This window comes from Pantoea sp. X-Soil-ISGK-275 (assembly GCF_059730795.1).
Genome location: NZ_AP035976.1, coordinates 1,093,912 through 1,323,594 on the forward strand (window position 1 = coordinate 1,093,912; position 229,683 = coordinate 1,323,594).

Here is a 229,683-nt window from a genome sequence, read left to right on the forward strand (position 1 = left end):
AGAAGTGGTGTACAGCGCGCAGGGTGCGGGTGAATACCAGCTTTCAGCGCGTGAAATCATTGGTTTCGGCGGCACCACCAGCTATGACTCAACCCTCAACGGTAAAGTGATGGATCTGGCGATTCGTGAAGCGGTTGATCACTTAGTAGATGGCATTAACAGCGGCGCATGGCGTCCGGCGAAATAAGGATATTGAGCATGAAAATGTTGCAACTGAGTGCGGCGCTGATCGCTGCGGGCATGCTGGCAGGCTGTGCGCCAAAAGGGCCGGAACCGATCTATTACTGGGGCGATTACCAGCAGCAGATTTACAGCTACTACAAAAAAGATAGCGATCCGCAGAAACAGATTGAAGCACTGAACCTGGATATTGAAAAAGCTAAATCGGTCAACAAACCGGTCGCGCCGGGCTTGCACGCGCAGCTCGGTTTGCTGTACGCCAAAACCGGAGATACCGATAAAGCCTTCGGCCAGTTTGCCACCGAGAAACAGTTGTTCCCGGAATCTGCGCCATACATGGACTTTCTGATGAAGAAAAAACAAGGAGTTGCTCAGTGAAAAAGCTGATTGTTTCTTTAGGCGTGCTCGCCGCGCTGCTGTTGACCGGCTGCGCGCCCAAAAAACCGTACGACTACAGCGCCTTCCGCGCCAGCAAGCCAGCCTCAATTCTGGTGCTGCCTGCGGATAACCGCGCGCCGGATGTGAACGCGGCGAACAGCTTCACCTCACTGGTGACGCGTCCGCTGGCGGAAGCGGGCTATTACGTGTTCCCGGTGGCGGTGGTGGATGAAACCTTCCAGCAGAACGGATTAACCAATGGCCATGAAATTCAGGCTGTCAGCCCGCAGCGCCTGCATGACATCTTCCACGCCGACAGCGCGCTGTATATTTCGGTGACCGATTACGGCAGCAGCTATCAGGTGATCCAGAGCGTGACCAAAGTGTCGGCGACGGCGCGTCTGGTAGATCTGCGCAGCGGTAAAGAGCTGTGGCAAGGCATTGCCACCGCCAGCGACGCGGAAGATGGCAACAACAATAACGGTGGCATTATTGGCATGTTGGTGTCAGCGGCAATCAAGCAGATTGCCAGCAATGTGTCGGATAAGGCACACACCATCGCCGGGGTGACCAGCGCCCGTCTGCTGGCGCAGAACGAGCAGGGCGGCTTGCTGGTTGGCCCACGTTATAAGTTGGCGACAGTGAGATAAAAAACCGGTGCCCGCCTAAGCATCGTAGGGTCGCCATTCATGGCGACCTGATTTATTCCCCTGGCAACTCCAGCTTGCTGTAACCCAGCCCATTCATCTTGCGGACGCGGATCTGCACCGGAATACGCTCTTTCATCGCTTCCACATGGCTGATCACGCCGATGGTTTTGCCGCTGGCGTTCAGGGCGTCGAGCGCATCCAGCGCGGTGTCCAGCGTCTCGGCATCCAGCGTGCCGAAGCCTTCGTCGAGGAACAGCGATTCGATGCGCGTTTTATGACTCACCAAATCCGACAGCGCTAACGCCAGCGCCAGGCTGACGAGGAAACTCTCGCCGCCCGACAGCGTGCGCGTATCGCGCGTGGCGTCCGCCTGCCAGGTATCCACCACTTCCAGCTCCAGCTCTTCACTGATGCGGCGCTGTAGCAGATAGCGACCGTGCAGGCGATCGAGCTGACGGTTCGCCAGCCACACCAGATGATCGAGTGTCAGGCCTTGTGCGAAGCGGCGGAATTTATCGCCTTTGGCCGAACCTACCAGATCGTTCAGGCGGCCCAACTGCGCCAGCTCTACTTCATCCGTAGCGATTTGCGTCAGCAACGATTGTTGCTGTAAACGCTGTTGTGCATCGCTGTGCAACTGCTGCTGCGCTTCGCCCTGTTGACGGGCGTTGTCACGCAAGGTCATGCGCAGCTGTTCCAGCTGTTGCTGAATCGTGGCGGCGACTTCATCGCTGAGATCGGCCGGGCGCTGCTGCTGATGCGCGGTGCAGCGCTGCGTGAGCTGCTCGCTGAGGGTGAGTTGCTGCTGGCGCTGCTGATCGAGCACCTGTAACTGTTGGCGCAGTTCATGCACCTCGCGCTCATCCAGCAGGGCGGCACGCAGCGCCGTTTCATCGGCAAAATCACTCTGCTGCAGCGCGGCGAGGAAGGCGCTTTCGGCTGCGGCAGCGCGTTCACGCAAAGTGTGTTGCTGCGCCGCGATCTGCTCACACTGGCCATTCAGACTGTGCAGCGAGCTTTGCGCCTGCTGCCACTGCTGTAGCTGCTGCGCCAGCGCCTGTTCACACTGTTGTAGCGCGGCGTGCTGCTGCTGTCGGGCTTCCGCCACCCGACGATCGCCAAACAGCTGCTGACGCTGTTCTTGCTGCTGCTGGCGCTGCTGTTGCAGCGCGCTGAGCGTCTGCTGCAGCTCATCCAGCCGCTGCTGTTCACGCGCCAGATTCTGCTGCAGGCTGCTGCGCTCGCTTTCGGCTTTTGCCAGCTGCGGCTGCAACTCGCCGTGTAAGCGCTCATTTTCCTGCCATGCGCTCCAGCGCTGCTGTAGCCTGTGGAGCCAGCTTTCCCGCTCAGCCGCGTCTGGCAAACTGAGCTGATGCTGCGCTAACTGTTGTTCAAGCTGCTGCGCCAGTTGCTGCATGGCGCTGCGCTCGCGGGTCTCACGCTGGCTGATTTCATCCAGCGTCTGCTGCGTGCTAACGATCTGCTGAAGCGCCAGTTGCTGTTGATTTTGATGCTGCTGCCACAGCTGCTGCTGTTGCAGATGCGCATCCTTCGCCTGCTGCAGCGCACGCGCGGCATTTTCCCGCGTCTGGAGCTGCTGCAGCTGAGTTTGTTCCTGTGCATCCTGCTGCTGTTGCCATTGCGTAAAGTCGTCCTGTTGCTCCAGCGTGCAGGTAAGTGCCAGCTCACCGCTCAGCGCTTGCCATTGGGTGTTCACCGTCGCCAGCTGCTGGTCGTAATCAGCGATTTCCTGCTGCAACGCCTGCTGCTGTTGCAGCGACAGCTTCTGCTGCTCACCTTTGGCGGTGCCGGACTCTTTCAGCTGTGCCACGCGCGTTTCCAGCTCAGTTAAACGCTGCTGATTGGCGCCGGGTTCAAGCTGTTGATATTGCGCGATTGCCGGATGCTGACACGAGCCGCACAGCGGGCAGGGCTGATCCGGCTGCAATTTGGCGCGCTCGTCGGCCAGCTGGGCGATGGTGCGCTCCAGCTCGCAGATTTTGCGCACATCGAGCAGCGCCTGATGTTCCCGTTTGTACTCGTCGCGCAGCGCCTGCAACGCTTGTTCGTCAAGCAAATGCTGCTGCTGGAGCTGCGCCAGTTTCTGCTGACGCTGCAACCGCTGCGGCTGCAACGCGCGCCACTGCGCGGCGAGCAGGCTGAGCTGCTGGCGTGCAGAACGCTGTGATTGATGCTGCGTCAGGGCGGCACGCAGGCTGGCGCTGGTGATCTCGGCCTCAAGCGAAGTCAGTGCTTGCTCCGCTTGCAGACGCTGCTGCGCGGCCTGCGCTTCGGCTTGCTGCAACGGTTGCGCCGCCTTTTCACGCTGAGCCTGAGCCTGCTGATGCTGCTCCAGCTGGCTGCGCTGCTGTTGCTGCTGCGCGATGAGCTGCGTCAGCGTCTGCTCGCGCTCATCCAGCCGGGCGATCTCCGCCTGCCAGCGCGTCAGTTCTGCGCCCCAATCGGCGACGGCAGCTTCGCGAGTGCGGAATTCCTGCTGCTGCACTAGCTGCTGTTGTAAACGTTCACTTACCTGCTGTTGCTGGCTGAGCGCGGTTTGGCTGGTTTGCAGCGCCTGTTGTTGCTGCAGATGCAGCCGCTGCTGTTCATCCAATTGCTGCGAGGTGGTGGTAATGCGTTGATCGAGCGGGATAACCTGCTCGGTCAGCAGCGTTTCGAGCTGCTGCTGTTGCTGTATCGCCTGCTCGCGCGCCTGCTGCGCGGCCTGATAATGGCTTTCGCCCTGTTGCAGCGCGGTTTTGGCCTGCTGTTGTTGCGCCTGCAGCTGCTGCGATTGCTGTTCCAGCATGCGGAGATCGCCCTGCAGCTGTTCGCGCTGCTGCAACTTCTCGCGCAGTTTTTCTGCCGGTTCGGCGCGCGCCAGCCGCTGACGATCGCCATCTGCCTGCTGCCAGGCCTGTTGCGCGGCAAGCAGCGTCTGTTCGGCCTGCTGCTGTTCCTGCGTTAGCTGTTGCTGCTGCACCAGCCATTGCTGCTGATGCTGCGCCAGCGTCAGCTGTTCGCTGAGAATTTTCTCCTGCGCGCCGAGTTCCGCCAGCTGCTGCGTCAATTCTGCGCGGCGCGCTTCATCAAGCAGCCACATGCCACCGGCGCGGGCGCGCAGCGTATCCAGCTCGCTGCGCGCGGTGCGCCAGCGTTCGTAGATCTGCACCGAGATTTGTCCGTAGATCTCGGTGCCGGTCAGCTCTTCCAGCAGCTCGGCGCGTTCGCCGGGTTTGGCATTCAAGAAGGCGGCAAACTGGCCTTGTGACAGCATCATCGAGCGGGTAAAGCGGGCGAAATCGAGCCCCGACAGGGTTTCAATCGCTTTCAGCTTGTCGCCGACTTTATCAGCGATGATCTGATTATCCGCCATGCGCGCCAGCTCGACGCGCGGCGCCTGCAATTTGCCGTCGGCCTGGCCGCGCGCGCGGTTCTGGCTCCAGAAGGCGCGCCAGGCTTCGCCTTTGATCTCAAACTCCACTTCTGCCAGACACTCGGCGGTGTCGCGCGTGATCAGCTCATTCTGGGTTTGCGACAGCGTGCCGAGGCGCGGCGTTTGGTGATAGAGCGCCAGGCAAATTGCATCGAGTAAGGTGGTTTTGCCCGCGCCGGTGGCGCCGGTGATGGCAAACAATCCGTTGCTGGCAAAGGGCTCACGGCGGAAATCGATAAACCATTCGCCGCGCAGCGCATTGAGGTTCTTAAAACGTAACGTCAAAATTTTCATGCGGATGGATTCTCCAGCGCGGCAAGCTGGGTGCGGAACAGCTGCGTTAACTGTTCTGCTTGCTCAGCATCCAGCTGATCTTCCTGCGCCAGTCGGCGGGCAAACACTTCTTCCACTTTTAATTCGCTCAGGGTTTCGTTCTCCAGCCGTTCGAGGCTGCGCTGCCGCTGTTCGCGGCTGCGGCGCACCAGCAGCACTTCGACCGGAAGATTTTCGGTCAGCGCTTCAATGCGACGTTGCAGATCGCTGAGGTATTCCTGGGTGGTGATCTCAATATCCAGCCAGGTCGGCAGCTCGCTGGTGCTCTCGCTGAACTGCGCCAGCTGATGTTCAATCTCCGCCATCGAGCCTTTCAGCATCTGCATCGGCTGGAAGTGCGGAATGATCAGCGGCGTCACGTCCTTAAGCTTGTCGGAAAACTCCAGCAGGAAGACGCTTTTGTCGCGACCAAGCTCATCAAAACTGAGCGGAATTGGTGAGCCGCTGTAACGAATATGTTCGCTGTTGGCGATGCGCTGGGCGCGATGGATGTGACCAAGCGCGATGTAATCCGCTGGCGGAAACGCCTGCGCCGGGAAGGCATCCAGCGTGCCGATATAGATGTCGCGCACCGAATCGCTTTTAGTGACGCCAACGGTGGTGAGATGGCCGGTGGCGATGATCGGCAGCGCGCTGTTTATTGACTGCGCGGCGGCGAAACAGCGCTGATAATGCTGCTCGATCGCCTCCAGCAGCGAGATCTGTTTTTCGCGACCGGATTGGCCAGCCTGGCTGCGCAGAATGTCGCGCGGACGCAGAAAAGGAATGGCGCACAGCAGCGCACCCGGCACGCCATCGCGCTGCTTCAGGGTTAACACCTGTTGTTCTCCCTGCGGCGTGGCGCTGGTGATCACCTGCGTATTCAGGCAGGCCAGCAGCTCGCGTGATTCATTCAGCGTCGCCACCGAATCGTGATTGCCCGCCAGCACCACCAATTGACAGCCGCTTGGCTGCAGCGCCACCACAAAACGGTTAAACATTTCACGCGCGTAGCTCGGCGGCGAACCGGTATCAAACAGATCACCCGCGATAATCAGCGCATCCACCTGATGCTGCACAATCTGATCCAGCAGCCAGTCGAGAAACGCCTGATGTTCCCGCGCGCGACTTTTGCTGTAAAAGAACTGACCGAGATGCCAGTCAGCGGTGTGAATGATGCGCATGTTTGCTCCGTGCTCTGTTTAGCGAAGGCGAATTATAACCACTTAAGATCACAAAGAAAAAAAGCAGATTTTTATTGTGACATTTCTGTTTTTTATCTATCTATCTTAGGGCGGCTTTTTCATAAAAGTGTCACAAAACTGACGCATAATGGCGCCGCAAATCCCCGTGACACGTTGTCACACTAGCAGGAGTTACAATGGCTAAGCGCATTTTGGTTGTGGAAGACGAAGCTCCCATCCGTGAAATGTTATGTTTCGTGCTGGAACAGAATGATTACCAGCCTATTGAGGCGGAAGATTATGACAGCGCGATTAGTAAGCTGATCGAACCCTGGCCTGATTTAATTCTGCTGGACTGGATGTTGCCCGGCGGCAGCGGAATTCAGTTTATTAAGCATTTGAAGCGTGAAGCCATGACGCGTGACATCCCGGTGATGATGCTGACGGCGCGCGGTGAAGAAGAGGATCGCGTGCGCGGTCTGGAAGTGGGCGCGGATGATTACATCACCAAGCCATTCTCACCCAAAGAGCTGATGGCGCGTATTAAAGCGGTGATGCGCCGTATTTCACCGATGGCGGTGGAAGAGGTGATTGAGATGCAGGGCCTGAGCCTTGATCCATCCTCACATCGCGTGATGTCGGAAACCACGCCGCTGGAGATGGGGCCGACCGAATACAAACTGCTGCACTTCTTTATGACGCACCCGGAACGCGTGTACAGCCGCGAACAGCTGCTGAACCACGTTTGGGGCACCAATGTGTATGTCGAAGATCGCACCGTCGATGTGCATATTCGCCGTTTACGTAAAGCGCTGGAATTGACCGGCCACGATCGCATGGTTCAAACCGTTCGCGGAACAGGGTATCGTTTCTCTGCCCGCTACTAAACGTAAACGGAGTTTTTACCGTGCTGGAACGACTCTCCTGGAAGAGATTGTTGACCGAGCTGGCGCTGGTCTGTTTACCTGCGCTGGTGTTGGGTCTGTTGTTCGGATATCTGCCGTGGTTACTGCTGATTGCGGTGACCGGCGTGATGTTCTGGCACTTCAGCAATCTGATGCGTCTGTCGCACTGGTTGTGGGTCGATCGTTCAATGACGCCGCCCACCGGACGCGGCAGCTGGGAACCGCTGTTTTATGGCCTGTATCAGATGCAGTTGCGCAACCGGCGTCGCCGCCGCGAGCTGGGCAATCTGATCAAACGTTTCCGCAGCGGTGCCGAATCGCTGCCGGATGCGGTGGTGCTGACCACCGAAGAGGGCACCATTTTCTGGTGCAACGGCTTGGCGCAGCAGCATCTTGGCCTGCGCTGGCCGGAAGATAACGGCCAGAACATCCTCAATTTACTGCGTTATCCTGAATTCTCCCGCTATATCCGCCAGCGCAAGTTCGACACACCGCTGACGCAGATCCTTAATAATCAGCATCATATGGAATTCCGCGTGATGCCTTACAGCGAAGGACAGTGGCTGATGGTGGCGCGTGATGTCACCCAGATGCACCAGCTGGAAGGCGCGCGGCGCAACTTCTTTGCCAACGTCAGTCATGAACTGCGCACGCCGTTAACGGTATTGCAGGGCTATCTGGAAATGATGGACGACGCGGTAATGAACGAGCGCACGCGCAGCAAGGCGTTACATACTATGCAAGAGCAGACGCGCCGCATGGACAGCCTGGTGAAGCAGTTGCTGACCTTGTCGCGTATCGAAGCGGCGCCAGCCATCGATCTGAAAGAGACGGTGGATGTGCCGGGCATGCTGCTGCTATTGCAGCGTGAAGCGGAAACGCTGAGCCAGGGACGTCACACCATCCATTTCCATACCGATCCGCACCTGAAAGTGTTCGGCAACGATGAGCAGTTGCGTAGCGCCATTTCCAACCTGGTCTACAACGCGGTGAATCACACGCCGGATGGCACGCGCATCGACATCAGCTGGTTGCGTACCAAACAAGGCGCGCAGTTTAAGGTGTGCGATGACGGGCCGGGCATCAGCGAACAGCATCTGCCGCGCCTTACAGAACGCTTCTACCGCGTGGACAAAGCGCGTTCACGCGCCACCGGCGGCAGCGGGTTGGGGCTGGCAATCGTGAAGCACGCGCTGGGCCATCATAATGCGCGGCTCGAGATCACCAGCGTGCCGCATCAGGAAACCTGTTTCAGCTTCCTGCTGCCGCCACGCTTGATTGTGGCTAGCGCGCTGCAAGCGCAGGTTAATTAAGGTTTGCACATCCATGGCGTAATGCCGCTCAGTTAAGCACAGAGCGGCTTTCGTTCGCCCTAAGCTGAGGCAGTTGCAGCACCCTTGTGCGGCGACCGAGCAGAGAGCGCCTGGCCGCGCCCTCTGCACTCCCGGGCCTTGCGCCAGCCCAACCCGCCGCTGCGCGGTACCTTCACTCATTCACGATTCCTGACGGACCGGTGGCGATTCGCTCCTGCTCAGCGCCACCTCTCGCCGCATCCATGCGGCTCGCCCTGGAATCCCTCAATCGTTCAGCGGTTTGGGATGTCGCCTCAACACCCGCGCTGCACCATAAAGGCATAATTTTGACTCGCCATCGCTACAAGTCTCGTAGGGTCGCCATTTATGGCGACCAGGTGCGCATAAATGCGCACCCTACGGGATTTTCGTAGGGTTGCCATTTATGGCGACCGCTTCGCGCTTAACTGACAACCCTTACGCAATTTATTGCGCGATAAATCACGCCGCTCCAGAATAGGCGTCTCATTAAATTGCGGAATCGCCCATGAAATCGCTGTTGCTATCCCTCTCGCTGCTTTGCTCTGCTTTGGCACACGGCCAACAAACCATGCTAACCGGCAATCTGAGCAGCGTCGGATCGGATACGTTGGGTTATCTGATGACCCTGTGGGGCGAGGATTTTAGCCGCCAGTCGCCAGGCGTGAACGTTCAGGTGCAGGCGGCGGGATCGTCTACCGCACCGACCGCGCTGGCCGCCGGTGCTGCACAATTGGGCGCGATGAGCCGCCCGATGCAGATCGACGAACGTCAACTGTTCATTGCGCGCTACGGCTATCCGCCGCTGGCGGTGCCGGTGGCGATGGATGCGCTGGTGGTGGTGGTCAATCAGGACAATCCGCTGCCGCGCATCGCGCCGCAACAACTCGATGCGCTGTTTTCCATCACGCGCCTGTGCGGCGGGCAGCAGGTGCCGCAGCGCTGGGGCGATCTCGGCTTGAGCGACAGCCAGTGGGCAACGCGCAGCATCCAGCGTTATGGACGTAACTCGGCGTCGGGCACCTGGGGCTTCTTCAAGCAGCAGGCGCTGTGTAAAGGCGATTTCCGTGCTGACGTCGCTGAATTCCCCGGTTCCGCTGCGGTGGTGCAAGCCGTTGCCGCCACGCCCAATAGCATTGGTTACGCCAGTTTTGGCTTTCATCTCAGCGGCGTGAAAATGCTGCCGGTGGTCACGGCGAATGGCGACAGCGTGATGCCGGATGCCGAATCTATTCGCAGCGGCCGCTATCCGTGGTCGCGTCCGCTCTATATCTACGTCAACAAAGCACCCGGCAAACCGCTGCCGCCGCTGGTGAATGCCTTTCTGCATCAGGTGTTGTCGCCACAAGGTCAGCGCCGGGTGAGCGAGGCCGGTTATCTGCCGTTGTCAGACAGCCAGATGGCGCGAGCGCGGGCGGCCATTGAGGGAAATTGAAGAACGTGCATCTGAACATGAAATAGTTTCATGTAAGCTGAATTTTCTTCCGTTGCTGAAAGGGCAACAGCGTGGCATTCTCTTTGGACATATAGCCATCCAGATGGCCAAAATAACCCAGCGAAATTATACCCTGACGCAACTAAGCGCTCAGCGAGGAGATAAGATGCTACGTCATAACCCGTTCCGCGCCGATACCGTCGGCAGTTTTCTGCGTCCCGCTGCCATCAAGCAGGCGCGTGTGCAGTTTGCCAATGGCGACATCAATGCTGATCAACTGCGTCAGGTTGAAGATCGCGAAATACGTCATGTGGTGGAGCAGCAGCGCGCCAATGGCCTGCAGATCGTTACCGATGGTGAATTCCGTCGCGCATGGTGGCACTTCGACTTCTTCGGCGATCTGCACGGCGTTGAGCTGTTCGAAGCGGAGCAGGGCATTCAGTTCAATGGCGTGCAGACCAAAGCGCACGGCGTGAAAGTCACCGGTAAAGTAGCCTTTAATCCGGAACACCCAATGCTGGATCACTTCCGCTTCCTGCAAAGCGTAGCGGGCGATGCGGTTGCCAAGATGACCATTCCCAGCCCAAGCGTGCTGCACTTCCGCGGTGGCCGCAAGGTGATCGATGCCACAGTCTATCCCAATCTGAAAGAATACTTCGCCGATCTGGCGCAGACCTATAAAGACGCGATTAAAGCGTTTTACGCGGCTGGCTGCCGTTATCTGCAGCTGGATGACACGGTGTGGGCCTATCTGTGCTCTACCGACCAGCAGCAACAGATCCGCGAACGCGGTGAAGATCCGCAGGAGCTGGCGCGCATCTATGCTGAGATGCTGAACACCGCGCTGGAAGGCAAGCCAGAAGATCTGACCGTTGGGCTGCATGTGTGTCGCGGTAACTTCCGCTCGACCTGGATCTCCGAAGGTGGCTATGAGCCGGTCGCCGAAGTGCTGTTTGGCGGCGTAAATATCGATGCCTTCTACCTTGAGTATGACAACGAACGTTCGGGTGGCTTTGAACCGCTGCGCTTCCTCAAGCCGGGTCATCAGCAAGTGGTACTCGGGTTGATCACCACCAAAACCGGCGAGCTGGAAGATGCGGAACAGGTAAAAGCGCGTCTGCAGGAAGCAGCACAGTTCGTCAGCCTCGATCAAATCTGCCTCAGCCCGCAGTGTGGTTTTGCGTCTACCGAAGAGGGCAACAGCCTGAGCGAAGAGCAACAGTGGCAGAAGATTCGTCTGGTGGTCGATATAGCAAGAACAGTCTGGTAATTCCGTAAAGTTAGCCAAACAGGCGCGTAAATCGCGCCTTTTGTGCATCTTAAGGGCGATTTATGCAAAGAGATCTCCCGTGCTGAGGAAACTTTTAGCAAATCATCTGAGGTGTTTTCCTACAATTCCACCGTGATTCACTGCTTTCTCCCGCTATCTTGTTATATCCTTCTGGTTTTTCGATCCCGTATTGCCTTTCTTCGCTATAAACGTTCTAATTTGCGCCGTTGTCGATTTATCCCTCTGCGAACAGAAGAAAAGTAGATTAAATCACCTGCGCTTTAACGATTAGTCCCGCATAACACGCTGGTCTTGCCGAATAAGTCCTTGTTTTAGCGCATCCAGAGGACAACACGAACTCAACTTCCACCGCAACATTAGCTACAGGCAGTACAGAAGTTTATGACACATCGTTTAACCTCCAAGGATATCCTGGCGCTGGGCTTCATGACGTTTGCCCTGTTCGTTGGCGCAGGAAATATCATCTTCCCACCGATGGTGGGGATTCAGTCTGGCGAACACGTTTGGATTGCGGCCTTCGGCTTCCTGATTACCGCGGTTGGCTTACCGGTGATCACTGTTATCGCGCTGGCGCGCGTGGGCGGCGGCATTGATGCGCTGAGCTCACCGATTGGTAAAGCCGCAGGCTTGCTGCTGGCGACCGTTTGCTATCTGGCTGTTGGCCCGCTGTTTGCCACGCCGCGTACCGCTACCGTTTCCTTTGCCGTCGGTATTGCACCGCTGACCGGCGACGGCGCGCTGCCGCTGTTCATCTATAGCCTGATTTACTTTGCGCTGGTGATCGGTATCTCGCTGTATCCGGGCAAATTGCTGGATACCGTAGGTCACTTCCTCGCACCGCTGAAAATTCTGGCGCTGATTGTGCTCGGCGTTGCCGTGCTGATCTGGCCGGCTGGTGGCGTTTCGCCGGGCACCGAAGAGTATCAGCGTGCGGCCTTCTCCAGCGGTTTCGTCAATGGTTATCTGACCATGGATACGCTGGGTGCGCTGGTGTTCGGTATCGTTATCGTCAATGCGGCGCGTTCACGCGGTGTTGAAGATGCCAAACTGCTGACGCGCTACACCATGCTGGCGGGTATTATCGCGGGTATCGGTTTGACGCTGATTTACCTGACGCTGTTCAAGCTCGGTAACGATAGCGGCGCATTAGTGGCGCAGAGCGCCAACGGTGCTGAGATTCTGCATGCTTACGTGCAGCAGACCTTCGGCGGCATGGGCAGCTTCTTCCTCGCCGCGCTGATCTTCGTCGCCTGCATGGTGACGGCGGTGGGCCTGACCTGCGCTTGTGCAGAATTCTTTGCGCAATACGTTCCGCTGTCGTATAAAACGCTGGTATTTATTCTGGGTCTGTTCTCGATGGTGGTGTCGAATCTCGGCCTGAGCCATCTGATTCAGATCTCGATTCCGGTGCTGACGGCGATTTATCCGCCCTGCATCGTGCTGGTGGTGCTGAGCTTCACGCTGAAGTTCTGGAACAAAAGTTCGCGTATCATCGCGCCGACCATGCTGGTAAGCCTGCTGTTCGGTATCGTTGATGCCATCAAAACCACCAGCTTTAAAGATGTGTTGCCGCTGTTCAGCCAGCATCTGCCGCTGGCCGATCAGGGGCTTTCCTGGTTGCCGCCATCGCTGGCGATGCTGGTGATTGCTGCGGTAGTTGATCGGGCAAAAGGACGTGAGCAGGTCGCGGTTCATCAGTAAGCGACATTGCTGTTAATTTCAACCACGGGCTTGCCCGTGGTTTTTCATTTTCAAGGTACTGAGTGTTATGCAAGAAACCAATAAGCTCAAACGCGGACTGAGCACGCGCCACATTCGCTTTATGGCGCTGGGATCGGCGATTGGCACCGGGCTGTTCTATGGCTCGGCGGATGCCATCAAAATGGCAGGCCCAAGCGTGCTGCTGGCCTATATCATCGGCGGCGCGGTGGCGTACATCATCATGCGTGCGCTGGGTGAGATGTCGGTCAACAACCCGCAGGCCAGCTCATTCTCGCGCTATGCGCAGGATTATCTTGGCCCGCTGGCCGGTTATATCACCGGCTGGACCTACTGTTTTGAAATCCTGATTGTGGCGATTGCCGACGTCACGGCTTTTGGTATCTACATGGGTGTGTGGTTCCCCGATGTGCCGCACTGGATTTGGGTGTTGAGCGTGGTGCTGATTATCGGCGCCATCAACCTGATGAGCGTGAAAGTGTTTGGCGAAGTGGAGTTTTGGTTCTCCTTTTTCAAAGTCGCCACCATCATCATCATGATCCTCGCCGGCTTCGGCATGATTTTCTGGGGCATCGGCAACGGCGGTCAGCCGACCGGCATTCACAATCTGTGGACCAACGGCGGCTTCTTCGCGCACGGCATCGTCGGCATGCTGCTGTCACTGCAGATGGTGATGTTTGCCTACGGCGGGATTGAGATTATCGGCATTACCGCCGGTGAAGCGGAAGATCCGAAAACCTCGATTCCACGCGCCATCAACTCCGTACCGATGCGTATTCTGGTGTTCTACGTTGGTACGCTGTTCGTCATCATGTCGATTTATCCGTGGAATCAGGTGGGCACTTCCGGCAGTCCGTTCGTGCTGACTTTCCAGCATTTGGGCATTGCGGCGGCGGCGTCGATCCTTAACTTCGTGGTGCTGACGGCGTCGCTGTCGGCAATCAATAGCGATGTGTTTGGCGTGGGACGTATGCTGCACGGCATGGCACAGCAGGGCCACGCACCGAAGGTATTCCAGAAGGTATCGAATCGCGGGATTCCGTGGGTGACCGTGTTGGTGATGATGCTGGCGATGTTGATCGCGGTGTATCTCAACTACCTGATGCCGGAGAAAGTGTTCCTGGTCATCGCCTCGCTGGCGACCTTTGCTACCGTTTGGGTGTGGATCATGATTCTGCTGTCGCAGATCGCCTTCCGCCGCAAGATTGGTAAAGAGCAAGCCGGGAAGCTGGACTTTGCCATGCCGGGCGGCAGTACTACCGCATGGTTTGGCGTGCTGTTCCTGGCCTTCATTATTGGACTGATTGGTTACTTCCCGGATACGCGGGTGTCGCTTTACGTTGGTTTTGCGTGGATTGCGCTGCTGTTGCTGGCGTGGCCGCTAGTGAAAAAGCGTAAAGGCTAACTATATTGTAGGGTCGCCATTTATGGCGACCTTTTTATATATGACGATTTCAATATAAAAATAATCACGCCATCCCAAAATAATAAAACACCAAAAATATCTCGGCGCATCCTGGCGCCGAAAAGAACTGCAAAAAGGAAACAATGAGTATTACTAAGGGATGTTTGACTTGCGCAGCATATCGTATTTTTATTGATGCCAGGATGTTCGAAAAAAAAAAGAGAAAAGTCTCACTACGAAGTAGAATATTACTTACAGTGCGCTTAAGTAATTTTAGTTAAAGGTTAAGTTCGCATAAATTAACGAACTTAACCCAATGTGAAAATTATAACGACAAATGCGCAGGCAATAGCGCTTTCAGCTGTGGATAAATTACCGCATTTGCCAGCAGCACCGGATTGCCATTTTGCAAACCCTGATTAGCCAGATAATCGTTGGTGATGCCGCCCGCTTCACGCATCAGCACGATGCCCGGCAAGCCATCCCACGGATTCATATGCGCTTCGTAGTAACCTATTAGTCGACCCGCCGCGGCCCACGCACTCATTAATGCTCCCGAACCGTTACGGATAAACATGCCGCCCTGCGCCAGTAATGTGCTGATAAAAGTGGTCAGCGGTTCAATCGGTTGGCTGTTGGAACTGCTCAAACCGAGCAATCCCTGATCGAGCTGCTGCGCGCTGTGCGCCTGAATGCGTTTATCATTTACCCAGGCACCTTTTCCTCGGCAGGCGTGAAAGGTTTCATGATGATTGGGATCGCACACCACGCCGATTACGGCTTCGTTTTCACAAACAATCGCCAGCGAAACGCACCAGTTGTGCAAGCCGTTCAGGAAGCTGCTGGTGCCATCAATCGGATCGATCACCCAGATAAAGCGTGCGCCTGACGTTTCTCCGCCGCTCTCTTCGCCCAGCACCGCATCGTCAGGAAAGCGTTCGTGGATCAGATGCTTGACCAATTCCTCCACGTTGCGATCGGCTTCGCTGACCACATCCTGCAGGTCTTTCTTATGCTCAACCACTAATTGATGACGTTGCTGATACCAGGATAAAGCCCGACTGGCGGCGGTTTTGGCAACCTCACAGGCGAAATGATAACGTGCGTCGAGTTCGGTAAGCGAAGCTGATGACATCTTTTCCTCTTATGATTTTTAGGCTGGCGAAGCGACAACAGACGCCCAAAATGGCGTATTGGCTGTGTGACGGACTTAACAAAAGTTAAGAAAGGTTTCATTAAGCCGTAGATGACTGCGCGTGACAAGAGGGGGAGAAGGCCCGCCACTAAAATTTTTATTTTCTCTGGCGGGTTATGCGGGATGAAGCGTTAATGGTGGGTTCTCACGCCGATTTGACGCATGTCGTTGCCGGTAGGCGATTGGTGTACGCGCAGGCCAAAAGTCGGCAGCACCGCGTAAATATGGTCGAAGATATCCGATTGAATATTTTCATACTCTTTCCATACCGTGGTGCTAGTGAACACATACACTTCCAGCGGCAAACCGTTTTCACCCGGCGCTAACTGACGCACCATTAATGTCATCTCTTTATGAATATGCGGATGTTGCTCCAGCCAGCTTTGCAACCAGGCGCGGAAAGTACCAACGTTAGTCAGGCGGCGACCGTTGAGCGGCGAATTCAAATCACAGCCGAGCTGCGCATTCCACGCCGCCACTTCTTCGCTTTTGCTATTCAGATAGGGCGTGAGCAGATGCGCACTTTTTAACTGCTGCATCATGGCGTCATCAAGGAAAGTGATGCTGGTGGTATCGATATTAATACTGCGCTTAATGCGACGTCCGCCGGATTCCGACATGCCGCGCCAGTTTTTAAAGGAGTCGGAAATTAAGGCGTAAGCGGGAATGGTCACAATGGTGTTATCCCAGTTGCGCACTTTTACCGTGGTCAGGGAAATATCAATGACCGCACCGTCCGCGCCATATTTCGGCATTTCCAGCCAATCATTCATTTTCAGCATATTATTGGCCGCTAACTGAATGCCGGCCACCAGACCGAGAATCGGATCTTTAAATACCAGCATCAGCACCGCCGTCATGGCACCGAGACCGGTGATCAATACGCCAGGCGATTTACCCAACAGCAGCGAAATAATCATGATCACCATTAAAATGGCAGCGATCAATTTCACGCTCTGGATAATTCCGCGCAGCGGCAATTGCTGCGCCAGCATGCTGTTTGCGCTGAGCTGCTGCAGCAGATCCAGCAGCGAGAACAGCATCAGCAGCGCGAAGATCATCATCCACAGCTGAGCGAAAATCAGCAGCGCAGGATAGATCTGAGAGCTGTCGTGCAGGAACAGCTCGGTCTGTAATTTGAATAGCACGCCTTGCATCAACCATACGCTGCGGCTAAACAGGCGGCTGTTAATCAGCGCCTTCGGCCACTGACGGCTGCTTTTCTCGGTATAGCGACGCAGGAGCGGCAAGATGGCGCGGTGCAGAATGGCGTGAGTGATTAACGAGATGGCAAAGATAATGGCGATCACTATCCCTAACGCCATAATGTGCGTGTAGCTAAGACCGGCTTCTGCGAGCCGGTTGGCAATAAGATGCTGCATGAGATTTCCCTAAGTGTGACGAAGATTAAGGCCACGAAGGGTAGGGGATGGGAAATTTCCCGTCCAACAGACGGGTCTTGAATTACCTAATATTACAATTCCTGCGCCCGCGCGGCGGCCATTAAGCGCGGATAAAACTGGAAGAACAGCGGCTCAAGTTGATCATAATGATCAACAAAATCCTGGTAAGAATCGCGCAGTGCGGCCAGACGCGGACGGCGATGCGCCATGCCATTTAGCACCCGCGCCAGCCGTGTCGGTTCGGCATAGTGCTCAAACCAGCGTTCGCGCCACATCACTGCATTCAGTTCGATGAAACCTTCCGGCGTGCCGGCCAGTTGCGGCACGATGTCTTGTTCTGCCGCAGCGGTAAACGCTACCAGCGATTGCGTCGGGTGAATTTTCTCCCAGTGCAGTGCGAGAAAGTGGTCCCAAATTACGTCCAGCGTGATGGGCGCCACGCGGCGTGTTTCCGGGCGAAATAGCTCACGCGCAATACGCACTTCGGGCAGATTATCGGTCAGGACGTCAAGGCGACGATGCATGGCAATGCCAGCCACCACCGGTGCAGGCCATTGTGATTGCACGTTGCCGCGCACGAAATCGGCCATGAGATTGCCCAGCAGAGAGCTGTTAGCCAGCTGCGCCAGGTGAAGGTGAGCGAGAAAGTTCATGGCGCATTATATACACGTCATACGTCAAGTTACAGGTGCGTTGGCTGCTCTCATTCACCGCCTTCCTGTACCTCGAATTATTTTGTGTAAAAGCAGACTCAGAGAAACTCAGCCAGTTGTTCAGAATTTGCCGCTTTTCCGCTAGACTATGCCGCCTGATTTTAAGTCCTGAAGAAGTGAAGCATGCGCGTAGCCGATTTTACCTTTGAGTTGCCAGAATCCTTAATCGCCCACTATCCGCAGGCGCAGCGAAGCGGTTGCCGCTTACTGTCGCTGGATGGCCCAAGCGGCGCGTTAAGCCACGGCGTATTTACAGACGTGATGGATAAGCTCAATCCGGGCGATCTGCTGGTGTTCAACAACACCCGCGTGATTCCGGCGCGCGTTTTTGGCCGTAAAGCCAGCGGCGGCAAAATCGAGATGCTGGTTGAGCGCATGCTGGATGACAAACGCGTGCTGGCGCACGTGCGCGCTTCTAAAGCGCCCAAGCCGGGAGCAGAGTTACTGCTGGGCGATGACGAAAGCGTCAAAGCCACGATGGTGGCGCGTCATGACACGCTGTTTGAGATCGCTTTCGAAGACGACCGTGCGGTGCTGGATATTCTCAACAGCGTCGGTCATATGCCGCTGCCGCCATATATCGATCGTCCGGATGAAGATGCAGACCGTGAGCTGTACCAAACCGTGTACGGCGTGCGTCCCGGCGCCGTCGCCGCGCCGACCGCCGGTTTGCACTTTGACGAGCCGCTGCTGGAGGCGCTGAGAGCCAAAGGCGTTGAGATGGCGTTCGTCACGCTGCACGTCGGTGCAGGGACTTTCCAGCCGGTGCGCGTGGAAACCATCGAAGATCACATCATGCACGCCGAATACGCGGAAGTGCCGCAGGATGTGGTGGATGCGGTGCTGGCGTGTAAAGCGCGCGGCAACAAAGTGGTCGCCGTGGGCACCACCTCAGTGCGATCGCTGGAGAGCGCCGCGAAGGCCAGCCAGAACGCGCTGATTGCCCCGTTCTTCGATGACACGCAGATTTTCATCTATCCCGGCTATCACTATCAGGTGATCGATGCGTTGATCACCAACTTCCACTTGCCGGAATCGACCCTGATTATGCTGGTTTCGGCCTTTGCCGGTTATCAGCACACCATGGCGGCTTATCACAGCGCGGTGGCAGAGCAGTACCGTTTCTTTAGCTACGGGGATGCGATGTACATCACCCGTAATCCACAAGCGCCTGATGAAAGCGTCGGCGCATAATTGAATCAGACTGTTTCTCTGATTAGAGGTTAATGTGAAATTTGAATTAGATACCACCGACGGGCGCGCGCGCCGTGGCCGTCTGGTCTTTGATCGTGGCGTAGTCGAAACCCCGGCATTTATGCCCGTGGGCACCTACGGCACGGTGAAAGGCATGACGCCGGAAGAAGTGAAAGAGACCGGTGCGCAGATCCTGCTCGGCAACACCTTCCACCTGTGGCTGCGCCCAGGTCAGGAGATCATGAAACTGCACGGCGACCTGCACGATTTCATGAACTGGCAAGGGCCGATCCTCACCGATTCCGGCGGCTTCCAGGTATTCAGCCTCGGCGATATTCGCAAGATCACTGAAGCGGGCGTGCATTTCCGCAACCCGATTAACGGCGACCCGATTTTCCTCGATCCGGAAAAGTCGATGGAGATTCAGTTCGATCTCGGCTCTGACGTAGTGATGATCTTCGACGAATGTACGCCATATCCTGCGGATTGGGATTACGCCAAACGTTCGATGGAGATGTCATTACGCTGGGCCCAGCGCAGCCGTGACCGCTTCGATTCGCTCGGCAATAAAAATGCATTATTCGGCATTATTCAGGGCGGTGTTTACGAAGATTTACGAGATGTCTCGGTTAAAGGTCTGGTAGAGATTGGCTTTGATGGGTACGCTGTGGGCGGCCTGGCGGTGGGTGAACCTAAAGAGGACATGCACCGAATCCTGGAGCACGTCTGTCCGCAAATTCCGCAAGACAAACCGCGTTATTTGATGGGCGTCGGCAAGCCAGAAGATCTGGTGGAAGGCGTTCGCCGCGGTATTGATATGTTTGACTGCGTTATGCCAACGCGCAATGCGCGTAATGGTCATCTGTTTGTTACGGATGGCGTGGTGAAAATTCGTAATGCCCGGTATAAAGATGACACCGCAACGCTGGATGCAGAGTGTGATTGTTACACCTGTCGCAATTATAGCCGCGCCTACTTGCATCATCTTGATCGCTGTAACGAAATACTGGGCGCACGCCTGAATACGATTCACAATCTGCGCTACTACCAGCGTTTGATGGCCGGTTTACGTAAGGCTATCGAAGAAGGTAAATTAGAGCACTTTGTTAGCGAGTTCTACCAACGGACGGGGAAGGCGGTTCCTCCGCTGAACGTCTGATAATTCATCAATGAGGGAAATTTAATGAGCTTTTTCATTTCTGACGCCGTAGCCGCAGCAGGCGCACCGTCTCAGGGAAGTCCGTATTCTCTGGTGATCATGCTGGTGGTATTTGGTCTGATCTTCTACTTCATGATTCTGCGTCCGCAGCAGAAGCGTACTAAAGATCACAAGAAGCTGATGGATTCCATCTCTAAAGGTGATGAAGTGCTGACCAGCGGTGGTTTAGTTGGCCGTGTGACCAAAGTGGCAGAAACTGGCTATGTTTCTATTGCCCTGAACGACACCACTGAAGTAGTTGTTAAACGTGATTTCGTGGCCGCCGTTCTGCCGAAAGGTACTTTGAAGGCGCTGTAATTTTTTCTTCCCGAAGGGAACTGCCGTGTTAAACCGTTATCCTTTGTGGAAGTACATCATGCTGGTCGTCGTGATTCTCGTCGGCCTGCTCTATGCGCTTCCTAACCTTTATGGTGAGGATCCGGCCGTTCAGATCACTGGTGCGCGCGGTGGCGCCGCCAGTGAGCAAACGTTGGATCAGATCCAGACCGTATTAAAACAAGACAATATCGAGAGCAAATCCCTCGCTCTGGAAAATGGTGCCATTCTGGCCCGCTTTGCAACGCAGGATGCGCAGCTGCGCGCGCGTGATGCTATCACCACCGCGCTGGGCGAAGACTACATTGTGGCACTCAACCTCGCGCCGGCAACCCCTCGCTGGCTTAGCATGCTGGCCGCGGAACCGATGAAACTCGGTCTTGATCTGCGCGGCGGCGTTCACTTCCTGATGGAAGTGGATATGGATACGGCTCTGGGCAAACTGCAAGAGCAGAACGCCGACAGCCTGCGCAGCGATCTGCGCGACAAAAGCATTCCGTATACTACCGTTAATAAAATCGCGAACTATGGCGTAGAAGTGCGTTTCCGTGACGGCGCCAGCCGTGACGCGGCAATCAGCTACTTGTCTACTCGCCACCGCGATCTGGTGATCTCAAGCCAGGGCAGCGATGCGCTGCGTGCGGTGATGAGTGATGCGCGCCTGAGCGAAGCGCGTGAATATGCGGTGCAGCAAAACATCACCATTCTGCGTAACCGTGTAAACCAGCTCGGCGTTGCCGAACCGCTGGTGCAGCGTCAGGGTTCTGATCGCATCGTGGTCGAACTGCCGGGTATTCAGGACACCGCGCGCGCTAAAGAGATCCTGGGCGCAACCGCCACGCTGGAATTCCGTCTGGTGAACACCAGCGTAGATCCAACCGCCGCGGCCAGCGGCCGTGTGCCAGGCGATTCGGAAGTGAAGAAAACCCGTGAAGGGCAGCCAGTGGTGCTGTACAAGCGTGTGATTCTGACCGGTGATCACATTACCGATTCCACGTCGAGCATGGATGAGTACAACCAGCCGCAGGTGAACATTTCACTGGATGGCGCGGGCGGCAACATGATGTCGAACTTCACCAAGGACAATATCGGCAAGCCGATGGCGACCCTGTTTGTGGAGTACAAAGACAGCGGTAAGAAAGATGCCAACGGCCGTTCGATTCTGGTGAAGCAGGAAGAAGTGATTAACGTGGCGAACATTCAGTCGCGCCTCGGTAACAGCTTCCGTATCACCGGCATCAACAATCCAAACGAAGCACGTCAGCTGTCGCTGCTGCTGCGCGCGGGTGCGTTGATTGCACCAATCCAGATTGTAGAAGAGCGGACTATCGGCCCAACCATGGGTCAGCAGAACATCACACAAGGCCTCGAAGCCTGCCTGTGGGGTTTGATCGCCTCCATCCTGTTCATGGTGGTGTTCTACAAGAAGTTTGGTCTTATCGCGACCAGCGCACTGCTGTGTAACCTGGTGCTGATTGTCGGCATCATGTCACTGCTGCCGGGTGCAACGCTAACCATGCCGGGTATTGCTGGTATCGTGTTGACGCTGGCGGTTGCGGTCGATGCTAACGTGTTGATTAACGAACGTATTAAAGAAGAGTTGCGTAACGGACGCTCGGTACAGCAGGCGATTCATGAAGGCTATAAAGGCGCCTTCTCCAGTATCGTCGACGCCAACGTCACTACGCTGATTAAAGTCATCATTCTTTATGCGGTCGGTACCGGTTCAATCAAAGGCTTTGCGATTACTACCGCTATCGGTATCGCAACCTCAATGTTTACCGCTATCGTCGGCACCCGTGCCATCGTTAACCTGGTGTACGGCGGCAAACGCATCAACAAGCTGTCTATCTGAGGAGTGCGTTGTGGCACAGGAATATAGTATTGAGCAGCTAAACCACGGGCGTAAAGTCGTCGACTTTATGCGCTGGGATAAGCTGGCTTTCATCATCTCCGGTCTGCTGATTGTGGCGTCTATCGCCATCGTCGCTGTCAAAGGCTTCAACTGGGGCCTCGACTTTACCGGCGGAACGGTGATTGAGATTAACCTGGAAAAACCGGCGGATCTTGATGCACTACGCGAAGGTTTGGTGAAAGCGGGCTTTGAAGAGCCGCTGGTGCAGAACTTTGGTAGCAGCCGCGATGTGATGGTGCGTATGCCTCCGGCAACCGGCAATGCTGGCACCGAACTGGGCAACAAAGTGCTGGCTTCCATTAGCCAGACCACGCAGCAGAACGCCACCGTGAAGCGTGTCGAGTTCGTTGGCCCAAGCGTGGGTAGCGATCTGGCGCAGGCGGGTGCGATGGCGCTGCTGTCGGCGCTGATTGCGATTCTGATCTACATCGGCTTCCGCTTTGAGTGGCGTTTGGCGCTGGGTACCGTACTGGCGCTGGCGCACGATGTGATCATCACCTGCGGAATTCTGGCGCTGTCACGGGTTGAAATTGATCTGACGATTGTCGCCTCGCTGATGTCGGTGATTGGTTACTCGCTTAACGATAAGATCGTGGTATCTGACCGTATTCGTGAGAACTTCCGCAAAATCCGTCGCGGTTCTTCTTACGACATCACCAACGTGTCGCTGACCCAGACGCTGAGCCGTACCTTGATCACCTCCATCACTACGCTGGCGATGATCATGATCCTGTTCGTGTTTGGTGGTGCGTTGCTGAAAGGCTTCTCACTGACCATGCTGATCGGTGTCACCATCGGTACCATTTCATCGATTTATGTCTCTTCAGCGCTGGCGTTGAAACTGGGCATGAAGCGTGAACACATGCTGGTGCAGAAAGTGGAAAAAGAGGGCGCAGATCAGCCTTCGATTCTGCCGTAATTCTGCGTGAAAATAGAAAGGGCTGCCAATGGCAGCCCTTTTTTTATGCCTGTCGATCAGGGCATGCTTTTCGCGGCTGGAGGCTCAACATCGTGCACGCGCACGTAGCCGAGTTGATCCGGGGTTAACCCGCTGAGTCGCAGCGGCACGCTAACCGAACTGCGTGGCATTAACTCGGCGGGAACGTCGATGGTCTGGCTCAGACTGCCCGCGTTAAGCGGTTTGCCGCTGGCCGGATCGATTTCGCCCCAAACCACGGTAGCGCGCAGCGCCGGAATCGGCTGGTCATCGGTCGAGCGGATATTCAGGTTGGCGCGACTGCCGCTGGCTTCACCCGCCACCTGCGAGAGTGACAAGCGCAGTTTACCCAGCTGCGTCTGCAGTTCTACCGGCGTATTGGCTTGCGGCAACAGCCACGCGCCCTGGTTGGATTGGCTGTTCAGCTGTCCCTGAATCTCCAGCGCCGTTGCCTGATTGGTCAGCTTGCGCATCTGCTGATTAAGCTGACTCACTTCCTGATGCAACTCTTTGACCTGCGGTGAAACCGGCGTTGAACTGCAACCACTGAGAACCAGCAAAGAGAGTGCTGCCGGAGCCCAAAACGTCCTGATCGTCATGCAATGTCCTTTCTTTATTCGGGAATACGTAAAACCTGGCCAGGGTAGATCTTATCAGGATGCGTCAGCATTGGCTTGTTGGCCTCGAAAATCTTGTTGTATTGATTAGGATTTCCGTAGACCTCTTTCGATACCGCACTCAAGGTATCGCCTTTTTTCACGGTGTAGAATTTCGCGGGCGTAGCGGCATCGCTGGTGGTGACCTTGTCATCGACCTTGGTAATCCCCGCGACGTTACCGGCTGCGACCAGAATCTTCTCTTTCAACTCCTGAGAGATGCCATCACCGGTCACGGTCACGGTATCGCCTTTCACATCTACCTTGACCTTATCGCTGTCGGGCAAACCGAGTTTGTTAATGTGATCCTGCAATTTCTTGCTAGCATCGTCGCCGCCGCCACTCACGGCATCCCACAGTTTTTCTCCAGCATCTTTCACGAAATCAAACAGACCCATACATCCTCCAGATTTTTATGATGTTGGCCGCCTTGCTGGCGGCTCTCTAAGCGTAGTGGTTTTTGGACGAGGTAACATGAGGGAGATGTCATGCATTTGGCTTAATGTCACAAATCGCGATTCACACATTATGTGCCACACACATACATTTTGTGCCGCGATCGCGCTACACTGTGTGGCCTATTTATCTCGCATCAGGAAGCCTCATGCATTGCCCATTCTGCTCCGCTGTGGACACCAAAGTGATTGATTCTCGTCTGGTTAGTGAAGGATCGTCGGTGCGTCGCCGTCGTCAGTGTCTGGTGTGTCATGAGCGTTTTACCACCTTTGAAGTAGCGGAGCTGGTGATGCCGCGCGTGGTGAAAAGCAATGATGTGCGTGAACCCTTCAATGAAGACAAGCTCAGCAGCGGCATGATCAAGGCGCTGGAAAAACGCCCGGTGAGCGCCGATGCGGTTGAGAGCGCGGTCAATCATATTAAAACCCAGCTGCGCGCCACCGGCGAACGCGAAGTGCCAAGCGCACTGATCGGCAATCTGGTGATGGATGAGCTGAAAAAACTCGATAAAGTCGCCTACATTCGCTTTGCCTCGGTCTATCGCAGCTTCGAAGATATTCGCGATTTTGGTGAAGAGATCGCCCGCCTACAGGACTAATCCATGACTGACGAACGCTATATGGCGCGCGCGCTGGAACTGGCGCGCCGCGGACGCTTTACCACCACACCGAATCCGAATGTCGGCTGCGTGATTGTACGCGAAGGCGAGATTGTCGGCGAAGGCTGGCATCAGCGCGCCGGCGAACCGCATGCCGAAGTGCACGCGCTGCGCATGGCGGGCGAACGTGCCGCTGGCGCAACCGCGTATGTCACGCTGGAACCTTGCAGTCATCATGGGCGCACGCCGCCGTGCTGCGATGCGCTGATTGCCGCTGGCGTGACGCGCGTAGTCGCTGCGATGCAGGATCCCAATCCGCAGGTGGCGGGACGTGGACTCTATCGTTTACAGCAGGCGGGCATCGACGTCAGTCATGGCCTGATGATGAACGAAGCGGAAGCGCTGAACCGGGGTTTTCTGAAACGCATGCGCACCGGATTCCCATGGATCCAGCTGAAACTCGGCGCATCCCTTGATGGGCGCACCGCGATGGCGAGTGGCGAAAGTCAGTGGATCACCTCCGCAGCCGCAAGGCGCGATGTGCAACGTTTACGCGCGCAGAGTTCAGCTATTCTTAGCACCAGCGCCACCGTGTTAGCAGATAACCCATCGTTAACGGTGCGCTGGAGTGAATTGAATGAAGAGGTGCGTGAGCAGCTCGATGAAAGCCAGCTGCGCCAGCCGGTGCGCGTGGTGATTGACAGCCAACAGCGTGTCACGCCGCAACACCGTTTGATTGACCAACCGGGCGAAACCTGGCTGATGCGCAGCGAACCCGATGAACAAGTGTGGCCCGCCAGCGTGACCCAGATCGCCGTGCCACAGCGTGGCGAACAGCTGGATCTGGTGGCGATGATGATGTTGCTCGGCCAGCGGCAGATCAACAGCGTGTGGGTAGAAGCCGGCGCCAGTTTGGCTGGCGCGCTGCTGCAAGCGGGCTTGGTGGATGAGCTGATCGTTTACATGGCGCCGAAGCTGTTAGGCAATGCTGCTCGCGGCCTGTGTACGCTGCCGGGACTGGAACAGCTGGCCGATGCGCCGGCTCTGAATTTTAGCGATGTGCGGCTGGTGGGCGAGGACCTGCGCCTGACGCTGACACCGCGTTGAAAGCGCGCGGAAAAGCCTGAGCGCGTCGCCAAAGAGTATGATAGAATCCGCCCCCTTCTGCGGGGCCATAAAACAACCCAAAGGATATGTATGAAAGTTATCGAAGCTCCTGTTGCCACGCCTGATGCAAACATTGCCATCGTAATTGCGCGTTTTAACAACTTCATTAATGACAGCCTGCTGGACGGCGCGATTGACGCACTTAAGCGCATCGGCCAGGTGAAAGCAGATAACATCACCGTTGTCTGGGTTCCGGGTGCATACGAACTGCCGCTGGCAGCACGCGCACTGGCGAAAGCCGGTAAGCACGACGCCATTGTTGCGTTGGGCACCGTGATTCGTGGCGGCACCGCACATTTCGAATATGTGGCCGGTGAAGCCAGTTCGGGCATTGCGCATGTCGCGATGACCAGCGAAATCCCGGTGACCTTCGGCGTGTTGACCACTGAAAATATCGAGCAGGCGATTGAACGCGCCGGCACGAAAGCAGGGAATAAAGGTGCCGAAGCGGCCCTGACTGCACTCGAAATGATCAACGTATTGAAAGCCATCAAAGCCTGATTTTTGTAAGGGGAATTTTGTGAAACCTGCTGCTCGTCGTCGCGCCCGTGAGTGCGCTGTCCAGGCGCTTTACTCCTGGCAGCTGTCTAAGAACGACATTGCCGATGTGGAATACCAGTTTCTGGCGGAACAAGACGTCAAAGACGTCGATATTAGCTATTTCCGCGAATTGCTGGCCGGTGTGGCGACTAACAGCGCGTACCTGGACGGTCTGATGAAGCCTTACCTGTCGCGTCAGCTGGAAGAGCTGGGCCAGGTAGAAAAAGCCATCCTGCGTATTTCGCTGTATGAGCTGAGCAAGCGTTCTGATGTGCCGTATAAAGTGGCCATCAACGAAGGCATTGAGTTGGCAAAAGTGTTTGGTGCTGAAGACAGCCACAAATTCGTCAACGGTGTCCTCGACAAAGCTGCCCCGCAAATTCGACCGAATAAAAAATAGTCTTAAAGGCCGGTTCTCCGGCCTTTTTCTCATTGAGACCTGACTTATGTCTTGTGGTGAATTCGAACTGATCGCACGTTACTTTAACCGCGTCACCAGCTCCCGCCGCGATGTGGAGAAAGGAATTGGTGACGACTGTGCGTTACTCAACGTGCCAGAAAAACAGACACTTGCTATCAGCACCGACACGCTGGTTGCGGGCGTCCACTTCTTACGTGATATCCATCCCGCCGATCTCGGCTACAAAGCCGTCGCCGTTAATCTCAGTGATTTAGCCGCCATGGGCGCCGATCCGGCCTGGCTGACGCTGGCATTAACGCTGCCTGAAATTGATGAACCGTGGGTAGCGGCCTTTAGCGATAGCCTGTTTGAGCTGCTGGATTACTACGATATGCAGCTGATTGGCGGTGATACTACACGCGGACCGCTGAGCATGACGCTCGGCATTCACGGTTTAGTGCCGGCGGGAAGGGCGCTGAAACGTTCGGGTGCGAAGCCCGGCGACTGGATTTTTGTCACCGGCACCTTGGGTGACAGCGCAGCCGGTTTGTCGCTGCTGCAACATCGCCATCGCCTGAACGATCCGGCGGTGCACGAAGCGTTGATCAAACGCCATCTGCGTCCGATGCCGCGCGTGCTGCAAGGCCAGGCGCTGCGTGGATTGGCGACCTCGGCGATCGATATCTCTGATGGCCTGATTTCCGATCTCGGCCATGTGCTGACCGCCAGTCGCGTTGGTGCGCGTATCAATCTCGATGCGTTACCGCTTTCGGCGGCCCTACGCGATCACTTCGAGCCGGAGCTGGTGCTGAAATGGGCGTTGAGCGGCGGCGAAGATTACGAGCTGTGCTTTACCGTGCCGGAAGTGAACCGTGGCGCGCTCGATGTGGCGTTGGGGCATTTTGGTGTGCCTTATACCTGCATTGGTCAGATTGCACCGGAATCGGAAGGGCTGAGTCTGCTGGAGAACGGCAAGCCGCGCAGCGTGGATTTGCAAGGGTTTGATCACTTCGGTGCGAAGTGAATTGCCCTCACCCTAACCCTCTCCCACAAGTGGGAGAGGGGACGATTAGGTAGGAACTGCACGTGCTGCTCCCTCGCCCGCTTGCGGGAGAGGGCTGGGGTGAGGGGATAGTCTGCCTTACTCAAATCCCACCACCGGATGCGGTTGATACACCGTCTCCAGTTCGGCAATTTCATTCTCACTCAACTCTACATCCACCGCTTTCACCAGCTCGGCGAATTGCTGCTCGCGCGAGGCACCAATAATCGGCGCGGTGACCGCCGGTTTATGTAATAGCCACGCCAGCGCGACCTGCGCGCGCGTCACGCCTTTATCGGCGGCAACGTTAGCCAGACGCTCGGCAATCGCCGCATCGTTCTCTTCGGTGCCGGTATACAGCTTTTCCATCACATTATCCGACACCGAACGTGCGGTGGTTTCGCCCCACGGACGCGTGAGTTTACCGCGCGCCAGCGGGCTCCACGGCAGCACCGCGATCCCTTCGCGCTGACACAACGGATGCATGTCATTCTCCTCCTCACGCTGAATCAGGTTGTACTGATCCTGCATGCTGACAAAGCGCGCCCAGTTGTTCTGCTTCTGCAGATCCAGCGCCTGGGCAAATTGCGATGCGTGCATTGATGATGCGCCGATATAACGCGCCTTGCCAGATTTCACTACGTCATGCAGCGCTTCCAGCGTCTCTGCAATCGGCGTGTCGTAATCCCAGCGATGGATTTGCAGCAGATCGACGTACTCCATGCCAAGACGCGTCAGGCTGTCATCGACGGATTGCAGGATATTCTTGCGCGATAGGCCTTGTGACAGATTGCTTAGCGGGAAATAGACCTTGGTGGCGACCACAACCTGATCGCGGCGGGCAAAATCTTTCAGTGCGCGGCCCACGATCTCTTCACTGCTGCCATCGGAATAGCTGTTAGCGGTATCGAAGAAGTTGATGCCGGCTGCCAGCGCCTGTTTGATCAGCGGTCGGCTGCTCTCCTCAGGCAGCGTCCACGCGTGATTACCGCGCGTGGGATCGCCGTAAGTCATGCAGCCTAAACAGAGACGCGAAACCTGTAAGTCGGTCTGGCCTAAGGGAATGGTTTTCATGTATTTGGGCTCCTGCTCTTATGCTTGAGGGAAATCGTTCCCTAAGCATAGCAGCAGGCTCGCTCACCGGGCGGTGAGCGAGTCGGGCAGATTACTGGGCGAGCCAGTCAGCGATTTGCTGCTGAATACCGGCGGCATCCAGCTGATAATCCTGACGCACTTCTTCCTGCGTACCTTGTGGGATGAACTCATCCGGCAAGCCGAGGTTGAGCACCGGCACGCGCAGGCGTTTTGCCATCACGTACTCGTTGACGCCGCTACCGGCACCGCCTTTGATGGCACCTTCTTCCAGCGTAACCAGCGAATCGTGGCTGGCGGCCAGCTCGTCAATCAGTGCTTCATCGAGCGGCTTCACAAAACGCATATCCACCAGCGTGGCATTCAGCGCTTCCGCAGCCGCAGCGGCTTCTGGCAGTAAGGTACCGAAGTTAAGGATCGCCAGCTTTTCGCCGCGACGCTTCACGATGCCTTTACCCAGCGGCAAGCTCGCCAGCGGTTCCAGCGTTGCGCCGGTGCCGGTACCGCGCGGGTAACGTACCGCACTTGGGCCAGCCTGATAGTGATAACCGGTGTACAACATCAGACGACATTCGTTTTCATCGCTTGGCGTCATGATCACCATCTCTGGCACACAGCGTAAGAACGCGATATCGAAGGCGCCCTGATGGGTTTGACCATCCGCGCCGACAATGCCGCCGCGATCGATGGCAAACAGCACCGGCAATTTCTGGATGGCGACGTCGTGGATCAACTGATCGTAGGCGCGCTGCAGGAAGGTTGAGTAGATCGCCACAACCGGTTTGTAACCACCAATTGCCATGCCCGCCGCGAACGTCACGGCGTGCTGCTCGGCAATCGCCACATCAAAATATTGTTGCGGATAATCGCGCGAGTAGCTCACCATGCCGGAACCTTCACGCATCGCTGGCGTGACCGCCATCAAACGCGCATCGTCAGCGGCCATTTCACTCAGCCAGTTGCCGAAAATCTTTGAGTAGCTTGGCAAGCCCGGCACGCTTTTCGGCAGCGCTAGGCTGGCGGGATCGAATTTCGGTACCGCATGCCAGGTGATCGGATCTTCTTCCGCCGGGGCATAACCTTTGCCCTTTTTGGTCATAATGTGCAGGAACTGCGGACCTTTCAGATCGCGCATGTTCTTCAACGTGCTCACCAGCGTCAGCACGTCGTGGCCATCCACCGGGCCGATATAGTTAAAGCCCAGCTCTTCAAACAGCGTGCCCGGCACCACCATGCCTTTCAGGTGCTCTTCGGTGCGCTTCACCAGCTCTTTAATCGGCGGTAAACCGCCCAATACACGCTTGCCGCCTTCGCGCAGGCGTGAATAGGTTTTTCCGGAGAGAATCTGTGCCAGACGATTGTTGAGTGCGCCCACGTTTTCGGAGATCGACATCTCATTATCGTTGAGGATCACCAGCATATCCGGCTTGATGTCACCGGCGTGGTTCATGGCTTCAAACGCCATGCCCGCTGTGATCGCGCCATCGCCAATGATACAGGCGGTGCGGCGGCCTTTACCTTCACGTTCGGCGGCAACGGCCATGCCGAGACCGGCGCTGATCGAGGTAGAGGAGTGGCCCACGCTTAACACGTCGTACTCACTCTCACCGCGCCACGGGAACGGATGCAGGCCATTTTTCTGACGGATGGTGCCGATGCGATCGCGGCGTCCGGTCAGAATTTTGTGCGGATAAGCCTGATGGCCGACGTCCCACACCAGATGATCAAAGGGGGTGTTATAAACATAATGCAGCGCGACTGTTAGCTCGACGACGCCCAGACCCGATGCAAAGTGGCCGGAAGAACGGCTCACGCTATCCAGCAGATACTGACGCAGTTCGTCACACAGCTCCGGAAGTTTTTCTTTCGGTAATAAACGTAATTCCTGAACCGTGTTGGCTAACGCCAGTGTCGGGTATTTTGCAATATCAAAACTCATCAGAGACTCATTATGAAAGTTATTTATCGCGTTCAATTATGAAGCTTGCCAGCGCTTGTAAGGCGAGTGTGTTGTAAGACTGTGCCGCCAGAATATCGAGCGCGCCGAGCGCCTCTTGATAAAGATCCCAGGCTTTACTGCGGGCATTTTCCAGCCCCATCAATGCAGGATAGGTGCTTTTACCCAACGCCTGATCTGAGCCCTGTGTTTTCCCTAACACGGCGGTATCGCCGATTACATCGAGGATGTCATCCTGCACCTGAAACGCCAGTCCGATGGCGCTGGCGTAGATATCCAGCACCGGCAACGCGGCGCGGCCACGCTCCCCGGCGGCTAATGCGCCAAGACGTACCGCTGCACGTATTAACGCGCCGGTTTTATGACGGTGAATCTGTTCCAGCTGCGCCAGATCGATACTTTTTCCTTCCGCCGCCAAATCCAACGCCTGACCGCCGCACATGCCTGCCACGCCGCTGGCCTGCGCCAGTTCGGAAATCATCGCAATACGCGCTTCGGCGTTGACGCCGGGCATTGGCTGATCGGCCAGAATCGAAAAGGCCAGAGTTTGCAAAGCATCGCCGGCGAGAATCGCCGTGTCTTCACCATATTTTATATGGCAGGTTGGCTGCCCGCGGCGTAACGCATCGTCATCCATCGCCGGCAGATCGTCATGAATCAGGGAATAAGCATGAATGCATTCCACGGCCGCAGCCGGCACATCCAGGCTGGCCGCATCGGCCTTCAGCATTTCACCTGTTGCGTACACCAGAAAGGGACGCAGACGCTTACCGCCTAATAATGCCCCATACTCCATGGCATTCACCAGAGGAGAACTCTGAAAAGGAAGTGGATCTATTAAACGCGTCAAGGCCTGATTAACGCGTTGATGGTAAGCGCTCAGCAGTTTAGCGAAATCCATTACTCATTTTCCGGGGTAAAAGGGGCGAGGGCGGCATCTTTCTCGTCGCTGAGCAGGATTTGCACGCGCTGCTCTGCCTGCTGCAGAGTTTGCTGACCGGTACGTGCCAATTGTACGCCGTGTTCGAATTCGTTCAGCGCCTGCTCCAGCGGCAGCTCGCCACTTTCCAGACGGCTGACAATCTGTTCCAGCTGCTGCAATGCGCTTTCAAAACTGGCTGGCGCTTCGGCTTTTTTCGGCATAATCAGTGTCGACTCACAGGTTAGGACATTATCTTGCAATTGGTCATGGTAGCCGACAGGGATTAATTAGCAAAATAATGAATGTGAAGAAGGTTGCTTAAAGCAGTCACCCAGCAAAGGTGGTATACTTTTGCGCCTCGGATGCGGGGGCTCCTGAATCAACCCGCAATTATATGATTTTAACAGTTAAGTGCTGATGCTTTTAGCACTTATTTGTCCAAACGAATCCCTGTCGCCATGAAGTTTATCGTCAAGCTGTTCCCAGAAATCACCATCAAAAGTCAGTCGGTGCGTCTGCGCTTTATCAAAATTCTCTCCAGTAGCATTCGTAATATTCTGCGCACTGTCGATGAAGACATCAAAGTCGTGCGCCATTGGGACCACATTGAAGTGCGTTCTAAAAATGAGTCGCTGCGTGAGACCCTTGTCACCGAACTGACGCGCATTCCGGGCATACATCATGTGCTCGCGGTAGAAGATCGCTCGTACACCGATATGCACGATATTTTCGAGCAGACGCTGGTGCTGAACCGCGAGCGTCTGGAAGGCAAAAGTTTCTGCGTGCGCGTGAAGCGTCGCGGCAAGCACAGCTTCAGCTCGCAGGACGTGGAACGCTATGTGGGCGGCGGCCTTAATCAGCACATCGCCAGCGCGCGCGTGCAGCTCAATCGCCCGGAGGAAACGGTGAATCTGGAGATCGAAGACGATCGCCTGTTGCTGATCACCGCACGCTATGAAGGCTTAGGCGGTTTCCCGATTGGTACCCAGGAAGATGTGCTGTCACTGATTTCCGGCGGTTTCGACTCCGGCGTGTCGAGCTATATGCTAATGCGCCGCGGCTGCCGCGTGCATTACTGCTTCTTCAACCTTGGCGGTGCGGCACACGAGATAGGCGTGCGTCAGGTTGCGCATTATCTCTGGCAGCGTTTTGGTCGCTCGCACCGCGTGCGTTTCGTGGCGATCAACTTCGAGCCGGTAGTCGGTGAGATTCTGGAGAAAGTGGACGACGGCCAAATGGGCGTGGTGCTGAAGCGCATGATGGTGCGTGCGGCGTCGATGGTGGCGGAGCGTTACGGCGTGCAGGCGCTGGTGACCGGCGAAGCGCTGGGCCAGGTTTCCAGCCAGACGCTGACTAACCTGCGTTTGATCGATAACGCCTCTGATACGCTGATTCTGCGTCCGCTTATCTCCCATGATAAAGAGCACATCATCGATGTGGCGCGTAAGATCGGCACTGAAGATTTTGCCCGCACCATGCCAGAGTATTGCGGTGTGATTTCGAAAAGCCCAACCGTTAAAGCGGTGAAGGGCAAGATCGAAGCGGAAGAGCAAAACTTCGATTTCGAGATTCTTAATCGCGTGGTGCAGGAAGCCAGCAACGTCGACATCCGTGAAATCGCCGAGCAGACGGAAGAAGAAGTGGTGGAAGTTGAAACCGTTGACTCTTTCACCCGCAACGACGTAGTGCTGGATATCCGTTCGGCCGATGAGCAGGAAGCAAAGCCGCTGGAAGTTGAAGGCGTTGAAGTGAAAACGTTGGCGTTCTACAAACTCAGCACCCAGTTTGGCGATTTGGACCAGAGCAAAACCTGGCTGCTGTATTGCGATCGCGGTGTGATGAGTCGCCTGCAGGCGCTCTATCTGCACGAGCAGGGCTTCAAAAACGTAAAAGTTTATCGCCCGTAATTGGTAGGGTCGCCATTTATGGCGACCTCTATTATCAACGCTCTTCAAACTCCTGATAATTATAAATTCCCGCCGCCAACACCAGCTGTGAAGCCACTTCACGCGCGGTCTCTTTATCCACCAGCAAATCAATCAGCTTCAACGCAAAATCAATCGCGGTGCCCGGTCCCTGGCTGGTCAGCAGATTAACGCGCGGATCCCACACTACGCGGCGCTCCATCCATTTACTGTCTGGAATGGTGTCACGCAGGCCGGGAAAACCGGTCATATTGCCGACGGGAAACAGATCGTGCGTGACCAAAACCGTGCCCGGCGCGGCACAAATTGCCGCCACAATTTTGCTGGAGAGATGGAACTGGCGCACGGTTTCCACCAGCAATGGGCTGTCGCGGAAAGTCTCCGCGCCTTTCAAACCGCCCGGCAGTACAATCGCATCGTAATCGTTGTCCGCCACCTCAACCAAAGGCGCATCTGCCAGCAGCCGCACACCGCGCGAGCAGACGATCTCACGCGTGCCATCGCTCTCCACGCTGGCGGTGGTGACGCTTAATCCGCCGCGTACCAGCAAATCGATAGTGGTGACCGCTTCGGTCTCTTCACTTCCATGTGCCAGGCAAACCAGAACCGATGCGTTCGCGCTCATAGTGGGACTCCTTACGTTTAATCAGATCGTACAAACGGGTATTTTCCGGCAGTGAAATGCCCTGCGCGCGGGCGCGACGCAAGAGGTAACCGGTGATGTAATCAATTTCGGTCAGACGCTGCGCCCGCACATCCTGCAGCATCGATGAGGTATTGGCAGCGGTGCTATCGATCACGTCGTAAATAATATCGCGCAGATTATCCACCGCCATGTGCTGACCTTCGCGCTCCATCACCCAGGCGATCTCTTCGCACAGCAACGCTATTTGTTCCGGCCAGGCACGCAGCGCACCGTTTTGGCAATCGTGTTCAACGGTCATCGGGTTGATTACGCAGTTGATGGCCAGCTTGCGCCAGCTGGCGGCGGCGATGTTGTCATGCCAGGCCACGTCCGGCAGCGCCTGATGCAGAATATCGGCGATATCGCTCAGCGCGGCGCTCTCGCGATTAGCAGGACCAATGTGCGTGATGCCGTGCGCGATATGTTTGATCACCGTGCCGTCGCGCATCGCGGCGTGCGTGGTAATGCCGCGCAGCAGCGGCTGGCGCAGGTCTTTCAACTCTTCCAGCGTACCCATACCATTATGCAGCAGCAGAATCGGCGCGTGCGTCGGCAGCACGCTTTGCAGGTTTTTCACTGCAGGAGAAACCTGCGGCGCTTTGAGCGTCACCAGTAATAGCTGGCTTTCGGCGAGGAACAGCGGATCGTTGGCGATAAAGGTGTGATTGCTCACCTGGCCTTGCGGATCGACCACGTTGGCGGAGCAATACGGCTGCGGCACACGTAACCAACCCTGCACCTCATGTCCCTGACGGGCGAGAGCGGCGAGCCAAATTTGACCTAAGGCGCCACACCCCAACACGGTAATTTTCATTTTGCCTCCCGTGGGCGGGTTCCGGTTTTCACGTTACGAGTCAGTATAGCTTTCCATGTATCGTGTTTTATTAGCGCCACAAGACGCGTATTATGCATGTCACTTTAGTATCAGGAGAAGAAAAGATGCCATCTTTCGATATCGTTTCCGAAGTCGAATTGTCGGAAGTGCGAAATGCCGTGGAGAATGCGAGCCGCGAGATCTCAACCCGTTTCGATTTCCGTAACGTGAGCGCAACCATTGAGCTCAACGAAAAGAATGAGACCATCAAACTCAGCAGCGAATCTGATTTTCAGGTAAAGCAGCTGGTGGATATTCTGCGCGAAAAGCTGCTGAAGCGTGGCATTGAAGGCGCGGCGATTGAAGTGCCAGAAGAGATCGTGCACAGCGGTAAAAGCTGGTCGGTGGAAGCCAAGCTGAAGAAAGGTATCGAAAGCGATATCGCGAAAAAGCTTGTGAAGCTGATTAAAGACAGCAAGCTGAAAGTGCAGACGCAGATTCAGGGTGAAGAACTGCGCGTAACCGGTAAGTCACGCGACGATCTGCAAGGTGCGATGGCGCTGGTGCGCGGTGGCAACCTCGGTCAGCCTTTCCAGTTCAAAAACTTCCGCGACTAATCGCGTTTGTCGCGCGCCGCACGACGATAGAGCGTGCTGCGTGCGACGCCTAAGGCTTCCGCCGTTTTACTGATATTGCCATTAAAGCGCTGCAGCGTTTCGCTGATCAACCGTTCATCATGACTCTGCCGATCGGGCTGTGGCGGCAACGCCGCGCGACGATACTCGGCCGGCAAATGCACCTCAGTGACTTCCTCACCTTCATCCGCCAGCGCCAGCAGTACGCGTAACAAGCTGCGCAATTGCCGCACGTTGCCCGGCCACGGCAGCTGTGCCAGTGCTGTTAATAAAGCAGGTGAAAGCTGAATATCACGATCCGCGCCGCCCAGCTCCAGCCATAAACGGCTGATAAAACCTTCTACGTCCGGCCAGTCGCGCAGCGGCGGAATGGTCATTGAGAATTCCTGCAGGCGATAGAGCAAATCTTCGCGGAATTCGCCTTCTGCGACGCGTTGTGCCAAATCGCGGTGCGTGGCGCTGATCACCGCAAAATTCACCGGCCAGCTGCGGCTGGAGCCGAGCGGCGCCACCTCTTTCTCCTGCAACACCCGTAGCAAGCGGGTTTGCAGCGCCAGCGGCATATCGCCAATTTCATCGAGGAACAGCACGCCGCCATCCGCTTCACGGATTTTGCCAATATAGCCATGCTTGCTGGCGCCGGTGAACGCGCCGGGTTGATAGCCAAACAGCTCAGATTCAATCAGCGCTTCGGGGATGGCCGCGCAGTTAATGGCAACGAATTTGCCTTCGCGCCAGCGGCTCTGCAGATGCAGTGCGCGACTGACATACTCTTTGCCGCTGCCGGTTTCGCCGTGAATGCACAGTGAAACGCCGGCATTGAGCAGCCGCACCATCTTTTCGCCATCGCGGCCCAGCGAGAAGGGCAGATCGCTGGCGGGCTCGCTCGGCGTGGCAAAATGGCTGCGCTGCGGCGCACGCAGGCGGAAATAGTAGCGCTGCGTGGCGTAATCGAGCGAAACGGGAATGGTGTTGGCTTGCTGCTGCTGTTGCGGGAACAGTTGTTGAAAGGTCACGCTGCCGAGTTGTTCGACGCTTAGCGCCAGTTCGCGCATCGCCAGACGATTAGCGGCGGTCAGGACGTTGTCCGAGAACACCAGCAGCAGTTCATCGCTGGTATCGATGCCCTGCGGCTGCAGATGCAGGCTCATCAACCATTGCTGCGGATGCAGGCTCTGTTTTACCCACAGGTATTCGATCTGTTTCGCCGCCGCTTTCACCCAATTAAAGGTTTGCGGATGCGGGAAGTGCGCCGGGCCGGAAATATCCAGCACGCCAGCAATTTGGCCGTTCGGCATTTGCAGCGGCATCGCCGCGCAGTACAAGCCTTGATTGAGCGTCAGGAAGTGCTGATGACCTTCAATTTCGCAGCCGTCATCAATCGCCAGCGCGGTGCCAATCGCATTGGTGCCACGCCCGCATTCACTCCACAAATTGCCCGGCGCCAGCGCATAACGTTGGGCTTTTTCCATCGAAGGCATATCGCCAAAGGTATTCAACACCAAACCGGTGGCATCCGACAGAATCACCACCGATTGCTTCTCGGCCAGTCTCTGCGCCAGCTGTTTAATAACCGGCTGCGCGAACTGCTGCAGCCTGGCATTGCTGGCGAGCACATCGGCCAGTTCACCCTGACGAACACGAGGAAAATCATCGGCGGTGCGATCGAGACCATACAGCTGGCTACGAAACCAGGAGTCGCTTAACAGCGGATTGGTGTTAACGGCAGACGCGGATGGATTTCCCTGCATTGATGACCTCATGCCCAAGCGAAAGTGTTGCAGCATTGTAGCGGGTCGGTTTCTGTACTGTTGCGATACGCAACACAGATGGTGAACTTTTCTGCACAACATCTGCAAACCAAGCCACACGTGGATTTATAACTTGATGATTAAATTTATATTTTTTCAAATAATCAGCTGATGAAAAAAGCTGGCACGCCCGCTGCAATAGCTTCTTTGACAGCATGTTCTCTGAATGGCGACTGACCTTTCAGATTATCTGACCCTACATAAAGGAGTTTGCGATGCGTTATGCACATCCCGGCACGCCCGGCGCTTTGGTTTCATTTCAGGCGACTTACGGCAACTACATTGCGGGCAAATTCGTCGAGCCGCTCAGCGGCCAATACTTCACCAACACCTCGCCAGTGAATGGCAGTGATATCGCGCAGTTTCCGCGTTCGGATGCGCGTGATATCGATTTAGCGCTGGACGCGGCGCATCAGGCGGCCGATGCCTGGGGAAAAACCAGCGTGCAGCATCGTGCCAACATCCTGCTGCAGGTGGCGGACCGTATTGAGGCCAATCTCGAAAAACTGGCGGTAGCGGAGAGCTGGGATAACGGGAAACCAATCCGCGAAACCCTGAATGCCGATCTGCCGCTGGCGGTGGATCACTTCCGATACTTCGCCGGTTGCCTGCGCGCGCAAGAGGGCAGCACCGCGGAGATCGATGAAACTACCGTGGCATATCACTTCCATGAACCGCTCGGCGTGGTTGGGCAAATCATTCCGTGGAACTTCCCGCTGTTAATGGCGGCGTGGAAACTGGCTCCAGCGCTGGCGGCGGGCAACTGTGTGGTGCTGAAACCGGCGGAACAGACGCCGCTGGGCATTACGCTGCTGATGGAAGTGATTGGCGATCTGTTCCCGGCTGGCGTGTTGAATGTGGTGCAGGGCTTTGGCCGTGAAGCGGGTGAAGCGCTGGCGACCAGCAAACGCATCGCTAAAATCGCCTTTACCGGTTCAACGCCGGTGGGTCGTCACATCATGGCCTGTGCCGCCGAAAACATCATTCCCTGCACCGTCGAGCTGGGCGGCAAGTCGCCGAATATCTACTTTGCCGATGTAATGGACGGCGAGGATGAGTTTATTGAGAAAGCGGTGGAAGGGTTAGTGCTCGGTTTCTTCAATCAGGGTGAAGTCTGTACCTGTCCGTCACGCGCGTTGATTCACGAATCGATCTATCAACTCTTTATGGATCGCGTGATGGCAAAGGTGGCGAATATCCGTCGTGGCGATCCGCTCGATAGCGACACCATGATTGGCGCGCAGGCTTCACGCCAGCAATTCGACAAAATCCTGTCATATATCAACATCGCTCGCGACGAAGGCGGGCAGATTCTCACCGGTGGCGATCGCGCCAGCATGGCCACCGAGCTGAATGATGGATTCTACATTCAGCCGACCTTAATCAAAGGAACCAACCAGATGCGCTGTTTCCAGGAGGAGATTTTTGGCCCGGTGATTGGTGTTACCACCTTTAAGGATGAGGCAGAAGCGCTCGCCATCGCCAACGAAACCCAGTTCGGTCTTGGTGCGGGCGTGTGGACGCGCGATACCAATCTGGCTTATCGCATGGGACGCGGCATCAAAGCGGGGCGCGTCTGGACCAACTGTTATCACATCTATCCCGCTCACGCGGCATTCGGCGGCTACAAGCAGTCGGGTGTTGGCCGTGAGACGCACAAGATGGCGCTCAGCGCCTATCAACAAACCAAAAATCTGCTGGTTAGCTATGGCACCGCGCCTTTGGGCCTGTTCTGAGTCCGCATCCGATCAAATGGAGAGTGAAAGATGAATATGCAAATCAAAACCACCATGAAAGCCGCCGTTGTGAAGGCTTTTGGTGAACCGTTAGTGATTGAGCAGGTGCCGGTGCCGCAGGTTGGGCCGGGGCAGATTTTGGTGAAAATCGCGGCGACCGGCGTATGCCATACCGATCTCCACGCCGCCGAAGGCGACTGGCCGATTAAACCTAATCCGCCATTTATTCCGGGCCACGAAGGTGTGGGCCAGGTTGTGGCGCTCGGCGAGGGCGTTAAGCACCTGAAAATGGGCGATCGCGTCGGTGTGCCGTGGCTCTATTCGGCGTGCGGTCACTGCGAACACTGTCTCGATAGCTGGGAAACGCTGTGTCTGTCGCAGCAAAATGCCGGTTACTCAGTGAATGGCAGCTTCGCGGAATACTGCCTCGCCGATGCCAACTATGTCGGCATCATTCCGGATAACGTCGATTACAACGAAATCGCGCCAATCCTCTGTGCCGGTGTCACCGTGTATAAAGGGCTGAAAATGACCGACACCAAACCCGGCGATTGGGTGGTGATTTCCGGTATCGGCGGTTTAGGGCATATGGCGGTGCAGTACGCGGTGGCGATGGGTCTGAACGTGGCGGCGGTGGATATCGATGATGAGAAGCTGGAGTTTGCTAAACGTCTCGGTGCCAGCGTGGTGGCGAATGCGAAAAATGTCGATCCGGCCAAGGTGTTCCAGGAGAGTTTTGGCGGTGCGCACGGCGTGCTGGTCACGGCGGTTTCACCAAAAGCGTTCGAACAGGCGATTGGTACGCTGCGTCGTGGCGGCACCATGGTGCTGAACGGTTTGCCGCCGGGCAAATTCGATCTGTCGATTTTCGATATGGTGTTGGACGGCATTACGGTGCGCGGTTCCATCGTCGGTACGCGCAAAGATCTGCAGGAAGCGCTGGATTTCGCCGGTCGTCACAAGGTGAAAGCCACCGTGGCGGTTGAACCGCTGACGAATATCAACGATATCTTCGCGCGTATGCACGCTGGCAAGATTGAAGGGCGTATTGTGGTGGATATGTCGCTGTAACAAAAAAGCCCGACGCAGTGGTCGGGCTTGTCATTTAACAGCTGGCGAGCAGCGCTTCAAGTTCGACGCGGCTCGTCACTTTACTGTCGATTTTGATGTAGGCACTTTTCTCTTCCGGCACGATAAACACCGACGCCACGCCGGGCTGCGCTTTCAAACGCTTCTCGAGGTTTGGCACTGCCAGCACCGCATCGCTGAGCATAATGCGCAGGCTGCTAACGTAAGGCGGTTCCTGCATCGACATTGCCACAAACAGCCAGGCAGCCGCGACGATCGCGCCGACCAGGAACACGGTTTGTGCATCTACATGACCATAGATCCATCCGCCCATGCTGCCGCCAATCGCCACGCCAATGAACTGGCTGGTGGAGTAAATGCCCATAGCGGTGCCTTTATAGCCCGGCGGCGACTCTTTACTGATCAGCGATGGCAGAATCGCTTCCATCAGGTTGAAGGCGAGGAAGAACAGCTGCACGCCAATCACCAGCGTCCAGAAGTGGCCTGCCGCGCCCCACAATACGATTTCCGCGATGATGATGATCGCCACGCAGCCAACGAACACGCGCTTCATGCGGCGCTTCACTTCGGCATAGATAATGAAAGGCACCACAGCGACAAACGCCACCAGCATGGTCACCAGATAAACTTTCCAGTGTTCTGCCGCCGGTAAACCGGCTTGCTCAAACTGTCCCGGCAGCGCCACGAAGCTCGACATCAACAGAATGTGCAGGCAGAGAATGCCGATATTCAGTTTTAACAGTTTTGGATTGGTCAGCACCGCACGGATGCTGCCTCTCACCATGCCGGATTCGCGGTTCAATACGTGATTTGGCGCATTCGGCACCACTAATAAGGTGATGACGATGCCCAGCGTCGCGAGGATGGCGATCATCCAGAATAGCGCGTGCAAGCCGAGCGCGTGGGTGACAATCGGGCCAACTACCATGGCAATGGCAAAGGTGACGCCAAAGCTGATGCCGATAAACGCCATCGCTTTGGTGCGGTTCTGTTCACGGGTTAAGTCCGACAGCAACGCCATTACCGCGGCGGCAATCGCGCCGGAACCTTGTAATGCGCGGCCTAAAATCACGCCCCAAATGGTGTCGGAGGTGGCGGCGATTACGCTGCCGAAAACGAACAGCAGCAGTCCGCCGACGATCAGTGGCTTACGGCCGACGCGATCGGAGAGCAGACCAAATGGAATCTGGAAGATGGCTTGTGCCAAACCATAGATACCGATTGCGAGACCAATCAGTGTTTCACTGGCGCCCTGTAACGCCATGCCGTACGTGGTGAGTACCGGCAAGACCATAAACATTCCCAGCATGCGCAGGGAAAAAACGGTACCTAAACCCCATGTAGCGCGAAGCTCTACTGGCGTCATTTTATTGTCGTTCATGTTTACCTCAAAATTATACTGCGCCCATTTTAGGCAGCAGGGCAGGGCGGGTAAAACATTTGTTCTTAAGCAGTGGTAACAAAAAGAAAGGGCGCGAAATTCGCGCCCTTTCTGGTTTTGCGGAGCTGAATTACCAGACGTAAGTCAGCAAATCCTTCGACGCTGGCGTCATGAAATCAACCGACATCATCACGCTCAGGGCGGTGATAGCGACAATCGAGAACACAAACAGTTTACGTGCCCAAACTTTGTCGTTTGAGGTTTTGTAACCTGAAAGTGCCATGCCGAGCCACCACACGCTAACGGCTGCAGCCACCACCAGATATTTGTAGCCCGCGTAACCGCCAAGGGTCAGCATCAGCGTGGCAATCATGAACGCCAGGATATACAGCGTAATATGATTTTTTGCCACTGAGATGCCTTTCACCACCGGCAGAACCGGAATGTTGGCAGCCTGGTAATCTTTAAAGCGGAAGATGGCAATCGCATAGGAGTGCGGCATCTGCCACAGGCTAAAGATAGCCAGTAAAATCAACGCGCCAGCATCAAACTGGTTGGTCACTGCGCAGTAGCCAATCACCGGCGGCGCAGCGCCAGAGAGACTACCAATCAGCGTGCCGTAGACAGAGTTACGCTTCATATAGAGGCTGTAAACGCCTACGTAAACCACGAAGCCCATCACCGCCAGCCACATGGCCAGCGGGTTAGCGCCGAAATACAGCAACGCAAAGCCAGCAATACCCAATGCGGTTGCATAAACCAGGCTTACTTTCGCCGAGATCAGGCCTTTGACCAGAACACGGTTCCGCGTTCTCTCCATTTTGATGTCGATATCGCGGTCAATCACGTTGTTAAAAACACAACCTGATGCGACAACCAGCGATACGCCCACCAGCGAGGCGAGAAACAGGGTGTAATCAATGCTGCCTTTCGAAGCCAGCAGGAATCCACCGATCACAGAAATTAAATTGCCGAAAATAATTCCTGGTTTTGTTACTTGCAGGTATTGCTTAATCATTACGCGACTCTTTAGTGGGCCATCATGTTGTAGTTGAGGTTCCACATAATCCACAGTGAGCCTACAACAACAATCAAGATAATGAGTGCTGAGAAGACGATGGCCACCATGTTCCAGCCACCTTCTGATTTGCTGTCTAAGTGCAGGAAGTAGACGAGGTGAACCAGCACCTGAACTACCGCGCACACCAGAACCACACCCAGAATAGTGCCGTGTGAAGCGCCGCCATCCATCACCATCCAGAACGGAATGCCGGTCAGGATGATAGAGAGGACGAAGCCGATCATGTAAGACTTCACGCTACCGTGCGAAGCGCCATGTTCGTTAACAGAATGACTCATTACATGGCTCCCATCAGGTAGACAACGGTGAATACGCAGATCCAAACCACATCCAGGAAGTGCCAGAACAAGCTGAGGCACATGATACGGGTGCGGTTGGTTGCAGTCAGACCACGTTTAGAAATCTGGAACATCATCACTGCCATCCAGATCAGGCCAGAGGTCACGTGCAGACCGTGCGTGCCGACCAGCGTGAAGAACGCTGACAGGAAGCCGCTGCGATCAGGACCGAAGCCTTCTTTGATCAGGTGATGGAATTCATAGATTTCCATGCCGATAAAGCCAGCACCGAACAGGAAGGTCAACGCTAACCAGCTGATGACCGAACCTTTGTTCTGGTTGTTCATCGCAATCACTGCCATTCCATAAGTAATGGAGCTGAGCAGCAGGAGCGCGGTTTCGACCAGAACGAACGGCAGTTCGAAGATGTCTTTACCTGCCGGGCCACCGGCAGTGTTATTGACCATTACTGCATAGGTCGCAAACAGGGTTGCGAAGATAATGCAGTCACTCATCAGGTAGATCCAGAAGCCAAAGACTTTATTGGCTCCTGCATCGTGATGCCCATGCTCCGCATGGGCGTCGTGGTGGTGTTTTGCAGTTTCAGTTGACATTATTTCAGACCTGCTTTGCTGATTTCGTCAAAGTGCTTCTTCTCGATCTGCTCGACTTCAGCAACCGGTACGTAGTAATCCACGTCTTCATCGAAGCTCTTCACAATCCAGGTGATGATGGTGCCCACGAATGTGAGGCCAGCCAGCCACCAGATATGCCAGATCATGGCGAAACCGAAGACAGTCATCAGGGCCGCGATAACAACAGCTGCGCCGCTGTTTTTCGGCATATGAATTTCTTCATATTTTTCTGGCTGCTTGTACGCTTCGCCTTTCTCTTTCATTTCCCAGAACGCATCGCGCTCGTGGATATGCGGGATAACAGCAAAGTTGTAGAACGGCGGCGGCGAAGAGGTTGCCCACTCCAGCGTACGTCCACCCCACGGGTCACCGGTCAGATCACGGTTCTGGTCGCGATCACGCACAGAAACGTAGAACTGGGTAATCTGGCACAGGATACCGCAAGCGATCAGCGCCGCACCGCCTGCTGCAACGACCAGCAGTGAGTGGAACTGAGGATCGATGTCCTGGCTGATACGACGCGTCATACCCATGAAGCCCAGCGCATACAGCGGCATGAATGCCACGAAGAAGCCGATGATCCAGAACCAGAACGCGCGGATGCCCCATTTTTCATTCAGCGTGAAGCCGAATGCTTTCGGGAACCAGTAGGTCACGCCAGCCATACAACCGAACACCACACCACCGATAATCACGTTATGGAAGTGCGCGATCAGGAACAGGCTGTTGTGCAGAATGAAGTCCGCACCCGGAACCGCCAGCAGAACACCTGTCATACCACCAATCGAGAAGGTCACCAGGAAGCCGATGGTCCACAGCATCGCTGAGTGGAACTCAACGCGACCCTGATACATGGTGAACAGCCAGTTGAAGATTTTCACGCCGGTCGGGATAGCGATGATCATCGTCATGATACCGAAGAAGGCGTTTACGTTCGCGCCCGCACCCATGGTGAAGAAGTGGTGCAGCCAAACGATGAACGACAAGACGGTAATCGCGATGGTCGCCCACACCAGAGAGGTGTAACCGAACAGACGCTTTTTAGAGAAGGTAGCCGTGACTTCAGCAAAGACACCAAACACCGGCAGAACCAGGATGTACACTTCCGGGTGACCCCAGACCCAAATCAGGTTGACGTACATCATCATGTTACCGCCCATTTCATTGGTGAAGAAATGGAAGCCAAGGTAACGGTCAAGCGTCAACAGAGCCAGCGTAACGGTCAGTACCGGGAACGCAGCGATGATCAGGACGTTAGTACACAGTGATGCCCAGGTGAACACCGGCATTTTGAACAGGTCCATGCCCGGTGCACGCATCTTCAGAATGGTAACGAAGAAGTTGATACCGGTCAGTGTCGTACCGATACCGGACAGCTGGAGACTCCAGATCCAGTAATCGACCCCGACGCCAGGACTGTACTCCGCACCCGAAAGCGGCGGATAAGCCAACCAGCCGGTCTGTGCAAACTCGCCCACACCCAGAGAGATGTTCACCAGGATCACACCGATCGCGGTAAACCAGAAGCTCAGGTTGTTCAGGAACGGGAAGGCAACGTCACGTGCACCGATTTGCAGCGGTACCGCGATGTTCATCAGACCTACCACGAATGGCATCGCCACGAAGAAGATCATGATCACGCCGTGAGCGGTGAAGATCTGGTCGTAGTGGTGTGGCGGGAGTATGCCGGCTTCCCCAGCGGAAGCCATCACTTGTTGGGTACGCATCATTACCGCATCGGCAAAGCCGCGCAGCAACATGACGAACGCCATGATGATGTACATGATACCCAGTTTTTTGTGGTCGATGGAGGTGAACCATTCTGACCACAGGTACTGCCACTTACCAAAATAGGTAATCGCAGCAACCAGTGCCAGACCACCTAAGATGATAGCGGCGACCGTAACCACGATAATGGGTTCGTGGTATGGCACTGCATCCAGTGTTAATTTTCCGAACATCGTATTATTCCTCGGCTCCCGCGGAAGCGGCGTGACTCATGTCCATGCCTTTATGTTCTGGCATGTCCATCTTCCCGTGGCTCATCATGAACTTATCAATCACTTGCTTGAACAGTTCTGGATTTGCCGTTGAGAAATATTCCACCGGGTGATTTTCGCTTGGCGTGGCCAGTTTCTCGAAATCATCCATGGTGTTCAGCGCGTTAGGTGCCGCTTTAACTTTGGCAACCCACTGCTGGAATTCCGCATCGTCTTTAGTTGCAATGGCTTTGAACTTCATGCCAGAGAAACCACGACCACTGAAGTTCGCAGAGATACCGTCAAATGTTCCTGGCTCGTTGGCGATCAGATGCAGTTTGGTCTGCATACCGGCCATCGCGTAGATCTGGCTGCCGAGAGTAGGAATAAAGAAGGAGTTCATCACGGAGTTGGAGGTGATCTTGAAGTTCACCGGAGTGTTTGCCGGGAAGGCAATCTGGTTAACGGTTGCAATACCCTGTTCCGGGTAAATGAACAGCCATTTCCAGTCCAGTGCCACTACGTCGATCTCAACCGGTTTAACGTCAGAAACCAGCGGTTTGCTCGGCTCCAGCGCGTGGGTTGATTTCCAGGTCAAAACGCCGAGGAAGATAATGATCAGGATCGGAATGGTCCAGACCACGGCTTCCACTTTGTTCGAGTGTGACCAGTTAGGGCTATAAGTTGCGTTAGTATTGGTTGCCCGATATTTCCAGGCAAAGAATACTGCCATGAAGACTGCCGGGATAACGACGATCATCATCAAGCCGAAAGCTGTCAGAATCAACGAACGTTGCTCCAGTGCAATCTGTCCTTTGGGATTTAACAACGCACTATCGCAGCCACTGAGTAATACAGCGCCTGCAATTAATGACAAAATCCCCAAACTTTTATTGTATTTACTGAGTCTCATTTAACGACCTCAATGACAAAGGGCTCTATTGTCGTTTAAGTGTGCGCGCATTTTACGGGAAGGTTTATGCAGTGTAAACCAGCTTAAGGATGTGTCAGAAGGCTGTTGACACCTTTTGCTAAGGGTGTCACAGATGTTACGCAGGGTGACAAATTATTAACTGCGACAAGCAGTTGGCATCAATATAACAAAAACCAATGGTAGAAACCGCAGAAAAATCAGGGAAAGTATAAACCGTACTCTTAATACTCATTTATTTAACATTTCTGCATCATTTTAGCGATGTCTTTTATACAAACTAATTGCGCACCGGATTTAAATATTCGCCCGCAGTTGTTAATTTAATGTTTCCAATTCGCTTTAAAAAAAATGCTATTGGTAAAATCGGCGACTAATATTTCTTAGCCGATTATTTCGTCACGAAAATTGGCTTACTTAACCCAGATTTTCCTGCGCCGCTTTTTTTAATGCCAAACTATCCAAAATAACCCCAAGTGCGACAGCCAACAGCGCGAATGCCATTCCGGCTTCAAACATCGGCGTGAGCAGCGCATTGATCTGCACAACTCCGCTGGCGTTGAGTGCTAATGCCAGCAGCCACAGTGCCAGCAAGCCGCAGCCGATGCTGAACAGACGCACCGTCCAGCGGTAACCTTGCGGCCACAAGCTGCGCATCACAAACTCCCCGCTTTGCTGCATGCTGTGCAAGGTACCGCGACACAGCCACAACAGCAGCAATCCCGGTACGCCAGCAAACACGGTGAAGGCATAGAAGGTCGGCCAGCCCCACAGTTCAACCAGCCAACCGGCAGCGGGACCGACGTAAACACGGCCCACGGCGGAGAGGGCAGAAAGCAGTGCGAACTGCGTAGCTGAGAAGGATTTGTTGCACAGCGTCATCAACAACGCGACAAAAGCCGCAGTGCCCATGCCGCCGCACAGATTTTCAATAAACACCGCGCTCGCCATGCTCCACAAGTGCGGTGGCGTCACCGCCAGCAACCAGTAAGCAAAGTTCGACACCGCTTGCAGTACGCCGAATATCATCAGGGCGCGGAACAAACTCAGGCGCTGCATCAGTACGCCGCCGTACAATGCGCCGATGATGGTGGCCAAAAGGCCAAGCGTCTTGTTCACCAGACCGACATCGCCAGCGCTAAAACCGACGCCGCGAATAAGGAACGTGGTGGTGAGCGAGGCGGCAAACGCATCGCCGAGCTTATAAAGGATAATCAGCGTGATCAGCAGCCAGGCGTTATTACGCTGGAAAAAGTCTTTTAGCGGGAATGTCACGGCCTGGCGAAGCGAATGCGGTTCGCGCGCCGGCATCTCCGGCTCTTTCGCCAGCAACGTGGCGAGCAGGCCCGGCACCATCAGCAGCGCCATCAGCCAGTAAGTGGCTTGCCAGCCGAGATAGCGATCCGCTAACCACAGCGCCAGCCCCCCCGAAATCAACATCGCCAGACGATAGCCCAGAACGGTGATTGCCGCGCCGCTGCCGCGCTCTTCCGGCGGTAGCACATCGGTTTTCCAGGCATCAAACACGATATCCTGCGAGGCTGAACAGAAGGCAACCAACACTGCGAGCGCGGCCAGCAGCGTTAAGTCGCGCGAAGGCTGCATAAAGCCCATGGCGATAATGCCGCCAATCAGCGCCAGCTGCGTGACCAGCAGCCAGCCGCGACGGCGACCAAGAAACGGTGGCGTATAGCGATCCATCATCGGCGACCACAGGAACTTAAACACGTAAGCCTGGCCGACAAGGGAGAAGAAACCGATGGTTTTCAGGTCAACATTCTCTACCGTCATCCACGCCTGTAACGTCCCGGCAGTTAACGCCAGCGGTAAGCCTGAGGCAAAACCCAGCAGCAGCAATACCGCCGCATTACGTTGGGTAAAAATACGCAGATAGTGAGATGTCATAGCCAACCTGAAATGAAGCCCGGCGAGGCGTCGCCGGGCAAATGACTGCGGAAATTAGCGGGCGTTCTGCTTGATGAAGTTGTGAACGCTGGTGTCCTGCGCCATATCAGCAATCACGTCACTCAGCGTTGAGTTAACCGCGTTGGTGATCTTCGCGTTGGTGGCGGTAAACGCGCCTTCTACGCTGTAAGTCTGGCGATAGTTTTTCACCTGCTTGTTACCGTTTTTCGCGGTGGCGATGATGGAGATATCCGCCTTGGTGGTGATGCTGTAGCGCACGTTGCCTTGTGTCACATCAGCGTACAGACCATTCACCACGATCTGCAGATCAACGGCACCGCTTGGGCCAATCATGTAGCCGCGCGACGTCATCTGCTTCTCTAACACTTCCTGCAGCAGGAAGCGCAGATCGCGGGAGGGTGTCAGCGTGATCAACTGACCATCACGGTTCACTTTTGCCAGCGCCTGATCGGAACGTTGATCGGCACCGTTAACGCTGATGGTGACGCCCATCAGGCTTGGATCTTGCTGCGGTAATTGAATCTTCGGTTGAATATCCAATGTGGTGTTGTTGCTGGCACAGCCGGCCAAAATAAAAGCAGCCAGCAGAGGGAATAACAGTTTTTTCAACATACTCATTCTCGTTAGCATATGGGTTGGTTTGCAAAACTGCGGCCATCATAGCATTGCGCAGCGGTGAAAAAAGCCCCGGGCCAATGGAAATTGATTGTAAAGGCTTTTTTCGGACAGGATGAAACGCCAGCCGGTTGACCTGCGAGATAAGCAGGATACTATGCGCAGCGCTGACGGATTTATTTACGGCCAAGCTGCGGAAGCGGTAAAAAACCAACTAATATTTAAACAGATGGGCACAGCGCTCGCCGGAAAGGAGTGTTAATCATGATTCGCGAACAAATAGAAGAAAAGTTGCGTAACGCTTTCGAACCTGCACATCTTGAAGTGCATGATGAAAGCTACCGTCATAACGTGCCCGCCGGTTCTGAAAGTCACTTTAAAGTGGTGATTGTCAGCGATCGATTTACCGGTCAGCGCTTTCTGCAACGTCATCGCGCTATTTATGGCGAACTGGCAACCGAATTGGCGGGCAGCGTACACGCGCTGGCACTGCATACTTACACACAAAAAGAGTGGGATGGATTGCAGGATACGGTTTTGGCTTCACCGAATTGTCGCGGTGCTGGCACGCTTGCCTGAATTCCCTTCTTTCACATCTCCAAAAACGGCCTGCGGGCCGTTTTCATTTCATTTATTACACTCAAACGCGATCTACGGCGCAAAAAAGCAGCAAAACCGCTAAAAAGTGGTGAGTTTGCAGCCTCGACTCATTCCAGCGATGCCGCTATAATGCTGCGTCTATTTTTCCGGAATGTCTTCGGGACGCTTCTGGTGACAGGGATTAGGTTCTGCCTGCAGAGGCCGTCCCGGTTGTTGGATACGGCGCATTTTATGTGTGGTGTCTGAAGTTGACCGAGCACGTGATTTTTTGAGGTAACAAGATGACAGTTTCAGTAGAAACCACTCAGGGTCTGGGCCGTCGCATTTCGATTACTGTTGCAGCTGACAGCATCGAAAGCGCAGTGAAGAAAGAACTGGTGGAAGTGGCTAAGAAAGTCCGTATCGACGGTTTCCGTAAAGGCAAAGTGCCGGCACACATCATTTCTCAGCGCTACGGTGCTTCTGTTCGCCAGGACGTGCTGGGCGAGCTGATGACGCGCAACTTCGTTGACGCCATCATTAAAGAGAAAATCAATCCGGCTGGCGCACCAAACTATGTGCCGGGCGAATATAAAGAAGGCGAAGACTTCACCTACGCGGTTGAGTTCGAAGTGTATCCAGAAGTTGAGCTGAAAGGCCTGGACGCAATCGAAGTCGAGAAGCCAGTAGTCGAAGTGACTGACGCTGACGTTGATACCATGCTGGAAACCCTGCAGAAGCAGCAGGCGACCTGGAAAGAGAGCGATGCAGCAGCGACTGCTGAAGATCGCGCGACCATCGACTTCAGCGGTTCTGTTGACGGCGAAGAGTTTGAAGGCGGCAAAGCCTCTGACTTCGTGCTGGCAATGGGCCAGGGTCGTATGATCCCAGGCTTCGAAGAGGGCGTTGTTGGCCATAAAGCCGGCGAAACCTTCACTATCGACGTGAAATTCCCAGACGATTACCACGCAGAAAACCTGAAAGGTAAAGATGCGAAGTTCGACATCGTGCTGAAGAAAGTTGAAACCCGCGAACTGCCAGAGCTGACTGAAGAGTTCATCAAGCGCTTTGGCGTGGAAGATGGTTCAGTTGCCGGTCTGCGTGCAGAAGTGCGTAAGAACATGGAACGCGAGCTGAAAGGTGCTATCCGTAACCGCGTGAAGACGCAGGCAATCGACGGTCTGGTTAACGCCAACGACATCGATGTTCCGGTTGCACTGATCGACAGCGAAATCGACGTTCTGCGTCGTCAGGCTGCACAGCGTTTTGGTGGTAACGAGAAGCAAGCGCTGGAACTGCCACGTGAACTGTTCGAAGAGCAGGCTAAACGTCGCGTAGTGGTTGGTCTGCTGTTGGGCGAAGTGATTCGCATCAACGAACTGCAGGCTGATGAAGATCGCGTTAAGACGCTGATCGAAGAGATGGCTTCTGCGTACGAAGATCCGCAGGAAGTGATCGAGTTCTACAGCAAGAACAGCGAGCTGATGAACAACATGCGCAACGTGGCTCTGGAAGAGCAAGCGGTTGAAGCGGTACTGGCGAAAGCGAAAGTGACCGATAAAGCCACTAACTTCCAGGAACTGATGAACCAGACCTCTGCGGCCTGATTCATTCGTTAACCGTTAGTGCTAAGCCCGTGACTGAAAAGTCGCGGGCTTTTTCGTTTCTGGCGCTAAGTACACGGATTTGTCCTCTATTTGCTTAATTAATCGGCAAATTATCCGCTAAGCTCTTTTTCCGTGTTAGCGAATGGGCAAAAGGTTGTTATGCTTGAAACAACTGGGCAGCATCCCCAGATACAGGGAGAATGCATGAAAACAGTGAGACTGACTGATTAACCGGGTTGTTATTTCGGTTTGAGGCCGTGGCACGTAGCGTTTGCGCCTCGGCTTACGTAAAATCGGTACAGAATGTTGCCAATGAAATTTATCAGGAGACGGTAATGTCATACAGTGGCGATCGTGAATTTACTGCACCGCACATGGCGCTGGTGCCAATGGTGGTCGAACAAACCTCGCGCGGCGAGCGTTCTTACGACATCTACTCTCGCCTGCTCAAAGAGCGTGTGATCTTCCTGACCGGTCAGGTTGAAGATCATATGGCTAACCTGATCGTGGCGCAGATGCTGTTTCTGGAAGCTGAGAATCCTGAAAAAGACATTTACCTCTACATTAACTCGCCAGGCGGCGTGATTACTGCTGGAATGTCGATTTATGACACAATGAAGTTTATTAAGCCCGATGTCAGCACCATTTGTATGGGGCAGGCTTGTTCAATGGGTGCGTTCCTGCTGACCGCAGGCACCAAAGGCAAACGCTTCTGCTTGCCTAATTCACGTGTGATGATTCATCAGCCGTTGGGCGGCTATCAGGGCCAGGCGACGGATATCGAAATCCATGCGCGTGAAATTCTGAAAGTGAAGCAGCGCATGAATGAGTTAATGGCTGAGCACACGGGCAAATCGCTGGAAGAGATTGAACGCGACACCGAGCGCGATCGTTTCCTCTCTGCGAGCGAAGCGGTTGAGTATGGCTTGGTCGACTCAATCCTGACGCATCGCCAATAAGACACATCTGCTTGCCCCTTACGCTATAGTTAACGGGGAGCAGGCAGATGGGTTGAATGCATATCGGCCGTTGATGTACGGCCAGCGCCGTACAACAAATTTGGTCTGAGAAAGAAAAGAGGTTAGCTGATGACAGATAAGCGCAAAGACGGTTCAGGTAAGTTGCTGTACTGCTCTTTCTGCGGCAAAAGCCAGCATGAAGTCCGTAAGCTAATTGCCGGGCCGTCAGTGTACATTTGCGATGAGTGCGTTGATCTTTGCAACGACATTATTCGTGAAGAGATTAAGGAAGTTGCGCCGCATCGCGAGCGTAGCTCACTGCCGACGCCGCATGAAATCCGCCATCACCTTGATGATTATGTTATTGGTCAGGAAAGGGCGAAGAAAGTGTTGGCAGTAGCGGTATATAACCACTACAAACGCTTGCGTAATGGCGATACCAGCAACGGCATTGAACTGGGCAAAAGTAACATTTTGCTGATCGGTCCAACCGGTAGCGGTAAAACACTGTTGGCAGAAACGCTGGCGCGCTTGCTGGATGTGCCTTTCACCATGGCGGATGCCACCACGCTGACCGAAGCGGGTTACGTGGGTGAGGACGTTGAAAACATCATCCAGAAGCTGCTGCAGAAGTGTGATTACGATGTGCAGAAAGCGCAGCGCGGCATTGTCTACATCGATGAAATCGACAAGATTTCTCGTAAGTCTGACAACCCGTCGATCACACGTGACGTATCGGGCGAAGGCGTACAGCAAGCGCTGTTGAAATTGATTGAAGGTACCGTAGCTGCCGTACCGCCGCAGGGCGGACGCAAACATCCACAGCAGGAGTTCTTGCAGGTTGATACCTCCAAGATTCTGTTTATCTGTGGTGGCGCATTCGCCGGTCTCGATAAGGTGATTTCCCAGCGTGTTGAAACCGGATCCGGCATCGGCTTCGGCGCAACCGTGAAGGGCAAATCCCAGAAGGCGAGTGAAGGCGAATTGCTGTCGCAGGTTGAGCCAGAAGATTTGATCAAGTTTGGCTTGATTCCTGAGTTCATTGGTCGTCTGCCGGTTGTGGCGACGCTGAGCGAACTGAGTGAAGAAGCGCTGATTCAGATCCTGCGTGAGCCGAAGAACGCACTGACCAAACAGTATCAGGCGCTGTTCAATCTGGAAGGTGTGGAGCTGGAATTCCGTGACGAAGCCTTAACGGCGATCGCTAAAAAAGCGATGTCACGTAAAACCGGTGCACGTGGTCTGCGTTCTATCGTTGAAGGTGCGTTACTTGAAACCATGTACGACCTGCCTTCAATGGATGACGTTGAAAAAGTAGTGATTGATGAGTCAGTGATTGAAGGTCAATCTGAGCCGATGTTGATTTATGGAAAGCATGAAGCCCAGGCTTCTGGTGAATAAATAAACAATCGCACCACGTTGTTATCTTAAAAAAGGGGAAAAATCTTTCCCCTTTTGTTTTTCTCTCGCCAGTGACATTGAATGTCGTACAAGCATCCCCATATACTCAATATCCTGTGGGTTTAACTGCAAAACCTCTATTGCGCGGTACCCATCACCTGGCGGACATTAAACTAAGAGAGAGCTCTATGAATCCTGAGCGTTCTGAACGCATTGAAATCCCCGTGTTGCCGTTGCGCGACGTGGTGGTTTATCCGCACATGGTAATTCCGTTGTTTGTTGGTCGGGAAAAATCGATTCGGTGCCTCGAAGCCGCAATGGATCATGATAAAAAGATCATGCTGGTTGCACAGAAAGAGGCTTCAACGGATGAACCTGGCATTAACGATCTCTTCTCAGTAGGGACCGTCGCTTCTGTATTGCAGATGCTGAAACTTCCAGATGGCACGGTAAAAGTGCTGGTTGAAGGTTTACAACGCGCGCACATCACCACGCTGGCTGATAATGGCGACCATTTCGTTGCCCAGGCCGAATACCTTGTCTCGCCAGAAATTGAAGAGCGCGAGCAGGAAGTGCTGGTACGCACGGCCATCAACCAGTTTGAAGGCTACATCAAGCTCAATAAAAAAATCCCACCTGAGGTCTTAACCTCCCTCAACAGCATCGACGATGCGGCCCGTTTGGCCGATACCGTCGCAGCGCATATGCCGCTGAAACTGGCTGATAAACAGTCCGTGCTGGAGATGTCCGACGTCAATGAACGTCTGGAATATCTGATGGCGATGATGGAATCAGAAATCGATCTGCTGCAGGTTGAGAAGCGTATTCGCAACCGCGTTAAAAAGCAGATGGAGAAAAGCCAGCGTGAGTACTATCTGAATGAGCAAATGAAAGCCATTCAGAAAGAGCTGGGCGAAATGGATGACGCGCCGGATGAGTACGAGGCGCTGAAACGTAAGATTGAAGCGGCCAAAATGCCGACCGAAGCGCGTGAAAAAGCCGAAGCTGAGCTGCAGAAGCTGAAGATGATGTCGCCGATGTCTGCAGAAGCGACCGTGGTGCGTGGCTACATCGACTGGATGGTTCAGGTTCCGTGGGTGGCGCGCAGCAAGGTGAAAAAAGACCTGCGTAAAGCGCAGGAAACGTTGGATATCGACCATTACGGTCTGGAACGCGTCAAAGACCGCATCCTTGAGTATCTTGCGGTGCAGAGTCGCGTCAGCAAAATTAAAGGCCCAATTCTGTGCCTTGTTGGACCGCCAGGCGTGGGTAAAACCTCGCTGGGACAGTCGATTGCTAAAGCTACCGGACGTAAATACGTGCGTATGGCGCTGGGTGGCGTGCGTGATGAAGCGGAAATCCGCGGACATCGTCGTACCTACATCGGTTCTATGCCAGGCAAGCTGATCCAGAAAATGGCAAAAGTGGGCGTTAAAAACCCGCTGTTCCTGCTGGATGAGATCGACAAAATGTCTTCTGACATGCGTGGCGATCCGGCTTCAGCGCTGCTTGAGGTGCTGGATCCTGAGCAGAACATCGCGTTTAACGATCACTACCTGGAAGTGGATTACGATCTCTCTGACGTGATGTTCGTGGCGACTTCAAACTCCATGAACATCCCGGCGCCGTTGCTCGACCGTATGGAAGTGATTCGTCTCTCCGGTTATACCGAAGATGAAAAGCTGAACATCGCGAAGCAACATTTGCTGCCGAAGCAGATTGAACGCAATGCGCTGAAAGAGAAAGAGATCACCGTCGACGACAGCGCGATTGTTGGTATCATCCGCTACTACACCCGTGAAGCGGGCGTGCGTAGTCTGGAGCGCGAACTCTCCAAGCTGTGCCGTAAAGCAGTAAAAGCGCTGCTGATGGATAAGTCGAAAAAGCACATCGTGATCAATGGCGATAACCTTAAGGATTTCCTTGGCGTGCAGCGCTTTGATTATGGTCGCGCAGAGAGCGAAAGCCGTGTGGGTCAGGTGACCGGTCTGGCGTGGACGGAAGTGGGCGGCGATCTGCTGACCATCGAAACCGCCTGCGTGCCAGGTAAAGGTAAGCTGACGTATACCGGTTCGCTGGGCGAAGTGATGCAGGAATCGATTCAGGCGGCGCTGACTGTGGTGCGCGCGCGTGCAGAGAAACTGGGCATCAACGGTGATTTCTACGAGAAACGTGACATCCACGTGCACGTACCCGAAGGTGCGACGCCGAAAGATGGTCCGAGCGCCGGTATCGCCATGTGCACCGCGCTAGTGTCATGCTTAACCGGCAACCCGGTGCGTTCTGATGTGGCGATGACCGGTGAAATCACCCTGCGTGGCTTGGTTCTGCCGATTGGTGGCCTGAAAGAGAAGTTGCTCGCGGCACACCGTGGCGGCATCAAAACCGTGCTGATCCCGGACGAAAACAAGCGCGATTTGGAAGATATTCCACAGAACGTGATTGCCGATCTCGAGATTCATCCGGTGAAGCGTATTGAAGAAGTGCTGAACCTGGCACTGGAAAATGCGCCTTACGGCATGCAGGTTGCGACCGCAAAATAGTGATTAGCGACATAAACCGCTAAAAAGCGAAGCTGGCAGGCAAAATGGTGCTTGCCAGCTTTTTTTTGTGCCGCTAACTTAGTGGGCTGCTGGATCAACGATTGAGATGAATACCGTTGTTTCAGCTCCACAGGCTTGATATAACTGGCTGCGCGTTCGCACCGGGCGGGAAGCGCGGGTGCGATGTGAATAATAAAAGAGGGGATGAAGAGAGTGAATAAGTCACAGTTGATCGACAAAATTGCTGCAGATGCTGATATTTCTAAAGCAGCAGCGGGACGTGTTTTAGATGCATTCATGGACTCCGTTACCGAAGCTCTGAAAGGCGGAGATGAAGTGGCACTGGTTGGTTTCGGTACTTTCTCTGTACGTGAGCGTGCAGCTCGCACCGGCCGTAACCCACAAACGGGTAAAGAGCTCACCATTCCGGCTGGTAAAGTTCCGGGCTTCCGTGCAGGTAAAGCACTGAAAGATTCCGTCAATTAATGACCGCTGATACATCCATTGAAGCATTTTCTTCCGTGGATTGAGGACGCAAAAGCCGTTCTCATGTAACATACGGGCACATCATTTTTGATGTGCCTTTTTTATTCTTGATGCGCGACGATAGCCTTTGGTTGTTGTCTCCGCATGGTTGCCAACTGCCAGCCTGAACAGCAGTTGCACGATGATGACATCGTGTTAGAGCTTTACATTCACACTACAGCGGAGTGTTGTCATACCATGATGGACAATTTACGCGCGGCGTCGAATCATGTCGTGCTCAAGATTATTCTGGGATTGATCATCCTGTCTTTCGTACTCACCGGGGTGGGCAACTACCTGATCGGTGGCGGCGGTGATTATGCTGCCAAAGTGAACGGCCACGAGATCAGTCGTGCAGAGCTGGAGCAGGGTTTTAACAACGAGCGCAATCGTCAGCAGCAGATGCTGGGCGATCAGTTCTCGCAGTTAGCCAGCAACGAAGGCTATATGCAGCAGATGCGTCAGCAGGCGCTGTCGCAGCTGATTGATCAGGCGTTACTTGATCAGTACATCAAAGATCTGCACATCGGCATCAGCGATGATCAGGTAAAACAGGCGATCTTCAATCAGAAAGCTTTCCAGACCAACGGTAAATTCGACAACGCCAAATATAGCGGCCTGATCACCAGCATGGGCTTCACGGCTGATCAGTATGCTGAAGCGCTGCGCAAGCAGCTGGCGACGCAGCAGCTGATTAATGCGATTGCTAACACTGATTTCATGCTGAAAGGCGAAACCAGCAAGCTGGTGGATCTGGTGTCCCAGCAGCGTGAAGTGCGTCAGGCGGTGATTGATGTCAACGCGCTTGCGGCTAAACAAACGGTCAGCGACGACGAAGTCAGCCAGTATTACCAGCAGCATCAGAATAGCTTCATGGCGCCTGAGCAGTTCCGCGTGAGCTATATCAAAATGGATGCCGCAAGCATGCAGGAAACGGCCAGCGAAGCAGACATTCAGAGCTGGTACGATCAACACAAAGCGGATTATTCACAGCCACAGCGTAATCGCTACAGCGTGATTCAGACTAAGACGGAAGCCGATGCTAACGCCGTGGTTGATGCATTGAAGAAAGGCGAAGATTTCGCCGCGCTGGCGAAAAGCAAATCTATCGACCCAATCTCAGCCCGCAAAGGTGGCGATATGGGTTGGCTGGAGCCGAGCACCACGCCAGACGAGCTGAAAAACGCCAATCTGACGCAGAAAGGCCAGCTTTCCGGTGCCATCAAATCATCGGTTGGCTACCTCGTGGTGCGCCTGGATGACATCCAGCCGGAGCAGGTTAAACCGCTGGCCGATGTTCATGACATCGTTGCCGACAAAGTGAAGCAAGAGAAAGCGGTTGATGCTTTCTACAAAATTCAGCAGAAAGTGAGCGAAGCAGCCAGCAACGATAACGAATCGTTGGCGGGCGCGGCGCAGGCTTCTGGCCTGAAAGTGGTAGAAACCAATTGGATCACCCGCGATAACCTGCCAGACGAGTTGAACTTCGATCAGGTTAAGCAAGCCATCTTCAACGGTGGTTTAGTGGGCCAGAATGGTGCGCCGGGTAATAATTCCGACATCATTTCTGTGGATGGCGATCGTGCCTTTGTGCTGCGTATCAGCGAGCACAAACCGGAAGCGGTGAAGCCGTTGGATCAGGTGAAAGCGCAGATCGTCGACTCGCTGAAGCATGATAAAGCAACGCAGCAGGCAAAAGCGCAGGCAGACAAACTGCTGGCCGATTTGAAAGCCGGTAAAGCAGATGCACTGAAGGCTGCAGGCTTAACGCTCAGCGCCAGCAAATCGTTTGATCGCAATGCGCAGGATCCGGTGGCTCAGTCGGCCTTCAATCTGCCGCAACCTGCCGACAATAAACCGTCGTGGGGCGTGAGTGAAGATATGCAGGGCAATGTGGTGCTGATCGCGCTGGATAAAGTGAGCGCGGGCAACATGCCGCAGGCGCAGATCGATGAGATGGTGAAAGGCGTAACGCAAAATAACGCGCAAATTGCCTTTGAAGCGCTGCTGGAAAACCTGCGTAAAGAGGCGAAGATTAAGTACGGCGCCGCCGCACAAAACCAGTAAGCCTCACAAAAAAAGTTAAACCACTGCAATACCCGAAAGGCCGCTTATGCGGCCTTTTCCATTTCTGTGATTGTCCTTTTGAGCGTTGAATTGAGCTGTGACACCCTGCTGGTGCTGTCAAACACAAGGAGAAACACAGCATGGTGAAATCAACGTTTCAAGCTCTCTGCATTACGCTGGCGCTGGGCGGCGCAGTTTATACCACCGGACTGGCGGCTGCCGAAAGTCCCAGTGAAACGCAGGCGACGCAAGTCTCCACGCCAAACGAAGGACAGGTCAGCATCAATTCAGCCACAGCCGAACAGCTCGCAGCCGGTATGAACGGCATCGGACTGAAGAAAGCGCAGGCCATTGTCAGTTATCGCGAACAATACGGCCCGTTTACCGCCATTGAACAACTCAAGGAGGTGCCGGGTATCGGTAGCGCACTGATTGAGCGCAACAGCGCTCGGCTTAAACTGTGAAGCGTCTCGCGACTTTGAAGGATTGAAAAAGCCCGGATTCAGGCTGTGCTATGCTCAACAGGTCTTACCAGTTGTCATTCTCAGCCTGAACAGGAGCAATAATGCAAACCACAATTAAAGTGCGCGGTTATCATCTGGATGTTTATCAGCACGTGAATAACGCGCGCTATCTGGAGTTTCTGGAAGAGGCGCGCTGGCAGTGGCTGGATGATGTCGATGCGTTTCATTGGCTGATGGAGCAGCAGCTGGCGTTTGTGGTGGTGAATATCAACATCAACTATCGTCGTCCGGCGGTATTGGGCGACGTACTGAACATTGAAAGTGAAGTATCTCAGCTCGGCGGTAAAAGCGGCATCATTACGCAGCGTGTCTTGCTGGCGAGTGATAATTCGGTGGTGTCGGATGCCGCACTGACCTTTGTCTGTATCGATTTACGCACGCAAAAAGCGGTGCCGTTGGAAGGGGAGTTACACCAGCGTCTGGCATCGTTGATGGTCGAAAATGAATAACTGGCGCCGATGACGCCAGTTTACCCTGCGGTCTGAATCAGTTGAGGCCGCTTTTCTCTTTCATCGCTGCCATCACCGCTGACGCATTCGCCTGATAATCTGCCAGGCCACGGGCGCGTAGATGGCAGGCCGCGCATTCGCCGCAACCATCACCTTTTACGCCGTTATAGCAGGTAAGCGTTTCAGCGCGTACCAGCGGCAGCTGCTGCCAGTAATCGGCCAGCGCCCAGGTTTCGGCTTTGTTCAGCCACATCAGCGGCGTTTCAAAGCGAATATTGCGCGCCATGCCAAGGCTGACCGCGCTATTGAGTGCTTTAACAAACTCATCGCGGCAATCCGGATAGCCTGAGAAGTCGGTTTCGCATACGCCGGTGATCACCGCTTCAGCTTCCACCTGATAGGCATAAATGGATGCCAGCGTCAGGAACAGAATATTGCGGCCCGGCACAAAGGTGCTCGGCAAACCGCTGGCATTCGGATCGTAGGTTGGCACGGGAATGTTGTCGCGCGTCAGACTGCTGACGGCTAACTCATTGAGCAGCGTAACGTCGAGCACTTTGTGCGCCCGTGCGCCAAGCTTGTGTGACAGTTCTGCCGCAACTTCGATCTCTTCACGATGGCGCTGGCCGTAATCAAAAGTAACGCAATGCACTTCATCATAGTGTTGCAGTGCCTGAATTAAACAGGTGGTGGAGTCTTGCCCGCCACTGAATACCACAACGGCTCGTTTCATTTTTTCTTCCTCTAAAATCTGTGCGCTTATGGTACTGGCTCGGATGCAGGCTGAACAGCGCTAGCTGTGGTTGGCGGCGGAATCCAGGCGCGGGTGAAATCAAACCAGCCCAGGCTATTCAGCTGGATGCCTTCCACGCCGGGCGGGGCAAATACCTGATAGCGATAGTTAAACAGCGGCAATAAATGGCCGTCGCACATCAGCTGCTGAAACAGTTGCTGAGTCAGTTCGCTACGCTGCAATGCATCAGGCTGTTGGGCAATGGCGCTCAGCGGCGTTTGCAGGACCTGTTCGCGCAGCGGATGCCAGACCGGATCGTTCTCCAGCCAGTTCACCAGCGTAAACAGCGGTGCATCGCCAATCAGCCGATCGCCCATCACCACATCGGCCTCATTGAGATCGATATCGTCACGCCAGCTTTTTACGTCATGAAAGACGCAGGTGAGGGTGCAGCCGTGTTGTGCCAGCAGTGGAATCAACGCCTGCGCCATCACATGCAGTTCGACCGGCAGGTGGTAATGCAGCGTTAGCGTCGGCGGCAGTGAAATTCTCTCTCTTACTGCGCGCGGTACCGGCCAGCCAGGCAGCAGTTCATGGCTCGGTGTAATCAACCCCTCATCCAGTGGCAATTGCTGAATCACGCCGCTGCGCTGAATCAGGGCAATCAGCGATTGGGCCTGTTCGGCACTGAAGTGCGCCGAGATGCGTGGCGCCAGATAGCAAAATCCCAGGCTGATACTGCGATCAACCGGACGCAGCGAACCGAGCTCGTCAGGATCGCCAATGGCGATTTGTACCGGATGGCTACAGCTGGTGCCGAGATCACGATCAAACAGCTGCGGAGTGATCCAGTATTCCATCCGCTGGATCAATGGGCGCTGCAGATGCCAGCGCGCATGGCTCTCAAGCCGCACCATTTCGGCGGTGAAATGCGTGAGTTTCCACGGTCCGCTACCGACATCGGCGAATTCAGGATGAGGTAACAGACAGAATTGGTGCGCCAGCCGCTGCGGCAGCCAGTAGTCGCTTTCACGCAATTGAATGTGTATCGCCAGCGGATGCGGCGCTTCAATGCGTTCAATCGCCGCCAGCAGCCGCGAGCCGCGCGACGATTGCATGATCTGCTGCAACTGCTCAACCAACTGCGCCGCCTGCACCGGTTCATCGTTGTGCCAGCTAAGCTGCGGGCGCAGCCAGAAGTACCAGTCACGGCCGCTGGCATCGTGCTGCCAATGGTGCGCGATATCGCCTTCAACATCGTTATCGCGAAAGCGCGTAAGCCCGGAGAAAACCTGGCGCGCCAGATGTTGCTCGGCGCGTCCGGTTAGCTGTAGCGGACGCAGCGGCTCCATCGCGCGGTAATAAGGAATGCGCAGCACCGGCGATTGATTCTGCCACTGACCGCCCATTAGCGGCCGCAGCATTTTCACTAATCGCTCGGGATGCAGATCCAGCACCTGCAATGCCTGTACCGCCTCGCCAGCATCGAGTTGCTGCGTTAACAGCTGCTGGCGCAGCTGCTCCGGCGACGTCAGGAAAGTCAGCTCGCCCTGTTTACCACGCCCGGATTCTCCGCGCCAGTTCAGCCAGCCGGCATCCTGCCACTGCCGCAGCAGCGTGCGCACATGGCGCTCGCTGCAAAAGCAGTGTTGCGCCATCGCAGCGACGCTGAGGCGTTGCGTTTCGCCGTGGCTGAGTTGCCACAGGCGCTGGAATTGATTAACCCGATGAAGTTCGCGCATCGCTAAACCCGGAACAGTTTTTTAAAAGTATTCACTATTAGTTCCGTAATTACCAGGCGATAGTAACTGCCTCACTCAGACAGGAGAATTCGCATGGCTCGCCTCGCGGCATTTGATATGGATGGCACGCTGTTACTGCCTTCGCACCGGTTAGGAAATGAAACGCTGACAAGCCTGCATGCGTTGCATCAGCTCGGTGTTACGTTGGCGTTTGCCACCGGGCGTCATCTTATGGATATGCAGCGAGTACGCGAACAAATCACCTTGCCTGCGTGGCTGATTACCGGCAACGGCACGCGCATTCACGATCTTGTAGGCAACCAACTTTACGGCTGCGATTTATCGCCATCAGTGGCGGAAGAGGTGATTCATACCCATTGGCAAACGCCCGCCTCGATTCATATTTTCAATGATGAAGGCTGGTTTACCGATAAACCGCTGATCGGTGCGCTGGAAGCGCATGCGATGAGCGGCTTCCACTATCAGCTGCGTAATTTGCGTCAGATGTCGGCGCATGAAGTCACCAAAATCTGTTTTATTGCGCCGCATGAAATGTTGCAGGTGTTAAGAAGTGAATTGCAGGATGCGTTAGGCGATCGGGCTAACATTTGTTTCTCAGCCTGGGATTGCCTGGAAGTGTTGCCGGTTGATTGCCATAAAGGCGCGGCGTTGGGACGTCTGTGCCAGCATCTTTCGCTGTCGCTGGCGGAGTGTATGGCGTTTGGCGATGCCATGAACGATCGCGAAATGCTGGAGCGCGTTGGCAGCGGTTTCATTATGGGCAACGCCATGAATCAACTGAAAGCGTCGTTGCCCCATTTACCGATTATCGGACATTGCGAGACACAGGCGGTGTCTCACTACCTTAATCACTGGATGACCACACCACACCTCGATTATTCCCCCGAATGCTGAGGCTTACAGTGAACCGGACAGGACGTCCGGTTTTTTATTGCAGTTCCCGCACCCAAGGCGCAATTTCGCCGATATTCTGCTCTACCCACTGCGCATTGTAATAGGTGTCCGGATAGCGCTCACCGCTGTCACACAGCAATGTCACCAGAGAACCCTGCTCGCCGTTTTCCCGCATGCGTTTTGCCACTTGCATCATGCCCCAGAAGTTGGTGCCGGTTGAGGCGCCAGGACGACGTCCAAGCACCTTTTCCAACTGCAGCATCGCGGCGATGGTCGCGCCATCCGGCACTTTCATCATCTCGTCAATAACGTCGGGTAGAAACGACGGTTCGACACGCGGACGACCAATGCCTTCAATCAGACTGCCGCGTTCGCTGCGCAACGTTTTGTCGCGGCTTTGCCAGTAGTCAAAGAACACCGAATGCTGCGGATCGACTACCAGCAGGCGCGTGTCATGGCCCTGATAGCGGATATAGCGGCCCAGCGTTGCCGAGGTGCCGCCGGTACCGGCGCTCATGATCACCGTATGCGGCACCGGGAACGGTTCGTGTGACATCTGGCGGAAAATGCTTTCGGCGATATTGTTGTTGCCGCGCCAGTCGGTGGCGCGCTCGGCGTAGGTGAACTGGTCCATAAAGTGGCCATTCAGTTCACGTGCTAAACGCTCGGATTCGCTGTACAGCTGGCAGGGATCGGCAACGAAATGGCACTCGCCACCGTAAAAACCAATCATCTCGATTTTGCGTTTTGCGGTGCTGGCCGGCATTACGGCGATAAACGGCAAACCAAGTAGGCGCGCGAAGTAAGCTTCCGATACCGCAGTACTGCCGGAAGAGGCTTCAATTATTGGCGTATTTTCGTGGATCCAGCCGTTCGCCAGACCATAGAGAAACAGGGAACGCGCCAGGCGATGTTTTAAGCTGCCGCTGGGATGCGTGCTTTCATCTTTGAGATAGAAGTGAATGCCAGGAAAATCATCCAGCTTAAAGCGGATCAAATGCGTATCCGCCGAGCGCTGAAAATCGGCGTTAATTTCATTGATGGCGTGGCGAACCCAGGGCGTTTGCATGTGGTATTTCCGTAATCATTATTGCGCACAGTGTAAGGCACTGGCAGGAAAAAGAGGTTGCTAAAACCGCGCTATAATGGCGAGATTAGAGAAAAATTTTCTCCCGGAGTGGCAAATGTTAGATAAAACTGACCGCACGTTGCTGGCAATGCTGCAGCAGGATTGCACCTTGTCGCTGCAGACGTTGGCCGATGCGGTGAACCTCACCACCACGCCGTGCTGGAAACGCCTGAAAAAACTGGAAGATGATGGCATTATTCGTGCGCGCGTGGCGCTGGTGGACGGCGAAAAAATCGGTCTGTCGCTCACTGCCTTTATGTTTGTCAAAACCCAGCAGCACAGCAGCGAGTGGTTTAAGCAATTTGTCGCCGTGGTGCAGCAAATGCCGGAAGTGATGGCGTTTTACCGCATGGCGGGCGAGTACGACTATTTGCTGCGCATTCAGGTCGCGGACATGAAGAGTTATGACCGCTTTTATAAGCGTCTGGTAAACGGCGTGCCAGGACTGATGGATGTGACCTCCAGTTTTGCCATGGAAGAGATTAAATACACCACCGCCTTGCCGGTAGCGCCCTAGCGGGCACAGAAAGAGACACGCTTGTGCAATTATTCAGCCAGTTAAGTTGGTATTTCCTGCGCGAGTGGCGGCGATATCTGGGCGCCGTCAGCTTGCTGATCGTTATTGCCTTATTGCAATTGCTGCCGCCGCACGTGGTTGGCGTGATTGTCGACGGCGTTACCCAGCATAATTTAAGCGCCGGGCAGATCTTTATGTGGATCGGCGTGATGCTGGTGACGGCGGTGATCGTCTATCTGCTGCGCTACGTCTGGCGCGTGCTGTTGTTTGGCGCATCCTACCAATTAGCCGTTGAGCTACGTGAAGATTTCTATCGTCAGCTCAGTCGTCAGCATCCGGCATTTTATCTGCGTCATCGCACCGGCGATCTGATCGCCCGCGCCACCAATGATGTGGATCGCGTGGTGTTTGCCGCCGGTGAAGGCGTGCTGACGTTGGTGGATTCGCTGGTAATGGGATTGGTGGTGCTGATTGTGATGAGCACCCAAATCAGCTGGGAACTGACGTTACTGGCGCTGATCCCGATGCCGATTATGGCCTTCGCCATTCAGAAAGATGGCGCACGCTTGCATCAGCGCTTCAAAGTGGCGCAGGCGGCGTTCTCCAGCCTGAACGATCAAACCCAGGAAAGCCTGACCAGCATTCGCATGATCAAAGCCTTTGGCCTCGAAGATCATCAGTCGCAGCAGTTTGCTGGCATCGCTGCCGATACCGGCAAGAAAAACCTGCATGTAGCGCGCGTGGATGCGCGTTTTGATCCGATCATCTATATCGCCGTTGGCTTCTCCAACCTGCTGGCGATTGCCGGTGGCGGCTGGATGGTGTGGAACGGCAGCTTGACGCTCGGGCAGCTTACCAGCTTTGTGATGTACCTCGGCCTGATGATTTGGCCGATGCTGGCGCTGGCGTGGATGATCAACATCGTTGAGCGCGGCAGTGCGGCGTGGAGTCGTATCCGCTCCTTGCTGGCGGAAGCACCTGCAGTTGAAGATGGCGCGCAAGTGTTGCCACCCGAACCTGGCGTAATGCAGGTTGCCATTCGTGAGTTTCGCTATCCGGCCAGTTCTGGTCCGGTGCTGAGCCATGTTAACTTCCAGCTAAAACCGGGCCAGATGCTCGGCTTATGCGGGCCAACCGGCTGCGGCAAGAGCACGCTGCTAAGCCTGATTCAGCGCCACTTCGACATCGATCAGGGCGATATTCGCTACCACAATACGCCGCTGCCGCAATTGCGACTCGATAGCTGGCGCAGTCGGTTGGCGGTGGTCAGCCAGACGCCGTTCCTGTTCTCCGACACCATCGCTGCCAATCTGGCGCTGGGCCGCCCCAATGCGACGCAGCAAGAGCTGGAGCGCGTGGCAACCATGGCCTGCGTGCACGACGATATACTGCGCCTGCCACAAGGTTATGAGACCGAAGTGGGCGAGCGCGGCGTGATGTTATCGGGCGGGCAGAAGCAGCGTATTGCGATTGCACGCGCGTTGCTGCTGAATGCGGAAATCCTGATTCTGGATGATGCGCTGTCGGCGGTTGATGGTCGCACTGAACATGACATCCTGCATAACCTGCGCCAATGGGGCAAAGGGCGCACCTTGATTATCAGCGCGCATCGTCTTTCGGCACTCACCGAAGCCAGCGAAATTCTGGTGCTGCAGCAGGGCGCCGTGGCGCAGCGTGGCGATCATGACACTTTGGCGGCCAAAGAGGGCTGGTATCGCGATATGTACCGTTATCAGCAGCTGGAAGCCGCGCTGGATGATGATGAAGTGGCAGAAGGAGCAAGCCGTGGCTAAATCACAACGTTTATGGCCGACGCTGAAACGTCTACTGGCGTATGGCAAACCGTGGCGTAAATCGCTGTGGCTGGCGGTCGGCATGCTGTGGATTGCTGCGGCGGCCGAAGTGACCGGGCCGGTGTTGGTGAGCTACTTCATCGATAATCTGGTGGCGAAACATCAGATGCCGTGGGGCATCGTCGCCAGCCTGCTGGTGGGCTTTATCCTGCTGCAATTGCTGGCTGCCGGTTTGCACTATTTTCAGGCATTGCTGTTTAACCGCGCGGCGATTGGCGTGGTGCAGCAATTGCGCGTAGACGTGATGAACGCGGCGTTGCGCCAGCCTCTCAGCGCCTTCGATACGCAGCCGGTCGGACAAATTATCTCGCGCGTTACCAACGACACCGAAGTGATCAAAGATCTCTACGTCACCGTGGTAGCAACGGTGTTGCGCGCCGCCGCGTTGATTGGTGCGATGCTGGTGGCGATGTTCTCCCTCGACTGGCGCATGGCGCTGGTGGCGATCGTAATTTTCCCGCTGGTGCTGACGGTGATGCTGATTTATCAGCGCTTCAGTACGCCGATTGCGCGTCGCGTGCGCAGCTATCTGGCGGACATCAACAACGGCTTTAATGAAGTGATCAACGGCATGAGCGTGATCCAGCAGTTCCGCCAGCAGGCGCGCTTTGGTGAGCGCATGGGCGAAGCCAGCCGTTCGCACTATCTGGCGCGGATGGAAACGCTGCGGCTGGATGGCTTTTTATTGCGCCCGTTGCTGAGTCTGTTTTCGGCCATGATTTTGTGCGGTTTGCTGATGCTGTTTAGCTTCGCTACGCCGGGCGTGTTTGAAGTCGGCGTGCTTTACGCCTTCATTACCTATCTTGGCCGCCTCAACGAGCCGCTGATTGAACTCACCACGCAGCAGTCGATGCTACAACAAGCTGTGGTGTCCGGCGAGCGCATCTTCGAACTGATGGATGCGGAACAGCAAGGTTATGGCAGCGATATTCAGCCGTTGGCTTCCGGCAGCATTTCGCTGCGCGATGTGAGCTTTGCCTATCGCGATAACCGCGATGTGCTCAGCAACATCAATCTTGAAGTGCCCGCGCGTCATTTTGTTGCGCTGGTGGGGCATACCGGCAGCGGAAAAAGTACGCTGGCGAATTTGCTGATGGGCTATTACCCGGTGACGCGCGGCAGCATTGAGCTGGATGGTCGCCCGCTGCTCCAGCTGTCGCACGCCGCCTTACGTCAAAGCGTTGCGATGGTGCAACAGGATCCGGTTGTGCTGGCGGATTCGCTGCTGGCCAACGTGCGTTTGGGGCGCAATATCCCGGAAGACCAGGTGTGGCAGGCGCTGGAGACGGTGCAGCTGGCACCGCTGGCGCGCAGCATGGCAGACGGCATCCATACGCGTTTAGGCGAGCAGGGCAATAATCTGTCGGTTGGGCAGAAACAGCTACTGGCGCTGGCGCGCGTGTTGGTGTCATTGCCGCAGATCCTGATCCTCGACGAAGCCACGGCCAATATCGATTCCGGTACGGAACAGGCGATTCAGCACGCGTTACGTGCACTACGCCAGCACAGCACGCTGGTGGTGATCGCGCATCGCCTTTCCACCATCACCGAAGCCGATCAGATTTTAGTGCTGCATCGCGGTCAGGTGGTGGAGCGCGGTACGCATGCTGAGCTGCTGGCCGAGCAGGGCCGCTACTGGCAGATGTATCAGCTGCAGCAGGCCGGCGATGAACTCGCGGCGGGCATCCCCGTACAAGCTGAAGGGTGAATTGCACCTTTTTTGCACAGTTTTATCGGAATGTTCTGTATTGATGCACTTCTTTGAGGCTTGAAGCACCAAAGAAGTGCAATATTGCAACACCTTTCCTACACCTCCTCCCCAATCTGCGCTGTGCTTCACATAACGAAGCGTGATGCAGCGCGCCTATGCTACTGACATTCCCCTTTTTTTATTTATGGCACAGCCTTTGCTTATATCCCTACGTGTCCGCGAAGACTCACTCAATTTCTTATCCGGAGGGGAACGTATGAAGCTGGTTACCGTGGTAATCAAACCATTTAAGCTGGAGGACGTGCGTGAAGCCTTATCCTCTATTGGCATTCAGGGACTGACAGTTACCGAGGTTAAAGGTTTCGGTCGCCAGAAAGGTCACGCAGAGCTTTATCGCGGTGCCGAGTACAGCGTTAACTTCCTGCCTAAAGTAAAAATTGATATCGCTATTGCGGACGACCAACTTGATGAAGTGGTCGATGTCATCAGCAAAGCCGCGTATACCGGCAAAATTGGCGACGGCAAGATTTTCGTCGCAGAACTGCAGCGCGTCATTCGTATTCGTACCGGCGAGACCGACGAAGCAGCACTGTAACTGGGGCTCTGAATTGTGATGGGATGGAAAGAAATGAATAAACTGATAACGAAGTTGGGCCTCACCAGCCTTGCGCTGTTACCTTCTCTGGCGATGGCGGCAGCGCCTGCCGTCGCGGATAAAGCCGACAACGCCTTTATGATGATCTGTACCGCGCTGGTACTGTTTATGTCGATTCCAGGCATTGCGCTGTTCTACGGCGGTTTGATCCGCGGTAAGAACGTGCTGTCGATGTTGACGCAGGTGGCAGTGACCTTCTCGCTGGTGTGCGTGCTGTGGGTGATTTACGGCTACTCGCTGGCCTTCAGTGAAGGCAACTCCTTCTTCGGTAGCTTCCAGTGGGCGATGCTGAAAAATATTGAGCTGAAAGCGGTGATGGGCAGCTTCTATCAGTACATTCACGTCGCGTTCCAGGCTTCCTTCGCCTGTATCACCGTCGGTCTGATTGTCGGTGCGCTGGCTGAACGTATTCGCTTCTCCGCAGTACTGATTTTCGTGGTGGTTTGGCTGACGCTGGCTTATCTGCCAATCGCACACATGGTGTGGGCAGGTGGCTTGCTGGCGCAAGATGGCGCGCTCGACTTCGCGGGCGGCACCGTGGTTCACATCAACGCCGCCGTTGCTGGCCTGGTGGGTGCTTACCTGGTGGGCAAACGTGCTGGTTTCGGCAAAGAAGCCTTCAAACCACACAACCTGCCGATGGTGTTCCTTGGTACCGCGATTCTGTATGTGGGCTGGTTCGGCTTCAACGCCGGTTCTGCTTCCTCAGCTAACGAAATCGCTGCGCTGGCGTTCCTGAATACCGTAGTGGCTACGGCGGGTGCGGTGCTGTCGTGGGTGTTCGGCGAGTGGGCGGTACGTGGTAAACCTTCTCTGCTCGGTGCGTGTTCAGGCTTCATCGCTGGTCTGGTCGCGATTACCCCAGCTTGTGGTTATGTCGGTGTCGGCGGCGCGCTGATTATCGGTCTGGCGGGTGGTTTAGCCGGTCTGTGGGGCGTAACGACCCTGAAGAAATGGCTGCGTGTTGATGACCCATGTGATGTGTTCGGTGTGCACGGCGTGTGTGGGATACTCGGTTGTATCCTGACCGGCGTGTTCGCCTCCTCTTCACTGGGCGGCGTAGGCTACGCAGAAGGCGTGACCATGGGCCATCAGGTTTGGATTCAGCTGTTCAGTGTGGGCGTAACCATCGTCTGGACTGCAGTTGTGGCCTTCATTGGCTTCAAACTGGCAGATATGATTGTTGGCCTGCGTGTTCCGGAAGATCAGGAACGTGAAGGTCTGGATGTGAACAGCCACGGCGAGAACGCTTACAACCAGTAACAGCCGGGCTGAAGAAGAGCAGTGCGCTAAAATTATAAAAAGCAGAAGGGGCGATAATATCGCCCCTTTTTTTATGCGTCGCGTTGGCGCATCACGCCTTCCTGCACCGTGGTCGCCACCAGTCTGCCATCCTGCGTATAAAACTCGCCACGCACAAAACCGCGCGCGCCGGAGGCGGAGGTGCTCACCACGCTGTACAACAGCCATTCAGACAAGTCGAACGGGCGATGGAACCACATTGAGTGATCGATGGTGGCAACCTGCATATCGGCTTCGAGGAAGCCTTTACCGTGCGGCTGCAGCGCCACCGGCAGGAAGTTGAGATCCGAGGCATATCCCAAAAGGTATTGATGGATACGACGATCGGTAGGTAACTCGCCGTTTGCACGAATCCACACCTGACGCAGCGGCTCATCAACGTGGCCTTTTAGCGGGTTATGAATCTGTACCGGACGAATATCCAGCGGACGCTCGGCGAGGAATTTTTCTTTCAGTTTGAGTGGCAGATGGGCGGCCAGCTTTTTTGCCAAATCCTGTTCCGATGGCAGATTATCTGGGCCCGGCACCTGCGGCATGCTGTTCTGGTGCTCGAAGCCGCTTTCAGGTGCCTGGAACGAGGCGGTCATGTAGAAGATCGGTTGGCCATTCTGTACCGCGCTGACACGGCGTGCGCTGAAGCTTTTGCCGTCACGCAACGTTTCGACATCGTAAATAATGGCTTTTTGGCTATCGCCTGGACGCAGAAAGTAGCTGTGGAAAGAGTGAATGATGCGCTCTTCCGGCACCGTTTGTTTCGCCGCATACAGCGCCTGGCCAACCACCTGACCACCAAACACCTGGCGCAGACCAAGATCTTCGCTCTGACCACGAAACAGGCCTTCTTCCAGTTTTTCCAGATTTAACAAATTAAGCAGGTTGTGCAGTGCCTGACTCATAGCGGATTCCTCAGCGTGACTAATCGCGTCAGTGTGAAAGATCCGACCAGTTTCCGTCAATGATTTTGCCGCTATTTCAGCGGGCTGGCGGAGGGTTTAGGCGCAATGCCGATATTTGTGCCAGAATTAAGGTCATTCGGCGGCTGAAAAGCTAAGCAATGAATTTACCGCCGACAATCATAGTGTTCATAAGGAGACGACATCGATGAAACTCTGGCAAGTTATTAGCGGTATGACCCTGGCTGCGGCAATTACCGGTTGTGCGGACCACAGTAAGCCGGTAGCCACACCTACACTCGGCTCAGCGGTAGCGGGGCAGCAGGCCGCCATTGCGCAGCCTAATGTTAGTGGTTCTGTGTATATCCGCCAGCGCATCGCGCTGCCACCGGATTCCGTGTTAACTGTGACGCTGTCTGATGCATCGCTGGCCGATGCGCCTTCGAAAGTGCTGTCGCAGCGCGTGGTGCGTACGGAAGGGAAACAGTCACCGTTCCAGTTTGTTCTGCCGTTCAATCCAGCTGACATCCAGCCGAACGCGCGCATTCTGTTAAGTGCGGCGATTTCAATTGATGGCAAGCTGGCGTTTATCACCGATACGGTGAAACCGGTGATTAATCAGGGCGGAACAAAAGCCGAACTGCTGTTGGTTCCCGTGACTAACGTCGCGATGCAAACCCAGCCGGGTGCCGCAACAACCGTGCCTTCGACTTCACCTACGCAGGTGACGCCATCGTCTTCGGTGCCGGCACCGACGAGTATGTAACTTCGATTGATGGGACGAGAGAGCGCCGGAAGTCATCATTGTTCCGTAAAGTCGCTGTCTCGTCCCTGATCGCTCGGCACACGCCATCCATGGCGTGTGACGCTTTACTCCACAACGATGACTTCCGGCGTGTTAAGTTCAGTGCGGTTTGTGGCGGGCTTGTGCGCGACATATCGCACCGCTAAATTTCCCAACGATACTTTTCCAGCTCAATCTCGCCAGCATCGCTCACTTCAATGCCTTCCGCTTCCAGCGCATCACGCTGACGAAACAGATCGTTGCCCTGCAGCGAAATCCTGCCGTGACGATTAATAACGCGAAACCAAGGTAACTTACTGCCTTCCGGCAAACGACGTAATACGCCACCTACCTGACGCGCCGCACGTGGCGATCTGGCCAGTTGTGCAACATCACCGTAAGTGGTGACCTTTCCTGGCGGAATGGCTGCGACAATTTGCCACACGCGCTCGGAGAAATTGTTTTGGTCGCTCATATGCGCACCTATTTTCAGCAGGAAAGGGCAAACTTTAGCATGCAGAAGGGTAGACATCAGCGCATTGCTGTGTGCTTGTGCAAGAAACCAACGGTTGTCGGGCCTGCGCTTGCAATTGCCAGGGGCATACTTGATAATGCCTGCGCTCTCGAAATGAGGGCTTGTCAATGGGGGCCCTGTTGGTTCTCCCGCAATGCTAACTTGTGAACTCGGTCAGATCCGGAAGGAAGCAGCCGCAGCAGGCGACGCGTGTGCCGGGATGTAGCTGGCAGGGCCCCCACCATTTGTACCCGCCTACTACTCCACAGAATTTTACGCACAGAGAAATCTGGCAATCCTTTGCCTGTGATTCAATCCTTGATTAATACGATGATGGTGCAGAGCGGCTGTTAGGGGAAAAACTTAGCGGACGAACTTCCAGACAGAAACCGGTACTTTATCGTAAAGCTTATTCATGGTCAGTTCAGCCAGACGATGATCGGCTGCCGAATAGAATACCGCCAGTTCATTATCAGGTAATTCATACTTGTTTTTTTCGATAACCCGTTCAAGGGTATCGATTGAGCGACAGCGGCGCAGTCGCATCAAATAATCTGTTTTGGTTAAGGCTTGGTTGCTCATAAATAAACCGGTCTCAGTCTGGTGCTAAAAGGAATGGCTAGGTTGTTGGAGATAAGCACACTCTTCGGCAAACAGATTAAATAAACGTTTTGCAGAACGCTGCCACCGTTGTAGATCCTGAGTATTGATTCCATAGCTGCTGAACAGCATAAAGGTATCGTCAAGATATTCATCGATTTGCGTAATCAGGGCTTCATCTTCAACGTGCTTAATTTTGTAATTCATCGTGAAAGAAGCGATATGCTCAATCAAATCGTTGAGCTGTAAATTGCTTTCCGAAGTAGGATCATTAACCCAACCATGATGGCTATCAGTCAATGTCGCCATACTTTCGTCGAACAGGTTCTCACACAGGTATTTAAGCTGGGCAATATCATGCCGTTTCGGTGAGTATTCGTCCATCTTTTTCCCCTCCATAGCTAGCATAGTTACCGCAGCGCGGCGAGATTAGGAAAAGCTACCAGGAAGCGATCTTGAATAAAATTGAATTCAGCGACTCCTTAAATGTAATCCACAATCATTAGCTTTGCTCACCTCAATTACCAAATATTACAATTCATCGGCAGGAGAGGGGCGCTCATTGTCAATCACTTCAAACACCAGCACGCCGGGCTGTACCTGAAACAGCACTTCTTCACGACGCTTAAACGTTTCATTTAAATCCAGGCAAGGATTAAATAAATTCCAGCTGAAATCGTAAAGCATTTTAAATCGATTGTTGTTGGTTGGTTGAATAGAAATAATCTGGAAGCTCTCGGGAACTAATTGCGCGTTTTGAGAATACCACTGTAAATCACCGGCTAATGCCTCGGCTATTTTGAGAATATTCCCCTGGATAATTCTTAGCAACTTTTCGCAATCGTCCTCATCCACAGCAATATCACAATGAATAATAGACGGCATTTTGAATCCAGTAAAAGAATGATGTTTCTATCATTGAGCTTATTGGGTGACATTGCAAGTCGCTAATAAACAGAAAGAGTAATCGTTGTGATGGGTTTCATAACTCAATCATGGCGAAACGGCGAATTACAGCGGTAATCGTCTTGAGCGATCAACTTTTGAAACACTTTTGCGCGGGCGCAACAGAGGAAGAGTCGGGTAGTATAATTGTTATGTTATAACATTAGTTGGTCGTTGAGTATGAAACACAGCGGTTTACTTCTTTCCCTTGGCGGCCGTTTGCTGGTTGCGCTGATGCTGATTGCGTTGTTGGCAGTAGCCTTATGGTGGGGCATGCAAAAATGATGCATTTCAACCGCTTACAAGCAGGTTATCAAGGCCGTGCGGTGACGCCTGTCGTTAATGGTGAGCTGGTAACGGGTAGCATGACCGCGTTAATTGGCGCTAACGGCACCGGCAAATCGACCTTACTGAAAACCATTGCCGGCTTACTTCCGCCGATTTCAGGCTGCTGCGAGTTGCATATCCCGCGTAAAGCGCTGGGCTGGTTACCGCAACGCAGTGAACTCGAAACCCGCTTTCCTCTTACTGCGTATGAACTGGTAGCGATGGGCTGCTGGCCACGCAGCGGCTGGTTTGGTGGCATTAATCGCGCCTTACGTCTGGAAATTGATGCCGCGCTGGATGCGGTGCAAATGCGTGAGTTTGCCGATGCGCAGCCAGCCACGTTATCTGGCGGACAACTGCAGCGCGTGCTGTTCGCGCGCTTAATGCTGCAGCGCAGCCAGCTCTGGCTACTGGATGAACCTTTCAACGGCATTGATAGCCAAACCGTCACTTTACTGATGTCGATCCTCGAACAGCAACAGCAGGCGGGCACCACATTATTAGTGGTGCTACACGATCGGCCGCTGGTGGCGCGCTATTTTCAGGATGTGTTATCGCTCGATGACGCTGATTCCGCACAAACGCCAACGTTGCGCAGGGTAGCGTCGTGACATTACTTCAACCCTTTATCGAATTTGGTTTCATGCGCCGTGCGTTGGTTGCCTGCATTGCATTAGCCATTAGCGCCACGCCGCTGGGCGTTTTTCTCTCCCTACGCCGCATGAGTCTGGTCGGCGATGCGCTATCACATGCGGTATTACCCGGTGCGGCGATTGGATATCTGGTGTCGGGATTATCGCTGGTGGCGATGGGCATTGGCGGCCTGATTGCCGGTCTGGCGGTGGCGCTGCTCTCGGGCGCGGTCAGCCGTTACACGCACCTCAAAGAGGATGCCAGTTTCTCGGGCTTCTACCTCGGTTCTCTCGCACTCGGCGTCACGCTGGTGTCACTGCGTGGTTCCAGCGTCGATCTACTCCACGTGTTATTTGGATCGCTGCTAGCCGTGGATAACGCGGCAATTCTGTTGGTTGGCGGCATTGCCGCTACCACTCTGCTGCTGCTGGCGGTGATCTTCCGTCCGCTGGTGATCGATGCCTTCGATCCCGATTTTCTGCGCGCACAGGGCAAATGGAGCGCACCGCTGGTGCACGGTCTGTTCCTAATGCTGGTGGTGCTTAATCTGGTGGCGGGCTTTCAGGTGCTGGGTACGCTGATGTCGGTGGGATTGATGATGCTGCCGGCCACCAGCGCACGCTTCTGGAGTCGCCATCTGGCTTGCATGCTCGGCATCGCCATGTTGCTGGCGATCGTCTCTGCGTTTATCGGTCTGATTCTTTCGTGGCATTTCTCGCTTCCGGCTGGACCGGCGGTGGTGCTGAGTGCTGCGGTGCTGTTTCTGCTTTCTGTTTTGACAGGACCATGTGGCGGCCTGTTGCGCCGTCGATAACGAAATCAATAAGGGGATATAAATGAAAAAGTTACCGTTGAGTCTGGCGATTGGCGCCATGCTGATTAGCCCACTGTCGCTGGCGAAGAGCGTTGATGTTGTGGCGAGCTTCACCGTGCTGGCGGATATCGTTAAACAGGTCGGTGGCGATCACGTCAACGTGAAATCGCTGGTCGGCCCGAATGACGATCCGCACACCTTCGAACCGACGCCGCAAGATAGCCAGGCGCTGTCGAAAGCGGATGTGGTGTTTGTAAGCGGTTTGGGCATGGAAGGTTGGATGGATCGCCTGATCAGCGCGTCAGGTTATAAAGGCACCCTCGTCGTGGCCTCGAACGGCGTTAACACGCGCAAGATGGAAGAGGACGGTAAAAGCGTCACCGATCCCCACGCGTGGAACAGCATGCAAAACGGTGTGATCTACGCCACCAATGTGATGAATGCACTGATCAAAGCCGATCCTGAAGATGCGGCGGATATTCGTAAAAGCGGTGAAAGTTACATTCAGCAGCTGCAGAAGCTGGATAGCTGGGCGAAAACCGCCTTTGCTGAAGTACCGAAGAACAAGCGTAAGGTGCTGACCAGCCACGATGCCTTTGGCTACTTTGGCCAACGTTATGGCGTTAGTTTCCTTGCGCCGGTGGGCTTCTCGACTGAAGCGGAAGCCAGCGCCAGCGATGTGGCTTCGATCATCAACCAGCTGAAGGCCGAGCACATCAAAACTTACTTCATGGAGAATCAAACCGATCCGCGTCTGGTAAAACAGATTGCCAGCGAAACCGGCGCACAGCCGGGCGGGGAACTCTATCCGGAGGCCTTGTCGGAAGCGAATGGCCCGGCAGCGACCTATGTGGCCGCATTCAAACACAATGTGGACGCCATTCTGCATAGCATGAAGTAAAAAAAAGGCCGGGGAGCATCCCGGCCAATTATCACGACACTTTCCTACCTTTTTTTCTTTCTTCCCTGAACCGCCTTAAAGCGCGGGTTGGTTTTGCAAATCACATAGATGCGACCTTTACGACGCACGACTTTGCAATCTTTATGGCGCGTCTTGGCAGAGCGCAATGAACTTAATACCTGCATCTCTTCTCTCCAGCCTTACTTGTTGCGCGACAGGAAGCTGCCAAAACGCTGATTGAAGCGCGCGGTGCTGCCTTCTTTGGCGAAATCTTTCTGCTTGCCGGTATAGAACACGTGAGATTTTGACGAGACATCCAGCGTGACATACGGCAGCACTTCACCTTCAAACTCAATGGTGCGCTCAGTCTTAATCGTGGAGCCGACTTTGAAGTATTCGTTGGCCGAGGTGTCGTGGAACACCACTGGGCGATAAAGGGGATGGATATTCGGTTTCATAGTCACCTTGTTGTGTAATGTTATACTATAACAATATTATGAGCCTGAAAATGGCTGATTGCAACCGTGAAAAACACAGGGATTTTGGCGGGGCAGGGAAGCAGCAATAAAAAAGGCCGCATCAGCGGCCTTTTAGGGAAGGGTAGAACTTAGTGTTTGTGCTCTACCGGATGACCTTGTTCCAGGTCACCTTTGTTCTTACTGAAGCGGCGACGTACCACCACGAAGAACACCGGAACGAAGAAGATAGCCAGCGCGGTCGCTGTGACCATCCCGCCCATTACGCCGGTACCTACCGCGTTCTGTGCGCCAGAGCCCGCACCGGTGCTGATCGCCAGCGGCATTACGCCGAGGATAAAGGCGAGCGAGGTCATCAGAATCGGACGCAGACGCATACGGGATGCTTCCAGCGTTGATTCCACCAGCCCTTTGCCTTCCTTCTCCATCAAATCCTTGGCGAATTCGACGATCAGGATGGCGTTCTTCGCCGACAATCCTATGGTGGTCAACAAGCCCACCACAAAGTAGACGTCGTTACTCAAGCCACGCGCCGTGGTGAAGATCAGTGCGCCGACCACACCCAGCGGTACCACCAACATCACTGAGAACGGAATCGACCAGCTCTCATACAGCGCGGCCAGACACAGGAACACCACAATTAGCGAGATAGCGTACAGCGCCGGTGCCTGGTTACCTGACAAGCGTTCCTGATAGGACATGCCGGTCCAGTCGTAACCGATACCCGCAGGCAGTTTTCCAGCCAGCTCCTCCATCAGGTTCATGGCATCACCGGAGCTCTTGCCTGGTGCTGCCTGGCCGAGAATCTCCATTGATGGCAAGCCGTTGTAACGCTCCAGACGTGGTGAACCGTACTGCCACTTCGCCGAAGAGAAGGCGGAGAACGGAACCATGGTGCCGCCGCTGTTGCGCACGAACCACTTACTGATATCGTCCGGCAACATACGTGAATCGGCCTGGCCCATTACGTACACCTTCTTCACGCGACCGCGGTCGATGAAGTCGTTGACGTAAGAACCGCCCCATGCGGCGCCCAGCGTGGTGTTAATGTCTGACAGCGACACACCCAGCGCCTGCGCTTTTTCCTGATCGATAATCAGTTTGTACTGCGGCGTATCTTCCATACCGTTTGGACGCACGCCCACCAGCGTATCCGGATGCTGGGCAATCATGCCAAACAGCTGGTTACGCGCGGCGGTCAGCTTTTCGTGACCCAGGTTGCCCTGATCGGTCAGCATGAAGTCGAAGCCGGTGGCGTTACCCAGTTCGATAATCGCTGGCAGGTTGAACGGGAACACCATCGCATCTTTGATTTGACCGAGTGCCTGCATGGCACGACCGGCAATCGCAGGGACTTTCAGACTGGCATCGCCACGCTCATCCCACGGCTTGAGGCTGACGAACGCGATACCGGTGTTCTGTCCACGACCGGCAAAGCCGAAGCCGTTGACGGTAAACACCGAATTCACGCTGTCTTTCTCTTTAGTCAGGAAGTAATCCGTCACCTGATCCAGCACTTTCTGGGTACGTTCCTGGGTAGCACCAGCCGGCAGCTGCGCCTGCGCCAGTAACAGACCCTGATCCTCTTCCGGCAGGAATGAGGTCGGCAGTTTCAGGAACAGATACGCCATGCCGACCACGATCACCAGATAAATCAGCAGGTAACGACCGGTGCTGCGCACGATATGGCCCACACTATCAACATAGTGGTTGGTGCTCTTATCGAACACGCGGTTAAACCAACCGAAGAAACCGGTGGTTTTACCGTGAGTGCCTTTCGGAACGGGTTTCAGCAAGGTGGCACAAAGCGCTGGAGTCAGAATCAACGCCACCAGCACCGATAGCGCCATCGCGGAAACGATGGTGATCGAGAACTGGCGATAGATGACACCGGTTGAACCGCCGAAGAATGCCATCGGGATAAATACCGCAGACAGCACCAACGCGATACCGACCAACGCGCCCTGGATCTGCTCCATCGAACGTTTGGTGGCCTCTTTCGGCGGCAAGCCTTCTTCCGCCATCACACGTTCAACGTTCTCGACCACCACGATGGCGTCATCCACCAGCAGGCCAATGGCGAGCACCATCCCGAACATCGTCAGGGTGTTTATCGAGTAGCCAAAGGCACTGATGATCGCAAAGGTTCCGAGTAAAACCACCGGCACGGCAATGGTAGGAATCAGCGTCGCGCGGAAGTTTTGCAGGAACAGATACATCACCAGGAACACCAGCACGATCGCTTCAAACAGCGTTTTCACCACTTCGAAAATCGAAATTTTCACGAACGGCGTGGTGTCGTACGGATAAACCGTTTTCATGCCTGACGGGAAGAACGGTTGCAGTTTTGCCAGCTCAGCTTTTACCGCATCGGCGGTATCCAGCGCGTTAGCGCCCGTTGCCAGTTTGATACCGATACCAGAAGCGGGCTTGCCATTATAACGCGCGATGATCTCGTAGTTTTCACCACCGAGTTCAATCTTCGCCACGTCACGCAGGCGCACCTGAGAACCATCCTGATTCACTTTCAACAAGATCTTACCGAACTCATCTGTTGAAGTCAGACGGGTTTGCGCAATGATCGAGGCATTAAGTTGTTGACCGGGCACAGGTGGCGTACCACCCAGTTGGCCAGCAGCAATTTGGGTGTTCTGGACTTTCAACGCGCTGATGACATCCACTGGCGTCAGTGAATAGTTATTCAGCTTGTGCGGGTCCAGCCAGATACGCATGGCATATTGCGCACCAAACACCTGTGTATCACCCACGCCCGGCATACGGCTGACCGGATCTTTGATGTTAGAGGCAACATAGTCAGAAATATCATTCTGCGTCATGGTGCCGTCATCGCTGACGAAACCCGCCACCATCAGGAAGCTACTGGAGGATTTCTTAACCTGAATCCCCTGTTGCTGCACTTCTTGTGGCAGTAACGGCGTGGCCAGCTGCAGTTTGTTCTGCACCTGAACCTGCGCGATATCTGCGTCAGTACCGGATTGGAAGGTCAGTGTCAGCGTCAATGTGCCCGACGAATCACTGCTCGATGACATATACATCAGGCCATCGATACCGTTCATGTTTTGCTCGATGACCTGCGTCACCGAATCTTGCAGCGTTTTCGCATCAGCACCCGGATAGGTCGCCTGGATTTCAACTGCCGGCGGCGCAACATTGGGATATTGCTCAATCGGCAGACTGATAATCGATAGCACACCAACCAACATGATGATGATGGCGAGCACCCACGCAAAAATGGGGCGATCAATAAAGAACTTAGCCATGTATCAGTGGCTCCTGTTATGACGATGATTTAGCAGACGGTGATTCTGGTGCAGCTTTGGCATCATCGGAGACTTCTTGTGGCGTCACCTGCGCACCCGGTTTGGCGCGCTGGATACCGGTGGTGATCACCCGATCGCCTGCTTTAAGACCTTCCGTTACCAGCCATTTGTCACCAAATGCCTGATTAGCGGTAATATTGCGAGATTCCACTTTATTATCCGCGCCTACGACCATCGCCGTTGCCTGACCGGTTGGGGTACGCGTTACGCCCTGTTGCGGTACCAGCAATGCGGTTGGATTGGTGCCTTCATCCAGACGTGCGCGCACAAACATACCTGGCAGCAGGCGATTGTCCGGATTCGGGAAGATGGCACGCAGCGTGATTGAACCGGTGGTTTCATCCACGCTCACATCAGAGAATTCCAATGTGCCTGTTTGCGGGTATGCGTTACCGTTTTGCATTAGCAGGGTGACGTTGGCCTTACCGTCGTTCTGTTTCAGCTGACCGGATTCCAGTTCTGCGCGCAAACGCAGGAATTCATCACTGGATTGGGTCACGTCGACATACATAGGATCGAGCTGTTGCACGGTGGCCAGCGCGGTAGTTTGCCCATTTGAAACCAGCGCACCTTCGGTGACTGACGATTTACCAATACGACCGCTGATGGGCGAGGTCACTTTGGTATACGCCAGATTGATGCGCGCGGTTTCGACGTTGGCACGCGCAGCCTGAGCGGCTGCAGCCGTTTGGGCTGCTGTGCCTGCGGCGGTGTCGTAGTCCTGCTGACTGATGTACTTAGTACCCAGCAGCGGCTTGTAGCGCGTGATGGTTAACTGCGCCACACGAGCATTGGCTTCAGCCTGGGCTAAATCCGCTTTAGCACTGTCGTAGGCCGCCTGATAGGTGGCAGGATCGATCTGATACAGCGACTGACCGGCTTTTACATCACTACCTTCAACAAAATTACGTTTGAGAATAATCCCTGACACCTGAGGGCGAACTTCCGCAACGCGGAAAGCCGAGGTACGGCCCGGCAGCTCAGTGGTAATTTGCAATGGTTCGTTTTTTAACGTCACAACACCCACTTCTGGGGGCTGCTGCTGGGCGGCTTGCTGGGATTTATTATCATCACATCCTGTTAACAAAAAGCTGCCTGAAAGCATCAGGACGGCCGCCAGAGGCGCTAATCCTCTGTTTTTATTCATAAATAAACCTCTAGTGTCCGATATCAAATGATCAATGGATCACAAACCGATAAACCCATTGCTGCGTTAAAACACGGGTCGTGCTATGGTACATACATTCACAAATGTATGTAAACTTACAAGTTCGTAAAAAAAGCCCAGCATGGCACGAAAAACCAAAGCGCAAGCTCTTGAAACACGGCATCAAATTCTTGACGCCGCATTAGCACACTTTTCCGAACATGGTGTGGCCGCCACGTCTCTGGCGGATATCGCAACAGCGGCCGGCGTCACGCGCGGGGCTATCTACTGGCATTTCAAAAACAAAGCCGATCTCTTGCATGAAATCTGGCTGCGTTGTGACGCTGGGCTGGACGATGTGGAACTTGAGTATCAGACAAAATACCCGGGTGATCCACTTTCTGTTGTACGTTCAATGTTGATCTATATCCTTGACGCCACAGCAAAGGATCCGCAAAGACGCGCATTAATGGAGATTATCTTCCACAAGTGTGAATTTGTTGGCGAAATGTCGACGTTACAGGATATGCGCCAAAGCTTACTGCTGGAGTGTTACGACCGCATTGAAGTGGTGTTGAAAGAGTGTATTGAGGTCGGTCAGCTGCCCAGCAACATCAACACGCGGCAGTCTGCACGCCTGATGTGCGGCTACATCAACGGCATGATGGAAAACTGGTTATTCAATCCGCAGGCTTATGATTTGGCTGCCGATGCGCCGCAGCTGGTGGATGCATTTTTGGATATGTTGCGCCTTAGTCCAACACTTACCACCGGGCCACGTTAAGCAGCATCTTCCGCCGCTTTCTTATGTTGATAATCCCGCTGAACAATTGCCAGCGCGGCCAGCACGGTGGCGGTGGGAACACCATTCTCTTCAAGCAGTTGAATCAGATCGACGGCAAGCTTGATTTCGTCGGGTGCGCTGTCCAGTGACATGGTTTCTCCTAAATACGTAATTTCGCCGCGACCAGCAGCATTAACAGTGCGCCCAGCAGCGCGCTGGCGAAACCGGCTGGATGTAAGGCGGCAAGATCGCCGGTGGTGAAGTAGGTGGCGATATAGCCGCCAATCAGCGCGCCAATCATTGCCAACACCAGCGTAGGCACAAAACCGCCCGGACGACCGGGAAAAATCACCCGCTTAAGCCAGCCTGCCGCTAAACCCATTACAATCCAAAAAACCAGCGTCATGATTTTTCTCCTTTTTTCACCGCTATGAGTATAGAGGAAAAAGCGCCGCGTTTAGCGTGGCATAGCCGGCAACTCCAGTTTGTAGATAGCGGCGCGGCAGCGTGCAAGGCGCTCCTGCAATTGATCAACTTCACGAATTAGCTGCTGCTGAACGCTGAGGGTTTCGGCGCGCGCCAGATGCAGCTCGCGCTCTTGAATCATCGCCAGTAAGCGCTTTTCGTAGCCTTGATACTCTTCACGTTTGGTCTGGCGTGCATCGACGCGTGGCCGCTCGCGCTTCACCCGCAGCTGTTGGCTTTGGCATTCGCGTTGCAGCGCGGCAATCTGATCCAGCACTTTCTCCGCCAGCCATTGACGCCGTGCCACATCGGTATCGGCTGCGGTTAACTGCGTAATATTGCCTTCCAGTTCGCGCAGATAATCCGCCAGACGCGTGCCGCTAGTGCGAAACAGTTGGGAATCAAAGCGCGGCTGACGACAGGCACCATCCGGCTGCTGTGCAATCTGCTGGCGCAGTAGATCTAACATGGCGTGGAGACGCTGCTGTGCGGGCGCTTGGGGCATCACTCTGTTTCCGACTGTGTTAACGTAACGCTGTTTTGACTCATTCAGGCATCAGGCATGCAGCGCATTTTACTACTGAGCCTTGGCTGGCTGGCGATTGTGCTAGGCACGCTGGGCATTGTATTACCTTTATTACCCACGACGCCATTTGTGTTGCTGGCGGCCTGGTGTTTTGCCCGCTCGTCGCCGCGTTTCCACTATTGGCTGCTGTGGAAATCGCCGTTTGGCCGCTATATTCGTCACTGGCAGCAGCATCGTGCTATGCCACCCGGTGCCAAAATGCGCGCCATGCTGCTGATCGTGATTACCTTTTCGATCTCGATTTATCTGGTGAACCTGCTGTGGGTACGCATTCTGTTAGGCGCGATGCTGTGCATGCTGCTGCTTTTTATGTGGCGCATTCCGGTCGTCGCCGAGGATGTCAGCCCGCCATAACAGTAGCGTGAGGGTTGCATTTAGCCGGGTATTTGCATAGATTTGGGCATCTTCGTGCGTGGCTTCCCTTATAAACGACTTCGCTTAACCCGGTTTCCGGGGTTTGGCGCTAGAGAAGCTGCGCGTATTAGATATTTTCTCCAGGCGTAACATTTATGACCGCAACTGCGCAGCAGCTTGAACTCATCAAAAACAGCATTAAAAGCATTCCTGACTATCCGAAGCCGGGCATTCTGTTCCGTGACGTGACCAGTCTGATGGAAGATCCGCAGGCGTATGCCGCGTCGATCGCCATTCTGGTTGAGCGTTATCGTAACAAAGGCATCACCAAGGTGGTGGGAACGGAAGCGCGTGGCTTCCTGTTTGGCGCGCCGGTGGCGCTGGGTTTGGGCGTGGGTTTTGTGCCGGTGCGTAAGCCAGGCAAACTGCCGCGTGAAACCTTCAGCGAAAGCTATGAGCTGGAGTACGGCACCGATGCGCTGGAACTGCACAAAGATGCCATCAAGCCAGGCGATGTGGTGCTGGTGGTGGACGATCTGCTGGCAACCGGCGGCACGCTGGAAGCAACGGTGAAACTGATCCGCCGCGCCGGTGGTGAAGTGAAAGACGCCGCATTCGTGATTAATCTGTTTGACCTGACCGGCGAAGCCCGCCTGACCGCCATGGGCGTCGAGTGCTTCAGCCTGGTGAATTTCCCCGGCCACTAAGGCCTGCGCGCTCCGCTGCACTGCGGGGCGCTACCTCTGCAAAGTTAGTGGTTGCTGATCCGCTGGTGGCTGTTAAACTACTGCCAAAATAAACAGGGTTTGCGAAGCTGCATTTTCTCCCTTCTCCCTAAATTCCAGTGATTGAATCCACATGAGCTATCAGGTACTTGCGCGAAAATGGCGTCCCCAGGCCTTCGCTGACGTAGTCGGTCAGGAACATGTGCTGACTGCGCTGGCCAACGGGTTGTCACTGGGACGAATCCATCATGCTTATCTCTTTTCTGGCACCCGTGGCGTGGGGAAAACCTCGATCGCCCGTCTGCTGGCGAAGGGCCTTAACTGTGAAACCGGCATCACCTCAACGCCGTGCGGACAATGCGACAACTGCCGCGAAATCGAGCAGGGCCGTTTTGTCGATCTGATTGAGATCGATGCCGCCTCACGCACCAAAGTTGAAGACACGCGCGATCTGCTCGATAACGTGCAGTACGCGCCGGCGCGCGGTCGCTTCAAGGTCTATCTGATCGATGAAGTGCACATGCTGTCGCGCCACAGCTTCAACGCGCTGCTGAAAACGCTGGAAGAGCCGCCATCGCACGTCAAATTCCTGCTGGCGACCACCGATCCGCAGAAGCTGCCGGTGACGATTCTGTCACGTTGTCTGCAATTCCATCTCAAGGCGCTCGACGTTGAGCAAATCCAGCAGCAGCTGGCGCATGTGTTGCAGCTGGAGCAGATTGCTGCCGAACCGCGTGCGCTGCATCTGCTGGCGCGCGCCGCTGACGGCAGTATGCGCGATGCGCTCAGCCTGACCGACCAGGCGATTGCCATGGGGCAGGGCAGCGTAACGCGTGACACCGTGGCACAAATGCTCGGCACGCTCGACGACGAACAGCCATTGGCGCTGATCGAAGCGCTGGTGGATGGCCAGGGCGAACAGGTAATGGCGCTGCTGAATCAGGCCGCGTCGCGCGGGGTGGAGTGGGAAGCGCTGTTGGTTGAGATGCTGCGTTTACTGCACCGCATTGCGATGGTGCAGCTGTTGCCGAGCTCGCTCAGCGAGGACGATCTTAGCCAGGCCGATCGCCTGCGCGAGTTAGCGCGCGTGCTGCCACCGGCTGACGTACAACTCTATTACCAAACGCTGTTGATGGGACGTAAAGATCTGCCGCTAGCACCGGATCGGCGCTTAGGCGTGGAGATGACGCTGCTGCGTGCGCTGGCGTTCCATCCGCAGGCGACGATTGCCGAGCCGGTGGCGCGTCCCACCTTGACGCCACAAGCTGCTCCGCAGGTCGCGGCGCCACAAGCCGCACCAAAAGCCGCGCCCGCACCGGCTGCGCAGCCGCAGATGGCCCCGCCGAACCATGACGCGCCGCCAATGTCGGATGATTATCCAGACATGCAGCCTGCGCCCGATCCGTTACCCGACGCCACCAGCCAGTTGTTACAGGCGCGAACGCAGTTGCTGCGTCAGGGAGCCGGCAAAGCAAAAAAGAGTGAGCCGGCAGCGCGTTCCGCGCGGCCGGCGAATCCGGCGCTGGAACGACTCGCTAGCGTCACTGAACGTGTGCAACAACGTGCATCTGAACCCACGGTAAAAGCCCCGGCCAAACCGGAAGCCTATCGCTGGAAAACGCAGTTGCCGGTTGAGGTTAAAGCGGAGCCGGTGGCGACGCCAAAAGCCTTGCGTTCGGCACTTGAGCATGAGAAAACGCCAGAGCTGGCGCTACGTCTGGCGGAAGAAGCCCAGCAGCGCGATGCGTGGGCCGCAGAAATCGCCGGGCTGACGCTGCCGAAACTGGTGCAGCAAGTGGCGCTCAACGCGTGGAAAGAGGTGGGCGCAAATGGCATTACGCTGCATTTGCGCAGCAGCCAGCGCCATCTGAATTCTGCGTCGGCAAAGCAAGCGCTGGCGGACGCGCTGAGTCAGTCTGCCGGTCAGCCGGTTGAATTGACCATTATTGAAGACGATAATCCTACGGTATTGACGCCACTTGAGTGGCGTCAGGCCATTTATGAAGAGAAGCTGTCGCAGGCGCGGCAGTCGATCAGTAGCGATACCCATATTCAGACATTGCGTCGATTCTTCGATGCCGATTTGGATGAAGAGAGTATTCGACCGGTGTGAACATGCTGCCGCGCGTCAACTGCGCGCAGCCCCAGCAGAGAGAGAAAACTATGTTTGGTAAAGGCGGATTGGGCAACCTGATGAAACAGGCCCAGCAGATGCAAGACAAAATGGCCAAAGTTCAGGAAGAGATCGCCGCGATCGAAGTGACCGGTGAATCAGGTGCTGGCTTGGTTAAAGTAACCATCAACGGTGCGCACAACTGCCGTCGTGTCGAAGTCGATCCAAGCTTGCTGGAAGATGACAAAGACATGCTGGAAGATCTGATCGCGGCAGCCTTCAACGATGCGGCACGTCGTATTGATGAAACGCAGAAAGAGAAGATGGCTGCGGTCTCTTCAGGTATGCAGCTGCCACCTGGCTTCAAGATGCCGTTCTGATGCAAACCAGTCCACTGCTTGAATCTTTGATGGAGTCGTTGCGCTGCCTGCCGGGCGTTGGCCCGAAGTCGGCGCAGCGCATGGCTTTTCAGCTGTTGCAGCGCGATCGTAGCGGTGGCATGCGTCTGGCGCAGGCGTTGACCCGCGCCATGTCGGAAATTGGCCACTGCGCTGATTGCCGTACCTTCACCGAGCAGGAAATCTGCACCATCTGCGCCAATCCGCGTCGTCAGCAAAACGGCCAGATTTGCGTGGTGGAAAGCCCGGCAGATATCCACGCCATTGAGCAGACCGGCCAGTTTGGCGGCCGCTACTTTGTGCTGATGGGCCACTTGTCACCGCTGGATGGCATTGGTCCACAGGATATCGGCCTGGATCGGCTGGAGCAGCGTCTCGAGCGCGAAACCTTAACCGAAGTGATCCTCGCCACCAATCCCACGGTGGAAGGGGAAGCCACGGCCAACTACATCGCCGAGCTGTGCGGACAATATGGCGTTGATGCCAGCCGCATCGCACACGGTGTACCGGTTGGCGGTGAGCTGGAAATGGTCGATGGCACCACGCTGTCGCACTCGCTCGCTGGACGCCACAAGATTAATTTCTAATCACTTGCCGATGTCTTCGCAGACATCGGCTTGAAATCCTCTCCTTCATCCCCATTTCTCTCTCAACGTATCATCAACCCCGATTCAGTTGAGGTAGCAATGACCATGAAAGGACAAGAGACGCGTGGCTTCCAGTCAGAGGTAAAACAACTTCTGCACCTGATGATCCATTCGCTCTATTCAAATAAAGAGATTTTCCTGCGCGAGCTGATTTCCAACGCTTCAGATGCCGCCGACAAACTGCGCTTCCGCGCGCTGTCGACGCCCGATCTGTATGAAGGCGACGGCGACCTGCGCGTACGTATCTCGGTCAATCCGGAAAATCGCACGCTGACGCTCAGCGATAACGGCATCGGTATGCGCCGTGATGAGGTGATTGAGAACCTCGGCACCATCGCCAAATCCGGTACCAAATCCTTCCTCGAATCCATGGGCTCCGACCAGGCGAAAGACAGCCAGCTTATCGGCCAGTTCGGCGTGGGCTTCTACTCGGCGTTTATCGTGGCGGACAAAGTCACCGTGCGCACCCGCGCCGCAGGCGCGAAAGCGGATGAAGCGGTGTTCTGGGAATCGGCCGGCGAAGGCGAGTACACATTGGCGGAGATTGAGAAAGCCGATCGCGGTACCGAAATCACGCTGCACTTCCGTGAAGGCGAAGATGATTTCCTCGATGCGTGGCGCGTACGTAACGTGATCAGCAAATACTCCGATCACATCGCGCTGCCGGTTGAAATTGAAAACAAAGACGAAGAGAGCGACACCACCACCTGGGAAAAGATCAACAAAGCCCAGGCGCTGTGGACGCGTAACAAGTCAGAGATCAGCGACGAAGAGTACAACGAGTTCTACAAACATATCGCCCATGATTTCAGCGATCCGGCGATCTGGAGCCACAACCGCGTGGAAGGCAAGCAGGAATACACCAGCCTGCTGTATCTGCCGTCACGCGCGCCGTTTGACATGTTCAACCGCGACAGCAAGCACGGCCTGAAACTTTACGTGCAACGCGTGTTCATCATGGATGACGCTGAGCAGTTCATGCCGAACTACCTGCGCTTCGTGCGCGGCCTGATAGATTCCAACGATCTGCCGCTGAACGTATCGCGTGAAATCCTGCAGGACAGCCGCGTGACCCAGAGCCTGCGCGCCGCGCTGACCAAGCGTAGCCTGCAGATGCTGGAAAAACTGGCGAAAGACGACGCAGAGAAATATCAGCAGTTCTGGAAAGAGTTCGGTCTGGTGCTGAAAGAGGGCCCGGCGGAAGACAACGCTAACCAGCAACAGATTGCCAAGCTGCTGCGCTTTGCCACCAGCCAGAGCGAAGGCGCCGAGCAGAACGTTTCGCTCGACGACTACCTGACGCGCATGGTGGAAGGTCAGGATAAGATTTACTACATCACCGCCGACAGCTATGCCGCCGCGAAGAGCAGCCCGCATCTGGAACTGTTCCGCAAGAAAGGCATCGAGGTGCTGCTGCTCTCCGATCGCATCGACGAATGGATGATGAGCTACCTCACCGAGTTCGACGGCAAAACTTTCCAGTCAGTCAGCAAAGCGGATGATTCGCTGAGCAAACTGGCCGACGAAGAGACCGAAGAGCAGAAAGAAGCGGAGAAGGCGCTGGAGCCGTTTGTTGAGCGCGTGAAAACGCTGCTGGGCGAGCGTGTGAAAGAGGTGCGTCTGACGCATCGTCTCACCGATACGCCAGCGATCGTCACCACCGATGCCAACGAAATGACCACGCAGATGGCGAAGCTGTTTGCTGCTGCCGGTCAGGACGTGCCGGACGTGAAGTACATCTTCGAGATCAATCCGGATCACACGCTGGTGAAACGCGTGGCTGATACCCAGGACGAAACGCGCTTTGCCGAGTGGGTTGAGCTGCTGCTGGATCAGGCGCTGCTCGCCGAACGCGGTACGCTGGACGATCCCAACCAGTTTATCCGTCGCATGAACCAGTTGCTGACGGCGTAATCGCACCAAACTCGTAGGGTCGCCATTCATGGCGACCTTTTTTTTATCCGCTTTATATCTGCGCCTGATCCCGCAACCAATCACGAAACAAGGTAATCTCCGCATCGTGCTGGCGCGAAGTCTTGGTCATCATCAACGTCGCGCGATCGACGCGTACAAAGCCCAGCGGCGCGATCAAGGTGCCATCACTCAACTCCTGACGCACCAGCAAGCGCGGCGCCATAATCACGCCCAATCCATTTCTCGCTGCCTGAATGCCTAACGTCAAATTATCGAAATGCTTGCCGATCCAGTAATTACCGCGCACGCCGCTGGTTTTCGCCCATTCAGCCCACGCATGCAGCCGTGTATCGGCGTGCAGCAGCGGCAGCGAGGCGAGATCCTGCTCGCTCTGAAAACGGGCCGCAAACTGCGGGGCGCACAGCGGGCCGATGTAATCATCGCTGATCAAAGTGGTATCAATATCGTCATCCGGCGACTGCTCGGCGCTGAGAATCAGTACATCGGTGTGTTCGCTGCGTAGCTGGTCGATCTCCACCAGCGACTGAAACTGCACTTCGATATCGGGATAGCGCTGATAAAAGCTGGCAATACGCGGAATCAGCCATTGTGAGAGAAAGCTGGGCGCGCAGGAGACGCTCAGATGATGGCGCATGCCGGTACGGATGCTTTCGCAGGTAGTGGAGAGTTCGCTAAAGGCTTTCTGACAGCTCACCAGCAAACGTTCACCGTGTGAGGTTAATTTGACGCGTCCATTGGTGCGCACAAACAACGGCTTCCCCATCCAGCTCTCCAGCTGTCGAACCTGATGGCTAATGGCGCTATGGGTGACATGCAGACGTTCGGCCGCCAAGCTAAAACTGCTATACAGTGCCGCCTGGTGGAAATAGTGCAGTGCACGTAACGATGGAAGCGCGGTCATACTCGTCCCCTGTGTAAAAACCTAACAGGGATTGTCAGTTTATATCATTTTAATGTCCAGCCGCATTGGCCTAACCTTTCCCCCAGATTCTGGCGGGTTGACGGCTCCGGCTCTCTGTGTTTCACGCCGACTATCACCGCAGGCTTCACCTCCCACACACAGCACAATAATAAGAGACCTATCACGCGATGGCTCCACAACTTGCTATTGCCAGGACGGCGGCGGCGCGCGATAAGCTTCGCGGCTTGCTTTCCCGCCATTACCGGCTTGAAAATTACGATCTCTTCTTCGCTCCGTCTTTGCATATCTCACGGGTGCTGCTTTCCCAGCTGTTTCTCCGTCAGGAACAGTCGCGCAATCAAACGCGCTATGCCTCCCACCATCCGGTCAGCGAACTCAGCGTACTGCCCACCTTGCCGATGACGGCGGGCAACATTGCATTGGTGGATCATGTCGATATGCAGCAAGGTCGGGTGCGGGCGCTAAGCGAATGCCAAAGCCACGGCGTTACCGATGCGTCGGAGTCATTTGCCACGCAGCTACATAAGCGGTTGGTGAGCGATGCGCGCCTGTTTGTTGCTCGCCTCGATCGCCACGCGGCGTTATGCGGCGATCTGGTGTTGATCGCGTTGCGCACCGCCGATTTCAGCACGCTGGTGCGCAGCGAACTGCGGCTGTTTGAGCAAGGATTAGCGCTTCGTGACGCACCCGAACAGGCACTGACGATGATCGGGGACAGCGAATGGCGTCCGTTCAATATTGCGATGGTGGAAAATATCGCACTCGACTCGCCCTTTATCCTGCACTCCATTCAGCAACCGGGTTTACCCTTTGCGCTTTTTCCGCTGCCGAACGGCCTCAATGCCAGTGAATTGCCGCAGGATATTCAGGTGCTGCCGCAACAGGCGCGTTTACGCTTGCGCGCCGACGTGCGTGGCGGCGTCAACAAGCAGCAGAACGTCACGCTAACACTGAAAAAACGGCTCAAAGACGCGCTCATGCTTAGCCGTAATTCCTAAAAACGGGCACTCTGCTGGTATTTGCTGACAAAGCAGGTCAAAGTAGACCTTTCGTGACGAGCGCGCCCGTTTCCTTGTGGTGCGCGGGCCATAATGGTATGTTCTTCGCCTTCTCAGATTGAACAATGCGATTCGCAAGGGGAATTACGCAATGCGTATTATTCTGCTCGGAGCTCCGGGCGCAGGTAAAGGCACTCAGGCTCAATTCATCATGGAGAAATACGGTATTCCGCAAATCTCCACCGGTGACATGTTACGTGCGGCAGTCAAAGCAGGTACGGAACTGGGCCAACAGGCAAAAGCGATCATGGATGCCGGTAAACTGGTGACTGACGAGCTGGTGATTGCGCTGGTAAAAGAGCGTATCACTCAGGAAGACTGCAAAAACGGTTTTCTGCTCGATGGCTTCCCACGCACTATCCCGCAGGCTGACGCCATGAAAGAAGCGGGCATCAAGGTTGACTACGTGCTGGAGTTCGCTGTACCGGACGAGCTGATTGTGGATCGTATTGTTGGTCGTCGCGTTCATACGCCATCGGGCCGCGTGTATCACGTCACTTACAATCCACCGAAAGTGGAAGGTAAAGATGACCTAACCGGCGAAGAGCTGACCACACGTAAAGATGACCAGGAAGAGACCGTGCGTAAGCGTCTGGTGGAATACCATCAGCTGACCGCGCCGCTGATTGCCTACTATGGCAAAGAAGCGCAAGACGGCAACACCGAATATCACAAAATCGACGGCACGCGTCCTGTCGCTGAAGTGAGCACGCAATTGGCCACGATTCTCGGTTAATGCGTTGATGGGGCCGGTTGTCCGGCCCTTTTGCAGCAATTGCTTTCCCCTCCCTCGATTTCCGCTACAATTTCCCCCTGATTTTGCATTCGACCCATTCGTTTCGACATCAAGGAAATACCATGAGGCAAGAAAAGCCCGGGGTTTTGCTGGTTAACTTAGGCACACCAGACGCACCCACAACACCTGCGGTTAAACGCTATCTGAAACAATTCCTCGGCGATCCACGAGTGGTTGATACACCGCGCTTATTGTGGTGGCCGATTCTCAATTTCATCATCGTGCCTTTCCGCTCGCCACGCGTATCGAAACTTTATGCTTCCGTGTGGATGGATGAAGGTTCACCGCTGATGGTCTTCAGCAAGCGTCAGCGTGACGCATTGGCGCAGCGCCTCGATATGCCGGTTGAACTCGGTATGAGCTACGGCCAGCCAAGCCTCGACAGCGCGTTAAAACGCTTGCTGGATCAGGGCGTGACCAAACTCATCGTGCTGCCGCTCTATCCGCAGTTCTCCTGCTCGACGGTAGCCGCAGTCTGGGACGGCTTAGCCACCAGCTTCAAACCGTTGCGTTCGCTGCCGGAAGTGGCGTTTATCCGCGATTATGCGGAGCATCCGGCTTACATCGCCGCGCTGAAAGCCTCGGTTGAGCGCTCGTTTGCACTGCATGGCGAACCGGATCTGCTGGTGCTGTCGTATCACGGCATTCCACAGCGTTTCGCCAATGAAGGCGATGATTATCCGCTGCGCTGCAAAGACACCACCGATGCGCTGGCCGCGGCATTGGGTATTGCGCCGCACAAGATCATGATGACCTTCCAGTCGCGCTTTGGTCGCGAGCCGTGGCTGACGCCGTATACCGACGAAACCATGAAGAGTTTGCCGGCCAAAGGCATCAAGCACGTGCAGGTGATGAGTCCGGGCTTTGCGGCGGATTGCCTCGAAACGCTCGAGGAGATCAGCGGTGAAAACTGCGAGATCTTCCTGCATGCCGGCGGCGAAAAGTTCGAGTACATTCCAGCGCTCAACGACGATGCTGAGCACATTGAAATGATGGTGCAGCTGGTCAACGCGCGCCGTTAAGGGTGTGGCAGAGAGTGTGATATCATTCTCTGCCTGATTTTCCCTGACGGCACTCTCGATGAAATTTCCCGGCAAACGCAAATCCAAACACTATTTCCCCGTCAACGCGCGCGATCCGCTGCTGCAAGCCACGCAGCAAGAGCAGGAAGAGGGCAGTTGGGTGGTGGGTATCGATCAGACGCTGGTGGATATTGAAGCCAAAGTTGATGACGACTTTCTGCAGCGTTACGGCTTAAGTGCCGGTCACTCGCTGGTGATCGATGATGCTACCGCCGAAGCGCTCTACAACGAGCTGATGCGCGAAGCGCTTATCAGCCATCAATTTGCCGGTGGCACCATCGGAAATACCCTGCATAACTACTCGGTGCTGGCGGATGATCGCTCGGTGCTGCTCGGCGTGATGTGCAATAACATCCAGATCGGCGGCTACGCCTATCGCTACCTGTGCAACACCTCCAGCCGTATGGATCTGAACTTCCTGCAGGGCGTTGATGGCGCGATTGGCCGCTGCTTCACGCTGATTGGCGAGCAGGGCGAACGTACCTTCGCCATCAGCCCTGGCTTAATGAACCAGCTGCAGGCCAACAGCATTCCGGAAGAGGTGATTGCGGGCGCCTCGGCGCTGGTGCTGACTTCCTATCTGGTGCGCTGCCAGCCGGGCGAACCGATGCCGGAAGCCACCTTGCGCGCCATCGAATACGCCAAAAAACACAATGTGCCGGTGGTATTGACGCTCGGCACCAAATACGTGATTCAGGATAACCCGCAGTTCTGGCGCGATTTCCTGCGCGACCACGTCTCGATTGTGGCGATGAACGAAGAGGAAGCCTATGCGCTGACCGGTGAACAGGATCCGCTGCTGGCGTCAAATATGGCGCTGGATTGGGTGGATTTGGTGCTGTGTACCGCCGGGCCAACCGGTTTGTACATGGCCGGTTTCACCGAAGAAGAGTACAAACGCAAAACCAATCATCCGCTGCTGCCGGGCGCGCTGGCTGAGTTCAACCAATATGAATTTAGCCGCGCGATGCGCCACAAGGATTGCAATCAGCCGCTGCGCATCTTCTCGCATATCGCGCCTTATATGGGCGGACCAGAGAAGATCATGAACACCAACGGCGCGGGCGATGGTGCGCTGGCGGCGCTGCTGCACGACATCACCGCCAACAACTTCCACCGCCAAAAAGTACCTAACTCCAGCAAACACGGCCGCGCCTACCTGACCTATTCGTCACTGGCACAGGTGTGTAAATATGCGAACCGGGTAAGTTATCAGGTGCTGAACCAGCATTCCCCGCGTCTGACGCGCGGCCTGCCGGAGCGGGAAGACAGCTTAGAAGAGTCTTACTGGGACCGATAAAACGGAAGGTCGCCATTCATGGCGACCTTCTCAATGACCGCACTCACTTAAATCGGGCACTCACGCACAATCGGGTTCTGCGCAATCTCCTCTTCCAGCACATGCAACATGCTGTTGGCAATCTCACGCTCGCCCATCACCACGCGATTTGCGCCGCGCTCCATAATGTAGGTCACTTCGTCGTCATAATGCGCACGCGCAATAATCTCAATATCCGGGCGCTTCTCGCGCGCCGCCGTCACTACTTCACCGGCTTCGTAACCATTTGGAATAGTCAGCAGCAGCCAGCGGGCGCAGTCGAGGCGCGCTAATTCCATGGTATCAACGCGTGCTGCATTGCCCAGTACCGCTTTAATCCCTTGTTCACGCAGCGCTTCAACGCGCGGACGGGAGTTCTCCACCACCACCAGCGGTACATCCGCTTCCATCAGTTTTTGCCCCAGCAGGCTGCCGACGCGACCATAACCAACCAGCACCGCGTGATTGCAGATATCCACCGGAATCTGTTTCTCTTCTTCGATCGCTTCTTCCAGCGTCTGCTCTTCGATGGTCTCGGTTTTGTCGAGGTAGCGTTCCAGCATGCTAAACAGAATCGGATTAAGCATGATGGAGAGAATCGCCGCCGCCAGCACCAGATTGCGGCCTTCCTCGCTCAGCATGCCAAGCGAGATGCCGAGACCGGCCAGAATAAAGGCGAATTCACCAATCTGCGCCAGGCTCACCGAAATGGTCATCGCGGTACGACGTGAATGGCCAAGCAGCGTTACCAGTAGCCAGGCGGCGATGGATTTACCCAGTACGATAATCGCCAGCGCGCCCAATACAGCCAGCGGCTGCTCAATCAGGATCATCGGGTCAAACAGCATGCCGACGGATACAAAGAACAGTACCGCGAACGCATCGCGCAGCGGCAAGGTATCGTGCGCCGCGCGGTGGCTGAGTTCGGATTCGTTCAGCACCATGCCAGCAAAGAAAGCGCCGAGGGCGAAGGAGACATCAAAGAATTCAACGGCGCCAAAGGCGATACCGAGCGCCAGCGCTAACACCGCAAGGGTAAACAGCTCACGCGAACCGGTTGCGGCACTTTTTGCCAGAATCCACGGTACCACGCGACGGCCTACCACCATCATCAGCACCATAAAGGCGACGACTTTACCGATGGTCAGCAGCAGATCCCACAGCAGCAGCGTTGGGCTAGCGTTGCCTTGTTCCAGCATGCCCGCAATCGCTGGCAGCAGCACCAGCGTTAGCACCATCACCAAATCTTCCACAATCAACCAGCCAATGGCGATTTGCCCGCGCTGGCTATCAATCAGCTGACGCTCTTCCAGCGCGCGCAGCAGCACCACAGTACTGGCGGTGGAAAGACACAGACCAAATACCAGACCGGTCATCCACGACCAGCCCATCGTCCAGGAAAGTCCCATACCCAGCAGCGTGGCCACGGCGATTTGCGCGATGGCGCCGGGAATGGCGATGGACTTTACCGACATCAAATCCTTCAGCGAGAAGTGCAAACCGACACCAAACATCAGCAGAATAACGCCGAGTTCAGCCAGTTCTGGAGCAAGGTTGGTATCCGCGACAAAGCCTGGCGTGAAAGGGCCGGCCAATACGCCAGCTAATAGATAACCAACCAGCGGTGAGATGCGCAGGCGGTTTGCCAGCATACCAAGGAGAAATGCGAGGACCAGCCCCCCGACAATGGTAGTGATCAACGGTGTGGTGTGATGCATGCCTGTCTCCTTGTGTGCAAATGTATCCGCTTGTAACAACCTAGTGTAATGCACAATCACTGACCGCGTTTAAACATTTGAGCGGTAAAAACGCACTAAATTGAAAAAATGAGACTAAAACGCAGCTGAAGCTCCATTTTCGTCAGTTATCTCACTATATCGGCTGGAAATACGCAGAATGAAGAGTGGCGCGGAAAAATAGTTGCGACGGGAAACTGGCTTCGCAGCAGGTGTTGTTGCGGTTAAAGCGGTCCTAAGTCGATAAAGTCGCCGCCAGGCGTAGAATTGGGTTATCCAATGAAGCGCCTGACGGTTATGCAGCTTGTTTGATTGATGCTTTGCCAGTTTCATCTTGAGTTAGCCAGCCATCTGTGCGAAACAGAAGGGCGATAACGCACATTAAGTCCACCGCTAAGTGGAAAAACGCAGAATAAGGAGATCGGCTTTGTTTTTATCACCGCGAAAGGGGCGCTGGCTGGCGCTGACAGTGTTACTGCTGCCGATGCTGGCGCAGGCGTGGCAAACGGATCGCAGTTATCGTTTTAGTATTCTGCATACCAACGATCATCACGGTCGCTACTGGACCAACGCGCAGGGCGAATATGGCCTCGCCGCGCAGAAAACCCTGATGGATCAACAGCGCTACGATGTGCAGGCCAAAGGCGGCGGCGCGCTGATCCTGTCGGCAGGCGATGTGAACACCGGTGTACCCGAGTCAGACATGCTGGATGCTGAACCCGATATTCGCGGCATGAACCTGGTGGGTTATGACGCCATGGCGCTGGGCAATCACGAATTCGACAAACCACTTAGCGTGCTGCAAAAGCAGCAGAAGTGGGCCAAATTCCCTTTCCTTTCGGCCAACATCTATCAAAAAGGCACCGACACACGCTTATTTAAGCCGTGGGCGACCTTTAACCGCATGGGGCTGAAGATTGCGGTGATCGGCCTGACCACCACCGACACGCTACGTATCGCCAATCCAGAAAATATTGCGACCATTGATATTCGCGATCCGGTGAAAGAGACCGAGAAAGCGGTGGCGGAATTACGCGCCAGCGAAAAGCCTGACGTGATCATCGCGCTGACGCACATGGGCCATTACGACGACGGCCAGCACGGCAGCAATGCGCCGGGTGACGTGGAGCTGGCGCGCAGCCTGCCGCCGGGCACCATCAACGTGATCATTGGTGGCCATTCACAGGATGCGGTGTGCATGGAGAAAGAGAACGTCAGCGTAAAAGATTATCAGCCGGGCCAGCCTTGCCAGCCGGATCGTCAAAACGGCGTGTGGATCATGCAGGCGAAAGAGTGGGGCAAATTTGTTGGGCGCGGCGACTTCACCTTTCGCAATGGCGAGCTGACGCTGGAGAATTACCAGCTGATCCCGGTCAACCTTAAGCACAAAGTGAAGAATCTTGATGGCAGCGAATCCTGGCTCACCTGGCAGGAAGAGATCCCGCCGAACAGCGCGATGATGAAGCTGTTAACGCCTTTCCAGCTGCGTGCTGGCAAGCAGCTGGATGTTAAAGTCGGCAGCAGCGATGGCGTGTTTGTTGGCGAGCGCGACAAAGTACGCTTCGAGCAGACCAATCTTGGGCAGCTGATTTTACGCGCGCAAATGGCGGCGACCAAAGCGGACTTTGCGGTGATGAGCGGCGGCGGCATTCGTACGTCGCTGGCGCAGGGCAATCTCAGCTGGCGCGATTTGCTGCAGGTGCAGCCTTTCGGCAATCAGGTGGTCTCGGTTACGCTGAGCGGCAATGAGCTGCTGAGTTATCTGGCGACGGTAGCCAATATCAAAGTGGATTCCGGCGGCTTCGCGCAGTTCAGCAACATCAGTCTGGTGGCGGATGGCAAGGGCGTCAGCGACGTGAAGATTAATGGCGAACCGCTGCAAAAAGATAAAACCTACCGCATGGCGACCAACAGCTTTAACGCCAGCGGCGGCGACGGCTATCCGAATATTGAAACTCATGCTGGCTTCAGCAACAGCGGGCAGCGCGATGCGGATGTGCTGCGTGACTACGTCAGTCAGCATTCACCTTTAAAAGTGAGTGACTATCAACCGAGCGGGATTGTGCATCTGACGGCGGCACAAATTGAAGAGCGCAACAAAGCGCAGGAGAAGCAACGCAAGCCAAGCTATCCACAAATGATTCTGGCGTGGATCTGGCCACGCGCCGCACAGCAACATTGAACTCTGCGCACGTAGGGTCGCCATTCATGGCGACCTTTTTCCAGATGCACATCACGCCTGACAGGATTTCTGCGTCACCCAACGGTGGCGCAACTTATCCCACATCCAGTTGTAAACCATGGTGTAGGGCAGGAAAAACAGAAAGAACGCCACTTCCAGCACAAAGGCTTCCAGCAGCGAAATATTCAGCATCCAGGCGGCAATCGGCAAGCCAATCAGGATAAACCCGCCTTCAAAGCCCAGCGCATGCATCGCGCGCAAACCGAATCCGCGTTTAACCTGCGGCGGCCAGATGCGATCAAAACCGCTGTTATAGATCATGTTCCACAGCATGGCGACGGTCGACAGCATAATCGCCAGCGCGCCCATCTGAAACAGCGGTTTCTCCATGATCCAGGCAGCCAGCGGTGCAACAGTGATAAGTGCCAACCCCTCAAAGCCTGCGGCATGATAAAAACGTTCTTTCAGCGAACGGGTACGCATATAAACCTCCTTATTGGTGACAACACGCATTTTCGCACTGTGTGATGCTAAGATAAAATGATCACCTATCGATAAAAGCGATGGTTCACCATGAAGTATTCCCCGGAATCCCTTGAGGCATTTGTGCAAACTGTGGCCAGCGGATCCTTTTCAGCGGCAGCGCGTGCGTTGGGCAAAAGCCAGTCCACCATCAGTAGCGCGATCGCGAATCTGGAAGATGATCTGGGTTTCACGCTGTTTGATCGCAGCGGCCGTCAGCCGGTACTGACTGAGCAAGGTCAACGTGCGCTGGCGCAGGTGCAGCAGATTTTGGCAGCGAGCCAGCGGCTGGATGAGCTGGCAGTGCGCTTGTCGCAGGGTGTTGAGCCGCGTCTCAGCATGGCGATTTCCGATTTTTGGCAGGCCGATCACCATGAAAATCTCCTCAACCGGTTCGAGGCTCGTTACCCAGATATCGAATTCGAGTGCATGATTGCCGAGGATGCTGATGCGTTAGATCTGATACAAGCCGGACGCGTGCATCTTGGTGTGGTGCGTGCGCAGCCGCAACTGCCGCCGGATTTGGCAGTGGCGCGCTTGCAGGTTGGCGCGCAGATGGCGATCTATCTGCATCAGAACCATGCTTTTTCCCAGCTGGATCAGGTCAGTGAAGGGCAGTTGGGCGAGCTACGGCATCTGCGGCTTAATACCTGGGTACAAAACCACGATCCGCTGCCGGCGGGGCGAGTGTGGGCCGCTCCATCTTACTTACTTTTACTTGAGATGGCGGAGCAGGGTTTTGGCTGGAGCATACTGCCGCGCTGGCTGGTGGAGCAGTTTGGGCATCAGGTGCTAAAGGAGTTGCCGGTGCCGGGCTGGCCGCAGCGTATTGCGGTTGATGTGGTGTGGTCGCGACGTAATCCGCCGGGACCGGCTGGGCGCTGGATGATCGATCAACTCTGCGCCCAGCAGCCCGATTAATCGCGCCGCGCGATGTCGGCCAGCGGCGCGTCCAGCAGGCGAGACAAATCGTGTGCGGCCAACTCCAGATCCAAGCCGCGTTTGCCGCCGGAGATAAAGATGGTGGCAAATTCGGCCGCTTGCTGATCGATCACCGTTGGCAGACGTTTTTTCTGTCCTAACGGGCTGATGCCGCCCACCAGATAACCGGTCACGCGCTGTGCCAGCTGCGGATCGGCCATATCCGCTTTCTTCGCGCCCAGCGCTTTGGCGACCTTTTTGAGATCCAGCTGGGTTGAGACCGGCGTCACCGCAACCGCCAGCGCTTTGGCATCGCCGTTGAGCGACACCAGCAAGGTTTTGAACACCTGACGCGCATCCAGATTCAGCTTACGCACCGCTTCATCACCAAAATTGGTTTCATGGCTGTCGTGGTCGTACGGATGCAGGGTAAAGGTGACTTTTTGTTTTTCCAGAAGTTTTACCGCAGGCGTCATGATCGGTCCTTGTTAGGAAAATTCTTATTTCAGTTTTGATGGAAAAACAGTGGCGAAATTCTGAACTTTGCGCGAGAATTGGCCCGCGCCAGCAAGAGATTGTTGGTGATAACCAAAATCATAAACAAATTCCTCTTTGACGGGCCAATATCATTATTGGCCTTCTTTTTTTGTATTTTGAGCACATCTGGAATGTAGGTCGCCATTAATGGCGACCCTACGGATGTTTGGTGCGTTTTTGTAGAGGCGCCATTTATGGCGACCAATACGTTAACCCTTCAGCAAATCCGGCAGATTATCATCGCCATACAGATGTAACGCGCCCACCGCCACCACATAACGCCCTTTCGGTAACGCCAGCAGCAACTCGCGCCAGTGCTGATTTCGGTTGCGCATCAATGTGTCGTTCAATTCACTGCTAAAAGTGGTGGGCAACGCCACGGGTTGCTGGGTGGGCGGCGCATCCAGCCACCAGCTGATCATGGTTTGCAGCAGACGTGCGTTGGTATGCCAGTGCTCCAGCGTATCCAGCAACAGCGGCAAACCATCCTGCGGCAGCGATTTCAGCAGGGCGATCTGCGTTTCCGGACCTTCCAGCTCGATAACGCGTTTGTTGGCTGCTTTGGCCGCCTGCAACAGCTGATAATCGATACCAAACTGCGGACGCAATCCCAGCCGCTGCGCCTGTTGCGCCTGCAACATCAGCGCGATCTGCCAGAACGGCAGCGTATCGAACAGGCTCAATGACAGCGAAACCTCATCGCACAACGCGTGCAATCGTTGCAGCGTCTCGTCATCCAGCCGAGTCGCCAGCGGCGGGCATTGATCATCTTCGCTAAATGGCGATCCGCCTTGGGTGATATCGGCTTCGACAATCAGCGCATCGGCTTTATGCAGCTGGCGCAACAGCCCGGCAGGCAGCGGCTGCATATCGCGCGTGCCCATGTGAATGCTGCCCGCCAGATGCAAACGACGATCGCCCAGCTGAATATCCATCGCCGGCCAGCTGTAGCTGGCCGGGAAAAGGGTCGCGATCCGTTGTTGGATGCTGTGCCACAGGCCGTGTCTCATTCCCTGTCCTTTTTAAGGCAAAAAACCATGCTAGCGATTTCATCCGATGAAAAACAGGGCTGTAATGGCTATTGCCGTTGCGCGGGCTTGAAGCGCAACAAACGGTTGGCGTTGCTCACCACGGTAATGGATGACAGCGCCATCGCCGCGCCCGCGACAATCGGGCTCAGCAGCATGCCGGTAAATGGATAGAGCACGCCCGCCGCAATCGGAATCCCCAGGCTGTTGTAAATAAAGGCACCCAACAGGTTTTGCCGCATATTGCGCAGCGTGGCGCTAGAAATCGACAGCGCATCGGCGACGCAGTGCAGATCGTTACGCATCAGCGTCATGGCGGCGGTTTCTACCGCCACATCGCTGCCGCCACCCATCGCAATGCCGACATCGGCTTGCGCCAGTGCGGGCGCATCATTGATGCCGTCGCCGACCATCACCACTTTGCGGCCTTGCTGCTGAAGCTGCGTAATCGCCTGCGCTTTGCCATCCGGCAACACGCCGGCAATCACTTCATCAATACCGGCTTCGGCGGCAATCGCCTGCGCGGTTTTTTGGTGATCGCCGGTCAGCATCATCAGACGATAACCTTGCTGATGCAGACGCTGCAGCGCTGCTTTGCTCTCCGGACGCAAGCTGTCTCGCAGTGCGATCAATCCCAGTAGCTGCTGATTATCGGCCAGCAGCACCGGCGTTGCGCCTTGTGCCGCGAAGCGTTCGATGTCGGCCTGCGCGGCGCGATAATCAATCTGCTGCTCATCCAGCAGCGCCTGATTTCCCAGCAGCAGCGTTCTGTCGGCCACTGTAGCGCTGATGCCTTTGCCGCGTATTGTACGAAATTGCTTAACCGCTTCGGCGTTCACCGCAGGCGCAGCATCGAGAATGGCTTTAGCCAGCGGATGGCTGGAGCCTTGCTCCATCTGTGCCGCCGCGCTGAGCACCTGCTCACGATTCCAGTCGCTATATAGCACGACATCACTGACCTGCGGTGTGCCGCGTGTCAGGGTGCCGGTTTTATCGAACACAATGGTGTCGACTTCGCTGGCCCGCTGCAGCGCATCGGCGTCACGCACCAGCACGCCCAGCTCTGCGGCGCGTCCGACGCCTGCAATCACCGACATCGGCGTGGCTAAACCCAAAGCGCAAGGGCAGGCGATAATCAGCACTGTCGTCACAATAACCAGCGTATAAGCCAGCTGCGGCTGCGGACCCGCCAGATACCAAATCAAGCCACTTAGCAGCGCGATCGCCACCACCACCGGTACAAACACCGCGGAGATACGGTCGGCCAGCCGGCCAATATCCGGTTTGCTGCTTTGCGCCTGACGCACCAGATTGATGATGCGCGCCAGCGTGGTGTGGCTGCCGGTGGCGCGCGCCACAAAGTGCAGCGTGCCGTCTTGCACCAGCGTACCGGCAAAAATTTTATCGCCCGGTTGTTTGGCCTGCGGTACCGCTTCACCGGTCAGCATCGCTTCATCCAGCCAGGCTTCGCCGCTGGCAACGTTACCGTCCACCGGTACGCGATCGCCGGTGACCAGTTTCAGCGTCATGCCGGACTGAACCTCGCTAAGTGGCAGCAGCGTTTCACCCTGATCGCTGATGACCCGCGCCTGCGCCGGGGTTAAATCCAGCAGACGTTCCAGCGCCTTCGAGGCGCGCTGGCGTGCGCGCTGCTCCAGCGCGTGGCCAAGATTGATCAGGCCAACGATCATCACGCTGGCTTCGAAATAGAGATGACGCGCCTGATGCGGGAAGAATTCGGGCCACAGGGCGACGCTCATCGAGTAGAGCCACGCCGCGCCGGTTCCCAGCGACACCAGCGTGTCCATGGTGGCGGTGCCGTGACGCAAACTGCGCCACGCGCTGCGGTAGAAGTGCCCACCGGCAATCACCATCACCAGTAAGGTGATGACGCCAAGCGTGCGCCACAGCGTTTGGTTATCTGCGCTCAGCATCATGTTGTCGCCGAGCATGCCCCAAATCATCATCGGCACGCCGAGCAGCAATGCCAGCGCTGATTGCCAGCTAAAGCGGCGCATGGCTTGCTGCACGCTGACCTGCTGGCGTTCGCGCCGGGTTTGTTCGTCATCGATCACTTCGGCGGAATAACCGGCCTGATCGATAGCGCTCACCAGCGCTTCGGCGCTTGCATCGCCGATGATCAGCGCGCTGCGCTCACCAAGATTGACGCGTGCCTGACTGACGCCCGACACCTTTTGCAGCGCCTGTTCCACGCGACTCACACAGCTGGCGCAGCTCATGCCGCCAATCAGTAAGTGATGCACAGGAAGATCAGCTTCAGTGGATGGTGCCGGTTGCGACTCCGTTGTCAGCGCCTCCGGCGGCGGCTCTGTAGCTGTCAACGGATCAGGCTTTGGGCTGGCTGCGCCGTCTTTCAGCACCGCGTGATAACCGGCTTGTTCAACCGTAGCGATCAGATCGCTGGCGCTCGCCGCGCCGGTGACGCGCGCTTCTTGCTGCGTGACATCGGCCTGTTCAACATCGCTGCGCTGCTCCAGCGCTTCTTTAACGCGTTTAACACAGTGGCCGCAGGACAAGCCATCCAGCGCCAGCAGTTGGGTATGCGACATGGTTAACTCCTCAGGTAATGATTTTGACTGCATGCAAAAATTGCATTAGAACTAAAGCCTAAACCTTCCCCTGAATGGAAGGTCAAGGGGGAAAAATGAACATCAGCGATGTGGCAAAAAAAACCGGACTCACCAGCAAAGCGATTCGCTTCTACGAAGAGAAGGGCGTGGTGACGCCGCCGTCGCGCAGTGACAATGGTTATCGTCATTATGCGGCGCATCATATTGATGAGCTGAATCTGCTGCGTCAGGCGCGTCAGGTGGGATTTACGCTGGAAGAGTGCCGTGAACTGGTGACGCTGTTCAACGATCCCGCGCGCCACAGCGCCGATGTCAAAGCGCGCACCTTGCAGAAAGCCGACGAGATTGCTGCGCACATCGAAGAGTTACATGCGATGCGCGCGCGCTTACTGGAGCTGGCGGAGGCTTGCCCGGGCGATGACAGCGCAGAGTGCCCAATCATCAATCACCTGGCCGGTTGCTGCCATCACGCCGATGGAAAGCGCGGCTGAATCATCAGCGTAATGCCGACCACGCCGGTGACAATCACTGGCGTACCTGCCGGCAGATCGCTATCCGCCTGCACGCGCCAGCTGCTGTCGCCGATGCGCACGTGACCAAGGCCATTTTTCAGCGCGTTATCCAGCGTCAGCTGCATCCCCATTAACTGATTGCCGCGCTGGTTAAGCGTGTTGGCGACCTGCGACGATTCGCGATAGCGCATCCAGCGATACCAAAAAAACGCGCTGAGCAGCGTCATCACCGCAAACACAATGCCCTGGCTGGTCCATGAAATGGGAAACAACCATTCGACCAGCGCCACCGCGACGGCGGCCAAGCCACTCCACAGCAGATAACCGCTGGTGCCGAGCATTTCGGCGGCCAGCAGCAGGCCGCCCAACGTCAGCCAGAACCAGTGTGGATGCGCAATCAACTCCATCAGGATCATGGTCGGCGCTCCGTTCGGCTCTCCTTCAGCAACTCACTGATACCGGCAATTGAACCGAGCAGGCTGCTCGCATCCAGCGGCATCATCACCACTTTGCTGTTGTTGGCTTCGCCAATTTTTTGCAGCGCGTCCGTGTATTTCTGCGCCACGAAGTAGTTCACCGCCTGAATATCGCCGGCGGCTATCGCCTCGGAGACCATGCGCGTCGCCGTGGCTTCCGCTTCCGCCTGACGCTCGCGCGCTTCGGCTTGCAGGAAGGCGGAGGTGCGTTCACCTTCGGCTTTGAGGATCTGCGACTGCTTGTCGCCTTCAGCGCGCAAAATCGCCGCCTGGCGTACCCCTTCGGCGGCAAGGATGTCGGCGCGCTTGGTACGTTCCGCCTTCATCTGCGCGTTCATCGCGGCAATCAACTCTTGCGGCGGGCGCACATCGCGGATTTCGATACGGGTGATTTTCACGCCCCACGGATTGGTGGCTTCATCGACGATATGCAGCAGGCGCGTGTTGATGTTATCGCGCTGCGACAGCATCTCATCCAGCTCCATGCTGCCGAGCACGGTGCGGATGTTGGTCATGGTCAGATTGAGGATCGAGAGTTCAAGATTGCTGACTTCATAGGCGGCGCGCGCCGGATCGACAACCTGGATAAAGCACACTGCATCAATAGTGACGTTGGCGTTGTCTTTAGAGATGATTTCCTGGGAAGGGATGTCGAGTACCTGCTCCATCATATTGATTTTGCGACCAATACGATCCATGAACGGTACAAGCAGATTGAGGCCGGGCGCCAGCGTTTTGGTATAACGGCCAAAGCGTTCTACCGTCCACTGATAGCCCTGTGGAACAATTTTTACACCGGCCCACACGGTAACGAGTGCGAGCACAATGATGACGGGAATGACCGTTAACATATAACCTCCTGGCTGTCAGATTGTCGGGCCGAGTCGTTCGGCCCGTTTAACGCGCGGTACCGATTAGTACAGCAGCGAGTAAAGCTGGCGGCGATAGCGCGTGGCGAGGGTGTCGCCGGTGCCGAGTGCGGCCAAAATCTCCTGGAACATTTTACGCACCTGGCCGTCACCAACGCTGAGATCGCTTTTCAGGAAGCTGAACAACAACTCCAGCGCTTCCTCATTGCGGCCAACCTGATGCAGCTGTAACGACAGTTTAGCAGCCAGCTCAGCATTGGTTGGATCGCTGGCTAACTGCTCCTGCAACAGCTGAATTTCTGGTGTGTCGGCGGCCTGCTTTAACAGGTCGATTTGCGAAACCAGGCTCTGATAGCGCGTGTCCTGATCCTGCAACGGCACCGCATCCAGCACGGTTTCTGCTTCGTCGCTGCGGTTCAGGGTGATCAGCACTTCCGCCAGCAGGAAACCAATTTCGCTGTTTTTGTTGCTCAGCTGCCAGGCGTCTTTCAACAGCGGCAGCGCTTCCAGCGGTTTGCCTTCGTGCATCAATTGCATCGCCTGCTGCGCTTTAACCTCTTCTTCACGCGGCAACACTTTTTGCAGCAGGGCGCGAATCGCCTCTTCCGGCTGCGGTCCCTGGAAGCCATCCACCGGCTGACCGTTCTGGAACAGGTAAACGGTTGGAATGGAGCGCAGGCCAAACTGCGATGCCACCATCTGCTCTTTATCGCAATCCAGCTTCGCCAAAATAAACTGACCGGCATACTCCTGCGCCAGGCGATCCAGCACCGGCGTCAGTTCCAGACAGTGCTGACTGCGTTCGGACCAGAAATAAAACAGCACCGGCAGCTGCATCGACTGTTCTAAAGTCTGCTGCAGGTTGGATTCGTTGATGTCGATAATCAAAGCGTGTGACATGAATACGTCTCTTGTCAGAAAGTGTGTTGAGGATATGGGGGCAAGCTGCCCCGGTTCAAGTTTGATTCTGCGTTGCAGCTTAGTTGCTGCGCAAAATGCGATCCAGTATCCAACCTGGCAACAGACGTTTAAGCAGACTCATCGCCCAGGCGACCAGCGTGACCGGATAGCGCAGACGCGGATGTTTGCTCTCTAACGCGTGGCGCAGCTTCGGCAGAATCGCTTCTGGCGGCAGGGTAAAACGCGCGGCGATGCCCGGATTGCGCACCGGTTTATCCTGCTGGCCCTGATGCACGTTATCGGTGAATCGAGTGCTAATCGGGCCTGGCTCAATCAGGCTGACGCGCACGCCTGAGTCGCGCACTTCGAGACGCAGCGCATCGCTCCAGGCTTCCAGCGCCCATTTGCTGGCGGCATAAGCGCCGCGACCCGGCGTAGAGATCAGTCCCAGCACCGAGCTGGTATTGACGATGCGTCCGTTGCCGCTGGCTTGCAGCGCGGGCAGCAGGCGCATGGTCAGTTGATGAGTGCCAAACAGGTTGGTGGAAAACTGCTTTTCTAACTGCTGACGCGAAACGCTGCTGAGCGGCCCATATTGACCAAAACCGCCGTTGTTAAACAGCGCGTGCAGGCGATGATCGGTGAGTTCCAGCACGCGGTCGGCGGCGGCATCGACGCTGGCAGCATCATCCAGATCCAGCTGCACGCCAATAAATCCCAGCGCTTCCATGCGCGCCACATCGTCGGCGCGGCGACAGGCGGCCAGCACGCGATAGCCGCGCGATAAAAGGTCATTCGCGGCGACCAAACCAATGCCGCTTGAGCAGCCGGTGATGAGAATTGTTCTTTGCATTTTTTTACCCGTTAAAAATCACACGTCTGCATTAATCATGCTTTACTAACGGAGCCAGTTCGGTCGCCATCAGGTTGGCGATAAACGGCTGAGCATCCGGATTGGGGTGAATTCCATCCTGCTGCATCCACTCCGGCTTCAGGTAGACCTGCTCCATAAAGAAGGGCACCAGAGGAATGTCGTACTGCTGTGCCAGGCGCGGATAAATCGCGCTAAACGCCTCCGTATAACGACGTCCATAATTGGCCGGTAGACGAATCTGCATCAGCAGCGGCTGCGCCTTAGCGGCTTTCACTTCGTCGATCACTTTGGTCAGATCGGCGGCGATATTCTGCGGCGGGAAACCACGCAGGCCATCATTACCGCCCAATTCGATTAACACCCAGCGGGGTTGATGCTGTTTTAATAGGCCCGGTAGACGCGCCAGCCCTTGTCCGGCGGTATCTCCGCTGATGCTGGCGTTCACCACTTTGGGCTGCTGTTGCCACTCTTTATTCAGCAGGCTCGGCCAGGCCGCCGTGGCCGACATGCGATACCCGGCGCTCAGGCTGTCGCCCAATACCAGCAAGGTATCGGCGGCGGCGAGTCGGGACACCAGCAGAAGCAATAACAACAGGAAGGGATAATGCCAGCGGAAAACATTGTTGCAGTTCATCATCTTACTAAGTCCGTCGGTCAGGGAGAGCATCAGCTGACCATCCTTACCGGAGTTGAGCTGGTTGTCAAACCAGCTGAGACCATCGCCCTGATTGGCGAGTCCGGCTCTGGCAAATCCACGCTGCTGGGCATTCTGGCCGGACTGGATGACGGCAGCAGCGGCGAAGTGCATCTGCTTGGCCAGCCGCTGCACAGCATGAACGAAGAGCAGCGTGCGGCACTGCGCGCGCGCGAAGTGGGCTTTGTATTTCAATCATTTATGCTGGTGCCGACGCTGAACGCGCTGGAAAACGTGCAACTTCCGGCGCTGTTGCGTGGCGACAGCGATCGCGAAAGCCGTGCGCAATCGGTGGAGTTGCTTACTTTATTGGGCTTGAAAGATCGTCTGCATCATCTGCCGGCCCAACTTTCTGGCGGCGAGCAGCAGCGTGTGGCGCTGGCGCGTGCCTTTAGCGGCCGTCCCGGCCTGCTGTTTGCCGATGAACCTACCGGCAACCTCGACCGTAAAACCGGCGATCGCATCGCCGATCTGCTGTTCTCCCTCAACCGCGATTTTGCCACCACGCTGATTCTGGTGACGCACGACGAACAACTGGCGGCGCGCTGCGACCGCCGCTTACGGCTGCGTGACGGCAAGTTGTGGGAGGAGTCATGATTTGGCGCTGGTTCTGGCGCGAGTGGCGTTCGCCCTCGCTGCTGATTGTCTGGATGGCGCTCACTTTAGCCGTGGCCTGCGTGCTGGCGCTGGGCTCGATCAGCGACCGTATGGAAAAAGGCTTAAGCCAGCAGAGCCGCGACTTTATGGCGGGCGATCGCACGCTGCGCACCACCTCGCCCGCGCCGGAGGCGTGGCTGAATAAAGCGCGTGACGAAGGGTTATCGGTCAGCAGCCAGTTGCACTTTATGACCATGACGTTCGCACAAGAGACGCCGCAGCTGGCGGACGTGAAAGCGGTGGATGATGCCTATCCAATGTTTGGCACGCTGCAAACTAATCCGCCGGGCTTGCGTCCACAAGCGGGCACGGTGTTGGCCGCGCCGCGTTTGCTGGCGCTGCTGAATCTGAAAGTGGGCGATAGCGTGGATGTCGGCGACACCACGCTGCGCATTGCCGGTGAAGTGATTCAGGAGCCGGATGGCGGCTTCAATCCATTCCAGACCGCGCCGCGTCTGCTGATGAATCTGGCTGACGTGGAGAAAACCGGCGCGGTGCAGCCGGGCAGTCGTCTGAGCTGGCGCTATAAATTCTCTGGCGACCCGGCACCGCTGGCGCGCTATGACAGCTGGATCGAACCACAGCTAAAAGCCGATCAGCGCTGGATCAGCGTCGATAACTCGGAAGATGCGCTGGGTCGCTCGATGCAGCGCGCGCAGCAATTTTTACTGCTCTCGGCCTTGCTGACGCTGATGCTGGCGATTGCTGCGGTGGCGGTGGCGATGAGTCATTACTGCCGCAGCCGCTACGATTTGGTGGCGGTGCTGAAAACCCTGGGCGCAACCCGTAAGGCGCTGCAGCGGCTGATTATCGGCCAGTGGCTGGCGGTGCTGCTGCTGGCGGCGATTGTCGGAAGCGCGTTGGGGCAGGGCATTGAAATGATTCTGCTACTGATGCTGAAACCGGTGCTGCCGGGCGCGCTGCCTGCGGCGAGTTTCTGGCCGTGGCTGTGGGCGATTGGCGCGATGTTTGTGATTTCGCTGCTGGTGGGTTTGCGTCCGTATCGCTTGCTGATGGCGACGCAACCGCTGCGCGTACTACGCCGGGATGCGGTGGCGAACGTCTGGCCGCTGCGCATCTATCTACCCGCGATGGCGCTGGTGGTGATTGGCTTGCTGGCGCTGCTGATGGGCGGCAGCAAAATGTTGTGGGCGTTGCTGGCGGGCGTGGTGATGCTGGCGCTGCTGCTGGCGTTACTCGGCTGGGGCACCTTGCTGCTGCTGCGTCGGTTGGTGGTGCGCAATCTGGCGCTGCGGCTGGCGATTAACCGTCTGCTGCGACAACCGGCGATGACGCTCAGCCAAATGGCAGCGTTTTCGCTGTCATTTATGCTGCTGGCGCTGCTGCTGGTGATGCGCGGCGATCTGCTGGATCGCTGGCAACAACAATTGCCGCCGGATAGCCCGAACTATTTCCTGCTGAACATCACCAAAGAGCAGGTGCCGCTGGTGCGTGACTTCCTGAGCGAGCATCAGCTTAAGCCGGAAACCTTCTATCCGATTGTGCGTGCGCGCCTGACCGAACTGAACGGCAAAGAGGCCGATCCTAAGCTGGATAACGCGCTAAATCGCGAACTCAATCTGACGTGGCAAGCTGAGCGCCCGGATCACAATCCGCTGATCTCCGGCAACTGGCCGCCGCAGGCCGGTGAAGTGTCGATGGAAGTGGAGCTGGCGGATCGTCTGGGCGTGAAGCTCGGCGATACCTTAACCTTCAGCGGCGACACCCAGCAGTTCAGCGCCAAAATCACCAGCTTGCGTAAGGTGGATTGGGAAAGTCTGCGGCCGAATTTCTTCTTTATCTTCCCGCCGGGCGCGCTTGATCAACAGCCACAAACCTGGCTCACCAGCTTCCGCATGGCGAGCAATCCGGCACTGCTGGCGCAACTTAATCGCGCATTCCCGACGCTGAGCCTGCTGGATATCGGCAGCATGATGCGCCAGATCGGCCAGGTGTTGACGCAGGTGAGTCAGGCGCTGGAAGTGATGGTGGTGCTGGTCACGGTGTGTGGCGTGCTGCTGCTGCTGGCGCAGATTCAGGTCGGCATGCGTCAGCGTCGGCAGGAGTTGGTGGTCTATCGCACACTTGGTGCCAGCAAGCGCCTGCTGCGCGGTACGTTGTGGTGCGAGTTTGCGCTGCTGGGCGTGGTGTCGGGGATTGCGGCAGCGCTGGGCGCGGAAGCGGCGCTGTGGGGCTTGCAGCGCAAGATCTTCGATTTCCCGTGGCAGCAAGACTGGACGCTGTGGATCGCCTTGCCGATCGGCGGCGCGCTGCTGCTCTCGCTGTGCGGCGCCTGGCTGGGTATTCGACTGTTAAAACAGAAGGCGCTATTCAGAAGCTTCAGTGCCGGATAAGCAAAACGACTTGTCTTAAATTTAAGTTCTGGTCTGTGTGAGTCGACTCATGAACGCAGACCAGACTTATTTAAGGCTAAACATGTCATCTCCACTTATCGTCAAATCCGTTGTTGAAATCGGCTGCTGTGAAGTCTGCCAGGGCGAAGCCACGCTGTATGGTGTGACCGATTTCAATACCATCTGTCATTCGTAAAATGCCAGTCGTTACACTTATCCGCTCACCGGCGTGGCGATTTATTATCATCAATGTCAGACCTGTGGTTTGGTTTATACCCATGCGTGCGATGACTGGACGCCAGCGGATTATGCACAGCACATGTATAACGAGGATTACGGGCAGTTTGATCCTAACTATGAGATCAATCGACCGATGAGAAATCGCGATCTGATTTTGACGTTATTCAAAAAATATCACGGCAAAAAAATGCTGGATTACGGTGGAGGCACCGGCACGCTGGCGCGCTTAATGCAGGAAGTGGGCATTGATATGGTGGAGTGGGATCCATTTGTGCCCGGCGATTATCCAGAACTGAATTCGTATGAATTTATGACCAGTTTTGAGGTGTTTGAGCACACGCCCGATCCACATAAAACGCTGGGAGAGGTTTCAGGCTTTATGAAACAAGGCGGCGTGTTTTTCTTCAGCACAGCGACCACCGACGAAGTGAGCCACCTTGGTATGACGGACTGGTATATTTCGCCGCGCACCGGACATATTACGATTCATTCGGAAGCGTCGCTGAATGCATTGTTCAGTGCGCATGGGTTCCAGATTACGCATCTGAATCGCTGGAGCCATGTGGCGATGAAGATGGTGGGGTAAAGGGGGGCCTGATGCCCTCACCCCGGCCCTCTCCCACAGGGAGAGGGAGATGTTCGCTCGATCGGTTCCCTCTCCCTTTGGGAGAGGGCTAGGGTGAGGGAAAAACAGCTGCACTATAACTTCTCAACCGCCCACGCAATTCCGCTCGCATACACTTCCGGCAGCAGCGGCACCAGCGCATTCAGCGCTGACGCAAGGCGCCCACGATCGCTATCGGTCAGATTAAGATGCCCAACCTTGCGGCCTTCGCGCACCTCTTTGTCGTACCAATGCAGATGCACCAGCGGCTGTTGCAGCCACGCCAGATTCACATCGGTACCAATCAGATTCACCATTACCGACGGTGCAAACACCACCGGCTGCGGAAGCGCCAGACCCAAAATCGCACGCAGATGCAGCTCGAACTGGCTGATGGACGCGCCATTCTGCGTCCAGTGACCGCTGTTGTGCACGCGCGGGGCCAGCTCGTTGATCAGCAAACCTTCAGGCGTAATGAAACACTCCATCGCCATCACGCCAACATACTTCAGCTCATGCATGATGGCGCTGAGCATCACTTCCGCCTGCTGTTGCTGTCTGGCATCGGCTTGCGGGAACGCCACGCTGGTGCGCAGAATGCCGTCCTGATGCAGGTTATGCGTCAGCGGATAAAACACCGTGCTGCCATCGTGTCCGCGCGCGCCGACCAGCGATACTTCGCCGCTGAAATTAATGCCCTGCTCAACGATGCATTCGCCGTAGCACTCATCCGGTAGCGCATCGGTTTCATTGGCGCGTAAACGCCACTGACCACGGCCGTCATAGCCGCCGGTACGACGCTTCACAATCGCCAGTTCGCCCAATTTGCTGAACACGTTCGGCCACTCGGCTTTATCGGCCAGCAGCTGCCACGGCGCGGTGGCGAGGTTCAGTTGATCCAGCAGCTGTTTTTGCGTCAGGCGATCGGCGAGACGCGGGAAAATATCGCGATTCACAAAGGCCGGATGGCTCGCCAGTTCGCGGGTTAACGCGGTTTCCGGCCAGCGCTCGATCTCGGCGGTAATCACGCTTTCAGCGATCGGCAGCGCAGAAGGCTCCGCATCCAGACCCACCGGATACACCGCGATCCCCAGCGGTTCACCCGCCTGGCGCAGCATGCGGCCTAACTGACCATTTCCTAATACGCAAACCGGCTTCATGCTTCCTCCCGCGGATCCGGGTTGTTCAGCACTTCATCAGTCTGCGTTTGACGCCAGTGGGCGATGCGCGTTGACAGCGCGCTGTCGTGGATCGCCAGAATCTGCGCGGCCAGCAGGGCAGCGTTGGCGGCACCGGCTTTACCAATCGCCAGCGTTCCGACCGGAATACCGCGCGGCATCTGCACGATGGAGTAGAGGCTATCGACGCCGCTCAGCGCCGCGCTTTGCACTGGCACGCCCAGCACCGGCACCAGCGTTTTCGCGGCCAGCATGCCCGGCAAATGGGCAGCACCGCCGGCACCGGCGATGATCACCTGAAAACCGTTGTCGGCTGCGGTTTCCGCGAAGCTGAACAGTTTGTCGGGCGTACGGTGAGCTGAGACCACTTCAACGTGGAAGGGAACATCCAGGCTGTTAAGAATTTCCTCGGCGAACTGCATGGTAGCCCAGTCACTTTTGGAACCCATGACAATGGCGATACGGGCCGGGGCGGCGTTGGATGACATGCGGTCAACTCCTGTGAATATGCAAACGAACCTGGCCGGGCGGGCAGGCGAAGAAGGGCACAGAGAATAGCATGAGATGGCAGCAAGGAAAACGGTTGCGTAGGCGGAAAACGGGCATTGATGCCCGGATTTCAGAAGGGGAATTCGATCAGGTTGACGCCGCTGGCATCAAGCTGAATCATCGATCCGTTCTCATGCCAGGCACCGAGCACCGCGCGCTCGGCATTTTCGCCGTGCAGCGTGAAGGTGTGAATGGCGGGACGATGGGTGTGGCCGTGAATCAGAATCGGCACCTGCTGGCGCGTTATCGCGGCTTCCACCGCGGACTGATTAACGTCCATGATGCTGACCGACTTGTGCTGATTTGCCTGCTTGCTGCCATTACGCATGCGCGAGGCAATGCGCATGCGCAGACGCAGCGGCAACGCGAGGAACAGGCGCTGCAACCAGCGCTGATGCACTTTGGCGCGAAAACGCTGATAACCTTCATCATCGGTGCACAAGGTATCGCCATGCATGATCAACACACGATGTCCGTAAAGATCGAGCACCTTTTCTTCGGGCAGCAGCGTCATTCCAGAGGCGCGCGCAAAACGCTGGCCGAGCAGGAAATCGCGATTACCGTGGATAAAGAATTTAGGCACCGGCAGCGCCTTGAGCGCCGCAGCGATTTGCTGATGCAGCGGATTAGGATCGTCGTCGCCGATCCAGGCTTCAAACAGATCGCCGAGGATGTAAAGCGCATCACACGCGCGCGCTTCTCCCTGCAAAAAATGCAGAAAACCGGCAGTAATTGCCGGTTCTTCATGACACAGATGCAGATCTGCGATAAACAGCGTGCGCGACATTACTCGCTAACAGTCACTTTCTGGATGACAACGTCTTCAACCGGAACGTCCTGATGCATGCCGCTGCGGCCGGTTTTCACCGCTTTGATTTTCTCAACCACGTCCATGCCTTCAACCACTTCAGCGAACACGCAGTAACCCCAGCCTTGCAGGCTTTCGTCACGGAAGTTCAGGAAGTCGTTGTCTGCCACGTTGATGAAGAACTGGGCAGTGGCAGAGTGTGGCGCCTGAGTACGCGCCATCGCCAGGGTGCCTTTGGTGTTTTTCAGGCCGTTGTTCGCTTCGTTGCGGATGTCTGCTTTGGTATCTTTCTGCTTCATGCCAGGCTCAAAACCGCCGCCCTGAATCATGAAACCGTTGATTACGCGATGGAAGATAGTGTTATCGTAAAAACCTTCCGCGCAGTATTCCAGGAAGTTCTTCACGGTAGCCGGCGCTTTGTCATCGAAAGTTTTAATTACGATATCGCCATGGTTCGTCTGGAAAGTGACCATTATTTTCTTCCTGTCAAGGTTGTCGTCAGTATCAGTTGCCGCGCCTGCAAGGCGGCGAGGCATTTTTGTAGACGCTTCTTATATCACAATTTCCAATAACGCGTCAGTAACCGGACGGCAGTTGGCAACCGAGCGATGCACAAGTCAGAAAAATACGGCACAATAACCGGCTGGTTAGGTTACGTAGGGTCGCCATTTATGGTGACCGTATTAAACCAAATGCACATTTATCACGTTCGAATCCCGCACACGTAAATAAAACGGAACCGTTCAATGCTAAAGATTTATAACACCCTGAGTCGACAGAAAGAGGAATTCAAACCCATCCATGCCGGTCAAATCGGTATGTACGTGTGTGGTATCACGGTTTACGACCTCTGTCATATCGGCCATGGGCGTACTTTTGTGGCATTCGACGTGGTGGCGCGTTATCTGCGTTACGTGGGCTATCAGCTGAAGTATGTGCGTAACATCACCGATATCGATGACAAAATCATCAAACGTGCCAATCAAAACGGTGAAAGCATTGAAACGCTGACCAACCGCATGATCGCTGAGATGCACAACGATTTCGCCGCACTCGGCATTCTGCCGCCGGATCTGGAGCCGCGCGCGACGCGTCATATCGATGAGATCATCGAGCTGGTCGGCAGGCTGATTGAGCGTAAGCACGCGTACGTGGCGGATAACGGCGACGTGATGTTCGACGTGCTGAGCGACAAAGATTATGGCGCGCTGTCGCGTCAGGATCTGGAGCAGCTGCAGGCCGGTGCGCGCGTCGAAGTGGCGGATGTGAAGCGCAATCCGATGGACTTCGTGCTGTGGAAGATGTCTAAAGCGGACGAACCGGCGTGGAACTCGCCGTGGGGCAACGGCCGTCCAGGCTGGCACATCGAATGTTCGGCGATGAACTGCAAACAGCTCGGCACCCATTTCGACATCCACGGCGGCGGTTCGGACCTGATGTTCCCGCACCACGAAAACGAAGTGGCGCAATCCACCTGTGCGCACGATGGCCCGTATGTGAATTACTGGATGCACTCCGGCATGGTGATGGTTGATCGCGAGAAGATGTCGAAATCGCTGGATAACTTCTTCACCGTGCGCGATGTGTTGCAGCACTACGATGCTGAAACCGTGCGTTACTTCCTGATGTCGGGCCACTATCGCAGCCAGCTCAACTACGGCGAAGATAACCTCAACCAGGCGCGTGCGGCGCTTGAGCGCTTGTACACCGCGCTGCGTCATACCGATGCCAGCGCCACGGCGGCGGGTGGCGAAGCGTTTGAAGCGCGTTTCCGCACTGCGATGGATGACGACTTCAACACGCCGGAAGCCTATTCGGTGCTGTTCGATATGGCGCGTGAAGTGAATCGTTTGAAAACCGAAGACAAAGCCTCCGCTGATGCGCTGGCGGCGAAACTGCGCCAGATCGCTAACGTGCTGGGCATTCTGCAGCAGGATCCCGAGCTGTTCCTGCAAAGCGGAGCGCAGGTGAATGACGATGAAGTGGCGGAAATCGAGCATTGGGTGAAAGCCCGTTCCGACGCGCGTGCGGCCAAAGATTGGGCGCAGGCGGATGTGGCGCGCGATAAGCTCAATGAGTTGGGCGTGATCGTTGAGGATGGGCCGCAAGGTTCCAGCTGGCGACGCAAATAACCGGAGAGGGCGAGAAATCGCCCTTTTTTATTGATGGCGATAGAACAGATTCATATTCACGGCTTCCGCTCGGTGCGCGACCTGACGCTGCCGCTGCAGCAGCTCAACGTGGTCAGCGGCCCCAACGGCTGCGGAAAATCTAACCTGTATAAAGCGGTGCGACTACTGCACGAAGCGGCGAGCGGACGTTTAGCGCTGGCGCTGGCGGAAGAGGGCGGCATCCAGAAAGCGATGTGGGCGGGCGGATTACGGCGCGGCGATCGTCGCCACGATCCCAAGCGTTTGATCATGGCTGTGGTGATGGACGATATGGATTATCAGCTCGATATCGGTTTTCCTGAGCCGTCTCCGACGCTCTTTAGCCTTGATCCGCTGGTGAAAGAGGAGCGCATCTGGATGAGTGGTCAGCGACGTCGCCCTTCCTCGTGCATTTTGCAGCGGCAAAATCAAACCGCGTTTCTGCATAACGTCGAGGGTGAACGCGTGACCTACCCGGCGGTTTTGCACCCGGAAGAGTCGCTGTTTGGGCAACTGGGCGAACCGCATCTTTATCCCGAGCTTTCTCAGGTGCGCGAAAGGTTGCAGAAATGGCGCTTCTACCACGAGTTTGCCGTGTGGCCAGGTTCGCCAATTCGTGCGCCGCAGATAGGCGTGCGTGCGCCGATTCTGGCGCATGATGGCAGTAATTTAGCTGCCGCGTGGGCGACTATTAATGAAGTCGGGCATCGCGAATTGCTGCATCAAGTGATGGCCGAAGCGTTCCCTGACACCGAATTTCACGTTGATGTGCAGAATGGACGTTTTCAGATGCTGATGTCTCGGCGTGGGATTTTGCGTCCGCTGGAGAGCGCTGAGTTCTCGGATGGCACGCTGCGCTTTTTGTGTTTGGTGGTGGCGCTGCTCAGCCCGCGTCCGCCAGCGTTTATGGCGCTGAATGAACCGGAGAACAGTTTACATGAAGATTTGTTGCCCGCGCTGGCGCGACTGATTGCCGAAGCCAGCCAGTTCAGCCAACTGTGGATCACCAGCCATTCACCGAAACTGGCCAAACTGATTGCGCAACATACGGCGGTGAATCACATCGAGCTGGAGCAAATCGAAGGGGAAACTCGCGTCTTGTAGGGTCGCCATTCATGGCGACCACCACCTAACTACGCTACAACCGTAATCTTAAAACCTGCAAACTCAACCTTCTGGCCTTCAACAATCTTGCAGCGCTTACGCGTTTCAACTGCGCCATCGACGCGCACTTCGCCTTCCGCAATCACCGCTTTCGCCTGCGCACCGCTTTGCACCCAACCTTCGAGTTTCAGCAAGTCGCACAAATCTACGTGGGCATGTTTACCGAGAGAAAAACTGGCCATTATGCCTCCTCAATGTCGTGAAATTCTTCACACGCCGTCAGCGTGTTTTGGATCAATGTCGCGACCGTCATTGGACCGACGCCGCCTGGAACGGGCGTGATGTACGAGGCGCGCTCAGCAGCCGCTTCGAACTCGACATCGCCGACCACTTTGCCGCTGTCGAGACGATTGATACCCACATCAATCACCACCGCGCCCGGCTTGATCCAGTCGCCTGGAATAAAGCCCGGCTTGCCAACCGCCACTACCAGCAGATCGGCGTGCTCAACGTGATGACGCAGATCTTTGGTGAAACGGTGCGTCACGGTGGTGGTACAACCGGCGAGCAGCAGCTCCATGCTCATCGGACGGCCAACGATATTCGATGCGCCAACTACCACGGCGTTCAGGCCGTAAGTATCGATATTGTAGCGCTCCAGCAAGGTGACGATGCCGCGCGGCGTACACGGACGCAGCTTTGGCGCGCGCTGGCACAGACGACCGACGTTGTACGGATGGAAGCCATCCACGTCTTTGTCCGGCACGATGCGCTCCAGCACTTTGACGTTATCGATGCCGGCTGGCAGCGGCAGCTGCACCAAAATGCCGTCGATATCGTTGTCGTTGTTGAGCGTATCAATCAGCTCCAGCAGCTCGGCTTCGCTGGTGGTGGCGGGCAGATCGTATGAGCGAGAGATGAAGCCCACTTCATCACAAGCACGACGTTTGCTGGCGACATAGATCTGCGAAGCCGGGTTTTCACCCACCAGCACAACTGCCAAACCGGGCGCACGTTTACCGGCCGCCAGACGCTGCTGTACTTTTTCGGCAACCTCAAGGCGCACCTGCTGCGCAATCGTTTTACCGTCAATAATTTTTGCTGCCATCAGAGAGGAAATCCATCTGTAGAGGGTTAGATCGGGGATGGAGCCTATTCTGTCAGAAGCGCGTGCGGCTGTCAGGTAGAGATTCGCCATCAACGCCGCTTTCCCGATTTTTCGCCGTGGCGCCCGCCCGCGTTAGCGCTTATGATGCCCGGCAGTGAATGAGATGGATGACGTGATGATTTGGTTAATTCTCGCCACGCTGGCGGTGGTGTTCGTGGTAGGTTTTCAGCTGCTGACGGCCAGCTCGCGCCATGCGGTGCAGGCGCTCAATAAACGGTTGCAACTGCCGCCGGTGCATATCGAATCGATGTTGTCGCTGATGGGCAAAGAGGCGGCAAAAGAGTTTACCGATTACATCGCGAGCGCTAACGACACGCATCTGCACAATGGCGCGGCGGTGCTGCTGATTTGGCAGGTGCTGATTGTGGATGGCAGCGACGAAAATATTCAGCGCTGGCATGGCATTTTGAGTCGGACGGGATTTTCTGCGTTGATATCGAGGCAACAACTGTTGCTGGCGTTGGGGTTCTTGCGCCAGCTGGAGCCGGACAGCCAGGAGCTGCATGCGCTGCGCGATCAGTACAATGCGCACTTCACGCAGCAAGGGATTGAGCTGGAAGGCGAAACCGAGCAGGGCGGGAATCTGGTGTCGATGAGCGAATGGCGCAAGCGGCATTAAGGGGTTTTGGTTAATCTGCCAGCACTCCGCTTCTGTTCAAGGGCAAAAACGTTGACGCGCGAGCCGCTGGACGTATAATCCGACCCCATCACTATGCGCCCTTAGCTCAGTTGGATAGAGCACCGGCCTTCTAAGCCGTAGGTCACAGGTTCGAATCCTGTAGGGCGTACCAATACAAATCAATGAGTTATCACTCTCCTACTGCTTTCAAGTTTTCCCCATGGGACAGATTTCGGACACGGCTGCCAAAAATCGCGTCAATTTGCCTCGCATGTTCCGTTTAATGGTTCGGTGCCAGGTGAGCATAACGCTGCACCATTTCTATACTCTCCCAGCCGCCCATTTCCTGTAATGCCGACAATGTAACTCCGGCCTGAATAAGCCAGCTCGCCCATATATGGCAAAGGTCATGAAAGCGGAAATCATCAATGCCCGCTCGCTTTAAAGCAGCTCTCAAGGCTGTATTGGAATCCACTCACGTTTTGCGCACGGTTGCTGTTGTGAATCCGTCACTTCTCTTCGCTTATTTGGTGTGAACAAATACCTAGTAGTAATGCCACTCGATCTGTTTGCATAGAACGACTTCGGCTGTGTCATTCAGGGCAACGTCAATTGCTCTGCCTGACTTGCTGTCTACCGGGTAAATCCATGCCACTACAAAACGTCCTAGCATTTGATGAGCGTCATCCTAAACTTAAAGAGAAGTAGGTATGGGTTTTTGTACAGCATAAACATATGATAAATTATGGCTAATTATAGTCATCATAACTAAGCGATGCGGTATTATGAGCAATAAATTCAAGGTGATAGATCTTTTCTGTGGTGCTGGTGGGCTCTCCACTGGGTTTTGTCATGGCGAGATGTCAGCTCATTTTGAAAGCATTTTGGCCATTGATAACGATGCTGCTGCGATTAAGACCTATAACGCAAACTTCGATTCACATGGTATCCAAGCCAATATCGATGAATGGATTGCTTCCAATGAGATTCCGTCTGCCGATATCGTAATCGGAGGGCCACCATGCCAGGGATTTAGCCTCCTTAACAAGAACAGGCAAGGCGATCACCGTAGAGCGCTTTGGGAGCCCTACATGGACATCATTCAGCGTTCTGGCGCGTCCATGTTCGTAATGGAAAATGTCCCAGGCCTGCTTAAAAGCGATGAGTTTGTCGATATTGCTGTTAGAGCTGAATCTATGGGCTTTGTGCTTCTTGACCCAAAGGTACTTAACACTGCTGACTATGGTGTGCCTCAGACTAGGAAAAGAACTATAGCTATCGGTATCAAACGAGAGCTTTTTGAGATGGACAACGTACCCGCATTTCCTCCGGCCCCTTCTCATCGATCACCCGAGAAGTCTGGCGAGCTGCCTGTCTGGATTTCAACTCAAGAGGCGATTGGAGATTTACCTGATCCTATTGGTACTGAGATCCGAGATGAATTGCCACCCATGAATCTTCATTTTGGTCGCAGTCCAACTGAGATTTCCAAACAACGCTACCAGGCGGTGCCCCTAGGTGGGAATCGTTTCGACTTACAGAAGAATCGACCTGACTTAACCCCTGCATGTTGGATCAAAAAAACATCAGGCGGAACAGATTTGTTTGGTCGTCTTTGGTGGGAAAGACCCTCAGTAACTATACGTACAGAGTTCTTCAAGCCAGAGAAGGGGCGTTATCTTCATCCTGAACAGCATCGCCCTATTACTCACCGAGAAGCCGCTAGACTGATGTCATTCCCCGATGATTTCATTTTTCATGGTTCTAAAACGGAAGTCGCACGTCAGATTGGCAATGCGGTTCCACCATTATTCGCCGAAAAAATCGCTGCTTACGCACTTGATGTAATGCGGGCAAAGAAAGATGATGCGGTGACGGTTAAGAAAAAAGACGCTGCATAGAAGGTTAGAGGTTTATGGACGAACATAACGAAATTGGTACTGTTGCTTTCGCCGAAGCTCGCAAAGAATTTCACGCACAGCTTCTTTTGAATACATTGACTATCAACGCTGCAGGTGTGGTAAGTAATGCTGATAGCAGTAATAACAACAGTAAAGCAATAGCACGCGAAATTGCCCGTTTGCTGCAGGCTGAAACTATAGGCGAGAGGATTGCCGGGCAAACCTCAGGTAATCAGTTCGAAAACATCTGCGCTCAGTTCGTTGAAAAAACATTTCTGAAACTTGGCCACCTACGGCCAGGTAGATGGAATGTTCAACAAGTATCTGGTCGGAATCGCCTTGAAATAGCCAAGTATGAACAATATTCTCACCTCATAGCCCTCGATAGCGCAGCTAAGAATGATGCACAACTTGCCGCTGCGTTAGGAAGTGACTATACCATTTCACCCGATATTATTGTCGCTCGTCAGCCTGAGCATGACAGCGTCATTAACAAGCCAGAAATGATCGTGAATGATTCTGTTACTCTGATGTCAGGACTACGCGAATCAAATGGCGGTAAACCGTTACTACACGCGAGTATTTCCTGCAAATGGACGATAAGAAGCGATCGGGCTCAGAACGCACGATCTGAAGCTCTTAATCTTATGCGAAACCGTAAGGGGACACTTCCACACATCATGGTCGTAACTGCTGAACCAACCCCAAGCAGACTTGCCTCAATAGCCCTTGGTACAGGCGATATTGATTGTGTCTATCACTTTGCTCTTTATGAACTTCAGGCTGCAGTAAAGCTTCTCGGTTTGCATGATGCCGCTGATATGCTTGCTGTAATGGTTAATGGTAAGCGATTAAAAGATATCTCGGATTTGCCTTTGGATCTTGCAATCTAAAACTTAATTAGTTTCAGAAGCTCCTCAGAGCTTAATGATTACATTATCCACCTGATAATGCTGGAGGCAATTATGAGTATTCCTACACCTTGGGGATTAATTGGAAAAGTAATTAAATGGGGGTGGGAGAAACTAACCCGATTTTAGTTATATAACACCTACAAAAAATCTCACGAAGACAAACAGAAACTACAGCGTCTGGGAGCATACTGGGAGAGTTTAGATGATCATCTTGAATATTCACTGAGACTTTCAAATCCCGCTGACCATGAAACAATAAAGTCTAAGGTGGCTTTTCGTTCCTTGAAAACTCCAATTAAGGAAGCTGTTCTATTTTTTGAGGCCAGAGGAAGTGGGATTCGGTATCAACAGAAAATTGAGCTGAAAAATATTGATGAAAACGTTCTTGTTGTTACTCTCGAACAGATTCCCCAAGATGACTTAATAGAATCGAGTGAGCGTGGTATTTTCTTCACTATTGATGAAATCCAATTCATCGATTGCCAGTTAACTATGACAGATGGCCATAAAATACCGCATTTCAATTCATTAACATCCCATTTGACTTACAATTGGCTATTCAATGATAAGTGGCAGCGACGCTGGGGGATGTTATGGAACTGTAACTCGATAGAATATGCAAAGCTTGAGATGTCAGGCTATTTACGTATAAGATTAGGTGATTACCAGCAATTCTTTTTTACATCAGATCATAATGAGGGAGTTTCTCTTGTGGGGAGAATGCGTAAAATTCTTTGTAAAATAATAGTTCATCCGAGTATGTTGATCATATTGTTCTGGTTAGCGATTCACTTTGGTGGTTACAGTCTTGGCGATGGGAAGTTAGTTCGTAGAAGAAAGTAGTTTTAGGCACAATAGGCATTATTTTTTTCCGAATTTTAAAATCATCAATTAAGCCTATAGTGTTAGTAAAGGAATGTAGATATAGCATCCAATAAGAATAGGTGTTTTTTACCACAATGTTATTTAAAACGATTTTTACACAAAACTCTAATGGCTCATTTTTCCTTCCTAATTATGATGGTTTTTTTAGTTGCAAATTTATATATAAATAGTCAATGTTCAAAAAGCTACTTGGGCATTTTCCCCTCGCAGCTTTCCCACTTTGATGCGCACCGTTTCCGGCATCGCACTCAGATTATCCTCCTTCAGCCCTAACATCATGTTGTATCCATTAAATAACCCGGCATCGCCCAGCCGCGGCATTGGCAGCAATCGGGTAGGAATCGTCAGCCAAAACCGCAAATCATAGTCACAGCCCAGATACGTACGCAGCAGCGTCATAACGTCATTCCTAAGCTGTCCGTCAGGCATCCAGCCCTTTGCCTCATCAGGATCGTCTGTTGAAAGTTCAACCCGTGAGCAGTAATCAGCCACGCGGGTTTCATCGCCCAGTATCGGATTCTGATCGAGCGACATGCCACTGTGCATTGCAAGCCGGGCGCGTTTTGCCACCGGCATCGTCACCGGATGGTGTGCGAAAACCTCAACTTTGGTTTTCGGTGCCTGGCTGTTGATCACCGCTGCGATGCCTTCAGCTGTGTGCGTGGTATGCAGCAGCGGTTTAAGTATCGCCAGCAGGCGCGACGAAGGTTGGTCGCCGCTGTAGGTAATGCCGGTCAGCGCCATCAGGCTTTGCGACACCGTATCGGTACCGCCCGGCTCAAAGGTGGCCGGATAGCTGTACTTGCGCCAGATGCGGTAAAACTGCGTCATCAGCCGGTGATTGAAGATATCCAGAAACGCTGCCATCGCATCAGCGCCGTCACGTCCTTGGTTGATATCATCAATGATGCTGGTGGGCAGCGGCGAATCCACACCGTACAAGCCGAAGAAGTTGGTTCGGACCGTTGGCGGCGCATCCGGGTTATCGGCGTCAATTTCCGTGCGTTTTAGCTCCCCGGCGGGAAAGCCCAGATGCGGATTGGGACGAAATCGCACCGGATCACTCTCTGGCGTGCGGCCCGTGCCAAGACGGCTGCCGGTCGTTTGCTCAAGCAACTGGCAGAAGCGGTAAAAGTTGTACCGCGCGGTCTGGTCATTGCCGTTATCGTCCAGCCAGAACGGTTTGTTGTTTTCGTCGCTCACATTAACACCCTGTTAATGCGGCGCTCCGGCCAGGCCCATTCGGTGCCCGAAGCAGTCAGCAGCACCGTCAGTTGGGTAAAGCGCACAACACTGGCGTACTGCGTCAGGAACTGCTCCAGCAGCTCGCAGAACAGGCGGGCATCGCCGGTGCCGCTGAACCGGGTTTCATCGAGCGCCACGCGAATACGCACCCCGTGCCAGTGATACGAGGAGTTATAGTCCTGACGCCAGCTGACGTGACGAATACCGCTGATGCGACGGCGGTTGTTATCGTCATTACTCCAGTCAAACAGCGCCAGCACGGCTCGAAGGTTTTTAGCATCGCTAATCATCTGGCTCAGCGCGCGCGGATGCAGCAGCGACATCACATGCCACTGATACAACTGCGTGGTTGGCGGGTAGCAAGGCATAGAAGGGGGATGACGCGTTGTGCACTGCAACGTTAGGTTGCCGGTGACCGCGCTTCCATCAAATACGGCTTTCTCCAGCGCCATACGCGGATAGTTACCATTGGTGCAGGTGATGTTCATAAACAGCGTGGCATCATCCTCGCCCCGATCGGTCTCGCTTGCATCGCCACCCAACATCAGCAAGGTTTCATAAAGACCGCTGACACCACGCCAGATGCGCGTATGGAAATATCGCTCCGGCCACGACTCTTTGCGTTGCAACATGCCCCCTTTTTGCCGGAAGTGCCGATACGGCACATAACGCCGCTTATCCAGTGTTTCGCTGGCGGCAACTTCATCAACACTGTAAATCTCAGTGTGCTGATCGCGCAGTCGATGCGGACGTAGACGATAATCGAGCACCGCAGGCTTCACCTTCAGCGGCTCGGCGTTCAGCGTAAACAGGTTAATCACCGGCACGCAGTGAATACGCAGCGCGTCCGCCGGCAGGGAAATATCATGCGGAAGTGGCTGACTAAGATGAATATCGAGGATAACCTCGCGGCAGCGTTCGTTGAAGAGAAGTGTGTTGAGCCCCGAAAGAGTAAAGAAGGCATAGCGAGCCGGGAAACTGAAATATTCCAGCAGCGGGCGGACTTCGCCGCAGAGTGCAGGACTGTCGCTTTCCGGCCAGACCGATTGCCAGTGCTGTTGCCAGCGGGCGCGGATGTCGCCACTAAAGAGTTTTGGATCACAGTTATCGCTCTGCGGCTGACGAACAGTAATTCTTTCAATTTGGTTGGTTAGAGCCTGATACATCATTGACTGCACCGGGCGATCTCCGTGGATGTAGAGCGGGATATCGCTGAGATCGATTTGGCTAGGATCCGCCTGAGGGCTGAGTGAAAACCGCATTGAGATCATCTGATGTCCATCAGGATGGAAGAGCGTCGTTATCTCGCCCAGCGTCAGCGGATGCAATTTCAACGCATCGGTCGTGCGATACGGGCAGCACAGGCCAGTACTATCCATCGATCGGGTCAGCAGCGTTGTGCCTGCCGGCAGCAGCGCATCACGTACCTGAGCGACCCTATCGGGCGTAAGTTCCACCACAGACATCGATGGCAGCGTGCGGTTCACCACGGGCAGCAGATGCCCGAGCAGCGGCTCCGTCAGCTCAGGAATATCGTCATCAATCTTGCGACGCATCTGCGCCATCATCAGCGAGAAGCCCTGAAACAGTTGCTCGACCGAGTCATCCATCTTCAGAGATTTGCCGTCTACGCCCAGTCGCCGTCCCGCCTCCGGATACTGCTCCGCAAACTCCTGCGCAGCAGCTTTCAGATAACGCATTTCGCTATCGAAATATTTTAGAAAATCATGATCGTTCATTGTTCACCTACTCAGCCAGCGTGAGTGCCAGATAACTCACTGAGCAGAGTGAAACCATCCACAGCACCAACAGTGAGATCATTGCCCGGTAAAACATGACTCTTGTTCCGTGCAGGCGATCTACCAGAGAACGCGGGCGGGTAAATTTTTTCGGCCACAGCTGCGCCATCCCTCGGTCAAACTCAGCAAGGTCGTCTTCGTTGTTGAGCAATGCGAAAAGCCGTTCATCAAGCCATAAACGCCAGCAGTAATAGTGTGTGATGAAGAACAACAACAGTAACGGCAGGCTCAGCGCGGAGTAGATAAGGCTGAGTATCAGCGCCAACGGTGGCAGTGTCAGCGCGGCAAAGTAGCGCCAGCTTGCCAGATGAATTTGCACAATTCGGTTGGTCATCATGATGTCTGACATAGCTGTTCCTTGCTGAAGGCTTCCAGGATTTCAATGTGTGCAGGGGTGAGAACAATTTGCGGGCGTCGGGAATGGATGAGTTCAACGGCCTCAGCGACAGACGTTGCGTGCCGTTCCGCCAGCAGCCATGCCGCAATCACCGTGGCACTGCGCGATAAACCCAGCGCGCAGCAAACCAACACCTTGTCATTTTCCCGGTGCAGTTGCTGAAGCTGTCTTACCGCAGTGTGCAAATACGCAATGTCGGGCACCAGCAGATCCATTAGCGGATAGGCCTGCCATCGCTGTGCGTTCCGGTTGCCTTTGTGAAATTCTGCGGTCAGATCAAAAACGGCAAAATCTTGCTGCGTCTTATCCGGAAACCTGCCCAGCGCTACGCCAGCGGCAATCTCATTACTTTGCGCGCTATGCCGGGAAAACCAGCAGCGGGAAACCCTCACGCCTGTCAGATAGGGTAAAAGCAGCAGGCGTGCGGAGAGAGATAAGTTACCGCAACTGCTTTTCTGAAACACCGTCACGCCCAACCCGGCATAGCCCGCAGCCACCGCCAGCAGCGCTATGGCAGGCCACAACAGCAAATGACCACAGGGAATCGCTATCCCCGCCAGTAAAAACAGCATTCCACCCAGGCCGTATTTGCTTGCGAGACGTCGCGCGTGCAAAGTGGGCCGCTGCCAGCGCCATTCTCCTCTAATCGGAATCAGGTAGCTGATGATGACCGCGACCCCAATCCCGCTAATGACATCGATAACATGGTGCTGCCAGGTGGTCAGTACCGAGACAGCAATCAGCAGGAACCAACCGCCCGCAACGATTCTCGCATTGCGATTCAGATGCTGGCGAAAGCGCAGCCAGAGCAGCCAGGTCAGAATAATGTGCAACGAAGGGGCTTAGTTATAGGGTAAATCAAACTGTTCAAGCTGGCGGAACAACCAGCCGAAGGCACCCTGGGTTTCCGGGCGCGTGAAGGTAAACTTCAGCGGGAAAAGTAAAAACGCTGCACACGCCACCAGCGATGCTACAAGCAGGCGATAGCCGTGACGCATCAGCTCTTGTCTTGATGTGCAGATGAACAGTGAAATACCGTAAAGCAGGTCGATGCTCCAGTAAGGCACGATGGTCCAGGGAACAAATGGAATCGAACGTTCCCAGGCAAACACCAGGCTTGCCACATCATCGCGGGTCGCGGTGAAGGTATTCACCTGCCCGTAGCTGAGAAAAAACAGGGGCCCCAGCAACATCAGCCAGCAAAGCCCCTGTTTCCAGGGGCGAAAAGGGCGTTCTGTCAGCAACGATTCAGTCATGCTATTTTCTTACCGCCAGCGACACGGTAAAGATGCCAAACTCATCGATCAACTGGTGGCACTTCTCAAATCCAGCTTCTTCGACCAGCGTATCCATCTCTTTCTGGCTGCGAACGCGCATCAACCAGGGAATACCGTTCTGGTGGCTGGTTAAGGTCCATGCGATGGTTTTCAACTGCGGATGCCACGGTTGCCCGGTATAAACCAGCACGCCGCCCGGCGGAATGGCTGCTGCCAACCCGGCCAACGATGTTTTGATCAACTGATTGCTCGGGAACAGTTCATACAGGCCGGAGACAATGCCCAGCGTGGGCGCAGGCGCGAGTGTGGCGAGCGAGTCATAATCGAAGGCGTTGCCTTTTTTAAACTGCGCGAGGTGGCCTAATTGACGCGCTTCAATCATCGCCTGGCCTTTCTCCACATTCAGATCGCTGTAATCACGCAGCAAAATGCTTTCAATTCCCGGCTGTTTCTCCAGCGCATCAAGAACGTAGCGGCCATGTCCGGCGGCTATGTCGACCACGCGAACCGGCAAATTGTGCTCTTGCAGTTTTGCGACGGCCTGCGCAATCACCTGCTGGATATTTTCTTTGCGCAGGCGAATGCCGCGCCAGCCAATGCTGTTGAGGTACTGCCTGTCGATGATGCGGCCAACAATGCCGGTGCCTTCAGGCGTGTTGCGGTAGACATAATCCAGCGTGCTGCCAGAGTCAAAACCGGTTTCATATCCCAGGCGCATGCCTTTAGACAGCCTGCCAATGGTTTTCATGCCAAAACTCAATGAAGCGTAGGATATGCCTTGTAGTGAGCAGCGCTTAGGGGGTGCCTGCAACTCACGGTACGCATCAGCGCCCGGACTCCACTGATCTTCATGGCTGTAATCGAAGGTGTAAGGTGCAGCGTGGTAAAGCTGTTCGATAAACGGCTTCATTTTATCGAAGGCAAGTTGGCGATCCTTTTCTCCCAGCGTGTCGTGATAAAAACCTGGCAGAATATGCTGTTCTTTAATGGCGCTACGCAGCCCCTGATAGAATTTTTTCTGCGGTTTGGTGTGCACCACAAAATCATCGCCGGATATCAGCAGCTGTGTTGGCACGGTGATGGCGGCAGAGTCAGAAACAATGCGCTCCGCCGTTTTATACAGATCCAGCAGAATATTCACCGCAATCTGACGGGTGATGAGTTTATCCTGCTCAAAGCTGCGAATGCGCTCTGGGTCGTGGCTGAGAAATTTCCCTTTGACGTAAGAGTTCACGTAAAACAGACCGCGAATACGTTGCAGCAAACCTAAACCCGCGCGTGCGAAAGGCACATACAGCTTTACCTTAAATGCTGGAGAGGCCAGCACCATACCGCGGATTTTAGGCGCGTAATCATGCACCCAGGTAGCAACCAGTACCGCGCCGACGCTTTGCGCAATCACAACAACATCTTCAATGCTCACCTTGGCTTGTTCAGCCACAAAGCGAACGAATTCATCGACGTCCTGCACTGAGCGAGCCAGGCTTGGGCTGTAACCTCGCTCTCCCGGCGAATGTCCGTGTCCACGCGCATCCCAGGCGTAAAAATGGGCATCCGGCATCAGCAACTCATCGACAACATGCTGCAAACGTCCTGAGTGCTCATGCCCGCGATGAAATAGCACAATCACTTTTTTGCTCTGCGCATCGTGCGCGGGCCAGTGGCGAAAATAGAGTGATTCACCGTCGCTGGTTGAAAAAGATCCTTCCTGAAATAAACGTGCTTCCTGGCTCATGATGATTTCCTTATGGCTTGCTGTTGTAATTCGACAAAACGATTTAATAACGCGCTTTTAAATTCGGCCTTGTTGTCCTGATAACGCAGCGGATCATCGATATAAATATCGATAAAGAACGGCACCGGTATTTTCTGACCTTTACCCATTGAGCGATCCAGCCCGTGCATATAGACCGGAATGATGGGCACATCCGGGCACTGCTGGCTGAGGTGCCACAGGCCAGATTTAATTTCTGAAAGTTTCCCCGGCTCGCCGCGTGTGCCTTCCGGGAAAATAATCACAATTTTCTTTTCTGCCAGTGCATCGACGCAGGCCTGCAACGGATTAGCCTGATGCGCCCCGCGATAGACCGGGATGATGCCAATCACTTTGAGCGCAAACCAACCCACCACTTTGTTTTTCAGGAAGTAATCAGCCGCAGCCACCGGCTGTACATTTACCAGCGTCGAGAGGGGGAACAATGTGAACAGCGTCAGCACATCCAGATGGCTGTTGTGGTTTGCCACAATGATCGCCGGGCCTGTTTTCGGTAGCTTCTTGCGGTTGGCCACGGCGACACCCAGCCAGATCCACACCACCGGATAGGCGATGCAAAGTGTAAAGATCCAGCGCAGCATTCGGTTCATGTGCGCCTCCTACACGTAGAAGTAGTAATAGAAGTGGAAGAACAGCGGCGCGGTGTAGATGAGTGAATCGAGTCGATCCAAAATGCCACCGTGTCCGGGCAGCAATTTGCCGGAATCCTTCACACCAAAATCGCGCTTGATCGCCGACATCACAACATCGCCGCAAAAGCCGCTTGCACCAATAATCAATCCAGCACCCAGCGAGTGGAGATAACTCATCGGAGTAAGCAGTGGGCCAAGAATCACAGCCAGCAACATGGTGGTGAGGATGCCACCCAGCAGACCGGCCAGCGTCTTATTCGGGCTGACTTTGGGCGTCACTCGAATCCTGCCCAGCGATTTTCCCCACAGATACTGGGCAATATCATTCAGCTCAGTCAGTGCAACGAGGAAGAACACCAATAGCGCACCGGCACTGGCGTCGGCACCGGGTAAAGTCATCAGGTAGGCAACGTGACTCAGAGCGAACACGGTGGTCATCATGCCCCAGTGCATCACCGACGCAGAGTGCAGAAAACCTTTGGTATCACCGGCAATCACCATGCGAGCCGGCAGGAAAAGGAAGACGTAAACCGGGATAAAAATGATGAACATGCCGTACCAGGCCATGCCGGTCCAGAGATATTGCACCGGGATTGCGGCATACATCCACAGCAGCGGCATGCTGTCAGAACGCCGCGTGGGTGCTAGCGTCAGATACTCTTTTAACGACAGGAAGCTGATGAAGCCGAAAAAGGTCAGCGCCAGCCACTTCGGCGACAGCATTGCTAACGAGAACAGGCAGATAATGACCCACCAGCTATTAACGCGCTGCTGCAATTCCACCCAGTTGCGTTGTGGGCGGCACTTTCTCAGCACAAAAATAATCAGCGTTGCCAGAACGAGAACGCCGAAGATACCGCCCAGGCAGTAATAAAGCACGTGTCTGGAATCAGCCATTTTTCGCCTCCATCGCATTGCGGCAGCGATTCAGGCTGGTCCAACACAGCAACAGGGCGGCAAGGACAAACACTGCGTCAGCGTAGCCGACAGACTGCGGCCACAGCGCAATCACCAGGCCAAGAGCACCAAAGATAAATGCGCGGTCACTTTTGCCCAACGGACCACGGTAGCTACGGATGCCGTTCAGCGTCTGGCACATCACACCGCAAAATTCGCTCAGCCAGGAAAGTAGCACGACCAGCACAACCAACCAGTGAGAGATGCCTGTAACAAAGGCAAAAGCGAGGTAGAGTGCGGCATCGGAGATAATGTCACCCACCTCGTTGAGGATCGCCCCAAGGGTGGTTTGCTGATTGAATTCCCTGGCTAACATGCCATCAATGGCGTTTAACGCCATGCGGAAAAACAGGAAAACGGGCAGGGTGATAAAAAAGCGTGGGTCGGGGAAACACATCAACAATGCGCCCAATACCACAGAGGTGAGCATGGCAAACAACGTTACCTGGTTCGCAGTGATACCCTGCGCATGTAACCTGACGACCAGCGGTCTTAATAAATTCTGAAACTTCGGTTTTATTTCGTATAGCGTCACTTTGTGGCTCCTGCCGTTTAATTGAATAGTTACTTCAATAATTCCAAATTCAGGGTGTTATCCCTTACTTCAATCGTGCGTGGTGAATCCGGATCAAGCTCCTCACGGCTCAACACCCGTTTCCATGTGCCGTGCTCTCTGTCCGGTTGGCGGAACAGGCCCACGACCGCGACATACTGCGCCTGCTTCTCCATTGGCATATCCAGACTGACGCTTTGTCCCGGCATGACGCTGAGCTGCCGCTGCGCCACCAGACTCTCTTTCAGCACCCGATCTGGCTGTGCCAGCAGGCTGCTGTATTCGGCGTCATCGAAACGTTGACGCGTGCTGAGCTGCAAAATATTCAGACGCAAGGGCATCGACTGCTGGGCGTCGTCCTGATTGATCGCTGTACGCGCAGTGAAGGTCAGGTGCAGGGTGTTGACCTGGCGATAAAACACGGCATCAGCAATGCTTGCTGTGCCCTGTTTGGTTTTTTGCCACGCGCCACAGCTGCTCAGCAACGTTGCCGCGAGGCAAATCAGCAATACATGGGCGAAACGAACCCTCATTGTTCGCCTCCCTGATACGCATCTTCATTCTGCGTTGCGGAAATAAATATCCGTGCAGGCATGCGAAAGCCGCGTAACTCGAGTAGCGCCAGCGGGCCGCTGCCGAGCTCCGTGCGAATCTGATAGTTCAATGCCAGCCCGTCCGGCGTGGGCCAGAGAACACGATAAATGTTGCTGCCCAGATCGGTGATGCGGGCTTTATCCAGCAGGCGGATCAGGCCCCAGCTTCCAGGGGCATCGGCATAAATGCGGGTTCCGGTATGGGTGCTGCGCCAGGTCAGCGTGGTTTGTGGTTGCCAGCGGTTGTCTGGCCAGTTCAGCGTTTGCCAGTTCTCTTCCTGGTTAAAATATTGCAGCTTCTGGCGATCCACCGTCAGCTCAGATTCCACCACGTCGCGGGAAGGTTTTGCCATCATCTGAAAATGCAGCTCCACATCACCCCGGACAAATGCGGTGTTGGCGATGTGCGTCAGTTTATTCAGCGCGCTGAGAAAAGCAGGATCGAACGTCAGTCCCTGGCTGTTCATGGCATCCGGCACCCAGCGATCGCCTTCGAGCCGCAGCAGGCCACCGAGGCGACTGTTGACGAACTGCGCGATACGTCCGGTGTCGGTACGCATAAACTGCGCTAAATGCGGTAAGGAGACGTCGCTTTGTCGGTTAGCAAACGGGTAGCGGTCGGCAAACGATTGATCCCATGGCGTTACAACATCGTTCTGCCACTGGCTGTTAATGCTTTCAGCGGTGGGGCTGAGCACCTGCTCCCACGCCTGCACCATCGGCTCGACAAATACCGCCTGACCAAACCCGCTCCACTCCTGTCCGAGGCTGGCGGCAATCAGACTGCCGTAATCGCGGGTCTCAGTAAGATCAACGGCTTTGCCCTGAAACACCGTCAGTGCTAACGACTGCATCATGGCCTGCGGATCCGGCGCGTTGGTTACCTGCTGCAGTCGCAGACGAACACGGGTGACACGCGTCAGGAATGTTGGCAGGCTGAGGCTATCTTTAGCCGCTGCGCCGGTATCGGTCAGCGCCAGCAAAGGTCCAAAGGCGTCATCCATTGGGCCACGTGCACCTTGTGGTCTGGCGATGGCCCTGGTTTTGTCGCTGCTAAGCAGATTCTTTGCAGAGCTCACCAGCGAATCGGTCAAATCGCCGCCTGTTTGCCCCGTCCGGCCCTGCACATTCAGCGTGTTCATCAGCGCAATCAAAGGTGACTGGCGTATATCGGCCAGCAGGGTTAACTGTTCAATCGATTCCGACAGGCTCTCCGCCCGCTGCCATTGCAGGCTGTTGAGAAATTTCAGCCAGGCTCCGGCGTAATCGGAGAAATAGCGATCTGTCAGCCGGGCTTGCAGCGTTTCCGGAGAAACATCATTATTGCTGGCAGTTTTGTTATCACTCAGCACCCAGTCGATTTCATCGCGACGCACTTTCGCCGCTTGCTCAATCGCCGGTTGCACTGCTTCTTCCCACGCTTTACGGGTAAAGACGCCAGGCACGATTTCATCGGTATTGAACAACCTGCTGCTGTCGGTGCCGCTGACCATCTCATTGAGCGTCATATCAGCATAATCACGGGAGACCTGCTCGATGAGCTTCTGATAGCGCGAGGTCTCCGCATTGCTGGCACCAATCTGACGCAGTAGCGCTGAGCGCATACTGCTGACCAGTCGCATATCCGGTTGTAACTGCCACTCTGGGTGCGCAGGCAGATTCGTCGTCATAAAGGCCAGCATAGCGCCGCCATTGTTGCGCCAGCTGGCGTCCTGAACGCCATCACGCCGTAGCCAGACCTTCATTACTGTGGCGCTGAAAAACGCCGGATCGGATTGTTCGGGATGCGCCAGCATCAGGTACGCCTTGAGCAGGTCATACATGCTTTTGGCCTCATCGGCGCGCAGCGGGCTATCGGGCGGCAGGTTACGCCAGCCGCTCATCAGCGTAGTCAGGCGCTTGACGGAGGCATCACGCAGCAGCGGCATGGCCGCCTGCTGCCATTGTTGCCACAGAGAATCCAACAGTGCGTCATTCTGGCTGAGGCCAAAACGCATAGACCAGGGCGCACCGTATTGCTGACGATGCTGCAGACGCTCGATCTCTTTTTGCAGCTCGCGCAAGGCGAAAAGTTGCTGCTGCAGCGGCTGACGGGAATCTGTTGCGGCGGCGGCAAGCTGCTGATCTTCCTGTATAAGACGAACATTGGCAATCCAGGAAAACACCAGGCAGGCTATCCACATCACCAGCAGGCAGAAGCAGAGCGTCAGCAACGTTTTCCGCCATGAGGCACCGTTGGTGACCGGCCTGCGCCAGCGTAGCGCCAGTAAATCCAGCCAGGCTTTTCCCGGCTGCCAGGCATGACGCAATAAAGCGCTTCCGGTGGTCTCCGGCTGGCTGAGTACCACGCCAGCCAGCGGCAGCGCCCTTGCACCTGTGGAGAGCTGCGACAAGGTTTGTGTCAGGCGATCCGCGCCACCACTGCGCAGCGTGTGCGCCAGCTCCAGTAAGAAACTGTGCTGGCGATTACGCTCAATATGCTGCATGCCGCGCTCAACCAACTGGTGCTCAAGATCATCCAGCGACTGACGGTAATCGTCTGCACTGTCACCTTGCGCGATGGTAAATCCGATCCCCTGCGCGGTGGCGCTATGCAGAGAGGGCGCGTGAATTTCCCACAGCCACAGCGGGATATCCTGGCCCAACAGGCTGTAACGCTTCTGCATCTGGCGAGCCGTGGTATCCAGCACATCCTGGGTCATTTCCGCTCTGGCGTTCACTACCCACACCACCGCATCTGCCAGCTGGCGGCGAATTTTACGCAACGCCCGCAGCTGTGTGGGTAGCGGATCTTCCTGCGGGCTGCCGTGCCAGAGCAGCAAGGTGTTATGCCCCTCAAGCCAGTGCTGAGTTGTCAGGCCAGGGATACTCTGTTCAACCAGATGCTCATCGCCGACCACCAGCAGGATGCGTACCCGGCTGCGCCAGTGCCACCGATACTGGTAGCGCATCTGGGTGATAACGTCCTGTACCCACTGATATTCTGCAGGACGCTGTTTCTGCGAACCTGCCGCACCTGTTGCTTCACGCGCATTGATTCGCACCAGTCCGCGCCAGGCGAGAATAAACAGTGGGCAGAACCACACCAACGCCAGCCAAACCATCAATGACCAGAAAGCAATCTGGCGCGGCAGAGCCTCCGGCAGGTCAATGCTGCTGCCTGCGAAGTAATAGAGCCCTGCGCCAGTCAGCACCAGCAGGGTTACGGCAAGCAAATAGCCACAAACCAACCAGAACAACGAGTGCCGGGGATTAGTGCGGGAGATTTCCACGGGGAATACAAACTCCTGTAGTGTATTGAGATTCCATTTCTGAGGCGATCCAGCCGCAGGACTGGCCGTTGAGCGCCGAGAGCAGCGCCAGCGACCGTAACGTAAACGGTGTGATTTGCCCGGCATGGCCGAGCCATGGGGCAAGTACGTGATCCAGCGCGGACCAGCCGCCATCCAGCAACGCTTCCATTGCAGGGACATCTGCCGCGATCACCGTATCCGGCGTATCACTTAATCCGGCATAACGGGAAAGCTGTGCGACGGCCAGAGTCGCCGTTTCACCCAACGCCGGTTGCCAGCGCTCCGAACGATGCATCAACGCAGTCCCCTGCGCCGAGCAGAGCCAGGCAAAGGCGGCTTCTCCGGCAACCTGGGTGCCATCAGATAATCCTTCGCCCCCTCCGGCACACAGCAGCAAAGTCGGAGCTGTCTTGGCGAATAGATCGATAACGTTATCTGCGCCATCAATCGCACTAAGCCGCATGGTTTCTTCAGGCATAACCATGCCCGCTGCCAGCAACTTTTCGCGAAAGGTGAGCAGACTTTGATCATCACCGAGCCAACAGAGATGCGTGATCGGGCGTGTTTCACCTGACTGACGAAGATGCGCCACCAGGCGATTGGCGAGATAAGCCGCCAGCATTTCTGGGCGATTGCGCGTGCTGTTTAGCACCAGCGGGCAACGCAACTCCGCGTAACCTGCTGCATTGATGCCCGGTTGTGGAGCGTCCGCTGGTTGCGACAACAGCGCCAGATGTTCTGACGCGTCGTCTCCAACTGGCGTCACCAGCAACACGGCTTCTACCGGCAACGCGTGGCTGCGTTTTCGCCACCACGCATCCAGCGCCAGTGAGGTTTCTGCATAGTACGTCTGGCTGTTATCGGTGGATTGCAGCCAGATCAGCCAGCGCAGCGTCACCGCCAGCAACCAGCACAGCAGCGGCAAGACCAGCGTGCAGAACCAGAAAAGCGGCGAACGAGTCGGCTTTCCCTCCGGCCACAACAAAATGGTGGTCATCGCCGATATAAACAGCAGCACGGGCAGCGCCACCCACCAGCGCTGCCAGCGGGCCGGGTAAATGGTGGCGTAATCGGCATAAACCGGCGGTTGTTTCATCCGCAAACATCCATATCCGGCAGGGAACTGACCAGCGTGCAACCGCAGGCGCACTTATGCCCATCCAGCGCCACCGCTTTACCGTTTACGGTGCTGTTGGTTGCTCCCTGAATAATGGTGGTCATGCCGTGCTCGCCGCATTTCGCTTTGTCATTGACGCAGGCCACCGGCTTGCCAAACGCGTCAAAACTCCCGCTGAGCACTTCACCACCGTAAGGTTTGAGCGTATCGCCCACGCGCACCAGTTTTTTAAGTGTCATACCACTCGCGCTCCCGATGATTTCAGCATATCGACGGCAGAGGTCATCATGGCCTGGTGCTGTTCGCTCACCACACTGGTGCGAGCCAGGGCAACTGCGGCGCCTGGTTGGGTGGTTGCTTCTGGTGGAGTGAGTGTTTGAACGACACCGGTCGCCATATCCTTCACTTTATAGGTCACATTGTTATAAGTGGTTTTTGGCTCGATAAAATAGATGACGTTATTGGAGGTTGGCGCGGCGTTGATTACTTTGCCTTCAACGGAAATCAGGCGAAGATTCTTATTGGTCTGGTTGCCGCAGTAAAGCATGCGATAGCGGAAATAACCGCCCCAGGGTTCACGTCCAGCCAGTGCACTTTGCATAAACCAGGCGCGGGAATCGTGAATTTGTTCATCGTAAAGGGCTAACAAGTCAGCACGCGGTTGAGTACGAATGCCGTTGCCCAGCTTGTCGATAAACAATTGCGGATAACGACGATCGCCATCGGCTTTCATCTGCTGGTATTCCGCTTTTTCATCGTCACCGTTGATCAGAAATACGGCATGTTTCGGGATTACATCCAATGCAATCTGTATGGTTTTATCCCACCAGTTTCCATTAATATCCCGGCCCCAATCTTTATAATCATGCTGGAATTCACGGGCCGCTTCGCGTAGCTGATATTGTGCGTTGGTGGGATCCAGATCGGGTTTGCCCTGTAAACTTTCGTCCAGCGGCAAGCGGCTCTTTTTGGCCTCTGTTCGTCGTAAGTTAAGCGCTTTTACCGCTGCTTTATGGTCTTCCGCTTCTTTTTTAAGCCCTTCAGGAGTTAGCTGGGGTGCTTTATTAAAGAAACTGTTGGCAAACTTATCCCCCTGAGGAAGCATGCTGCCGTGAGCATAACGACCAATACGCCAGGCAGTGATCCAGCCAATCTGATCGATCAGCGCGCTTTCAAGTGTCTGAGAAAGTTGATAGGCACGATAACCTTCTGATTTATCTCCCGCCTCTTCGCTGCCTTGCAGAGTGGTGTTGAGCAGGGTTTGACGCCAGATGTTGAAGCGTTTGGTTAATATAGGTGCAACAGCAAACTCAGTAACCGAATCACCAGACATAACGCGTGATGGAGATATGTCTTTAATTAGTAAGGTTATTGATGAGGGGTGTACCAGCAATGGAGCGCCGGACTCGAATGCCGCAGCATACATATCGTGAAGAACGATTTGCGATAGAATTTCACCCGTGCCATTGCATGATTTTCCCTGATCCCCTGGAGGATAACCGCCGCCAACATCTGAGTGCATCCCAGGATAAATGACCTCCTGAGTATTGGCCGGGTAACTGCCATCAGGGCGGCGAACTGAGTCAAGAGGGAAGCATAAGCGCTGTTCGTGTGCGGCAACGAAATGTCGGCAACACTTAATCAATCCAGGGAATTTACGCTCATCAGGTAATTGCTGGCTATTATCCGCCCAGCCCATATGACCTGCAGCACCCGGCATAATATGAGCAGCCCCAACAGACGCCACCGTATCCAGTAATCCCAGAAACTCAATACTGATCGGTAAACCAGCAAGTTTCAGAGGATCGTTTTTAAACCTGGGGTCGGGTAACTGGGTTAACCAATTAACAAAGGTTCGTGCTTCAGCAGCTCCGCGAGAAAAACCGTAGATAAACAACTTTATGCCCAGAAGATGAGGCTGCTGGGTTTGCGCTGCCTGGCCTTCTAACGCCTTTAACAAGGGGTTAATCGCATTACGTCGATTCACTTCCCCTGAAAAAGCTCCGCGAGCCTGCATATTGGGCAGCATTCCTTTAGCCAGGCCATCATCAAGGCGTTTAGCCCCTTTAGTACCGGCATAAGTCAACGCATCCACTAATCTCAGCAACGCCCAGTTAATTCGATCCTCTCCACCTGCGGCGAAAGCCAGACCATCGTTGCTGTAATCCATTTCGCCAATTTTTGGGAATGGCGTGCCAACACCAGGAATGTAATAACGAAAATAGCCTTCACCATCAGCATTTTGATATGTCGCATGATACAACTTTGCGATATTGGTCGGATGCGTTGGTTTAGCTACACGCGTATCGTTCTCTTCATTATTTCCCGTGCCATCGAAAAATAAACTGATATGTAGGCTTCTACAGCAAGGGACGACGCCTTTCTTCCCAGTTTCTTCGCCAAGGGTGGCTCGATAATCAATTTCTTCTTGAATCTGCTTTTTATAATTGGCATTAACTTGCGCTTCCCTAAGCGACAAACGACCACTGTCAGGGAACTGCGGTGGTGCAAAACATGGCAGTGCTAAACTCATTTCACGGGACATGTCGCAGGCTCCTTCATGTTAATAGTCTCTTTAATCGGATAGCCAGATGTACCGTATCCAGAGCATGCGGTTGTCACCTTAACCTTATTGCAGGGCAAAAAGTGCACAGTTAGTCCACAGCGTTCCTTGCCATACTGCGGAATATTAACGATGGCGTTATGTTGCTTAAAACTGCTTTTAAGTTGTTTCTCCCAAACTAAATAATTGCCCCAATCTTTATAACTGGGTGGTGATGGTGCAGTATGAGGATCAACTTCCCACTCAACCCGAGCTTTAAGATCAGGCGTCCATTTTTCAGGAAGCATGATGCAGCAATATCCACCACCTAAACCCGGAACGTGGTATCCATTCACTGAAAAACCATTTATACCTTGTCCCTCGACATGGTTGACTGCACGAAGATCGCCAGCTGTATAGCCATCATCACTGTTTGCCTGCGAGCAACCAGACATCATCGATAAAATCAGTAGTGAGCAACTAACCGCAATTTTTTTCATTACGTTTCAATCCCTAAAATCAGCCAAATCACCAACGTAGCCAGACTTGCTTGCCCGCATTGCAATTGCCAAACAATCTGTAAAATGTGCTTCTCGCGAAAGAGTTGAAGTTGCCTGCTCCTTCAACAACATCTCGGCATCACTGATACATCCCATCAGCTCAACCTGCGCATCGCTTACACGATTCATTTCCGGGGCATCAGCAAGTTGTCTGCCCGGGTTCCTGGTTCCGGTTTTCCACACCATCTCGTCATCACGATTCCGCCAGCTCCAGAACAGCGCAATGTCGGTGAAAGCCGCCTGCTGCTCTGGCGTCAGGACATGCTCAAGTAACGAGGGGAATACGCGATTGTCGTAGTAGCGCAGTAAGCCGGTTTGTTCTTCCCAGTGAACCTGTGAAAGTGCCTGCAAATGGCTACTCAGCAGGTCGAATGCCAGTGGCGATATCAGCAAGGTCAAACGCGGCGTGGTGGAAAAGTGCTCAATCAGCTGTTCCAGCCAGCGCTGGTGGCTGCTGACGTTAAAATGCAATCGCATCACCAGCGGTGAATACTCTGGCGTTGCCGCTTCCGGCGTATTTTCAAACAGCTCAAACCAGCGTAACGGCGGGTTAATCTGGTTCAGTGCCTGCTGCAGCGGCTGTGCTGTGCCCGCCTGATCAACCAGCACATCGAGATAATCCTGACCGGCAGTTGCGCAAAGCGCGGTGGCCTGTTTCAACCATCCATTATTCATGTCCGTCATCGCTATCCCCTTGGCGCGAAAGCCAGCGCGGCTTCCTGCGCCTTTTTCAGGCACTCTTTGCACACGGATTTAGGCAAATCTGGCAGCGCTGTTTCTTCACTGGCAGGAGAATTCCAGGCATGGATGCCACGGATGCTGGTTTTACCCGGTGAATGAATTTGGATATCACCCTGCGGCGTAATCCTGATGGTTGCGCCGCCGCAACCCAGCACAATGCCGTTTTTCGCGGTTAGACGCAGTTCTCCCTGAACGGTTTGCACGCTGATATCTTTCATCGCCGTCAGTCCCAGGGTATCGCCGTGCGATTCCACCGTCAGTGGGCCTTGCCCCGATACCATGCGAATCCCTTCCTGTTGTGACAACAAAGAAATCGCCTGGCTGGCGTTGACCTGAATGCGTTTGCCGCTGGCAATGCTGGTTTCCGTCTGGCTTTGCAGATGCAGAGTACTGCCTGAGTTGAGCAGGATACTTTTGGGGCTGACAACGCCAATCCCTTCCGGTGCACTCAGCAACATGGCAGGGGATGTGAGCTGGTCGACGGCGGCCAGATAAGCCCTGAGATGCGTGGCATCAGGCTGGAGGTTATGGTGAGACTGAGTGATCGACTGCCAGTCGCTCATCTGGCTGATCGCACCTTTGACCAGGCTTACTGCAGATGTCATTTCCAGTACCGGCCCGGCCGCAGTGGTCTGCGCATCTGCCGTCAGGAAAAGGCCCTTACCGGCTCGCAGCGTTCCGGTGCTGTCGGTGCGCAGTTCAAATCCTTCGCCGCGCTTGCTACGAGAACTGTCGACAATGTGGCCGAGTGAGAGCTGACTCTTACCGCCAAATTCCGTCGACAGTTTGACATGCTCATATCCACGGCGATCCTCAAATCGGAGTTTGTTATTCGCCGGAGTTCTCAGCACATTGCGTTGATAGTTATAGAGATTGACATGGTCTTCATGGCGAGAGTCATGTACCGAGCACAGAATATAAGGTCTGTCAGGATCGCCGTTGGTGAAGGCAATCATCACCTGTGTTCCGGCTATCAGCGGAAAGTGCCAGCCGTAGACATTGCCTGCATAGGGTTTCGCCAGCCGGACCGGTACGCTTTCAAAACCAGACTGCCAGGACTCGTTCAGATCGAACTGAAAACGCACCCGATAGCGGCCATGTTCATCAAGTTCTGCATATTGCGCATTTTCTACCGGGCTGGTGACGCGAGCCAGCAGCGTGCCTGCAATGTGCGGCCAGCTTTTCAATGGTGGGCGATAAGTGCTTTGCGGGCGAACGGGCACGGCGGTAAAGCGAATTACATAGGCGGTATCGCGCGAAATACGGTTTGATGAGGTGGACACCACCAGTAGGCCATCCGGCGCATCCGGCCACGCTTTATCCTGTGGAGAGATCACCATGCCCGGACGGATATCCATACCGTTGCTCATACCGTCGAAAGTGACCTGCTCGGTTATAAGGCGTTCCTGACGGCGTTTGACAAACCATTGTCCCTGTTCAGGCAGAGCCTGGTACTCCTTGCCCAGCGACTGATAGTTTTCACCATAGCGATATAGCTCTCCCGTAAGCGCAGGTTTATCAGGATCAGTTTCCGCTTGCGCCTGCATCTCAATTTGCGCATTGCGATAATATTCATCATTGAGTCGTGTGCTGGCGGCAACGGACTGGCGATTAACTGAAATATCCCAGAGTGATTCCTGGCCGCCGTCAAATAGCCCTGACGGATGGCGAAAGACGATGCTTTGCTCAGCACCATAGGCCTGCGCGCTGTCACCCAGTACCAGCACATCGCGATGATTTTCTTCATCCCAGGTGAAGTAATAAAAGACACCAATGCGCGAAAGATGACGCTCAATAAAGGCGAGGTCGCTCTCCGCATATGAGATATAGAAATCGCGAATTGGATACTGCGTATTCAGGCGAAAGTGATAATCCAGCGAGGAATATTCCCAGCGTTTGAGGATATCCTCTACCGCACCCGGTACGCTTTTATGTTGGTAAACGGCATAGGTCAGGCTGTTTTTTAGCAGCGCAAGGCGCGATTCCAGCGTGACCACATAACGTGTTTGGTCAGCAGAGGATTCGCACTGCTGGAAAGCGGTTACTACACCGCGCAAAATGCGGGGTTCCACTGACTGCCAGGGTTGGCCATCAGGATAAAACAATAGCTGGGCCGTGCTGTTAATCAGAATATCGGCGGGAATATCGCGTGTAGCGCTGGTGAGTTCAATGCTGTACTTCCACGGCGTATTCAGTGCCTCTTCACCGCTAAAACGCAGCACCGACAACAGGATATCGGGACGCTGACTTTTCAGCGTCTGAATGCTCAGTTGATAGTGGTTATATACCGGCGTCTTGCCGCCTGGAATAACAAAATCCTTTTTGCCCATTTACAGATTCCTTCCTGAAATTTGTTTGCCCGAAGCCTACCCTTTGACTAACAGATATTGCAGATGACCATTCATGATGAAAGTGGCGACAATAATGGCAACCAGCACACTGCTGCGAATAAGCCAGGGAGAACGCTGCCAGAAAGATGTTTTATGCTTTGAGCGCTGGATAATTATTGCTGAGTCGGCAGATCCAATCTGTTTCGGCAACCGCGCTTTTAGCTGCTGCATCAGCAACTGGCGCTCCTCAACTTCTTCCGTTCGGTATTTTCCGGCATACCCAAAATGCAACATTCTGTAGTAACAGCTCACGGCGGCTTCAGCTGTTGCAGGTTCACGAAGTAGTTTTTGGATGCGTTCGTAGAAATGCTCACCACCATTAAGGTGCCCGAGAAGGTGTCCCTGCAAAGGTGTGTGTTTCCACCAGGCAGAGATATCAGTTTCAGGAATGGTCATGATCAGTTCGTCGAGAAACACGCAGTGCGCAAATTTGATCTCTTCGCAGAGAGAGGCTGGTGCTCCCGAAGTACTGAGTTGATCCTGAACCTTTTGAATCATATTGAAGCAACGCTGGTAGAGCGCATCATCAATCGTGATCGATTGCCCATTGCGGACCGCGAGCGCCAATAGCCAGGTATCCTGCATCAGCGCATCGAGAGTATTGGCTGTAATATTGTGTTGTGAAAACGTCATGGATACCTTCCTGGTAACGCCTGAACATTGTTAATCCATTAACCCAATCACCATTTCAATCGGGGAATTGTTGTTGCTCGCACTGCTTACTTAGCCGAGCAAATGTGGACTATCTGCCTAAAAGGGCGGCCTCTACCTATCAACGGCACTGATGATATTACAATGGGTGATAGTTAATCAAACTAACAATTTGAGTTTATGAAACAGGATTCCAATTTTCTACCAGGTTTTACACTCGATATTAAAAAGAGCCTTAACGCGATTCGGTTACTGCGAGTTTTTATTTTAAGTATTGATTTATGTATAATTAATAACGAAGGGGCGCTGTTCTGTGTTAGTAATCATGCGGTGCAATGATGTGAATGCTAATGATGAAAATAACGATCGATGAAACGTGATTACGCTAACAGTTTTGGGAGGTTAGGGGACATTGTCCAAGTCGATGAGGTCCATTAATCATTTAAGGGGGTAGGTTTGCATCGCTGAAGTTAGCTGGAAATCATCGCGGCAATAAACGCCATTGAACCACTGATAAATATTACTGCCGTTTGAATTAGTTCTTTTTAAGCATCAACCTCTCAATCAACTCATCCAACCCGCTTTCAACCAGCATTTCCACCGCATCACTTCTTGTCGTTTCACTCAATCGCACAACCTGATCGATTTTCCTTAAAACAGACATCCTCAGTGACAGCGACACTGCTTTCTTTTTCTCTTTATCCAGAAATACCCGGCTGACGGTTTCGCTCTGTTGCAGTTCGGCATTGAGTTTGAGCGCTTCATTAATATGACGCAGGCTTTTCTTGTCGAGTTTGCCGGGTTCGGTGAGTTGGTAGCAGTGGGTGAGGCGGCTGTATTTGATCTCCGCAGACCAGGATTCACGTAGCTCTTTTAGCGCGCGCGTCAGCGTGGGTTCGGAGCAGTCGAGCGAGGCTAAAATGCGGCTGGATGCGACCGGTTTACCGCTGCTGAGCAGTGAGGCGAGCATGAATACGCGTGTCTGTCGGGTACTGAGTTGCATGGTCGATTGAGGCCTGCGTTAGTGATCAATGGTCTGTATCGCCCTCCTGGCAAACGGTTGTCGACAGTATCAGAGGGTATTTAAATATCAGGTAAATAGGGTCAGAAAATTCCTGCGTTTGGTTTTTGGTTTGGTGGTAACGCGGTGGGCATGAATGCCCACCCTACGGGGTTTGTCAGGTTACCAGCATCAATGCGCCGTCAGCGCGAGCATCGGGTGCGATGCCGTATTCCTGCGCGCGGGCCAGAATAGCGGCGGCCCAGCGGCGATGCGTCGCTGGTTCGCACATCGCGCCCTGCGATTTAAATACCGCCTGGCTTGAGTTGAGGATGCGGAAGGCATCCGCCTGATCGCTGGCGGAAACCATCAGCATGTCCTGAATCTTGCCAATCTGGCTCGGGTGAATGGCGGTTTTGCCCACTAAGCCGTGCGCGATATCCTGCGCCAGTTCCTGATCCATAATCTGTTGATCATCGATGTGCTCGCACACTGGCGCGGTCAGCGCAAAATCCCGCGATGCGAACACCGCCACCAGCATTTTGATGGTGTAACCCATCGGGCTGTCATACAGCGTGAAGTGGCGCGAGCGGCGCAAAGACAGCACATTCATCAAGTCGTTACCGCCGATGCGCAAGGCGATCACGCGCTCACGGCAGGCATGATGTTGCAGCATGAGGGCCAGCTCGCGCATCGCCACCACATCGAACACCTCTTCGGTTTCCAGCGTCGGCATCATGCACAGATGGCTCGGTTCGAGAATCTGCCACCACAGCGGTAAGGAATCGGCGGTGAATTTCGGCAACACAAAGCCGTCTATCGCGCTGAGGTTGAGATTTTCCACCAGCCACGCGCCCATCTCGCTGTTACGTGGACGGATAAACACCAGCGGCCACTGCGTGTTGCCATTGGCGCGCTGTTCGGCATTCAACACCTGCAGGATTTGCTGGAGATTGTGCAGCGCCTGCGGCAAATCCGCATCACTGACCGCATCTTCCAGGCAGATCACCAGCGAGCGCAGGCCACTGATTTTGTTGTGCAGAATGGCATCGACGATATCGCTGCGCACCGCCGGCATATACAGCGTCGCGCCCAAACGCCACGGAGAGAGTCGGCTGTTCATCACAGCACCTTTTTGATTATCGTCACGGCGCGGTATTGCCCAAGATCGGCACCCGCTTCTGTGATGGTCAGCCCTTTTTGTTGGGCAAGATAGACCAGCAGCGCCACGTCGGGATCGTCCACCGAACGGACCAGCACCTGATCCGGCACGCGACGCAGCACGGCGCGCGTGGCTTCGGCGATGCCCGGCTTAATGCGGTTGATGCTGTTCACCTGATAACGCGCCGCCAGCATGGCGATCACCGCTTCACTTTTCTCGACTAATTCTTGCTGAAGTTCTGGATCCTGCTGGCACGCGGGCAGGGCGCTGACATCTAGCGATCGCGCGTATTCCGCCACGGTGTTCACCAGTTGCTGGCTGCAATCGTATTGCGCCAGATGGTCGCACTGCACGCAGCCGTGCAAGCCCGCTTCAGACCACAATGAGCGCGAGATCAAGCCCGACACCGGCGCGCCCATAATGCCAAATGGGATTAGCCAGTCATCATCGCTGGCCGAAAGCCACGCCTTGCCGCACGGATCGGCCAGCACCACTAAGCGCGGTTGCGCCGGATAGCCGGGACGATGTTCGAGGCTGCGGATCAGCTCGCCGGTGATGGCGCCTTTGCCGGTCCAGCCATCGACGAACACAATGCCTGCGGTGCCGTGGCGCGCTTCGATGATCTCCAGCGCGGCCTGATCAATCCCGCGATCGCGGATGATGCTGATGCCGTAATGGTACGATTCGCGCCCCATCGCGCGCAGCGCCTGTTGCAGCATTACGCCGAGCGGCACGCCTGCGCGCACCAGGCTTGCAAGCACAATCGGCGTGTCGCCAAACTGTTGTGCCAGCGTCCGCGCCAGCATGGTGACTTCTTTCGCCAGGCGTCCGGCACCTGCGTCAAGCGCGCGGGAAAACAGCTCAAGGTGCCAGCGCGTCGGTTCCGGTTCCTGGCTCAACATCTCGGAATAGTGGCGCGCGCCGGATTGGATCAGCTGCTCTTTTTGCTCCACCGGCGTCATGTCGATCTTGACCGGCTTGAGCAGGAATTCGACGTCGCCGGCTTGGTACGATCCAGAGAAAGGCAAATTATTCACCATCTGATTGTTCTCCGAATAGGGATTGGTTGATGCGTTCGGCAAACTGGCTTTGACGCGGAATGCCGTACCAGCTGCACAGCTTCATAAAGCGGTGATCGCTGAGGCTGTCGCCGAGTCCAATTACCGGGAAGACGCCGCGCTCGCTGCGCAGTTTATCCAGCAGGTAGCTGACGGCTAAGCCTTTTTCCACCACGTTCGGCAGCCAGGCGACGTTGTTGCTGTTGCGATGGATGTAGTAGCCGGCGGTGGGGAAGCGTTGCTCGATTTCATCGGCGATGGCGTAAAGCTCTTCGAGGCGCGTGCTGTCGCGGTGCTTCATCACCAGATAGATCGGCGTGACGCCATATTCATAGTTGATGCGCGCCCAGCCGTTGATGTCGCGCTCTGCCATCAGGTCGGTGATCGCCTGCTGCATCGAGAGCAGCGCCGGGCCGTACGGCGTCAGTTTTTCCAGCATGTGCGCGCGCCATTCGGCATCTTCCTCACCTTGCGGGTTGAGGATTACCGCGCCGTGCGTGGTCACCGCCCACGAACGGAAAGGGATCTGCACGCGGGCGATCTCTTCGGTGCCGCGTGCGGTAACCGGGATCAAATCGGCCTGCTCGATCATCCAGTCAACCAGCATCGACTGCTCTTCGGTCATAAAGCTGCGCGGCTGCAGGCTGAGATCGAGCGCGCCAGTGCGGAACGGCTCAAGATCCAGCTCGTCCACCATTTTGCGGCGCGTCTGAAATAACGTGTCGTCGAGGTCGGAAAAAATTACCGGTTTATTCATAGCTGATCACCTCCACCTGTGGCGCAACCTGGGTCAGTGCCGTGATTAACAGCGGATCCACGCTGTCGACCGGCGTTTCGATGCACAGCAAAATGCGGTCAAACTGCTGATGCGCCACGTTGTAAACGAAGTTGGCGATGCCGAGACCGTAGTTATCACCAAAGGCGATAGCTGATTCGATGGCAAATCCGGTAGCGATCGGCGAGCGCGTGGTGGAGCTGTATTTCACCTCTGCGCCTTGTGCCGCCAAACGTTCGGCCAGCAAGAAGGGTTCCCAGACAAATTCGCTGCTGCCGAGCACGAGGATTTTTTCTCCCGGTTGCGCCTGAATCGCGTGGCCAAGATCGCCCGCTGGCGCTGCCATGCCGAGTCGGCCCCAGCGCTGTTTGCCGGTGATTGGCACGGTGGCGGCATCGTTAAGTACCATCGCAGGCATCGGCGGCAGCGCGGCGTCGGGATCCTGCTGCCAGTGCCAGTCGCCTTGCACCAGCGATACGGTGCGCACCGGCACCGGACAGCGCGCGGGTAACGCATCGCCGCTCCAGTCGGTGAGCGTGACGGCGATAACCTGCTCGATCTGCGTTAAGCCGCCGTCGTTGCGCAGTGCTTCGAGCAAGTTAATGAAGGTGTTGCCGGTGGTGGCTTCGTCATCAATCATCACCAGCGTGCGTGCGTTGAGTACCCGCTGGCGCAGCTGCGCATCATCGGGCAGGTAGATCAGATGATCGGTGGCGTGGCTGTGATTCTCTTTGAACTCGCACAGTAAATCCGCCTGCTGCGGATGGCGCGTCGAGGTGAGATACACCGGTTCGCTCACGCGCTGGCGCACTTCATCAAATACGCCTGCGCCAAGGCCAACGGCGGTTTCCGCCATGCCGATAAACAGCACCGGACCGTCAGAAAGCGGCGGGAACTGCTCCGCCAATTGGCGATAAACGGCGCGCATTTTCTCCGGCGCGACCGGAATGTGGCGGCCAAGCACTTTACTGACGAACAAAAAAGCGCGCTTGGGATTGCGGCGCTCGGCGATCTCAAACAGATCGTCGATGGCGCTGATGCCGCCGGTTGGCGTAACGCTCAGTGTGCCGCATGAAAGCGTCCTGCTCCAAAGTGTGGTCATGGATAATTCCTCATTGAACCTGGTTGGACAGGACGGGGTTGTACGCCACCACGTCGCTCAGCGCGCGGACGGTTGCTGGCGTGAAGTCGCGGCGGGCATCGTCGATCACCTGCTGCTGACTGATCAAGCCTAGCTGGCGCAGGGCAAACAAGCCGGGAAGATTTACGCCGCTGAAACGGGTGTAACCAATGCCGCCGGAAGGGCGCATATTGATCTCCAGTAATAGCGGTTTGCCGCTGGCATCATTGCGCGTCTGCACGTTAATCAATCCATCTGCGCCCATCGCGGCGGCGCAGGCTTGCGCCAGCTCAAAGGCTTCGCCGCTGTTCTCCAGATACTGCAGCGCACCTTCTTTGCGGCGCGCCACGGCGGCCAGCACCTTGCCGTTTTCTGCCAGCATATCAACCGAGTATTCCGGGCCCGGCAGATACGGCATCAGCACCAGCGGTTCCATGCTGTCGGCGGCTTCCAACGCCTGTAAGTAATATTCGGCTTTCACCCGGCGCGCATCCGGATGGGTAAACGCCGCCATCGGCGAGACGCTTTCATCAAACTGCCAGAATCCCATGCCATAAATACCGGTAACCGGCTTAACGCACAGCGGCAGATCGCCAAAGGGCTTGCGGGCGATCAACTTGCGCAACTGTACGGGTGAATCAATGCGCAGTGAAGGCACCACCGGCAAATTCAGGCTTTTCATATGGTGGGCAAACGCGACTTTGTCATCGGCCAGATCCAGCATCGCGACATCGCGTGCGCCGGTGGTTAAGCGCGTACCGCTGGCTTCGATAGCGGCGCGATGGGCTTCAAACCAATGCGCATGTCGACCGGTATGGATCGCCTGAATGGCGTATTTTTTTACTGTAGAAAGAATAAATTCGAGGCGCTGATTAATATCATTAGGTTCAATTAATGCATGATCCGCCAGAGAAAGTATTTCATTACGCGATTGGCGATGTGATGCATAAATCGACACGTTGTAATTATGTTTTTTAGCTGTAGATTTAATGCCATTAATTATATCGCGTTGGGAGGATAAACCTTCCATTAGCCAAATTTTGTGAGACATTTCTAATTATTTCCGCAAGAGGCAGGTGGCTGGGTTATGACTGGCGAGTTTATTTATCACCTCGAAACGAGTCAATCATAATATGATTTTTTACCCTAACGTAACCTTATGAATTTTAATGTAAAGAATTGTCATGTTTAGTGCGTTGTCTCTTTGGGTTGGATTCTCTTAAGTTGTTCTTCTGCAACGCTTTATTGTGTTTCATAAAATTGCTGTGAAAATTAATGCTGAACATGAATATCATCATGATATGATTTTACCCTCATGGAATTTGATGCAAATATAAAACCCTTTTCAAACCTGTTTGAAGGAATTATGACATGGTTTCATTAAGCAAGAATCAGACGGTCTCACTCAGCAAACAAACCGCTTCGCTGAATAAATTACATTTCGGCTTAGGCTGGGATCCAATTAAAAAGAAAGGCTTGTTAGGTAAGCTATTTGGCGGCGGCGGAGATTCAATCGATCTCGATGCCAGCTGCGTATTATTGGATCAATCCGGTAATGCCATTGATACCATCTGGTTCCGCGCATTAACCTCCAAATGTGGTGCGGTGAAACACAGCGGCGATAACCGTACCGGCGAAGGCGATGGCGACGATGAAGTGATCAACGTCGAGTTGTCACGTCTGCCCGCCAACGTTGAGTATCTGGCGTTTACCGTGAACAGCTTCCAGGGCCAAACCTTCAACGAAGTGGAAAATGCCTTCTGCCGCGTGGTTGATCAAAACGGCAAAGAGCTGGCGCGCTATGAGCTGACTGAGCAAGGTAGCCATACCGGCATCGTGATTGCTTCGCTGCACCGCAACGGCGGATTGTGGGACTTCACGGCGCATGGCCGCGCGAGCGCCGGTCGTACCATCGATGCGATGCAAAACGACATCGTTGCCGCAGTGGTGCGCTAATGAATATGACGCCGGGGAGCAATGCTCCCGTTCCCGCTAATCTGCTGACGGTGCGCGTGCTCGCTGGCGCCGCCGTTGATGCTTCCGCCTTTCGTCTGTTCGCCAGCGGCAAAGTCAATGGCGATGCCGATATGGTGTTCTACGGTCAGCCGGATAACGATGACCGTACCATCAGCCTGAAAAGCGAAGGGCACAACTCCGCTTTTTCTGTCGATCTCACTCGCTTGCGCCCCGACGTGCAGAAAGTGGCCTTCACCGTCACCTGTGACGGCGGCCGCAACGTATCGGGCTTGCAACGTCTGGCGATTCAGGTGGAGCAGGGCGGCAACGTGCTGCTGAGCGGTAACGTGGAGCTGGTGGGACGTCAGGAAGCGGCGTTAATCCTCGGCGAACTTTACCGTCGTAATAATGAGTGGAAATTCCGCTTTATTGCGCAGGGTTTCAACGGCGGCTTGCAGCCGCTGGCGGAACATTTTGGTGTGGATATAGCGGAACCTGCGCCTGCACCAACGCCTTCTCCTGCTCCGCAGGCGGCACCGGCACCCACACCAGCACCAGCAAAAATCAATCTGAGCAAAGTTTCTCTCACCAAAGAGAAGCCCGCCATCAGCCTGACTAAGCGCGATAACTTCGGTGAGATTCGCATCAATCTAAACTGGCACCGTGAAACGAATAGCGGTGGCGGCGGGTTGCGCGGATTGTTCGGCGGCAACAAAGGCGTGGATCTCGATCTTGGCGCCTTCGTTGAGTTGCAAGACGGTTCGCGCGGTGTGATCCAGGCGCTGGGCGGCAATTTTGGCGCCATGCATGCCAAACCTTTCGTACACTTGCAGGGCGACGATCGCACCGGCGAAGTGACCGATGGCGAATGGCTGCACATCAACGGTCGCGAATGGAGTCAGATTCGCGAAGTGTTGGTTTTCGCCTTCATCTATCAAGGTGCGGCGAGCTGGGACAAAACGGATGGCGTAGTGACGCTGCACATTCCAGACCAGCCACCGATTGAAACGCGTATGACTGAAGGGGAGAATCGCCGCAACATGTGTGCGATTGCTCGCCTGGTCAATGAGAACGGCAGTATCCGCGTCGAGCGTATCAATCAGTTCTTTAACGGGCATTCCGATATGGATAAAGCTTTCGGTTGGGGATTCAACTGGCGAGCCGGTTCCAAATAATTTCAGACAGAGGATTCACTATGAGCTTTTTCAACAAGGTTAAAGGCGCATTTAATTCCGGCCGCGATGAATTAACCAAACAGGTTAGCCGCTTTAAAAATAAGAAATTTATGCAAGGTACGGTGGCGGTTTGCGCACGTATTGCGGTCGCAGACGGCAGCGTGAGTGCGGAAGAGAAGCAGAAGATGATCGGTTTTCTGCGTGCCTCCGAAGAATTGAAAGTCTTTGATACCAATGAAGTGATTGAGTTCTTTAACAAGCTGGTGAGCAGCTTCGATTTCGATCTGGAAATTGGCAAGGGCGAAACCATGAAGTACATCATGGCGTTGAAAGATCAACCGGAAGCCGCGCAGTTGGCGATCCGCGTAGGTATTGCTGTCGGTAAGAGTGATGGTGATTTTGATGCTGACGAGCAGAAAGCGGTGCGCGAAATCGCCGTCGCTTTGGGCTTTGATCCAGCAATATTTGGTCTGTAATTTTTTATCTTTTAAGGGTTCATCATGGTGTCTACGCACATTGGCTTCCCAACTGAAACAGTCGCGGTTTTCATCGCGCTGTCAGTAGGAGCTATTTTTATCGACCTGTTCATGCACCGCGGCGACAAGCCGATTTCGCTGAAAAGCGCGGCGCTGTGGTCGGTGTTCTGGGTGGCGGTGGCGATGGGTTTCGCCGGCTTCCTTTATATTCATCACGGCGCTGAAGTTGCCAGCCTGTTCGTCACCGGTTACGCGCTGGAGAAAGTGCTCTCCGTCGATAACCTGTTCGTCATGATGGCGATCTTCTCGTGGTTTGCTGTTCCGGACCGCTACCGTCACCGCGTGCTCTATTGGGGCATCATCGGTGCCATCGTCTTCCGTGGCATCTTCGTGGCGATCGGAACCGGCTTGCTGAGCCTCGGCCCTTACGTCGAAATCGTGTTTGCGCTGATCGTAGCGTGGACGGCGGTGATGATGCTGAAAAGCGGCGACGACAGCGACGAGATCGAAGATTACTCGCAGCACCTTGCCTATCGCATGGTGAAGCGCTTCTTCCCAATCTGGCCAAAAATGCGTGGCAACGCCTTCCTGCTGAATCAGAAAGAAGTCGATGAAGAGCTGCAGAAGCCAGAAAACAAAGACGTAGCGATTGGTCGCGGCAAGAAAGCGGCGCTGTATGCCACACCGTTGATGCTGTGTGTGGCGGTGGTTGAACTCTCTGACGTGATGTTCGCCTTTGACTCCGTGCCGGCGATTATCGCGGTAAGCCGTGAACCGCTGATCGTGTATAGCGCCATGATGTTCGCCATCCTCGGCTTGCGTACGCTGTACTTCGTACTTGAAGCATTGAAACAGTATCTGGTTCACCTCGAGAAAGCCGTTATCGTGCTGCTGTTCTTCATCGCGGTGAAACTGGGTCTGAATGCTACCGATCATATCTGGCATCACGGCTACAGCATCTCTGCTAGCGCCAGCCTGTTTGTGGTACTCGGCGTGTTGGCTGTCGGTATCGTACTCAGCGTGATGTTCCCCGGTAAACCCGAGGAAAAAGAAGAGAGCTGATCTTCTGCCCGTAATGTGTCTGAAAAATCATTAACCAAGAGGTAATTACAATGAGCGTTTCTCTTTCTAAAGGCGGTAACGTTTCGCTGAGCAAAGCGGCACCAACCATGAAAAACGTCCTCGTTGGCCTTGGCTGGGATGCACGTTCCACCGATGGTCAGGACTTTGACCTTGATGCGTCAGCGTTCTTGCTGTCCGCCAGCGGCAAAGTCCGTGGCGATGCTGACTTCATTTTCTATAACAACCTGGTCTCTTCCGACGGTTCTGTTTCGCACACCGGTGACAACCGTACCGGTGCCGGCGATGGCGATGATGAATCGCTGAAAATCAAACTGGATCTGATTCCAGCCGACGTCGACAAGATCGTGTTTGTGGTTACCATCCATGATGCGCAGACCCGTCGTCAGAGCTTTGGTCAGGTTTCCGGCGCGTTTATCCGCCTGGTGAACGATGACGATCGCAGTGAAGTGGCGCGTTACGATTTGACCGAAGATGCCTCCACCGAAACCGCGATGCTGTTTGGTGAGCTGTACCGTAACGGTGCCGAGTGGAAATTCCGCGCGGTAGGCCAGGGTTATGCCGGCGGCCTCGCCTCGGTGTGTGCTCAGTACGGCATCAACGCATCTTAATTAACACGGGCAGCCACGCGCTGCCCGCATCATCCAATTAAAAGCAGGAGCTTTAAAATGGCAGTTTCTCTGGTAAAAGGCGGTAACGTTTCCCTGACTAAAGAAGCACCAACCATGAATGTTGCCATGGCGGGTCTGGGTTGGGATGCACGTGTAACAGATGGTCAGGACTTCGATCTTGATGCGTCAGTGTTTATGGTCGGTGACGACGGTAAAGTGCTGAGCGATGCCAGCTTCATCTTCTTCAACAACAAGCAGAGCGCTTGTGGTTCCGTTGAGCATCAGGGCGATAATCGCACCGGCGCCGGCGATGGCGATGACGAGCAGGTAAAAATTACCTTGTCGAAAGTACCGGCTGACGTGAAAAAGCTGGTCTTTGCGGTCACCATTTATGATGCAGAAGCGCGTAAGCAGAACTTCGGCATGGTGAGCAACAGCTTCATGCGTATCTTCAACAATGACAACGGCGCTGAAATCGCCCGTTTCGACCTGTCTGAAGATGCGTCTACCGAAACCGCGATGGTGTTCGGTGAGCTGTATCGCAATGGCACCGAGTGGAAATTCAAAGCCGTTGGTCAGGGCTTCGCAGGCGGCCTGTCGGCGCTGGCTTCACAGCATGGCGTGAGCGTCTGATTTCAAGCATTGCTAACAAAGCCCCGGCTGGTCCGGGGCTTTTTACTATTTAAATTGGTCGCCATGAATGGCGACCCTACGGATCCAGACGCAGCATACGCAGTTTTTCCAGCGGCACGCGGCGTTTTTTCCACGTTGGATGGAAATGACGCCAGTGTGGATCCTGCGCGGCGGCCAGTAACTCAAAATCACCGCGCGTATCGCCCCAGGCGCGCAGGTGATAGTTATGAAGCGGGCCGTAGACGCTTTCCAGTCGCTTAACCTTTTGCCCACAGCGGCAGTTATGACCGGTAATCTTTCCGGTAAGAATGCCGTCCACCACTTCTAATTGGGTGCCGATCAGGTTGATGCCCAAACGCTCGGCGAAGGGTTCTAATACCATCGCAGGCGAGGCGGAACAGATGGTCACTTCCGCGCTGGAGTTCACTTCAGCGGCAACCGCTAACAGTCCGGCTGGACGCATCAACTTGTTCCAGTTGGCCGCGCAGAACAGTTGCGCCTGCTGGCGAATCCATTGCTCCTCCACGCCGGTTAAAAAAGTGTGAATCAACACTTCTTTTAACTCATCACGCGTGAGCTTTTTACGCATGCAGCGCAGCGTTGGCAGTGCCAGTCGGGCAATTTTGCGTGCGAACGCACGTTTGCCAAAGCTGAAGCGCAGAAAGGGGATAAAGCTGTCGTGAATGGTCAGCGTGCCGTCGAAATCGAAGACTGACAGAACCTGATTTTCACGCGCTAAGGAGGATTCCATGGACATGTTGTTCTCTTTTGTCGCAAGCCGTAATCAATGCAACGATGATAGCAAATGGCGGGACGATATTCTCATGTGGGAATGCGGCTACCGATAAACGGTAGCCGTTTGAAACGCTTACTCGCGGATTTTGCCCTCTTCTTCGCGGGTTTTACCCTCTTCGATAAACTCTTCGTCGATCTCTTCTGAGTTCTCGCGGTTATCGCGACCGGAAAGCAGATTCCAGCAGGCAATAAACAGCGCGGCGATCAGCGGACCAATGACAAAGCCGTTGATGCCATACACTTCCATGCCGCCCAGCGTGGAGATCAGGATCAGATAGTCCGGCATTTTGGTGTCTTTACCGACCAGCAGCGGACGCAGGATGTTATCCACCAGGCCAACCACCACCACGAAGAAGCCAATCAGGAACAGGGCTTTCCAGATGGCGCTGGTGGCGAAGAAGAAGATGGTTGCCGGGACCCAAACAATCGCGGAACCGACCGCCGGAATCAGCGACAGGAATGCCATCAAGGTGCCCCACAGCAAACTGCCGTCGATGCCGGTGATCCAGAAGGCGATGCCGCCCAGTACACCTTGCACCACTGCAACCACCACCGTGCCTTTAACTGTGGCACGTGAGACCGCTGCGAACTTCATCATCAGGTGATGTTTCACGTAGGTTGAAAGCGGCAGCGCTTCCAGAATCAAATTCACCAGCCAGGCGCCATCTTTCAATAGGAAGAACAGCAGATAGAGCATCACGCCAAAGCCAACGGTAAAGGTGAAGGTCCCTTTGCCGATCAGGAACACGCTGCCCGCCATGTACTGGCCGCCTTTCAGCGCAAAACCAGAGAGCTTCTGCTGAATCTCCTGCGCGTTGTTCAGGTTGTTATCGGCGAGATAGTTACGCGCCCACGAAGGCAGATGCTGCAGCAGATCGGCAAACACCGCCGGGAACTGTGCAGAGTTGTTCTGCAGCTTGGTGTACACTGTGTTGACTTCAACCACCATCGAAGAGGTGATCAGCGCCAGCGGCGTGAACACAATCAGGCAGATAATCAGCAGCGTGGCAAACGCAGCCAAACCGTTACGATCGCCCATTTTACGACGCAACAGCGACTTCAGCGGATGGAAGATCACCGCCAGAATCGCGGCCCAGAAAATGGCAGAAAAATACGGTGTCAGCACATCAAAAAAGGCGTAGGTGACAAGCGCCAAAATCACGATAAAGAAGCCTAAATTAAGTCCTTTAATACGCATTACAGTGTCTCGTTAGTAGATAAGGCGATTGAACTATAGAACGCCTAGCGGGGAATGTAATGTTTTTAGGGCAGATGGTTCGCTTAAGCGCCTGACAAGCGCAGACCAACGATGTCCCGATTTGTCCGTCTGATGTCTGTTCACTGGCTGGTGCAGCGGCATTATTACGGTGATGATGGTGGCTGAAACTCACCGGAGGAAATCATGCTGGAACTACGTCCTAACTGCGAATGCTGCGATAAAGATCTGCCGCCCGAGTCACTTGATGCGCGCATCTGTTCGTTTGAATGCACCTTCTGCGTTGCCTGCGCGGAAGGCGCGCTGGCGCAGCGCTGCCCTAATTGCAGCGGTGAACTGGTGCGTCGACCGATTCGTCCTGCTGCGGCGTTAGCGCGTCATCCGGCGTCCTCAACGCGCCATTTATCTTCGTCATGAGATAGTGAGCGTGCAAACGAATATTCTGCCCATGTAAACGTTTACCCTAAATAGTTTATCAGGCTGCCTCGTGATATTTAAACGTGACGAAAGTAGGGAAATTTTGAGCACGATAGTAATCACCGCCGTGTATTAATGTTGGTTATAAACAATCCGGGCCTAATAAGGAGCAGTGATTGTTAAATACTCATCGGGTTGCGCGTGCGGCGTGCTGATATTTAAAAGGTTTAAGAAGTTAATGGTGTTGTTTTTAAAGGGATATCCACCATTCTTGATAGCATGGATTAGCTGCTTTAATGCCTTGTTATTCTGTCTTTGCCGAATCTGGTCAGAGCACAGACCTTATTTATCCTGAAACAACGTTCCTAAAATAATATTTTTTCTGTCATTTAATTTTTGCGTATTTTTCTGAAAAATAGTCCTTTTCAAAAGAAGTTTTTAATTTTAAATGGTATTGTTTGCTGGCAATGCTAGTGATGTGGCGTTGTGTGCTTCAGTTTTACCCTCACTTTTGCAGGGTTTACCCCTTTATGCAATTTATGGAAATTGAATTATCCTCCCGATCCTTGCGATCGGGTTTTTCTTTATATTCCCAGCTTTCTCTCCAATAAACGCGCATGCGTGCGTTCGATCCAGTTAATGTCAGAAAATACACAATCGTTAAGAAAGTGATAATTTGACGTAATTTCCTGTAAGTATCCGGTTTTTAAGAGTTTTGGAAATGCTTTTCTGTCTCCATTTAATCAATAGTAATGCTCAACGGCACAGCAACCGCCGTTATCCCTGGAGGCAACACCATGAAAAAAACAACACTAAGTCTTATTGCGTCATTTATTGCATGCAGCACACTCTTTTCAAGCGTCTCTTGGGCAGACGGCCCAGGTGACCAGCGCTGGCAGTCGCACGGCGGCGACCAGCATCAGGACCATGGACGCGGCCCGGATCGTGGCGGCGACCGCGGACCGGATCGCGGTGATCATCACGACCGTGGCCACGATCACGATCGCGGACCTGGCCCGGATCGTCACGACCATTACGCTGACCATCGGATGCCGGAAGGACATCGTGGCGGCGACCGCTTTGCCTGGGGCGGCCATGACTTCCGTCGCGGCTATCCGGCACCGCCGGAGTTTCGGGGTCCGCACTATCGCGTAGATGACTGGCGCGACCGTGGTCTGTATGAGCCACCGCGCGGTGAACATTGGGCTTACATCGATGGCAATTACGTGCTGGTGGCCGCAGCAACTGGCATCATCACCGCGATTCTGCTCAACGGCGCGTTCAACTAATCTTCCCCAGCGGATGGCTTCGGCCATCCGTCTTTCTCTCCGCTTTATCCGCTCACCAGGTTATTCTCTCTACGACCCGTTTTTCCTTTCGATACGTTAAGGAGTGATGATGACCGTGGTAAAAATGGTGGCGGTGGATAAAGACGGCACCTTTCTCGACGACAATAAACAGTACAATCGCGCACGTTTTAACGCCTGCTATCAGGAGATGAAGCAGCGCGGCATCAAGTTTGTGGTAGCCAGCGGCAACCAATATTACCAACTCAAATCCTTCTTCCCGGAGATCGCCAGCGAAATTGCCTTCGTGGCGGAGAACGGCGCGTGGATTATCGATCGTGATGAAGAGTTATTCTGCGGCGAGTTCTCCCGCCAGGATATTGATGCAGTGCTGGATACGCTGCACAACGGTAATTATCCCGAACTGCGCTACATCCTGTGCGGACGCGACAGCGCTTACTACTTCGAAGGCCTCGATGAAAAGTGGCTGGTGAAAATGCGTCACTACTGTCATCGGCTGAAGGCGATTCGCAGCCTCGATGACGTCGCGGGCGATAAGCTGTTCAAGTTCGCGCTGAATCTGTCGGATGATTATGTGGAACCGCTGATGGCGGACATTGAGCGTCTGCATCAGGGAGCGGCGGCGGCCACTTCCAGCGGTCACGGATCGATGGATTTGATTGTGCCCGGCAACCATAAAGGCCACGGCCTCGATCTGCTGGGCAAACGCTGGGGCATCGAACGCAGTGAAATTCTGGTGTTTGGCGATGGTGGTAACGATCTCGAAATGCTGCAGCAGTCTGGCTTCAGCTTTGCCATGGCGAACGCACCGCAGAAGGTCAAAGATGCGGCGCGCTTTGAAGCACCGAGCAATAACGACGAGGGCGTTTTACAGGTGATTGAGCAGATGCTGGCCGGCAAACCGCCGTTTGTCATTTAATCGTCATTTCTAGCTGAATTTATTCTTTGCTTTGCCGATATTCGATTGTGACGGAACGCACAATTCGCCGCTGAGCGGCACTTCTTATCTCAATCGTTAATGCAGTCGGTTAGAAAGGATAAATTATGTTGCCAACCCGTTTGGCTACCCGCATGACGCTGGGTGGCCTGCTATTACTGTGCGTCACAACCGCAGTGGTGTTCTCCGTTCTGTTGTTGCGCGGCCAACCGCGCGTCATCGAGGCCAGCCATACGCTGATTGAGCAGGCCGGTAGCAATCTGGTCAGCCAATTAAATCAGCAACTGGTGCGCATTGAAGGCGAAGCCGTCAGCATGGCGCGCCTTGCCGAAGTGTTGCCGCGCGATGCTACGTTGTGGCAGCAAAGTTTCCCGCAAATCATCAATAGCAGCGGCAATAAAACCATTGCCGGTGGCGGCGTATGGCCGGAACCCGATGCTTTTAGCGCCGGTGTGCAGCGTCGCAGCTTCTTCTGGGCGCGGCAGAGTGATGGCGCGCTGGCCTATTCCGATGACTACAACCTGCCTGCGGGCAACGGTTATCAACAGGAAAGCTGGTACAGCGCGGTGCGCAATGGACCGCGCGATCGTTGCGGCTGGTCTGAGGTTTATCAGGATTCGGTATCCGGCGTGAAAATGGTGACCTGCAGCGTGCCGTACGCGGCGGGCGAGCGTTTTGCCGGCGTGGCGACGCTGGATGTGCAACTGGATAATCTTGCGGGCTTTATGCAGCAGAAAGGGCAGGTGACTGGCGGTTATGCCTTTGCGCTCGATAGCGCGGGCAATCTGCTCTATTACCCAGGCCAGGATCTGAAATCGCTCACCACCTTAAGCAGCCTGGCGGAAAAATCCAGCTGGCTGGCGCCGCTGGCCGCACGTATCGCTCAGTTAAAAGGCGATGGCAAGGTGTTGCAGCTGTCAGATTTCAATGACGACTACTTGCACACCAGCGCGCAGGTCACGCTGTTCCGCATGCCCGGTACCGGTTGGGTGATTGGCCTGGTGACACCTGAAAGTGCGGTTAGTGGCCTGGCACGTACCATGATGCGTGACATCTTTACCTTCCTGATCCCAGCGATGATCGTGCTGCTGCTGTTAACCTGGGCGTTTACCCAACGCATTGGTCAGCGCCTGAAAGCCACGCATGCGGCGCTGGATGAAATTGCCAATGGCGATGGCGATTTAACCCGTCGCCTGACCAAAAGTGGACGCGATGAGCTGGCGGATATCGCCGGTGCGTTCAACAGCTTTGTCGATAAGATCGCCGGCGTGATTACTCGCGTGCAGGGCAGCGGCGAAACGGTGGCGGCCAATGCATCAGGATTGGCGCACAGCAACACTGCGCTGTCAGAGAAAATTGCTGAGCAGGCTGCGGCGCTTGAGCAGAGCGCCGCGGCGATGGAGCAGCTCAACGCGACCGTGCAGCAAAACGCCGAAAATACCCGACTGGCTGATGCCGCCGCCGAACAGACCGCGCAGATTGCCCGCAGCAGCAGCGACGTGATGGGCGAAGTTGTAAGCACCATGGGCGCTATCCAATCCTCATCGCGCCGCGTGGCGGAGATCCTGACGGTGATCGATAGCATCGCGTTTCAAACCAACATCCTTGCGCTGAATGCGGCGGTGGAAGCAGCGCGCGCCGGTGAGCAGGGACGCGGATTTGCCGTGGTGGCCTCTGAAGTGCGCGCCTTAGCCCAGCGCAGCGCCACGGCGGCGCAGGAAATTAAAGCGCTGATTGCCGATTCCGACAGCAACGTATTGGCTGGCAGTAAGCTGGTGGAAGGCGCGGGGCAGCAGCTTTCGCAACTGGTCACCGACGTGCATAAAGTGAAGCAGGTGGTAAGCGAGATGCGCGTGGCCGGGGATGAGCAGAGCAAAGGTATCGCGGAAGTGACGCTGGCGGTATCGCAGATGGAGCGCGGTATTCAGCAAAACCTGATGCTGGTGACGCAAACCGCCGAAAATACCCAGGCGCTACGTGATGAAGCGGCGCAGCTGGCGCAAGAGATCGCAATGTTTAAAGTGGCTGAGCAGTAAAAAAATCGGGCAGCGTTGGCTGCCCGTTATCATTTAGACGATGCGCCAGGCGGCGGCGATCATCTCGGTCAACGTGGGGGCATCGTAGCTGATCCAACCGTTTTTGCTGTTGGCCCGCGACACAATCCAGTCGACGTCGGTGGCTGACAGCGTTGGGCCATCTAACCAGAACGGCACGATCGCCTGCTGCTTGATCCAGGCTTTCAACGCCAGCGCTGGCGGCGCGGGATCGTCCGGCAACAGCTGTTGACCGAGCTGCGCCATCAAACGTTGCTGCTCAGCATGCTCAGTTTCCGCCAGCACATCGAGGAACGGGAACAGTAAGCGTCCGCACACTTCGCCGTGATGGAACGGTTTGATCGCCCCCAGCTCTCCAGCAATACCGTGGATCACGCCCAATCCGGCAGTGCTCAGGCACACGCCTCCCAGCCACGACGCCATCATCATCGCTTCTCGTGCTGCATCACCACGCTCGTTATCACGGTTTAAATCCGGCCAGGCTTTGAAGAACAGTCGCAGACCATTGAGCGCGGTTTGTTGGGTAAACAGATTGCCTTTGCGCGACAGATAGGCTTCGAATAAATGGGTGAAGGCATCGATGGCGCAGCTTGCCAGCACGCTGTTTGGCGCGCCTTTTAGCAGGTCGGGATCGAGAATCGCGACCTGCGGCACAAAGACCGGATGGCGCAGCGACGCTTTGACCTGAATGTGCTGCTGATCGGTCACCACCGCGTTCTGCGTGGCTTCGCTGCCAGTGCCGGCCGTGGTAGGAATGGCGATCAGCGGCAAAGTCACCGCTTGCACTGGCGTATCACCGACTTTTTCCAGATAGCGTGCGGTATTCAGCGGGTGCTGCATCATCGCGCTGAAGGCTTTGGCCGCATCCAACACGCTGCCGCCGCCAATCGCCACCACACGATCAACATGGCCGCGCCAGCGCCGCACCCAACCATCAATTTCATCCGGCGAGGCTTCATGGCTGACGATCTCGTAACCGATAATCTGATCGTTGAGCGCGGCGCCCAGGCGCGCCCAGGCTGGACCGTTAAGGAATGATCGGCCGCAAAACAGCAGCGTCGGCTGGGTATTGGCCGCCAGCAGCGGTATCAGCTGGTCAATACTGCCGCGACCAAACAGGGTTTGTTGATTACTGTACAGCTCGATCAGATTCTCACTCACCTGCATGTCCTTCTTGTTTGGCGTAAAGACCCTAGTGTAACCAAAAGCCGTGACACTCCCGCTGCAAACATTCTGATAACGCGCCGGCAAAAAGTTGATCACCTTCGCAAAACAGAAATTCCGCCGCTGCGGCTGGTGCTTTGTACGCAATGTTACCCTTAACATGATACCCGTAACATTGCTCAGCAGGATGTTTTCCTGCGGCGCAGACTGTTGATTCTCATGTCCTCTGGGATAACCAAAATAAACCGCTGCCGGTGATTCACCGCGCGCAAAAGTGGAGAAAAATTATGCCATTACTCTATGTGGCGATTGGCGTAGCGTTACTGCTGCTGCTGATGATTCGTTTCAAACTGAACGGATTTATCGCGCTGATTCTGGTGGCGCTGGCCGTAGGCATGATGCAGGGCATGCCGGTCAACAAAGTTATCGTATCGATTAAAACCGGTGTCGGCGGCACCTTGGGCAGCCTCGCGCTAATCATGGGCTTCGGCGCGATGCTGGGTAAACTGCTGGCGGATTGCGGCGGAGCGCAGCGTATCGCCACCACGTTAATTGCTAAGTTCGGCGAGAAACACATTCAGTGGGCGCTGGTGCTGACCGGTTTCACCGTCGGCTTTGCACTGTTTTACGAAGTAGGTTTTGTACTGATGCTGCCGCTGGTATTTAGCATCGCCGCTTCCGCGCGCGTGCCATTGCTGTACGTCGGTGTGCCGATGGCGGCAGCACTTTCCGTTACGCACGGTTTCCTGCCACCGCATCCGGGTCCAACCGCGATTGCCACGCTGTTCAACGCCGATATGGGTAAAACGCTGCTGTTTGGAACGCTGCTGGGGATTCCAACCGTAATTCTTGCCGGTCCGGTTTATGCGCGCTTCCTGAAAGGCATTGATAAGCCGATTCCGGAAGGTTTGTGGAACCCGAAAACCTTTACTGAAGCTGAGATGCCTGGTTTTGGCGTCAGCGTCTGGACGGCATTGGTGCCGGTGGTGCTGATGGCATTGCGCGCAGTGGCGGAAATGCTGCTGCCGAAAGGTCATGTGTTGTTGCCGTATGCCGAGTTCTTTGGCGACCCAATCATGGCAACCCTGATTGCGGTGCTGATTGCCATCTTCACGTTCGGTCTGAACCGTGGCCGCAGCATGGATGAAGTGATGGGCACCATCACCGATTCGATCAAGATCATCGCGATGATGCTGTTAGTGATTGGCGGTGGCGGGGCATTCAAACAGGTGCTGGTGGATAGCGGCGTCGATAAATATATCGCCAGCATGATGCATGAAACCAATTTGTCGCCGATCTTCATGGCGTGGTCGATTGCAGCCGTGCTGCGTATTGCGCTGGGCTCCGCAACCGTGGCGGCGATTACGGCAGGCGGGATTGTCGCACCGTTGATTGTCACCAGCGGCGCCAGCCCGGAGCTGATGGTGATTGCGGTCGGCTCCGGCAGCGTGATTTTCTCTCACGTCAACGATCCAGGCTTCTGGCTGTTTAAGGAGTATTTCAACCTGACCATCGGCGAAACTTTCCGTTCCTGGTCAGCACTGGAAACCATCATTTCAGTGTGCGGTTTGGTGGGCTGTTTACTGCTTGCCAACGTCATCTAAGCATCAAGGCTGAGGCATCGCGCCTAAGCCGCTTGCGGTTTACTGCGTTAAGGCGCGGAACGCCGCGAGCTCCTCTTGCGGCATACCTGCCTGTAACGCCGCGTCACAGATTTGCTCCCAGCTATTGCTATCCAGTGGAATGCCATCCCTTTCGCGTGCCACGCGGTTCTGCTCTTCCCACTCGCCGGGCACCTGAATCGGCGCATCGCCACTTTGCGGCGACTGTTTCACCCAATCAAGGAATGATTCTGCTTCTTCCTGCATCGCGGGCGCATCAAACGCATCCGGATTAACGATGATAGTGGTCATGCAGTTGAAAATGGCATCGTGGCTGGTGACCAGCGTCTCATCATGCGTGGTGCGACCGCCCGACAGCGCGCCGCCGAGGATTTCGCACATGGTCGCCAGCGCATAACCTTTGTGCAGACCGAACGGCATCAGCGAACCATACGGCGCCTGATGCATCACGCCCGGTTCGGTGGTCGGCTGGCCCTGATGATCAATCAGATAACCTGGCGCGACCTGCTGCTCTTTGTTCCACGCTACCCGCGTTTTACCAAAGGCGATGCCGCTGGTGGCGAAATCGAGCAGCAGCGGTTTGGCATTGCGGCGCGGGAAAATGGCGCAGAAAGGATTGGTGCCGAAGCGACGATCGCTACCGTTAAACGGCGCCACCATCGGATCGCCCATCACGTTGACGAAGTGGAACGAGACAAAACCGGCGGCTGCACACTGTTCCGCCCAATGACCGATACGACCAATGTGGTGCGAATGGTGTAGACCAACTGCCGCAATGCCGAGTTTGGCGGCGCGCTCAATGCCGAGCTGCATCGCCTCAAACGCCGCGACCTGACCAAAACCGTTATTACCCTGTAGCGTCAACACCGCACCGGCGTCTTTTGCAATGCTGGCATGTTGGTTGAGTTGCAAAAAGCCCTGCGCCAGCGAATTCATGTAGCTCGGAATCATGCCAACGCCGTGTGAATCGTGACCCGCCAGATTCGCTGCCACCAAATGGTCAGCGACCAGGCGCGCTTCTTCGGCGCTGCTGCCCGCATGTGACCAAATGGCTTGAACAAACTGATGAAGGTGGAAAGGGGGAATAAGATGCAGCGTACTCACGCGGTTAATCTCCTTATCATGAACGATATTGCATCCTGCGACGAAACCCGTGATTACCGCAAGTCAGCGATAAAGAAGTAAAGGGCCACAAGGTGTGGCCCAAAAACTCAGTGCGGCTGTTCAAAACCCGCTTTGACCATTTGATCACGTAACGCGCGGGTAATTTCTCGGTTCCCGCCGGTGACCGGATAAATGACGTTGTTGACGACATCGTCAAGATAATGCTCTTCAAACTCCTGCATGGTGAGTTGCGTGCCACCTTCATCATTTATCGCAATACTGCCGCTGATGTGGTTGCCGTAATCCTTTGCCTTAAGGCTGTAACGCCCCATGCTGGTATTAATCGTGCTCATAAGAATCTCCTTGTTACGTAGGCATTGATAACAATTGAGGCCTCTTCAGGCGAAGTAAGTTTAGCCTGTAGACGGGCGCTAAGTGCGGCAATACGGGGAAGGAAAAGCGAATGATGCGACCCGTCTCGCAGAAAATAATCTGCGCCAAACGAAACGAGAACATAGGACTGTGACCACGCTCGCAGCGCCCAGCGAAAGCAGAATGATCATCTATACTGGTTAACAGACACGTTATTTTTCATACTTGAAGGAGCGAACAATGAAAATAATTCTGTGGGTCATCGCCATCATCTTCATCGTTGGGTTACTGACAATTACAGGCGTCTTTAAACTGATTTTCTGACAACGACAGGCACCTGTGGGTGCCTGAATTTTTTATTCAGCATAGGATTTTTCACTGTCTTTACAGGACGCGACAGGCAGAATGAGATCGTGCAGATTTAGCGGTTTCTGACATCGTGCGCAGCAGGCGCCATGATGATTTGTCGAATCGACCTTTTCGCAGTCCGATAAGGTGTAAAAAAATTTAGCGCAACCGCAGCGGCTACAACGAATAGTCATGTCAGTTTTTCCCCCATCTCCGTCCTGGAGTATGGAGATTTATCTTATTCGTCGGACGAGTTCAATTGATAAATTTTATTAACTTATTCCGTATGTGAATTGTTTGCGCTAAGTCTCTGAAAACCACCTTATTGCTTGCCGTTATCATTACAACAGGTTTGCACTTTATGCACATCCTCCGGTAATACCTATCCGTTTATCTGACGTTTCAATTTCGCGCCTCGCTTGAGGTAAAATTCGTCAATAACCAAGAATTAGCCTGGGGAGATTAAGCGCAATTTTTACTATTATCCTGGCAATTACGTTAGGCACTCGTCGTACAGGAAGCTGAAAAATCTGCCTTCGGATAATGAATTTTTCAGCATGACATAACAGGAAATTACGTTGTGAATCGGCATTTTTCTGCAGCTTTTTTTGGCTGCATTTTGACCTCATCGGTCTCATTTTCAGCATCAGCGGTAACCACGTCACAAGCCATCAAATCAGGCTGGAACACATTTAGCGACAACGTGTCGCAAACCTGGTCGCAACCGCAGAATTATGATTTTTATCTGCCAGCGATTACCTGGCATAACCGTTGGACTTACGACGATGAACACATCGATAAGTACAACGAACGCCCGTGGGGCGCGGGTGCTGGCGTCTCGCGCTGGGATGAAAAAGGTAACTGGCACGGCCTGTATCTGATGGCGTTTAAAGACTCGTTTAACAAATGGGAGCCAATTGGTGGCTACGGTTGGGAAGCGACCTGGCGACCGCTTAACGATCAAAACTTCCATTTGGGGGCGGGATATACGGCGGGCGTAACGGCACGGGATAACTGGAAATATATTCCGGTTCCGCTGATATTGCCTTTAGCATCAATCGGATATGGTCCAGCCACTTTCCAAATGACTTATATTCCCGGCACTTACAATAACGGTAATGTCTATTTTGCCTGGCTGAGATTTGAGTTTTAAGCGTTGGTAGCGTGCAGAAAGTGTGATCGGCATGCAAAAAATCAATATTTATCACTTTTTCATCAAATCGCACTGGACAAATGTCACCGCAATTGCTGTACTAGACGTCGACACAGTTTAGTGTCCTTTTTTCATGTAAAGGTAATATAGATGTCTAAGATCAAAGGTAACGTAAAGTGGTTTAATGAGTCGAAAGGCTTCGGTTTCATTACTCCAGAAGATGGCAGCAAAGATGTATTCGTACATTTCTCTGCAATCAACAGCAACGGTTTCAAAACTCTGGCTGAAGGTCAGCGCGTTGAGTTCGAAATCACTGACGGTGCTAAAGGCCCATCAGCTGCTAACGTTATCGCACTGTAATTTAACAGTTCGAATTCTGAAAACCCGCCTTCTGGCGGGTTTTTTTTATGCTTAAATCAGCTCGCTGCTTTGTCTGCAGATAGATTCTGCGGCACATCTCACAGATAACTTCCGTAACACAGCCACACCAATGCTTACTTGCAGATTTTTATCCGTCAACGCTATATAACTGCTCAGGGAAAATGAGGAGGCAGGATGAACATACGTCAGGCACAGGTAAAAGACAGTTTTGCATTGAGCGCGTTGTTGACCGAATTAGGTTATAGCGCGACGGAAGGATTTATCGATTCGCGTTTGGCGCAGCTTATTGATCATCCCGATGAAACGTTGTTGGTCGCTGAACACGGCAATCAGGTGCTGGGTTTTCTGTCATTGCACTTTATTCCACAGCTGGCATTGGCCGGCGATTTTGCCCGCATCAGCTACTTCTGTATTGCCGAAGGCGAACGCAGCAAGGGCAGTGGACAGCAGCTTTTGAATCACGCCGAACAGCTGGCGCGTTCACGTGGTTGCGATCGCATGGAAGTGCATTGCCACTCATCGCGTCTCAAAGCCAACCAGTTCTATGCGCGCGAGGGTTATGTGGAATCCCCGCGCTATCACATTAAAGCTCTGGGTTGAGATTTAGCTCGCGTCCGCTGGCAATCACAATGGCATCGGCGATGCTGTCGAGTTGTGCAAAAGGCAGCAACGCCGCACTGACGCGAATGAATTGCCGGCTGTTAATACTACAGCGTTCGCCGGGCAGCACGGCAATGCCTCGCGCGGCCAGCGTGATCATCGCGTACTGCTCCGATTCCACTGGAATCCACACGCTTAATCCATCGCGCTCCTCCAGCACCAAACCGCGTTTCGCCAGCGCTGCCAGTAATTGCTGGCGACGTTGCGCATAGGTGGCTTTGGCCTGCTGAATACGCTGCTGAGTCTGCTCGTCGTTGAGCATCCACGCCACGGCATCCTGCAAAATACGGCTGGTCCAGCTGACGCCAAAGTTGCGCCACGCTTGCAGACGCTTCACCATTTCCGCAGTGCCTGATAACACCGCCAGACGCAAATCTGGTCCATAAGCTTTGGAAAACGAGTGCACATGCAGCACGCGTTCGGGATAGTGGAAGCCGAGGCTAAACACCGGCCAGCGCGACAGATCACCAATGCCATCATCTTCCACGATGATGGTGCTGCTGTTAGCCAGCACACGTGCGAGCTCTGCACTGCGTCGCTGACTCACGCTGTGTCCGGTGGCTGAATGGGTGCGCGGCTGATAGATAAACATCGCCGGCGATTTCTGCATCAGCGTGCTCAGCGCCGAGGGAATTGGCCCTTGCTCATCGCACGGCAACGGCAAAATTTCAGCGCCAATGTTGTCTAAAATATCCAGTAATCGTGTGGCAGTAGGATCTTCAATCACCACACGATCGCCTGGAGACAGCAAGGTTTGCACAATCAGGTTCATGGCATCAAAACCACCGTCGGTCGCCAGCCAGGCTTCGGCGGGATAGGGCCAGCGCGGCGTCACGGCATCCTGCAATTGCGGTGAAATCGCCTCGCGCTGGTAGCTATTCAGTTGCGGTGAGCCAATGCCAGCCAGCATCGCCTGACGCAGATCCGGTAACAAGTCTGGATCTGGTGAAGCCATTGCCAGTGACGCCTGAACATTCTCACCGTAATTACCGATCTTCTCGAAACGAATCGGACGCGGCATTACGCTGTTGCCGCTCACCCACACGCCGCTGCGACCTTTCCCCGCCAGCACTTTCTGCTTCTTCAGTTGCGCCCAGGCCGCGGAAACCGTTGCCGGACTCACGCCCAGTCGTTCTGCCAACTCGCGTACCGCCGGCATTTGCATGCCAATTGCAATCTGCCCATCGCGAATCAGTGTTGATGCCGCATGCGTGATGCCTTTAACTGAGGCATCCGTGATCTGCTGGCTAAGCCACTCCAAATCCACACTTTGCGTCATAAGAAAATCCTTTGTTCAGTAACAAATAATAGATTGTTCAGGTTAGTATTCGCGTTTTAGACTCAAATTCAAGCACTATTTGCTGCATAAATAATCACAGCCGCAGGGCTGGCAGAACAGACGGGGGAAGGCATAACTATGGTAACCATCAGACTGGCGGTACGTGACTGGGATTACTTCACACCGCTGGCACTTGGCGATATCAAACCGGAAGGTTTCACGCTGGAGATCGATCGGGTTGGCATGTTGGTGGATAACCTCGCCAGCAGCGATAAATACGATGCCGGTGAAGTGTCGTTTAGCCGCTTTGCTCAGGCGCGGGCTAAAGGTGACACTTCGCTGCTGGGCCTGCCACACTTCCTGATGCGCGGTTTCCGCCAGCGCTGCATCATCACGTGCAGCGACAGCCCGATTACCACGCCAGCGCAGCTGAAAGGAAAAAAGATTGGCGTAACCGGCTGGCAGGATTCAGGCAACACCTGGACGCGCACCGTGCTGCGTGAAGCGGGCGTGGAGATTGATGATGCGTACTGGTTTGCCGGACGTTTGACCGAAGATCATCCGATTGTTGATCGTCTGGCCGGTTTTGGCCGCCCGGGCCGCATTGAACCGGCGCCAGGCGAGCGCCCCCTAATTGAACTGCTGAAGGCGGGCGAGCTGGATGCGGTCTTTACGCCCTTTATGCCGGAAGGTTTCTTCCTCGCCGATTCAGGTCTGCGCCAGTTGCAGGTGGATTTTGCCGCTGCCGAGCGCGACTATTTTAATCGCGTCGGTTATGTGCCGGGCATTCACTTGCTGGCGCTGAAGCCCGCCTTAGCCGAGGCGCATCCGTGGCTGCCGCAGGCGCTGAGCGACATCATTGATCGTTCATACCAGATGTGGATGAAGAAGCGCGAGAAATACGCCGACACCACGCCGTGGCTGCTGGACGATTTGCGGCGCACCGCGCAGGAATTACCCGCCAACTGGAATCAGAACGGATTTTCGGTTAACAAAAAGATGATTGCCGACTTTGCGAATGAGCTGTTCCAGCAAGGCCTAACCCAAACATTGCTGACACCGGAAGTGATTTTCCCGGCTGCGGCGCAAGGAGAATAACCATGAAAGTAGCAATGGGGCAATTTGCCGTTAGCCGCGAATGGCAGGAAAACACCGATATCTGCATCGGGCTGATGAACCAGGCGCTGGCGGGCGGCGCGGATCTGCTGGTGCTGCCGGAAGGCGTGCTGGCGCGTGATATCGCCGATCCCGATCTGGTGCTGAAAGCGGCGCAGCCGCTGGATGGTCCTTTCGTCACGCAGTTGCTGGCGGTTAGCAAAGGCAACAACCTGACCACCATGATGAGCGTGCACGTGCCGACAGAAGGGCAGAAGGCGCTCAACGTGCTGATCGCCATTCGCAACGGTGAAATCATCGCCAAATATGTGAAGCTGCACCTGTACGATGCCTTCGCCATGCAGGAGTCGCAGCGCGTGAATCCAGGGCGCGAGATTCCGCCGCTGGTTGAAGTCGCGGGCATGAAAGTCGGGTTGATGACCTGCTATGACGTGCGTTTCCCGGAGCTGGCACGTCGCCTGGTGCTCGACGGCGCCGATGTGCTGGTGCTGCCGGCGGCGTGGGTGAAAGGCCCGCTGAAAGAGATGCACTGGGAATTGCTGACCACCGCGCGTGCGCTGGAAAACACTTGCTACATGGTGGCGGTTGGCGAATGCGGTCCACGCAACATCGGCAACAGTCTGGTGATCGATCCGTTGGGCGTGGCGATCGCCAAAGCGCCGGAATCAGCCGCGCTGGTGTTTGCCGATCTCGATCCACAGCGCATCGCCTATGCACGCAGCGTACTGCCGGTGCTGGAGAATCGTTGTTTCGCTCATCCCGAACTTAAACCACTTTGATCGCTGGGGAATCTGACTGATGAAAATTCTTGCTACCGCCATCGTGCTTTCATTGGGCCTGACGGCCTGCCTGGCTCATGCAGCCGACGCTATTCCGGCGCAAAAAGTGGATCAGGCACTGCACGATCGTCTGCCAGCAGAGATTAAAAGCAGCGGCAAAATGATCTCGGTGAACAACGGCTCCTTTCCTCCGTACGAGATCGTTAACGGTCCGCACTCAATGGATGGTGCCTCCGCCGATCTCACCGAAGCGCTGGCACAGCTGCTGGGCGTGAAGATTGAACATGCCACCGTCAGCGGTTTATCGGGCGTGCTCACCGGTATTAATTCTGGCCGTTACCAGATGGCGATTGGGCCGATTGGGGATTATCCGGATCGTCAGCAGAAGGTCGATTTTATCGACTTCGTACAGGAGTTCGTGGTGTTTGGCGTGCAGAAAGGCAATCCATCCAAGATTAACGGTCTGGAAGATACCTGCGGCAAACGCATTGCGGTGATGGCGGCGGGTTCAGCGGAGCAGGTGATTCGTAAGCAGTCCGATGCCTGTGTCGCGGCGGGTAAACCGGCGGTGGTGGTGCAATCCTTTACCGATCAGCCGTCGTCGATTTTAGCCGTGCGCTCAAAACGCTCCGATGCCTTCTTCTCATCGCAGGCGCCACTGACTTACTTTATCGAACAGGCTAACGGTCAGCTGGAGCTGTCGGGCAAAGGCAAGAAAAACGGCTTTGGCGACATTTTCCAGGGCACCGTGGTACCGAAGGGGTCGGAACTCGGCAATGTGGTGCTGGATGCTTACAAAGAGCTGTTCAGTAACGGCACCTACGCGGCCATCATGAAGAAGTGGAAGTTAGACGGCAACGTGTTGCAGCAACCGGGACGTAACCTGGCGCAAGGGGCAGCAAAATGAGTCCGGTCACCAACAATTCGCGAGCCAGGGATAAGGCCGACGTGCAGCAGCGCGATGTGGCTTTTGCCCGCAGTGCGCCCACTTATGGGCGCTGGATCTCATGGATTTTGGTGCTGGTTATTGCCGCAGACTTCCTCTGGCTGGTGGCGACCAACCCCAATTTTGAGTGGAACGTCGTGCTACAGTGGTTCACCGAAGGTTCGGTGATGAAAGGCCTGCAGGTTACGCTCGGCTTAACGGTGGTGTCGATGATTCTTGGCACGCTGCTGGGGCTGTTGCTGGGCGTGTGGCGTCTTTCGGATAACAAATTGCTGAGCGGCTTATCGTCGCTCTACATCTGGTTTTTCCGTGGTACGCCGCTGCTGGTGCAGCTGATCTTTTGGTACAACCTGTCGACGCTGTTTCCCACGATCTCGATCACTATTCCGTGGACGGATATCACCTTTGCCAGCTGGAATACCAACGATCTGATTACGCCATTGACCGCAGCGATTGCTGGACTGGCGCTTAATGAAGCGGCCTATATGGCCGAGATCATTCGTGCTGGCTTGCTGTCCGTGGATAACGGTCAGGTTGAAACCACGCAGGCGTTTGGCATGAGCCGCAGCCGCGCGCTGCGCCGTGTCATCATTCCACAGGCGATGCGTTCGATCATTCCGCCAACCGGCAACCAGTTGATTAGCATGATCAAAGCGACCTCGCTGGTGAGTGTGATCGCCATGGGCGATCTGTTGTACTCGGTGCAGGCCGTGTATAACCGCACCTTTGAAATTATCCCGATGCTGATGGTTGCAGTGATTTGGTATCTGTTTATCACCTCGATTCTCAACGTGGGTCAGTCCGCCATCGAGCGTTACTACGCTCGCGGCACTACCCGCACGGTGGTGAACAAACGTCGTGTTGCCGCTAACGAAGCCGCGCCAGCCGTCGCGCACCGTCTGAAGGAGGATGTATGAGTGACGTTCAGCCGCTGGTGCGTGCGCGTAATGTGCAGAAGAGTTATGGCGATAATGAGGTGCTGAAAGGCATCGATCTCGATGTGTTTCCCGGTGAAGTGGTGGTGATTCTCGGGCCATCGGGTTCGGGTAAATCTACCTTTTTGCGCTGCATTAATCATCTGGAAGACATGAATGCCGGTTCGATTATGGTGGGTGACGATCAGATCGGGTACGAGCTGAAGCGTGGTATTTTGCATCGCCTGTCGGCGCGTAAAATTGCTCATCAGCGTCAGAAAATCGGTATGGTGTTTCAGCAGTTCAACCTCTATCCGCATATGACGGTGCTGCAAAACATCATTGAAGCGCCGATTGGTGTGCACAAATTTGCGCGGCAGGACGCGCTCAAGCATGCCCGTGAACTGCTGGCGACCGTGGGATTGAGTGACAAAGCCGATGCCTGGCCGCGTCATCTGTCAGGGGGGCAACAGCAGCGTGTGGCGATTGCGCGTGCGCTGGCGATTAAACCGGCGCTGATGCTGTTCGATGAACCCACTTCGGCACTCGATCCGGAGTTAGTCGGCGAAGTGCTGGCCACCATGCGCACATTAGCCGATCAAGGTCTGACCATGGTTGTGGTGACCCATGAAATTGGTTTCGCGCGTGAGGCGGCCGATCGCGTGGTGTTTATGGATGGTGGCGTGGTGGTGGAGCAGGGCAGTCCGGAGCAAGTGATTGGTAATCCGCAGCATCCGCGCACGCAGGCGTTTCTCAGCCGCTTTATTTAGGCGGTCTCACTCTGTTACAGATTGCAGTTGAGGCCGTTTATAAACTGCGCGTTAATAGTCAGGTCGGTTTTTCACATTGGTTGAAAGGTAAATTATGGAAGGTATCAGTATTGCCAAACTGCTGATCATCGGTGCGCTCATCGTACTGCTTTTTGGCACCAACAAGTTACGTTCACTGGGTGGCGATCTGGGTTCCGCAATCAAAGGCTTTAAGAAAGCCATGAAAGATGATGAATCCGGCGCATCCAAAAGCAGCGTTGAAGAAGCGCCTGCTGAACGTGTCAGCCACAAAGAGTAATCTCTGCGCCGAACGTCAATAAGTGTAAATATTTATTACGTTGATAAAAAACCAGACTGTTGTCAGTCTGGTTTTTGTTTTTTTGCGTCTTAGTGCCAAACAATGCTGGCAACACCTTGTTCATGTAGATCAAACAAGCTGGTGTGAACCATTGATGGATAGGTAGTGATCCCATCCTGGGTTTGCCAGTCATCAAGCATCAGGTCAGTTAAAACCAACGGCAACAGTGACACTGGCGTTTCATCCTGTGGAGGGACCCAGTCGATTAGCGCCGCATCAATCATATCCAGCTGACCGTCCTCGATTGGCAACAGAATGATGCTGGGTTTGGCTTCGATGACAAATAGCCAGTCGATTTTGTTGCCAACCACGCCCTGCGCACTGCTCGGCATGGCACTGAACGTATGCTGAGCGGCGGGCAAATCCGCAGGCAGTGCAAACTGCCATTGACCGTCATCCGCAATCTCCTGGCTTCCAACCAGCACATCATCAATGTAGAAAAGCAAGATAGAACCTACAGGCGCATCACCACTGAATAGGGTATTGCCGTTTTCATCCTGTGTATTGCGGTTGATGGTTACTTCGCTCTCCACTGCGGCAAGCGTTGTGATCGTTACCCACGATGCCGGTTCGCTGGCAGGCTGGTCAGGCAATGCCAACAGTTCATGTATCGCCACGTCAATAAATTGCGGGTTGGATTCTGCTGCCCAGTTTGATGAAACTGGCATCGTAATCTCCGCCCCCAGCAGCTCAAAGTTCCATTGGTTTTCTGCATCATATGCAATCAATGAATGCGTCATGTGCAGGGTTGGGGACGGGGAGATTGCTGGCAGGATCGTCACTGCTGGCTGAGCAAGGGCCACTTCCGCGTTAACCCACGCCTTTTCAGGAAGCGGCAGTTGCAGATGCATCTCGTTGTAGCGATGCTCAATACTGATGGCGGTAGCGATAAACGCATTGGCACAGGACGCGTGCGCTGACGTATAGGGATTGGTGATGTCTTTCGGCGTGGTGCGCGTTTTTAGCGCCTCCAGGCTCTCTTCTGATGCGCCATAGTGCCGCGCCTCTGAGGATGGACCTGACACATCCGGTGCTCGTAGTACATCGAGCGCCTTTCTATGAAAGGAAGTTTGCATAATCTGACCTTCAAAAAATACACTGAGAAAAAATGAACAGGCTCTTATGGCCTCAGCGGTTAAAGCGTCAGGTTTGCGACAAAGATTAAGTGGGTGTGGGGGGATTTTTGCGATTGCGCCCTATTAAGAACGCAATCGCGAGGAATATTACTTAACTTCCAGACCTTTGGCCTGCATATCGGCGTGATAAGACGAGCGCACAAACGGGCCGCAGGCGGCATGGGTGAAGCCCATCGCCATCGCTTCCTCTTTCATCTCATCAAACTCGGCTGGGCTAACGTAGCGCTGTACCGGCAAGTGGTGACGGCTCGGTTGCAGATACTGTCCCAGCGTCAGCATGGTGACGCCGTGGCGACGCAGATCGCGCATCACTTCAATGATCTCGGCATTGGTTTCGCCAAGGCCCACCATCAAACCCGATTTTGTCGGGATATCCGGATGTGCTTCTTTGAAACGCTCCAGCAGCTTCAGTGACCAATCGTAGTTGGCGCCTGGGCGGACCTGACGGTAAACGCGCGGCACGTTTTCCAGATTGTGGTTAAACACATCAGGTGGCGTCGCGGTGAGGATGTCCAGCGCGCGATCCATACGACCACGGAAGTCCGGCACCAGCGTTTCAATTTTGATGGTTGGGCTTTTTTCGCGAATCGCGCTGATGCAGTCGGCAAAGTGCTGAGCACCGCCGTCGCGCAGGTCATCACGATCCACCGAAGTAATCACCACATAACGCAGCGCCATATCGGCGATGGTTTGGGCCAGTTTCAGCGGTTCGTTGGCGTCAGGCATATTCGGACGGCCATGGGCCACGTCGCAGAATGGGCAGCGGCGGGTACAAATTGCGCCGAGGATCATAAAGGTCGCGGTGCCGTGGTTAAAACACTCGGCAAGGTTAGGGCAGGAGGCTTCTTCACACACTGAGTGCAGACCGTTTTTACGCATCGCGGCTTTGATGCCCTGAATGCGGCTGGAATCCGCAGGCAGTTTGATCTTCATCCATTCCGGCTTACGCAGAATTTCTTCACGCTCAACCATCACGGTTTTCACCGGGATTAGCGCCATTTTGTCGGCATCGCGATACTTGACGCCACGTTCCATCTGAATTGGTTTACTCATAAATCTGCAGGTTCCGGTCGGGATTGCGATTTGAAAGCTTCCTCACTCAAACTGAGAACCAGGCTTTCAACTTTTTTTGAAAATATGGCAAAAATTATATCATCTCGTCTGCCCATAAGCAGCCGATTAGCCAGTGCAAAAGTTACAATTTTGTAAATGCGCACGTACAGTCAAGGTCAGACTGCGGCATCACTTTGCCATTCCAGTTGGGTAAATCCGGTCAAACGGGCGAAATGCTGCACCAGACGCGGCTGCACATCGGCGGGCGTAACGCCCGGCTGCAGCTGGCTGAGCTGCGTCATCTGCATTCCGGCATAACCGCACGGATTGATGCGCAGGAAGGGCGCGAGATCCATCGCCACATTCAGCGCCAGGCCGTGAAACGAGCAGCCTTTACGGATGCGCAGCCCCAGCGAACAAATCTTGTCATCGCCCACGTACACGCCTGGCGCATCCGGTCGCGCACGGGCGCGGATGTTGTAGTCGGCGAGCGTGGCGATCACCGTTTCTTCCAGTGCCGTCACCAACTCACGCACGCCCATCTTGCGGCGTTTCACGTCGATCAGCACATACATCACCTGTTGGCCGGGGCCATGGTAGGTGACCTGGCCGCCGCGATCGCTTTGTACCACCGGAATATCGCCCGGCATCAGCAGATGTTCGGCTTTACCTGCCTGACCTTGGGTAAACACGGGATGATGTTCCACCAGCCAGATTTCATCGGCGGTGTTGCTGTCGCGTTGATCGGTAAAGTGATGCATCGCATCGGAGATGGGTTGCCAATCGCGCTGGCCGAGTTGACGAACAAGAAGCGTATTAGCTGACAAAGCAGAGATCCGGTAAAGAGTGGAAGGCAGAGTATAACGCTGGCAAAGCGGACTTTGCCAGCGCCAGAATTACAGCACCATACGCACGATTTCGATGTTGCCCAGCTCTTCGTACAGGGTTTCAACCTGCTCAATGTGGGTGGCGATGATGGTAATGGAAACCGAGTGATAGTTGCCTTTGCTGCTTGGCTTAACGTCCGGTTTGTAATCGCCTGGCGCGTGGCGCTGCACCACTTCAACCACTTGATCAACCAGCTCCGGTTGCGCCAAACCCATCACTTTGTAGGTGAAAGGCGTAGGGAATTCGAGCAGTTCATTCAATTTGGTTTTCATACATTAACTCCGGAGCTTAAAAAAACAGGCTCCCGCCGAGGCGGGAGCAAAGATAGTAGCTTATTTGGGGGCAAATTGGCGTTTTTTCAAGCGCGCCTTAGCCAAACCAGTGGTGGAACATCAGTTTGATGTAATCGATGATGCGGCCGAAGAAACCGCCTTCTTTCACTTCGTTCAGCACCACCAGCGGACGCTGTTCAACGGTTTTGCCATCCAACTGGAAGTTGATGCTGCCCACGACCTGATTTTTCTGCAGCGGTGCGTGCAGTTCAGTGTTGTTCAGCACATAGCTGGCTTTCAGGTCTTTCATGCGGCCACGTGGGATGGTCAGATAGGCATCTTTTTCCACGCCCAGCTGAACACGATCGCTGTCACCGAACCACACGGGCTCAGACGCAAATTCTTTGCCTGCTTTCAGCGGTGCCACGGTTTCGAAGAAGCGGAAGCCCCACGTCAGCAATTTCTTGCTCTCGGTTTCACGGCCTTTATAAGTCCGACCGCCCATCACTGCGGAGATCAAACGCATCTGGCCTTCAGTGGCAGAGGCTACCAGGTTGTAGCCCGCTGCGTCTGTGTGACCAGTTTTGATGCCATCCACGTTCAGGCTGGTATCCCACAGCAAACCGTTGCGGTTAGTCTGCTTGATGTTGTTAAAGGTGAAATCTTTTTCACGGTAAACCGCGTACTCATCGGGCACGTCACGGATCAGCGCCTGGCCGATCAACGCCATATCGCGCGGCGAACTGTATTGGCCTTCGGCATCCAAACCGTGCACGGTCTGGAAGTGGGTGTTTTTCAGGCCCAGTGCGCCAACGTAGTTGTTCATCAGGTTAACGAATGCGTCCTGGCTGCCGGCAACATAATCCGCCATCGCCACACAAGCGTCGTTACCTGATTGCAGCACGATGCCGCGCGTCAGCTGAGAAACCGGTACACGATCGCCTGGCTTCAGGAACATCAGGGATGAACCTTTGAATACCGGATTACCGGTTGCCCAGGCATCTTTGCCCACGGTCACGATGTCATCGTTATGGATTTTGCCCGCTTTGACCGCCTGACCAATCACGTAGCTGGTCATCATTTTGGTCAAACTTGCCGGATCGCGGCGTGCATCCGCGTTCTTTTCGGCCAGCACTTTGCCGGAGTTATAGTCGATCAGCACATAAGCTTCAGCATCAATGTCCGGTACGCCCGGAATCATAGTCTTAAGGTTAATATCGTCCGCAAAAGCGGCATGGCTGAGAGAAAGAGCGACCAGTGATCCCACTGTCAGGCGTTTCAGAAAACGAGAAGGTTTCAGCGTATTCATGTTCAGGACTACAACATCCGTGGGTTTAGAGTGAAAAAAGTGCCTAACTATAGCAAACGCCCGATCGGGCCACATCTTGCTTTGCAAATCAGTTTCAGCAGGAAATGTCACTGTCCGTTACATTGATGGACGGGCAGTGGTAATAAATGAGCTCATTTGCGCTTCAGTGTTTAGACGCTGCTGCAACGCGGCGGCTTCGGCACGGCTTTTATAGCCACCTAACTGAATACGATAGACGTTGCCATTGGCTTCAACGGTGCCCGGTACGCCAAAACGTTTACCCAGGCTTTCCGCCAGCTGGCGCGCCCGCGCTGGATCGTTAATCGCACCAACCTGCACCACATAACCGCTGCCGGCATGGGCATTCTGGCTGCTGGGAGGCGCTGCTGCTGCGGTTGGCGCGGAAGAGGGGGCTGCTGCTGGTGCGGCAACCGGCTCGCTGCCTTCCAGCACACCCGTGGCTAACGGCTGCGGTGCGCCGAGAAAGCCGCTGCTTTGCACTGGCGCACCCATGCTGTCACTGCTTTGCAAGGTGCTGTTATCTACGGCGCGCACATCTTGCGGTGCAGGCGCGGGTGCCGCATTGGCGCTACCGCCCATCATCACCATACCGCCGCCGAGGTCCGGACGCGCGGGCAGGGCATAGCTCTGTTTGGCGACGGTGGTTCCGATGGTGCCGGGACCAGAAACTGAGCCATCCGGAGCCACTTTGATGTAATCAACGCGCACGCGGGTATTGTTAGAGATATTCAGGCGATCGCCCGCCGCACGCGACAGGTCGATAATGCGGCCTGGCGTATAAGGACCGCGATCGTTAACGCGCACCACAATCTGGCGACCGTTGGCGAGGTTAGTGACGCGCACATAGCTCGGCAGCGGCAGCGTAGGGTGCGCGGCTGTCATGCCTTCCGGATCGTAAGATTCACCGATAGCAGTGCGATTACCCTGCGCTTCGTCACCGTACCAGGTGGCTAAACCCACTTCACTGTAGTTCGACGGATCTTTGATCACGCGGTAGTTTTTACCGTTGACGCTGTAATCCTGGCTGGTGGAAGGATTGATCGGTTCATAGCGTGGTTCCACGCCAGGAATTTCCACTACCGGGCCGTTATAGGCCGGTTGCGGTGGCGCAGTATTATTCTGCGGTTCCGGTGTGGAACAGGCAGCCAGTACCAATGATGCCAGTGCAACCCCAAGCCAGTCCTTACGCATGTGCAGCCTCTTAAACGCTTTTAGATAACATTTTTCGATGAGTATGGATCGACATCACAATGCCAAATCCAGCCATTAACACAATCAATGCCGATCCGCCGTAGCTCACCAGCGGCAGCGGTACGCCAACCACCGGTAAGATACCACTTACCATGCCAATGTTAACGAAAACATAAACGAATAAAATCAGCATCAAACCGCCCGCCATCACGCGACCAAAGGTGGTTTGCGCGCGCGCCGCAATAATCAGTCCGCGCATGATCAGCAGCAAATAGAGTACCAGCAATAACAACACGCCAACCAGGCCGAGTTCTTCCGCTAACACGGCAAAAATAAAGTCGGTATGACGCTCAGGCAGGAATTCCAGCTGCGATTGGGTGCCATGCAGCCAGCCTTTGCCGCGCAGGCCACCGGAACCGATAGCAATCTTCGACTGAATAATGTGATAACCGGCGCCGAGCGGGTCGCTTTCCGGGTCGAGCAGCATCATCACGCGGTCACGCTGATAATCGTGCATCAGGAAGAACCACAAAATCGGGATAAAGGCCGCCACCAGCAGCACGGCGATACCAATTAGCTTCCAGCTCATACCGGATAAAAACAGCACAAATAGACCGGAAGCGGCGATCAGAATCGACGTACCCAGGTCAGGCTGTGCCGCCACCAGCAGCGTCGGCATGAAAATCAGCACCAGCGCGATGCCGGTGTTTTTCAGCGTCGGCGGACAGACATCGCGGTTAATAAAGCGCGCCACCATCAGCGGCACGGCAATCTTGGCGATCTCCGAGGGCTGAAAGCGCACAAAACCCAAATCGAGCCAGCGCTGTGCGCCTTTACTGATGTGGCCAAAGGCATCCACCGCGATCAGCAATATCACGCAGACAATATAGAGATAGGGTGCCCAGCTTTCGTAAACGCGCGGCGGCACCTGCGCCAGCACCAGCATGATGACGATGCCCATGGCAATCTGCCCGAACTTACGCTCGGTCATGCCGGGATCCTGTCCGCTGGCGCTCCAGATGACAATGGCGCTGTAGGTCAGCAAGCTGAGAATGATCAGCATAAACAGCGGGTCGATATGGATGCGCGTCCAGATCGATCTTTTCTGCGGACTATCGTTCATGGACATTGTTATTCACCTTCGTAGCCGGGCGGCATCGGTGCGGCTTCTGGCAGCACGGTATTATTGTCGCCTAACATAATGTGGTCGAGAATCTGGCGCATCACGGTGCCAACAGCCGGACCTGCGCCGCCGTTTTCCAGAATCATGGTGACGGCCACGCGCGGCTTATCGTACGGCGCGTAAGCGGTCATTAATTTATGGTCGCGCAAGCGCTCTGCAATCTTGTGCGCGTTATAGACTTCATTTTCTTTCAGGCCGTAAACCTGTGCGGTACCGGATTTGGCGGCGATTTTGTAAGGCGCATCGGCAAAACTCTTGTGTGCCGTACCGTTGGCGCGGTTAGCTACGCCATACATGCCGTCTTTAGCAATTTCCCAGTAGCCTGAGTGAATGTCGCCAATCGGTGCATCCGGCGGCTGGCGATAGGGCACCATGGTTTGGCCTTCACGCGTGGCGCGCAGTAAGTGCGGCACCTTGATCACACCGTCGTTAATCAGAATCATCATCGCTTTGTTCATCTGAATCGGTGTCGCGGTCCAGTAGCCCTGACCAATACCCACCGGAATGGTGTCACCTTGATACCACGGTTTCTTAAAGCGCTTAAGCTTCCACTCGCGTGTAGGCATGTTGCCCGCGCTCTCCTGCGGCAGGTCAATGCCGGTGCGATGGCCGTAACCAAACTTAGTCATCCACTCCGACAGGCGATCGATGCCCATATCATAGGCGACCTGATAGAAGAAGGTATCCGCTGATTCTTCCAGCGATTTGGTGACGTTCAGGCGGCCGTGGCCCCATTTTTTCCAGTCACGATAGCGCTTTTCCGAGCCGGGCAGTTGCCACCAGCCAGGATCGAACAGGCTGGTATTGCGGTTGATCACGCCTGCGCTCAGTGCCGATACGGCAACATAAGGTTTCACCGTGGAAGCCGGTGGATAGGAGGCTTGCAGCGCACGGTTATACAGCGGACGGTTTTCGTCGCTTAACAGCGCTTTGTAATCTTTGCTGGAGATGCCGTCGACAAACAGGTTCGGGTCGTAGCTCGGCGTTGATACCAGCGCAAGGATTTCGCCGGTGCGCGGATCGCTCACCACCACCGCCGCGCGGCTGCCGGTCAGCAAGGTTTCGATGTATTGCTGCAGCTTGAGGTCAACCGTCAGATAGATATCGCGTCCGGCCTGCGGAGACTGCTCGTGCAGCTGACGGATGACGCGGCCACGGTTGTTAACTTCAACCTCTTCATAGCCGGTTTTGCCGTGTAGCACATCTTCGTAATAGTTTTCGATGCCGAGCTTGCCGATATCATGGGTAGCCGCATAGTTCGGCCATTTGCCTTCCTGATCGAGGCGTGTGACATCGCGATCGTTAATTTTAGAGACGTAGCCCACCACGTGCGTCAGCGTTTGGCCGTAAGGATAGTAGCGGCGCTGATAGCCTTTTACTTCCACGCCAGGAAAACGGTACTGATTGACGGCAAAACGCGCTACCTGCACCTCGTTTAAACCGATTTTGACCGGAATCGAGGTAAAGCGGCGTGAGCGTTTGCGCTCTTTTTCAAACGCATCGATATCGTCGTCGGTCAGATCCAGCACCGGACGCAGATCCTGTAAGGTCTGCTTCAGGTTTTCGACCTTTTCCGGCATCAGTTCGGCCTGATAGATGGTGCGATTCAACGCCAGCGGCACGCCGTTACGATCAAAAATGATGCCGCGACTCGGCGCCACCGGCACCAGTTTGATGCGGTTTTCATTCGAACGGGTGCTGTAGTCGTCAAAGCGCAGTATTTGCAGGTGGTACATATTGACCACCAGAATGCTGGAGAGCAGCAGGATGCCAACAAAAGCCACCAATGCTCGGCGGACAAAAAGTTTCTGTTCGGCAGTGTAATCGCGAAAGGCGTTGCTCTGTAATTTCATCCGCTACATTTATTGTCTGGGGTTGTCAGGCGTTTATTCACGATGATAAGGATGATTCGTGGTGATGCTCCACGCACGATACAGGCTTTCCGCTACCAGCACACGCACCAGCGGATGTGGCAACGTGAGCGCTGACAGTGACCAGCTTTGTTCGGCAGCGGCCTTGCACGCGGGTGCCAGTCCTTCCGGACCGCCGATCAACAGGCTGACATCGCGGCCATCCAGTTTCCAGCGTTCAAGTTGCTGCGCCAACTGTGGGGTTTCCCAAGGCTGCCCGGGGATATCCAGCGTGACAATACGATTGCCTTTGCCAACGGCGGCCAGCATCGCTTCACCTTCTTTTTCCAGAATGCGTTTGATGTCGGCGTTCTTGCCGCGTTTGCCGGCAGTCACTTCGATCAGTTCAAACGGCATATCTTTCGGGAAGCGGCGCAGATACTCCATGAAACCGGTCTGAACCCAGTCGGGCATTTTAGTGCCGACGGCTACAAGCTGCAGTTTCACGTCTTAGCTCCAGAGTTTTTCCAGCTCGTACAGCTGGCGGCTCTCTGCTTCCATCACGTGCACAATCACGTCACCCAGGTCAACGACCACCCAATCGGAGGCGGTTTTGCTGTCAACACCCAGTGGCCTCAGGCCCGCAGTGCGCGATTCCTGCACCACATGATCGGCGATAGAAGCGACGTGACGTGTTGAAGTGCCGGTGCAAATAATCATGCAATCGGTGATGCTGGATTTGCCCTGAACATCAATAGCAATGATGTCCTGGCCTTTGAGATCATCAATCTTATCAATAACGAATTCTTGGAGTGCTTTACCTTGCAAAAGGTTCCCCTTAAAAACAGGTGATTACGGACGGGCTAACGATGCGAGAAAGGTAGCCGAAAATGAAGCGGCGCAGTATAGCATGCTGCCTTTAGCTGCGATATAAGCCAACGCTATCGATGTAGTCGATCACTGCATCTGGCAGTAAATCCGCGCAGGAGATCCCTGCATGGCGGCGCTGACGGATTTCGGTGGCGGAAATGTCGAGCAGCGGCGTATCTGCCAGCCAGATGTGTCCTGCAGGTGAGTGATGAAGCTGCTGCACATCATCGGCGAGATGCTCATCAAGCCATTGCTGCATCTCAGGGGTTTCCATCTGGGCGGCGTAACCCGGACGCTTACACACCAGCAAATGGCACAGCGACAGCAAATCTTGCCAGCGATGCCATTTGGCTAACGTTAGCAGAGAATCCTGGCCGATGATAAACCCGAGGGGCTGTTCTGTCCCGCGTTCCGCACGCAGTGCTTCCAGCGTAGCCACCGTCCAGGACGGCGTAGCACGCTCCAGTTCACGCGTATCGATATCAAACAGTGGGCGATCGGCGATGGCACAGCGCAGCATCTCAACGCGCTGTTGCGCACTGGCTTCCGGCTGCGGGCGATGCGGCGGCACGTTGTTGGGTAGCAATGTGACCTTTTTCAAACCCACTTGCTGGGCCAGCGCTTCAACCGGGCGGAGATGGCCGTAGTGAATCGGATCGAAGGTGCCGCCAAACAGGGCGTAGAGTTTAGACATCGGTAAAGCTCAGTGGGAAATCGCGGTGACACAGCAGCAGCGACAGCGTTTCCAGCTGCGGCCACAGGTTTTGGCCGTAATCCTGCTTCATGCTGAGTTCCAGCTCTGCCAGCAAATGCACCGCACGCTGTAAACGCTGCGCATCAAGGCGCTGCAAGGCTTCGGTAAACAACGCGCGGCGGTTTTGCCAGATGCGTTGCTGATCCATTAGCGTGCGCAGCGCTTGTTTGGCCTGATTACGTTGCAGATGCAGCAGCGTGAGTAAATCGCGTTGCAGCGTGCGCAGCAGAATCACCGCTTCGCTGTCCTCTTTCTCCAGCTGATGCAGGATGTGCAGGGCGCGTTTGCTTTTTCCCGCCAGCAGCGCATCCACCCAATGGAACGGGGTAAAGTGCGCGGCATCGTTGACGGCGGCCTCGACGCGCGGCAGCGTCAATTTGCCATCCGGCCACAACAGCGATAAGCGTTCCAGCGCCTGCGACAGCGCCAGCAGATTCCCTTCATAGCAGTAGCAAAGCAGCTGGATCGCTGCATCATCAACGCTCAACTTCATCGCTTTGGCGCGACTCGCCACCCAGCGCGGCAGTTGCGCTTGTTCAGGCGTCTGGCACGGCACCAACACCGCCTGCGCGCTCAGCGCTTTGAACCAGGCGCTGTTCTCCTGCGCCTTAGTTAATTTCGCCATGCGCAACACCAGCAAAATATCGCCGTGTAGCAGCGTGGAGAGTTTCACCAACTGCTCGGCGATAGCGGCGTTTGGACCGTTTTCTGGCAGTTGTAGCGTCAGGGTTTGGCGTTGGGTAAACAGGCTGAGCGATTGGCAACTAACGAAGATCGCATTCCAATCGGTTTGCGCATCAATAACGACGCTGAAGTGCTCTTCAAATCCCTGTGCGCTGGCGGTAGCTCGGATCGCATCCGCGCTTTCCTGAATCAGCAGAGGTTCATTACCGGTGAGAAAATAACAGGCGCGCAGCCCCTCTCGAAGCTGCGCGCTCAGTTGTTCAGGATAAATCCTGATCATTGCAGACTGGTGGCTGAGGAAGAAGGGACTTCCGGCGAATCCTCGCCTGGTAATATCGCCTCAGGCTCGGTTAGCGTTGATTTGTTATTTATCTGTGCAGCATGCACCGTCAGCAATTTACGGACTAACTGCTCAGACGCACGCTGGCGCATTTCTTCCACGATCATTGTCTGCTCGGCATCCTTAGCCAGTGCGGCGTTCGGGTTGTCGAAGAAAGAACGATACACAGTCGTGCTGATCGGGTAGATACCTTTACCCGGCAGCAGAACCTGTGCTGTGACCGTCATCACCAGCGAGTATTCAGCAGTGGTACCGCTGATAAACACCGATGCGGTATCGCGACCCTGTCTCGCAGACCCAAGACGCAGAGTTGGGTATTTCGCGCTCGCTTCTTCGCTGTCTTCAACAATATTTACGTTATTGATACGCAGCTGCTGACGTACAGCTCGCGCCAGTGGGCCATAGGGATCGCCGCTCTGGACGATAAGGGTTTTCATCTCACTCGGCACCGAGGTGGTGCCGCGCGGGTGGAAACCACAGCCTGCGGTAATCAATACCGCAAGCAGGACAAACAGCCTGATAAACAGTTGTCGCACAGTTCCTCCTGAACTTAACCTACGACCAGGTTAAGCAGTTTGCCGGGGACATAAATCACTTTACGAATGGTGACGCCATCCAGATATTTCGCCACCAAATGCTCCTGCGCAGCACGCGCCTGCACCTGCTCCTGCGTGGCATCCGTCGCAACGGTAATCTTACCGCGCACTTTGCCATTCACCTGCACCACGACCAGTAGCGAATCTTCCACCATGGCCGCTTCATCGGCTACCGGCCAGCTGGCTTCGTCAATGCTGCCTTCGCCGCCCAGCGCTTGCCACAATACAAAGCTGGCGTGCGGGGTGAACGGATAGAGCAGACGCGTCACAGCGACTAGCGCTTCCTGCAGCAGCGCGCGATCTTGCTCGCTCTCCTGCGGGGCACGGATCAGCTTGTTCATCAGTTCCATGATGGCGGCGATGGCGGTGTTGAACGTCTGACGACGACCCACGTCATCGGCCACTTTGGCGATGGTTTTGTGCAGATCGCGACGCAGCGCTTTCTGATCGTCATTCAGGCTGTTGACGTCCAGCGCCACGGTCGCGCCTTTGGCAATGTGTTCGTAAGCCAGTTTCCACACGCGCTTCAGGAAGCGGTTGGCACCTTCAACGCCCGATTCCTGCCACTCCAGCGTCATCTCTGCTGGCGAAGCAAACATCATGAACAGACGTACGGTATCTGCACCGTAACGCTCAACCATCAGCTGTGGATCGATGCCGTTGTTTTTCGACTTCGACATTTTGCTCATGCCGGCGTAAACCACTTCACGACCTTCATTGTCGATGGCTTTAATAATGCGGCCTTTCTCATCGCGCTCAACGGTGACGTCAACCGGAGAAACCCAGTTACGCTCGCCGTTCACGCCGAGATAGTAGAACGCATCAGCCAGTACCATGCCCTGACAAAGCAGGCGTTTGGCCGGCTCATCAGAGTTCACCAGGCCAGCATCACGCAGCAACTTGTGATAGAAGCGGAAATACATCAGGTGCATGATGGCGTGTTCGATACCGCCAACATACTGATCGACCGGCAGCCAGTAGTTCGCCGCCGCCGGATCCAGCATGCCTTCATGGTAGTTGGCGCAGGTATAGCGCGCATAGTACCAGGATGACTCCATAAAGGTGTCAAAGGTGTCGGTTTCACGCAGCGCCGGCTGGCCGTTAACGGTGGTTTTGGCCCACTCAGGATCGGCTTTGATTGGGCTGGTGATGCCGTCCATCACTACGTCTTCTGGCAGGATGACCGGCAACTGATCTTCTGGCGTTGGCATCACGGTGCCATCTTCCAGCGTCACCATTGGGATTGGTGCACCCCAGTAACGCTGACGGGAAACGCCCCAGTCGCGCAGACGATAATTTACTTTACGCTCGCCCACGCCTTTGGCTGCCAGTGCGTCGGCGATGGCGTTGAAGCCCGCCTGATGATCCAGACCGTTGTATTCACCTGAGTTGAACAGTGCGCCTTTATCGGTCATCGCGGCAGCACTTACATCCGGTTCTGAACCGTCAAGATTCAGGATCACTGGCTTGATGTTCAGGTTGTATTTGGTGGCGAACTCCCAGTCACGCTGATCGTGGCCTGGAACGGCCATTACCGCGCCGGTGCCGTACTCCATTAATACGAAGTTAGCAACCCACACCGGAATCTCTTCACCGGTCAGCGGATGGATAGCAAACAGGCCGGTGGCCATGCCTTTTTTCTCCATCGTTGCCATATCAGCCTCGGCGACTTTGGTGGTACGGCATTCGTCGATGAATTCAGCCAGCGCAGGATGAGTGGCAGCCGCTTGCTGCGCCAGAGGATGACCTGCAGCTACTGCTACATAAGTAGCGCCCATAAAGGTGTCTGGACGGGTGGTGTAAACGGTCAGCTTCTCGGCGCTGTTGGCAACGTCAAAGGTGATTTCCACGCCTTCAGAACGGCCAATCCAGTTGCGCTGCATGGTTTTGACCTGTTCCGGCCAATCTTCCAGCTTGTCGAGGTCGTTAAGCAACTCTTCCGCATAGGCGGTGATTTTAACGAACCACTGTGGGATCTCTTTGCGCTCAACTTTGGTATCGCAGCGCCAGCAGCAGCCGTCGATAACCTGTTCGTTGGCCAGTACGGTTTGATCGTTCGGGCACCAGTTCACCGCAGAGGTCTTTTTGTAGACCATGTCTTTTTCATACAGCTTGGTGAAGAACCACTGTTCCCAGCGATAGTATTCTGGCTGGCAGGTCGCCAGTTCGCGGCTCCAGTCGTAGCCAAAGCCCAGCAATTTCAGCTGGTTCTTCATGTAGGCGATATTGTCGTAGGTCCACGGCGCAGGCGCAGTGTTGTTTTTTACCGCAGCGCCTTCCGCTGGCAGACCAAATGCATCCCAACCAATCGGCTGCAGGACGTTTTTGCCGAGCATACGCTGGTAGCGCGCAATCACATCGCCAATGGTGTAGTTACGCACGTGACCCATGTGCAGGCGGCCAGAAGGATAGGGCAGCATCGAAAGGCAGTAATATTTCTCTTTGCCTTCCTGCTCGGTCACTTTAAAGGTTTCGTTTTCGTCCCAGTGTTGTTGGACGCGGGATTCTATCTCTTCCGGGCGGTATTGCTCTTGCATGGCTGCCTGTGGTCCTTTGTGAAAATCGCTAAGCATACTTTTAGATCCGCATAGCATACCCATAAGGCTGCGCCTCAACAACTTTTCACGCCCTCGCAGGCCGGATTTCTGCCGAATGCGCCGCCGCTTTCACCCTTTTGTGATTTCTTCGGTTGCTGCCCATGCAATTGTGACAAAACCGCTAAACTTAACAGCAGTATCCGCAGCGAAAAGGAGAACAAAATGAATAACGTGGCGCAGGAATACCGTGCAACGATTGAAGCATTATCCCAGCGATTGGATCATGGCGAGCGCAATGTTGATGCGCTGGTGGCCGAGGCGCGGCAAAGTTTGCTGGCGAAAAAAACGCTGTCGCCCGCCGAGGTGAATGAAGTAATGCGCGCCGTGCGCCGCGATTTACACGAGTTTGCGCTGAGCTATCAGGAGTCTTCTGATGTGGTTGGCGATTCGGTGTTTTTGCGCGTGATTCGCGAAAGCCTGTGGAAAGAACTGGCGGATATCACCGATAAAAGTCAGTTGGAGTGGCGTGAAGTGTTTCAGGATTTGCGCCATCACGGCGTCTACCAGAGCGGCGAAGTGGTCGGCCTGGGGAATTTAGTCTGTGAGAAGTGCGGCTTCACGCGGGCGATTTATACGCCAGAGAGCTTAACGCGCTGCCCGGAGTGTGGGCACGATCAGTTCCAGCGTCAGCCGTTTGAACCCTGATGAAAGGTAGCCAGGTCGTCATTAATGACGACCCTACAAAAGTGAGGTGATTTTGTAGGGTGCGCATTAATGCGCACCTGGCTTGAGGATATTGAATCAGTGCAGAATCTTCGCCAGGAAGTCTTTGGCACGATCGGATTGCGGGTTGTTAAAGAAGTCATCCTTATTGGTGTCTTCGATAATTTTCCCTTCATCCATAAAGATCACGCGGTTGGCGACTTTGCGTGCAAAGCCCATCTCATGCGTCACCACCATCATGGTCATGCCTTCATTGGCTAATTCAACCATCACGTCCAACACTTCGTTGATCATTTCAGGATCAAGCGCTGACGTCGGCTCATCAAACAGCATCGCCACCGGATCCATACATAACGCACGCGCGATTGCCACGCGCTGCTGCTGACCACCAGAAAGCTGACCAGGGAACTTATCCGCGTGCGCAGAGAGCCCGACGCGTTTTAGCAGGCCTTGGGCTTTCTCACGCGAGGCCGCTTTGTCACGCTTCAGCACTTTAACCTGCGCCAGCGTCAGGTTCTCAATGATGCTGAGATGCGGGAACAGCTCGAAGTGCTGAAACACCATGCCGACTTTGCTACGTAACTGAGCAAGGTTGGTTTTTTTGTTGTTCACTTCGGTGCCGGTCACCTGAATGCTGCCCTTTTGAATCGGCTCCAGGCCGTTCACGGTTTTAATCAGCGTTGATTTACCTGAGCCAGACGGACCGCAGACCACCACCACTTCACCTTTTTTCACTTCGGTGGAGCAGTCGGTCAGCACCTGAAAGTGCCCATACCACTTTGAAACATTTTTCAGGCTAATCATTTAAACCGTCCTCTTTCTTTTCAGATAGGTAACCAACAGCGAAGCGCTCAGGCTGATCACAAAGTAGACCAGACCAGCAAACAAAATCATTTCAACCTGGGTTCCGTCACGCTCACCAATGGTGGACGCGGTGCGGAAGAAATCAGCCAGGCTCAGTACATAGACCAGCGAGGTATCCTGGAACAGCACGATGCCCTGGGTTAGCAGCAGCGGCACCATGGCGCGGAACGCTTGCGGCAGCACGATGAGTTTCATCGATTGCCAATGCGTCATGCCAAGCGCCAGTGCGGCATTGGATTGGCCGCGAGAGATGCTCTGAATACCGGCACGGATGATTTCCGAATAGTACGCCGCTTCAAAGAGCGCAAAAGCCACCATGGCGGAAATCAGGCGGATATCCGATTTAGGCGATAAGCCCAGTACCTGCTGCAGGAATGCGGGCACCACCAAATAAAACCACAGCAGCACCATCACCAGGGGTACGGAGCGGAACAGGTTGACGTAAAGCTTGGCAAACCAGCGCACCGGCGCGATCGGCGACAAACGCATCACCGCCAAAATCGTGCCCCAGATAATGCCAAACACCACGGCAATCGCGGTGATCTTGAAGGTAATGATCAAGCCATTCCATAGGTAAGGCAGGCTGGGAACAATCGAACTCCAGTCAAACTCGTACATTATTTGCCTCCCATATTGCCAGGCAGGCGAATTTTGCGTTCTACCACACTCATAATCAGCATGATCACCAGATTAATGCCGACGTACGCCAGAGTGATGGCGGTAAAGGATTCATAGGCATGCGCGGAGTAATCCAGCAGCTTGCCGGCCTGCGCGGCCATATCCACCAAACCGATGGTCGAGGCGATCGCCGAGTTCTTCACCAGGTTAAGCATTTCCGAGGTCATCGGCGGCACAATCACGCGATACGCATTCGGCAACAGCACATAGCGGTAGGTTTGCGGCAGCGTCAGGCCCATCGCTAAGCCTGCATTTTTCTGACCACGTGGCAGCGACTGAATCGCGGCGCGCACCTGTTCACACACGCGTGCGGCGGTGAACAAGCCGAGACAGATGGTGGAAGAGAGGAAGAACTGAATGTTCGGATCCAGCTCCGACTTAAACCACATGCCCAGCTTTTCGCCCACCAGTTCTGGCGCCACCAGATACCAGAAGAAGAACTGCACAATCAGCGGGATATTACGGAACAGTTCCACGTAGCAGGTGCCAATCGCCGCCAGCAGGCGGTTGGGCACGGTACGCAGAATGCCAAATAAGGAACCTACCAGGAAGGCGATAATCCAGGCGCAGCAGGACACCGCAATGGTGACCTGAAAACCGGACCACAGCCAGCCGAGGTAAGTCGTATTGCCGAACGGGGCCTGTTCAAGAAAAATGCCCCAGTTCCAATCGATACCCATAACGAGCTCCGGTAAAAAAAGGGTAGCGAGGCTACCCATAAGATTGTTGAGCGGTGTCTTGCATCCTGCTTCAGGGGAACGGCCTGTTACAGTCTGTCTGTCCGCACCGCATGTTCAGCAATCGAGAGGGCAGCGGGGCTGCCCTTGTTGTCGTTGTTAATTCAGAGTGCTTTGTCGTTCGGTGCTTTGAACAGGGCCTGCATATCGCTTGAAAGTTCGAAGTTCAGGTTCAGATTCTTCGGTGGAATCGGCTGTTTGAACCAGGTTTCAAACCATTTTGAGGCTTCGCCAGAGGTCTGCGCTTTAGCAATGGTTTCATCCATCAGCTGTTTGAACTGTGGATCCTGATTGCGCAGCATGCAGCCGTAAGCTTCTTTCGATTGCGGCGTACCCACGATATCCCAGTTGTCTGGCTTCTTGGCTTTGGCACGTTCACCCGCCAGCAGCGCGTCATCCATCATGAAGGCCACAGCACGACCGGTCTCCAGCGTACGGAAAGAATCGCCATGGTCTTTCGCGCTAATGATGCGCATATCCATTTTCTGTTCGTCGTTCAGCTTGTGCAGCAGAACTTCTGAGGTGGTTCCGGAGGTCACGACAACGGTTTTGCCCTTCAAATCAGGGAAATCTTTGATGTCGCCGCCTTTTTTCACCAGCAGACGCGTACCGATGATGAATACGGTGTCAGAGAATGCCGCTTGCTTCTGGCGTTCCAGGTTGTTGGTGGTAGAACCGCACTCAAAATCGTAAGTCCCGTTCTGCAACAGGGGAATACGGTTCTGCGAGGTAATCGGCAGCATTTTGATCTGCAAATCAGGCTTATTCAGTTTGGCCTTGATAGCCGCAATGATGGCGTTTGAATAATCCTGTGAATAGCCAACCACTTTTTGCTGGTTGTCATAGTAAGAAAAGGGAACTGATGATTCACGATGCCCAACGACGATCACGCCGCTATCATTGATTTTTTTCAGGGTACCAGTGAGATCTTCCGCCTGGGCCGCTCCCGCTGCTGCTCCCAACAGCAAAAGAGATAATGCCACTTTGCGTATCTGCATGTTCCAACTCCTTCGTATGGATGTCGCGCAGAACATAAACTGCGCAGATTGTGATGTTGTGTGTATTTCGTGCTGCTTTTTTAGTTATCCCATAGCGCAACTGCACGCAGGATAGTGATTAACATAGCGAATTGTTAACGCAATGAAACAAAAAAGTTTCTTTTTTGCGAGCCGCTCCGCACCAATAAAAGGCAAAAATTCACCGATGCGCTAATAGAGTGCGCATCATTGCCATAAATTAGTGCGTCAAGGTTGCACTACGCTTACAAAAGCCGATGTTTGCGAAAATCACTGAAATAAATAGCAATGATCGTGCCAGCACGATGAATAAGTGTAAAAAGCCAGCAGAGAATCGGGGAAAGCACAACGGAAGGAAGAGAAAACAGCGCATAAAAAAGGCGAAGTATTCACTTCGCCTGTTTGCATAGCAGCCTGAACTAGTGGCGACGGCGCAGAATGGCCACCACAATGCCAATCAATGTCAGCATCCACACCGGCCAGATGCCCGCTTTGGCATACGGCGTTTCGCCGGTTGTTGGCGTCACTTTGGCTTCCAGCACATCACGGGTGAACTGTGGCAACGCTTTCTCCACCTCACCGTTGGCATTCACCACCGCTGTAACACCGTTATTGGTGGAGCGCAGTAACGGACGTCCCAGCTCCAGTGCGCGCATGCGTGCCATCTGGAAATGCTGCCACGGCCCGATGGAGTGACCGAACCAGGCATCGTTGGAGACGGTTAGCAGGAAGTTGGTATCGGGACGGAAGTTAGCGCGCACTTGTTCGCCCAGCACAATCTCATAGCAGATAGCGCTGGTCAGGTTATAACCCGACACTTTTAGCTGCGGCTGGACATAGGCGCCACGGCTGAAAGAGGACATTGGCAAATCGAAAAACGGCGCCAGCGGACGCAGCAACGCTTCCAGCGGCACAAACTCACCGAATGGCACCAGATGATTCTTCTGATAGCGGTTCTGGCTCTGATAGCTGTAAGGCTGCTCGCCACCCAGCACGATCACCGAGTTGTAGTCGTGATAACGATTATCGCCTTCCACCCGTGAATCCACGATACCGGTAATCAGTGAGCTGCCGCGTGCGCGCAGGTCAGCGTCCAGCGCTCGAAGGAACGGCTGCTGGTTGCTTTCTAAATCGGTTATCGCTGATTCGGGCCAGATAATGATCGGCGCTTTGCCGATAAATGGCTGGCTGGATGAGGTGTAAACGCGCAGCGTGTTCAGCAGCTGCTGCGGATCCCACTTCATCGACTGCGGAATATTGCCTTGCACCATCGCAACATCAACGCTGCGTTCAGGTAGCGGTTGATACCACTGCAACATGCGCAGCGGCCACGGCAATAACAGCAGTAGCGCGGCGGCAATCAAACTTTTCACGGTACGATGATGCAATGCGTGCACCAGCAGGCCCGCAATCACCATTAACAGGAAGGTAATGGTTTCCACGCCCGCCAGCGGCGCGAGGCCTTTTAGCGGCCCATCAATCTGGCTGTAGCCAAACTGCAGCCACGGAAAACCGGTGAGCACCCAACCGCGCAGGAACTCGCTAATTTGCCACAGTGCCGGTGCCGCTAAAGCCAAACGCCAGATTGTGGCGCGCGGCCAGAAACGGTTGAGCACGAGGGCAAACAGCATTGGATAAAGCGACAGATAGGCCGCGAGCAGAATCACCAGGAAGATGTTCACCGGGCCGGGCATGCCGCCAAAGGTGGCGATGCTGACGTAAACCCAGTTGATGCCGCTGCCAAACAGTCCAAAGCCCCAAACAAAGCCGATCGCTGCTGCCTGCGCAGTGCGACGTTCCAGCAGCAACAGTTGCAGACCAAACAGTGAAATTAACGCTGCGGGCCAGAAATCGTAGGGGGAAAAGGAAAGGGTGCCAATGGCACCCGTAATTAACGCCAGCAGCAGGCGAACCCGCTGCTGCGAGTAAAGAGAGGCTAAAGCCATAAAATTATTCGTCTTCCAGTTGCGGTTGTGGTGAGTCTTCGGGAATTTTTACATGCACCTGGATGATACGGCGGCTGTCAGCCATGGCGACTTTGAACTGATAGCCATCAATGACAATACTTTCGCCGCGAGCGGGAAGGTGGCCGAATCCCTGCATGACCAATCCGCCAATGGTATCGACTTCGTCATCGCTGAAATCGGTGCCAAAGACCTCATTAAAATCTTCAATTTGCGTTAAGGCGCGCATGGTATAGGTGTAACGATTGAGCTGGCGGATATCACGATCTTCTTCATCGTCATACTCATCTTCAATTTCGCCGACAATCAGCTCAAGAATATCTTCAATGGTCACCAGACCCGAGACGCCACCAAATTCATCAATCACAATCGCCATGTGATAACGCTGCGAGCGGAACTCCTTCAGCATGCGATCGACGCGCTTGCTTTCCGGTACCACCACGGCGGGACGCAGCACTTTTTCGATGCTGAACGGCTCAGACGCGCTGGCCATAAACGGCAGCAGGTCTTTGGCCATCAAAATGCCTTCAACGTGATCTTTGTCTTCGCTGATCACCGGGAAGCGTGAATGCGCGGATTCAATAATCACCGCAAGGCACTCTTCCAGAGTTTGGTTGCGTTTCAGGGTGATCATTTGCGAGCGTGGGATCATGATGTCGCGCACGCGCTGTTCGGCAATATCCAGCACCCCTTCGAGCATGTCGCGGGTGTCCTGATCGATCAGCTCTTTTTGCTCAGAATCGCGGATTAACCCCAGCAGTTCATCACGGTTTTTAGGTTCACCGTGAAACAGTTGGTTGATTAACAGGGAGAAAAATCCCTTTTTACTACTGGGTGCGTCGCTGTTTTGAGAATGGTCGTCGCTCATGGCGTTTTTATTTAGTTCTCTCTAATGAGGGATTGGGGCTGCCGGCATCCGCGCCAGCAGCGCAATAACCTGAACCAGCGGCTCAGGCGTCTTCTTTCTCCGAAATGTACGGATCAGGATAACCAAGAGCAAGCATTATCTCGGTCTCCAGCGCCTCCATCTCTTCGGCTTCTTCATCTTCGATATGGTCGTAACCCAGCAGATGCAGCGTACCGTGCACCACCATATGCGCCCAGTGCGCTTCGACGGTTTTGCCTTGTTCAGCAGCCTCTTGCTCGACAACCTGACGGCAAATAATCAGATCGCCGAGCAACGGCAGTTCAATCCCCGGCGGTGCTTCAAACGGGAATGACAGCACGTTGGTCGGCTTATCTTTGCCGCGATAAGTCAGATTAAGCTCATTACTCTCAGCTTCATCCACCAGACGAATCGTGACTTCGCTTTCTGGTTGAAACGGCGTTACCGCCGCTTCCAGCCAGCGTTGAAAATCACTCTCTGCCGGCAGATGGTTTTCATCAGTACAGGCCAGTTGTAAATCAAGAATCACCGCGCTCATGAACGCTCCTGCGGGCTGGTTTGGCTGGCAAGCTGCGCTGCAATAGCTTCGCGTTTGCGCTCTTCTGCCTGTTGATCACGGCGTTTCTGGTCGGCGGTTTCCCAGGCTTCATAAGCATTCACGATGCGTGCGACAACCGGATGACGCACCACGTCTTCGCTGTGGAAAAAGTTAAAGCTAATTTCATCGACTTCTGCCAGCACTTCAATGGCGTGGCGCAGGCCGGATTTGGTGCTGCGCGGCAAGTCAATCTGCGTGATGTCGCCGGTAATGACCGCTTTGGAATTGAAGCCGATACGCGTCAGGAACATCTTCATCTGCTCGATGGTGGTGTTCTGGCTCTCATCGAGAATCACAAAGGCGTCGTTGAGCGTACGTCCGCGCATATAGGCCAGCGGAGCCACTTCAATCACGTTGCGCTCAATCAGCTTCTCTACACGTTCAAAGCCGAGCATTTCGAACAGCGCGTCGTACAGCGGGCGCAGATAGGGATCGACCTTCTGGCTGAGATCGCCGGGCAGGAAGCCGAGTTTTTCCCCGGCTTCAACCGCTGGGCGCGTCAGCAGAATGCGGCGAATCTCCTGACGTTCCAGCGCATCCACTGCCGCAGCGACCGCCAGATAGGTTTTACCGGTACCGGCCGGGCCGATACCAAAGGTGATGTCGTGCGCGAAGATATTGGCGATGTACTGCGCCTGATTAGGCGTACGCGGTTTGATCACCCCGCGTTTGGTCTTGATGTTCACCGCTTTGCCGAATTCCGGCACGCTCTCAGCGCTCTGTTCCAGCACGCGGCTCTCTTTGATCGCCAGGTGAATCTGGTCCGGTTCGATATCTTTAATCTGACCGCGCATCGGGGCGGTATCAACGTACAGCGTGCGCAGAATATTGACGGCAGCGTCCACGCACAGCGAGCGGCCAGTGAGGGTGAACTGGTTATCGCGGCGTTTGATTTCAAGGCCCAAACGGCGCTCCAGCTGTTTCACATTGTCATCCATCGGACCGCACAAGCTCATCAGTCGTTGGTTATCTGCCGGTTCAAGGGCGATTTCACGCGTTTCGATATTCAAATGAATCCTTAAGGTCACTCAGGGCCAGTTGAAAAAGTGTGCCGGATGCTGAAGAGCAATCTCTCAACATCTTTAGGGAATTATTTATGGCGCTACGCCGAGGCGCAAGCTTCAGAAACGATATTTGGGCAGCACTTGTGGAAAGCAAGGGCTTTGGGATGAAACAGGCGACAGCGCGTTGTGCGCTGTCGCTCAACGTTCGAGGTTTCAAGGCTGGAACATGCCGACGCCGATGTCGTTCTCTTTTCGGGTACGAGCAATCACCGAAGCCGGGCTTTCGGCCACACGTAGCGCCATTTGATCTTCGGTGCGCACCAGCACGCCGCGCAGGGAGCTGGCATAGACATCAACAATTTCAACATCAACAAACTTACCGATCATTTCTACCGGCGCTTCAAAGTTCACCACGCGGTTATTATCGGTGCGGCCGGTCAGCTCCATCACATTCTTACGTGAAATGCCTTCCACCAGCACGCGCTGTGTGGTGCCCAGCATGCGGCGGCTCCACGCCATCACCTGCTGATTGATGCGGTCCTGCAGAATGAAGAGGCGCTGCTTTTTCTCCTCTTCTGTCACATCGTCGGGCAGATCGGCGGCCGGCGTACCTGGACGCATCGAGTAGATAAAGCTGAAGCTAACATCGAAATTCACTTCGCCAACCAGCTTCATGGTCTGCTCAAAATCCTGCTGCGTTTCGCCGGGGAATCCAATGATGAAATCCGAGCTCAGCTGGATATCCGGACGCGCAGCTTTAAGCTTGCGGATAATCGCTTTGTACTCGAGTGCGGTGTGCGCGCGCTTCATCAGCGTCAGGATGCGATCTGAGCCGCTCTGTACCGGCAGGTGCAGGAAACTCGCCAGCTCAGGCGTATCGCGGTAAACCTCGATGATGTCATCGGTGAATTCAATCGGATGGCTGGTGGTGAAGCGAATTCGGTCAATGCCGTCGATCGCCGCCACTAAGCGCAGTAATTCAGCAAAGGTGCAGATGTCGCCATCAAATGTGGCACCGCGATAGGCGTTGACGTTCTGGCCCAGCAGGTTAACTTCACGCACGCCCTGAGCGGCAAGCTGAGCGATTTCCAGCAGAATATCGTCGCTCGGACGGCTGACTTCCTCGCCGCGTGTGTAAGGCACCACGCAGAAAGTACAATATTTGTTGCAGCCTTCCATGATCGATACAAAGGCGGTTGGGCCATCGGCGCGCGGTTCAGGCAGGCGATCAAACTTCTCGATTTCCGGGAAGCTGATGTCAACAACCGGGCTTTTGCTGCCGCGCACGGTGTTGATCATCTCCGGCAGGCGATGCAACGTTTGCGGGCCAAAGACGATATCGACGTAACTGGCGCGCTGACGCAGGCGTTCACCTTCCTGTGAGGCGACACAGCCACCCACGCCGATGATCAGATCGGGATTGGTTGCTTTCAGCTTTTTCCAACGGCCTAACAGAGCAAAAACCTTCTCCTGCGCCTTTTCACGGATAGAGCAGGTGTTGAGCAGCAGAACATCCGCCTCTTCAGCTTCCTCGGTAAGGGTGTAGCCGTGCGTACTGTTCAGCAGATCGGCCATCTTCGATGAATCGTATTCATTCATCTGACAGCCCCAGGTTTTGATGTGCAGTTTTTTGGTCATCGAACTAGCCATTGATTCAAGCGAAGTGCAGGGCGCGTATTGTAATGCTTCGACGCTGTTGTTACCAGGCTTCACGCATCTGCATCGCATCACGTGGCTAATTTCCGGTACACTTTAGCTATCAACGTGATGCTGGAAGGCCTCACGGCAAAAAGAAGGATTAGAGTCGATGCAGGATTCACATTTTGATGTGGTGATCGTGGGCGGTGGCATGGTCGGTGCGGCGCTGGCATGTGGTCTGGCGCAGCAGCAGTTCCGCGTAGCGGTGATTGAACGGGCGGAACCCGCAATCTTTGATGCCAGCAGCGAGCCGGATGTGCGCATCTCCGCCATTGGTGCGTCGTCGGTGGCGTTGTTGCAGCAACTGGATGTCTGGTCGCGCGTGCAGGCGATGCGTTGTGCACCTTATCGTCAGCTGGAAACCTGGGAGTGGCAAAACGCACATGTGAAGTTTGATGCGTCGTCGCTTGGGCTGCCTGAGCTGGGCTTTATGGTGGAAAATAGCGTGCTGCAACGTGCGCTGTGGGAAAAAATGCAGGAAGAGGGCATCACGCTGATCTGCCCGGCGAGCTTACAGGGGTTGCAGCAGCACGGCGCTGGCTGGCATGTGCAACTCGATAACGGCCAAACGCTGGATGCGCGTTTAGTGGTCGGCGCAGATGGCGCCAACTCGCGTGTGCGGCAGTTAGCGGGCATTGGCGTGCGTGGCTGGAACTATGCGCAATCCTGCATGCTGATCAGCGTGGAGTGCGAGCAGGATGCAGGCGATTCCACCTGGCAGCAATTTACGCCACAAGGGCCGCGCGCTTTCCTGCCGCTGTTTGATCGTCGCGCTTCGCTGGTGTGGTACGACGCGCCCGCCCGCATCCGCCAGTTGCAAAGTTTGCCACTCCAGCAATTGGAGAAAGAGATTTATGCACACTTCCCGGCACGCGTTGGGCGTATTCGGGTGAAAACCGCCGCCTCTTTCCCGTTGGTGCGGCGTCATGCCACACGGTATGTGATACCGGGTTTGGCGCTGGTGGGCGATGCGGCGCACACCATCAATCCGCTGGCCGGGCAGGGCGTTAATCTGGGCTATCGGGATGTGGATGCGTTGATCACGACGTTGGTCGAAGCGCGCAACCAGGCTGAACCCTGGTCATCGGACGCTGTGCTACAGCGCTATCATCGCCAGCGTTATAAGGACAACTTACTGATGCAAGGTGGAATGGATCTGTTCTACTTCGCGTTTAGTAATAAGCTGCCGCCGCTGCGCTTTGCACGTAACCTGGCGCTGATTGCGGCCGAGAATGCTGGAGCGTTGAAACGCAAGGTGCTGCGTTACGCATTAGGTTTGTGATCGTAGGGGGCGCATTTATGCGCTCCTGATTAATCCCCGAACGCAGAAAACAATAAAGCCCGCATAAGCGGGCTTTGTTGTGCAATTTGGCTGGGGTGCAGGGATTCGAACCCCGGAATGCTGGTATCAGAAACCAGTGCCTTACCGCTTGGCGACACCCCAATAGGTGTTTGATCAAATTGTCTTTTTATGGCTGGGGTGCAGGGATTCGAACCCCGGAATGCTGGTATCAGAAACCAGAGCCTTACCGCTTGGCGACACCCCAATAATTTGGTGGCTACGACGGGATTTGAACCTGTGACCCCATCATTATGAGTGATGTGCTCTAACCAGCTGAGCTACGTAGCCTTGGTACTGCTTACTGCGTCCGACGATGGCTGGGATACCTGGATTCGAACCAGGGAATGCCGGTATCAAAAACCGGTGCCTTACCGCTTGGCGATATCCCATTCGTCGATTTTGTATCCACAACATAATCCGGATTGGCTGGGGTACCAGGATTCGAACCTGGGAATGCTGGTATCAAAAACCAGTGCCTTACCGCTTGGCGATACCCCATCCGGCTGCCGAAGACTGAAATGGTGCGGGAGGCGAGACTTGAACTCGCACACCTTGCGGCGCTAGAACCTAAATCTAGTGCGTCTACCAATTTCGCCACTCCCGCAAAAAGATGGTGGCTACGACGGGATTTGAACCTGTGACCCCATCATTATGAGTGATGTGCTCTAACCAGCTGAGCTACGTAGCCATCTTTTTCGCGTAACCTTCATCGGCGTTGCGGGGCGCATTATGCGTATTGAGTCTTGTAGCGTCAACAATTTTTTTGCCGTTTTTCGCCTTAAAACGCCTGTTTGTCTGGCTTGTAACCAGGCTGGTGATTTATTCGGCAAATTTCAAAGGTTGTACGATAGATTGCATAAAAAAGGGGCTCGAATGAGCCCCTTATCTTGTTGAGTAAAAACCTTATTTGTACGCGGACTGATGCACGCCAACGGCACGACCTGAAGGGTCATCCATTGATTTAAAGGCTTCATCCCACTCAATCGCTTTAGCAGAAGAGCAGGCCACCGATGGACCGCCCGGCACACACTCAGCAGCGCTGGCGATCGGGAACAACTCTTCAAAGATCTCGCGATACAGATACGCTTCTTTCGAGTTCGGCGTGTTGTACGGGAAGCGGAAGTGCGCAGTCGACAGCTGTTGGTCAGTGATTTGCTTCGCCGCCACTTCTTTCAACGTATCGATCCAGCTGTAGCCAACACCGTCTGAGAACTGCTCTTTCTGGCGCCACGCCACACTTTCTGGCAGATAAGAAGAGAAGCATTCACGCAGGATGTGTTTTTCCATCTTACCGTTGCTGCCGCACAACTTGTCTGCCGGATTGATGCGCATCGCCACGTCGAGGAATTTCTTGTCGAGGAACGGCACACGCGCTTCCACGCCCCATGCGGACATCGCTTTGTTGGCGCGAGCACAGTCAAACATGTGCAGAGCCAGCAGTTTACGCACGTTCTCTTCGTGGAATTCTTTGGCATTTGGCGCTTTATGGAAATAGAGGTAGCCGCCAAAGACTTCATCTGCACCTTCACCGGACAACACCATTTTGATGCCCATCGCTTTGATCTTACGCGACATTAAATACATCGGCGTAGAGGCGCGAATGGTGGTCACATCATAGGTTTCGATGTGGTAAATCACGTCACGAATCGCATCCAGACCTTCCTGCACGGTGAAATGGATTTCGTGGTGCACGGTGCCAAGGTGTTCTGCGACCGATTTCGCCGCTTTCAGGTCTGGAGAACCTTCCAGGCCAACCGCGAAGGAGTGCAGCTGCGGCCACCATGCATCGCTTTTATCCGCATCTTCTACGCGTTTGGCAGCAAAGCGTTTGGTCACGGCAGAGATGATGGATGAGTCCAGACCGCCGGACAGCAGCACGCCGTAAGGCACGTCAGACATCAGGTGACTTTTTACGGACTCTTCCAGAGCATGCTTCAATTCGGCGGCATCTGTGGTGTTGTGTTCAACGGCGGAATATTCCATCCAGTCACGCTGCCAGTAACGACGGATTTCACCATCGGCGCTCGACATGTAGCTTCCCGGCGGGAATTCTTTGATGCTGCGGCACACCGGTACCAGTGCTTTCATCTCGGAAGCGACATACAGATTGCCGTGCTCGTCGTTGCCCATATACAGCGGGATAATGCCGATATGGTCGCGGCCAATCAGATATTGTTGCTTCACGCTGTCCCACAGGATGAAGGCGAACATGCCTTGCAGTTCGTCGAGGAAATCAACGCCTTTTTCCTGATACAGCGCGAGGATAACTTCACAGTCAGAACCGGTTTGGAAAGCGTAACGATCGCTCAACTCAGCACGCAGCGCCTGATGGTTGTAAATTTCGCCGTTAACAGCCAGTACGTGGGTGTGGTCAGCGTTATACAGCGGTTGTGCGCCGTTGTTAACGTCAACAATCGAAAGACGCTCATGCACGAGAATAGCTTTATCATCTGCATAAACACCTGACCAATCCGGGCCGCGATGACGCATCAGACGAGAAGATTCCAGCGCTTTCTTGCGCAGCTCAATAGGATCGCTTTTCAGATCCAGCACACCAAAAATTGAACACATAACTGACTCCTGATCTCACCTTGTGGCGAAGTTATTTCTACGTTTGTCCGGCAGCCTTGACTGCGTGATGCATAAGAAAATGCGCTAAATGGTGGTGTTAGCGCAAGCAAAATTGCGATTCTTTGATAAAAAGAATGTTGATGGGCAAGTAATATTGAATATTATTCACTTTATGCGTGGTTATTTTAGATGTCATCTAATGAAATGGCCTTTTTGTTCATTTTGTGGTCATGCTGCGAGCGGCAAACTCAGGCTTAACACCAGAAAAAACAAAAGCCCTGCATGAGCAGGGCTATAAGAAGAGGTGATGACTGGGTTCAGAACAGGTCGATATCGGCAACCGACGGATAAATCCAATCCGGGCGGAAAGGCATGGCATCAATATCACTCAGCGTGGATACGCCAGACAGCACCAGAATGGTTTCCAAACCCGCCTGGAAGCCTGCCAGAATGTCTGTGCGCAAGTTATCGCCGACAATCACCGTCTCTTCCGAATGCGCATGCATCTTGTTTAACGCTGCGCGCATGATGTACGGACTCGGCTTGCCGACATAAAACGGTTTACGGCCGGAAATGGTTTCGATGCCCGCGCACAGCGCTCCGCACGCCGGAACAAAGCCGCGCGCGTGCGTATCGGGATTGGTGGCGATAAAACGTGCGCCATTGGCCACGAAGAAAGCGGCTTTATGCATCATCTCCCAGTTGAAGGAGCGCGTTTCTCCAACGATGACGAAATCTGGATTGACATCAGTGATGGTGAAGCCGGCTTTATACAGCTCATGAATCAGCGCACCTTCACCGATCACGTAGGCTTTTTTCCCTTCCTGGCGGCGCAGGAAATCGGCGGTAGCCATCGCCGAGGTGTAAAACACTGAATCGGGGACGTCAATGCCAGCGTTGGCAAAACGGTTCGCTAGATCCAGCGCGGTTTGCGAAGGATAGTTGGTCAACACCACCAACGGCATATCCTTCGCCAGAATGCGCTGCAGAAATTCGTTCGCGCCGGGAACGGCGGTATTGTCGTGCATCAACACGCCGTCGATGTCACAGATTACGCTTTTAATCGTCATAAATTGCATCCGGTCGGGCCCGCTAAAAAAGCAGGCTGGTGATTACTCTTCCAGCAGATGTTGCAGCAAAATGCCATTCAGCATAGCGCGTTTTGCCAGCGCAAAGGCGCCAATAGCCGAGCGATGATCGAGCTCGGAACGCACCACCGGCAAGTTTTTACGGAAAGCGGGAAGCGTCTGCGTGTTAATGCACCCTTCAATGGCAGGAAACAGCACTTTATCGGCTTCAGTAATTTCACCGGCTAACACCACTTTTTGTGGATTAAACAAGTTGATGGCGATAGCAATCGCCTTTCCTAAATAGCGGCCGACATACTCAATCACTTCACACGCCAGCGCGTCGCCGTGGTTAGCGGCGCGGCAAATCTGCGGCATCAGACAGTCATTCAAGGTTAATGAACTGGGATAGCCTTGGTTCAACAGGTGGCGCACGCGGTTTTCAATCGCACCGTTCGCTGCAATGGTTTCCAGGCAGCCAAAGTTGCCGCAGTGGCAACGTTCACCCAATGGATCAACCTGAATATGGCCAATCTCACCGACGTTACCGTTACTGCCGAGGAAAATATGGCCGTTGGCGATGATTCCGGCACCGGTTCCGCGATGCAAACGCACCAGAATGGAGTCTGCGCAATCGCGACTTGCACCGAAGTAGTGCTCGGCCAGCGCCAGGCTGCGAATGTCATGGCCCACAAAGCTGGTGACGTTAAAGCGTTTTTTCAGGCTGGAAACCAGAGGCCAGTGACTTACCGCGATGTGCGGCATATAGCGAATGATGCCGTTAATGGGATCGACCAAACCGGGCAGAATCACTGAAATGGCAATCAGCTCATGAATCTTCCGCTGATGCGCCGCCATAAAGGCGCTGATGGCATTGAACAGCGCATTCTCCAGCGTTTCCTGGGTGCGCTCCGGCAGCGGATAATCTTCCTGCGCCAGCGATTTCCCACTCAGATCAAACAGCGTCAACGTGGCGTCATTACGCCCTAAGCGCACGCCTATAGTATGAAAATGCCGGGTTTCAGTAATGATGGAGATGGCGCGACGCCCACCGGTGGAGGCCTGTTGCTCCACCTCTTTGATGAGGCCGCGCTCGATGAGCTGGCGGGTAATTTTGGTGACACTGGCGGGCGCAAGTTGACTGTGTTCGGCAATCTGAATGCGCGAAATCGGCCCCTGTTGATCGATTAGCCGATAGACGGCTGCACTATTAAGTTGTTTAACAAGATCAACATTTCCTATTTGAGACTGGCCGCCAGTGGTCATTCAATGCTTACTCGCTGAGGACGTTGTCTCCGTTGACGAACGTCTTAGTGATTTGATAATCGCGGGTAAAGACAGTCAGGTTGGCGACTTTTCCTGCTTCGACCGTGCCTAACTGCTTCTCCACACCCATCGCCTGCGCCGGATAGAGCGTCGCCATACGCAGCGCTTCATCAAGAGCGATACCGCAATGTTCAACGCTGTTCTGCACCGCTTCAATCATGGTCAAGGCAGAACCGCTGAGCGTACCGTTCTCGTCAACGCACAGGCCATCGCGATAGTATATTGTTTTGCCTGCAAAAATGAATTGATCAATCGACGCGCCCGCCGGTGCTGTGGCATCCGTCACTAACACCAGTTTGTCGCCTTTAATGCGTTTTGCATTGCGCACATTAGCGTAATGGACATGTAAACCATCCGCAATGATGCCGCAGTATACATCAGGCGAATCAAACAGCGCACCGATCAGACCTGGCTCACGTCCGGCAAAGGTTGGCATAGCATTATAAAGATGCGTGGCAAAACTGACGCCCGCGCTGAAGCCAATTTTTGCTTCTTCATAAGTTGCGTTGGAGTGACCGGCTGAAACAATGATGCCGGCATTGCGCAGCTTACGAATCACTTCGCTGCCTGCATTTTCAGGTGCCAGCGTGACTTTAGTAATGACATCGGCATTGGCGCACAGGAAATCTACCAGCTCGGCATCCGGCAAACGAATCAGTTCAGGATTGTGCGTGCCTTTCTTGGCTTTATTCAGCCACGGACCTTCCAGATGGAGGCCGATGGCCTGATTCTGATGCTTTTCCAGATAGGCGCGCATGGTTTCGACGGCGCGTTTCATCAGCGCATCGGTGCTGGTAATCAGCGTCGGCAGATAGCTGGTGCAGCCTGACTTCTCGTTGGCGCGCTGCATGATCTCCAGCGTTTCAACGCTCAGTGCATTGATGTCATCGTTGAACTGCACGCCACCGCAGCCGTTGAGCTGCAAATCAATAAAACCAGGAGCGATAAACGCACCAGCCACACCCTGCTGTGCAATTGCCGCGTCCAGGGCATCACGCGGACACACGCGCTCAATCAGGCCATCCGCAATCACAACTGCATGATTGTCCAGAATTTCATGACCGGTAAAAATCCGGCCGTTCACTAATGCGTACATCGTTTCTCTCTCCCGGCTAAGCCTGCTGCCTGAAAGCAGCAGGTTTTGTTACAACGTGTTTTCACACACCTTTCATATTTTCCGCTTCCATTTCGCGGAAATATTTCACGGTTTTCACTTTCAGTTCCATGGTGGCGGGTTCGTCACAGACCACGACAGATTTGGCATGCAGCTGCAGGCAGCTGATGGTCCACATGTGGTTGACGTTACCTTCAACCGCCGCCTGCAGCGCTTGCGCTTTCAGATGGCCGGTAACCAGAATCATCACTTCTTCGGCATCCAGCAGCGTACCGACACCGACCGTCAGGGCGTATTTCGGCACCTGATCCACATCACCGTTAAAGAAACGTGAGTTTGCGATGCGCGTGTCGTGCGTCAGGGTTTTGATGCGTGTACGTGAGGAGAGTGAAGAAGCCGGTTCGTTGAAGGCGATGTGACCGTCGTTGCCCACGCCGCCCATAAACAGGTTAATTTTGCCGTAAGCGCGGATCTTCTCTTCGTATTGACGACATTCTGCGTCAATATCTTCGGCATTGCCATTCAGAAGATTGATATTTTTCGGTTGAATATCAACATGATCGAAAAAGTTACGGTACATAAAGCTGTGGTAACTTTCCGGATGCTCTTTTGGCAGGCCAACGTACTCATCCATATTGAAGGTGACAACGTGCTCGAAACTAACCTGGCCCGCTTTGTGCATGTCAATCAGGTGCTTGTACGCTTCCAGTGGTGTTCCACCGGTTGGCAGACCCAGCACGAAAGGACGTTCTGCGCTAGGCTTAAACGCATTAATGCGGTTAACAATGTGGCGTGCAGCCCATTTACCCACTTGGGTCGGTGTGGCCAACGGGATCAGTCTCATGTCTTCACCTCAATTAAGATTGGAAATGTGGAGTTGCCGTTTCTCTGACAGTTTTCTGCTTTAAGCGTAATGCGTTTAAGCGTAGCCATCCGGGAAAAGTGCGACTCGATATTTTTCATCATAAAATAAGTTTGTGGTGCTGGCTAGCATTTCGCATTATCAAACCACCATTTTGGTGATTAAAGTCACAGTTGTAGTGGTTTTAATTTGCGAGGCGAATTAATTTGTCTTTACACTGCGCCTCGTGGTGAAAAGTGTCATCAAGGTACCGGGCGACAGGATAATAAAATCAACCTGCGCCACGGCAAAACGCCAGTCTCATAGGGGGAGAATAAGGTGAGTGTATTAGGATATCTGCAAAAGGTCGGCCGCGCGCTTATGGTGCCGGTAGCGACTCTGCCGGCAGCGGCAATCTTGATGGGTGTTGGATATTGGATCGATCCAGATAGCTGGGGCGCAGGTAATGCGCTGGCGGCACTGCTGATCAAATCCGGTTCGGCGATCATCGACAACATGTCCGTGCTGTTTGCCATTGGTGTGGCATACGGTATGTCAAAAGATAAAGATGGTGCAGCAGCGTTAACCGGCTTCGTCGGCTTCCTGGTGGTGACCACACTCTGTTCACCGGCTGCGGTAGCGATGATTCAGAAAATACCGGTGGAGCAAGTGCCTGCCGCCTTCGGTAAAATCAATAACCAGTTTGTTGGTATCCTGGTGGGTATTCTCTCTGCTGAGGTTTATAACCGCTTCAGCCACGTTGAGCTGCCAAAAGCGCTGTCGTTCTTTAGCGGCCGCCGTCTGGTGCCGATCCTTGTCTCCTTCCTGATGATCGTCGTCGCCTTCGTGCTGATGTACATCTGGCCGATCATTTTCGGTGGACTGGTGAGCTTTGGTGAGCACATCCAGAAAATGGGTTCAATCGGTGCGGGCGTCTACGCCTTCTTTAACCGTCTGCTGATTCCTGTTGGCCTGCATCACGCACTGAACTCGGTATTCTGGTTCGACGTTGCTGGCATTAACGATATTCCTAAATTCCTCGGCGGCGCGCAGTCTATCGCTGAAGGTACCGGTATCCCAGGCATCACCGGTCGTTATCAGGCGGGCTTCTTCCCAATCATGATGTTCGGTCTCCCAGGTGCAGCGCTGGCAATTTACCACTGCGCACGCCCAGAAAACCGCGCCAAAGTCGGCGGTATCATGCTGGCGGCGGCTTTTGCAGCCTTCTTTACCGGTATCACCGAACCGCTGGAATTCTCCTTCATGTTCGTGGCGCCGGTGCTGTATGTGATTCACGCGGCACTGACAGGTCTTTCTGTGTTCATCGCCGCGAGCATGCAGTGGATTGCCGGTTTCGGCTTCAGTGCGGGTCTGGTGGATATGGTGCTGTCAACGCGAAACCCGCTGGCGGTCCACTGGTGGATGCTGATCCCACAAGGTTTGGTGTTCTTCGTTATCTACTACGCGGTGTTCCGCTTCACCATCCAGAAATTTAACCTGATGACGCCGGGCCGCGAACTCTCTGCGGGCGATGAAACTGATGGTTATGACGTCAATGTCGATAACAGCGGCAACGGTGAAAGCCAAACTGAATCGCTGGCACGTCGTTACATTGCGGCGGTGGGGGGCTCAGAAAACCTGACCCACATCGATGCCTGTATCACTCGTCTGCGTTTGAACGTTAAAGATTCTGCGCAGGTTAATGAAGGTGTGGCTAAGCGTCTCGGTGCTTCCGGTGTGATTCGTCTGAACAAACAAAGCGTGCAGGTCATCGTCGGTACTCAGGCGGAAAGCATTGCGATGGCAATGAAAACTGTCCTGAGCAAAGGTCCGGTTGCGGCATCTGCTGCCGCGTCAACGGCTGCGCCTGCTGCGGCTGTGAAACCACAGGCGGTGCTAAACAGCGAAAAAGCTGTGATTGCTACGCTGCTGGCACCAGTAACCGGTGACATTGTTGCGCTGGAAAATGTGCCTGACGAAGCGTTCGCCAGTAAGGCGGTCGGCGATGGTCTGGCGATCAAACCAACTGGTAAAACTGTGGTTGCGCCAACAGCCGGAACCGTGGTGAAAATCTTCAATACCAACCATGCGTTCTGCCTCGAAGCGGAAAACGGTGTCGAGATCGTCGTGCACATGGGTCTGGATACGGTGGCACTGGAAGGTAAAGGCTTCACGCGTCTGGTTGAAGAGGGCACAACGGTCACTGCAGGTCAGCCAATCCTGGAAATGGATTTAGACTTCCTCAATGCCAACGCCCGCTCGATGATCAGTCCGGTTGTGGTCAGCAACAGCGATGATTTCGCTGGTCTGAATTTACTGGCAACCGGTTCAGTGGTTGCAGGCCAAACCCCGCTGTACGAGGTTAAAGGCTAAGTCCTTGTGATTGAGCCAGAAGGCAGGAAGCGATTCCTGCCTTTTTTGTTTTAAAACGACCAACAAACGGTTGTTTCCCTCCTGTGCTTTGTGGATCATACTCCGTTACTTCGTGGTACAAATCACCCGTTATAGTTTTTGAGGATTTTGAGATGAGTGAGGCTGAAGCCCGCCCAACGAACTTTATTCGTCAGATCATCGACGAAGATTTGGCGAGCGGTAAGCACAACAGTGTGCATACCCGTTTCCCGCCTGAGCCCAATGGTTATCTGCATATTGGCCATGCGAAATCTATCTGCCTGAACTTTGGTATCGCGCAAGACTACCAAGGTCAGTGCAATCTGCGTTTCGACGACACTAACCCAGTAAAAGAAGATCTGGAGTTTGTTGAATCCATTAAGCGTGATGTGCAATGGCTGGGCTTTGAGTGGAGCGGCAACATTCGTTACTCCTCAGACTACTTCGACCAACTGTTCAACTATGCGGTTGAGCTGATCAACAAAGGCCTGGCCTATGTTGATGAACTGTCAGCAGATGAGATCCGTGAATATCGCGGTTCCCTGACGGCACCGGGCAAAAACAGTCCGTATCGCGATCGCAGCGTGGAAGAGAACCTAGCGCTGTTCCAGAAGATGCGCGATGGCGGTTTCGAAGAGGGCAAAGCCTGTCTGCGTGCCAAAATCGACATGGCGTCCAGTTTCATCGTGATGCGTGATCCAGTGCTGTATCGCATTAAGTTTGCCGATCACCATCAGACTGGCAGCAAGTGGTGCATCTATCCGATGTACGACTTCACCCATTGCATTTCGGATGCGATTGAAGGCATTACGCACTCACTCTGTACGCTGGAGTTCCAGGACAACCGTCGTCTGTACGATTGGGTGCTGGATAACATCACCATTCCGGTTCATCCACGGCAGTACGAATTTTCACGCCTGAATCTGGAATACGCGGTGATGTCGAAGCGTAAACTGACTCAGCTGGTGAGCGAGAAGGTTGTCGAAGGCTGGGACGATCCGCGCATGCTGACCGTATCTGGTCTGCGTCGTCGTGGTTACAGCGCCGCTTCCATCCGTGAATTCTGCCGCCGTATTGGTGTGACCAAACAGGACAATATCGTGGAGATGGCTTCACTGGAATCGTGCATTCGTGACGATCTCAATGAAAACGCACCGCGTGCGATGGCCGTAATGGATCCGCTGAAAGTGGTGATCGAGAACCTGCCTGCAGGTCACGAAGAGATCATCAGCATGCCGAATCATCCGAACAAACCGGAGATGGGCACGCGAGAAGTGCCATTCAGTCGTGAAGTGTGGATCGATCGCGCGGATTTCCGTGAAGAGGCCAACAAGCAGTACAAACGTCTGGTGCTGGGCAAAGAAGTGCGTCTGCGTAATGCATACGTGATCCGTGCCGAGCGAGTAGCGAAGGATGATGAGGGCAATATCACCTGCATCTATTGTACCTGCGACGTTGATACGCTGAGCAAAGATCCGGCCGATGGCCGCAAAGTGAAAGGCGTTATCCATTGGGTTTCTGCGATTCACGCGCTGCCAGCGGAATTCCGCCTGTACGATCGTCTTTTCAGTGTGCCAAATCCGGGCGCGGCGGAGGATTTCCTCACCACCATCAACCCGAACTCACTGGAAATCAAACAGGGCTTCGTGGAGCCAGGTTTGCGTGCAGCCGATCCAATGGCGCCGTACCAGTTTGAACGTGAAGGCTATTTCTGTGCGGATAGCGTCTATTCACAGCCATCCAAGCTGGTGTTTAACCGCACCGTTGGTTTACGTGATACCTGGGCAAAAATCGGCGATTAATATTTTTTGTCGCTAGCACGATATGATCATGAAAGGGCGAGCAATCGCCCTTTTTTATTGTCTCGATTTAACCAGATACGACCTTTTATGCTGCTCCCTGCAATTAGCCATTAATTCCTTATTTGCGACTATTCTGACTTTAGCAAAATTAAACCATTTGCCAGTGTGAAAAACTTTTTTTCAGGTAGGCTATGCGCTCTCAGCCGTTGCTCTGCGGGTAATCAAAGGATAAAAAATGACAAGTCTCGCCCTGGAAGCCAAACATAGCGTGGTGGTTTTACATCAGCTTATCGAACGTATTTTTAATCAGGCAGAAGGCAGTGATGACAGCATTGATCTGTTCTTGTCGTACTTTCATCCCGACTTCAAAATGGTCACGCCACAGGGTAAACAGCTTGATCTTAATGAGATGGAAACACTGTTTCGCCAGTTGCAGGGACAGCGTGAAGGGATGCGAATTGCCACCAGTGAGCACGCCATCATTTCGCAGCAAAGTGAGGAAGTCACGATTCAGTATCGTGAATTGCAGATGATGAATGGCACCAATCAGAGCCGCATTTCTCTGGCGGTGCTGGATTGCAGCACCGCCATTCCGCGCTGGCGCTACTTGCAGGAAACGCTCGTTGCCTGATTTCAGATATAAAAAAACCGGCTTAAGCCGGTTTTTTTATACTGCATAGCACACTCAATTACTTATCGTGGAGCGTATCGTCTTCGCGGCAGTCTCCCAGAGCACAGTGACCATACAGATACAGGCTGTGGTTGCTAAGCTTGATGCCGTGGCGAGTAGCAATTTCACGCTGACGCGTTTCGATTGATTCATCGCTGAATTCGATAACTTTGCCACAATCAAGGCAGATCAAGTGATCATGGTGATGTTGCTGAGTCAGTTCGAAGACAGACTTACCGCCTTCAAAGTTATGACGGGTTACGATGCCCGCGTCGTCAAACTGGTTAAGAACGCGATAAACCGTTGCCAGACCAATCTCTTCGCCCATATCGATCAGGCGCTTATACAAATCTTCCGCACTGACGTGATGGGACTCGGGGCCGGGTCCCTGAAGCACTTCCAGAATTTTCAGTCTGGGTAGCGTGACTTTCAGGCCAGCCTTCTTCAATGCGGAGTTGTTGTCAGTCATGCGGATATTGTCCTGTTACTTTGCTAGTCACTTGCGGCGCAGGGGCCTTGAATGTTTAGGTCAACGCGCATTCTCATTTGCGTCTCATTATAGAACTCAAGCAGTGAAATGAAAACCAAGGCAACGTCCTTAATCACCAAAGGTTGTAAGGATAACGTCACTAATGTCTTCAGGACGCTTGGGTTTTGGATTCCATTTCACTCAGCCTCATTCTACTGCCAGAGGAATAAGCGGATGACCATTGCGGGTATTCTACAGATTTGCGGGGAAAAGTTAAAAAACCGTAGCTATTATTTTTATAGGAAATTCCGTTGCCCGATGTGAGGCAGCGCGCACATCGGGCAGAGCAGGGAATTAAGCTTCAATAATCTCTTTCAGCTGCAACTCGTCGAAGATCTGCTTCACCCATTTCTCAACACGTTCGTTGGTCAATTCTGGTTGACGATCTTCATCAATTGCCAGACCCAGGAAGTTTTTGTCATCGGCGAGGCCTTTAGAGGCTTCGAAGTGATAGCCTTCGGTTGGCCAGTGACCCACAATCACCGCACCGTTAGGCTCGATGATGTCACGGATGGTGCCCATCGCGTCACAGAAGTATTCGGCGTAATCTTCCTGATCGCCACAACCAAACAGCGCTACCAGCTTGCCATTGAAATCAATCTCTTCCAGCGTCGGGAAGAAATCATCCCAGTCGCACTGCGCTTCGCCGTAATACCAGGTTGGAATGCCCAGCAGCAGGATGTCGAACGCATCGAGATCTTCTTTGGTGCTCTTAGCAATGTCATGCACTTCGGCGACATCTTTACCCAGTTGTTTCTGGATCATCTTTGCAATGTTTTCAGTGTTGCCGGTATCGCTGCCGAAGAAAATGCCTACGATTGCCATGGGTTAGGTAACCTCTTGAATCCTGATTGTGAAAGTAAGTCAGTTGACTGCACAGTTATGCGAATAATAGCAGACCGGTAAAAAGTGCGGAACTTGTAAAGCCGTGACTTTGTGTTCCAGCGTGCGGTCTTCGCGCGTTAAGACAGTTTGAGTTGTGCCAGCAGCATTTGTTCAATCAATTCGCTGCGACTGATGTTTTGCTGATCGGCCAGCGTGCTGAGCGCGTCAACCGCCTCGCTCGACATCTTCAGCTCAACACGACGCAGCCCACGCACTTTATCGCGCTTGAGCTGGTTGCGTTTGTTGATGCGTAACTGTTCATCACGCGTCAGCGGGCTGGTTTTCGGGCGACCAGGACGCCGCTCGTCTGCGAAGAGATCAAGCGTCGTGCGGTCTGTCTGTTCTTTTGCCATGGTTTGTAAAACTGAGTGGGCGCGAACGGCGGAAAGGCGCTGCGCGATTAAAACATTATCGGCCCGACCACGGTGAAAAAATATCCGTGGCAAATTTTTAGCGCGACATCATACTCCAGCGCCTTCCCTGACGCCAACCCTAAAGCGCAAGCGGCAAGCTTTTGCTTTTACAGGTTAAAAAAACGCCGAACGGCGCGTAACACCGCATCGGGTTTCTCGGCGTGCACCCAATGTCCAGCTCCGCTGATCACATGTGCATGCGCCTGCGGGAACTGACGTAGCAGCGCATCGCGATGCTGATTGTCCAGATAAGGAGAATCGCCGCCGCGGATAAACAGTGCCGGATGCGGCCACGCAGGAATCTCTTCCCAGCCGGAAATGGTGCTGTAGTTATCCCACAGCACCGGCACATTAAAGCGCCATTCGCCCTCTGCGAAAGATTTGAGGATGAACTGGATCACGCCTTCTTCATCAATATGCTGACGCATTACTTCAACGGCTTCGCTGCGGCGCGTGACGCCCGCGGCGCTCACGGCCCGAATAGCGGCAAAAATTTCGTCATGGCGGCGCGTTTGGTAATCAACGGGCGCGATATCGATCATCACCATTTTTTCGATACGTTCCGGCGCGATGGCACTGAGCGCCATGGCGATTTTGCCGCCCATCGAGTGTCCTATCACACCCGCGCGATCGATATGGTGCGCATCCAGCGTTTCGACGATGTCCTGCGCCATCACGTGATAATTCATCTCATCGCTGCGTGCCGACAAGCCGTGGTTGCGCACATCAACCTGCAGCGTCGGACGTGCGTCACGCACCCCACGCGCCAGCACGCCAAGGTTATCAAGGCTGCCAAAAAGACCATGGATCAATAGAATCGGTGTGGCGTCGGGGGCAGATTGTTCAGTTTGCAGACGGGCGTTCAAAATCATGGCTAAAGTTCTTACGGTTGTGACCTTGGCTTAGGTTATCATGGATTCACCTGTCCAGCAGTCAGGCCGGAAGGCATTAGGGCATATTCCGACTTTTGCCTGGAAACGTTGCCAACGCTATCGGCTGCCACGGATTTAACTTTATAATCCTTATGTTAGAACCCGCTCACGTTTTGCACGACTGGATTTTGCTAAGGCCGTTGCATTAATGCGTGGTTCTGTCATTTGCCATAATCGTACGGAAAAAGATGAAAACGATTGAAGTTGACGAAGAACTCTACCGTTATATTGCCAGCCACACGCAGCACATTGGTGAAAGCGCCTCTGATATTTTGCGCCGCATGTTGAAGTTCACCGCCGGACAGAGCGCACCTGCTGCGCCTGCCGCTGGTGTATCAGTGAAAGAAGCGCAACCTGCCAGCCGCGAAGCGCGTCCTCAGGATCGCGTCCGTGCGGTACGTGAGCTGCTGCTCTCCGATGAATATGCCGAGCAGAATAAGGCGGTTAACCGCTTCATGTTGGTACTGTCAACGCTCTATCGTCTTGATCCGGCGGCGTTTGCTGAAGCGACTGCCTCGTTGCAGGGCCGTACCCGCGTCTACTTTGCGGGCGACGAGCACACGCTGCTGCAAAATGGCACCCATACCAAGCCGAAGCACGTTCCCGGCACGCCGTACTGGGTGATCACGAATACCAATACAGGTCGCAAATGCAGCATGGTGGAACACATCATGCTGGCTATGCAGTTCCCTCAGGAACTGACAGAGAAAGTTCGCGGCACCATTTAACTGAAGCGTCAGGGAGAAGCGCCAATGGCCAATCACCCCCGTGCCGGGCAGCCTGCCCAGCAGAGCGATTTGATTAACGTTGCACAATTAACCTCGCAGTATTACGTCCTGAAGCCCGATGTGGCGAATCCGGATCATGCGGTGAAATTTGGCACTTCAGGCCACCGCGGCAGCGCGGGACGCCAAAGCTTCAACGAACAGCACATTTTGGCGATCGCGCAGGCGATTGCTGAAGAGCGCAAAAAGGATGGCATCACCGGTCCATGCTACGTCGGTAAAGACACGCATGCGCTGTCTGAGCCGGCGATTCTGTCCGTGCTGGAAGTGCTGGCCGCTAACGGCGTGGACGTGATTGTGCAGCAGGACAACGGCTATACGCCAACGCCTGCTATCTCTAATGCGATTCTTGAGCACAACAAACGCGGCGGCGCGCAGGCGGACGGCATTGTTATCACGCCTTCGCACAACCCACCGGAAGATGGCGGTATCAAATACAATCCGCCAAACGGTGGCCCGGCTGATACCAACGTCACCAAAGTGGTGGAAGATCGCGCTAACCAGCTGATCAAAGGCGAGCTGAAAGACGTGAAACGTCTGCCGCTGGATCAGGCATGGGCAAGCGGTCACATTGTTGAGCAGGATCTGATCCAGCCGTACGTTGAAGGTCTGGCGCAGGTGATTGACTTCGCCGCCATCCAGAAAGCCGGCCTGAAAATTGGCGTCGATCCATTAGGCGGCTCCGGTATCGCTTACTGGCAGCGCATTGCTGAGCACTACAAGCTGGATCTGACCATCGTTAACGATGCGATCGACCAGACTTTCCGCTTCATGCATCTGGATAAAGATGGTGTGGTGCGTATGGACTGCTCATCTGAATGCGCGATGGCCGGCTTGCTGGCATACAAAGATAAATTCGACCTGGCCTTTGGCAACGATCCTGATTACGACCGCCATGGCATCGTCACGCCTGCGGGTCTGATGAATCCGAACCACTATCTGGCGGTTGCGATCAACTACCTGTTCCAGCATCGTCCACAGTGGGGCAAAGAGGTTGCTGTTGGTAAAACCCTGGTTTCCAGCGCAATGATCGACCGCGTCGTCAACGACATTGGCCGCAAGCTGGTAGAAGTACCGGTTGGGTTCAAATGGTTCGTTGATGGTCTGTTCGATGGCAGCTTCGGTTTCGGCGGTGAAGAGAGCGCGGGCGCATCCTTCCTGCGTTTCGATGGCTCCGCCTGGTCAACCGATAAAGACGGCATCATTATGTGTCTGCTGGCCGCTGAAATCACCGCGGTCACCGGCAAGAACCCGCAGCAGCATTATGACGAGCTGGCAGAGCGCTTTGGTGCGCCAAGCTATAACCGTCTGCAGGCTCCGGCGACTTCGGCACAGAAAGCGGCGCTGTCCAAGCTGTCACCAGAAATGGTGAGCGCTGATACGCTGGCGGGTGATCCGATCACCGCACGCCTGACTGCCGCGCCGGGTAACGGTGCGTCAATCGGTGGTCTGAAAGTGATGACTGAAAACGGCTGGTTTGCCGCGCGTCCATCAGGTACAGAAGACGCTTACAAAATCTACTGCGAAAGCTTCCTAGGTGCTGAACATCGTCAGCAAATCGAGAAAGAAGCGGTTGAGATTGTTAGCGAAGTACTGAAAAACGCCTGATTGGGCAATTAAGAAAAAGGCCGCTTAGCGGCCTTTTTTTATGGCATAAATCGGTAGCCGATACCGGTTTCGGTCAGCAAATGGCTGGGCTGGGTGGGATTCGCTTCCAGCTTCTGCCGCAAGTGGCCCATATAGATGCGCAAATAGTGGCTGTGCTCCACCGCATTCGGGCCCCAAACCTGATTCAGCAATTGACGCTGAGTCAGCACTTTTCCGGCATTATTCAGCAGTAAGCTCAGCAGACGAAATTCGGTCGGCGTCAAATGCACTTCATGTTGGTTGCGCAGCACGCGGCGCGCCGCCAAATCGACGCTCACTTCGCCAAATGTTACAATCGGTTCAGGCTGGCTGCTTTGATGGCGACGCAGCGCCACACGCACACGCGCCAGCAGTTCACCAATGCCAAACGGCTTGGTGAGGTAATCATCCGCACCGGCATCCAGCGCATCAATCTTATCCTGCTCATCGCTACGCGCAGACAGCACAATCACCGGCATGCTGCTCCACTGGCGCACTTCACGGATAAAGTCATTGCCATCACCATCCGGCAAGCCGAGATCGAGGATCACCAGATCGGGCTTACGCGTTGCCGCTTCAATCAGGCCGCGCTGCAGTTGCTCCGCTTCCACAATTTTCAGGCCTTCGCTCTCCAGCGCCAGGCGCACGAAACGGCGAATCTCTTTTTCATCTTCCACTATCAAGATGGTCGTCACGCTGCCTCCAGCGGCAAAAAAGTTAACGCACCACTTTAGCAATAAAGCAGCCCGGCGTCCGTCACGAAGTTTTTAACTTCAAGAGATCGTGGAATTCACAATTTTGTAACTAAGTTTCATCACAACACATATTGATGAAAAAAAGCGCAAATATAGTGGTCGGATGAGTAGTAAAATTACACAACAACGGGTAATATCTGAACCAGATCACATTTCAACGCAATGTTTACCACAAGGGGGCCAAAAAATGGATCGATCATATCCACTGTATAAAATCGTACTGCGCCGCGTGCTGGTGGTAGCAATCGGTTTGCTGGCGCTGCCAGTGATGTTATTCCGCTCGGATCGCGCGCGTTTGTACAGTTACCTGCATCGTATGTGGTGCAAAACCAGCACTAAACCGGTTTGGCTGGCGCAGTCGGAAGCGGCTGCCGGCATTCACTGGTAAGCGATTTCAGCGCAGTATTAACCCGGCGACTTCCCGCGAAGCGCCGGGTTTTTTTATCGATAATTTTCATGTCCACCGCGCGTTCCCGCTGTTATCCCCGCGCATTTCAGCTACACTTAAAACCTCTACAAGATTTCTGAGGTTGTACAAGTATGAGCGAGAAAATTCCTGTTGGTATCAGCGCTTGCCTGCTCGGAGATAACGTCCGATTTGATGGCGGCCACAAACGTTTTGCCTTCGCCACGGACGAACTCGTGCCATTTGTGCGCTTTGAACCTGTATGTCCTGAAATGGCGATTGGCTTACCGACGCCCCGTCCGGCTTTGCGGCTGGTAAAAGAGAGCGATGAAAATATCCATCTCTGTTTCAGTAAAGAGGGCGGCGAAGAGGTGACAGAACAGATGCAGCGCTGGTCTGCTGAGCGGGTGAAGTCGCTGCATCATCTGTGCGGCTACATTCTGTGTGCCAAATCGCCAAGCTGTGGATTGGAACGCGTCCGCGTTTACGAGCCTGAAACCAACAACAACCGTAAAGCAGGCACCGGCATCTTTACTGCATTTCTGCAGAAAGAGATGCCGTGGCTGCCGCTGGAAGAGGATGGTCGTCTGCACGATGACGCTATCCGTGAAAACTTTATTGGCCGCGTTTACGCGCTGCATGAATTCAACGAAATGTGGCGCAGCGGATTATCACGTCACAAGTTGATGGCCTTTCACAGTCGCTACAAACTGCTGCTGCTTTCTCACGCGCAGGATGAGTATCGCGAAATGGGTCGGTTTGTCGCGGCGATGGATCAGTGGGATTCGCTGGAGGATTACGCCTTTGAGTACCGCAATCGCCTGATGCACCTGATGTCACATCAGGCATCGCGACGTAATCACACCAACGTGCTGATGCATGTACAAGGCTACTTCCGTCCGCAACTGAGTTCGCCGCAGCGGCAGGAGCTGGCGCAACTGATTGATCGTTATCGTCAGGGCGTACAGCCGCTGTTAGCACCGATCACCATGCTGAAACACTACATGGCGGAATACCCGCATCCGTGGCTGGCACAGCAGCGCTACTTTGATCCTTATCCGGAAGCGCTGCGTTTGCGCTACGGCCAATAATTTCGGGGCTTTATGACCACCCATTTAGTTTGGCTGCGTAACGATCTGCGCATCAATGACAACATGGCGCTGGCCGCTGCCTGCCGCGATAGCCAGGCCAACGTGATTGCGCTGTTTATCGCCACACCGCAGCAGTGGCAGCAGCACCACATGGCGCCAAAGCAGGCGGCGTTCATCCAGCAAAATCTCCTTTTGTTGCAGGCATCGCTGGCCGAACGCGGCATTCCTTTGCACCACCATCAGTGTGATGACTTTGCCGCTTCGATTGATTATCTGGTGGAGTTTTGCCAGCAGCAGCAAGTTGATGCGCTGTTCTACAATTATCAGTACGAAATCAACGAACGAGAACGCGATGTGCAGGCGGAGAAACGTCTGGATGCGCAGAGCGTGATTTGTCAGGGATTCGACGACAGCCTGCTGTTGCCGCCGGGCAGCGTGCAAACCGGCAGCAACACCATGTTCAAGGTATTCACGCCGTTCAGCAGAGCTTTTGTTCGTCGCCTGCACCAAAGCTTACCTGAGTGCTATCACGCGCCGAAAGCGCGTGACGGCGCGCCCATCAGCATCAAAAAGAAGATCCCCGCCTTTGATTATCCCTGTGAAGCCTTTGATGAAACCGTGTTTCCGGCGGGTGAAGAGGCCGCATTAAAACAGCTGCGCCACTTCGCCAAACAGGCGGTGCAACATTATCCGGATCAACGTGATTTGCCGGCCATTGACGGTACCAGCCGGTTATCGGCCTATCTGGCGACTGGCGTGTTGTCGCCGCGTCAGTGTCTGCATCGCGTATTAAAAGAGCATCCCGATGCGCTCAACGAAGGCAAGGCTTTTACCTGGCTGAACGAACTGATCTGGCGCGAATTCTATCGTCATCTGATGGTGGCATTTCCCGCGCTGTGTAAGCATCAGCCGTTTGTCGACTGGACGCGCAACGTCGATTGGCAGCAAAACGAAGCACATCTCAACGCCTGGCAACAGGGCAAAACCGGCTATCCGATTGTTGATGCGGCCATGCGTCAGCTCAACACGCTCGGCTGGATGCATAATCGCTTGCGCATGATTACCGCCAGTTTCCTGGTGAAGGACCTATTGATCGACTGGCGTGAAGGTGAGCGTTATTTCATGCAGCAACTGATCGATGGCGATCTGGCCGCCAACAACGGCGGCTGGCAGTGGGCCGCGTCAACCGGCACCGATGCCGCGCCCTATTTTCGTATCTTCAATCCCACTACGCAGGGAGAGCGCTTCGATAAACAGGGCGCGTTTATCCGTGAGTGGCTGCCGGAATTAAAGGAAGTACCCGATAGCGATATCCATCAGCCGCAGGTATGGGCGCAGAAAAATAACAAGAAACTCGATTATCCCGCGCCAATCGTGGAACATAAGGACGCACGTAAAAAGACACTAGACGCCTTTGAGCGCGCTCGCAGCGCGGCTTGAGGCGGTCAGGGAGCCGTAATGAATAATGTCGAGTTAGAACAGATCGTCAATCAGCAGCTGAATAACAGCGCCTTCAGCGACTATGCGCCGAACGGTTTGCAGGTGGAAGGGCGCGCCGAGGTGAAAACCCTCATCACCGGCGTCACCGCCTGCCAGGCGCTGCTGGATGAAGCGGTGAAGCGCAACGCTGATGCGGTGCTGGTGCATCACGGATACTTCTGGAAAAGCGAAGCGCCGGTGATTAAAGGCATGAAGCGCCAGCGTCTGCGCACGCTGCTGGCCAATAATATCAACCTGTATGGCTGGCATCTGCCGCTGGATGCGCATCCCGAGTTGGGTAATAACGCGCAGCTGGCGCGTCTGTTTGATATTGAAGTGAAAGGCGAGATTCAGCCGCTGGTGCCGTGGGGCGAATTGGCAGAACCTTTAAGTGGCGCGGCGCTGGCGGAAAAAATTGCCCAGCGTCTAGGTCGCACACCGCTGCACTGCGGCGATAACGCGCCGGCAGTGATCAAGCGCGTTGCCTGGTGCAGCGGCGGCGGTCAGGGCTTTATTGATAGCGCGGCAGCCTTTGGCGTCGATGCCTTTATTACCGGTGAAGTTTCTGAGCAAACCATTCACAGCGCGCGCGAACAAGGTTTGCACTTCTTTGCCGCTGGACACCACGCGACCGAACGCGGCGGCATCAAGGCGCTGGGCGAATGGTTAGCCGCCCATCATGGCCTTGATGTGACCTTTATCGACATCGATAATCCTGCCTGATTCTTCCATTCTCACGCCCTTAACCTGCGTTAAGGGCGCAAATCTGTTGACACATCTCTGTCACTTTCGCATAACTTATGGCCTTTACGCATAAACGTGATGCCCGGTCGCCATGAATGGCGACCCTACGTTATGTTTTGAATTTGACCAGGAGGTTGTTTTTGCAACGAGCACGTTGTTATCTGCTAGGTGAGCGCGCGGTGGTGCTGGAACTGGAACCGCCGGTTTCGTTGACCAGTCAGCAGCGCATCTGGGGATTGTGTCAGCGACTGCAGCAGCACGAGCAGGTAGAGGAAGTGATTCCTGGAATGAACAACCTGACGTTGCTGCTGCGCGATCCGCAACTCAATGCATTGGACGCCATTGAGCGTTTACAGCGCTGGTGGGAAGAGAGCGAAGCGCAGCTGCCGGAATCGCGCCGCGTTGAAATCCCGGTGGTGTACGGCGGCGCAGGCGGGCCCGATCTGCAGGTGGTGGCGGATCGCGCCAACATGACGCCAAAGCAAGCGGTAGAACTGCACAGCAGCATCGATTACGTGGTCTATTTCATCGGCTTCCAGCCGGGTTTCCCCTATCTCGGCGGCCTGGATGAGCGTTTACACACGCCGCGCCGCGCGGAACCGCGCGTGATTGTGCCGAGCGGCTCGGTGGGCATCGGCGGCAGCCAAACCGGTATTTATCCGTTAGCCGCGCCTGGCGGCTGGCAACTGATTGGTCACACACCACTTAGCCTGTTCGATCCACTCCAGCATCCACCGACACTGTTACGCCCCGGCGATAGCGTGCGCTTTGTGCCGCAGCAGGAGGGCGTATGTTGAAAATTCTCCGCGCGGGCATGATGACCTCGCTACAAGACCACGGCCGCACCGGCTTCCGCCAATACGGCATCAGTGTAGGCGGCGCGCTCGATCAACCAGCAATGCGCACCGCCAATATGCTGGTGGGCAACCCCGAGCAGAGCGCGGTGCTGGAAATCGTGCTGGGACAATTTAAAGCGCAGTTTACCCGTGACGGCTGGTTTGCGCTGACGGGTGCGGGCTGCAATGCCGATCTGGATGGCAAACCGGTCTGGACCGGCTGGCGTCTGCCGGTGAAAAAAGGGCAGGTGCTGACGCTGGCAACGCCAACGCGCGGTATGCGCAGCTATCTGGCGGTCAACGGTGGTTTTGCCGTGCCGGAAATGCTCGGTTCGGTGAGTACCGATCTTAAGGCGGCGTTTGGTGGTTGGCAGGGACGTAAACTGCAGGATGGCGACGAACTGCCGCTGGGTAAACCAACGCGCGACTTCAAAGATAAAGCCGGCGTACGTCAGCTGCTGTGGGGCAACCGCATCCGCGCCTTAGCGGGCCCGGAATATAATGAGTTCTCGCGTGAGGCGCAGCAGGGTTTCTGGCGTAGCCCGTGGAAGCTCAGTCCGCAAAGTAACCGCATGGGCTATCGCCTGCAGGGACGTCAACTGCATCGCGATGCAACGCGCGATTTGCTGTCGCACGGTTTAGTGCCTGGCGTGGTGCAGGTGCCGCCTAATGGTCAGCCGATTGTGTTGATGGCGGACGCACAAACTACCGGCGGCTATCCGCGCATTGCCTGCATCATCGAAGCCGATCTCTATCATCTGGCGCAAATTCGCCTCGGCGAACCGATTCACTTTATCCACTGCACGCTGGAAGATGCGATTCACGCCAAACAGCATCAACAACGTTCCTTCGACCAAATAGCCTGGGGATTGGCACATGAAGATTGATCTTAACGCCGATCTCGGCGAAGGCAGCGCCAGCGATCAGGAACTGCTGACGCTGGTGAGTTCAGCCAATATCGCCTGCGGCTTTCACGCCGGTGATGCGCAAACCATGCTGCAATCGGTGCGCTGGGCCAAAGCGTCTGGCGTGGCGATTGGTGCCCATCCGAGTTTCCCCGATCGGGAAAACTTTGGTCGTACCGCCATGCAGCTGCCGCCAGAAACCGTATATGCGCAGATGATCTACCAGATTGGTGCGTTGAAAAGCATTGCGGAGAGCGAAGGCGAACGGCTGGTGCACGTCAAGCCGCACGGCATGCTGTACAACCAGGCGGCGGGCGATCCGCAACTGGCGGATGCCATCGCACGCGCGGTGAAAGCCGTGGATGCCGGATTGATTCTGGTGGGTTTGGCGGGCAGCGCATTGATTGCGGCGGCGGCGCATCATGGTCTGCGCACCCGCGAAGAGGTGTTTGCCGATCGCGGCTATCTGGCGAGCGGGGCGCTAGTGCCACGCAGCCAGCCGCACGCGATGATTGAAGATGCCGACCAGGCGCTGGCGCAAACGCTGGCGATGGTACAGCAGCGTCAGGTGCAGAGCATCAGCGGAGAATGGGTCAAGGTTAACGCTGAAACCGTCTGTTTACATGGCGATGGCGCACATGCGCTGCAGTTCGCCCGCACGCTGCGCGCGGCGTTTGCGACCAATCAGATTGCGGTCACCAGCGCATAACGTTTTTACTCATTGCCCGGCATCACGCCGGGCTTTGTCTTTTCACATAAGGGAACAACATGGATAACGTGGTAAACCTCTGGCCGCTGTTGGGTATCGCCGCCATCATTCTGGGTTTTGTGCTGCGCTTTAACCCGGTGCTGGTGGTAATTGTGGCGGGCTTCGTCACCGGGCTGGCGGCACATCTGCCGCTGGCAGACATTCTGGAAAAACTCGGCTCGGGCTTCCTCAATACGCGTAACCTGCCGCTGATTCTGCTGCTGCCGCTGGCGGTTATCGGCCTGCTGGAGCGTCATGGCCTGAAGGAGCGCGCGCAAAGCTGGATCGCGCAGATCAAAACCGCCACCGCCGGACGCTTACTGATCGTCTACCTGTTTGTGCGTGAAGCCACCGCCGCGCTGGGTTTGACCAGCCTCGGTGGCCATCCGCAGATGGTACGTCCGCTGCTGGCGCCGATGGCTGAAGGCGCTACCGAAAACCGTTACGGTGACGTCCCGCCAGACGTGCGCCATCGTCTGCGCGCCATGTCTGCGGCGACCGATAACATCGGTCTGTTCTTCGGCGAGGATATCTTCGTTGCCTTTGGCGCGATTATCTTCATGCATAACTTCATGCAGGAATCTGCCGGTATCAGCACCGAACCGCTGCATATTGCGCTGTGGGGCATCCCTACCGCGCTCTGTGCTTTCCTCATTCATTCAGCCCGTTTGGTGCGTCTCGATCGCCAGCTGTCGCGTGAATTGGGCGCGTTAAACCAGCAGGCGCTGAACGCCAAAGGAGGGAAGTAATGTTCCAGCAACAATATTTGATGTGGCTGGCAGGCGTGATCCTGCTGGTGGTCGCCGTGCTTTCCTGGCGTGACAGCGCTAACCCGCGTCGTTTTACCACCGGGCTGTTCTGGGCATTGTATGGTCTGATTTTCCTGATTGGTGAGGGTGCTTACCAGCTGATGGGACAATGGGCGGGCGATGCCGAACTGGGCCGCCGCTGGTTGCACATCGGCGTGGGCGTGGCCGTGGTGTTGATGGCGTTAATAGCCGGTTTCGGCGGCGTGCGTCTGGGTCGTTATCATCAACGTAGCGATGAGCAGAAACAGGAAAGCGCTAAACGCCTACATAACAAGCTGTTCCTGCCAGCGCTGGCGATTCCGCTGGTAACGGTGATTGGCGTGCTGGCGTTTAACCATATTCCCGGTTTGCAGGACAGCGTGTTTGGTCCCGGTAATCACTCCACATTGGTGACGCTATTCTCCATGATGATTGGTTGCCTGCTGGGCTGGCTGATCGCGTTGAAAATTACCCATGAAAAGCCGTTGCAGTCGATGCAGGAAACCCGTCGCCTGCAGGATGCGGTGGGTTGGGCGTTTATCCTGCCGCAGATTCTGGCCACGCTTGGCCTGCTATTCACCAGCGCCGGTGTCGGCACGGCGATTTCGCATCTCACCGAGCAGTATCTGGCGGTGGATAATCGCCTGATTGCCGTCGCGGTCTATGCGGTGGGTATGGCGTTGCTGACCATGGTGATGGGTAACGCCTTTGCTGCCTTCCCGATTGTGACCGCCGGCATTGGTATTCCTATTCTGGTGCTGCAGCACGGCGGCAATCCGGCGGTGATGGCGGCGATTGGGATGTTCTCCGGCTATTGCGGCACGCTAATGACGCCAATGGCGGCCAACTTCAACATCGTGCCAGCGCGCCTGCTGGAGCTACCGGACCGTAACGCGGTGATCAAGGCTCAGGTGCCAACCGGTGTGCTACTGTTGGTAGTGAATATTTTCCTGCTCTACTTCCTGATGTTCTTATGAGGTTGCAATGAAAACGGTGTTAATGACGGCGTTTGAGCCCTTTGGTGGTGAAACCATCAACCCTTCGTGGGAAGCAGTACGCACCTTCGACGGCAAAGAGATCGCCGGTGCGCGCATTGTGGTACGCCAGCTGCCGGTGGTGTTTGCCACCTGCGGTGAAGTGCTGACGCGCGCGCTGGACGAGATTCAACCCGATCGCGTGCTGTGCGTCGGGCAAGCTGGCGGTCGCGCCGATATTACGGTTGAACGTGTCGCGATTAACGTGGACGACGCACGTATTCCGGATAACAACCAGCAGCAACCTATCGACCAACCGATTGAGGCGGATGGCCCGGCGGCCTATTTCTCCACGCTGCCGATCAAAGCGATGGTTGCCGCGCTGCGCGAAGTTGGCGTACCGGCTTCGGTATCGCAAACCGCCGGCACCTTCACCTGTAACCACGTGATGTACAGCCTGCTGCACTGGATCCACACCACCAACAGCAAGGCGCGCGGCGGTTTTATCCACATCCCGTATATGCCGGAGCAAGCGGTGCACCACCCCGGTGTGGCCAGCATGGCGACGTCAAGTGTGATTCAGGCGCTGGAAACTTCGCTGCAGGTGATCCTGAGCACCGAAAATGATATCCGCGTCGTCGGTGGCGCCACGCATTAACAGGAGTTTTTATGCCTGAGGGACCGGAGATCCGCCGCGCGGCGGATCAACTGGCAGAGGCGATGGTCGGCAAACCACTTACCGATGTGTGGTTTGCCTTTCCACAGCTGAAAACCTACGAACCGGCGCTGATGGATGCCACCATCAACGCCTTTGAAACACGCGGTAAAGCGCTGCTCACCCACTTCTCCAACGGGCTAACGCTCTACAGCCACAATCAGCTGTACGGCGTGTGGCGCGTGGTGCCAACCGGCACGCAGCCGAATACCACACGTCAGCTGCGCGTGCGGCTAGCGACTGCGGATAAAACCATTTTGCTGTATAGCGCGTCGGATATTGAGCTGCTCAATGCTGATACCTTAGCGGCGCATCCGTTTTTGCAACGTGTAGGCCCGGATGTGCTGGATGCCAGTTTAACGGTGGAAGAGGTGCGCGAGCGTTTGCTGTCGCCGCGTTTTCGCCGTCGCCAGTTCAGCGGCTTGTTACTCGATCAGGCCTTTTTAGCCGGCCTCGGCAACTATCTGCGCGTGGAGATTTTGTGGCACGCCGGATTGCTGGCGTCGCATCGGGCGCAGGATCTCAGCGAGCAGCAGCTGACGGCATTAAGTGAAGCGATGTTGGCGGTGCCGCGTTTGTCGTATCAGATGCGTGGCAGCATGAAGAAATATCACGAAGAGGCAGCGTTTCGCTTCGAGGTGTTTCATCGGCAGGGCAAAAAATGTCGGCGGTGTGGCGCGGCGATAGAAAAGGGCGTGCTGTCATCGCGGCCGTTTTACTGGTGTCCGGGATGCCAGTTGTAGCGTAATAAGAAAGGCGGCCAGATGGCCTAATGCTTTTTAAATCTGGTGTGGGCTCTGACACATCAGCTGCGTCACGGGCCGTCCTCGCGCCGCTGGCGCGGTGCCTTCGGCTTTCACGTCGTGCCGTCGGATCGTTCGTGGATCGGCCGTCCTGGCCGCCCCGAACTGCCTCACGCATCCATGCGTGAGGCTCCTGGCCCAACGTAAAAGCCTCAGCGCTGCGAATAGCCCTTATGCCGCAGCAGACGCGCCAGCGCACCTGGCAAATATGCCCTTTTCAATTACACGCACTGAAGCTTATGAGCAGGCCGGGGACAATTCTGGGCAGGCAATCCGCAGCGCTGAACGAAGCGAGGAAGCCAGGAGAGCCCGCAGGACGCGGGCGAAAGGCGGAGCCGGGACAAGGAGGTCCCGTCTCCGCCGGTCCGTCAGGCAGACGAGCGATGTGAAGGTACCGCGCTAGCGGCGCGAGGACAGCCGGACCAGAAGTGTCTCCGGCCGGCGCACTTGTCGTTGGCTTAACTGACCAGCATTAGGCCAGATGGCCGCCTTTCTCTTATTTATCCAGCGCCGAGGTGAATGGACGCTCGGTGTAACCGGTATACAGCTGACGCGGACGGGCGATTTTCATGCCTTCGTCATGCATCTCTTTCCAGTGTGCAATCCAACCCACGGTACGCGCCATCGCGAAGATCACGGTAAACATTGAAGACGGAATGCCCATCGCTTTCAGAATGATGCCTGAATAGAAATCGACGTTTGGATAGAGTTTACGCTCGATGAAGTACGGGTCGTTCAGCGCGATGTGTTCCAGCTCCATCGCCACTTCCAGTAGATCATCTTTCATGCCCAGTTCGTTCAGCACTTCGTGACAGGTATCGCGC

222 protein-coding genes, 8 tRNA genes, 1 other RNA gene, 2 pseudogenes and 1 other annotated feature (2 of these 234 cut by a window edge) are annotated in these 229,683 nt (G+C 54.7%); of the genes and pseudogenes, 106 read left to right on the forward strand and 127 right to left on the reverse strand.

Annotation, left to right across the window (positions count from 1 at the left end; all coding sequences use genetic code 11):
• The 3 genes in view from AC6I8A_RS04975 to AC6I8A_RS04985 are tightly spaced (at most 11 nt apart) and all read left to right on the forward strand, a layout consistent with a single transcriptional unit that may run on beyond the window.
• A protein-coding gene (locus tag AC6I8A_RS04975) for a CsgG/HfaB family protein (RefSeq protein ID WP_497818118.1) crosses the window boundary here: on the forward strand, positions 1–187 show its end. 491 nt of this gene lie to the left of the window's left edge; the window shows 187 of its 678 coding nt (coding positions 492–678); its start codon lies beyond the left edge, outside the window; its stop codon occupies positions 185–187.
• 11 nt (positions 188–198) lie between these two features.
• On the forward strand, positions 199–558 hold the full coding sequence (locus AC6I8A_RS04980) for a DUF4810 domain-containing protein (RefSeq protein ID WP_256695763.1): 360 nt from the start codon (positions 199–201) through the stop codon (positions 556–558).
• On the forward strand, positions 555–1,208 hold the full coding sequence (locus AC6I8A_RS04985; RefSeq protein WP_436331674.1) for a DUF799 domain-containing protein: 654 nt from the start codon (positions 555–557) through the stop codon (positions 1,206–1,208). Before AC6I8A_RS04980 ends, AC6I8A_RS04985 begins: the two co-directional genes overlap by 4 nt.
• 52 nt (positions 1,209–1,260) lie before the next feature.
• Here the strand turns inward: AC6I8A_RS04985 and AC6I8A_RS04990 are convergent, their stop codons facing one another.
• Positions 1,261–4,938: an AAA family ATPase gene (locus tag AC6I8A_RS04990; RefSeq protein WP_497818119.1), complete on the reverse strand. Its 3,678-nt coding sequence runs from the start codon at positions 4,936–4,938 to the stop codon at positions 1,261–1,263.
• Positions 4,935–6,140: an exonuclease subunit SbcD gene (gene sbcD, locus AC6I8A_RS04995; protein ID WP_497818120.1), complete on the reverse strand. Its 1,206-nt coding sequence runs from the start codon at positions 6,138–6,140 to the stop codon at positions 4,935–4,937. The genes AC6I8A_RS04990 and sbcD overlap by 4 nt, the downstream gene beginning before the upstream one ends.
• Positions 6,141–6,337: 197 nt before the next feature.
• Between sbcD and phoB the strand changes: the two genes are divergently transcribed.
• The 6 genes from phoB to proY all read left to right on the forward strand — a co-directional run bounded on the left by phoB (position 6,338) and on the right by proY (position 14,226).
• Positions 6,338–7,027: a phosphate response regulator transcription factor PhoB gene (phoB, locus tag AC6I8A_RS05000; RefSeq protein ID WP_265299816.1), complete on the forward strand. Its 690-nt coding sequence runs from the start codon at positions 6,338–6,340 to the stop codon at positions 7,025–7,027.
• Between the two features lie 20 nt (positions 7,028–7,047).
• Positions 7,048–8,358: a phosphate regulon sensor histidine kinase PhoR gene (phoR, locus tag AC6I8A_RS05005; RefSeq protein WP_256695769.1), complete on the forward strand. Its 1,311-nt coding sequence runs from the start codon at positions 7,048–7,050 to the stop codon at positions 8,356–8,358.
• Positions 8,359–8,884: 526 nt separating this feature from the next.
• On the forward strand, positions 8,885–9,811 hold the full coding sequence (locus tag AC6I8A_RS05010; protein ID WP_265299812.1) for a PstS family phosphate ABC transporter substrate-binding protein: 927 nt from the start codon (positions 8,885–8,887) through the stop codon (positions 9,809–9,811).
• A 166-nt stretch (positions 9,812–9,977) separates the two neighbouring features.
• On the forward strand, positions 9,978–11,081 hold the full coding sequence (locus tag AC6I8A_RS05015; RefSeq protein ID WP_497818121.1) for a cobalamin-independent methionine synthase II family protein: 1,104 nt from the start codon (positions 9,978–9,980) through the stop codon (positions 11,079–11,081).
• A gap of 402 nt (positions 11,082–11,483) precedes the next feature.
• Positions 11,484–12,803, forward strand: a complete 1,320-nt coding sequence (gene brnQ / locus AC6I8A_RS05020) for a branched-chain amino acid transporter carrier protein BrnQ (protein WP_061717476.1) — start codon at positions 11,484–11,486, stop codon at positions 12,801–12,803.
• Between the two features lie 67 nt (positions 12,804–12,870).
• Positions 12,871–14,226 carry a proline-specific permease ProY gene (gene proY, locus AC6I8A_RS05025; protein WP_293794308.1) on the forward strand — a complete coding sequence of 452 codons (1,356 nt, stop codon included), beginning with the start codon at positions 12,871–12,873 and terminating at the stop codon, positions 14,224–14,226.
• A 325-nt stretch (positions 14,227–14,551) separates the two neighbouring features.
• On the opposite strand, the gene AC6I8A_RS05030 is transcribed toward proY, so the two are convergent.
• From AC6I8A_RS05030 to AC6I8A_RS05040, 3 genes are all read right to left on the reverse strand, one after another.
• Complete coding sequence (locus tag AC6I8A_RS05030; RefSeq protein WP_256695775.1) at positions 14,552–15,361, reverse strand: inositol monophosphatase family protein; 810 nt, start codon at positions 15,359–15,361, stop codon at positions 14,552–14,554.
• A 191-nt stretch (positions 15,362–15,552) separates the two neighbouring features.
• Entirely contained in the window at positions 15,553–16,803 is a 1,251-nt protein-coding gene (locus tag AC6I8A_RS05035) for a mechanosensitive ion channel family protein (protein WP_265299804.1), read from the reverse strand.
• A gap of 92 nt (positions 16,804–16,895) precedes the next feature.
• The gene (locus AC6I8A_RS05040; protein WP_256695777.1) at positions 16,896–17,477 is read right to left on the reverse strand and encodes an ACP phosphodiesterase; all 582 of its coding nucleotides are present in this window, start codon (positions 17,475–17,477) and stop codon (positions 16,896–16,898) included.
• A gap of 183 nt (positions 17,478–17,660) precedes the next feature.
• Here AC6I8A_RS05040 and queA point away from each other — a divergent pair, with 183 nt between their 5' ends.
• The 5 genes from queA to secF are packed head-to-tail and all read left to right on the forward strand — an operon-like array spanning position 17,661 to position 23,099.
• Complete coding sequence (gene queA / locus AC6I8A_RS05045) at positions 17,661–18,731, forward strand: tRNA preQ1(34) S-adenosylmethionine ribosyltransferase-isomerase QueA (protein WP_256695778.1); 1,071 nt, start codon at positions 17,661–17,663, stop codon at positions 18,729–18,731.
• A 34-nt stretch (positions 18,732–18,765) separates the two neighbouring features.
• Positions 18,766–19,890 (forward strand): tRNA guanosine(34) transglycosylase Tgt, encoded by a 1,125-nt coding sequence (gene tgt / locus AC6I8A_RS05050; protein WP_061717469.1) that lies wholly within the window; start codon positions 18,766–18,768, stop codon positions 19,888–19,890.
• A 24-nt stretch (positions 19,891–19,914) separates the two neighbouring features.
• Positions 19,915–20,247: a preprotein translocase subunit YajC gene (gene yajC, locus AC6I8A_RS05055; RefSeq protein ID WP_008103990.1), complete on the forward strand. Its 333-nt coding sequence runs from the start codon at positions 19,915–19,917 to the stop codon at positions 20,245–20,247.
• Between the two features lie 25 nt (positions 20,248–20,272).
• Positions 20,273–22,120: a protein translocase subunit SecD gene (secD, locus tag AC6I8A_RS05060; protein WP_256695779.1), complete on the forward strand. Its 1,848-nt coding sequence runs from the start codon at positions 20,273–20,275 to the stop codon at positions 22,118–22,120.
• Positions 22,121–22,130: 10 nt separating this feature from the next.
• Entirely contained in the window at positions 22,131–23,099 is a 969-nt protein-coding gene (gene secF, locus AC6I8A_RS05065) for a protein translocase subunit SecF (RefSeq protein WP_256695780.1), read from the forward strand.
• Positions 23,100–23,155: 56 nt separating this feature from the next.
• Here secF and AC6I8A_RS05070 read toward each other — a convergent pair whose 3' ends face one another.
• Both AC6I8A_RS05070 and lysM read right to left on the reverse strand, forming a co-directional pair.
• Positions 23,156–23,716, reverse strand: a complete 561-nt coding sequence (locus AC6I8A_RS05070) for a SadB/YajI family lipoprotein (protein WP_497818122.1) — start codon at positions 23,714–23,716, stop codon at positions 23,156–23,158.
• Between the two features lie 14 nt (positions 23,717–23,730).
• Entirely contained in the window at positions 23,731–24,171 is a 441-nt protein-coding gene (gene lysM, locus AC6I8A_RS05075) for a peptidoglycan-binding protein LysM (RefSeq protein WP_008103980.1), read from the reverse strand.
• 206 nt (positions 24,172–24,377) lie between these two features.
• Here lysM and nrdR point away from each other — a divergent pair, with 206 nt between their 5' ends.
• The 5 genes from nrdR to thiL all read left to right on the forward strand — a co-directional run bounded on the left by nrdR (position 24,378) and on the right by thiL (position 27,958).
• The gene (nrdR, locus tag AC6I8A_RS05080) at positions 24,378–24,827 is read left to right on the forward strand and encodes a transcriptional regulator NrdR (RefSeq protein WP_008103978.1); all 450 of its coding nucleotides are present in this window, start codon (positions 24,378–24,380) and stop codon (positions 24,825–24,827) included.
• A gap of 3 nt (positions 24,828–24,830) precedes the next feature.
• Positions 24,831–25,934: a bifunctional diaminohydroxyphosphoribosylaminopyrimidine deaminase/5-amino-6-(5-phosphoribosylamino)uracil reductase RibD gene (gene ribD / locus AC6I8A_RS05085; RefSeq protein ID WP_497818123.1), complete on the forward strand. Its 1,104-nt coding sequence runs from the start codon at positions 24,831–24,833 to the stop codon at positions 25,932–25,934.
• A 90-nt stretch (positions 25,935–26,024) separates the two neighbouring features.
• Positions 26,025–26,495, forward strand: coding sequence for a 6,7-dimethyl-8-ribityllumazine synthase (gene ribH / locus AC6I8A_RS05090; protein WP_007887008.1), 471 nt, complete (start codon positions 26,025–26,027; stop codon positions 26,493–26,495).
• Positions 26,496–26,514: 19 nt separating this feature from the next.
• The gene (gene nusB / locus AC6I8A_RS05095) at positions 26,515–26,934 is read left to right on the forward strand and encodes a transcription antitermination factor NusB (RefSeq protein WP_007887007.1); all 420 of its coding nucleotides are present in this window, start codon (positions 26,515–26,517) and stop codon (positions 26,932–26,934) included.
• A gap of 46 nt (positions 26,935–26,980) precedes the next feature.
• Positions 26,981–27,958 carry a thiamine-phosphate kinase gene (gene thiL / locus AC6I8A_RS05100; RefSeq protein ID WP_265299789.1) on the forward strand — a complete coding sequence of 326 codons (978 nt, stop codon included), beginning with the start codon at positions 26,981–26,983 and terminating at the stop codon, positions 27,956–27,958.
• 117 nt (positions 27,959–28,075) lie between these two features.
• Here the strand turns inward: thiL and AC6I8A_RS05105 are convergent, their stop codons facing one another.
• The 4 genes from AC6I8A_RS05105 to xseB form a co-directional block, all read right to left on the reverse strand.
• The gene (locus AC6I8A_RS05105) at positions 28,076–29,050 is read right to left on the reverse strand and encodes an aldo/keto reductase (protein WP_265299788.1); all 975 of its coding nucleotides are present in this window, start codon (positions 29,048–29,050) and stop codon (positions 28,076–28,078) included.
• Between the two features lie 91 nt (positions 29,051–29,141).
• Positions 29,142–31,007 (reverse strand): 1-deoxy-D-xylulose-5-phosphate synthase, encoded by a 1,866-nt coding sequence (gene dxs / locus AC6I8A_RS05110; RefSeq protein WP_497818124.1) that lies wholly within the window; start codon positions 31,005–31,007, stop codon positions 29,142–29,144.
• A 19-nt stretch (positions 31,008–31,026) separates the two neighbouring features.
• Entirely contained in the window at positions 31,027–31,926 is a 900-nt protein-coding gene (ispA, locus tag AC6I8A_RS05115; protein ID WP_497818125.1) for a (2E,6E)-farnesyl diphosphate synthase, read from the reverse strand.
• The gene (gene xseB / locus AC6I8A_RS05120; RefSeq protein WP_265299782.1) at positions 31,926–32,168 is read right to left on the reverse strand and encodes an exodeoxyribonuclease VII small subunit; all 243 of its coding nucleotides are present in this window, start codon (positions 32,166–32,168) and stop codon (positions 31,926–31,928) included. Before xseB ends, ispA begins: the two co-directional genes overlap by 1 nt.
• Positions 32,169–32,405: 237 nt before the next feature.
• On the opposite strand from xseB, the gene thiI reads away from it, so the two are divergent.
• Positions 32,406–33,854 carry a tRNA uracil 4-sulfurtransferase ThiI gene (gene thiI, locus AC6I8A_RS05125; protein ID WP_256695789.1) on the forward strand — a complete coding sequence of 483 codons (1,449 nt, stop codon included), beginning with the start codon at positions 32,406–32,408 and terminating at the stop codon, positions 33,852–33,854.
• A gap of 34 nt (positions 33,855–33,888) precedes the next feature.
• On the opposite strand, the gene yajL is transcribed toward thiI, so the two are convergent.
• Positions 33,889–34,497, reverse strand: coding sequence for a protein deglycase YajL (gene yajL / locus AC6I8A_RS05130; RefSeq protein WP_265299779.1), 609 nt, complete (start codon positions 34,495–34,497; stop codon positions 33,889–33,891).
• Positions 34,451–35,371 carry a 2-dehydropantoate 2-reductase gene (panE, locus tag AC6I8A_RS05135; protein WP_293794338.1) on the reverse strand — a complete coding sequence of 307 codons (921 nt, stop codon included), beginning with the start codon at positions 35,369–35,371 and terminating at the stop codon, positions 34,451–34,453. Before panE ends, yajL begins: the two co-directional genes overlap by 47 nt.
• A gap of 125 nt (positions 35,372–35,496) precedes the next feature.
• Between panE and AC6I8A_RS05140 the strand changes: the two genes are divergently transcribed.
• On the forward strand, positions 35,497–35,988 hold the full coding sequence (locus tag AC6I8A_RS05140; RefSeq protein ID WP_008103954.1) for a YajQ family cyclic di-GMP-binding protein: 492 nt from the start codon (positions 35,497–35,499) through the stop codon (positions 35,986–35,988).
• On the opposite strand, the gene AC6I8A_RS05145 is transcribed toward AC6I8A_RS05140, so the two are convergent.
• Together AC6I8A_RS05145 and AC6I8A_RS05150 are read right to left on the reverse strand one after the other, a co-directional pair.
• Complete coding sequence (locus AC6I8A_RS05145; protein WP_497818126.1) at positions 35,985–37,757, reverse strand: sigma-54-dependent Fis family transcriptional regulator; 1,773 nt, start codon at positions 37,755–37,757, stop codon at positions 35,985–35,987. The genes AC6I8A_RS05140 and AC6I8A_RS05145 overlap by 4 nt on opposite strands.
• Complete coding sequence (locus tag AC6I8A_RS05150; protein WP_256695793.1) at positions 37,726–37,974, reverse strand: hypothetical protein; 249 nt, start codon at positions 37,972–37,974, stop codon at positions 37,726–37,728. Before AC6I8A_RS05150 ends, AC6I8A_RS05145 begins: the two co-directional genes overlap by 32 nt.
• Before the next feature lie 58 nt (positions 37,975–38,032).
• Between AC6I8A_RS05150 and exaC the strand changes: the two genes are divergently transcribed.
• Together exaC and adhP are read left to right on the forward strand one after the other, a co-directional pair.
• A complete protein-coding gene (exaC, locus tag AC6I8A_RS05155) occupies positions 38,033–39,553 on the forward strand; it encodes an acetaldehyde dehydrogenase ExaC (RefSeq protein WP_497818127.1) in 1,521 nt (506 codons plus the stop codon).
• A 36-nt stretch (positions 39,554–39,589) separates the two neighbouring features.
• Entirely contained in the window at positions 39,590–40,624 is a 1,035-nt protein-coding gene (gene adhP / locus AC6I8A_RS05160) for an alcohol dehydrogenase AdhP (protein WP_497818933.1), read from the forward strand.
• Between the two features lie 34 nt (positions 40,625–40,658).
• Here adhP and AC6I8A_RS05165 read toward each other — a convergent pair whose 3' ends face one another.
• The 8 genes from AC6I8A_RS05165 to AC6I8A_RS05200 all read right to left on the reverse strand — a co-directional run bounded on the left by AC6I8A_RS05165 (position 40,659) and on the right by AC6I8A_RS05200 (position 49,465).
• Positions 40,659–42,023 (reverse strand): MFS transporter, encoded by a 1,365-nt coding sequence (locus AC6I8A_RS05165; RefSeq protein WP_497818128.1) that lies wholly within the window; start codon positions 42,021–42,023, stop codon positions 40,659–40,661.
• A gap of 130 nt (positions 42,024–42,153) precedes the next feature.
• Positions 42,154–43,041, reverse strand: coding sequence for a heme o synthase (gene cyoE, locus AC6I8A_RS05170; RefSeq protein WP_008103945.1), 888 nt, complete (start codon positions 43,039–43,041; stop codon positions 42,154–42,156).
• A gap of 11 nt (positions 43,042–43,052) precedes the next feature.
• Positions 43,053–43,382 carry a cytochrome o ubiquinol oxidase subunit IV gene (locus AC6I8A_RS05175; protein WP_007886986.1) on the reverse strand — a complete coding sequence of 110 codons (330 nt, stop codon included), beginning with the start codon at positions 43,380–43,382 and terminating at the stop codon, positions 43,053–43,055.
• The gene (locus AC6I8A_RS05180) at positions 43,382–43,996 is read right to left on the reverse strand and encodes a cytochrome o ubiquinol oxidase subunit III (RefSeq protein ID WP_007886985.1); all 615 of its coding nucleotides are present in this window, start codon (positions 43,994–43,996) and stop codon (positions 43,382–43,384) included. The genes AC6I8A_RS05175 and AC6I8A_RS05180 overlap by 1 nt, the downstream gene beginning before the upstream one ends.
• Positions 43,996–45,978: a cytochrome o ubiquinol oxidase subunit I gene (cyoB, locus tag AC6I8A_RS05185; protein WP_436331660.1), complete on the reverse strand. Its 1,983-nt coding sequence runs from the start codon at positions 45,976–45,978 to the stop codon at positions 43,996–43,998. Before cyoB ends, AC6I8A_RS05180 begins: the two co-directional genes overlap by 1 nt.
• A gap of 4 nt (positions 45,979–45,982) precedes the next feature.
• Positions 45,983–46,909, reverse strand: coding sequence for a cytochrome o ubiquinol oxidase subunit II (gene cyoA, locus AC6I8A_RS05190; RefSeq protein WP_101762426.1), 927 nt, complete (start codon positions 46,907–46,909; stop codon positions 45,983–45,985).
• Between the two features lie 435 nt (positions 46,910–47,344).
• A complete protein-coding gene (gene ampG / locus AC6I8A_RS05195; protein WP_479490075.1) occupies positions 47,345–48,832 on the reverse strand; it encodes a muropeptide MFS transporter AmpG in 1,488 nt (495 codons plus the stop codon).
• Between the two features lie 54 nt (positions 48,833–48,886).
• Positions 48,887–49,465: a lipoprotein gene (locus tag AC6I8A_RS05200; protein ID WP_007886975.1), complete on the reverse strand. Its 579-nt coding sequence runs from the start codon at positions 49,463–49,465 to the stop codon at positions 48,887–48,889.
• Positions 49,466–49,732: 267 nt separating this feature from the next.
• Here AC6I8A_RS05200 and bolA point away from each other — a divergent pair, with 267 nt between their 5' ends.
• From bolA to AC6I8A_RS05245, 9 genes are all read left to right on the forward strand, one after another.
• Positions 49,733–50,047 carry a transcriptional regulator BolA gene (gene bolA / locus AC6I8A_RS05205; protein ID WP_008103937.1) on the forward strand — a complete coding sequence of 105 codons (315 nt, stop codon included), beginning with the start codon at positions 49,733–49,735 and terminating at the stop codon, positions 50,045–50,047.
• A gap of 302 nt (positions 50,048–50,349) precedes the next feature.
• Complete coding sequence (tig, locus tag AC6I8A_RS05210; RefSeq protein ID WP_256695801.1) at positions 50,350–51,654, forward strand: trigger factor; 1,305 nt, start codon at positions 50,350–50,352, stop codon at positions 51,652–51,654.
• A 335-nt stretch (positions 51,655–51,989) separates the two neighbouring features.
• A complete protein-coding gene (gene clpP, locus AC6I8A_RS05215) occupies positions 51,990–52,613 on the forward strand; it encodes an ATP-dependent Clp endopeptidase proteolytic subunit ClpP (RefSeq protein WP_008103933.1) in 624 nt (207 codons plus the stop codon).
• A gap of 129 nt (positions 52,614–52,742) precedes the next feature.
• On the forward strand, positions 52,743–54,014 hold the full coding sequence (gene clpX, locus AC6I8A_RS05220) for an ATP-dependent protease ATP-binding subunit ClpX (protein ID WP_008103932.1): 1,272 nt from the start codon (positions 52,743–52,745) through the stop codon (positions 54,012–54,014).
• A 188-nt stretch (positions 54,015–54,202) separates the two neighbouring features.
• Complete coding sequence (gene lon, locus AC6I8A_RS05225) at positions 54,203–56,557, forward strand: endopeptidase La (protein WP_101762422.1); 2,355 nt, start codon at positions 54,203–54,205, stop codon at positions 56,555–56,557.
• A gap of 213 nt (positions 56,558–56,770) precedes the next feature.
• Positions 56,771–57,043 (forward strand): nucleoid-associated protein HU-beta, encoded by a 273-nt coding sequence (gene hupB, locus AC6I8A_RS05230; protein ID WP_036648244.1) that lies wholly within the window; start codon positions 56,771–56,773, stop codon positions 57,041–57,043.
• Positions 57,044–57,280: 237 nt separating this feature from the next.
• Positions 57,281–59,149: a peptidylprolyl isomerase gene (gene ppiD, locus AC6I8A_RS05235; RefSeq protein WP_154191760.1), complete on the forward strand. Its 1,869-nt coding sequence runs from the start codon at positions 57,281–57,283 to the stop codon at positions 59,147–59,149.
• A gap of 140 nt (positions 59,150–59,289) precedes the next feature.
• Positions 59,290–59,613 (forward strand): ComEA family DNA-binding protein, encoded by a 324-nt coding sequence (locus tag AC6I8A_RS05240; protein ID WP_008103924.1) that lies wholly within the window; start codon positions 59,290–59,292, stop codon positions 59,611–59,613.
• Positions 59,614–59,714: 101 nt separating this feature from the next.
• Positions 59,715–60,122 (forward strand): YbgC/FadM family acyl-CoA thioesterase, encoded by a 408-nt coding sequence (locus AC6I8A_RS05245; RefSeq protein ID WP_497818129.1) that lies wholly within the window; start codon positions 59,715–59,717, stop codon positions 60,120–60,122.
• Positions 60,123–60,159: 37 nt separating this feature from the next.
• Here AC6I8A_RS05245 and queC read toward each other — a convergent pair whose 3' ends face one another.
• Positions 60,160–60,855 (reverse strand): 7-cyano-7-deazaguanine synthase QueC, encoded by a 696-nt coding sequence (gene queC, locus AC6I8A_RS05250; RefSeq protein WP_256695804.1) that lies wholly within the window; start codon positions 60,853–60,855, stop codon positions 60,160–60,162.
• Between the two features lie 26 nt (positions 60,856–60,881).
• Positions 60,882–62,597, reverse strand: coding sequence for an SgrR family transcriptional regulator (locus tag AC6I8A_RS05255; protein WP_497818130.1), 1,716 nt, complete (start codon positions 62,595–62,597; stop codon positions 60,882–60,884).
• Positions 62,598–62,690: 93 nt separating this feature from the next.
• Between AC6I8A_RS05255 and cof the strand changes: the two genes are divergently transcribed.
• The gene (cof, locus tag AC6I8A_RS05260) at positions 62,691–63,512 is read left to right on the forward strand and encodes an HMP-PP phosphatase (RefSeq protein WP_293791528.1); all 822 of its coding nucleotides are present in this window, start codon (positions 62,691–62,693) and stop codon (positions 63,510–63,512) included.
• Positions 63,513–63,546: 34 nt separating this feature from the next.
• On the opposite strand, the gene AC6I8A_RS05265 is transcribed toward cof, so the two are convergent.
• On the reverse strand, positions 63,547–64,581 hold the full coding sequence (locus AC6I8A_RS05265; RefSeq protein ID WP_497818131.1) for a PLP-dependent cysteine synthase family protein: 1,035 nt from the start codon (positions 64,579–64,581) through the stop codon (positions 63,547–63,549).
• Positions 64,582–64,696: 115 nt separating this feature from the next.
• On the opposite strand from AC6I8A_RS05265, the gene AC6I8A_RS05270 reads away from it, so the two are divergent.
• The 5 genes from AC6I8A_RS05270 to amtB all read left to right on the forward strand — a co-directional run bounded on the left by AC6I8A_RS05270 (position 64,697) and on the right by amtB (position 70,640).
• Entirely contained in the window at positions 64,697–65,158 is a 462-nt protein-coding gene (locus AC6I8A_RS05270) for an Lrp/AsnC family transcriptional regulator (protein WP_312179538.1), read from the forward strand.
• A 23-nt stretch (positions 65,159–65,181) separates the two neighbouring features.
• Positions 65,182–66,951, forward strand: a complete 1,770-nt coding sequence (locus AC6I8A_RS05275; RefSeq protein ID WP_179451704.1) for a SmdA family multidrug ABC transporter permease/ATP-binding protein — start codon at positions 65,182–65,184, stop codon at positions 66,949–66,951.
• Positions 66,944–68,719, forward strand: coding sequence for a SmdB family multidrug efflux ABC transporter permease/ATP-binding protein (locus AC6I8A_RS05280; protein ID WP_497818132.1), 1,776 nt, complete (start codon positions 66,944–66,946; stop codon positions 68,717–68,719). Before AC6I8A_RS05275 ends, AC6I8A_RS05280 begins: the two co-directional genes overlap by 8 nt.
• Positions 68,720–68,978: 259 nt before the next feature.
• Positions 68,979–69,317 carry a P-II family nitrogen regulator gene (gene glnK / locus AC6I8A_RS05285; protein WP_007886947.1) on the forward strand — a complete coding sequence of 113 codons (339 nt, stop codon included), beginning with the start codon at positions 68,979–68,981 and terminating at the stop codon, positions 69,315–69,317.
• Between the two features lie 33 nt (positions 69,318–69,350).
• Complete coding sequence (gene amtB / locus AC6I8A_RS05290; RefSeq protein ID WP_008103907.1) at positions 69,351–70,640, forward strand: ammonium transporter AmtB; 1,290 nt, start codon at positions 69,351–69,353, stop codon at positions 70,638–70,640.
• 71 nt (positions 70,641–70,711) lie between these two features.
• On the opposite strand, the gene tesB is transcribed toward amtB, so the two are convergent.
• Positions 70,712–71,575 (reverse strand): acyl-CoA thioesterase II, encoded by an 864-nt coding sequence (gene tesB, locus AC6I8A_RS05295; RefSeq protein WP_497818133.1) that lies wholly within the window; start codon positions 71,573–71,575, stop codon positions 70,712–70,714.
• Positions 71,576–71,780: 205 nt separating this feature from the next.
• Here tesB and AC6I8A_RS05300 point away from each other — a divergent pair, with 205 nt between their 5' ends.
• Positions 71,781–72,338, forward strand: a complete 558-nt coding sequence (locus AC6I8A_RS05300; RefSeq protein WP_256695812.1) for a YbaY family lipoprotein — start codon at positions 71,781–71,783, stop codon at positions 72,336–72,338.
• A 181-nt stretch (positions 72,339–72,519) separates the two neighbouring features.
• Here AC6I8A_RS05300 and AC6I8A_RS05305 read toward each other — a convergent pair whose 3' ends face one another.
• Entirely contained in the window at positions 72,520–72,831 is a 312-nt protein-coding gene (locus tag AC6I8A_RS05305) for an MGMT family protein (RefSeq protein ID WP_497818134.1), read from the reverse strand.
• A 177-nt stretch (positions 72,832–73,008) separates the two neighbouring features.
• On the opposite strand from AC6I8A_RS05305, the gene ffs reads away from it, so the two are divergent.
• An RNA gene (ffs, locus tag AC6I8A_RS05310) (signal recognition particle sRNA small type) lies at positions 73,009–73,105 on the forward strand.
• Positions 73,106–73,233: 128 nt separating this feature from the next.
• Here the strand turns inward: ffs and hha are convergent.
• From hha to AC6I8A_RS05325, 3 genes are all read right to left on the reverse strand, one after another.
• Positions 73,234–73,452, reverse strand: coding sequence for a hemolysin expression-modulating protein Hha (gene hha / locus AC6I8A_RS05315; RefSeq protein WP_007886938.1), 219 nt, complete (start codon positions 73,450–73,452; stop codon positions 73,234–73,236).
• 24 nt (positions 73,453–73,476) lie between these two features.
• Positions 73,477–73,854, reverse strand: coding sequence for an Hha toxicity modulator TomB (gene tomB / locus AC6I8A_RS05320; RefSeq protein WP_007886936.1), 378 nt, complete (start codon positions 73,852–73,854; stop codon positions 73,477–73,479).
• Between the two features lie 147 nt (positions 73,855–74,001).
• A complete protein-coding gene (locus AC6I8A_RS05325) occupies positions 74,002–74,355 on the reverse strand; it encodes a hypothetical protein (RefSeq protein ID WP_256695814.1) in 354 nt (117 codons plus the stop codon).
• Positions 74,356–74,696: 341 nt separating this feature from the next.
• Here AC6I8A_RS05325 and AC6I8A_RS05330 point away from each other — a divergent pair, with 341 nt between their 5' ends.
• From AC6I8A_RS05330 to AC6I8A_RS05340, 3 genes are read left to right on the forward strand one after another with little or no spacing between them, the layout of a single operon-like run.
• Complete coding sequence (locus AC6I8A_RS05330; RefSeq protein ID WP_436331652.1) at positions 74,697–75,353, forward strand: metal ABC transporter ATP-binding protein; 657 nt, start codon at positions 74,697–74,699, stop codon at positions 75,351–75,353.
• Positions 75,350–76,189, forward strand: a complete 840-nt coding sequence (locus AC6I8A_RS05335) for a metal ABC transporter permease (protein ID WP_265299719.1) — start codon at positions 75,350–75,352, stop codon at positions 76,187–76,189. The genes AC6I8A_RS05330 and AC6I8A_RS05335 overlap by 4 nt, the downstream gene beginning before the upstream one ends.
• Before the next feature lie 22 nt (positions 76,190–76,211).
• Positions 76,212–77,090 carry a metal ABC transporter substrate-binding protein gene (locus AC6I8A_RS05340; protein WP_497818135.1) on the forward strand — a complete coding sequence of 293 codons (879 nt, stop codon included), beginning with the start codon at positions 76,212–76,214 and terminating at the stop codon, positions 77,088–77,090.
• Positions 77,091–77,134: 44 nt separating this feature from the next.
• Here the strand turns inward: AC6I8A_RS05340 and ykgO are convergent, their stop codons facing one another.
• The 4 genes from ykgO to AC6I8A_RS05360 all read right to left on the reverse strand — a co-directional run bounded on the left by ykgO (position 77,135) and on the right by AC6I8A_RS05360 (position 82,054).
• Complete coding sequence (gene ykgO / locus AC6I8A_RS05345) at positions 77,135–77,275, reverse strand: type B 50S ribosomal protein L36 (protein WP_008103894.1); 141 nt, start codon at positions 77,273–77,275, stop codon at positions 77,135–77,137.
• 15 nt (positions 77,276–77,290) lie between these two features.
• Entirely contained in the window at positions 77,291–77,548 is a 258-nt protein-coding gene (locus tag AC6I8A_RS05350) for a type B 50S ribosomal protein L31 (RefSeq protein ID WP_008103892.1), read from the reverse strand.
• A 149-nt stretch (positions 77,549–77,697) separates the two neighbouring features.
• Positions 77,698–80,847: an efflux RND transporter permease subunit gene (locus tag AC6I8A_RS05355; RefSeq protein WP_256695818.1), complete on the reverse strand. Its 3,150-nt coding sequence runs from the start codon at positions 80,845–80,847 to the stop codon at positions 77,698–77,700.
• A 16-nt stretch (positions 80,848–80,863) separates the two neighbouring features.
• Positions 80,864–82,054: an efflux RND transporter periplasmic adaptor subunit gene (locus AC6I8A_RS05360; RefSeq protein ID WP_008103889.1), complete on the reverse strand. Its 1,191-nt coding sequence runs from the start codon at positions 82,052–82,054 to the stop codon at positions 80,864–80,866.
• A 142-nt stretch (positions 82,055–82,196) separates the two neighbouring features.
• Between AC6I8A_RS05360 and acrR the strand changes: the two genes are divergently transcribed.
• Entirely contained in the window at positions 82,197–82,838 is a 642-nt protein-coding gene (acrR, locus tag AC6I8A_RS05365; protein WP_061717444.1) for a multidrug efflux transporter transcriptional repressor AcrR, read from the forward strand.
• Here the strand turns inward: acrR and rsmS are convergent.
• The 3 genes from rsmS to priC are packed head-to-tail and all read right to left on the reverse strand — an operon-like array spanning position 82,835 to position 83,808.
• Positions 82,835–82,990: a pleiotropic regulatory protein RsmS gene (gene rsmS, locus AC6I8A_RS05370; protein WP_497818136.1), complete on the reverse strand. Its 156-nt coding sequence runs from the start codon at positions 82,988–82,990 to the stop codon at positions 82,835–82,837. The genes acrR and rsmS overlap by 4 nt on opposite strands.
• A gap of 8 nt (positions 82,991–82,998) precedes the next feature.
• A complete protein-coding gene (locus tag AC6I8A_RS05375; RefSeq protein ID WP_293791623.1) occupies positions 82,999–83,244 on the reverse strand; it encodes a GlsB/YeaQ/YmgE family stress response membrane protein in 246 nt (81 codons plus the stop codon).
• Between the two features lie 51 nt (positions 83,245–83,295).
• Positions 83,296–83,808: a primosomal replication protein PriC gene (gene priC, locus AC6I8A_RS05380; RefSeq protein WP_497818137.1), complete on the reverse strand. Its 513-nt coding sequence runs from the start codon at positions 83,806–83,808 to the stop codon at positions 83,296–83,298.
• 57 nt (positions 83,809–83,865) lie between these two features.
• On the opposite strand from priC, the gene AC6I8A_RS05385 reads away from it, so the two are divergent.
• From AC6I8A_RS05385 to htpG, 6 genes are all read left to right on the forward strand, one after another.
• The gene (locus AC6I8A_RS05385) at positions 83,866–84,243 is read left to right on the forward strand and encodes a DUF454 family protein (protein ID WP_497818138.1); all 378 of its coding nucleotides are present in this window, start codon (positions 83,866–83,868) and stop codon (positions 84,241–84,243) included.
• Positions 84,244–84,398: 155 nt separating this feature from the next.
• Complete coding sequence (apt, locus tag AC6I8A_RS05390) at positions 84,399–84,950, forward strand: adenine phosphoribosyltransferase (protein WP_008103878.1); 552 nt, start codon at positions 84,399–84,401, stop codon at positions 84,948–84,950.
• A 151-nt stretch (positions 84,951–85,101) separates the two neighbouring features.
• Positions 85,102–87,081: a DNA polymerase III subunit gamma/tau gene (dnaX, locus tag AC6I8A_RS05395; protein ID WP_497818139.1), complete on the forward strand. Its 1,980-nt coding sequence runs from the start codon at positions 85,102–85,104 to the stop codon at positions 87,079–87,081.
• Positions 86,423–86,484 (forward strand) — a sequence feature (DnaX frameshifting element). It overlaps the preceding gene by 62 nt.
• Positions 87,082–87,131: 50 nt before the next feature.
• Positions 87,132–87,461 carry a YbaB/EbfC family nucleoid-associated protein gene (locus tag AC6I8A_RS05400; protein ID WP_008103874.1) on the forward strand — a complete coding sequence of 110 codons (330 nt, stop codon included), beginning with the start codon at positions 87,132–87,134 and terminating at the stop codon, positions 87,459–87,461.
• Positions 87,461–88,066: a recombination mediator RecR gene (gene recR, locus AC6I8A_RS05405; protein WP_008103873.1), complete on the forward strand. Its 606-nt coding sequence runs from the start codon at positions 87,461–87,463 to the stop codon at positions 88,064–88,066. Before AC6I8A_RS05400 ends, recR begins: the two co-directional genes overlap by 1 nt.
• 99 nt (positions 88,067–88,165) lie before the next feature.
• Positions 88,166–90,040 carry a molecular chaperone HtpG gene (gene htpG / locus AC6I8A_RS05410; protein WP_265299693.1) on the forward strand — a complete coding sequence of 625 codons (1,875 nt, stop codon included), beginning with the start codon at positions 88,166–88,168 and terminating at the stop codon, positions 90,038–90,040.
• 52 nt (positions 90,041–90,092) lie between these two features.
• Here htpG and AC6I8A_RS05415 read toward each other — a convergent pair whose 3' ends face one another.
• A complete protein-coding gene (locus AC6I8A_RS05415) occupies positions 90,093–90,962 on the reverse strand; it encodes a LysR substrate-binding domain-containing protein (protein ID WP_293796640.1) in 870 nt (289 codons plus the stop codon).
• Between the two features lie 188 nt (positions 90,963–91,150).
• Here AC6I8A_RS05415 and AC6I8A_RS05420 point away from each other — a divergent pair, with 188 nt between their 5' ends.
• The 4 genes from AC6I8A_RS05420 (at position 91,151) to AC6I8A_RS05435 (ending at position 95,219) form a co-directional block, all read left to right on the forward strand.
• Positions 91,151–91,981: a DUF6024 family protein gene (locus AC6I8A_RS05420; RefSeq protein WP_497818140.1), complete on the forward strand. Its 831-nt coding sequence runs from the start codon at positions 91,151–91,153 to the stop codon at positions 91,979–91,981.
• Between the two features lie 151 nt (positions 91,982–92,132).
• On the forward strand, positions 92,133–92,777 hold the full coding sequence (adk, locus tag AC6I8A_RS05425; protein WP_061717437.1) for an adenylate kinase: 645 nt from the start codon (positions 92,133–92,135) through the stop codon (positions 92,775–92,777).
• Between the two features lie 122 nt (positions 92,778–92,899).
• Complete coding sequence (gene hemH / locus AC6I8A_RS05430) at positions 92,900–93,859, forward strand: ferrochelatase (protein WP_154153565.1); 960 nt, start codon at positions 92,900–92,902, stop codon at positions 93,857–93,859.
• Between the two features lie 58 nt (positions 93,860–93,917).
• Entirely contained in the window at positions 93,918–95,219 is a 1,302-nt protein-coding gene (locus AC6I8A_RS05435) for an inosine/guanosine kinase (RefSeq protein ID WP_293796635.1), read from the forward strand.
• 47 nt (positions 95,220–95,266) lie between these two features.
• Here the strand turns inward: AC6I8A_RS05435 and ybaL are convergent, their stop codons facing one another.
• Complete coding sequence (gene ybaL / locus AC6I8A_RS05440; protein ID WP_256695829.1) at positions 95,267–96,955, reverse strand: YbaL family putative K(+) efflux transporter; 1,689 nt, start codon at positions 96,953–96,955, stop codon at positions 95,267–95,269.
• Between the two features lie 445 nt (positions 96,956–97,400).
• On the opposite strand from ybaL, the gene ushA reads away from it, so the two are divergent.
• Entirely contained in the window at positions 97,401–99,155 is a 1,755-nt protein-coding gene (gene ushA, locus AC6I8A_RS05445) for a bifunctional UDP-sugar hydrolase/5'-nucleotidase UshA (protein WP_436331648.1), read from the forward strand.
• A gap of 51 nt (positions 99,156–99,206) precedes the next feature.
• Here ushA and AC6I8A_RS05450 read toward each other — a convergent pair whose 3' ends face one another.
• Positions 99,207–99,638, reverse strand: coding sequence for a multidrug/biocide efflux PACE transporter (locus AC6I8A_RS05450; RefSeq protein WP_293796627.1), 432 nt, complete (start codon positions 99,636–99,638; stop codon positions 99,207–99,209).
• Between the two features lie 90 nt (positions 99,639–99,728).
• On the opposite strand from AC6I8A_RS05450, the gene AC6I8A_RS05455 reads away from it, so the two are divergent.
• Complete coding sequence (locus tag AC6I8A_RS05455) at positions 99,729–100,598, forward strand: LysR family transcriptional regulator (protein ID WP_256695830.1); 870 nt, start codon at positions 99,729–99,731, stop codon at positions 100,596–100,598.
• On the opposite strand, the gene ybaK is transcribed toward AC6I8A_RS05455, so the two are convergent.
• The 4 genes from ybaK to copA all read right to left on the reverse strand — a co-directional run bounded on the left by ybaK (position 100,595) and on the right by copA (position 104,733).
• Positions 100,595–101,074 (reverse strand): Cys-tRNA(Pro)/Cys-tRNA(Cys) deacylase YbaK, encoded by a 480-nt coding sequence (gene ybaK, locus AC6I8A_RS05460; RefSeq protein WP_256695831.1) that lies wholly within the window; start codon positions 101,072–101,074, stop codon positions 100,595–100,597. The two genes, AC6I8A_RS05455 and ybaK, sit on opposite strands and share 4 nt — an antisense overlap.
• A gap of 29 nt (positions 101,075–101,103) precedes the next feature.
• Positions 101,104–101,280: a hypothetical protein gene (locus AC6I8A_RS05465; protein ID WP_258144720.1), complete on the reverse strand. Its 177-nt coding sequence runs from the start codon at positions 101,278–101,280 to the stop codon at positions 101,104–101,106.
• A gap of 64 nt (positions 101,281–101,344) precedes the next feature.
• Positions 101,345–102,145: a TraB/GumN family protein gene (locus AC6I8A_RS05470; protein ID WP_497818141.1), complete on the reverse strand. Its 801-nt coding sequence runs from the start codon at positions 102,143–102,145 to the stop codon at positions 101,345–101,347.
• 68 nt (positions 102,146–102,213) lie between these two features.
• Entirely contained in the window at positions 102,214–104,733 is a 2,520-nt protein-coding gene (copA, locus tag AC6I8A_RS05475) for a copper-exporting P-type ATPase CopA (protein WP_497818142.1), read from the reverse strand.
• 95 nt (positions 104,734–104,828) lie between these two features.
• Between copA and cueR the strand changes: the two genes are divergently transcribed.
• Positions 104,829–105,245 carry a Cu(I)-responsive transcriptional regulator gene (cueR, locus tag AC6I8A_RS05480; RefSeq protein WP_110865662.1) on the forward strand — a complete coding sequence of 139 codons (417 nt, stop codon included), beginning with the start codon at positions 104,829–104,831 and terminating at the stop codon, positions 105,243–105,245.
• On the opposite strand, the gene AC6I8A_RS05485 is transcribed toward cueR, so the two are convergent.
• The 5 genes from AC6I8A_RS05485 to tesA form a co-directional block, all read right to left on the reverse strand.
• Positions 105,221–105,679, reverse strand: coding sequence for an NfeD family protein (locus tag AC6I8A_RS05485; protein WP_497818934.1), 459 nt, complete (start codon positions 105,677–105,679; stop codon positions 105,221–105,223). The two genes, cueR and AC6I8A_RS05485, sit on opposite strands and share 25 nt — an antisense overlap.
• Positions 105,679–106,593: an SPFH domain-containing protein gene (locus tag AC6I8A_RS05490; RefSeq protein WP_312179593.1), complete on the reverse strand. Its 915-nt coding sequence runs from the start codon at positions 106,591–106,593 to the stop codon at positions 105,679–105,681. Before AC6I8A_RS05490 ends, AC6I8A_RS05485 begins: the two co-directional genes overlap by 1 nt.
• A gap of 63 nt (positions 106,594–106,656) precedes the next feature.
• Entirely contained in the window at positions 106,657–107,511 is an 855-nt protein-coding gene (locus AC6I8A_RS05495) for a co-chaperone YbbN (protein WP_008103837.1), read from the reverse strand.
• 79 nt (positions 107,512–107,590) lie between these two features.
• The gene (locus tag AC6I8A_RS05500; RefSeq protein WP_061717430.1) at positions 107,591–108,364 is read right to left on the reverse strand and encodes an SDR family oxidoreductase; all 774 of its coding nucleotides are present in this window, start codon (positions 108,362–108,364) and stop codon (positions 107,591–107,593) included.
• A gap of 31 nt (positions 108,365–108,395) precedes the next feature.
• Positions 108,396–109,022 (reverse strand): multifunctional acyl-CoA thioesterase I/protease I/lysophospholipase L1, encoded by a 627-nt coding sequence (gene tesA, locus AC6I8A_RS05505; protein ID WP_176971305.1) that lies wholly within the window; start codon positions 109,020–109,022, stop codon positions 108,396–108,398.
• On the opposite strand from tesA, the gene ybbA reads away from it, so the two are divergent.
• The 3 genes from ybbA (at position 108,990) to AC6I8A_RS05520 (ending at position 112,916) form a co-directional block, all read left to right on the forward strand.
• Positions 108,990–109,676: a putative ABC transporter ATP-binding protein YbbA gene (ybbA, locus tag AC6I8A_RS05510; protein WP_008103831.1), complete on the forward strand. Its 687-nt coding sequence runs from the start codon at positions 108,990–108,992 to the stop codon at positions 109,674–109,676. The two genes, tesA and ybbA, sit on opposite strands and share 33 nt — an antisense overlap.
• Positions 109,673–112,090 (forward strand): putative ABC transporter permease subunit YbbP, encoded by a 2,418-nt coding sequence (gene ybbP / locus AC6I8A_RS05515; RefSeq protein WP_497818143.1) that lies wholly within the window; start codon positions 109,673–109,675, stop codon positions 112,088–112,090. The genes ybbA and ybbP overlap by 4 nt, the downstream gene beginning before the upstream one ends.
• A 229-nt stretch (positions 112,091–112,319) precedes the next feature.
• Positions 112,320–112,916: a class I SAM-dependent methyltransferase gene (locus tag AC6I8A_RS05520; RefSeq protein WP_497818144.1), complete on the forward strand. Its 597-nt coding sequence runs from the start codon at positions 112,320–112,322 to the stop codon at positions 112,914–112,916.
• Between the two features lie 113 nt (positions 112,917–113,029).
• On the opposite strand, the gene purK is transcribed toward AC6I8A_RS05520, so the two are convergent.
• The 4 genes from purK to ppiB form a co-directional block, all read right to left on the reverse strand.
• Positions 113,030–114,094 (reverse strand): 5-(carboxyamino)imidazole ribonucleotide synthase, encoded by a 1,065-nt coding sequence (gene purK / locus AC6I8A_RS05525; RefSeq protein WP_497818145.1) that lies wholly within the window; start codon positions 114,092–114,094, stop codon positions 113,030–113,032.
• Positions 114,091–114,600, reverse strand: coding sequence for a 5-(carboxyamino)imidazole ribonucleotide mutase (gene purE, locus AC6I8A_RS05530; protein ID WP_497818146.1), 510 nt, complete (start codon positions 114,598–114,600; stop codon positions 114,091–114,093). Before purE ends, purK begins: the two co-directional genes overlap by 4 nt.
• Positions 114,601–114,731: 131 nt before the next feature.
• Positions 114,732–115,448 carry a UDP-2,3-diacylglucosamine diphosphatase gene (locus AC6I8A_RS05535; RefSeq protein WP_497818147.1) on the reverse strand — a complete coding sequence of 239 codons (717 nt, stop codon included), beginning with the start codon at positions 115,446–115,448 and terminating at the stop codon, positions 114,732–114,734.
• On the reverse strand, positions 115,448–115,942 hold the full coding sequence (gene ppiB / locus AC6I8A_RS05540; RefSeq protein ID WP_008103818.1) for a peptidylprolyl isomerase B: 495 nt from the start codon (positions 115,940–115,942) through the stop codon (positions 115,448–115,450). Before ppiB ends, AC6I8A_RS05535 begins: the two co-directional genes overlap by 1 nt.
• Positions 115,943–116,215: 273 nt before the next feature.
• Here ppiB and cysS point away from each other — a divergent pair, with 273 nt between their 5' ends.
• The gene (gene cysS / locus AC6I8A_RS05545) at positions 116,216–117,601 is read left to right on the forward strand and encodes a cysteine--tRNA ligase (protein ID WP_497818148.1); all 1,386 of its coding nucleotides are present in this window, start codon (positions 116,216–116,218) and stop codon (positions 117,599–117,601) included.
• Positions 117,602–117,634: 33 nt separating this feature from the next.
• Entirely contained in the window at positions 117,635–118,723 is a 1,089-nt protein-coding gene (locus AC6I8A_RS05550) for an AAA family ATPase (RefSeq protein ID WP_479486760.1), read from the forward strand.
• A 29-nt stretch (positions 118,724–118,752) separates the two neighbouring features.
• Here AC6I8A_RS05550 and ybcJ read toward each other — a convergent pair whose 3' ends face one another.
• Entirely contained in the window at positions 118,753–118,965 is a 213-nt protein-coding gene (gene ybcJ, locus AC6I8A_RS05555) for a ribosome-associated protein YbcJ (protein WP_007890771.1), read from the reverse strand.
• Positions 118,965–119,831 carry a bifunctional methylenetetrahydrofolate dehydrogenase/methenyltetrahydrofolate cyclohydrolase FolD gene (gene folD / locus AC6I8A_RS05560; protein WP_036648219.1) on the reverse strand — a complete coding sequence of 289 codons (867 nt, stop codon included), beginning with the start codon at positions 119,829–119,831 and terminating at the stop codon, positions 118,965–118,967. The genes ybcJ and folD overlap by 1 nt, the downstream gene beginning before the upstream one ends.
• A 175-nt stretch (positions 119,832–120,006) precedes the next feature.
• On the opposite strand from folD, the gene AC6I8A_RS05565 reads away from it, so the two are divergent.
• Together AC6I8A_RS05565 and AC6I8A_RS05570 are read left to right on the forward strand one after the other, a co-directional pair.
• Complete coding sequence (locus tag AC6I8A_RS05565) at positions 120,007–120,510, forward strand: DUF1198 family protein (RefSeq protein ID WP_479486762.1); 504 nt, start codon at positions 120,007–120,009, stop codon at positions 120,508–120,510.
• Between the two features lie 95 nt (positions 120,511–120,605).
• Positions 120,606–120,682, forward strand: a tRNA-Arg gene (locus AC6I8A_RS05570).
• An 18-nt stretch (positions 120,683–120,700) separates the two neighbouring features.
• Here the strand turns inward: AC6I8A_RS05570 and AC6I8A_RS05575 are convergent.
• Positions 120,701–121,165: pseudogene (locus AC6I8A_RS05575) on the reverse strand (site-specific integrase); the annotation flags it as partial.
• Positions 121,166–121,295: 130 nt separating this feature from the next.
• Between AC6I8A_RS05575 and AC6I8A_RS05580 the strand changes: the two are divergent.
• The 3 genes from AC6I8A_RS05580 (at position 121,296) to AC6I8A_RS05590 (ending at position 124,168) form a co-directional block, all read left to right on the forward strand.
• A complete protein-coding gene (locus AC6I8A_RS05580; protein ID WP_497818149.1) occupies positions 121,296–122,411 on the forward strand; it encodes a DNA cytosine methyltransferase in 1,116 nt (371 codons plus the stop codon).
• A 14-nt stretch (positions 122,412–122,425) separates the two neighbouring features.
• Positions 122,426–123,304: an NgoMIV family type II restriction endonuclease gene (locus tag AC6I8A_RS05585; RefSeq protein WP_497818150.1), complete on the forward strand. Its 879-nt coding sequence runs from the start codon at positions 122,426–122,428 to the stop codon at positions 123,302–123,304.
• A 303-nt stretch (positions 123,305–123,607) separates the two neighbouring features.
• The gene (locus AC6I8A_RS05590) at positions 123,608–124,168 is read left to right on the forward strand and encodes a hypothetical protein (RefSeq protein WP_497818151.1); all 561 of its coding nucleotides are present in this window, start codon (positions 123,608–123,610) and stop codon (positions 124,166–124,168) included.
• Between the two features lie 219 nt (positions 124,169–124,387).
• On the opposite strand, the gene tssG is transcribed toward AC6I8A_RS05590, so the two are convergent.
• The 23 genes and pseudogenes from tssG to AC6I8A_RS05705 all read right to left on the reverse strand — a co-directional run bounded on the left by tssG (position 124,388) and on the right by AC6I8A_RS05705 (position 150,897).
• Positions 124,388–125,413, reverse strand: coding sequence for a type VI secretion system baseplate subunit TssG (gene tssG, locus AC6I8A_RS05595; RefSeq protein ID WP_497818152.1), 1,026 nt, complete (start codon positions 125,411–125,413; stop codon positions 124,388–124,390).
• Positions 125,410–127,194, reverse strand: coding sequence for a type VI secretion system baseplate subunit TssF (tssF, locus tag AC6I8A_RS05600; RefSeq protein WP_497818153.1), 1,785 nt, complete (start codon positions 127,192–127,194; stop codon positions 125,410–125,412). The genes tssG and tssF overlap by 4 nt, the downstream gene beginning before the upstream one ends.
• Before the next feature lie 7 nt (positions 127,195–127,201).
• The gene (locus tag AC6I8A_RS05605; RefSeq protein ID WP_497818154.1) at positions 127,202–127,603 is read right to left on the reverse strand and encodes a hypothetical protein; all 402 of its coding nucleotides are present in this window, start codon (positions 127,601–127,603) and stop codon (positions 127,202–127,204) included.
• Positions 127,588–128,907 (reverse strand): annotated as a pseudogene (locus AC6I8A_RS05610) (phosphatase PAP2/dual specificity phosphatase family protein). The gene AC6I8A_RS05605 and the pseudogene AC6I8A_RS05610 overlap by 16 nt, the downstream one beginning before the upstream one ends.
• A 1-nt stretch (position 128,908) precedes the next feature.
• Positions 128,909–130,663 carry a bifunctional alpha/beta hydrolase/class I SAM-dependent methyltransferase gene (locus tag AC6I8A_RS05615; RefSeq protein WP_497818155.1) on the reverse strand — a complete coding sequence of 585 codons (1,755 nt, stop codon included), beginning with the start codon at positions 130,661–130,663 and terminating at the stop codon, positions 128,909–128,911.
• On the reverse strand, positions 130,660–131,292 hold the full coding sequence (locus AC6I8A_RS05620) for a lysophospholipid acyltransferase family protein (protein WP_008103789.1): 633 nt from the start codon (positions 131,290–131,292) through the stop codon (positions 130,660–130,662). Before AC6I8A_RS05620 ends, AC6I8A_RS05615 begins: the two co-directional genes overlap by 4 nt.
• 9 nt (positions 131,293–131,301) lie before the next feature.
• On the reverse strand, positions 131,302–132,231 hold the full coding sequence (locus AC6I8A_RS05625) for a phosphatidate cytidylyltransferase (RefSeq protein WP_293796565.1): 930 nt from the start codon (positions 132,229–132,231) through the stop codon (positions 131,302–131,304).
• Positions 132,224–132,826 (reverse strand): CDP-alcohol phosphatidyltransferase family protein, encoded by a 603-nt coding sequence (locus tag AC6I8A_RS05630; protein WP_256695862.1) that lies wholly within the window; start codon positions 132,824–132,826, stop codon positions 132,224–132,226. The genes AC6I8A_RS05625 and AC6I8A_RS05630 overlap by 8 nt, the downstream gene beginning before the upstream one ends.
• A 29-nt stretch (positions 132,827–132,855) precedes the next feature.
• A complete protein-coding gene (gene tssJ / locus AC6I8A_RS05635) occupies positions 132,856–133,377 on the reverse strand; it encodes a type VI secretion system lipoprotein TssJ (protein ID WP_497818156.1) in 522 nt (173 codons plus the stop codon).
• Entirely contained in the window at positions 133,374–136,709 is a 3,336-nt protein-coding gene (locus tag AC6I8A_RS05640; RefSeq protein ID WP_497818157.1) for an ImcF-related family protein, read from the reverse strand. The genes tssJ and AC6I8A_RS05640 overlap by 4 nt, the downstream gene beginning before the upstream one ends.
• Entirely contained in the window at positions 136,690–137,826 is a 1,137-nt protein-coding gene (locus AC6I8A_RS05645) for a KPHS_23130 family T6SS system protein (RefSeq protein ID WP_497818158.1), read from the reverse strand. The genes AC6I8A_RS05640 and AC6I8A_RS05645 overlap by 20 nt, the downstream gene beginning before the upstream one ends.
• Positions 137,823–138,086 (reverse strand): PAAR domain-containing protein, encoded by a 264-nt coding sequence (locus AC6I8A_RS05650; RefSeq protein ID WP_256695867.1) that lies wholly within the window; start codon positions 138,084–138,086, stop codon positions 137,823–137,825. The genes AC6I8A_RS05645 and AC6I8A_RS05650 overlap by 4 nt, the downstream gene beginning before the upstream one ends.
• Positions 138,083–140,392: a T6SS phospholipase effector Tle1-like catalytic domain-containing protein gene (locus AC6I8A_RS05655; protein WP_497818159.1), complete on the reverse strand. Its 2,310-nt coding sequence runs from the start codon at positions 140,390–140,392 to the stop codon at positions 138,083–138,085. The genes AC6I8A_RS05650 and AC6I8A_RS05655 overlap by 4 nt, the downstream gene beginning before the upstream one ends.
• Positions 140,377–140,889 carry a Tli1a family immunity protein gene (tli1a, locus tag AC6I8A_RS05660; protein WP_497818160.1) on the reverse strand — a complete coding sequence of 171 codons (513 nt, stop codon included), beginning with the start codon at positions 140,887–140,889 and terminating at the stop codon, positions 140,377–140,379. The genes AC6I8A_RS05655 and tli1a overlap by 16 nt, the downstream gene beginning before the upstream one ends.
• 6 nt (positions 140,890–140,895) lie before the next feature.
• Positions 140,896–141,633, reverse strand: coding sequence for a toxin Tle1 chaperone Tla1 (tla1, locus tag AC6I8A_RS05665; protein ID WP_497818161.1), 738 nt, complete (start codon positions 141,631–141,633; stop codon positions 140,896–140,898).
• A gap of 2 nt (positions 141,634–141,635) precedes the next feature.
• Entirely contained in the window at positions 141,636–144,020 is a 2,385-nt protein-coding gene (locus AC6I8A_RS05670) for a type VI secretion system Vgr family protein (RefSeq protein ID WP_497818162.1), read from the reverse strand.
• Between the two features lie 36 nt (positions 144,021–144,056).
• Positions 144,057–144,713, reverse strand: coding sequence for a type VI secretion system protein TssL, short form (gene tssL, locus AC6I8A_RS05675; protein ID WP_497818163.1), 657 nt, complete (start codon positions 144,711–144,713; stop codon positions 144,057–144,059).
• A gap of 553 nt (positions 144,714–145,266) precedes the next feature.
• Positions 145,267–145,734 carry a hypothetical protein gene (locus tag AC6I8A_RS05680; RefSeq protein WP_008103765.1) on the reverse strand — a complete coding sequence of 156 codons (468 nt, stop codon included), beginning with the start codon at positions 145,732–145,734 and terminating at the stop codon, positions 145,267–145,269.
• A gap of 175 nt (positions 145,735–145,909) precedes the next feature.
• Positions 145,910–146,854, reverse strand: a complete 945-nt coding sequence (locus AC6I8A_RS05685; RefSeq protein ID WP_497818164.1) for an HpcH/HpaI aldolase/citrate lyase family protein — start codon at positions 146,852–146,854, stop codon at positions 145,910–145,912.
• The gene (locus AC6I8A_RS05690; protein WP_497818165.1) at positions 146,854–147,933 is read right to left on the reverse strand and encodes a cysteine protease StiP family protein; all 1,080 of its coding nucleotides are present in this window, start codon (positions 147,931–147,933) and stop codon (positions 146,854–146,856) included. Before AC6I8A_RS05690 ends, AC6I8A_RS05685 begins: the two co-directional genes overlap by 1 nt.
• A complete protein-coding gene (locus AC6I8A_RS05695; protein ID WP_497818166.1) occupies positions 147,923–148,708 on the reverse strand; it encodes an HAD family hydrolase in 786 nt (261 codons plus the stop codon). The genes AC6I8A_RS05690 and AC6I8A_RS05695 overlap by 11 nt, the downstream gene beginning before the upstream one ends.
• Positions 148,701–149,828 (reverse strand): phosphoribosyltransferase domain-containing protein, encoded by a 1,128-nt coding sequence (locus tag AC6I8A_RS05700; protein WP_497818167.1) that lies wholly within the window; start codon positions 149,826–149,828, stop codon positions 148,701–148,703. Before AC6I8A_RS05700 ends, AC6I8A_RS05695 begins: the two co-directional genes overlap by 8 nt.
• A gap of 10 nt (positions 149,829–149,838) precedes the next feature.
• Positions 149,839–150,897: an ATP-grasp domain-containing protein gene (locus AC6I8A_RS05705; protein WP_497818168.1), complete on the reverse strand. Its 1,059-nt coding sequence runs from the start codon at positions 150,895–150,897 to the stop codon at positions 149,839–149,841.
• Between the two features lie 320 nt (positions 150,898–151,217).
• Here AC6I8A_RS05705 and AC6I8A_RS05710 point away from each other — a divergent pair, with 320 nt between their 5' ends.
• The 6 genes from AC6I8A_RS05710 to AC6I8A_RS05735 are packed head-to-tail and all read left to right on the forward strand — an operon-like array spanning position 151,218 to position 155,777.
• Complete coding sequence (locus AC6I8A_RS05710; RefSeq protein WP_008103751.1) at positions 151,218–151,802, forward strand: TerD family protein; 585 nt, start codon at positions 151,218–151,220, stop codon at positions 151,800–151,802.
• Positions 151,802–152,977, forward strand: coding sequence for a TerD family protein (locus AC6I8A_RS05715; RefSeq protein WP_497818169.1), 1,176 nt, complete (start codon positions 151,802–151,804; stop codon positions 152,975–152,977). The genes AC6I8A_RS05710 and AC6I8A_RS05715 overlap by 1 nt, the downstream gene beginning before the upstream one ends.
• Positions 152,978–152,997: 20 nt before the next feature.
• Positions 152,998–153,453 carry a tellurite resistance TerB family protein gene (locus AC6I8A_RS05720; protein ID WP_008103747.1) on the forward strand — a complete coding sequence of 152 codons (456 nt, stop codon included), beginning with the start codon at positions 152,998–153,000 and terminating at the stop codon, positions 153,451–153,453.
• A gap of 24 nt (positions 153,454–153,477) precedes the next feature.
• Positions 153,478–154,515, forward strand: a complete 1,038-nt coding sequence (locus AC6I8A_RS05725) for a TerC/Alx family metal homeostasis membrane protein (protein WP_008103746.1) — start codon at positions 153,478–153,480, stop codon at positions 154,513–154,515.
• Between the two features lie 50 nt (positions 154,516–154,565).
• A complete protein-coding gene (locus AC6I8A_RS05730; RefSeq protein WP_008103744.1) occupies positions 154,566–155,144 on the forward strand; it encodes a TerD family protein in 579 nt (192 codons plus the stop codon).
• A 57-nt stretch (positions 155,145–155,201) separates the two neighbouring features.
• The gene (locus AC6I8A_RS05735; RefSeq protein WP_312664067.1) at positions 155,202–155,777 is read left to right on the forward strand and encodes a TerD family protein; all 576 of its coding nucleotides are present in this window, start codon (positions 155,202–155,204) and stop codon (positions 155,775–155,777) included.
• Positions 155,778–155,853: 76 nt separating this feature from the next.
• Here AC6I8A_RS05735 and AC6I8A_RS05740 read toward each other — a convergent pair whose 3' ends face one another.
• Together AC6I8A_RS05740 and AC6I8A_RS05745 are read right to left on the reverse strand one after the other, a co-directional pair.
• Entirely contained in the window at positions 155,854–156,534 is a 681-nt protein-coding gene (locus AC6I8A_RS05740; RefSeq protein WP_256695882.1) for an HAD family hydrolase, read from the reverse strand.
• A gap of 111 nt (positions 156,535–156,645) precedes the next feature.
• Positions 156,646–157,770, reverse strand: coding sequence for an AI-2E family transporter (locus AC6I8A_RS05745; RefSeq protein ID WP_256695883.1), 1,125 nt, complete (start codon positions 157,768–157,770; stop codon positions 156,646–156,648).
• Positions 157,771–157,974: 204 nt separating this feature from the next.
• Here AC6I8A_RS05745 and AC6I8A_RS05750 point away from each other — a divergent pair, with 204 nt between their 5' ends.
• The 4 genes from AC6I8A_RS05750 (at position 157,975) to AC6I8A_RS05765 (ending at position 162,485) form a co-directional block, all read left to right on the forward strand.
• Positions 157,975–158,205: a DUF1272 domain-containing protein gene (locus AC6I8A_RS05750; protein WP_256695884.1), complete on the forward strand. Its 231-nt coding sequence runs from the start codon at positions 157,975–157,977 to the stop codon at positions 158,203–158,205.
• A gap of 797 nt (positions 158,206–159,002) precedes the next feature.
• Entirely contained in the window at positions 159,003–159,494 is a 492-nt protein-coding gene (locus AC6I8A_RS05755) for an RcnB family protein (RefSeq protein ID WP_265299592.1), read from the forward strand.
• Positions 159,495–159,603: 109 nt separating this feature from the next.
• A complete protein-coding gene (locus AC6I8A_RS05760) occupies positions 159,604–160,431 on the forward strand; it encodes a Cof-type HAD-IIB family hydrolase (RefSeq protein WP_497818170.1) in 828 nt (275 codons plus the stop codon).
• 125 nt (positions 160,432–160,556) lie between these two features.
• A complete protein-coding gene (locus AC6I8A_RS05765; RefSeq protein ID WP_497818171.1) occupies positions 160,557–162,485 on the forward strand; it encodes a methyl-accepting chemotaxis protein in 1,929 nt (642 codons plus the stop codon).
• A 33-nt stretch (positions 162,486–162,518) separates the two neighbouring features.
• Here the strand turns inward: AC6I8A_RS05765 and AC6I8A_RS05770 are convergent, their stop codons facing one another.
• The gene (locus AC6I8A_RS05770) at positions 162,519–163,829 is read right to left on the reverse strand and encodes an iron-containing alcohol dehydrogenase (protein ID WP_256695888.1); all 1,311 of its coding nucleotides are present in this window, start codon (positions 163,827–163,829) and stop codon (positions 162,519–162,521) included.
• A 125-nt stretch (positions 163,830–163,954) separates the two neighbouring features.
• On the opposite strand from AC6I8A_RS05770, the gene gntT reads away from it, so the two are divergent.
• Entirely contained in the window at positions 163,955–165,271 is a 1,317-nt protein-coding gene (gene gntT / locus AC6I8A_RS05775) for a gluconate transporter (protein WP_256695889.1), read from the forward strand.
• A gap of 39 nt (positions 165,272–165,310) precedes the next feature.
• Here the strand turns inward: gntT and AC6I8A_RS05780 are convergent, their stop codons facing one another.
• Positions 165,311–166,393, reverse strand: coding sequence for a malate/lactate/ureidoglycolate dehydrogenase (locus AC6I8A_RS05780; protein WP_436331610.1), 1,083 nt, complete (start codon positions 166,391–166,393; stop codon positions 165,311–165,313).
• A 107-nt stretch (positions 166,394–166,500) separates the two neighbouring features.
• Positions 166,501–166,746 carry a hypothetical protein gene (locus AC6I8A_RS05785; protein WP_008103719.1) on the reverse strand — a complete coding sequence of 82 codons (246 nt, stop codon included), beginning with the start codon at positions 166,744–166,746 and terminating at the stop codon, positions 166,501–166,503.
• Between the two features lie 259 nt (positions 166,747–167,005).
• Between AC6I8A_RS05785 and AC6I8A_RS05790 the strand changes: the two genes are divergently transcribed.
• From AC6I8A_RS05790 to AC6I8A_RS05805, 4 genes are all read left to right on the forward strand, one after another.
• Positions 167,006–167,089 (forward strand): small membrane protein YohP, encoded by an 84-nt coding sequence (locus AC6I8A_RS05790; protein WP_085982349.1) that lies wholly within the window; start codon positions 167,006–167,008, stop codon positions 167,087–167,089.
• A 643-nt stretch (positions 167,090–167,732) separates the two neighbouring features.
• Positions 167,733–168,266: a lipid IV(A) palmitoyltransferase PagP gene (gene pagP / locus AC6I8A_RS05795; RefSeq protein ID WP_256698379.1), complete on the forward strand. Its 534-nt coding sequence runs from the start codon at positions 167,733–167,735 to the stop codon at positions 168,264–168,266.
• Between the two features lie 150 nt (positions 168,267–168,416).
• A complete protein-coding gene (gene cspE, locus AC6I8A_RS05800; RefSeq protein WP_007890714.1) occupies positions 168,417–168,626 on the forward strand; it encodes a transcription antiterminator/RNA stability regulator CspE in 210 nt (69 codons plus the stop codon).
• A 195-nt stretch (positions 168,627–168,821) separates the two neighbouring features.
• Positions 168,822–169,247, forward strand: a complete 426-nt coding sequence (locus AC6I8A_RS05805; RefSeq protein WP_479486797.1) for a GNAT family N-acetyltransferase — start codon at positions 168,822–168,824, stop codon at positions 169,245–169,247.
• Here AC6I8A_RS05805 and AC6I8A_RS05810 read toward each other — a convergent pair.
• Positions 169,231–170,586, reverse strand: coding sequence for an aminotransferase-like domain-containing protein (locus AC6I8A_RS05810; RefSeq protein ID WP_497818172.1), 1,356 nt, complete (start codon positions 170,584–170,586; stop codon positions 169,231–169,233). The genes AC6I8A_RS05805 and AC6I8A_RS05810 overlap by 17 nt on opposite strands.
• Before the next feature lie 138 nt (positions 170,587–170,724).
• Here AC6I8A_RS05810 and AC6I8A_RS05815 point away from each other — a divergent pair, with 138 nt between their 5' ends.
• The 6 genes from AC6I8A_RS05815 to tatE all read left to right on the forward strand — a co-directional run bounded on the left by AC6I8A_RS05815 (position 170,725) and on the right by tatE (position 175,409).
• Positions 170,725–171,684 (forward strand): ABC transporter substrate-binding protein, encoded by a 960-nt coding sequence (locus AC6I8A_RS05815; RefSeq protein ID WP_497818173.1) that lies wholly within the window; start codon positions 170,725–170,727, stop codon positions 171,682–171,684.
• 2 nt (positions 171,685–171,686) lie between these two features.
• Entirely contained in the window at positions 171,687–172,481 is a 795-nt protein-coding gene (locus AC6I8A_RS05820; RefSeq protein WP_497818174.1) for a deaminated glutathione amidase, read from the forward strand.
• Positions 172,482–172,500: 19 nt separating this feature from the next.
• Positions 172,501–173,388, forward strand: coding sequence for an ABC transporter substrate-binding protein (locus tag AC6I8A_RS05825; protein ID WP_479486800.1), 888 nt, complete (start codon positions 172,501–172,503; stop codon positions 173,386–173,388).
• Positions 173,385–174,344, forward strand: coding sequence for an amino acid ABC transporter permease (locus tag AC6I8A_RS05830; RefSeq protein ID WP_256695895.1), 960 nt, complete (start codon positions 173,385–173,387; stop codon positions 174,342–174,344). Before AC6I8A_RS05825 ends, AC6I8A_RS05830 begins: the two co-directional genes overlap by 4 nt.
• Positions 174,341–175,111 (forward strand): amino acid ABC transporter ATP-binding protein, encoded by a 771-nt coding sequence (locus AC6I8A_RS05835; RefSeq protein WP_436331606.1) that lies wholly within the window; start codon positions 174,341–174,343, stop codon positions 175,109–175,111. The genes AC6I8A_RS05830 and AC6I8A_RS05835 overlap by 4 nt, the downstream gene beginning before the upstream one ends.
• Before the next feature lie 94 nt (positions 175,112–175,205).
• On the forward strand, positions 175,206–175,409 hold the full coding sequence (gene tatE, locus AC6I8A_RS05840) for a twin-arginine translocase subunit TatE (protein ID WP_256695897.1): 204 nt from the start codon (positions 175,206–175,208) through the stop codon (positions 175,407–175,409).
• An 89-nt stretch (positions 175,410–175,498) separates the two neighbouring features.
• Here the strand turns inward: tatE and AC6I8A_RS05845 are convergent, their stop codons facing one another.
• The 14 genes from AC6I8A_RS05845 to leuS form a co-directional block, all read right to left on the reverse strand.
• A complete protein-coding gene (locus AC6I8A_RS05845; RefSeq protein WP_436331605.1) occupies positions 175,499–176,545 on the reverse strand; it encodes a hypothetical protein in 1,047 nt (348 codons plus the stop codon).
• Between the two features lie 147 nt (positions 176,546–176,692).
• Positions 176,693–177,658 carry a lipoyl synthase gene (lipA, locus tag AC6I8A_RS05850; RefSeq protein WP_265299571.1) on the reverse strand — a complete coding sequence of 322 codons (966 nt, stop codon included), beginning with the start codon at positions 177,656–177,658 and terminating at the stop codon, positions 176,693–176,695.
• Positions 177,659–177,834: 176 nt separating this feature from the next.
• Positions 177,835–178,485: a lipoyl(octanoyl) transferase LipB gene (lipB, locus tag AC6I8A_RS05855; protein ID WP_256695900.1), complete on the reverse strand. Its 651-nt coding sequence runs from the start codon at positions 178,483–178,485 to the stop codon at positions 177,835–177,837.
• Positions 178,486–178,554: 69 nt separating this feature from the next.
• Positions 178,555–178,818, reverse strand: a complete 264-nt coding sequence (gene ybeD, locus AC6I8A_RS05860; RefSeq protein ID WP_008103691.1) for a DUF493 family protein YbeD — start codon at positions 178,816–178,818, stop codon at positions 178,555–178,557.
• A 97-nt stretch (positions 178,819–178,915) separates the two neighbouring features.
• On the reverse strand, positions 178,916–180,127 hold the full coding sequence (dacA, locus tag AC6I8A_RS05865) for a D-alanyl-D-alanine carboxypeptidase DacA (RefSeq protein ID WP_256695901.1): 1,212 nt from the start codon (positions 180,125–180,127) through the stop codon (positions 178,916–178,918).
• 117 nt (positions 180,128–180,244) lie between these two features.
• Positions 180,245–181,339, reverse strand: a complete 1,095-nt coding sequence (rlpA, locus tag AC6I8A_RS05870; protein ID WP_497818175.1) for an endolytic peptidoglycan transglycosylase RlpA — start codon at positions 181,337–181,339, stop codon at positions 180,245–180,247.
• A gap of 10 nt (positions 181,340–181,349) precedes the next feature.
• A complete protein-coding gene (mrdB, locus tag AC6I8A_RS05875; protein ID WP_036648258.1) occupies positions 181,350–182,462 on the reverse strand; it encodes a peptidoglycan glycosyltransferase MrdB in 1,113 nt (370 codons plus the stop codon).
• Positions 182,463–182,470: 8 nt separating this feature from the next.
• Complete coding sequence (mrdA, locus tag AC6I8A_RS05880) at positions 182,471–184,375, reverse strand: peptidoglycan DD-transpeptidase MrdA (protein ID WP_256695903.1); 1,905 nt, start codon at positions 184,373–184,375, stop codon at positions 182,471–182,473.
• 33 nt (positions 184,376–184,408) lie between these two features.
• The gene (rlmH, locus tag AC6I8A_RS05885) at positions 184,409–184,879 is read right to left on the reverse strand and encodes a 23S rRNA (pseudouridine(1915)-N(3))-methyltransferase RlmH (protein ID WP_008103678.1); all 471 of its coding nucleotides are present in this window, start codon (positions 184,877–184,879) and stop codon (positions 184,409–184,411) included.
• Between the two features lie 3 nt (positions 184,880–184,882).
• Complete coding sequence (gene rsfS / locus AC6I8A_RS05890) at positions 184,883–185,200, reverse strand: ribosome silencing factor (protein ID WP_061717393.1); 318 nt, start codon at positions 185,198–185,200, stop codon at positions 184,883–184,885.
• Between the two features lie 91 nt (positions 185,201–185,291).
• Positions 185,292–185,936 (reverse strand): nicotinate-nucleotide adenylyltransferase, encoded by a 645-nt coding sequence (gene nadD / locus AC6I8A_RS05895; protein WP_436331601.1) that lies wholly within the window; start codon positions 185,934–185,936, stop codon positions 185,292–185,294.
• Positions 185,929–186,960 (reverse strand): DNA polymerase III subunit delta, encoded by a 1,032-nt coding sequence (gene holA / locus AC6I8A_RS05900; protein WP_497818176.1) that lies wholly within the window; start codon positions 186,958–186,960, stop codon positions 185,929–185,931. The genes nadD and holA overlap by 8 nt, the downstream gene beginning before the upstream one ends.
• Entirely contained in the window at positions 186,957–187,556 is a 600-nt protein-coding gene (lptE, locus tag AC6I8A_RS05905) for an LPS assembly lipoprotein LptE (protein ID WP_497818177.1), read from the reverse strand. Before lptE ends, holA begins: the two co-directional genes overlap by 4 nt.
• A gap of 14 nt (positions 187,557–187,570) precedes the next feature.
• A complete protein-coding gene (gene leuS, locus AC6I8A_RS05910) occupies positions 187,571–190,153 on the reverse strand; it encodes a leucine--tRNA ligase (protein WP_479490040.1) in 2,583 nt (860 codons plus the stop codon).
• A 222-nt stretch (positions 190,154–190,375) separates the two neighbouring features.
• On the opposite strand from leuS, the gene AC6I8A_RS05915 reads away from it, so the two are divergent.
• Positions 190,376–190,858, forward strand: coding sequence for a zinc ribbon-containing protein (locus AC6I8A_RS05915; protein WP_497818178.1), 483 nt, complete (start codon positions 190,376–190,378; stop codon positions 190,856–190,858).
• 96 nt (positions 190,859–190,954) lie between these two features.
• Here AC6I8A_RS05915 and AC6I8A_RS05920 read toward each other — a convergent pair whose 3' ends face one another.
• From AC6I8A_RS05920 to miaB, 9 genes are all read right to left on the reverse strand, one after another.
• The gene (locus AC6I8A_RS05920) at positions 190,955–191,680 is read right to left on the reverse strand and encodes an amino acid ABC transporter ATP-binding protein (protein ID WP_008103661.1); all 726 of its coding nucleotides are present in this window, start codon (positions 191,678–191,680) and stop codon (positions 190,955–190,957) included.
• Positions 191,681–192,358 carry a glutamate/aspartate ABC transporter permease GltK gene (gltK, locus tag AC6I8A_RS05925; RefSeq protein ID WP_007890689.1) on the reverse strand — a complete coding sequence of 226 codons (678 nt, stop codon included), beginning with the start codon at positions 192,356–192,358 and terminating at the stop codon, positions 191,681–191,683. It lies immediately after the preceding gene.
• Complete coding sequence (locus AC6I8A_RS05930; RefSeq protein WP_008103659.1) at positions 192,358–193,098, reverse strand: amino acid ABC transporter permease; 741 nt, start codon at positions 193,096–193,098, stop codon at positions 192,358–192,360. Before AC6I8A_RS05930 ends, gltK begins: the two co-directional genes overlap by 1 nt.
• 161 nt (positions 193,099–193,259) lie before the next feature.
• The gene (locus AC6I8A_RS05935; RefSeq protein ID WP_061717387.1) at positions 193,260–194,153 is read right to left on the reverse strand and encodes a glutamate/aspartate ABC transporter substrate-binding protein; all 894 of its coding nucleotides are present in this window, start codon (positions 194,151–194,153) and stop codon (positions 193,260–193,262) included.
• 437 nt (positions 194,154–194,590) lie between these two features.
• Entirely contained in the window at positions 194,591–196,117 is a 1,527-nt protein-coding gene (gene lnt / locus AC6I8A_RS05940; protein ID WP_497818179.1) for an apolipoprotein N-acyltransferase, read from the reverse strand.
• Positions 196,118–196,121: 4 nt separating this feature from the next.
• On the reverse strand, positions 196,122–197,003 hold the full coding sequence (gene corC, locus AC6I8A_RS05945; protein WP_256695911.1) for a CNNM family magnesium/cobalt transport protein CorC: 882 nt from the start codon (positions 197,001–197,003) through the stop codon (positions 196,122–196,124).
• A gap of 82 nt (positions 197,004–197,085) precedes the next feature.
• Positions 197,086–197,559, reverse strand: coding sequence for an rRNA maturation RNase YbeY (ybeY, locus tag AC6I8A_RS05950; protein ID WP_256695912.1), 474 nt, complete (start codon positions 197,557–197,559; stop codon positions 197,086–197,088).
• Positions 197,556–198,629 (reverse strand): PhoH family protein, encoded by a 1,074-nt coding sequence (locus tag AC6I8A_RS05955; protein WP_008103649.1) that lies wholly within the window; start codon positions 198,627–198,629, stop codon positions 197,556–197,558. The genes ybeY and AC6I8A_RS05955 overlap by 4 nt, the downstream gene beginning before the upstream one ends.
• A gap of 207 nt (positions 198,630–198,836) precedes the next feature.
• Positions 198,837–200,261, reverse strand: coding sequence for a tRNA (N6-isopentenyl adenosine(37)-C2)-methylthiotransferase MiaB (gene miaB / locus AC6I8A_RS05960; RefSeq protein WP_008103648.1), 1,425 nt, complete (start codon positions 200,259–200,261; stop codon positions 198,837–198,839).
• A gap of 169 nt (positions 200,262–200,430) precedes the next feature.
• Here miaB and ubiF point away from each other — a divergent pair, with 169 nt between their 5' ends.
• Complete coding sequence (gene ubiF / locus AC6I8A_RS05965; protein ID WP_293796486.1) at positions 200,431–201,603, forward strand: 3-demethoxyubiquinol 3-hydroxylase; 1,173 nt, start codon at positions 200,431–200,433, stop codon at positions 201,601–201,603.
• A gap of 87 nt (positions 201,604–201,690) precedes the next feature.
• Here the strand turns inward: ubiF and AC6I8A_RS05970 are convergent.
• From AC6I8A_RS05970 to nagB, 12 genes are all read right to left on the reverse strand, one after another.
• A tRNA-Gln gene (locus AC6I8A_RS05970) sits at positions 201,691–201,765 on the reverse strand.
• A 28-nt stretch (positions 201,766–201,793) separates the two neighbouring features.
• Positions 201,794–201,868, reverse strand: a tRNA-Gln gene (locus AC6I8A_RS05975).
• A 6-nt stretch (positions 201,869–201,874) separates the two neighbouring features.
• A tRNA-Met gene (locus tag AC6I8A_RS05980) sits at positions 201,875–201,951 on the reverse strand.
• Between the two features lie 26 nt (positions 201,952–201,977).
• A tRNA-Gln gene (locus AC6I8A_RS05985) sits at positions 201,978–202,052 on the reverse strand.
• Positions 202,053–202,086: 34 nt separating this feature from the next.
• Positions 202,087–202,161 (reverse strand) — tRNA-Gln (locus AC6I8A_RS05990).
• 21 nt (positions 202,162–202,182) lie between these two features.
• A tRNA-Leu gene (locus AC6I8A_RS05995) sits at positions 202,183–202,267 on the reverse strand.
• Positions 202,268–202,274: 7 nt separating this feature from the next.
• A tRNA-Met gene (locus AC6I8A_RS06000) sits at positions 202,275–202,351 on the reverse strand.
• Between the two features lie 215 nt (positions 202,352–202,566).
• The gene (gene asnB / locus AC6I8A_RS06005; protein ID WP_008107047.1) at positions 202,567–204,234 is read right to left on the reverse strand and encodes an asparagine synthase B; all 1,668 of its coding nucleotides are present in this window, start codon (positions 204,232–204,234) and stop codon (positions 202,567–202,569) included.
• A 317-nt stretch (positions 204,235–204,551) separates the two neighbouring features.
• Positions 204,552–205,304: an HAD-IIA family hydrolase gene (locus tag AC6I8A_RS06010; protein WP_036649098.1), complete on the reverse strand. Its 753-nt coding sequence runs from the start codon at positions 205,302–205,304 to the stop codon at positions 204,552–204,554.
• 42 nt (positions 205,305–205,346) lie between these two features.
• Positions 205,347–206,567, reverse strand: coding sequence for a DNA-binding transcriptional regulator NagC (nagC, locus tag AC6I8A_RS06015; protein WP_137385370.1), 1,221 nt, complete (start codon positions 206,565–206,567; stop codon positions 205,347–205,349).
• 7 nt (positions 206,568–206,574) lie between these two features.
• Positions 206,575–207,723, reverse strand: coding sequence for an N-acetylglucosamine-6-phosphate deacetylase (gene nagA, locus AC6I8A_RS06020; protein ID WP_497818180.1), 1,149 nt, complete (start codon positions 207,721–207,723; stop codon positions 206,575–206,577).
• 61 nt (positions 207,724–207,784) lie between these two features.
• Positions 207,785–208,585, reverse strand: coding sequence for a glucosamine-6-phosphate deaminase (nagB, locus tag AC6I8A_RS06025; RefSeq protein ID WP_061717380.1), 801 nt, complete (start codon positions 208,583–208,585; stop codon positions 207,785–207,787).
• 336 nt (positions 208,586–208,921) lie between these two features.
• Between nagB and nagE the strand changes: the two genes are divergently transcribed.
• The 3 genes from nagE (at position 208,922) to AC6I8A_RS06040 (ending at position 213,406) form a co-directional block, all read left to right on the forward strand.
• Positions 208,922–210,955 carry an N-acetylglucosamine-specific PTS transporter subunit IIBC gene (gene nagE / locus AC6I8A_RS06030; RefSeq protein WP_265299561.1) on the forward strand — a complete coding sequence of 678 codons (2,034 nt, stop codon included), beginning with the start codon at positions 208,922–208,924 and terminating at the stop codon, positions 210,953–210,955.
• Between the two features lie 152 nt (positions 210,956–211,107).
• Positions 211,108–212,775 carry a glutamine--tRNA ligase gene (gene glnS, locus AC6I8A_RS06035; RefSeq protein ID WP_256695920.1) on the forward strand — a complete coding sequence of 556 codons (1,668 nt, stop codon included), beginning with the start codon at positions 211,108–211,110 and terminating at the stop codon, positions 212,773–212,775.
• A gap of 235 nt (positions 212,776–213,010) precedes the next feature.
• The gene (locus tag AC6I8A_RS06040; RefSeq protein ID WP_061717378.1) at positions 213,011–213,406 is read left to right on the forward strand and encodes a hypothetical protein; all 396 of its coding nucleotides are present in this window, start codon (positions 213,011–213,013) and stop codon (positions 213,404–213,406) included.
• A 58-nt stretch (positions 213,407–213,464) separates the two neighbouring features.
• Here the strand turns inward: AC6I8A_RS06040 and fur are convergent, their stop codons facing one another.
• The 4 genes from fur to ybfF all read right to left on the reverse strand — a co-directional run bounded on the left by fur (position 213,465) and on the right by ybfF (position 216,144).
• A complete protein-coding gene (fur, locus tag AC6I8A_RS06045) occupies positions 213,465–213,914 on the reverse strand; it encodes a ferric iron uptake transcriptional regulator (protein ID WP_007890672.1) in 450 nt (149 codons plus the stop codon).
• A gap of 354 nt (positions 213,915–214,268) precedes the next feature.
• Positions 214,269–214,799, reverse strand: a complete 531-nt coding sequence (fldA, locus tag AC6I8A_RS06050; RefSeq protein WP_008107028.1) for a flavodoxin FldA — start codon at positions 214,797–214,799, stop codon at positions 214,269–214,271.
• Positions 214,800–214,936: 137 nt separating this feature from the next.
• On the reverse strand, positions 214,937–215,212 hold the full coding sequence (ybfE, locus tag AC6I8A_RS06055) for a LexA regulated protein (protein ID WP_007890670.1): 276 nt from the start codon (positions 215,210–215,212) through the stop codon (positions 214,937–214,939).
• A gap of 167 nt (positions 215,213–215,379) precedes the next feature.
• Positions 215,380–216,144, reverse strand: a complete 765-nt coding sequence (ybfF, locus tag AC6I8A_RS06060) for an esterase (RefSeq protein ID WP_497818181.1) — start codon at positions 216,142–216,144, stop codon at positions 215,380–215,382.
• Between the two features lie 248 nt (positions 216,145–216,392).
• Between ybfF and seqA the strand changes: the two genes are divergently transcribed.
• Positions 216,393–216,932 carry a replication initiation negative regulator SeqA gene (gene seqA / locus AC6I8A_RS06065; protein WP_479486811.1) on the forward strand — a complete coding sequence of 180 codons (540 nt, stop codon included), beginning with the start codon at positions 216,393–216,395 and terminating at the stop codon, positions 216,930–216,932.
• Between the two features lie 24 nt (positions 216,933–216,956).
• Complete coding sequence (gene pgm / locus AC6I8A_RS06070; RefSeq protein ID WP_436331594.1) at positions 216,957–218,597, forward strand: phosphoglucomutase (alpha-D-glucose-1,6-bisphosphate-dependent); 1,641 nt, start codon at positions 216,957–216,959, stop codon at positions 218,595–218,597.
• A gap of 38 nt (positions 218,598–218,635) precedes the next feature.
• Here pgm and kdpE read toward each other — a convergent pair whose 3' ends face one another.
• The gene (kdpE, locus tag AC6I8A_RS06075) at positions 218,636–219,310 is read right to left on the reverse strand and encodes a two-component system response regulator KdpE (RefSeq protein WP_256695924.1); all 675 of its coding nucleotides are present in this window, start codon (positions 219,308–219,310) and stop codon (positions 218,636–218,638) included.
• Positions 219,311–219,557: 247 nt separating this feature from the next.
• On the opposite strand from kdpE, the gene AC6I8A_RS06080 reads away from it, so the two are divergent.
• From AC6I8A_RS06080 to nei, 11 genes are all read left to right on the forward strand, one after another.
• Positions 219,558–219,758 carry a YbfA family protein gene (locus tag AC6I8A_RS06080; protein ID WP_256695926.1) on the forward strand — a complete coding sequence of 67 codons (201 nt, stop codon included), beginning with the start codon at positions 219,558–219,560 and terminating at the stop codon, positions 219,756–219,758.
• Positions 219,759–219,910: 152 nt separating this feature from the next.
• Positions 219,911–220,867: a YbgA family protein gene (locus AC6I8A_RS06085; RefSeq protein WP_497818182.1), complete on the forward strand. Its 957-nt coding sequence runs from the start codon at positions 219,911–219,913 to the stop codon at positions 220,865–220,867.
• Between the two features lie 12 nt (positions 220,868–220,879).
• On the forward strand, positions 220,880–222,307 hold the full coding sequence (gene phrB, locus AC6I8A_RS06090; RefSeq protein WP_497818183.1) for a deoxyribodipyrimidine photo-lyase: 1,428 nt from the start codon (positions 220,880–220,882) through the stop codon (positions 222,305–222,307).
• 18 nt (positions 222,308–222,325) lie between these two features.
• Complete coding sequence (locus AC6I8A_RS06095) at positions 222,326–223,069, forward strand: type 2 GTP cyclohydrolase I (protein ID WP_479490030.1); 744 nt, start codon at positions 222,326–222,328, stop codon at positions 223,067–223,069.
• Positions 223,070–223,230: 161 nt separating this feature from the next.
• Positions 223,231–223,887, forward strand: a complete 657-nt coding sequence (gene pxpB / locus AC6I8A_RS06100; protein WP_256695930.1) for a 5-oxoprolinase subunit PxpB — start codon at positions 223,231–223,233, stop codon at positions 223,885–223,887.
• Entirely contained in the window at positions 223,881–224,813 is a 933-nt protein-coding gene (gene pxpC, locus AC6I8A_RS06105; protein ID WP_154153361.1) for a 5-oxoprolinase subunit PxpC, read from the forward strand. Before pxpB ends, pxpC begins: the two co-directional genes overlap by 7 nt.
• Positions 224,803–225,540 carry a 5-oxoprolinase subunit PxpA gene (pxpA, locus tag AC6I8A_RS06110; RefSeq protein ID WP_497818184.1) on the forward strand — a complete coding sequence of 246 codons (738 nt, stop codon included), beginning with the start codon at positions 224,803–224,805 and terminating at the stop codon, positions 225,538–225,540. Before pxpC ends, pxpA begins: the two co-directional genes overlap by 11 nt.
• Before the next feature lie 59 nt (positions 225,541–225,599).
• Positions 225,600–226,328 (forward strand): DUF969 domain-containing protein, encoded by a 729-nt coding sequence (locus AC6I8A_RS06115; RefSeq protein ID WP_008107005.1) that lies wholly within the window; start codon positions 225,600–225,602, stop codon positions 226,326–226,328.
• A complete protein-coding gene (locus AC6I8A_RS06120) occupies positions 226,328–227,344 on the forward strand; it encodes a DUF979 domain-containing protein (protein WP_497818185.1) in 1,017 nt (338 codons plus the stop codon). Before AC6I8A_RS06115 ends, AC6I8A_RS06120 begins: the two co-directional genes overlap by 1 nt.
• Before the next feature lie 7 nt (positions 227,345–227,351).
• On the forward strand, positions 227,352–227,999 hold the full coding sequence (gene pcp / locus AC6I8A_RS06125; RefSeq protein ID WP_008107000.1) for a pyroglutamyl-peptidase I: 648 nt from the start codon (positions 227,352–227,354) through the stop codon (positions 227,997–227,999).
• Positions 228,000–228,010: 11 nt separating this feature from the next.
• Positions 228,011–228,799 (forward strand): endonuclease VIII, encoded by a 789-nt coding sequence (gene nei, locus AC6I8A_RS06130; protein ID WP_256695935.1) that lies wholly within the window; start codon positions 228,011–228,013, stop codon positions 228,797–228,799.
• A gap of 556 nt (positions 228,800–229,355) precedes the next feature.
• Here nei and AC6I8A_RS06135 read toward each other — a convergent pair.
• Positions 229,356–229,683 carry the end of a citrate synthase gene (locus AC6I8A_RS06135; protein WP_008107361.1) on the reverse strand. Its footprint extends 956 nt past the window's final position, so only the last 328 of its 1,284 coding nucleotides appear in the window; its start codon lies off the right edge, out of view; its stop codon occupies positions 229,356–229,358.

Coding starts and splice junctions, on each gene's coding strand:
- AC6I8A_RS05490 (WP_312179593.1), bottom strand. CDS start 106,593: ATGTTAACGGTCATTCCCGTCATCATTGTGCTCGCACTCGTTACCGTG.
- AC6I8A_RS05680 (WP_008103765.1), bottom strand. CDS start 145,734: ATGCAACTCAGTACCCGACAGACACGCGTATTCATGCTCGCCTCACTG.
- AC6I8A_RS06095 (WP_479490030.1), top strand. CDS start 222,326: ATGAATAATGTCGAGTTAGAACAGATCGTCAATCAGCAGCTGAATAAC.
- phoB (WP_265299816.1), top strand. CDS start 6,338: ATGGCTAAGCGCATTTTGGTTGTGGAAGACGAAGCTCCCATCCGTGAA.
- AC6I8A_RS05810 (WP_497818172.1), bottom strand. CDS start 170,586: ATGACGCAAAGTGTGGATTTGGAGTGGCTTAGCCAGCAGATCACGGAT.
- AC6I8A_RS05935 (WP_061717387.1), bottom strand. CDS start 194,153: ATGCAGATACGCAAAGTGGCATTATCTCTTTTGCTGTTGGGAGCAGCA.
- AC6I8A_RS05140 (WP_008103954.1), top strand. CDS start 35,497: ATGCCATCTTTCGATATCGTTTCCGAAGTCGAATTGTCGGAAGTGCGA.
- copA (WP_497818142.1), bottom strand. CDS start 104,733: ATGTCGCATACCCAACTGCTGGCGCTGGATGGCTTGTCCTGCGGCCAC.
- AC6I8A_RS05245 (WP_497818129.1), top strand. CDS start 59,715: ATGCAAACCACAATTAAAGTGCGCGGTTATCATCTGGATGTTTATCAG.
- exaC (WP_497818127.1), top strand. CDS start 38,033: ATGCGTTATGCACATCCCGGCACGCCCGGCGCTTTGGTTTCATTTCAG.
- AC6I8A_RS06120 (WP_497818185.1), top strand. CDS start 226,328: ATGTTCCAGCAACAATATTTGATGTGGCTGGCAGGCGTGATCCTGCTG.
- AC6I8A_RS05655 (WP_497818159.1), bottom strand. CDS start 140,392: ATGTCCCGTGAAATGAGTTTAGCACTGCCATGTTTTGCACCACCGCAG.
- tssJ (WP_497818156.1), bottom strand. CDS start 133,377: ATGAGGGTTCGTTTCGCCCATGTATTGCTGATTTGCCTCGCGGCAACG.
- AC6I8A_RS05535 (WP_497818147.1), bottom strand. CDS start 115,448: ATGTCGCGCACGCTGTTTATCGCAGATCTGCATCTGTGTCATGAAGAA.
- AC6I8A_RS05180 (WP_007886985.1), bottom strand. CDS start 43,996: ATGTCAACTGAAACTGCAAAACACCACCACGACGCCCATGCGGAGCAT.
- AC6I8A_RS04990 (WP_497818119.1), bottom strand. CDS start 4,938: ATGAAAATTTTGACGTTACGTTTTAAGAACCTCAATGCGCTGCGCGGC.
- nagC (WP_137385370.1), bottom strand. CDS start 206,567: ATGACCACTGGCGGCCAGTCTCAAATAGGAAATGTTGATCTTGTTAAA.
- adk (WP_061717437.1), top strand. CDS start 92,133: ATGCGTATTATTCTGCTCGGAGCTCCGGGCGCAGGTAAAGGCACTCAG.
- tesA (WP_176971305.1), bottom strand. CDS start 109,022: ATGATGAACTGCAACAATGTTTTCCGCTGGCATTATCCCTTCCTGTTG.
- fur (WP_007890672.1), bottom strand. CDS start 213,914: ATGACTGACAACAACTCCGCATTGAAGAAGGCTGGCCTGAAAGTCACG.
- tssF (WP_497818153.1), bottom strand. CDS start 127,194: ATGAACGATCATGATTTTCTAAAATATTTCGATAGCGAAATGCGTTAT.
- lysM (WP_008103980.1), bottom strand. CDS start 24,171: ATGGGTCTGTTTGATTTCGTGAAAGATGCTGGAGAAAAACTGTGGGAT.
- AC6I8A_RS05650 (WP_256695867.1), bottom strand. CDS start 138,086: ATGACACTTAAAAAACTGGTGCGCGTGGGCGATACGCTCAAACCTTAC.
- AC6I8A_RS05615 (WP_497818155.1), bottom strand. CDS start 130,663: ATGAGCCAGGAAGCACGTTTATTTCAGGAAGGATCTTTTTCAACCAGC.
- AC6I8A_RS05690 (WP_497818165.1), bottom strand. CDS start 147,933: ATGGTGAATAATTTGCCTTTCTCTGGATCGTACCAAGCCGGCGACGTC.
- AC6I8A_RS05710 (WP_008103751.1), top strand. CDS start 151,218: ATGGTTTCATTAAGCAAGAATCAGACGGTCTCACTCAGCAAACAAACC.
- AC6I8A_RS06085 (WP_497818182.1), top strand. CDS start 219,911: ATGAGCGAGAAAATTCCTGTTGGTATCAGCGCTTGCCTGCTCGGAGAT.
- acrR (WP_061717444.1), top strand. CDS start 82,197: ATGGCACGAAAAACCAAAGCGCAAGCTCTTGAAACACGGCATCAAATT.
- dnaX (WP_497818139.1), top strand. CDS start 85,102: ATGAGCTATCAGGTACTTGCGCGAAAATGGCGTCCCCAGGCCTTCGCT.
- bolA (WP_008103937.1), top strand. CDS start 49,733: ATGATTCGCGAACAAATAGAAGAAAAGTTGCGTAACGCTTTCGAACCT.
- cyoA (WP_101762426.1), bottom strand. CDS start 46,909: ATGAGACTCAGTAAATACAATAAAAGTTTGGGGATTTTGTCATTAATT.
- asnB (WP_008107047.1), bottom strand. CDS start 204,234: ATGTGTTCAATTTTTGGTGTGCTGGATCTGAAAAGCGATCCTATTGAG.
- dacA (WP_256695901.1), bottom strand. CDS start 180,127: ATGAATACGCTGAAACCTTCTCGTTTTCTGAAACGCCTGACAGTGGGA.
- AC6I8A_RS06115 (WP_008107005.1), top strand. CDS start 225,600: ATGGATAACGTGGTAAACCTCTGGCCGCTGTTGGGTATCGCCGCCATC.
- ybeY (WP_256695912.1), bottom strand. CDS start 197,559: ATGAGCGCGGTGATTCTTGATTTACAACTGGCCTGTACTGATGAAAAC.
- nei (WP_256695935.1), top strand. CDS start 228,011: ATGCCTGAGGGACCGGAGATCCGCCGCGCGGCGGATCAACTGGCAGAG.
- AC6I8A_RS06010 (WP_036649098.1), bottom strand. CDS start 205,304: ATGACGATTAAAAGCGTAATCTGTGACATCGACGGCGTGTTGATGCAC.
- AC6I8A_RS06040 (WP_061717378.1), top strand. CDS start 213,011: ATGACAAGTCTCGCCCTGGAAGCCAAACATAGCGTGGTGGTTTTACAT.
- seqA (WP_479486811.1), top strand. CDS start 216,393: ATGAAAACGATTGAAGTTGACGAAGAACTCTACCGTTATATTGCCAGC.
- cysS (WP_497818148.1), top strand. CDS start 116,216: ATGCTAAAGATTTATAACACCCTGAGTCGACAGAAAGAGGAATTCAAA.
- panE (WP_293794338.1), bottom strand. CDS start 35,371: ATGAAAATTACCGTGTTGGGGTGTGGCGCCTTAGGTCAAATTTGGCTC.
- AC6I8A_RS05330 (WP_436331652.1), top strand. CDS start 74,697: ATGATGCATTTCAACCGCTTACAAGCAGGTTATCAAGGCCGTGCGGTG.
- AC6I8A_RS05255 (WP_497818130.1), bottom strand. CDS start 62,597: ATGCGCGAACTTCATCGGGTTAATCAATTCCAGCGCCTGTGGCAACTC.
- AC6I8A_RS05700 (WP_497818167.1), bottom strand. CDS start 149,828: ATGACCACACTTTGGAGCAGGACGCTTTCATGCGGCACACTGAGCGTT.
- tesB (WP_497818133.1), bottom strand. CDS start 71,575: ATGAGTCAGGCACTGCACAACCTGCTTAATTTGTTAAATCTGGAAAAA.
- AC6I8A_RS05730 (WP_008103744.1), top strand. CDS start 154,566: ATGAGCGTTTCTCTTTCTAAAGGCGGTAACGTTTCGCTGAGCAAAGCG.
- AC6I8A_RS05070 (WP_497818122.1), bottom strand. CDS start 23,716: ATGACGATCAGGACGTTTTGGGCTCCGGCAGCACTCTCTTTGCTGGTT.
- AC6I8A_RS05760 (WP_497818170.1), top strand. CDS start 159,604: ATGACCGTGGTAAAAATGGTGGCGGTGGATAAAGACGGCACCTTTCTC.
- AC6I8A_RS05030 (WP_256695775.1), bottom strand. CDS start 15,361: ATGTCATCAGCTTCGCTTACCGAACTCGACGCACGTTATCATTTCGCC.
- yajC (WP_008103990.1), top strand. CDS start 19,915: ATGAGCTTTTTCATTTCTGACGCCGTAGCCGCAGCAGGCGCACCGTCT.
- proY (WP_293794308.1), top strand. CDS start 12,871: ATGCAAGAAACCAATAAGCTCAAACGCGGACTGAGCACGCGCCACATT.
- lon (WP_101762422.1), top strand. CDS start 54,203: ATGAATCCTGAGCGTTCTGAACGCATTGAAATCCCCGTGTTGCCGTTG.
- yajL (WP_265299779.1), bottom strand. CDS start 34,497: ATGAGCGCGAACGCATCGGTTCTGGTTTGCCTGGCACATGGAAGTGAA.
- AC6I8A_RS05200 (WP_007886975.1), bottom strand. CDS start 49,465: ATGTTGAAAAAACTGTTATTCCCTCTGCTGGCTGCTTTTATTTTGGCC.
- AC6I8A_RS05450 (WP_293796627.1), bottom strand. CDS start 99,638: ATGCGTACCCGTTCGCTGAAAGAACGTTTTTATCATGCCGCAGGCTTT.
- dxs (WP_497818124.1), bottom strand. CDS start 31,007: ATGAGTTTTGATATTGCAAAATACCCGACACTGGCGTTAGCCAACACG.
- AC6I8A_RS05740 (WP_256695882.1), bottom strand. CDS start 156,534: ATGTCCATGGAATCCTCCTTAGCGCGTGAAAATCAGGTTCTGTCAGTC.
- nagB (WP_061717380.1), bottom strand. CDS start 208,585: ATGAGACTGATCCCGTTGGCCACACCGACCCAAGTGGGTAAATGGGCT.
- AC6I8A_RS05920 (WP_008103661.1), bottom strand. CDS start 191,680: ATGATTAGCCTGAAAAATGTTTCAAAGTGGTATGGGCACTTTCAGGTG.
- queC (WP_256695804.1), bottom strand. CDS start 60,855: ATGAAACGAGCCGTTGTGGTATTCAGTGGCGGGCAAGACTCCACCACC.
- glnK (WP_007886947.1), top strand. CDS start 68,979: ATGAAGCTGGTTACCGTGGTAATCAAACCATTTAAGCTGGAGGACGTG.
- AC6I8A_RS05500 (WP_061717430.1), bottom strand. CDS start 108,364: ATGCAAAGAACAATTCTCATCACCGGCTGCTCAAGCGGCATTGGTTTG.
- nrdR (WP_008103978.1), top strand. CDS start 24,378: ATGCATTGCCCATTCTGCTCCGCTGTGGACACCAAAGTGATTGATTCT.
- AC6I8A_RS05470 (WP_497818141.1), bottom strand. CDS start 102,145: ATGAGACACGGCCTGTGGCACAGCATCCAACAACGGATCGCGACCCTT.
- ybbP (WP_497818143.1), top strand. CDS start 109,673: ATGATTTGGCGCTGGTTCTGGCGCGAGTGGCGTTCGCCCTCGCTGCTG.
- AC6I8A_RS05770 (WP_256695888.1), bottom strand. CDS start 163,829: ATGTTAAGGGTAACATTGCGTACAAAGCACCAGCCGCAGCGGCGGAAT.
- cof (WP_293791528.1), top strand. CDS start 62,691: ATGGCTCGCCTCGCGGCATTTGATATGGATGGCACGCTGTTACTGCCT.
- mrdB (WP_036648258.1), bottom strand. CDS start 182,462: ATGAACGATAGTCCGCAGAAAAGATCGATCTGGACGCGCATCCATATC.
- gntT (WP_256695889.1), top strand. CDS start 163,955: ATGCCATTACTCTATGTGGCGATTGGCGTAGCGTTACTGCTGCTGCTG.
- clpP (WP_008103933.1), top strand. CDS start 51,990: ATGTCATACAGTGGCGATCGTGAATTTACTGCACCGCACATGGCGCTG.
- AC6I8A_RS05355 (WP_256695818.1), bottom strand. CDS start 80,847: ATGGCTAAGTTCTTTATTGATCGCCCCATTTTTGCGTGGGTGCTCGCC.
- ppiD (WP_154191760.1), top strand. CDS start 57,281: ATGATGGACAATTTACGCGCGGCGTCGAATCATGTCGTGCTCAAGATT.
- AC6I8A_RS05815 (WP_497818173.1), top strand. CDS start 170,725: ATGGTAACCATCAGACTGGCGGTACGTGACTGGGATTACTTCACACCG.
- AC6I8A_RS05015 (WP_497818121.1), top strand. CDS start 9,978: ATGCTACGTCATAACCCGTTCCGCGCCGATACCGTCGGCAGTTTTCTG.
- AC6I8A_RS05790 (WP_085982349.1), top strand. CDS start 167,006: ATGAAAATAATTCTGTGGGTCATCGCCATCATCTTCATCGTTGGGTTA.
- cueR (WP_110865662.1), top strand. CDS start 104,829: ATGAACATCAGCGATGTGGCAAAAAAAACCGGACTCACCAGCAAAGCG.
- AC6I8A_RS05455 (WP_256695830.1), top strand. CDS start 99,729: ATGAAGTATTCCCCGGAATCCCTTGAGGCATTTGTGCAAACTGTGGCC.
- AC6I8A_RS05035 (WP_265299804.1), bottom strand. CDS start 16,803: ATGCAGCATCTTATTGCCAACCGGCTCGCAGAAGCCGGTCTTAGCTAC.
- AC6I8A_RS05750 (WP_256695884.1), top strand. CDS start 157,975: ATGCTGGAACTACGTCCTAACTGCGAATGCTGCGATAAAGATCTGCCG.
- AC6I8A_RS05415 (WP_293796640.1), bottom strand. CDS start 90,962: ATGACCGCGCTTCCATCGTTACGTGCACTGCACTATTTCCACCAGGCG.
- ybaL (WP_256695829.1), bottom strand. CDS start 96,955: ATGCATCACACCACACCGTTGATCACTACCATTGTCGGGGGGCTGGTC.
- AC6I8A_RS05930 (WP_008103659.1), bottom strand. CDS start 193,098: ATGGGTATCGATTGGAACTGGGGCATTTTTCTTGAACAGGCCCCGTTC.
- tli1a (WP_497818160.1), bottom strand. CDS start 140,889: ATGAAAAAAATTGCGGTTAGTTGCTCACTACTGATTTTATCGATGATG.
- amtB (WP_008103907.1), top strand. CDS start 69,351: ATGAATAAACTGATAACGAAGTTGGGCCTCACCAGCCTTGCGCTGTTA.
- ybeD (WP_008103691.1), bottom strand. CDS start 178,818: ATGAAAACCAAATTGAATGAACTGCTCGAATTCCCTACGCCTTTCACC.
- tatE (WP_256695897.1), top strand. CDS start 175,206: ATGGAAGGTATCAGTATTGCCAAACTGCTGATCATCGGTGCGCTCATC.
- AC6I8A_RS05375 (WP_293791623.1), bottom strand. CDS start 83,244: ATGACGCTGGTTTTTTGGATTGTAATGGGTTTAGCGGCAGGCTGGCTT.
- cspE (WP_007890714.1), top strand. CDS start 168,417: ATGTCTAAGATCAAAGGTAACGTAAAGTGGTTTAATGAGTCGAAAGGC.
- phrB (WP_497818183.1), top strand. CDS start 220,880: ATGACCACCCATTTAGTTTGGCTGCGTAACGATCTGCGCATCAATGAC.
- AC6I8A_RS05495 (WP_008103837.1), bottom strand. CDS start 107,511: ATGTCACACGCTTTGATTATCGACATCAACGAATCCAACCTGCAGCAG.
- AC6I8A_RS05835 (WP_436331606.1), top strand. CDS start 174,341: ATGAGTGACGTTCAGCCGCTGGTGCGTGCGCGTAATGTGCAGAAGAGT.
- AC6I8A_RS05265 (WP_497818131.1), bottom strand. CDS start 64,581: ATGCAAACGCCCTGGGTTCGCCACGCCATCAATGAAATTAACGCCGAT.
- ybfE (WP_007890670.1), bottom strand. CDS start 215,212: ATGGCAAAAGAACAGACAGACCGCACGACGCTTGATCTCTTCGCAGAC.
- AC6I8A_RS05305 (WP_497818134.1), bottom strand. CDS start 72,831: ATGAGCGACCAAAACAATTTCTCCGAGCGCGTGTGGCAAATTGTCGCA.
- AC6I8A_RS05755 (WP_265299592.1), top strand. CDS start 159,003: ATGAAAAAAACAACACTAAGTCTTATTGCGTCATTTATTGCATGCAGC.
- tssL (WP_497818163.1), bottom strand. CDS start 144,713: ATGACGTTTTCACAACACAATATTACAGCCAATACTCTCGATGCGCTG.
- glnS (WP_256695920.1), top strand. CDS start 211,108: ATGAGTGAGGCTGAAGCCCGCCCAACGAACTTTATTCGTCAGATCATC.
- AC6I8A_RS05605 (WP_497818154.1), bottom strand. CDS start 127,603: ATGTCAGACATCATGATGACCAACCGAATTGTGCAAATTCATCTGGCA.
- AC6I8A_RS05715 (WP_497818169.1), top strand. CDS start 151,802: ATGAATATGACGCCGGGGAGCAATGCTCCCGTTCCCGCTAATCTGCTG.
- AC6I8A_RS05785 (WP_008103719.1), bottom strand. CDS start 166,746: ATGAGCACGATTAATACCAGCATGGGGCGTTACAGCCTTAAGGCAAAG.
- priC (WP_497818137.1), bottom strand. CDS start 83,808: ATGCCCCAAGCGCCCGCACAGCAGCGTCTCCACGCCATGTTAGATCTA.
- queA (WP_256695778.1), top strand. CDS start 17,661: ATGCGCGTAGCCGATTTTACCTTTGAGTTGCCAGAATCCTTAATCGCC.
- ybbA (WP_008103831.1), top strand. CDS start 108,990: ATGCCAGCGGAAAACATTGTTGCAGTTCATCATCTTACTAAGTCCGTC.
- rlpA (WP_497818175.1), bottom strand. CDS start 181,339: ATGCGTAAGGACTGGCTTGGGGTTGCACTGGCATCATTGGTACTGGCT.
- corC (WP_256695911.1), bottom strand. CDS start 197,003: ATGAGCGACGACCATTCTCAAAACAGCGACGCACCCAGTAGTAAAAAG.
- ribH (WP_007887008.1), top strand. CDS start 26,025: ATGAAAGTTATCGAAGCTCCTGTTGCCACGCCTGATGCAAACATTGCC.
- apt (WP_008103878.1), top strand. CDS start 84,399: ATGACCGCAACTGCGCAGCAGCTTGAACTCATCAAAAACAGCATTAAA.
- hha (WP_007886938.1), bottom strand. CDS start 73,452: ATGAGCAACCAAGCCTTAACCAAAACAGATTATTTGATGCGACTGCGC.
- adhP (WP_497818933.1), top strand. CDS start 39,590: ATGCAAATCAAAACCACCATGAAAGCCGCCGTTGTGAAGGCTTTTGGT.
- AC6I8A_RS05150 (WP_256695793.1), bottom strand. CDS start 37,974: ATGCTGTCAAAGAAGCTATTGCAGCGGGCGTGCCAGCTTTTTTCATCA.
- rsmS (WP_497818136.1), bottom strand. CDS start 82,990: ATGTCACTGGACAGCGCACCCGACGAAATCAAGCTTGCCGTCGATCTG.
- AC6I8A_RS05270 (WP_312179538.1), top strand. CDS start 64,697: ATGTTAGATAAAACTGACCGCACGTTGCTGGCAATGCTGCAGCAGGAT.
- htpG (WP_265299693.1), top strand. CDS start 88,166: ATGACCATGAAAGGACAAGAGACGCGTGGCTTCCAGTCAGAGGTAAAA.
- AC6I8A_RS06080 (WP_256695926.1), top strand. CDS start 219,558: ATGGATCGATCATATCCACTGTATAAAATCGTACTGCGCCGCGTGCTG.
- AC6I8A_RS05165 (WP_497818128.1), bottom strand. CDS start 42,023: ATGAACGACAATAAAATGACGCCAGTAGAGCTTCGCGCTACATGGGGT.
- thiI (WP_256695789.1), top strand. CDS start 32,406: ATGAAGTTTATCGTCAAGCTGTTCCCAGAAATCACCATCAAAAGTCAG.
- AC6I8A_RS05565 (WP_479486762.1), top strand. CDS start 120,007: ATGATTTGGTTAATTCTCGCCACGCTGGCGGTGGTGTTCGTGGTAGGT.
- AC6I8A_RS05550 (WP_479486760.1), top strand. CDS start 117,635: ATGGCGATAGAACAGATTCATATTCACGGCTTCCGCTCGGTGCGCGAC.
- AC6I8A_RS05725 (WP_008103746.1), top strand. CDS start 153,478: ATGGTGTCTACGCACATTGGCTTCCCAACTGAAACAGTCGCGGTTTTC.
- AC6I8A_RS05625 (WP_293796565.1), bottom strand. CDS start 132,231: ATGGCTGATTCCAGACACGTGCTTTATTACTGCCTGGGCGGTATCTTC.
- tla1 (WP_497818161.1), bottom strand. CDS start 141,633: ATGACGGACATGAATAATGGATGGTTGAAACAGGCCACCGCGCTTTGC.
- cyoB (WP_436331660.1), bottom strand. CDS start 45,978: ATGTTCGGAAAATTAACACTGGATGCAGTGCCATACCACGAACCCATT.
- AC6I8A_RS05735 (WP_312664067.1), top strand. CDS start 155,202: ATGGCAGTTTCTCTGGTAAAAGGCGGTAACGTTTCCCTGACTAAAGAA.
- ubiF (WP_293796486.1), top strand. CDS start 200,431: ATGCAGGATTCACATTTTGATGTGGTGATCGTGGGCGGTGGCATGGTC.
- leuS (WP_479490040.1), bottom strand. CDS start 190,153: ATGCAAGAGCAATACCGCCCGGAAGAGATAGAATCCCGCGTCCAACAA.
- tomB (WP_007886936.1), bottom strand. CDS start 73,854: ATGGACGAATACTCACCGAAACGGCATGATATTGCCCAGCTTAAATAC.
- AC6I8A_RS05845 (WP_436331605.1), bottom strand. CDS start 176,545: ATGCAAACTTCCTTTCATAGAAAGGCGCTCGATGTACTACGAGCACCG.
- AC6I8A_RS05435 (WP_293796635.1), top strand. CDS start 93,918: ATGAAATTTCCCGGCAAACGCAAATCCAAACACTATTTCCCCGTCAAC.
- mrdA (WP_256695903.1), bottom strand. CDS start 184,375: ATGAAATTACAGAGCAACGCCTTTCGCGATTACACTGCCGAACAGAAA.
- ybaK (WP_256695831.1), bottom strand. CDS start 101,074: ATGACGCCTGCGGTAAAACTTCTGGAAAAACAAAAAGTCACCTTTACC.
- AC6I8A_RS05620 (WP_008103789.1), bottom strand. CDS start 131,292: ATGAACCGAATGCTGCGCTGGATCTTTACACTTTGCATCGCCTATCCG.
- AC6I8A_RS05765 (WP_497818171.1), top strand. CDS start 160,557: ATGTTGCCAACCCGTTTGGCTACCCGCATGACGCTGGGTGGCCTGCTA.
- sbcD (WP_497818120.1), bottom strand. CDS start 6,140: ATGCGCATCATTCACACCGCTGACTGGCATCTCGGTCAGTTCTTTTAC.
- AC6I8A_RS05385 (WP_497818138.1), top strand. CDS start 83,866: ATGCAGCGCATTTTACTACTGAGCCTTGGCTGGCTGGCGATTGTGCTA.
- hemH (WP_154153565.1), top strand. CDS start 92,900: ATGAGGCAAGAAAAGCCCGGGGTTTTGCTGGTTAACTTAGGCACACCA.
- AC6I8A_RS05040 (WP_256695777.1), bottom strand. CDS start 17,477: ATGAACTTTCTCGCTCACCTTCACCTGGCGCAGCTGGCTAACAGCTCT.
- AC6I8A_RS05670 (WP_497818162.1), bottom strand. CDS start 144,020: ATGGGCAAAAAGGATTTTGTTATTCCAGGCGGCAAGACGCCGGTATAT.
- lipA (WP_265299571.1), bottom strand. CDS start 177,658: ATGAGTAAACCAATTCAGATGGAACGTGGCGTCAAGTATCGCGATGCC.
- AC6I8A_RS05685 (WP_497818164.1), bottom strand. CDS start 146,854: ATGAACAGCCGACTCTCTCCGTGGCGTTTGGGCGCGACGCTGTATATG.
- AC6I8A_RS05580 (WP_497818149.1), top strand. CDS start 121,296: ATGAGCAATAAATTCAAGGTGATAGATCTTTTCTGTGGTGCTGGTGGG.
- xseB (WP_265299782.1), bottom strand. CDS start 32,168: ATGCCGAAAAAAGCCGAAGCGCCAGCCAGTTTTGAAAGCGCATTGCAG.
- ykgO (WP_008103894.1), bottom strand. CDS start 77,275: ATGCAGGTATTAAGTTCATTGCGCTCTGCCAAGACGCGCCATAAAGAT.
- cyoE (WP_008103945.1), bottom strand. CDS start 43,041: ATGATTAAGCAATACCTGCAAGTAACAAAACCAGGAATTATTTTCGGC.
- AC6I8A_RS05585 (WP_497818150.1), top strand. CDS start 122,426: ATGGACGAACATAACGAAATTGGTACTGTTGCTTTCGCCGAAGCTCGC.
- ispA (WP_497818125.1), bottom strand. CDS start 31,926: ATGGATTTCGCTAAACTGCTGAGCGCTTACCATCAACGCGTTAATCAG.
- miaB (WP_008103648.1), bottom strand. CDS start 200,261: ATGACCAAAAAACTGCACATCAAAACCTGGGGCTGTCAGATGAATGAA.
- AC6I8A_RS05340 (WP_497818135.1), top strand. CDS start 76,212: ATGAAAAAGTTACCGTTGAGTCTGGCGATTGGCGCCATGCTGATTAGC.
- ppiB (WP_008103818.1), bottom strand. CDS start 115,942: ATGGTCACTTTCCAGACGAACCATGGCGATATCGTAATTAAAACTTTC.
- AC6I8A_RS05705 (WP_497818168.1), bottom strand. CDS start 150,897: ATGTCTCACAAAATTTGGCTAATGGAAGGTTTATCCTCCCAACGCGAT.
- nagA (WP_497818180.1), bottom strand. CDS start 207,723: ATGTACGCATTAGTGAACGGCCGGATTTTTACCGGTCATGAAATTCTG.
- nadD (WP_436331601.1), bottom strand. CDS start 185,936: ATGTCTAAACTCTACGCCCTGTTTGGCGGCACCTTCGATCCGATTCAC.
- pgm (WP_436331594.1), top strand. CDS start 216,957: ATGGCCAATCACCCCCGTGCCGGGCAGCCTGCCCAGCAGAGCGATTTG.
- ybfF (WP_497818181.1), bottom strand. CDS start 216,144: ATGATTTTGAACGCCCGTCTGCAAACTGAACAATCTGCCCCCGACGCC.
- AC6I8A_RS05745 (WP_256695883.1), bottom strand. CDS start 157,770: ATGCGTATTAAAGGACTTAATTTAGGCTTCTTTATCGTGATTTTGGCG.
- AC6I8A_RS05915 (WP_497818178.1), top strand. CDS start 190,376: ATGAATAACGTGGCGCAGGAATACCGTGCAACGATTGAAGCATTATCC.
- AC6I8A_RS05010 (WP_265299812.1), top strand. CDS start 8,885: ATGAAATCGCTGTTGCTATCCCTCTCGCTGCTTTGCTCTGCTTTGGCA.
- thiL (WP_265299789.1), top strand. CDS start 26,981: ATGTCTTGTGGTGAATTCGAACTGATCGCACGTTACTTTAACCGCGTC.
- AC6I8A_RS05820 (WP_497818174.1), top strand. CDS start 171,687: ATGAAAGTAGCAATGGGGCAATTTGCCGTTAGCCGCGAATGGCAGGAA.
- folD (WP_036648219.1), bottom strand. CDS start 119,831: ATGGCAGCAAAAATTATTGACGGTAAAACGATTGCGCAGCAGGTGCGC.
- AC6I8A_RS05465 (WP_258144720.1), bottom strand. CDS start 101,280: ATGGCGACCTACATTCCAGATGTGCTCAAAATACAAAAAAAGAAGGCC.
- AC6I8A_RS05360 (WP_008103889.1), bottom strand. CDS start 82,054: ATGAATAAAAACAGAGGATTAGCGCCTCTGGCGGCCGTCCTGATGCTT.
- clpX (WP_008103932.1), top strand. CDS start 52,743: ATGACAGATAAGCGCAAAGACGGTTCAGGTAAGTTGCTGTACTGCTCT.
- AC6I8A_RS05240 (WP_008103924.1), top strand. CDS start 59,290: ATGGTGAAATCAACGTTTCAAGCTCTCTGCATTACGCTGGCGCTGGGC.
- holA (WP_497818176.1), bottom strand. CDS start 186,960: ATGATCAGGATTTATCCTGAACAACTGAGCGCGCAGCTTCGAGAGGGG.
- pcp (WP_008107000.1), top strand. CDS start 227,352: ATGAAAACGGTGTTAATGACGGCGTTTGAGCCCTTTGGTGGTGAAACC.
- lnt (WP_497818179.1), bottom strand. CDS start 196,117: ATGGCTTTAGCCTCTCTTTACTCGCAGCAGCGGGTTCGCCTGCTGCTG.
- pxpA (WP_497818184.1), top strand. CDS start 224,803: ATGAAGATTGATCTTAACGCCGATCTCGGCGAAGGCAGCGCCAGCGAT.
- AC6I8A_RS05175 (WP_007886986.1), bottom strand. CDS start 43,382: ATGAGTCATTCTGTTAACGAACATGGCGCTTCGCACGGTAGCGTGAAG.
- AC6I8A_RS05720 (WP_008103747.1), top strand. CDS start 152,998: ATGAGCTTTTTCAACAAGGTTAAAGGCGCATTTAATTCCGGCCGCGAT.
- AC6I8A_RS04980 (WP_256695763.1), top strand. CDS start 199: ATGAAAATGTTGCAACTGAGTGCGGCGCTGATCGCTGCGGGCATGCTG.
- AC6I8A_RS05825 (WP_479486800.1), top strand. CDS start 172,501: ATGAAAATTCTTGCTACCGCCATCGTGCTTTCATTGGGCCTGACGGCC.
- purE (WP_497818146.1), bottom strand. CDS start 114,600: ATGTCATCCAACGCCGCCCCGGCCCGTATCGCCATTGTCATGGGTTCC.
- AC6I8A_RS05145 (WP_497818126.1), bottom strand. CDS start 37,757: ATGCAGGGAAATCCATCCGCGTCTGCCGTTAACACCAATCCGCTGTTA.
- pxpC (WP_154153361.1), top strand. CDS start 223,881: ATGTTGAAAATTCTCCGCGCGGGCATGATGACCTCGCTACAAGACCAC.
- ampG (WP_479490075.1), bottom strand. CDS start 48,832: ATGACATCTCACTATCTGCGTATTTTTACCCAACGTAATGCGGCGGTA.
- AC6I8A_RS05420 (WP_497818140.1), top strand. CDS start 91,151: ATGGCTCCACAACTTGCTATTGCCAGGACGGCGGCGGCGCGCGATAAG.
- recR (WP_008103873.1), top strand. CDS start 87,461: ATGCAAACCAGTCCACTGCTTGAATCTTTGATGGAGTCGTTGCGCTGC.
- AC6I8A_RS05830 (WP_256695895.1), top strand. CDS start 173,385: ATGAGTCCGGTCACCAACAATTCGCGAGCCAGGGATAAGGCCGACGTG.
- AC6I8A_RS05805 (WP_479486797.1), top strand. CDS start 168,822: ATGAACATACGTCAGGCACAGGTAAAAGACAGTTTTGCATTGAGCGCG.
- ybcJ (WP_007890771.1), bottom strand. CDS start 118,965: ATGGCCAGTTTTTCTCTCGGTAAACATGCCCACGTAGATTTGTGCGAC.
- AC6I8A_RS05325 (WP_256695814.1), bottom strand. CDS start 74,355: ATGCCGTCTATTATTCATTGTGATATTGCTGTGGATGAGGACGATTGC.
- gltK (WP_007890689.1), bottom strand. CDS start 192,358: ATGTACGAGTTTGACTGGAGTTCGATTGTTCCCAGCCTGCCTTACCTA.
- brnQ (WP_061717476.1), top strand. CDS start 11,484: ATGACACATCGTTTAACCTCCAAGGATATCCTGGCGCTGGGCTTCATG.
- AC6I8A_RS05645 (WP_497818158.1), bottom strand. CDS start 137,826: ATGAAACAACCGCCGGTTTATGCCGATTACGCCACCATTTACCCGGCC.
- tig (WP_256695801.1), top strand. CDS start 50,350: ATGACAGTTTCAGTAGAAACCACTCAGGGTCTGGGCCGTCGCATTTCG.
- purK (WP_497818145.1), bottom strand. CDS start 114,094: ATGAAGCCGGTTTGCGTATTAGGAAATGGTCAGTTAGGCCGCATGCTG.
- fldA (WP_008107028.1), bottom strand. CDS start 214,799: ATGGCAATCGTAGGCATTTTCTTCGGCAGCGATACCGGCAACACTGAA.
- AC6I8A_RS05300 (WP_256695812.1), top strand. CDS start 71,781: ATGAAACTCTGGCAAGTTATTAGCGGTATGACCCTGGCTGCGGCAATT.
- AC6I8A_RS05695 (WP_497818166.1), bottom strand. CDS start 148,708: ATGAATAAACCGGTAATTTTTTCCGACCTCGACGACACGTTATTTCAG.
- ribD (WP_497818123.1), top strand. CDS start 24,831: ATGACTGACGAACGCTATATGGCGCGCGCGCTGGAACTGGCGCGCCGC.
- AC6I8A_RS05350 (WP_008103892.1), bottom strand. CDS start 77,548: ATGAAACCGAATATCCATCCCCTTTATCGCCCAGTGGTGTTCCACGAC.
- AC6I8A_RS05105 (WP_265299788.1), bottom strand. CDS start 29,050: ATGAAAACCATTCCCTTAGGCCAGACCGACTTACAGGTTTCGCGTCTC.
- AC6I8A_RS05400 (WP_008103874.1), top strand. CDS start 87,132: ATGTTTGGTAAAGGCGGATTGGGCAACCTGATGAAACAGGCCCAGCAG.